Origin of the sequence: Rhizobium acidisoli, from assembly GCF_002531755.2 — a bacterium.
GTDB lineage: Bacteria > Pseudomonadota > Alphaproteobacteria > Rhizobiales > Rhizobiaceae > Rhizobium > Rhizobium acidisoli.
This window is the reverse complement of the sequence record NZ_CP034998.1, coordinates 57,672-281,669: the sequence shown is the minus strand read 5'-3', so window position 1 is coordinate 281,669 and position 223,998 is coordinate 57,672. Positions and strand designations below refer to the sequence as shown.

The following is a 223,998-nucleotide window of genomic DNA, read 5'->3' as shown; positions in this document are numbered from 1 at the left end:
GTTTTCCAGCAAAACATTCGACGTCATCGTAAGGTAAATGCCGTCGCCATTCACATTTTCTGTTTCGCAGCGCCTTACGACAAGATTCTTGCCATTGTGAAATTTGAAGCCGCGCGGAGAATTCTTGACCACCACGTCTTCGACCACGGTGTCGGAAAAGACCTGATAAGCGACGCCGATATCCTCAGCACCGTCGATGACCTGCCCCCGTGTGGATGCTCCATGAATTTTCTTTCGCAAGATGGCGGGCATCAGATCGTCCTTCGATACGGTTGTCGCTCTCAATAGTGAGCGGCGGTGTGGCGGATGTTTGAATATCTGAAAATTATCTTAACCTGAACGGCCGCTGATAAATCTATGCGAATAGCCCAATAGAGACAGTCCGCCCCGATTGTCGCCTTCGACCAACCGATGCCCTTGCAGTGCGTTGAAGCCGCATCGCATCTCGGGTCCAGGATCGGTCGGCACCGGGCTCGTCACATGTTCGCCCGATTTTTCCTGCATGGCATTCTGGCAACGCCGCCGCTGCGTTTCAGCAGCCCATTTTAATCGCCCGTCAGTCTTCTTCTGTGGCCTGAGTTGGGGACCGTTGAAAAGCAGCTGTTTAGTCAATCACTGTTGAGCTGATGGACGTCACTCTTCTCCTCGTCGGCGCCATCGGACCAGTGGTAAAATAAAAACTATCTCGAAAACCTAGATGACCTTGCGCTCGCTCGCTGGGCCTCTATCTCTGAGCCGAAAGCGCCTATAGGGCGAGTTGTTTCATTTTACCATGACTCTGGTTGCATATTGAACGGTCTCACGTTACGAAATCCCGGGAGGCCAAACACCGAGGCCGACAATGATTACGCATCGTCAAGATATCGACGGCCTGCGAGCCGTAGCCGTCATTTTTGTGATTCTTTATCACTGCGGATTTGATCGCATTCTCCCCGGCGGATTTATCGGGGTGGACATTTTTTTCGTGATATCGGGCTTCCTGATTACAAAAATAATCCTCGCCGAAGCGAGCGATGGCCGATTTTCGATCGGCAATTTCTATAGCCGTCGAGCGAAACGAATTCTTCCCGCAGTCATAGCCATGTACGCTGTCGTGATGGCGGTTTCGTATTTTACGATGCTGCCTGACGAAAGCCTGAGGGTCTTCAAGTCTGTGACGTCGTCCGCGCTCTTTGCGTCCAATGCCTACTTCTATTTGACGACCGGATATTTCGATGATTCCGCGGAATTCAATCCGGTCCTGCACACATGGTCGTTGTCGGTCGAAGAGCAGTTCTACGTCATTTTTCCGCTGATCGTCATGGCAGCGAGCCGGTATGGGCGCAGGGCGACCGGGATAGCCATAGCGGGACTTTTCGCAGCCAGCATCATTGCTTCCATTATCGCTGTTCCAATCAACCGCTCTGCAGCTTTCTATCTCGTGCAATATCGCGCGTGGGAGCTGCTGGTAGGCTCCCTCATCGCAGCACCGGCATTGACGAAATTTGCCGATATGCGGATCAACAATGCGCTTTCGGCAATCGGCGCCTTGGCGATCGGCTTCAGCGCACTGCTATTGTCGAAAACCTCTGAGTTTCCCGGGTTGATGGCCTTGCCCGCGACGGCAGGGACGGCTCTGATCATCTGGGCGGGTCCAGGCACGCTGGTCAGCAGGCTTCTATCATTGCGGGTCGCCACCTCGATAGGTTTGATCTCGTATTCCCTTTATCTGTGGCATTGGCCGATCTGGGTGTTTTCGAACCAGTACGGGGCGTGGGAGCATGGCTGGCAATTGGTGCCCGTCGCTTTGAGTTTTGTCGTCGCATATTTCTCGTGGCGATTTATCGAAACGCCCTTCCGAACGATGCGATACCGGCCTCTGGTGTCCGTAGCCGCCGGGGCTGCCTCAATTGCCTCAGTAGCAATGCTGGCATTCGTCGGGCAGCTCGCCGCCGATCAAATGAAGGACGACAACAAGCTCGTTGAGCGGGTGGCGGAATTTGCCGATTACGACCCCTCGAAAGCCTTCCGCAGTGGAAAATGCTTCCTCACGTCAAACGACGGCATCGAAAAATACGATCGCGACACCTGCCTGGTTCTCTCAAATAATCAGCAAAACATAGCGCTCATCGGTGATAGTCACGCTGCGCACCTATATCCCGGCTTGAAGACGCTGCCGGGGACAAACGTCCTTCAAGCCAACGCATCAGGATGCCGCCCTACTCTTGAAGCCGAAGGCGAAGAGCGCTGCCTGGAGCTCATGAACTACGTCTTCAAAGAGTTTTTGCCGAGCCACAAGGTCGATGTTCTCGTGTTGGCCGGACGCTGGACGGAAGATGACGTCAAACTCATCAGAAAGACGGTGGACTACCTGTCCCCCTTTGCCAAAAAGATCGTCGTCTTCGGACCAGTGGCAGAATATAAATCTTCGTTGCCGCGGCTGCTGGCTCACAGTCTCTATGAGAAGCAGCCATTTCATGCCGCCGACCATTTGGCGCCTCGGCAGCGCATCGGTGTGGAGATTCACGACGCATTGGCCGGAAGCGGAGCAATGTACATCTCCACCTATAAGACCATGTGCAACCCCGACTGTATCGTGTGGACAAAAAGCGGGGACCCGGTGCAATTCGACTACGGGCACTTCACCGCTGACGGCTCCCGCCTGTTGATTTCAAAGGTCAAACAGGACCTCACCGTTCAACGGTGAGGTCCTCCCACGCTGCGCGTTTTGAAACTGTCGATGAGGCAGCTGTCAGTGTTCAGCTTGCGAACCGCCCATCCTGCAGAAACGACAGGGCTTGCCTCCACATGGTCTTGTTGACCGGCAAGAAAGTGTGGTTGGCGGGAATGACGATATGCGCCGCAGCGCCGTCGAGACGGGTACTCTCCACCGACACCTTTCCATCATTCGGAATTCTGAGGCCGATGATCAGGGAAGAGACCGGGTCGATGGTCCGGTTCCCAGCGATGATGCCAAGTTCGTAATCGACAGTGCCGAACAGCTTGGTCATTGCGGTTTGATCGGTAATCAATTGCTGCCCTGCCGGTCCATAGAATTTCCTGTAGAGCGGCCAGGTCTTGAGGAAATCGGCAATCTCACTGCCATTGTTCGGCGTTCCGACCATGACCACTCTTCCCAGATTCGACGGGCGATGGTTCCTGAGAAAAGCACGGATAAGCAGCCCACCCATCGAATAACCGATGAAATGCACATGGCCGTCGCCTGCCTCCTTCGCAGCCGCGTCGATCTGCGGCCGAACGATGTCGACGAGGTCGCCGATCGAAAACCTGGTGGAGGGGTAACCGACATTCACAACCCGATATCCCTTGCCGGACAGGAAGGCCGCGAGCTTCCCCATGCTTTTCTTCGTCCGGGCAATGCCGTGAAAAAGGATGACCGTGTCGCTCATCAGGTGTCCATGAAATGGCTTGGTTGTGGCGTAGGAATTGCTTAGAGCGGAATCGATTTAGGGATAAGTTGTGCAGCATTCAAACTGCTGTGGCGTCCTTTATGCATGGACGCTCGGTGCTGCAAAAGAGAGAAATGCCGGCCTGTGACGACCAGCATCAGACATATCGCCAAGCTCGCAGGAACGTCGGTCTCTTCGGTCTCGCGTGTGCTCAACAACAGCGGCTACGCCTCGCCTGAGCTCCGGCACCGCGTCGAGGCGGCGATCCGGACACTGAACTACACACCCAGCAAGGGTGCCCGTATGCTGCGCGGTGCACCAAGCCGGATGATCGGGCTGATGCTGCCGTCGATTGACGTGCCGTTCTTCGGTATCCTTGCCCATGCCATCGAGCAGGAACTGTTTCAGCACGGCTATCAGACGCTGATCTGCAGCACGGCGGAAAATATGGATCACGAGGCGCGCTATATTTCCATGCTGCTTGCCCAGCGCGTCGACGGCGTCATCGTCGCAAGCGCCTTCGGCAGCATCGAGCATTTCGGGGTGCTGCGGGATGCCGGTATTCCGATCATCGCCATCGACCGCGAGCTGAGCGGCATCGCCGACGACGCTGTGATGGCCGATCACGAAGAAGGCGGACGGCTGATGGCGCGCCATCTGATCGGCCTCGGCCACCGGGCGATCGCCATCGTCGGGGCGCCGGCACACAGCCAGCCGATCCAGCTCCGGCTCCAGGGCATCACGGCGGAAATGGCGAAAGACGGCATCACGCCTGCCGTCGTGGCGATGGCGGAAGAGCACAGCTTTGCCGAGACCTACCGGCTGGCGCGCGAATTGCTGGCGTCTCGGCCTGAAATCACCGCGATCATCGGCACCACCGACGTTTCGGCGATTGCGGCAATCCATGCCGTCCAGGATCGCGGATTTTCGGTTCCGAACGATTATTCGGTCGTGGGCTTCGACGACCTGCCGGAGGCGGCCTACGTCTTCCCACGACTGACAACGGTCGCACAGCCGATCCGCAATGTCGGGCAGCAGGCAGCGCGGCTGCTGGAAACGCTGATCGAGGACCAGCAAACAGGAGACGGATCTCGAGCGGCTGCGATCGTCAAAGTGCCGGTCACGCTGATTACGCGCGATTCCACCGGCCCCGTCCGCAGCACCATGCTCTAGAACAGGATGATTTTAGGCCCGGTTGGCCTAAAATCATCCTGTTCTAAATTATAGAGTTAGAGCATGATGTCTTGAGAAAACCGCTCACACTTTTCGGCATCATGCTCTAAGGCCGGACGATGACCTTGATCTCGCCTGGCAATGGCGCGTTGCCCACCACGTCGGCGACCTCTTCGAGACCTATGGTTCTGGTGACCAATGCGTCCAGTTCCAATGCTCCGCTTGCGACCATTGCCGCAGCGCGCGAATGGGTGAAGGGGTTGAGGTAGGCCGGCCTGATGTCGACTTCGTTGACCAGCAGATCGAAGGGCAAAACGGGGACCTCGACACCCGCCGGCGTGACCCCGAAAAGCACGAAGGTGCCGCCGCGCCGCGCCATCCTCAACCCGCTTTGAAGCGTCTCGCTGACGCCGGCGCACTCGATGACCACGTCGGCGCCGCCTTTGGTAACCTCCCGAACCGAAGCGACCGTGTCCGACGAGGTCGGGTCGAAGGCGTGCGTGGCCCCCAGATGCAGTGCGGTTTGGCGTCTCGATTGCTGGCGCGTGATCAAGATGACCTTGCCTGCCCCGGCCAGGCGGGCCAGCTGCACCATCAGCAGGCCGATCACGCCGCCGCCGAGGATCGCGACGCCGTCGCCCGGACGGATTCCTGCCTTGTCGATGGCGTGGATACAGCAGGCCAGCGGTTCGGAGAAGGCGCCGTGAACGGGATTGAGGCCGGCCGGCAGCAGGAATGCCTGCGCCTGCGGCACCGCCACATATTCGGCAAAGCCGCCGTCGCGCGTCACGCCGATGGCGGTCAGGCGCTCGCATAGATTCGGCCGCGCCCGTGTGCAAGCCGGACAGGTGCCGCAGGCGATATTCGGGTCGACCGTCACCAGCTCACCGCCGGCAAAGCGGGCGACACCGTCGCCGATCTCTTCGACGATGCCGGAAAATTCGTGGCCCATGGTGACGGGGATGGACGTCGGATATTCGCCCTTGTACATGTGGCGATCGGAGCCGCAGATGCCGGCGGCGGCGACCCGGACAAGCAGCTCGCCAGGACCTGCAACCGGTTTCCCAACGCGGCGCATGGTCAAAGACCCGATCGACTCCAAGCGTACAGCTCTCATTCCACTCCTCCAGACCTCAAGCTCGATTGCCTATTCCTGCCGATGAAGCGAAGCGCTCAGCTCATGACATTGCCGCCATCGACATTGTAGCACTGCGCCACGATGTATGCTGCATCGGGGCCGGCCAGGAAGGCCGCCATGGCGGCTTGTTCCTCAGCGGCGCCGAATCGCCCGGCCGGGACGGCGGCGGCCACACGCGCCTTCACCTCGCCGGGTTGCAACCCTTCCCGGCTGCCGAGTTTTGCATCGACGACATCCCACATCGGCGTATCGACGACGCCGGGAGCGATGGCGTTGACGTTGATCCCGTAGCGGATCAGCTCGAGGGCGCAGCTTTGCGTGATGCTGATGACCGCCGCCTTGGAGGCGCAGTAAGCCACGGCCGGTCCTTCGCCCCGGCGCCCGGCCTGGGAGGAGAAGTTGATGATGCGTCCAGCGGCCCCTCTCTCCACCATGTGCCGGGCAACGGCCTGCGTCATGAAGATCAGGCCTTCGATATTGACCTGAAACACCTTCGCCGTCCGTTCCCCGGATATTTCCAGAATCGACTCGACCTCGTAAATGCCGGCGGCGTTGACCAGAATGTCGATCTTGCCGGCGGCGGCGATGGAAAAGCGCACGGCTTCTTCGATGCTGTCCTGGCGGGTCACATCGAGCGCGACACCCCAGGCGTCAGCGCCGATCGCTTCCGCCACTGCCACGCATTTGCCAGCGTCGAGGTCGGCGACGACAACCTTGGCGCCTTCGGCGGCGAAGCGTTGGCATACCGCCTTGCCGATGCCGCTTGCTCCTCCCGTGACCAATGCCACCTTGCCGGAGAGCCGCCGCCCCGTTTCCGTATCTGTCATCGCGCTGCCTCCCCGGCTGCCATCGTGAATAGCTTCATGTGCTCCTCCCTATTGACTGCCTGGCATCGGCTAGGCGGGGTTCGTCTCCTTCGCCTCCCGAAGGAGGATCGACATGTCGGGGATACCGTCGGTAGCCGTCGCGCCCGTCAGGCAATACGCAGCCGCGGCATGGGCCACAGTGCAGATCTGCTCGACAGGCCAGTTCTCATGCAGGCCGTAGAGCACGGCGGCACAGAAGGCGTCGCCGGCGCCGACAGTGCTGACGATGTCATCGGGATCGACGGGGCGCGAACGCGTCATGATCGGGGCTGCGCCTGATGCAAACCAGAAGCAGATCTCCGGCGCGTGGATGATCGCCCCCTTGGCGACGCCTGCGGCCAGCAGCCGCTCGCCGGCCTTCAAAAGCTCCGCCTCGATCAGATCTCCCTTCGCATCGCGAACGACAACGCCGGTTGCCCGGCCCGCCTCCATCTCGTTGATGATCAGGAAATCGCAGAAGGGCAGAGCGACGCCGACCTTGGCCGCAAATTCCGGGTCTTCGCTGGAGACGAAATCCACGCAGGTCGTCAGCCCGGCGCGGCGCGCGGCTTCTAGCAGGCGCGAGGCTCCCGACGAACCGTCGGCCCCTATTCGGTCGAGGCCCGGCAACAGCATGAGATAGCCGAGATAGAACAGCCGATATCCGGCCTCGGCGAAGGTCGCGGGTGAGATGAGCTTGTCCGTGACGGCATCGCTGGCGCCGCCATGGTAGAAGAAGGTGCGGTTCTGGCCGGGCACGTTCATGACATGCGTGTGCGCCGTCATCCGGTCGGCGAGCGCGGTGAGACCACCGATATTGACGCCCGCCGCCGCAAGCCGGGCCTTGACGATCTCTCCGTCCTGATCGGCGCCGATGCATCCCGCCGCCGCCAGCCTTCCGGGAAATCCGAGCGAGGCGAGATCCGTGACGACATTGGCGGCTCCGCCCCCGACGCCCAGATCCTGGTGCAGGATATGGGCGAGATTGCCCTGTTCGGGCCAATAGGACAGGGTGTGGACGCGATCGACAATGAAATTGCCGGCGCAAACGATGCCGCCCTGTTTCGGAGCGCCGTGATGGTGAGCCTCCTCCCCGGTTCGCATCAACGGCCTCCTTCGTTCCGCAAGGGCCGGAACGGCGGCTCGTCTTCCTTGATTGCGGCAAAGCGGCCGATCGGCTCCATCAGACGGACGCCCCGTCATAGTCGACCGGGACCACGACATCCTCGCGACCGGATTTCAGGGCCGCTGTCAGCACAGCATGATGCGCCTCTGCCTCCGCCGGCGTCGCGCAGCCGAACCCGTTCGCATCGCCTCCGGCAAGCTCATCGACGAAGGCCGCCCACATCTGCTGGATGGCGTCGGCAAAACCGAATTCGAAGATCTTGCCGGTGATGGCGGGAAACAGCGAGGTGTAGCCGAGATCCTCGGTGCTCCAAGCCTGCGCGCCGCCATTATAATCCATCCACTGCCACTGACGCGGCGACTTCGTGCTGAAGAATGCGCTTTTCTTCATGCCCAGGACCCTGATGTACCAGGTGTTGGATTCGCCGGGCGCGATGCGCCAGGTTTTCAGCATCATCGGGAAATCCTGATCCCCGGTGCGCACGCGGCTGCTGATCGTCGCATTGTCCCAGGTGGTGCAGGGCAGCATGCCGCCCTTGCCGTCAGGACGTTCGGTGACCTTTTTGACCAATTGCGCATGCAGGGTCGACGGGCGCCAGCCGAGACGCAGCGGCACGTGCAGCACATGCATGCCGAGATCACCCATGCAGCCGTAGTCGCCGTTAATCTCGGCCATGCGCTTCCAGTTGATCGGCTTTTGCCGGTCGATATCCGACGAGTGCAGGAAGCCTGCCTCGACTTCGAGGATCTCGCCCATTTCGCCGCTTTTTGCCAGCGCGATAACCTTCTGGGCACCGGGGAAGAACGGCATTTCCGACGAGCAGCGGACCATGAGTTTGGGGTGCTCGGCGAGAACGGCCATGATCGCCCGGTTCTGGGCCGCGTCCATACCGAATGGCTTTTCGCCGAGAAGATGCTTTCCGGCCTTCAGCACGTCGATATAGAATTGCTGGTGCAGCACATGCGGCACAGCGCAATAGACCGCATCGACGTCGGGATTGGCGAGAAGCTCCTTATAGTCGGCGGTGAACTGGCGAACCGTCGGCACATGATCCCTGAACCAGTCGAGCAGCGTCGCATTGGTATCGCAGACGGCGACGATTTCCGGCCGCGCCTTCACATCGGCCAGATGCAGCCAGCGCGCTGCGGCGCTGGCGAATTCGCGCCCCATCAGACCGCAGCCGATGACGCCGAAGCGGAATATTTTCGTCATGACATGTCCTCCCAGACGCGTCAGCCAATATGCAGCGAAGCTTGCTCAACGGAAGCCTTGTCATGGACGATCGCCATCAAGGCCTTGGTCATGCCGCCGGGATTGTGATGCTGAATGACGTTGCGGCCATAGACGATGCCACGGGCGCCCTGCTCCATCAACTGCTTGGTGCGGATCAGGATTTCCTGATCCGAAACGCGGCCGCCGCCGCGCACCAGCACCGGCAGGCCCTGGGCGATCTCGACCACGCGGTGATATTCCTCGACATTGTCGCACGGGTCGGCCTTGATGATATCGGCGCCGAGTTCGGCGGCCTGGCGCACGAGCGGCAGGATCTTGTCGATCGCGCCATCGACCATATAGGCGCCCTTGGAATTGTCCTGCATAACCAGCGGCTCGACCATCAGCGGCATGCCGTAAATCTCGCATTCGCGCTTCAGGCTGTTTACGTTGCGCACGCAGGCGCGGTAGACTTCCGGCTGGTCCGGCAGCATCAGAAGATTGACGACGACGCAGGCGGCATCCAACGCGACGCCCTGTTCCACCGCCCTGTCGATCATTTCGGAAAACAATTGAGACGGCAGCGGATTGCCATAGATATTGGCGATGTCGGTGCGCAGCACCAGTGCCGGGCGATGTTTGCCGGGAATGGCCTGCAGAAGGGGCGCGGTACCCGGCGGCAGCTGAATGGCATCCGGGCCGGCCTCAGCGATCACCTCGATGGCGGTCGTCATGTTCTCGATGCCGGCGAGGAAGGTCCGTTCATTGAACATGCCGTGATCGATAGCGACGTCAAAACAATTTCCGGACACGCCGAAAAGTCGGTTCAACCGTGCGGATTTCATCAAGCTTCTCCCCGATATGGTAACGTTTCCACATTCGAATAAATGCGCTGGGAATGCGAGTCAAGACGATGTGGTAACGTTTCCATATCCCCTGACTTTGCGCGGCAGACACTCTTATAATGCGGACGAGGCGCCGCTCGCGCCTCGTCCCGACAGGGCTACCAGCAGGTGAATCCCGCATCGACGTTGACGATTGCTCCGGTCATCAGGCTGGCTGCGCCCGTTGCCAGAAAGAGGACCGCGCTTGCGACCTCCTCCGGCGTTCCCATCCTGCCCATCGGCGTGTCGGCCAACCAGAGCGGAATGCGCTCACGATTGGCTTCGACGGCCACCACCATCGGCGTCTCGATATAGGTGGGCGCGACGGCGTTTACCCGGATACCATGCTGCGCCCATTCGGCGGCCAGCGACCGCGTGAGGTGATGGACTGCCGCCTTGGAGACATTGTAGGCCGTCTGAGGCTGCGGCCGGTTGCAGATGTGCCCCGACATCGAGCCGAGGTTCACGATGGCGCCCCGCTTCATCGAGACCATGTGGCGGCCGAAGGCGCGCGAGCACCAGAAGACGCCGTTGAGATTGACGTCCATCATCCGCAGCCAGTCCGCGTCGGTGAGATCTTCTGCCGGGATGCCGCTCTGGCCAATCCCGGCATTGTTCACCAGGATCGTCGCCGGCCGCCCTCCATCGGCAAGCTCATTGGCAATTGCGTCCATCCGTCCGGCGTCGGTGACGTCGCCCACCCGGACTTCGATGTCGTAGCCCTTGTCGCGCAGGGCAAGCGCTTGCCGGGCGTCGGCCTCGCTGCGTTCGATGACGACGACAGCCGCACCCGCCTCCGCCAGCGCCTCGGTGCAGCAGAGCCCGATCGCGCGCCCTCCGCCGGTGACCACAGCACGTTCGCCGTCGAGGCGAAATTTCTCCTGGTAGCTCATATCAGGCTCCTTCAGATGTCGAATGCGCTTGGAAGGACGACGATATCGCGGATAGTGACGTTGCGCGGCCGGGTCAGCATGAAGATGATCGCGTCGGCAACTTCCTTGGGCTCGATCAAAGCGCCGGCCTCCTTGGCCTTGCGAAGGTTTTCCTCCGGCCAATCCGCGAGCAGCGCGCTGATCACCGGTCCTGGCGACACCGACCCCACGCGAATGCCGTTTTTCAGAAGCTGGCGCCGCATCGTCTGGACGAAGCAGGTCATCGCCCATTTCGACGAGGAATACACCGGCTCCCACGGGATAGCCGAATGTCCAGCAACCGAGCTCGTGACGACAATGTCGCCGGTACCGCGTTCGATCATGTGCGGAATGACATTGTGAACGTTCTTGATGACGACATTCACATTGAGATTGAGCATCCGATCGATCGTATCGAGGTCCGTTTCCACAAAGTCGCCGCCGATATAGGTGCCTGCATTTGCATGCAGGATGTCGAGTTTGCCCGTCTTCGCCAGAACGCCCTCAAGCAGTCCCGCGCATTCGTTCGGATTGAGGAGGTTGATCACGAGCGGAATAGCGCGCTCGCCAAGCCGGCTGCAAACCGCCTCAAGGGCCTTCTCATCCCGGTCCACCAGCACGACCGTCGCGCCTGCGGCAAGCATTGCTTCCGTCGAGGCCAATCCTATGCCGGACGCCGCACCCGTGACCGCCGCGATCTTCCCATTCAATTCCTGCATTGATGTCTCCTCCTATCCTGATTTTGATTGCTCTTTCTTCCCGATGCCGCAGGCGGCGTGATAGTCCGCCAGACTCTTCGTCACTCTCCAGATCAGAACCTCATCCGGATCGAGCGGCACGTCTGCGAAATGCTGGGCGGCCGGCATATGCTGCCCAAACAATGGCAGCGGCACCGACTGCCCGCGAAGGGCCTCGCACAGGCGCCGGACGGCCTCTTGCGCTTCGGCCGAGGCCCAATAATAGCGGATGCGGTCAGACAGCGAATAATGCCGCAGCCAACGCATCTCGGCCTCCGTCCCGTGATAGTGACGGCGCCAATTGTCGGGCTGAGCGAGCATCACCGCTTCCATCGCCGCATAGAGCGGACGCTGGCCGTAATCGGCCAGGAGGTCGGACGCGATCGCATCCAGCGCGTAGAGCGCCTCGCGCAGGACGAAGGTCAGCTCGGGGCCGACTTTCAGTATCGGAAAACCGTCCTTTACCAGCGCGCTCAACGGCCCGGTGCCCTGATAATCCGTCGAGTGAGCCTCGAACACGAATTGCGGCTCCTCAGTCAGCACCGATTGCAGCGCCGCTATCTTGCTGTTGTCGTAGAAGATGACGTTGTGATTGCCGAACTCGACACCCGGCTGAACCACCAGCCCGATCGCCCGCCCAAACGCCTGCCCGAGGCCGGCCGCTGCAAAGATCCGGCGGTGGACGTCGATCGTCTTCAACGCCGCCGCGGCCGCCGTCGGTTCGATCGTCGTCAGGGCATGGTCGGCCCCGCCCGGCGGCGGCACTTCGGTGCCGATGACGTAAACCGGCATTGCGCCGCCGGTCTTCCTGGCCGAAGCCTCGGCGACCGCGGCAAGCCGGGCGGCGCGATGGGCGGTGGTTTCGTCGTCGAGCGCCGTCGGTTCGCCCTTGCAGCCCATCGAAGCATCGAGGTGAATCTTGCGGAACCCGGCCTCGACATAGGCGGCAACCATCGTCTCCGCCTCAGCCATGGCCTCTTCCGCCGGCCGGTCGCGCCAGGGATTGGGGCCGAGGTGGTCGCCGCCGAGAACGATCAGTTTTTCCGAGCACCCCTCCTCCGCCGCGATCTTCATGACGAGGGAGGCGAAATCGCTCGGCGTCATGCCGGTATAGCCGCCTCGGTGATTGACCTGGTTGCAGGTCGCTTCGATCAGCACAGTGCTTTTCTGTTGCCGCCCATGCCGCAGCGCGGCGCGCAGCACGATCGGATGGGCGGAGCATACGGAGGTGACGCCTGTCGGGTCGCCTTCGATCCTGAGCCTCGCCAGTTCGTCGAGATGCACCTGCATCACGGCCGCCTTTCCGTTGACGCGATAAATGCATCGAGTTCCCCGCGGGTGCCCGCACCTTCCATCGGACCCAGCACCGTGACGTTGCGGGCGCCGGCGGCCGAGGCATAGGTCAGAGCCTGCTGCGGAGACATTCCGAGCCGCCGGCAGGTGAGATAGGCACCGCCGAAGCAGTCGCCGGCGCCCGTAGGATCGACCTCCTGGACGACGAATGCGGGAGCGTCGATGCGGTCTCCGCCGCTTTCGAAGTAGGTCGCGCCGCCGGCGCCGCGCTTCAGCACGATCTCCTTGACGCCCATCTCGAACAAACGCTGGATCGCTTCCGCCTCGCCTTCGACACCTGCGGCGCGCTCAAGCTCCTCTCCGGAGGGCAGAAGCAGATCGGCGGCGGCGACAAGCTTGGCAAACCGGCGCTCGGTGTCCTCGTCCAGCTTCAACTCCTTGCGAAGGTTCGGATCGACCGACAGCGTTCCGCCGCGCGCCTTGACGATGTCGACCGCCTTGTCGATCACCGCACGAGCACTCGGAACCGACAGCGCCGAGCCCATCACGTGCAGATGCCCGGTCCGATCAATAAGATCGGCGACCCCTCGGGACCAGCCGAAGCGCGCCGCCGCGGACGTAGCGATGTTGTAGACGAAATCTCTGGAGCCGTCCTTCCGGTAGCGAACGAAAGCGCTTCCCGTCGGGTAATCCGGCTCGATCGAAATCGCCGAGATATCGACGCCGTCGCGTGCGAGGCGATCGGTATTGACCCGGCCGAAATCGTCATCGCCGACGGCGCCGACCATTGCCGCCTGACCGCCGAGGCGGCCGCATTGCGAAATGAAAATCGCCGGCGCGCCACTCGCAAACGGACCGACGAGCGGCTGGGCTTCGAGGAAGCCGTTTCCAACCGTCGTTGCGACGATCTCCACGAGGATCTCCCCGACGCAAACCGTGGGACCAAGTGCGTCCGGAGCCAGTGTTGAAGCCATATGCAGTCCTGCTTTCGATCCCTGTTGTCTCTTAACTCAGCGCCGATTGGACCGGCGCACTGTCCTCGCTGCCGAACTCCTCGTTCTCCAGCGACAGAAAGCGCCGGTGCAGCATGCATGCCGCCCCGAAGGCGGAATCGAACTCCGCATCATCGTCCACGACAATCTCCGGCGTGGGAAAAGCGATGTTCTGGCCTTCAGACATGTGGACCGCCACGCGGGCAGCCACCATCGGATAGAGCGGTGCCACAGAGCCCCCCAGCACGATCCTGTCCGGGTCGAGCAGACGACAGGCCTGCAGCAAGGCATATGCAAGATGGCGCGACCAGGTTTCGGCGATGTTGACCGCGGCGGGGACGCGATCGCGAACGCCACCAAGGAAATCCTGCAGATCGGCGTCCTCGCGTCCGACAGCCTCGCGATACTGGCCGATCAGCACCTCGCGACCGATCAGTTGTTCGAGCTTCTGGCCGCCGCTTCCCGGCACCAGGGTGTGGCCGATTTCTCCCGCCAGACCGTGGCCGCCGCGAAACAGCTTGCCATCGATCATGATGCCGCCGCCGACGCCCGTTTCCATCAGCAGAAACAGGGTCACCCCTGCGACGCCGTGACGATAGCTGTCGCCGATCGCAAACGCATTGGCATCGTTTTCGACCGCGATCGGCACGGCGGCCGGGAAGGCTGACCGGGCAATGTCCCTCAACGGCACGTCCCGCCAGCCGATGATCGGCGCCAGCGTGACAAATCCATCCGGGCGCACGTGGGACGGCGTCGATAGGCCCAAGCCTTTGCACCTGTCGATCATTCGCTTCGCCATTGCGCCGACAATCAGTTCGATACCCTGCGCCACGGCCTCCTCCACTGTCGAAGACGGTGTGTCGAAGGCGACTTTCCGACATGCCCGCACTTCGGCGGAGAGATCGACAACGACAGCCGATATATGTTCGACACCGATCTCGATCCCGACGAAGAAGGCAGCATCCGGAACCAGTTCGAGCATGATGCCGGGACGGCCGGCACGGGAATGCTCCAGACGCTGCTTGCCGCTCTCCTCCGACTCCTGAACGAATCCGCCCTCGGTCAGTTCGGCGACGATCTCTCCCGAGGAGGAGCGGTTCATGCCGAGCTTGCGGGCGAGATCGGCCCGGCTGAGGCTTCGGTGGACATAGATCGTCTGCAAGGCGGCGACGATATTGTTCTGCCGGATCCTGCGCGGCGAACTTCCGATGGAGACGGTGTCGTTCATGTGTCTATTCCCTTCAAGCCGCCCACCCTTACACGACTGGAACAGGCTGTCAGAAGGATAATCAGGGCCGCGCGTTTGTGGCGCGGCGACGCTTGGCCTCGTCATATTTCAGCTCGATGTAGCGCTTGGCGTGCGCCGCAAGCAAATCATTATCCTCCCAGGTATCGCGCCAGATCGCACAGGCGAGCGACAGGCCTTCGTCCACGACCGTCGTCGAGAAGCTCTCGAACACGATGTCTCTTTCGTAGCCGATGTCGAGCAGGGCGTCGAAGATCCGATCGAAGTCGATGACGCCGTCACCGAGATAGCCGCGATTGCTTTCGCCGATGTGGAAATAACCGATCTTGTCGCCGGCAAGACGGATCGCAGCGGCCGGATTGGCTTCCTCGATATTCATGTGGAACGTGTCGAGATGGAGACGAACATGCTGCGATCCGGTCTCGGAGATGAACTTGAGGCCCTGCGCCGTGGTATTCAGCAGGTTCGTCTCGAACCGGTTGACCACCTCCAGCACCAGGTCGACGTTCGCCTGCCTGGCGACCTCGCCGGTTGCAGTGATCGCGGCGACGCTGTTGTCCCAGCCCTTCTTCGTCGGCTGACGATTGTACTTGGTGTGGGCGGAATAGAGAATCCCGCCGAGCTTGTTGCCGCCGATATCGCGAACCGCACGAACGGCGTCGGCCAGCGTCTGCCTGCCGGCGGACACCGCAGCAGCGTCCTCGCTCGACACGTCCTTGTCGAGCGGCAGGCCCATGGTCACGCCGATCTCCACATCCAGGGACTGGGCGAGCTTTGCCAGCCGGTCGAGATTGAATTTCTCGGGTCGCAGATAGGCAAATTCGATGGTGCGATATCCGTGTTCGGCGGTCTTGTTGAGGGCCATCTCAAGGCCTTCCTGCGTTTGGCCGCCTGTCCATACAAATGAATGGATACCCAATCGACGCATAGGTTTTTCCTCCACGAAATGCCGGTGATTGCGCTCAGTGCTATGCCATTTAGTTTGGCAAGACAACAAATAATTTTCGACACTGCCATTTTGTTGCTGCGCAAAAATACCTTGCATTGCAGCATTTTATGCCTAACGCCATTACTTCATGGCGCTGCAGAAAATTTGTTCCTGCGAAAATCAATAACATAGGTGATCTATTTGCATGTTTAGACAACAAATATTGCACTGTCCGTTTTTTTGGCCTACACAAGCACCGGCGAATATTCTCGCTGCACTCTGGGAGGATTGGAAATGCACTATGCTTTGAAGGCTAGCGCGCTTGCGCTGACGCTCGGCTTCGCAACGACCGCTTCGCCGGCCTGGGCTGACTTCTGGTCCGACGCCGGCGCTAAATACAAGGGTGTGACACTGCACGGCGTCACCGAAAGTACCCCGCCATCGAACTACATCAAGAACGTGCTCGCTCCGGAATTCGAGAAGAAGACCGGCATCAAGGTCGAAATCGAGACGACCTCCTGGGATCAGATGTACGACAAGGCGATCAAGGACATGGAAGCCAAGACCGGCATCTATGACATGGTCTACATCGAGCAGGACATCATCTATTCCTATCTGGCCCGGAATTTCCTGGTCGACATCACCAAGACGCTGAAGGATCAGCCGGATCTGAAGGCGCCGACCTACGACGATGCGAATTTCACCAGCTTCGCCGACTACTTCAAGGATGCCAACGGCGACCTCTTCGGCACGCCGATGGAAGCGTTCCTGAAGACATATCTCTATCGCAAGGACCTCTTCGACGATCCGAAGATCAAGGAGGCCTTCAAGAAGGAAACCGGCAAGGACCTGAAGCCGGCGACCACCCACGAGGAATACACTGAGATCGCCGAATTCTTCACGAAGTACGGCAAGGACAACGGCATGGAGCTCTGGGGCACGACCGCTCAGGCCCATACGGGCCATCCGGCGTCGTGGTATGAATTCTTCGAGTCCATCGTGCCAACGTTCGGGGTCTATAATTGGGGCATCGACGCCAAGAACAATTATGCGGCCACCGTCGAACACGGCGGCACGATGAATGGCGACAAGGCGAAGGCCGCGTTGAAATATTGGCTGCACCTGCGCGACATCGCTCCACCGGAATCGACCCAGTCGACCTGGACGGAAACGGCAACGACATTTGCCGCCGGCCGTGTCGCCCAGGGGCTGATCTACGGTGAAAATGCCGCGTGGATTGCAAGCGATGAAGCGCAATCGAAGGTCGTCGGAAAGGTCGGGTTCGCGCTGCCGCCGCTCGAGCCGGGCGTGCTGGACGATGCGAAAGCCGGAAAGGGCTATATCGGTTACTACGACGGCGGCGCCTTCGGCGTGCCGATTACGTCGAAGAACAAGGAAGCGTCGCTGCTGTTCCTCGAATTCATCGGTCAGAACGAAGTGCAGCCCGACTGGGCCATCGCCGCGCCGCGCATCACCAACAAGGCGACCTTCGACGACCCGAAGGTGAAGGAGATGGATACCAAGCTCGGCGGCTTCTACACGATGCTGAAGGATGAGGGCAAACTCTTCGCCGGCGCTCCTCCCTACCCCTTCCATGCGCAGGTGCGGGAAGCGACCGCTCCGATCTTCTACGACATCCTGACCGGCAAAATCGCTCCCGATGAAGGCCTCGACCAGATGGCGGCCAAGGCCGAAGAGGAACTGACATCGCTCGGCTATCGCAAATAAACATCCTCCCCAATTGACGGGTCGTGTCCTACGACCCGTCATCTTTCGCTCCAGGATGGGCGGACGTCACATAACGTTCAATGGGGGATAGGCGATGCATTCGCAGAAGCTCGGGTGGCTGTTACTGTCACCGACCATCGTGATCCTTGGACTGTTCGGAATCTTTCCGTTCATCTACGTCCTCTGGGTCTCGTTCCATGCATGGAACCCGTTCGCGGCCAATCCGGGCATGGTCTTCAACTGGGCCGACAACTATCGGCGGCTCGTCTTCGACGCCCAATTCCTGGCATCGCTCGGCATAACCCTCACATTCGTCTTCTTCGCAGTCGTCTCGGAGCTGGTCCTCGGCTATGTCCTCGCCCAGGCGCTGCTGAAGGATTTTCCTGGAAAAGCGGTGTTTCGCACGATCCACACCCTGCCGCTGATCATGGCGCCGATCATCGTCGGCTCCGTCTGGAAGCTGATGACCACACCGTCGATCGGCATCATCCCCTATCTTCTCAGGAGTTGGTTCGGCTACGATCTGAACATCGGCCAGAGTGCCGTCGCGGCCTTCACCGTCACGGTGATCATGGACATCTGGCACTGGACGCCGCTCGTCACCCTTTCGCTGATCGCCGCACTGGTCTCGCTGCCGCCCGATCCGTTCGAGCAGGCGCAGATCGACGGCGCGGGCAAGAGCCAGATCTTCTGGCACATCACGCTCCCGCTGATCCGCCCGGCCCTCATCGCCACGGTGTTCATCAGGCTGATGGATGCGCTGCGCACCGTCGACGAGGTGCTGATGCTGACCGGCGGCGGCCCGGGTTCGTCGACACGCTATATCGGCGTCCACATCTTCAAGGAGGTCTTCCCGAAGACCAATTACGGCTATGGTTCGGCCATCTCCGTCATCGTCCTTTACCTCACCATCGTCGTCTGCTGGCTGCTCTATGTCGGCCTGATTGCGCCCCGCGTGAAGAGAGGTTGACGCGATGAAGACCCAGACCCCCTGGCTGCCCGTCGTGCTGTGGATCTTGATCAGCCTCGCGACGCTTTTCCCGATCTACTGGCTGTTCGTCATATCGGTGAAACAGCCCTTCGATCTGTTCTCGACGCCCGATGTCGTGCTCCGCAGCTTCTTCTGGAAGAACTACCAGGATGTGCTGACCAATCCGACCCTGCGCGGATACATGCTCAACTCGATGATCATATCGTCGGGCAACGCGCTGCTGGTCACGACGCTCGGCTTCTTTGCCTGCTACGCGCTGACCCGCTTCGACCTCGCGGGGAAGGAAAGCATCTTCTTCTGGACGATCACCAACCGCATGGCGCCTCCGGCGGTCTTCCTGCTGCCGCTTTTCCTGCTGCTGACGCAGGTTTACAAGATCGGCGACTTCTCGCTCGCCGATTCCCGGCTGGGCATGATCCTGGTTTACTGCTCCTTCAACCTTCCCTTCGCCATCTGGACGCTGCGCCCGACCGTCGAAGGAATTCCGAAGGAGTTGGACGAGGCAGCCTATATGGACGGCGCCAGCCCATGGACCGTCCTCTACGACATCGTCTTTCCCTTGGCGCGGCCCGGGCTCGCGGTAACGCTGATCCTGACCTGGGTGTTTGCGTGGAACGAGTACCTGCTCGCAGCGACCCTCACCAACTTCAATGCGCGAACTCTGACCACCGGCCTGTCCGAATATGTGACGACCACGGGCACGGCCTGGGGCATCATGGCCGCAATCTCGATGCTGACACTGGTTCCGGCGCTCATCGTCTTTTCGGTGGTGCAACGCCACATCGTGGCCGGCCTGACCTTCGGTGCGGTGAAAGGGTGAAGCCATGAGCTCTCAATCAGAAAACAACCAACGCAAGCCGGGATTTCTGCCGATCGAGACGAACTGGTTCGACCGGCTCTTCATCTCGGTGGTGATCTGGGTCGCGCTCTCGCTGTTCTGGATGCGGTTCATCGAGCCGTTCGGGCCCTCGGTATGGGTCGCCGCGGCAATCTCGGCGGTGCTCGGCGCCTATATCGTCTGGAAGGGATGAGCCGATGACTTCCGTCAACACACCAGCCGTGCTGCTTTAGGGAGGAACGACATTGGCAAACGTACAGGTTAGCGACGTCACCAAGAGGTATGGCGCGCTTCAGGTCATGCACGGCGTCAGCGTCAACATCGAAGACGGCGAATTCGTCGTGCTGGTCGGCCCCTCCGGATGCGGCAAGTCCACCCTGCTGCGGATGATCGCCGGTCTCGAGACCGTCAGCGGCGGCGACATCCGGATCGGCGGCCGTGTCGTCACCAACGCTCCACCGAAGGAGCGCGACATCGCGATGGTGTTCCAAAGCTACGCGCTCTATCCCCACAAGACGGTGGCGGAGAACATGGGCTTTCCGCTGAAGATGGCCAAGCGCCCCAAGGCGGAGATCGACGAGAAGGTCGGCAGGGCCGCCGAGATCCTCGACCTGACGCGTTATCTCGACCGCTACCCGAAGCAACTGTCGGGCGGTCAGCGTCAACGCGTGGCGATGGGCCGCGCCATCGTCCGCAATCCGCAGGTCTTCCTGTTCGACGAACCGCTGTCCAATCTCGACGCCAAACTTCGCGTCACCATGCGCGTCGAAATCAAGGAGCTTCACCAGCGGCTGAAAACCACCACCGTCTACGTCACGCACGATCAGATCGAGGCCATGACGATGGCCAACAAGATCGTGGTGATGCGCGACGGCAGGGTCGAGCAGATCGGCAAGCCTCTCGATCTTTACGACTTCCCGGTCAACCTCTTCGTCGCCGGCTTCATCGGCAGCCCGTCGATGAACTTCCTTCAGGGCCGTGTCGCGACCCGCGACGGCCGGAAGGTCGTCGTCACCGAACAGGGTGTCGCCCTGCCCCTGGACAAGACCAATGCGGATGACGGACGGGCGGTGACCTATGGCATAAGACCGGAGCATATCACGATCGGCGACGATGGCGTTCCCGTCGAGGTATCGGTGTTCGAGCCGACGGGTTCGGAGACATTGATCTTCGGCCGTACGCAAGGTGTGCCGATCGACGCCTTGATCCGCGAGCGTATCGAGGTCGATCCCGGACGGACGGTGTATTTCCACATCGATCCCCGGCGTGCACATATCTTCGATCGGGAAACCGGCCAGAGACTGTAAGGAGACGACCATGGACTTCAATGGAAAGACGGTCATCGTTACCGGAGCGGGAAAAGGCATCGGCCGCGAAATTGCCCGGATGCTCGTCGAGCGGGGTGCTGATGTCGTTGCCCTCACCCGCAGTGCCGCCGACGTCGACGCGCTGCGAGAGGAACCCGGCTGCCGCGCCATCCAAGTCGATCTCGCCGACGCTGATGCGACCAGGGCGGCGGCGATTGCGGCCCTGCCGGCGGATTTCCTGATCAACTGCGCCGGCACGACCGAACTCCAGCCGTTCCTGGAGACGACGGTCGAAGCATTCGACCGGCTTGTCGCGGTCAACACACGGGCTCCGATGATCGTGGCGCAGGAATACGCCTGTTTGCTGATCAAGGAGGGCCGCAAAGGCGCCATCGTCAACGTCTCGTCGGTCGCATCGTTTGTCGGCATCCCCGACCACGCCGCCTATTGTGCGTCGAAGGGTGGGCTGGATGGCTTGACGCGTGTCATGGCGAAGGAACTCGCGCCGCACGGCATCCGCGCGAACGGCGTACACCCAACGGTGACGCTGACGCCGATGGCGGTAAAGGCATGGAGCGATCCCGGGAAGGCGGCCGGAATGATGCAGCGCATCCCCGTCGGCCGCTTCGCCGAACCGAGCGACGTCGCCGAAGTCGTGCTCTTCCTGCTGTCGGATGAGGCGGCGATGGTGAACGGGATATCGATGCCGGTGGACGGCGGCTACATGATTGCCTGAGATCGACAGCTGCGCGAAGATCTACTGCACCAATCGCCGCAACTGTTCCTGATCGACAAAGTGATCCGTCACCCCGGCCTCTTTATCCGGGTGACTGAAAACGAGACCCTCGGCATCCTCAAGCTCGAGCGCTTGCTCCGTATTCATGATCCCGAGCGGCTGGCGCTCATATTCGGACTCGAGCGCCGCCTCGACGATTGCCTTTTTCTTGCGCATGTCCATGTCCTCCGTTCGCTAAAGTAACGGCCGGCTGGACTCGCTGTTCCCATGAGGGATTCACGATATAAAACCAGCTGAAACGAACATCCGAGCTGCGCGGCCGACAGAGCAACCGTTTGATCCGGATTGTCCCCGTTCTGTCCAAATTGCGCAGGCAAAATCGGCGGCGCTTCAGCAAAGCATTCTTTGTTAACTTGTAGACTGCACTGAATGGCTCCAGTCCAGCGAGCAAAGTCTCGATGCGCTGAATGAGTTTCGCCGCCGCTGCCGAACTCTTAAAGTCATGAATGACTCATGGCGCTTTCCCACGATGCCCTTAAATGCACGACGTCTTGATGCTGCTCTCGAGGGGCAGCCGAACAGGCTTGCTTCCAACGACTGAGGTAAATGCATGATCTCGAACAGCCTGCCGGTTATTGGCATGCGATCGGTCGACGCAATCGGGTTGTCGATCATGCAGGCCGGATCGTCGAAATGAGCGGCACCGGCATGAGCGCGTTGCTGAGGATCGCCTTCAGACAAACGGTGAAGCGGAAAACACGCCATACTCTGGCGGCGCGGGCGTTGAGGCTTGCGGCACTGCGCATCGCGCTGGTCTGCGCCTGTGCGGGCGGTGTGTCCTATTTCATCAACCATTCCGCGCTTGAGCAGTCGGTGCGCTCGCAGCTCTCGTTGTCGACGGAACAGGCTTTGCAGCGCGAATCTCTGCCATTTCGCGAAGTGAAGGACCTCGAAAAGAATTTCCTTGCCGAATTCGACAGGATCTACGCGATACCGGAAGCCCGGCAGTCATTGGCGCGGAATTTCGACGATATTTTCTATCGCCATGAGGATGGATCCTACACCCAGCGCCCGGGATTATTTGAAGGCGAGCCTTTGCCCGATGGACGCAGATTTCCCGGCATGTCGGCGACCTATGCGCCTGACGTGACGCCGGATGCGGACGTGAAGACACGGTTTGCGCTGTCGTACCTGCTCTCTTACCAATTCGGTTCCGCCGCCAAGGGCCGCCTCTTCAATTTCTACGGCGTGGTTCCGGAAAAAGGCTTCCCGATCTATCAGGCTGCCGACATCGCCAAGGTTTTCAAATATGAAGGCCCGGATGCGCTGAAGCTCGAGACTTTCGAATTTTTTTCCCGCGGCTTCGGCGGGCCTCAAAACGAGACCTTCTTCACCCGCATCTATTGGGATCCCTCCAACAATGCCTGGATGACGACGATTGCGACGGCCGATGCGCCTGATGCTTCGGGCAAACATCGCATCATGGCTTGCGTCGACGTGCTGCTCGACGATCTGATGAAACGAACCGCAAATCCGACGCTGCCGGGCGCACGCGCGACGATCTTTGCAGCCGATAATCAGGGAACTCTGATCTTCGACGGTAAATACACCGATGCGATCACGGCCAGCGCCGGCGAAGCCTCGATTTCCTCCCTTGAAATCGCCGACTACCAGCCATTGCTGAAGGCGAGCCAGGCGATCGGAGCGGGTTCAGTATCGCTCATCGAGAGCACCAGCGAAATTACCGCCGTCGGCCGGATCCCGGATACGCCCTGGGTGCTTGCCGTCCACTATCCGAAATCCCTGATGCGACCCGCCATCCTCACCAATCTCGGGATCGTCGTCGCGGTCGGGCTGCTCACTTTGTTCGTCGAACTCTTCATCCTCCGCTCGATCCTGCAAAAGCAGGTCGCCGAACCGCTGGTGAGATTGATCCACGCCACGCAGCTGGTCGGTCGTTCCGGCGTTACTGTTGCCAATGACGCCCTGCCCACGCATTCCGACGACGAGATCGGCGAGCTTGCCCGCGATTTTGCGTCGATGGCCGCGCGCGTTCACACAGCCCATGAAGCGCTTGAGGGAAAGATACGGGATCGAACGTCCGAGCTGGAGCGGCTCAATCAGAAGCTCCTGACGATCAGCCAGACGGACGAGATGACGGGCGTCGCCAACCGGCGCCGCTTCGACGAGGTTCTCGCAAGCGAGCTCGCCGGGCTTGGACAAGGGCAGGACCTGTTGATGCTTGCCATGGTGGATGCCGATTGGTTCAAAGGCTATAACGACCGATACGGCCATCCGGCGGGAGACGCCTGTCTCAAGGAAATCGCCAGGGTGCTGGAACGCAATACACGCAGCAAACAGGACGTTGTTGCCCGCTATGGCGGAGAGGAATTCGCCATCATTGCGCGGATCGCCTCAGCCAGCAATGCGCCCGTCATCGGACAGGCCCTATGTTCGGCAATGGCGACCGTCAAGCTGGCGCATGAGGGATCGCCTTTCGGGCACGTGACGCTCAGCGTCGGCATCGCTCTGGCGGCCCCGGATCAGAATATCTCTCCGGAAGCGCTCTTGCTCGAAGCCGATCGCGCGCTCTATCGCGCCAAGCAGGCAGGGCGAAATCAAGCCGTCGTTGCCGAGCCTTCTGCTGACATGCAGATCCAGCAGATAGGCGCTTAAAAATTCTAAAGCCCGGGCTCGGCAATGCCCGTTTTGCAGAGGCACGGCTGTATCCGACGCCCCGAACAGTTCGAGTAAGGGAGCATTCTTCGGCGCCCATGGCGGGGTCAAGCCGCACTCGGAAATCCAGCTAAAACGTTGAGACAGTTCCCGGCACCGGCGACACCGCCTAACTCGGCGAGGCGTCAGGCCCGCTGGCGGCTCTTTGGATCAAGCGGGCAACCACTTCAGTCCGGTTCTGCGCCTGCAGCTTTCGCATGATGTGTTGCAGATGCATCTTCACCGTATGCCCCGACAAATTGAGTTTTCCTGCAATGACCTTATTTGAGCAGCCGGATTGCAACTCTGCGAGGACATCCGCTTCGCGGGGCGTGAACTCGGCGAGCGCCAAGTATTGCGTCCGCTCATCCAAGCTTTTTTCGGCCTCGTTTCTGGCCGGACTATGCTCGTTTGAGCCGTTTGAGCCGTTTGTAGCTGCCCCCAAAAGCTGTGGGAAAAATGTTCCTCCTGCCAGGACAAGGCGAAGGCCGGCAAGAGCAATGTCGATGGGAAGGGACGTCGAGAAAAAGCCGCGTATGCCGATCTTGAGCGCCTGACGGGCAATGATGGCGTCATCCGTACTTGAGAGCAACGTGATAGGAACTTCGGGAAAACGTGCGGTAATCGCGGCGAGATCATCCCGCAGGCTGGCGCTCTCGACACCTCGGCCGGCCAGATCCAATGCGATCAAACGCACCTCGGCTCCAAGCGCCCGATCGAGACTCTCGGTCGAACTCAAATCGATCAAGTTCCACCCGGCGAGTTCCCGCTCAAGTAGCTTCACCACGGTCGTGCGCGCCAGTGTAGAATGCTCAATAATGATCACAGTTGGTGCATTGCGCCGGCGCTTTGTTCCAGCACTGTCGGACACCTGCGTGCTCCCCAGATTGTGTGCAACCCAACAGTCATTCATACTATTCCTGTTCTTGCGACATGTCATGAGAAAAAGCGAGTGTATTGCCGATATTAATAGTCTGATCTCTCAGGATAATTATTATAGCCTATAAGATTTCTACGAGAGATAACTAGCTTATGCGAGCAAATTTACGCGCTTGTTCATCATGAGCTGACGACTCGACTTTCCACCAAAGACTTTCCGAAATTCGCCGAATTTACGTACGGCAAGCGGGTCAACAAAGCTTCCAAAGGAATTGAAAAGGCAATCGATCTGCTTCAGACCTTTTCTGTAAAACTCTATCTTACATAACAAGCCACCGATCGGATCGGCTTTATTTCCCTGTCTCAATTCAAAACAGTTGCAGATCCCAGTAGCAAAAGGACAAACGCCAAAAGCAACAAAAGCCTGAGATCGGCGACTACCCTTTTTGATTACTGGAAACCGCGCTCAAATGACGCATTAATACCAGCCGCAGCGTTTTTCACTCAGGCAGCATCACGCAGGCGCCGACTGATGCGGATAAGCTCATTGGGGAATGGTCGGTATCTCCGTCGAAACCGGGCGGGGAACGATTCAACATATGGCTTGAAAACAGCACCGAGAACAATCTCGTGCAGTTGTGCAGGCGCAATACGAGCGGGCTATCTCTTTGTTTTCACGCAATTCCCGGCAAAAGCGCTTCGCGCCTTTACTGGGAAAACCGCTGAGCACTTTTGCTGGAATTGCTCTAGCTATGCATGAAAGTCAGAATATCGTCGACGAGCGCCGAATGGGCGTCCGTGAGGTTACCCTCTCCGCCGTGGCCCGCGATGCCGGCCAGCTGAAGCGCATGCTGATCATAGAGAACATGGTCGATCTGTTGGGCGTCCGCCGTCCCACCGGCGGGAACGGCAATGTTGATGGGATGGAAATAGCCGAAATTGACGTCGACCATGGCGCCGGTCGACGATCCGTCGCCGCCACCGCCACCGGCATGGTTGCCGGTAAAGATCGTGTCCGACGACAGGTTGAAGCCACCGCCGTTGCCGCCCATGCCTGCGATCTGCACAGTGCCCTGATCGAAAATCACATTGTTTGTCTGATGAGCCTCCGCCGAGCCGCCTGCGGCGCCGATGGCGATGTTGATCGGCGAGAAGATGGCGATACTCACGTCGACCATGCTGCCGACGAAATATCCATCACCGCCGTGGCCGGCATAATAGTCGCCGGTCAATGTCAGCGCAGTGCCCGGGCTCATGGACGAGCCATGGGTCGCGACATTATGGTCTCCGCCCGAGCCGCCTATGCCACCCATCTGGGTTGCGCCCTGCAGGAACATTGCGTTGTTCGATTGCTCGGCGTGAGCCTCCGCGCCTGGGCCGGCAGCCACAGCAGTATTGACGGGAGCAAAGACTGCGACTTCGGTGCTGACCAGCCCGCCATAGAAGAGCCCGTTGCCGCCGCTGCCGGCATGAGTGGCGCCATCGCCGCTGCCGATGGCAACATTGCCGCTTCCGCCATTGCCGCCGATCCCAGCCATTTCGGTGGGATGCTGATTAATGAGTGCATCGTTGCCCTGGAAAGCGTCGGCACTCGAATGAGGTCCTGCAATCGCGGCATTGGACGGCATGAAGACCGCCAACGCATTGCTGCTGATCACGCCTTCGCTGATCCCGTCACCACCGCTGCCGGCTGACGTATGACTTGGAGCGGAAGCGACATCCAATGGAAGCCAGGTCGGCACCAGTGCCAGATGCCCCGCAGCCACATTGGCGGCGAGGTGTTGATCGGTGCCCGCCTTGGGCAGGTCTTCCAATAAGGGACGAGGTTCCGCCATTACCGTCTCCATTCGCGGTCGACCGCACGGCCACCGAGCATGCGGCGTCATGCCGCCTTAATTGTTCAGGCATTGTGCATCTGAACCTCGGAAAAGCAGAGCCTGCAATTCGTCTACATCCACTCGGCTAGTTCTCTAGCCATTTGGGTGTCATGGCCGCAGCACCCGTTGTGCGCGTTGCAAGCACTCAATCGGCTTAGGATGAGAGGCCCTGGCGTCGCTTCGGCAAGGTCGAAGACTTGATCATGAGCATGCCACCCTGCACCAAATCACCAAACACCAATCCAAATAACACTCCGCCACAGCAAGTATACATCCGAAGGAATGTCTCCGAATATCTAGGTAGTTCGAAGTTTAAATCGCGGGCAATATTCCTCCGCGGTCGTATTGGCTGTGGCGATATGCCGGAAAGCACGCCGCAGGGGGACGCCGTAAAAAACCAACACGCACGAAACCAAGTAGAGGAGTGACATCAATGCCTATTCCACAAATATCCGACACGATTCATCTCAGCCATCCGGATGCGGGTGACGCGAATGCCGGCAACGGTGGTGATGGCCACAACGATGGCAACATCAACTACAACCCGGTTGCATATGTCGACCCCGTGCAAAAGGTCTACGGGGCCACTACCGATGTGCACAACGGCGATCACGTTTGGCAGACGGCCGATTGGGACGCCGGCCATGGCGGATCCGGTGGCTTTACCGAAGCCCAGAACGGCTTCCTGGCGAAAATCTCGAACCACGGCGACGGCGGCGCGGGCGGAGATTCCAACTCGAACGGCAGTCAAGGAAACTCAAGCGGCGGCGACACGGCTGCAGTGGCTGCGGCGACGACCGCGACACAATATACGCAGCTTATGGCCGATCAGCATGCCACCATCCTCGCCGGTGTCGGCGGCAACGGCGGCAACGGAAACATGGCGCATGGCGGCGATATCTCGTCGGCATTGGTCCACACGGATCCCGAAACGACGACGGTGACCAATTCTCTGGATCACTTCATCAACGCCTTCGGCCATATCGACGTCGACCATCTCGGCTCCTGAACTCAGACGACATCAAGGGCCGCTGGTTTCGGCCGGCGGCCCTCAAGGCAAGCAGTCTCTTCTTGTCAGTATCAAGGGCAGCGAGATCTGATAATGACAACAATTTCCATAAAACCACCGCGACCACCGACACAGCTCGTTGTTGCGCTCCGGGCCTGTGCCGGGGCCTTCGGGTTGGTCTTCCTTTACAGCTGCGGCTATAATCTCTTTCTTCTCACGCCTTCCATCTATCTCCTGCAGATCTACGACAGGGTCCTGTCGAGCCGAAGCGTCGACACGCTGCTGATGCTGACGATGATCATCGCCATCGCCGTGTTGGTCGGGTCGACGCTCGATATCGTGCGCAGGGCAGCTCTTTCGCGCATCGGCAGCTGGCTGGACCACAGGCTACGGCCCATGGTGCTCACCGCATCGTTCGAATATGCCGCTCGCGCCGATACGGGAGCCGCCTCGGAGTGCTACAGGGATCTCGCCGCATTGCGCCAGTTCCTCGATTCACCGGCCAGCTCGCTTCTATTCGACGTTCCCTGGGCGCCGGTATTCCTGCTTCTGCTTTTTCTTGTTCACCCGCTGCTTGGGACCATCGGTCTTCTGTGCGCAGTTGCGCTGCTGCTGTTTGCGCTGGCAACGGAACTGGCGACGCGGGCGCCGCTTGCTCACGCCAATCTTGCCCTTTCGAGGAGCTATCTGCGATTTGCGACCGCGCTGAAAAACATCGAGGTGATCCGGGCCATGGGCATGCAGGACGGTGCAGCCCTGATCGTCTATCGCGATGCGGAAATGGCAAGAAGGGCCCAGGACATCGCGATGCATCGCACGGAGATCATCCTTGGTTTCTCCAAATCGATCCGCACCTTGGCGCAGATCCTGATGATGGGATCGGCGACCTGGCTGGTGCTCGTCAACAGCGGCAGTCCCGGAATCATCTTCGTTGCGAGCCTGCTGCTCGGGCGTGGGCTCGCACCGATCGAGGGCGCAATTGGGGCATGGCGCTCCTTCATGTTTGCGCGCAATGCCTTCAATCGCTTGAACAGAATGCTGATAACAATTGCATCGGAATGCGACGCCCGAATGGTGCCGCTGCCGGAACCCAATGGCCTGGTTCTCGATAATGTCAGCTATTTCAAGCCATTCGCCGATCGGCCGATATTGACCGATATCACATTGCGCCTGGCACCTGGCGATTGCATTGCGCTCATCGGTCCGTCGGGATCGGGAAAATCGACACTGGGCCGCATCATGGCAGGCGTTGTGCCGGCAACGAGCGGATATGCTCTTCTCGGCGGGGTCGATATCTCGGCTCTGCGTCTTTGCGGGGGGACCTGCCACGTCGGATACCTGCCGCAGGATATCGAACTCTTCGGCGGGGCAATCAAGGATGTGATCGGCCGGCTGGACGGAGGAGATCCCGGCAAGGCGATCGACGCCGCAAAGCTGGTTGGATTGCACGACGCGATCATGCGGCTGCCGCAGGGCTACGAGACCGATATCGGTGAAGGTGGAAACCTGCTCCTTCGGGCTCAGCGCCAGCAGCTGGGGCTGGCACGGGCGGCTTACGGAAATCCGTCCCTTATCGTTCTCGATGATCCGAATTCGAGCCTGGATTATGACGGCGAACGCATGCTGTTTACGGCAATCGAGCGGATGAGATCCAGGGGGATGACCGTCGTTATCATAACCCACCGGATGGGCATCCTGCCGGTCACCAACAAGATTGCCATCATGCGCAACGGGACGGTGGCTGCCTTCGGCGACAGCGAGCGGATTTATGAAACCTATCTTCAACCACCGGCGCGAACGGGAAGCTAGGGAGGGACGCTGCCATGACCCTTGTTCCACTGGACGCGCCCCCGGCGAAATTTTCGAATTCGTCAAGGATGGGCCAGCGCTTCGCTCATCGATGGACAGCGACAGCCAGGCAGACGGCCTATCCGCCGGTGATCGAACAGAAACAGCGCGGACCCGCCGCCCCTTCGCCCATGCCGGTGCTCAGAGGCGTCGTTTGGACGGGCAACCTGCTGATCCTGGTCTTTGTCGTCGGATTGGGAATCTGGTCGGCTCTGGCACCGCTGCACAGCGCTGCGGTCGCATCGGGCGTCATCGAGCCGGAGACCAGCCGCAAGACCATCCAGCATCTGGAAGGCGGAATTGTGCGGCGGATACTCGTCAGGAACGGCGATACGGTGATGGCCGGGCAAATCGTGATCGAACTCGACGACACGAAGTCCCGCTCGGAGCGCGACAGCATCCAAGGGCAGCTTTGGGACGCCGAAGGAAGCCGCGCCCGCCTGCTTGCGGAGCAGACCGGCGGCGACCATGTCGCCTATCCCGACGATCTCAGGGCAGCCATGGACAAATATCCTTCGGTCAGTACGATTCTGACCGGGCAACAGAAAATCTTCGAGGCCCGCCGCCGGGTCATGCAGGCGGAAATTCAGATCGGCAATGAAAAAATCGCGCAGGTGCGGCAGGAAATCGTCGGGCTTGGCGCCCAGAAGGCGGCACTCGCCGACAGAGCCGCAATCTCGCAGGAAGAACTGGATCAGGTGACGATCCTCACTGCCAAGGGACTGGAGCGAAGGAGCAGGCTTCTCAACCTCGAGCGCGAAAAAGCAGACCTCGACGGCCAGCAGGGCCAAGTCGGGGCACAGATCGCTCGCGCCTACCAGGTGATCAGCGAGTCGCAGGTCGATCTCGCAAAGCTCGAGAGCGACCGGTTGAGCGAAGTCGCCCAAGGCATGCGCGATACGGAAAGCCGGATCATGCAATTGCGCGAGCGCTTGCGGGCGATCGACGACCAACTTTCAAGGACCGATATCCGGGCTCCCGAAGATGGAACGATCATGAACCTGCGCATCCACACATCAGGCGGGGTGATCGGCGCGGGTGAACCGCTCGTCGATCTTCTGCCACGCTCCGATCGCCTGATCGTGTCTGCCCATGTCAGACCGGAGGACATCAATCTTGTCCATGCGGGGCTGGAGGCACAGGTGCACCTTCTTCCATACAATCAGCGGCGCGTTCCACTGCTGAAAGGTCGGGTCGAGTATGTGTCAGCCGACCGCCTCACCGATACGCAGAGCGGCCAGCCCTATTATGCCGCGACAATCCGCGTAACGGACGAGCGGCTGGCGAAAATGCGTGATGTCGAACTGGTCGCGGGCATGCCCGCACAGACACTGATCGAAACCGGCAAAAGCAGCGTGGCGCTCTACGCTGTCAGACCGCTTCTCGACAGTTTCAACAGAGCATTTCGTGAGGACTGAAGCGGTGATGGGCAAGCGAAAATTTGACGACGACCAGATTACGGGCATTCTCAAGGAGCACCAGGCCGGCGTGACGGTGGCCGATGTTTGCCACCGATACGGCATCAGCGAGCCGACCTTCTATCGGTGGCAATCCCTGCAGTCCGGAAATGTCGGTCTCCATGCCAGAAGGCTAAGAGCCCTTGAAGAAGAGAACCAGAAGCTCAAAAAGCTTTTGGCCGAATCCATGCTTTCGGCGGCAACTCTGAGCGAGATGCTGGCGAAGACCACGAAGGGGCGGCACTAGCTTCTCGACAGAGGGGTTTGTTGGCCAGATTCTGGCCCGCTATCCAATACTGTGCATGGAGATTAGTTCTAGGGAATTGAGTGGTGCCCAGGACCGGAATCGAACCAGTGACACGCGGATTTTCAATCCGCTGCTCTACCAACTGAGCTACCTGGGCTAACCTGCTTCCGATGGTGCTTTTCGAAAAAAGAACCGCGGGACCTTGGTGCGCCCCGGAAGCGAGCGGGGTTATAGCATCTTGTTCGGCCATGGCAAGCGTCAAATGACTCTTTTTTGACGGTCTTGCCGGTTTTGCCGATTCATGAGGAAAAATAAGAGCTTCGCGAAGTGAGCCCCCTAGTTTTCCTCATCGGGATATTCGGCCTTGGTCTCGTCGTCGGCAACCGGAATGGCATAGGCGCCGGTCAGCCAGCGGGAGAGATCGACCTCGCGGCAGCGGTTGGAGCAGAAGGGGTAATGTTCGCGGTGAGAGGGTTTGCCGCATTCGGGGCAAGGGCGCGCCTTGCGCAGCGGTTCGACCTTGGCGGCGGCTTTGTTGTCTTCGGGCATGATCGGTCCGTCCTAGTTCAGGAGTCGGCCTTCGGGCTTCAGCCCTCGGGCCACCGGCTATACACGTCGAAGCCTTCGCCGGTCAAAAGCACAATGGTTTCATAAAGCGGCAGGCCGACGACATTGGAGTAGGAGCCGACCATCTTCTGCACGAAGGTGCCCGCAAGTCCCTGAATGCCATAGGCGCCCGCCTTGCCGCGCCACTGGCCGGAGGCCAGGTAGTTTTCGATCTCGAAGCCGGAGAGGCGCTTGAAGCGCACCTTGGTCTCGACGATCTTCTGGCGGATCTTGCGATCCGGCGTCACCAGGCAAACGCCGGTATAGACGAGATGGTTGCGTCCCGACAACAGATGCAGCGAGCTCAATGCCTCATCGGCGAATTCCGCCTTGCCGAGAATGCGCCGGCCGACGGCGACCACCGTATCGGCCGAGAGGATATAGCTGCCCTTCCAGGTGATATCGCTCTTGATGGCGGCAAGTGCGGCTTCCGCCTTCTCGGCCGAAAGCCTGCGGGCCAGCGAACGCGGGTGCTCCGACTTCTTCGGCGTCTCGTCGATATCCATCGGCATCAGGCGCGAAGGCTCGATGCCTGCCTGGTTGAGCAGGTCGACGCGACGGGGCGAGCCCGAGGCGAGAATGAGCTTGTATTTCAGCGCCATGGAACCTCGACCATCGACAGACGGGAGAACAACCCCTGCAGAACCTTGGGCAAGCTTACTTGAAACGGTAGGTGATGCGGCCCTTGGTCAGATCGTAGGGCGTCATTTCCACGAGCACCTTGTCGCCGGCGAGAACGCGGATACGGTTCTTGCGCATGCGGCCCGCGGTGTGGGCGATGATCTCGTGTTCGTTTTCGAGCTTCACGCGGAACGTCGCATTCGGCAGAAGTTCGGTGACGATACCCGGGAATTCGAGGACTTCTTCTTTCGGCATATAAGTGTTTTCTTCCTGTGGGTTGAATAGGCAGCGCAGCGCGCGCCTTTAAAATTTGGGCGGAAACTACACAATCAACGCAGGTTTGTGAACCTTGTTGAACGGCCTTTCCGTCATTTGTTTTCAAGCCGATTGCGCGGCAATGCCATTTCGTTTGACTAGCCGGCTTTCGATGAGGCCCGTGAGGTAATCGCGGACCTCGCGGTAGCTCTCCAGAATCTGCTCGCGCGTGCCGCTGACAACCGTCGGATCCATGGTCGGCCAGTAGACCACATCGATCGCATTCGACCGCGTCAGCTCGAGGGCGGCATGGTGGGCCTGCGGCGACAGGGTGATGATCAGATCGAAATAATCGTCCTCGAGCTCTTCCAGCGTCTGCGGCAGGTGGCGCCCGAGCGACAGCCCGATCTCGTCGAGCACGACATCGACGAAAGGATCGCGCTCGCCGGCGCGCACGCCGGCCGACCTGATATAGGTATTGGACGGCAGCATGCTGCGGGCGATCGCTTCGGCCATCGGCGAGCGGATGGCATTCATTCCGCACATGAAGAGGATGGCGCCCGGCCGCTTTCCCTCCTCGATGTCGGCGCCGAGATCCATGGCCGTCACCCGCGCCAGTAGAGCACGCAGACCAGAGTGAACAGCCGCCGGGCGGTGTCGAAATCGACCTCTATCTTGCCGGTCAGCCTGTCCTTCAGCGTCTGCGAACCTTCATTGTGGATGCCGCGCCGGCCCATGTCGATCGCCTCGATGCGGCTCGGTGTGGCCGAACGGATCGCTTCGTAATAGCTCTCGCAGATCATGAAGTAATCCTTGACGATCCGCCGGAAGGGGGTGAGCGACAGGATATGGGTGGCGACGTCGATGCCTTCCTCCGTCCTGATGGCAAAGACCAGCTTGGAATCGACCAGCGAGATGTTCAGCCGGTAAGGCCCGCCGGCATGGCCGATCGGCGCAAAACTGTTCTCCTCGATCAGGTCGAAAATGGCGACGGCGCGTTCATGCTCGACATCGGGCGTCGAACGGCCGATCGTATCGTCGAGGACGACGTCGCAAAGCCGGAAATCGCCCGCCGCCATCCCCTCACCTTTCGAGGTTGAGGCGGATCGCAACCGATCGCGCATGAGCATCGAGGCCTTCGGAGACGGCCAGCGCAATCGCCGCCGGGCCGAGGGTGCGCAATTGCTGCGGGCCGAGCCGCAGGATCGAGGTGCGCTTGACGAAATCGAGCACCGAAAGGCCGGACGAGAAACGCGCCGAGCGCGCCGTCGGCAGCACATGGTTGGAACCGCCGACATAATCGCCGATCACCTCGGGCGTATGGGCGCCGATGAAGATCGCGCCGGCATTGCGGATGCCGTCGAGCAGCCGATCCGGATCGGCGACGGCAAGCTCCAGATGCTCGGCGGCGATGCGGTTGGCAAGCGGAATGGCCTGCTTCAGATCGGCAACGAGAATGACCGCGCCGAAATCGCGCCAGCTTGCCGCGGCGGTCTCGGCGCGGTTCAGCGTCTTTAGCTGGCGCTCGACCGCCTGCTCCACGGCCTTGCCGAATTCGGCATTATCGGTGATCAGGATTGCCTGGGCGCTGGCATCGTGCTCGGCCTGCGCCAGCAGATCGGCGGCGATCCAATCGGGATTGTTGTCCTTGTCGGCAATGACGAGCACTTCGGAAGGGCCGGCGATCATATCGATGCCGACAGTGCCGAAGACATGGCGCTTGGCAGCAGCAACATAGGCATTGCCGGGACCGGTGATCTTGGCAACCGGGGCGATCGTCTCGGTGCCATAGGCAAGAGCCGCGATCGCCTGGGCGCCGCCGACACGATAAACCTCGGTCACACCGACAAGCTTGGCGGCGGCAAGCACCGCCGGGTTGACGGCACCACCGGTGGCGGGAACGGCGATGACGATGCGATCGACGCCGGCGACCTTGGCCGGCACGGCATTCATCAGCACCGAGCTCGGATAACTCGCAGTGCCGCCCGGAACATAGAGGCCGACCGCCTCGAGCGCCGTCCAGCGCGAGCCGAGACCGACGCCGAGATCGTCTTCGTAAATATCGTCCTTCGGCAGCTGCCGGCGATGATGAGATTCGATGCGCAGTGCCGCGAGCTTCAGCGCACCCAGCACTTCCGGAGGCACGGCCTCGATCGCCGCGTCGAACTCTTCCGGCGTGACCCGCATTGGCACGGTGGCGAAATCGATGCCGTCGAACTTCAGCGAATATTCGGCAAGCGCCACATCGCCGCGGGCCCTGATGTCATCGATGATGGCGCGAACGACGACGTTCACATCCTCGGAGACTTCACGCTTCGTCGTCAGAAAGGCGGCAAAACGCTGCTCGAAACCTTCCGATGCCTGATCCAGCCAGATTGCCAAGGCCGATATTCCTTCTCAACTCGAAACTGCGATGTTCAAACCTCAAGCGTCAGAGACGTCAGAGGTGGCGAGGCTTGGAGGAGGCCTCCCAGGCGCCGCCGATATCGGCGAGCTGCACTTCGATACATTCGACATCGAGCGCAATCGAGGCGGTGCCGGACAGCGACAGCTCAATCGTACCCTCCGGTCCCTCGCCCTTCTGCTCGAAACGCAGCGCCAGCAGCGACAGCACCTCGTCCCGTTTGCCGCGGTCGATGCCGAGCGACCGCACGGCGAGCACCCGCTTGAACACCAGGGCGGCCCGGCGGCGCTCGAAGCCTCTACGCTTGCGCTCGGCACCTTCCCAGACGAAACGATTGACGGCAAGGGCGAACTGCGCGTCGCGCGGCGACCAGTCGATATCGCCGACCTTGAAGACGCTGTCCTGCATATGCGCGGAGATGATCGCAAGATCCTCGTCATCGAGCGCTACAAGCTTCAGTTCGGTCATTCGGCTTCATCCCAGCAGGCACCGCCGAAATGGCGATGCGTCAGACAAGGGAAATAAGATGCTGCGGCCAAATACGCAACCGGGATGAACGGCTTACTCGCTGATGCGCTCGACGACGGCGCCGCAGCGGGTCAGCTTCTCCTCGAGCCGCTCGAAACCGCGGTCGAGGTGATAGACGCGGGAGACCGTGGTTTCGCCCTCGGCGGCCAGGCCGGCGATGACGAGCGAGACGGAAGCGCGCAGATCGGTCGCCATGACGGGGGCGCCGCGCAGCCGCTGGACACCCTCGATCTTCGCCGTCTGGCCGGATAGCGTGATCCTGGCGCCGAGGCGGGCCAGTTCCTGCACATGCATGAAGCGGTTTTCGAAGATGGTCTCGGTCACGTGCGAGATGCCGGAAGAGCGGGTCATCAGCGCCATGAACTGCGCCTGCAGATCCGTGGGGAAACCCGGGAAGGGATCGGTGACGATATCGACCGGCTTGATGCCGGCGCCATTGCGCTTGACGCGCATGCCGTTGTTGGTCGCGGAGATGTCCGCACCGGCGCGGCGCAGCGTTTCCAATGCGGTGTCGAGCAGCGCCACATCGGTATTTTCGAGCACGACGTCGCCGCCGGCCATGGCAACCGCCATGGCATAGGTGCCGGTCTCGATACGATCCGGCAGGACGCGGTGGCGGGCGCCGGAAAGCGAGGTGACGCCTTCGATGGTGATCGTCGCGGTGCCGGCGCCGGAGATCTTGGCGCCCATGGCGTTCAGGCAGTTGGCGAGGTCGACGACTTCAGGCTCGCGGGCGGCATTGCCGATGACGGTCGTGCCGCGGGCAAGCGTTGCCGCCATCATCACCACATGGGTGGCGCCGACGGAGACCTTCGGGAAGGTGTAGCGCGCGCCGATCAGGCCGCCATTCGGCGCCTTGGCGTTGATATAACCGGCATCGATCTCCATGGTGGCGCCGAGCGCCGTCAGGCCCTCGATGAAGAGATCGACGGGGCGCGTGCCGATGGCGCAGCCGCCCGGCAGCGACACCCGGCAATGGCCTTCGCGCGCCAGGAGCGGCCCGATGACCCAGAAAGAGGCGCGCATCTTCGAGACCAGCTCATAGGAAGCGGTGGTATCGACGATGGTGCGGCAGGTGAAATGGATCGTGCGCGAATAGGAATCTTCCTGGCGCTCACGGCGGCCGTTGACCGCAACGTCGACGCCATGATTGCCGAGGATGCGCATCAAGAGTTCGACATCGGCCAGATGCGGCACGTTTTCCAGCGTCAGCGTATCGCTGGTCAGAAGCGAGGCAATCATCAGCGGCAATGCGGCATTCTTGGCGCCGGAAATCGGAATGATGCCATTCAGCTCATTACCGCCGACGATTCTGATACGATCCATGTGCGCTTACGGGCCGCGCCCGCCTTTCCTGAAATACTGCCTTGGAATAGGGAGTGGGGTGTTTAAGGGATTTTTCGCGACGCTTCAATTGACCGCGGACGGAACATTACGATTCGTCCATTTTTGCGGCAGGCAGTCCATTTGTTTCGTCGGCTTGGCCCGAGCGGCGGGCGCGCACCTGCTGTTTGCGTTTCGAAAGATTTTCTCTGAGTTTTTCGGCGGCGCGCTCGCGGCGCAGTTTCGCCTGGGCCTCGATCGCCTGTTTGCGGCTCTGCTGGCCGGTTTCGGTCTTGTCGTTCATGTGACAGGATTAGCCGAATTCGCGCCGATCCAAAAGGCCCTTGCGTCCCAATCCACGCGAAGTTGGAATTTGCTGCTTGCGCTTGCCGCCAAGCTGTGGCAATAGCCGCCCCGTTCCCGCGATTTGAGCCACCCGGCTCGCACGGGTCCTGGTCCTGCTGCCGTAGCTCAGTGGTAGAGCACACCCTTGGTAAGGGTGAGGTCGGTGGTTCAATCCCACTCGGCAGCACCAGTTTTCTTTCTCAGATATCGGATATCTCCTCGCACGTGCTCGACGAGGGCTAACGACAATTGGGAAGCAGCACGCTGCCATGAGCGCAATCGGGAATGTCGATTGCTTCGAGATAATAGGGCATGGATGGCGACAACGCCCACCGTTCAAGCAGGTCGGCGGTTACCCTCGTAGGAACTCCATCATATATACCTTCGACGTACCATTGCTGTAATGCCTCGTCTAATATCAGTCGTGCGCGAAAGGCGGCGATATCCATCGCGGCCGTAAACTGGCCGATGGCGGTCTGCACGTATTCCAGTTGGATCCTAGGGATAATCTCAGTAGAAATACGCGCGAGCAAAGCGTCTTCATCTGATATCTCTGCGCCGCCGGCAAAGGCCGGCATTGCCAGCCCCCCGCAGAGAAAAGCAGCCTGGATCAATTTTCGATCTAAACCCATGTCGGAGCCCCTTAGCTGGGTAGCGGTAGCAGCGCGCAAGCGCCATACAACTTATCTGCGACTATCTAAAAAAACATCCCGGCCTGCATGCCGGCGAACCCCTCTCACACACGCTGACATTTCGCCTCACCGGCAACAAACGATTCACCATTGTTGGCCGTGAAAATCACGCTAGAATGCTATCATAGCGGCGTCTCCACGGAGGAATAGGGAGGCGCTGCACCCTTTGTTTCTGTCGACAATCGTGGAGGAGCATTGATGGCAACTGAAAAATGGGACAGCCCGGTCAAGGTCGGTTTCGAAGATGCCGACGCGCGAACGGTCAGCGGGCCGTTCGATGCGCTGAAATGCCTGGCGGATTTCTGGCCGAACTCGCGCGGGCTGCGTTATATCAAGGCGCGCAGCACCTGCCGGGCAGCGCTTGACGGGCGCAAGAGCGTGGAAGAGGCGCGAGCCGAGTTCCTGGCTGCGGCCGAAGAGGCGAAGCTGAAGTTGCATTAAGAGCGCCCAAGCGTTCGACAGGACGCGGAAGCACGCTCAGCCACGTTGAACTGGTATTTCGGCCGGCATTTCCGTAAACGGAGCGTGCCGGAACGGTGCAATGCTTTAATTTACTTAACCCTGCATCGAACTTGTGGCGGGTTTTGGTGCAATGGGCGTTGTGAATGGGGCAGGTCTATTCATAAAAGACGCCCAGCCATCATGATGATGGTCAGAGGCTCGTCACCTCTGCGGGAACGCAGGCGAGCCTCGTTCGAGCAGGACTATTTCAGCAGTCCGCGCCGCCCTCACTCTCCACCTCGATATAACCGACACCGATGATCGTGCCATCGCCCGCGCGGATGAAGGAGGGGAGATACTGCGGTTCTGCCGGCGTGCAGGCGACGGCGCCGGTATATTCGTTGAGGGCGACCTGGTCCTTCGGCAGTGCGGAATAATTCGTGCCGGTTTCCAGCGAGGCATAGGCGGAACCGGCAAAGACGCCGGCCGATATCAGGGTGAGTGCCCAGAGGCGAGGAAGCGACTGCATGAGGGGTCTCCAGCGTTTCGATCCGGCATTTCAACCCGCGGAAGGGCACTTGGTTCCCTCAGCGCCGCAACAGGCGACAGTGCACATAACCTTGACCGACGATGCTTTCGGCGATTGCGATCGCCCGCTCGACATCGCCGCGCCGGTGCACGAAACCGTCGAGGATGACATAGGAGCCCAGCATGTCGACGGTGATTTCCTCAGCGTCGAGATCGACGGCGGCATGAAGGGCGCTCTCGACCGAAGCGCGCGTCGCCGCCTCGCCGTGTCCCTGCCGGCCGGATTCGTCATGGTCGGTGAAGCCGGGAAACCCGATCACGTCAGCGTCTCCTAAGGTTGGTTGATCTCGGTTAACGCCGCAGCAGGGCTTTCGTTGCGACCGGCTCGGCGCGATATTCGAGCGTGATTTCTGCAAGCCCCGGTGTGGCCTGCCCTTGGCGGAAGCCGCTGCGGTTTCCATATCTGGCTTGGAGCCGACAGAGGGATGACGACGATGAAAGTGCTGCTGCCCGCCTTATTCCCCGGGGCATTGTTTGCCGTGGCCTTGCTTGCCGGCTGCTCCTCCGCCGATAGCCCGGCGCTGGACCCTATTCCCGGCAGCATCACCTATGGCGGCCAGCCGCGGACGAAGCTGACCAAGTCGCCGGTCGGCAGCGCGGTCCACCACCAGTTCTACGACGGGACCGGTCAGCGCGTGGAAGAGACTTATATTCTTCAGCCGGATCGCAGTCTGAAGCTGGTGCGGCGTGTGGTGGGACCGGATTTCCCCGATTGAAGCCCCCCGGGCACCTCAATGCTTGACAGCGGCTGAAATCGCGAACATTCAAGGAACATCTAATCTTCCCCAGTGATTCTGCGGGAGCCCGACCGGACGGCTGGATGTATCTCGAAAAGCTCAATCCCCAGCAGCGCATGGCCGTCGAGCATGGCACGCTCACCGACGGCAGCCATATTGCCGGGCCGCTGCTGGTCATTGCCGGCGCCGGTTCGGGCAAGACCAATACGCTGGCGCATCGGGTTGCCCATCTGATCGTCAAGGGCGCCGATCCGCGCCGCATCCTGCTGATGACCTTCTCGCGCCGGGCCGCCGCCGAGATGGCGCGGCGCGTCGAGCGCATCTGCCGCGATGTGCTGGGTGCGAATGCCGGTGTGATGGCCGATGCGCTGAACTGGTCCGGCACCTTCCACGGCATCGGCGCGCGGCTGTTGCGCGATTATGCGCAGCAGATCGGCCTCGATGCCGATTTCACCATTCACGACCGCGAAGACAGCGCCGACCTGATCAACCTCATCCGGCACGATCTCGGCTTCTCCAAAACGGAAAGCCGGTTCCCGGCCAAGGGCACCTGCCTTGCGATCTATTCCCGAGCGGTGAATTCCGAGACGGCGCTCGACCAGGTGCTGCGCGACGCTTTTCCCTGGTGTGCGACCTGGGAAAAACAGCTGCGCGAGCTGTTCGCCTGTTATGTCGAGGCGAAGCAGAGCCAGAACGTGCTCGATTACGACGACCTGCTGCTCTACTGGGCGCAGATGGTCGGCGAAAGCGTGATTGCCGAGGATATCGGCAGCCGCTTCGACCATGTGCTGGTCGACGAATATCAGGACACCAACCGGCTGCAGGCCTCGATCCTGATGGCGCTGAAGCCCGGCGGCCAGGGGCTGACGGTCGTCGGCGACGATGCGCAGTCGATCTATTCCTTCCGTGCGGCGACGGTGCGCAATATTCTCGATTTTCCCGCCGCCTTCAGCCCGGCCGCCAATATCGTCACGCTCGACCGCAACTACCGCTCGACGCAGCCGATCCTGGCGGCGGCCAATGCCGTCATCGATCTCGCCTCGGAGCGCTTCACCAAGAACCTGTGGACCGAGCGGCAATCTGCCGAGCGGCCGCGCCTGGTCACCGTGCGCGACGAGGCCGACCAGGCGCGTTATGTCGCCGACATGGTGCTCGACAATCGCGAGGAAGGCCTGACGCTCAAGCAGCAGGCGGTGCTGTTCCGCGCCTCGCATCACAGTGGACCGCTGGAGGTCGAGCTGACCCGGCGCAACATTCCTTTCGTCAAGTTCGGCGGGCTGAAATTTCTCGACAGCGCCCATGTCAAGGACATGCTGGCGGCGCTGCGCTTCGCACAGAACCCGCGCGACCGGGTGGCAGGCTTCCGGCTGATGCAGATCCTGCCGGGCGTCGGGCCGTCGACGGCGCAGAAGGCGCTCGACCTGATGGCCGAGGATGCGAGCCCGATCACGGCGCTGGCCGCCATGCCGGCGCCGCCGCGCTCCGGCGAGGACTGGACTGGTTTCGTTGCCATGCTGCAGGAGATGAAATCCGGCAAGGCCGGCTGGCCGGCGGAAATCGAGCTGGCGCGGCAATGGTATGCGCCGCATCTGGAGCGGCTGCATGAGGACGCGGCGACGCGGCAGGCCGATCTGCTGCAGCTCGAGCAGATTGCCAGTGGTTATGCCTCGCGCGAGCGTTTCCTCACCGAACTCACCCTCGATCCGCCGGATGCGACCAGCGACCAGGCCGGCGTGCCGCTGCTTGACGAGGATTACCTCATTCTTTCCACAATCCATTCCGCCAAGGGCCAGGAATGGACAAGGGTCTTCATGCTGAACGTCGTCGACGGCTGCATTCCGAGCGATCTTGCCGTCGGCGCCAGCGCCGAAATCGAGGAGGAACGCCGGCTGCTCTATGTGGCGATGACCCGCGCCCGCGACGGTCTCGACCTTGTGGTGCCGCAGCGCTTCTTCACCTATGGGCAGAATGCGCAGGGCGACCGGCACGTCTATGCCTCGCGCAGCCGCTTCATTCCGGCGACGCTGCTGCAGTTCTTCGAAGCCTGTAGCTGGCCGCAGGTGAAGTCCGAGGCGGCGGCGCAAGCGCAGGCGCGGCAGGTGCGCATCGATGTCGGCGCCCGCATGCGCGGCATGTGGCGATAAACAGACGAAGTCAGAGTGATAGCGGCGGCTCGGCCGGTTTCAGGAATCGCTCGACCATTGCCGTCTCCACGGCCTCGACACTTGCCGGCGACCATTTCGGATTGCGGTCCTTGTCGATGACGGCGGCGCGGATGCCCTCGAAGAAATCCGGATTATCGAGCATCTGCAGGCAGGCGCCAAGTTCGCGGCCGAGGCATTCGGCAAGCGAGGCGCTGCGGCGGCCGGCTCTGAGCAGCGCCAAAGCGAGCTTCAGGCTGGTCGGCGAACGGGTCGACAGCACCCGGCGGGTCTCGGCGGCGAAGTCGCCCTCTTCCCCGGCAAGCGCTGCCAGGATTTCCTCGACACTGTCGAAACGAAAGGTGCGATCGATCATCGCGGCATTCTGCCTGAGCCGGCTTTCTCCCGCAGGCTCAGCAAGCCCCTGCAAGAGGGCATCGGCATCGCTGGACGCGCTGCCGCGCGGCAAGGCCGACAGCGCCTCGATCACCGAGCCGAGCCGCGCCGAAGCGATCTGACGGTCGGCAAGCCCGGCATGGATCGCGTCGGCCGCACCAATATCGAGCCCGGTTAGCCCGAGCCATGTTCCGGCTTCGCCCGGGGCCTTCGGCAGCAGCCAGGTGGCGCCGACATCGGGGACGTAGCCGATGCCGGTTTCGGGCATGGCAAGCCGGGTGCGCTCGGTGACGATGCGGTGGCGGCCGTGCGACGACAGGCCGACGCCGCCGCCCATGGTGATGCCGTCCATCAGCGCGACATAGGGTTTGGGGTAGATGGCGATCTGATGGTTGAGGCGGAATTCCTCGCGCCAGAAGGCGCCTGCGAGCCCATCGCCGGCGCGCGCACTTTCATGCAGGGCGCGGATGTCGCCGCCGGCGCAGAAGCCGCGTTCGCCCTCCCCCGCCACCACGACGCTCGCCACCGCGGCATCTGCGGCAAAGCCATCAAGGGCCTCGGTGATCGCCCGGATCATCGGCAGCGTCAGGCTGTTCAGCGCCCGTGGCCGGTTGAGCCGGATGATGCCGGCAGTGCCCCGCTGTTCGATGATGACTTCGCCGTCCTGCATGGTTTACCTCCGCTGCTGAGCCTTCCTGATCCGATTGAAGCATTCTGCTCGGGAAAGGCTCGTAACCATGAATAGACGACGATGCAGCGTCGCTCCAGTCGATTTACAGCAGGCGAGATCGATCGCTCAGGCCGATAGCGAATTGCGGGCGATGGCTTCGGCTTCGCAGCGGGCGGCGTAGTCGATGGCAAGCTCCAGCGGCAGCGGCCGCGAGAAATGATAGCCCTGCGCCAGGCGAACGCCCATCGCCTTCAATCCCTCGGCGACCCCTTCGCTTTCGACGCCTTCGGCAACGGAGGCGATGCCGAGATTCTGGCAAAGATTGGCGACCGAGCGGGTGATGTTCATGCAACGGGCGTCGCGATCGAAATTCATCACGAAGGCCTTGTCGATCTTCAGCTTGTCGAAGCCGAGACGGTGAATATGGCTGAGGCTCGAATAGCCGGTGCCGAAATCGTCGAGCGCGATGGAGATGCCGGCCGAGCGCAGCATGGTGATGACCTTGTCGGCGGTGTCGAAATCGGAGAGCAGTGCGGTCTCGGTGATCTCGAATTCGATGCGCCGGGGATCGATGCCGGAGCGAGTGATCATGCCTAGCAGCGCCATCGATGTCTCATGGTCGCAAATATCACGCGCCGAGAGATTGAAGGAGAGCTTGAGGTGGCGGGGAATGATTGCCAGCGCTTCGAGCGCCTTGGCAAAAAGGATGCGCGTCATCCGGCCGATGACGGCGGTGCGCTCGGCCGCGGGAATGAAAGCTTCGGGGCTAATGCGGCCGAAGCGGGCGCTGTCCCAGCGGGCAAGCGCCTCGTAGCCGACGACGCGGCCGCTCTTCAATTCGACGATCGGCTGATATTCGAGTTTCAATTCGCTGGCAAAATCATTCGCCTGCAGCTCGAGTTCGATCAGGTGGCGCTGGGTCAGGATCTTCTCGTGCTCGGCCGAGAAGAATTCGACGCCGCTGCTGCGCTTGCTCTTGACCTGGTAGAGGGCAAAATCGGCTTTCTCGTAGAGATCCTCGGCGGTGTATCTGCCGATCTCGGGATAGACGATGCCGCAGGAGCCGAAAACGCGGACCGAACCGTCGGGGATTTCGTAAGGGTCGCGGACCGCGGCGCAGAGCGCCTGGCCGAGATCGGCAATCGCCTGGCGTGTCATCGAACAGGGGAAAATGATGCCGAACTCGTCGCCGCCGAGGCGGGAGACGATGCCCGCTTCGCCGACCAGTGCGGCGAAGCGGCGGGCCGTCTCCTTGAGCACCAGATCGCCGGCGGCATGGCCGAAGACATCGTTGACGGGCTTGAAGCCGTCGAGATCGAGAATGCCGAGAACAGGCGGCGCGGACGGATCCTTCTGCAACCGTTTTTCGAGCGAGAGAAAGAAGCTGCGGCGGTTGGCAAGGCCCGTCAGCTGGTCCTGCAGCGCGTTGCGGCTGTTGACAAGGTTGAGCTCCTCGGCTTCCGCCCGCTTCTGCTTCAGTTCCTCGGTCAATTGCACCAGGCCGACGAAATTCTGGAAATAGCTGTCGATCACCCTGAGGAAGGGCAGGATCAGGAAGAGGCCGCTGACGGCCGTCGCGACGAAAACGGGATTGCCCGAGAACATGAAGGTCGCGATCATGGCCGAGAAGGTGATGACCGTGGTCAGCGCCGCCGCCATCGGCAGATGCATCAGGCAAAAGATGCAGGAAATGCCGGTGACGACGAGGAAATAGGCGATCTGGCCCTGTTGGGACGCATCGCCATACTGGTAAAGCGCGATCGCCCAGCCGCCGAAAGCGATCGTGAGGATGGCGGCACCCGATATGGTGATCTTCATCAGCCGGTAGGCGCGCTCGGCCGTGACGTTCTCCTTGCCCCTGATCTCCCACCAGCAGAGTCGGAAGACACAGACGATGCTCAGGGCGACGGGGATATAGAGCGAGAGCCAGAGCGGGGCGGATTCAAGGTGGGTGATTGCCACCGCAAGGGCGTTGATGACCAGGAGAACATAGAGAATGGGGATCTGCGACGACAGAGCCCGAAACTGCGCCGTCAGAAGCGTCGGATTGTCTTTTTGCAGCTGCAATGAGGCCAGAAACTTCTTCATCTTCCCTTTTCCGTCGGCCAGAGCCGGCCAGAGAAAGCTTGATCATTCCTTATTCACGTGACGGCATGCGAGGCATGGGGCGGTAACGGTCCGACGCCGGTCTAGAACGACGCGGCTGCCAGCGCCCGGTGGATGCTGTGCAGGTCGTCGACGTTTCTGTTCGCTAGGAAGAGTTCCCAATCGAGCGAGCTCTGGACGATGGTTTCCAGCGAATCGTGCCTGGGCTTCCACTCGAGCACCTGCCGGGCGAGCGAAGCGTCGGCGACGACGCTGGCGGAATCGCCTGCGCGGCGCGGCGCCATGTGGATCTTGAAGGAATGTCCGTGCAGGCGGGTGACCATGTTCAGCACGTCGAGCACGGAATAGCCGCTGCCATAACCGCAATTGGCAACGAGCGAGCCCTTGCCCCGGCGCAGGTGCTGCAGCGCCTTCAGATGCGCATCGACAACATCGGTGACATGGATGTAGTCGCGCACGCCGGTGCCGTCATGGGTGGGATAATCGACACCATAGACGCTGACGCTGTCGCGCCTGCCGAGTGCTGCCTCGCAGGCAACCTTGATGAGGTGGGTGGCGCCTGAGGTCGACTGGCCGGCGCGGTGGTCGGGATCGGCGCCGGCGACGTTGAAGTAGCGAAGCGCGACATAGTTGAAATCATAGGCGCTAGCGGCATCGCGCAGCATGAATTCGGTCATCAGCTTCGACTGGCCGTAGGGATTTTCCGGATTGAGGGAGGCGGTCTCCTTCACCGGCAGGTCGGTCTTTTGCTGACCGTAGACGGCCGCGGTCGACGAGAAGACGAAGTTGCGGATGCCGGCTTCGACCGACGCGGAGAGCAGCGCCCGGGTCTTGCCTGAATTGTTGTCGTAATAGGAGAGCGGATCGGCGACCGAGACCGGCACGACGGCGGAGCCGGCGAAATGAATGATCGCTTCGATGTCGTTTTCGATGAAGATCTTCTTCAAGACGTCGGGATCGGCGACGTCGCCGAGATAGAAACGCGCCGCCGGCGCCACGGCCCAGCGAAAGCCCGTGGAGAGACGGTCGAGCACGACCACATCCTCACCCGCATCGAGCAGCGCCCAAACCATGTGACTGCCAATATATCCGGCGCCGCCCGTCACCAAAACCGCCATGTCCCGCATCCCTGCTTTGTTTTATAGCAGGGGCATCAGGCCCGGTTTTTCTTTCCAATTTTCTTATCGAATGGCCGTTCCAGGCCCTTTGAACCGGTATGTTTGGACTTGTGGTTAGAGGCCGATTTCGGGCTTTGCTCAAGTTTTATCGATCGGGCGATTCCGGCACGAAATCACCCGACCGAGCCGCTTCTCAGCGCCTGAGGATATAGTCGCAGAGACGTTCGGCCGCGACCGCCACCTGGGCGGGATCGCGCAGGAAACAGGCGCGCAGGAAGAGTTCGCCGCCGGCGCCGAAGGCGGTTCCGGGGGCAAGGCCGACGCCTGTCTTGTCGACGATGTCGATGGCGGCGCTGCGGCTGTCGGTGACGCCGTCGATCTTCAGGAAGGCATAAAGCGCGCCGTCCGGCTTCAGCGTCTCGACGCGGTTGGTGGCGACAAGCGCATCGCAGAGAATATCGCGGGACCGGGCCGCCTTGGCGATATTGGCGGCAACGAAATCGTCGCCCTGATCAAGGGCTGCAACGGCGCCCTTCTGCATGAACTGCGCGACGCCCGAGGTCGAATACTGGATGAGGTTTTCGAGCACCTGACCCATCTCGGGCGGCGCGACGATCCAGCCGACGCGCCAGCCGGTCATCGACCAGTTCTTCGAGAAGGAGTTGACGAAAATGATCTTGTCGTCCGGCTCCATCACATCGAGGAAAGACGGCGCCCGGCCGCCGGCAAAATAATAGAGCGCGTAGATTTCATCGGCCATGATCCAGAGATCGTGCCGGCGGGCCAGCGCCAGGATGTCGGCAAGATCCTTCTTCGTCGCCGTCCAGCCCGTCGGGTTCGACGGCGTGTTGATAAAGATGCCCCTGGTTTTCGGCGTGATGGCGGCTTCGACGCGGTCGAGATCGACCGCCCATTTCCCGCCTTCGAACTGCAGCTCGACGCCGACGGAGCGCGCGCCCGCGATTTCGAGGGCGGCGGCGATATTCGGCCAGGCGGGGGTGAGGTAAACCAGTTCATCATCCGGCGAGGTCAGCGTCTGCACGGCGATCTGGATCGCCTGCATGCCGGAACCGGTGACATAGAAATGCTCGACCGGAAGCCGGATTCCGAAATGTCTGCTGTAATAATCCGAAAGCGCCTGGCGAAGCTCCGGAATGCCGCGCTGCCAGGTGTAGAAGGTCTCGCCTGAAGCAAGCGCGTCCATCGCCGCCCTGCTAATGAAATCGGGCGTCGGCAGGTCGCCTTCACCCACCCAGAGCGGCAACAGGCCTTCGCGGCCGCGGGCATAATTGACGACTTCGACGATCCCGCTTTCTGGCGCCGCCATGGCGCGCGGGCTGAGGCTCTTCACGATCGACATGCATATCTCCGGTTTCCGCATTCATAGTGGATTTGCGCCGGCAAATCCCATGATATCCAGTGATGCCATATCGATTTTCGTGATGAATGGGCGGGCGGGTGAGGCAGCCCCGGAGATCGACGCTTGCCCATCATCCGCCTGCCGGCACCTTCTCCCCGCTTGCGGGGCGAAGGGCAAGTCGCAACCTCTCCGTTCCTCGCCAACGTTTCGCAGGGCACGTCCCCTCGCCCCGTTTACGGGGAGAGGGTTAGGGTGAGGGGCAGCCTGCAGCCTCGCTCAGGCCGTCGGACGTGTGGCCAGCAGATCGCGAATCTCCGTCAGCAGCTGAACATCGGCCGGCGGCGGGGGCAGTTCTTCCGGTGCGGCCTTTTCCTGGCGCTCGACCTGCAGGCGCAGATAGTTCACGCCCTTGACCATCAGGAAGATGATCCAGGCAAGGATCAGGAAGTTGATGAGCACGGTGAGGAAGCTGCCATAGGCAAACACCGCCCCTTGCGCGCGGGCAGCGGCCAGTGTCGGCGCGTTGACGGCCGAGGAGAGCGGCAGGAAGTAATTCGAGAAATCGAAGCCGCCGAAAATGGCGCCGACGATCGGCATGATCAGGTCGTCGACCAGAGATTTGACGATGCCGCCGAAGGCGCCGCCGATGATGACGCCGACGGCAAGATCCATGACATTGCCACGGGCGATAAAGGCCTTGAATTCGTTGAGCATCGGATCCGTCTCCCTTCGATCCATTTCAGAGAGTATGCGATGGATTTCATTAGCTACATCTTCATTGCGATTAATCAATCGGCAATCGCAATTATTTGGCGATACCCCCGGCGGTCTTTGACTTAAGGCCTAGACGGGCGGGAATTTTCAACGCCTCTGAAATGACTTAAGCTGAACGGGTTGCGGGAGGTCCCGGCGGGTTTCCGCCGGCGGAGGGTCAATGCTTCCAGGCTGGGTCATATTCGCGTCTGCCTTCGGCTATCTGCTCCTGCTTTTCGCCGTGGCAAGCTATGGCGACCGCAAGAAGCGCGGCCCGGGTGGGCTCGAAGGCGGATGGCCGGTGGTCTATGCGCTGAGCCTGGCGATCTACTGCACCTCCTGGACCTATTTCGGCAGCGTCGGGCTTGCCGCCCAGCGCGGCCTGGAATTTGCCGGCATCTATATCGGCCCCATTCTGGTCTTCACGCTCGGCATGCCGCTGCTTCGCCGGATCATCGAGCTCGCCAAGGCGGAGAAACTCACCTCGGTTGCTGATTTCGTCGCCGCGCGCTACGGCAAAAACCCGACGGTCGCAACGATCGTCGCGCTGATCTCGCTGATCGGCACCATTCCCTATATCGCGCTGCAGCTGAAGGCGATCTCCAGCACCGTCAGCGCCATGGTCAACCCGTCCGACTACGGCATCGGCAGCGGCAATCTCTACTTCCTCGACCTGCCGCTGGTTGCGACGCTGGTGCTTGCCTGCTTCGCCATCATGTTCGGCACGCGGCATACCGATGCGACGGAGCACCAGGACGGCCTCATCCTTGCCGTCTCGATGGAATCCGTGGTCAAGCTCGTCGCCTTCCTGACGGCCGGCATCTGCGTCATCTGGTTTCTCTTCGACGGCCCGACCGATCTCTGGCAGAAGACGGTCGACAACGGCCTTGTCATGTCGGCGCTGAGCTACCACACGCCGATCAGCCGCTGGATGACGCTGATCCTGTTGTCGGCCTTCGCGATCATCCTGCTGCCGCGGCAATTCCATGTGACGGTCGTCGAAAACCGGACGCCGAAACAGCTGAAACTCGCAGGCTTCCTGTTTCCCACCTATCTCATCGCGATCAATCTCTTCGTGCTGCCGGTGGCGATCGGCGGGCTGCTGACCTTCGGCGGTGCCGGCAATGCCGATTTCTACATGCTGTCGCTGCCGCTCGCCGGTGAGATGCCTGTGGTGTCGCTGATCACCTTCATCGGCGGCTTCTCCGCCGCAACGGCGATGGTGATCGTCGATTCCGTGGCGCTGTCGATCATGGTGTCGAACGACATCATCATGCCCATCTTCCTGAGGCGCAAACTTGCCGGCCGCGCCAGCCAGCGCGACAATTTCGCCAAGACGCTGCTCAACATCCGCCGCAGCGCCATTTTTGCCGTGCTGTTGTTCGGCTACGCCTATTACCGCTCGACCGACAGCACCGCCGGCCTTGCCTCGATCGGCCTTCTCTCCTTTGCCGCCATCGCCCAGATCGCCCCGGCGCTGTTCGGTGGGCTGATCTGGCGGAGGGCGAATGCACGCGGCGCCATCCTCGGGCTTTCCTCCGGCTTCATCATCTGGGTCTACCTGCTGTTCCTGCCCTCGCTCGGCGGGCCCGATTATTCCTATGTGGCAAGCGCCGTGCTCGGCTTCATCTTTCCGGGCACGACGCTGTTTGCCGCGCCCGACGCCGATCCGCTGGTCAATGCGACCGTCATGAGCCTGCTCGTCAACACCGCCTTCTTCATCGTCGGCTCGCTCACCCGCAATGCCAGGCCGCTCGAACGCATCCAGGCCGGCATCTTCGTCAAACGCCATTCTCGCTCGCAATTCGCCACCCGCGGCTGGAAGACCCGCATCAGCGTCGGCGATCTCAAGGCGGCGATCTCGCGTTATCTCGGCGAAGAGCGGATGCAGCGCTCGCTGACGACTTACGAGCAAAGCTCCGGCCGTAAGCTGGAGGACGATCAGCCGGCCGACATGGCGCTGATCCATTTCAGCGAACAGCTGCTCGGCAGCGCCATCGGCTCGTCCTCGGCCCGGCTGGTGCTGTCGCTGATCCTGCAGAAAATCGAGGATGCCTCGTCCGACACCGCCTGGCTGCTCGACCAAGCGAGCGAGGCGCTGCAATATAACCAGGACATGCTGCAGACCGCGCTTTCGCAGATGGACCAGGGCATTGCGGTGTTCGACAGTTCCAATCGGCTGACCATCTGGAACCGGCGCTTCCGGCAATTGCTCGACCTGCCGGAAAGTGCCGGTCAGGTCGGCTTTCCCCTCGCCGACATCGTCACCACGCTGAGTGAGCGCGGCGACATCGCGCCCGGCGATCTCAATCAGACGGTGCGGCATTTCCTGACGCTCGACAAACCTTTCGCGCTGGTGCTCAGCGGCGGCGAGCGGATCATCGAGGTGCGCTCCAACGCCATGCCCGACAAGGGCATCGTCGCCACCTTCACCGATATCACCCAGCGCGTCAGCGCCGACCAGGCGCTGAAACAGGCAAATGAGACATTGGAGCAGCGCGTTGCCGAACGCACGGCCGAGCTGACCCGCGTCAATCACGAACTCGCCGAGGCGCGGGCCGCTGCCGACGAGGCGAATATCGGCAAGACCCGCTTTTTCGCCGCCGCCGGCCACGATATCCTGCAGCCGCTGAACGCCGCCAGGCTCTATTCCTCGGCACTGGTCGAGCGCATGGCGCAATCCGACAACAGCCCGATCGTGCGCAATATCGATTCGGCGCTGGAATCGGTCGAAACCATTCTCGGCGCGGTGCTCGATATCTCCAGGCTCGATACCGGTGCGATGCGGCCGCGGCTCGCGGCCGTTGCACTTTCCGACCTGTTGGAGCGGATCGAGACCGATTTCGCGCCGATCGCCCGGGAAAAACAGCTGAAGCTGGTGGTCATGCCGACGTCGCTCAGGGTGCGTTCCGACCCCAATCTTCTGCGCCGGCTGGTGCAGAACCTCGTTTCCAACGCGATCAAATATACGATCACCGGCAAGGTGCTGGTCGGCGCGCGGCGGCGCGGCAACCAGGTGATCATCCAGGTGATCGATTCCGGCATCGGCATTCCGCCGTCGAAATTCCGCACGGTGTTCAAGGAGTTCGCCCGGCTGGACGAAGGGGCGAAAACCGCCTCCGGCCTCGGACTCGGCCTGTCGATCGTCGACCGCATCGCCCGGGTGCTCAACCATCCGGTGGAGCTCAACTCGACGCATGGCAGGGGCACGGAATTCCGCATCGCCATGCCGCTCGACATCTCGCGCCCGGCCGAGGCGGCGGCGGCCGTCACACCCACTGAGCGGCCGGGGCAGCCGCTCAAGGGGCTGAAGATCCTCTGCATCGACAACGAGCCGAAGATCCTCGAAGGCATGCGGCTGCTGCTCAGCGGCTGGGGCTGCGAGGTCAAGGCGCTCGATAGCCTCGCCGAGGTGATATCAGGCGACGGCCGTGACGGGCCGCCGGATCTCGCCATCGCCGACTACCATCTCGACGACGGCACCGGCATCGCCGCGATCCTGCATCTGCGCCGGCAGTTCGGCGCCGATATCCCCGCTTTGCTGGTTACCGCCGACCGCACGCCCGAAGTGCGCAGCGAGGCCGAGCGATACGGCATCGCCGTCCAGCACAAGCCGGTGCGGCCGGCGGCACTCCGCGCCTATATCACCCAGATTTCCGGCCTCAAGCGCGCGGCTGCGGAGTAAACGCAGGCTCAATCCGTCGTGGTCATGACGCGCGAAACCAGATCGCGCACGCGCGCCGCATCCGGCACCTCGCCGAACAGGATGCGGTACATAATCGGCGCCACGACCTCGTCCATAACGCGGTCGACATCCGGAAAGACCTCGCCGCGGGCCTTTGCCCTCTCGGCGATGACGACGATTTGCTGGCGGGTGTATTCGCAGCATTTGCAGGCATTGGCGCCGGCTTGGGCCGCCAGCACGTCGCGGATCATCTCGCGGCCCGGCCCGGAAGACATTTCCTCGGCATATTGCTCGGCCCAGGCTTGAAGATCAGCCTTGCCGCTGCCGGCATCGACCGGCTGCATATCCGGCCGCAGCCGCTCGACGGCGACATCGGCAAGAAGCTCCTGCAGGTCGCCCCAGCGGCGATAGATGGTCGACGGCGTCACACCCGCGCTGGCGGCGATCAGCGGGATCGTCACCTCGGCGCGGTTCATCTGGGCCAACAGATCGCGGGCTGCCTTGTGCACCGATGCCTGAACCCGGGCGCTTCTGCCGCCCGGCCGGAGATTCTCTTTCACTGCCATGCCTGCATCCGACCTTCTATCCCCGGAACCTTCCGGGCGACATGCATTACACATTGATGGTTCAAAATCTTTGACAGAACCATAAACGCAAAGAATTTGCCTTTACGATGCATTCACCCTACATGGAGCTAACGCAACGGTTTAGCTTTAAGAGGGTTTATACATGGTCGCCGCAGCCAAATCCACCGAGAATGCGCCGCACCCCTCGATCGGTTTCCATGCGCTGACGCTCGCCACTTTTTTCGGCGCCTCCGCTGCGCCGACGCCGCTCTACCGGATCTATCAGGAAAACTTCTCGCTCTCGCCAGTGCTGATCACGGTGGTCTTCGCCGTCTACGCCTTTGCGCTGCTGGCAGCACTGCTGACCGCCGGTTCGATCTCCGACCATCTCGGCCGCAAGCCGGTGATCTTTTTCGCCCTGGTCCTCGAAATCATCGCCATGGGTCTCTTCGTTGTCGCCAGCGGCCCCGGCTGGCTGATTGCGGCACGGATCGTCCAGGGTATTGCGACCGGGATCGCCGGCGCCTCGCTCGGCGCCGCGCTCGTCGATGTCGACCGGGCAAAGGGGCAGATCGTCAATTCGATCGCACCGCTTTGCGGCATGGCGGTGGGGGCAGTCGGCACCAGCGCCCTGATCCAATACGGCCCCTTCCCGATGCATCTGACCTACGCGCTGCTGCTTCTCGCCTTCACGCTGCTGGCGGCCGCGATCTGGCTGACGCACGAGACCGGCGGCACTCGGCCGGGCGCGCTCGGCTCGCTGATCCCGAGAGTCGCCATCCCCGCGCAGGCGAAGCGGCCGCTGTCGCTGGTGACGCCGATCAACATCGCCAACTGGACGCTCGCCGGCTTCTATCTTTCGCTGGTCCCGTCGCTGGTCGCCAGCACCACCGGCAGCAGCGCGCCGCTGACCGGCGGGGCCGTCGTGACTGCGCTGATGGCGAGCGGAGCGATCACCGTCTATCTCAGGCGCGGCAAGTCGGCCTCGGCCAATCTCGGTTTCGGCGTGTCGGCCAAGACGCTCGGTATTCTGACGGTCGTTGCCGGCGTGCATCTCGCCAATGTGCCGCTGCTGCTCATCGGCACGGTCTTCACCGGCGCCGGTTTCGGCACCAATTTCCTTGGCTCGATCGGCACCATCATGCCGCTCGCCAAGGCGGATGAACGGGCCGGGCTGCTGTCGGCCTTCTACGTTCAGAGCTATCTCGCCTTCAGCCTGCCGGCGATCCTTGCCGGGTTCCTGGCGAAATCGGCCGGTTATGCGCTGACGACAGATATCTATGCGACTGTAATTCTGCTGTTGATGGGTGCCGGACTGCTGGGGCTTCGCGCCGGGCGGCGGAAAGCGGCGGCCTGAGGACGGCCGCCGTAATCACCCATGGAGGGCATTCGTCACCGTTCCGTTGAACGGATCGGGTCAGAAATCCTCCCAGCCGTGATCGGCCGGAGCGGTCGCCTTTGAACCGCCGCCAAGCGCGGCCGCCAGCGTCTTCTTCAAGGCACGGGCCGGCGAGGGAACCGGGATCGTCGCATGCGACGAGACGATTTTCGGCGCGGTGAGCGGACGCGGTGCGTTCGAGCGCGATAGCGCCGACGTCATGCCCGTGCCCGTATCGAGGCGGAACTGGCCCAACCGTCCGGACAGGGCGGAGACCTCGGTCGCAAGCGTGTGGGCTGCCGCATTCGACTCCTCGACCATCGCCGCATTTTTCTGCGTCGCCTGATCCATCTGATTGACGGCGGTATTGATTTCCTGAAGGCCGGTCGACTGCTCGCGCGCGGATTGAACGATCGCGTGGACATTGCGGTCGATCTGCTGCACCTCCTCAACAATCCCGTCCAAGGCATCGCCGGTCTCACGCACCAGGGCAACGCCATGCCGCACCTGGCCGCCTGAGGCGCTGATCAGCGCCTTGATCTCCTTGGCCGCGCCGGCCGAGCGCTGCGCCAGCTCCCGGACCTCCTGAGCGACGACCGCGAAGCCCTTGCCCGCTTCACCGGCGCGCGCGGCCTCGACGCCGGCGTTCAGCGCAAGCAGATTTGTCTGGAAGGCGATCTCATCGATGACGCCGATGATATTGGAGATCGACTTGGAGGACTGTTCGATGTCGTTCATCGCTTCGACAGCCCGCTGCACGATCTGGCCGGACCGTTCGGCATTTTCCTTCGTGCGAACAACCATCGACCCGGCTTCTTCGGCACGCGCCGTCGAATCCTTGACGGATGTCGTAATCTGCTCAAGCGCTGCGGCCGTTTGCTCGACGGAGGCAGCCTGCTGTTCCGTCCGGCGCGCCAGATCGTCGGCCGCAGAACGGATCTCCTCGGTGCCGCTTTGGATGACCTCGGCATTTTGCGAGAACGATACCAGCGCCGAACGCAGCTTGACGACCGACTCGTTGAAATTGATGCGGGTCTCGTCAAGCGTCGCCGCGAAAGGATGCTCGAGCGCGCTCGTCATGTCGCCTTCGGCAAGCTTGGCAAGCCCCAGCGCCAATTCACCGACGGCGAATTTGACGTCCGCTTCCTGGGCCTGATCGATCCGGGCGCGCTCGGCGCGCTCTCGTTCCTGCAGCGCGCGGTTTTCTTCCGCCTCGGCTTCCAGACGCGCCCTGTCGCGGTTGCTCTCCAACAGCGCCTTCAGCGAGCGGGAGAGATCGCCGATTTCGTCCTTCGCCTCGCCGTCCTTGAGGGTCACATCGAGTTTGCCCGCGGCGATCGCGGCAGTCTCGGCGATGACGCCGGAAATCCGGCCGACGAACCGGCGTGCGATCAACCATCCGGCAAGGCCCAGCAGCACCGCCGCCAGGCTCGTCGCGACGATGGCATCCCGCACCACCGCATAGAGCGGTGCGAAGAGTGTCGCCTTCGGGACCGAAACGACCGCATACCAATTGGAGCCCTCGGCAAGCTTGACGGCGGTGGCAATCGCCAGGGAGACGCTGCCGTCCTCATTGGTCACTTCACGCTCAGCACCGGGATTGGCGATGAGATGGTCCCAATCCGCAGTTTTCGTGCCGGTCTCGGACAGGCTTTTGCCGATGAGGCTTGCATCCGGGTGACTGACGATCTTGCCGGCACTGGTGACCAGGCCAAGAAAACCCGCTCCCATCGGTCGGCTGGCTGACAGCGCCTTGGCGGTGTCCTGAAGCGAAAGGTCAAGGCCGGCAACGCCGACGGCTTTGCCGTCGATCACAACCGGCTCGGTGACGGAGGTCATCAAAACGTCTTTTCCATCGATCGCATAAGAATAAGGCTCGATGATCACGGTTTTGCGCTGCGTGAACGGCAATTGATAATAGTCGCCCGCTCCGGCGATGGTGTAATCCGTCAAAGCCGTATGGGTGATCTGGCCGCCGCTGCGCACCCAATAGGGCACATAGCGCCCCGTCGTGTCGTGTCCTTCCTTGCCGACGTAATCCTTGTCCTTGCCGTCGAAAGCATTGGGCTCCCATCCGGTCCAAATCCCAAGGACCGGGGGATTGGCTTGCAGCATGTTGTGCAAGACCTTGTCCGCCTTGGCACGATCGGTGTCGCCCATTTCCTTCATCGTCGTCAGCACGGCGTTCAGCCCGTCCACGATATGCACGGTGCCGCCGATATTCTTTTCGACTTTCAGCGCCTCAGCCGTCGCGATCTGGCGCATCTGTTCGATGCTGCCGCTGCGAATTTCAGTATAGGACCGATAGAAAATGGCCCCCGAAGCGACAATAACGGCAATGACGCCGCAGGCCGCCACAGAGAAAAGATTGCGACCTGTCGTAGACTTGAAAAGCATGTTCCCGCTCGCCTTCGCTGCTGTACTGGCGCATGCCTCAAGTCCAATTCGCCGGCGCGTTTAAACAACCGTCATCCAGCAGAAACTGAAGGCCCCCCAATATTCATGCTTGCAAAATTTGATTAAAAGAAAGTTCTTATGCTCCAAAGCGGCGCCACTATCCTTGAGATCCGTGCACGCGCTTTAAGTCTTTGTTTTTGACGCATGTCTTTGCCGCAGAACCGCTGCACGGTCTGCGCGGCATGCTTGGAAGACGACGGAATTATTCCGCAGGGCCTGCACTTTCCGGCTTCAGATCGAGCAGCGCACGGCCGCTGCCATCCATGGCGAAGGGGACGGAAGCGTGCTGATGGACGACCAGCCAGCGGCCATCCCGCTTGACGAGGCCGAGGGTCTGGCGGAACCAGAGATCGACCTCCGTGCCATCGGTCTTGGTGCCGGTCATGCGCGTCAGACCGCTCCAGAAGGCGACATCGCCGCCGACCGTCAACCTGGCATCGCGCACTTCGCCACCGATCGGGCCTTCCCAGGTATCGAACCAGGCCTGCACGCCGGCCTCGTCCTTGCCATTGATGACGAGCGGCGGCGCCAGCGAAAACTCGACGGAATCCTCGGCCTCATAGGAAAGCGCCTCTTCGGCGTTCTTTTCACCGAGCGCCTTGGCCCGCATCATCAGCATGGCGATGATCGCCTCTTCTTCATGCCTGGCATTGGCTTCGTCTTTCACGATCGTTCTCCTTTTCCACGACGGCCAGAGGACGAACGAGAGGAAGACGATCCGACAACCGCCACGCAATTTGCTGAATTGCTTCAGAGATAACTCGTCACTTCAGGCTCGTTCCACCAGGCATCGTGCCTGCCGTCGTAATAACGGACTGATAAGGCTGCCAGTTCCTCAGGGGTGATGTCGTCGAGGCAGGCGATGTTGATCGAGACATAGGCGCCGCCGATCGCCTCGACATAACCGTTGCCGTAGGCCGGCACGCCGCAGGTGCGGCAGAAGCGGTGATGGCCGCTCATCGTGTTGAACTGGTAGTCCGATGTCTCAGCCTCGTCGCACATCAGCCGGAAATCTTCCGGCTTGACGTTGGCGCCCCAATAACGCCGCTTGGCGCAGATCGAGCAATTGCAGCGGCCGGTGCCTTCTTCGAGATCCATATCGACCTCGTAGTGCACTTTGCCGCAATGGCAGCTTCCCTTGTAGGTCTTCTTCATGGCGCTCGCCTCCCTCGCTGTTGACTTCAACGCTTCGATATGACAATATGTTGTCACTATGGATGAGATACATAATCGACAACATGTTGTCAAACAAAATCGGCCGGAGCGAACGATGGAGGGGAATGCCTTTTCCGCTTTCGCGATCACCGCCCTTCGTCTCGCCGGCCATCTGACGGCGGCGGGAGACCAGCTGGCAAAGCCCGCGGGACAGACAAGCGCGCGCTGGCAGGTGCTGGCCGCGGCGAGGCGCGGCGACATGTCGGTGGCGCAGATTGCCCGCGCCCTCGGCCTCGCCCGCCAGGGTGTGCAGCGGCTTGCCGACGTGCTGGAGGGTGAAGGGCTGATCGCCTATGCCGACAACCCGCAGCACCAGCGGGCCAAGCTAGTGCGGCTGACGGCGGACGGGGCGGGGCGGCTCGGCGTCATCGAGGTGGCGCAGGCCGGATGGGCCGATGGGCTCGGCGCCGCGTTTACAGCAACTGAACTCGATACCGCACGGGCGGTGATGGCGCGGGTGATGGAGATGCTGGAGGCCGAAGAGGCGTCGCGCGGCTGAACGATCGGCCTAGCGACGATACGGCCGAGGCTGACCGCAAATAAAAAAGGCCGGGCTAACCCGACCTTCCCTGCCATCTCAACGAACCGTGCCAGTACATCCGTGGTCACGATCCGGAGATGATATTCAAAGCTTCACGCGTCCCAGCGGACGCGTCAAGATTAAGCCGCCTGGAGGCGGTCTGCCGACATCTTGCCGGACTTGTTGTCGCGGACGAGCTCGTAAGACAGCTTCTGGCCATCCTTGAGATCGCGCATGCCGGCGCGTTCAACGGCCGAGATGTGGACGAAAACGTCGGCAGCGCCGTCATCCGGCTGAATGAAGCCGAAGCCCTTGGTTGCGTTGAACCACTTTACGGTACCAGTGCTCATGACGATATCCTTTTCGAATCGTTCATAGAAGATTGCCGCGCGAGCCGAAGCACGAGCGGCGATGAAAACCGATTTTGGAGGAAGTTCGCCAGGAACGACGCAAGCGCCGTTTCAAAGTTCATCTAGCAAGATCGATGCGAGAACGTTTAATCGGAAATTGTGTCCGTGACAAGGCGTCCGCACGGGAAAGTCGAATTCGTGCATCTGCGGCGAAAAGGACCTTTGCCGTCGTGCCGTGGCAGCCCCCCTCTGCCCTGCCGGGTCCGGGGCGAGCCACGGGTCTCGCCCGTCCTTCGGACCCCCCACAGGTGGGGAGATTGGCTGGGCTCCCTGGCTTCCCCAAACAACTAGCGTCACGGCTGGGCGAAACGATAGAGAGGCGGGAAGGTTTGGCTACTTGCCGATCTCCCCACCTGTGGGGGAGATGCCCGGCAGGGCAGAGGGGGGGCGGCTACGGTATGACGGTAAAAGTCGCCCGCCCTAAAACGGCTTACGCCGCCACCTTCGCCCCCGCATAAGGATCAAACCGCCCATAAAACGTCTCACCCTTGGCAGCCATTTCCCGCAGCAACGGCGTCGGCTTGAAATGATCTCCGTAAGCCTCCGCTAACTTCTCCGCCAGATCCACGAAGGCCTTCGCGCCCATTCCGTCGATATAGCTGAGCGCCCCGCCGGTATAGGGCGCGAAGCCGAAGCCGAGGATCGAGCCGACGTCGGCCTCGCGCGGATCGGTGACGATGCCTTCCTCGACGGTGCGGGCGGCTTCGAGCGCGATGGTGACGAGGAATCGCTGCTTGAGGACGGCGATGTCGACGTCATCCGCCTTCTTCTGCGGATAGAGGCTCTTCAGTTCGGGCCAGAGCGACTTCTTCGCCGGTTTCGGCGGATAATCGTAGAAGCCCTTGGAATTCTTGCGGCCGAAGCGGCCCTCCTTTTCGACCATGCGGGAGATAAGCTCCATATGCCTGGGGTCGATCGCCTCCTCGCCGAGGTCGGCGACGGTGGCCTTGAGGATCTTCAGCGAGAGGTCGATGGCGACCTCGTCGTTCAGCGCCAGCGGACCGACCGGCATGCCGGCCATCTTGGCGGCATTCTCGATCATCGCGGGCGGCACGCCCTCGATCAGCATGTCGTAGCTTTCCGACATGTAGCGCAGCACGCAGCGATTGACGAAGAAGCCGCGAGTGTCGTTGACCACGATCGGCGTCTTCTTGATCGCCGCGACATAATCAAGCGCGACGGCGAGCGCCTTGTCGCCGGTCTCCTTGCCGAGGATGACCTCGGTCAGCATCATCTTCTCCACGGGAGAGAAGAAGTGGATGCCGATGAAATCGGCCGGACGCTTGGAGTTCTTCGCCAGCCCTGATATCGGCAGGGTCGAAGTATTAGAGGCGAAGATCGCGCCTTCGGGCAGCACGGCTTCCACGGCCTCGATGACCGCCTTCTTCACCTCGCGATCCTCGAACACCGCCTCGATGACCAGGCCGGCAGCGGCGAGGTCGGCATAGTCGGCCGAGGGCGTGATGCGGGAGAGAAGGGCTGCGGCCTCGTCCTGCGTAAACCTTCCCTTACCGACAGAATCCTTCACAAGGCCTTCGCAGACCGCTTTGCCCTTGGCAGCCGCCTCCATGTCGCGGTCGATCAGCGTCACCGCCAGACCGGCGGCGGCCGTGACGTAAGCGATCGAGGCGCCCATGAAACCGGCGCCGACGACGCCGACATGTTTCAGCTCGGCCTTCGGGAGACCGGCCGGGCGGCGGGCGCCCTTGCCGAGCTCCTGCATGGAGATGAACAGCGAGCGGATCATCGAGAAGGCTTCGCGGGTCTGCAGCACTTCGGTGAAATAACGCTGCTCGATCTTCAGGCCGGTGTCGAACGGCACCTGCAGGCCTTCATAGACGCATTTCAGAATGGCGAGCGCTGCCGGATAATTGCCGGATGTTTCGCGGCGCAGGATTGCGGGTGCGGCCGGCCAGAGCTGGGCCGAGGCCGGCGTCCAGATGCCGCCGCCCGGCACCTTGAAGCCCTTCTCGTCCCAGGGGGCGACCGGCTTCAGGCCGTCCTTGATCATCTGCTTGGCGGCGGGGATCAGCTGATCCGGCTCGACCACCTGATGCACGAGGTTCATCGCCTTGGCGCGGGAGCCGCTCAGCGACTGACCGGTCGTCATCATCTGCAGCGCATCCTGCGCGTTGGCCAGCCGCGGTACGCGCTGGGTGCCGCCGGCGCCGGGGAAGATGCCGACCTTCACCTCGGGCAGCGCGATCTTGACACTCTTGGCATTGGAGGCGACGCGGCCATGGCAGGCGAGCGACAGTTCGAAAGCCCCGCCCATGCAGGTGCCGTTGATGGCGGAAACCCAGGGCTTGCCCGATGTTTCGAGCTTGCGGAACAGGCCGGACATGCGCCCGACCAGGCCGAAGAGCGTCTGCACCGCCGTCTCCGGGCTCTTTTCCTTTTCGTCCTGATAGGAACCGAACATCGACTTGATCATCGACAGATCGGCACCGCCGGAGAAGGAGGATTTGCCCGAGGTGAAGACGACGCCCTTGACGGCGGCATCAGCGGTGGTGGCGTCGATGATGGCGTCGAGTTCGGCCATCACCTCTGATGTGAAGACGTTCATCGATTTGCCGGGCATGTCCCAGGTGACGAGAGCGATGCCGTCGGCGTCGGTTTCGAGCGTGAAATTTATGTAGGTCATTAGGTTTCCTCCCCGATCAGGCCGGCAAATGGCTGCGCTGCGCGTCGACTGTCTTCGTCTTTTCGGTGACGACGTCGCCGGTATGCTTGGTCTGCGACGGCTCGAAAAGCACGATCCAGCATTCCTCCTCGGCCACCGGATTATGCTCGACACCCTTCGGCACGACGTGAAAATCACCAGCCTTGAGATGTACACGCGGGCGGTCGCGATATTCGATTGTCAGCGCTCCCTTCCAGATGAGAAAAAGCTCATCCTCGTCGCGGTGGGAATGCCAGGTGAGTTGGCCCTGGACCTTGGCGAGCTTGACGCTCTGGCCGTTGAGATCAGCGATTACGCGAGGCGACCAGTGCTCGGTGACCTCGGCATATTCGGTTTCGATCGTGCCGGTGTTGAAGCTCATCGTCAGACCCTTTCGATAACCGTTGCCGTGCCCATGCCGGCGCCGATGCAGAGCGTCACGAGCGCGGTGTTCAAATCGCGGCGTTCGAGCTCGTCGAGCACCGTGCCGAGGATCATCGCGCCGGTGGCGCCGAGCGGATGGCCCATGGCGATGGCGCCGCCATTGACGTTGATCGTGTCGTGATCGATGTCGAAGGCCTGCATGTAGCGCAGCACGACTGCGGCGAAGGCCTCGTTCAGTTCGAAGAGGTCGATATCGGCAAGGCGCATGCCGGTCCGCTTCAACAGCTTCTCGGTGACATCGACGGGTCCGGTCAGCATCAGGGCCGGATCGGAGCCGATATTGGCGAAGGCCTTGATGCGGGCGCGCGGCTTCAGCCCCATGCTTTCGCCGCCGGCCTTGGAGCCCAGCAGAACGACGCCGGCACCATCGACGATGCCGGAGGAATTGCCGGCATGGTGGACATAGTTGATACGCTCGATTTCCGGATGGGCCTGGATGCCGACGGCTTCGAAGCCGCCCATCTCGCCGGGCATCTGGAAGGAGGGATTGAGGGAGGCGAGCGCCTGCATGTCGGTGCCGGGGCGCATATGCTCATCCTTATCCAGGATCGTCAGGCCGTTCTGGTCCTTGACCGGAACGACCGATCTGTCGAACCAGCCCTGGGCCCAGGCATGTCCGGCGCGCTTCTGGCTCTCGACGGCGTAGGCGTCGACATCGGTTCTGGAGAAACCGTATTTGGTGGCGATGAGATCGGCCGAGACGCCCTGCGGCATGAAATAGGCCGGGAAATTCACCGAGGGGTCCATGAACCAGGCGCCGCCGGACATGCCGAGGCCGACGCGGGACATGCTTTCGACGCCGCCCGCGATGACGATATCGTCGGCCCCTTGGGCAATCTTGCCGGCGGCGAAATTGACGGCATCGAGGCCGGAGGCGCAAAAGCGGGAGATCTGCATGCCGGGCGCCCGGGTGGAATAACCGGCCTCGAAGGCAGCGGCCTTGGGGATGACGGCGCCGGCATCCATGACCGGATCGACGCAGCCCATGATGATGTCGTCGACGGTTGCAGTGTCCAGCCCGTTGCGGTCGCGGATTGCTTCCAGCGTCTTGGCCGCCAGGCGGACGGACGGCACCTCATGCAGGGCGCCATCCTTCTTGCCGCGGCCGCGCGGCGTGCGGACGTGGTCGTAAATGAAAACCTCGGTCATATTCTCGTCTCCCTGGCGGCGCGGCGGCGCCTGTAAATCTCAACTCCCCTTCTCCCCTCGGGAGAAGGTGGCCGAAGGTCGGATGAGGGCGCGCTCGCGGCAAACTCGGCCTTGCCTACGCGCGGCCGTTCGCTCCTTCGTCGCTCACCCCCGCTCTGTCCTTCGGACATCTTCTCCCCGCTGGGGAGAAGGGGGAATTCATCTCAAAACGCTTCTGCGGCCAGCTCCATCATCGTGTCGGCGCCGGCTTCGATGCGGGCCTTGCGAAGGGCGGTTTCCGGCATGATGCGCTCCATGAAGAATTTCGCTGTGATCAGCTTATTCCTCAGGAAATCCTCGCGGGCTCCGTCGCCTGAAGCAAGGCCGTCCTCGGCGGCTTTCGCCATCTTGGCCCACATATAGCCGAGAACGACGAGGCCGAAGAGGTGCATATAGTCGGTCGAGCCGGCGCCGGCATTGTCGGGCTTGGCCATGGCGTTCTGCATGAACCACATGGTCGCGGCCTGGACGTCGTTCAAGCCCTTCTTCAGATGCTTGGTGAAGAAGGAGAGCTTTTCGTCGCTGCGATTCTCCTCGCAGAAATCGCCGATCTCCTTGAACAGCGCCATGGCGGCGCGGCCGCCGTTCAGGGCGAGCTTGCGGCCGACGAGATCAAGCGCCTGAATGCCGTTGGCGCCCTCATAGATCATGGCGATGCGGGCATCGCGCACATACTGGCTCATGCCGTGCTCTTCGATATAGCCGTGGCCGCCGAAGACCTGCTGGGCCATGACGGCATGGTCGAAGCCCTTGTCGGTCATCACGCCCTTGAGGATCGGGGTGACGAGGCCGAGAATATCGTCGGCCGTCTGGCGCTCCTTGTCGTCGGTGGCGCGGTGGGCGATATCGGATTTCAGCGCCGTCCACAGCAGGAAGGCGCGGCCGGCCTCGTTGAAGGCGCGAATGGTCATCAGCGTGCGGCGAATATCGGGGTGGACGATGATCGGATCGGCCTTCTTATCAGGCGCCTTGGGGCCGGAGAGCGAACGGCCCTGGATGCGGTCGCGGGCGTAGTTGGCGGCATTCTGATAGGCGATCTCGGAAATGGCGATGCCCTGCAGGCCGACCATCAGACGGGCCTCGTTCATCATTACGAACATGGCGTTGAGGCCGCGATTTTCGGCGCCGATCAGGAAGCCGGTCGCCTCGTCGTAATTCATGACGCAGGTGGCGTTGGCATGGATGCCCATCTTGTGTTCGATCGCGCCGCAGGTGACGGCGTTGCGGGCGCCGAGTGCACCGTCCTTGCCGACCAGGAATTTCGGCACGATGAAGAGCGAGATGCCCTTGGTACCCTCCGGCGCGCCCTCGATGCGGGCAAGCACCAGGTGGACGATATTGTCGGCCAGGTCATGCTCACCGGCGGAGATGAAGATCTTCTGGCCGGAGATCTTATAGCTGCCGTCGGCTTGCGGCACTGCCTTGGTGCGCAGCATGCCGAGATCGGTGCCGCAATGCGGTTCGGTCAAGTTCATGGTGCCGGTCCAGGCGCCGTCCACCATCTTCGGCAGATAGGTGGTTTTCTGCTCGGTCGAACCGTGGACGAGGATCGCGGCGATCGCGCCCTGCGTCAGGCCCGGATACATCATCAACGACATGTTGGCAGCGGAGGTATATTCGCCGACGGCGGTATGCAGCGTATAGGGAAGCCCCTGCCCGCCGAATTCCTCCGGCACCGCAAGGCCGATCCAGCCGCCATCGCGATAGGCTTTGTAAGCATCCTTGAAGCCCTTCGGCGTCGAGACGCTGGCATCGTCATGGCGCGTGCAGCCCTCCTGATCGCCGGAATAATTCACGGGAAAGAGAACTTCTTCGGCCACCTTGGCCGCCTCGCCGAGGATCGCTTCGATCATATCGGGCGTGGCGTCGGCAAAACCCGGCAGATTGTTGTAGCGTTCGAGGCCCAGCACGTCGTTCAGGACGAAGAGCGTATCGTTTACCGGGGCCTTGTAGACTGGCATCTGTCAAATTCCTCCCATTCGACTGCCGGTCGCGCCGGCCTCGGGGACTGTCTTACAAAATATTGACGTTTGCGTAAACGTCAAAATCGGCACCTTGGCCGCCTTTCGCGAAAAAAATTGCTGGCGCGAATCCGCAACTGCTGCGGGCTGACGAGACGCCATCTCCCCTTCCTTGTCCACCGCGGAACGGCGTATAAGCGGGAAGGCTCTTTAAACCGCAGATCGGGAATGCATCAGGATGATCAGTTTCGAGGCGATAAGGCAGCGTGCGGAGCAGCGGAAAGGCGGCGCGGCCGCGCTGCAGGCGATGCTCGAGAAGCATCGGCCGGATCACGAGCGGCTCCGCGCCATGTCCGACGACCGGATCCTCGCCGATATGACCCGGCGTATCTTCTACAGCGGCTTCGTCCAGAAGGTGATCGATGCGAAGTGGCCGGGTTTCGAAGCGGCGTTTTCCGGTTTCGATCCGGCAATGCTGAATATCGCGCCCGACGATTATTGGCATGAGCTGACCTCGGACGAACGGATCATCCGCAACGGCGCCAAGATCATGTCGGTGCGCGCCAATGCCGCCTTCATCCGGGAACTGGCGAAGGAACATGGCAGCGCCGGCGCCTTTTTCGCCGACTGGCCGCGGGAGGATCAGATCGGCCTTCTCGACCTGTTGAGCAAACGCGGCAGTCGGCTCGGCGGCATGACAGGGCAATATTTCCTGCGGGGCATCGGCCGCGACAGCTTCGTCGCCACGATGGATGTGCTCGCCTGCCTGCGATCGGCGGGCGTGCCGCTGTCTGCCTCCGGCGCAGCGAAGAAGGATCAGCCGCTGATCCAGCAGGCATTCAACCAATGGGCCGAGGAGACCGGCCTTTCCTTCATTCACCTCTCGCGCATCAGCGCCTATTCGATCGATGCGGGAGGGCCGCACTGAAATTCCGGCCAGGGCGCTGGCACGAGCCATTGGCACTTCCTACCTCTTGCAGACGATCCACGCAGGAAGATACTCATGTCCGACTTTCCCTATGCCAGCGCCCTCATCGTCGGCGCGGGTTCCGGCATCAGTGCATCGCTCGCCCGGCAATTGTCGGCGCTCGGAGTCAAGGTCGGGCTTGCCGCCCGCAACATCGAAAAGCTCCAGGCGCTATTGGAGGAAACAGGCGCCAGCGCATTCAGCGCCGATGTTTCGCAGCCTGCCAGCGTCGCGGCGCTGTTCGAAGAGGCCGCCGCCACCATCGGCGGGCCAGATGTCGTGATCTTCAATGCCGGCGCCCGGGTGCGCGGCCCGCTTGCCGAACTCGACCCCGCCGAGGTGGAAAAGGCGATTGCGACCACCGCCTTCGGCGGCTTTCTGGTGGCGCAACAGGCGGCGCAGCACATGATACCGCGCGGCCGCGGCGCAATCTTCTTCACCGGCGCTTCGGCAAGCGTGAAAGGCTTTGCGCAATCGGCCCCCTTCGCTATGGGCAAGTTCGCGCTGCGCGGTCTTGCCCAGAGTGCCGCCCGCGAGCTCGGGCCGATGGGCATCCATGTCGCCCATTTCGTCATCGACGGCGGCGTGCGTTCCGAAATCCGGCCGGACCGGGCGGAGAAACCCGACGGCACGCTGCTGCCGGATGCGATCGCCCAGACCTATATCGACGTGCTTCGCCAGCACCGCAGTGCATGGTCGCTGGAGGTGGAAGTCCGGCCCTGGACGGAGAACTTCTGAGCCGCCGGCGGCGCCGAAGAGGCCGCTTTCGCGGCGGTTACGAACAGACTATGTTTCGTTAAAAGAGCTGGTTGGGAGGAACCCGATGCCGCGCCTGGACCACGTCACGATCGAAACACGCGATGCGCCTCGCATGATCGGCTTCTTCAAGACCGTGCTCGGCGTCGAGGAAGGCTACCGGCCGCCCTTCCCCTCGCCCGGCCACTGGCTCTATCTGGACGACCGCCCGGTCATTCATCTCAGCCTGACATCGCGCGGCAGTGATTTTCCGCTGGGGATTTTCAACCATGTCGCCTTCAGCCTTTATGAATTCGCCCCGGCGCTGGAGCGCATCAAGGCGAGCGGCTATCGCTACGAATATTACGATATCCCCGACACCGATCTCGGCCAGGTCTTCGTTTACGGCCCCGAGGGCGTGAAGATCGAGCTGCAATATAAGCGGCCGGACTGAACGCGCCACTGCCGTTCGATCCGACCAATTGGCCGGCAATTGCCGCCAAAAACGGCGTTTTGAGCCCAAACGTTAAAAAATTCTCAGCGACATTAACGGCTTGTTTACCACGTTTCGTGAAAGGTGCGGATTGAGCAATAGCAATCCGCATTCCTTTTCCCAGTCTCGCGTTTCTCAAGGGTGCCGCTACATCGTTCAGCTTGAGGAAAGTCTAATTGACTAACTTCTGATGAAAGATGCTCCGGTCCGCGTGAAGACGCTGGCCACAGACGGAAAAGCCACGGATCGAGCTCTGACGAGGGGTCGAGCAGTCGAAGCGAGCAAGAAGATGAACGGATCGCGATCAAATCCTTCCCGACAGTCCGACAGGACTTCGCTCGATGCGCTGAACCGCACGATCGAGGGGCTGGAGGCACGCATTGAAGGGCTGATGGGCAGCGGGCGCGAACAGCGGCCGCGCACGGCAACGGCCGAGCGCGATCCCTATGCCGGCTCCAACACGCCGCGCCCGGCAAGGGCGCCGCTCGAGCCGCGGCCGGATCCGCTCGCCGAAATACGCCAGCGCCAGCGCGCGCTCGAAGCCGGCCGTGAGCGGCCCTACGGACGCGAGCCGGCCCCGCAATTGCGCGACCCTGCGCCGCGCCCCGCACCGCAGGCGGCACCCGCCTTCCGCGCCGGCGACGACACGATGACGGAGATCGCCCAGGCGCTCGTCAACCTGCGCCAGGACCTGAAGCGCGACATCTCCGAAGGCGTCACCCGCGAGATGAACGCGTTGCGCGCCGAACTTCGCGAGATCAAGACGAATGCCGGAGACGGCCGCTTCGCCGACGACATGCGCGCGGATATGGGCCGCCTTGCCCAGAGCATCACCCAGCTGACCGGCCGTTCGAGCGCCCCGGAGGCCACCGGCCTTCGCGAGGATTTCGAGGAGCTGCGCTCGCTGATGGACGGGCTGGCGCGCGAGGATTCGCTGCGCCATATGGAAAATCGCTGGGACGGCTTCGAAAGTCGGCTTGCCGCCCTCGATACCGAGGGGCTGCAGGAAGAGCTGGTGTCGCTCGCCTATCGGCTCGACGACATCAAGCGCCATATCGGCGGCATGGGCGAAAGCCCGGCAGTCAGGGCGCTCGAGGACAAGCTCATCGCCATCGCCACGGCGATGGAGCAGTTCGGCAGCATGATCCAGCCGCACGACCGGGTGATGTCCGAACAGTTCGCCGCCATGGACATGCGGCTCGACGAAATCAGCCGGGCGATCGCGGCCAGCGGACGCGCGGCCGCCGCCAACGATCCGGGGCTGATGCAGCGGCTGGAAGGCCGGCTTTCGGCGCTCGCCGACCAGATCGACCTGATGAGCCATGATGCGGCCAATCGCGCAACGCCTGATGACGAGCTGGCGCTGCGGCTGGAGGCGCTGACATCCCGCGTCGAGGAGCTGACCAAGGCGGAAGCAACGTCGCGGCTCGACGAACGGCTGGAACATCTGTCCTATCTGCTGGAGCACACCCAGAAGGCCGCGCCGCAGCCCGACCTCACCGGACCGCTTTCCGACATTTCCCGCAAGATCGACGCGCTCGAAAACGGCGCGGTCAACGACGTGCTGGCGCAGCGGCTCGATTATCTCGCCCGGCGCATCGACGAGATGGCCCATCAGCCGCCGGCGCCTGTCGCGGCGGTCGACGACGGGGCCTTCCGGCGCCTCGAAGGACGGCTGAGCGACATCGCCGCCCGGCTGGAAGAAAGCACGGCGGCAGCGCCGACCGATCCGCATGCGCTGAAGAACCTCGAAGACCAGATCGCCAATCTTTCGGCCCTGATGAGCGAGCCGCGCGAAAGCGCCGCGATCCCCGCCGATCTCGACCGGCGCATGGGCGCGATCGAAGATTATATGGCGACGAGCGACGAATATATCATCGAGGCGGCGCGCCAGGCGGCGGAAGCCGTCGTCGAGGCCTATTCGCGCAATGGCGCCGCACAGGGCGGCGTGCCCGCCGCCGACATGTCGGCGCTGACGGCGCTCGCCGAAGATTTGCGCCACCTCGAGGATATCAGCCGCGACAGCGAGGAACGCACGCACAAGACCTTCAAGGCGCTGCACGAGACGCTGGTGCATATCGCCGACCGCCTCGACGGCATGGAAGAGCGCGGGCGGCCCGCCGCCCAGATGCCGTTGGCCGAGGTCGATTTCGATGTCGATCCCTATGCGCTGATGGTGGCCGAGGCCGAGATGAACAAAGCGCCGGCCGCTGTCGCGACGGCGAAGGCCTCTCCGGTCATCCGCACCGCCGAGGTCGCCGCCGAACCTGCCGCCCCGGCGCAGGCAACCGCCATGAGCGGAACGAGCGCGATCGCCATCGAAGCCGCGACCAGAACACCGGAGGCTGCTACCCCCGCGCTGGCACCGGCACCGGCAAAGGCCAGCCTGCTCGCCAGCCTCGGCAAGCGGCTGCGGCCCGGCAAGAAAGCCGAGAGCCGGGCAACCGAACGCCCGATGATCGACCCCGCGCCGTCGATCGATCCCGCCGACGTGGTGCCGAGCGACGCGTCCAACGAACTGCTCGAGCCGGGTTCTGGCGCACCGGACGTCAAGAAGATCCTCGAGCGGGTTCGCGCCAGCCAGAGTGCGGCACGCGGCAAACCTGCCGCCGAAACCGATCGCGCCGATTATATCGCCGCTGCCCGCCGCGCCGCCCAGGCGGCCGCGATGGAAGTGGACGCCAATCCGAAACAGGCAGCCGTCAAGGGCGAGAAGAAGGCTGCCGACAAGGCCGGAAAGATTTCCGACAAGACGGATAAGACAGGCAAGACCAGCGCCTTTTCGCGCTACCGCCGGCCGATCCTGCTGGCAGTCGGCGCCGTGCTGCTCGCGATCATGGCATTTCCGCTTGCCAGAACGCTGACGAGCGGCGAGAGCGCGCCGCAGGCGCCGGCCGAAGTCTCGGCGCTGACCGGCGCCACGGAAAGCCCGCAGCCGGCCTCGCCTGAGGTGACACCCCAGCCGGAGAACAATGCGGCGGACATGGCCGCTCCCGCAACGGAGGCGACGCCACCGGCCGGCGAGCAGGCACAGCCGCAAACAGCCCCACCGGTTGCCGGCGATCATCTGACCGACGCAACGCCGCTCGATGGCGAGGGGGCAGCGACGCTTGCCCCGGCCGCCCCATCGGGCGTTGCGCAGGAGACATCGGGCTTCGTCCCGAACACGCCGGCCGCATCCGCCCCGCAGGCCGCCATCACCATTCCCGATACTATCCAGCCGAAATCGCTCGCCGATGCGGCGCAGGGCGGCGATGCGCTGGCACTGTTTGAGATCGGTGCGCGTTATTCGGACGGCCGCAACGGCATCACGGTCGATCAGAAGCAGGCCGCAGGCTGGTATCAGATGTCGGCCGACAAGGGTTTTGCGCCGGCACAATACCGGCTCGGCAGCATGTACGAGAAGGGCAACGGCGTCGAACGCGACATCGCCAAGGCCAAGGGCTTCTACGAACAGGCGGCGAACCAGGGCAATGCCAGCGCCATGCATAATCTCGCCGTGCTCTACGCCTCCGGCGCGCTCGGCCAGCAGGATTATGCGACGGCGGCCTCGTGGTTCACCAAGGCCGCCAACCTCGGCATCACCGACAGCCAGTTCAACCTGGCGATCCTCTGTGCGAGGGGCAACGGCGTTCCGGCGGATCTCGAAGAATCCTACAAATGGTTTGCGATCGCCGCCAAGGCCGGCGACAAGGATGCGGCGCAGAAGCGCGACGAAGTGGCCAACGCCATGAAGCCCGACCAGCTCGAACGCGCCCGCGCCAAGGCCGATCTCTGGAAGCCGGAGCCGCTCGACCACCGCAGCAATACCATCGACATTCCGGACGAATGGGCGGGAACCGGCCTGAAGACGGCAAGCGTCGACATGAAGAAGGCGGTCCGCAACATCCAGGCGATCCTCAACAATAACGGCTTCGACGCCGGGACGCCGGATGGCGAAATGGGCGCCAAGACGGTGACCGCGATCAAGAACTTCCAGAAGTCGATCGGCCAGGAGCCGGACGGCAAGGTGACCGACGCGACCGTCAAGGCGCTGCTCGAACGCAACAAGCAGGGAGCCAAGGCGATCTGAGAGACGCCGCGGCGGACGGTCTTTATCCGCGTTGGCAATTGGTGGATGGCATTCCAGAACCGGGCTCTGAGCCGTGAATAGTCCCTTGTGCCCGCCCACCCTCCGTCATGCTCGGCCTTGAGCCGAGCATCCACACGGCATCCACCAGCAGCCGCGGCATGGATCCTCGGCTCAAGGCCGAGGATGACGGAGAGTGGGGTTGGCTTTCTGCCGAACTCTCCCAAGGCATGTCCCCGGCGGGGTTAGGGTGGGCAGCCATTGTGTCGCAAATCCAAAGGCTCGGCCGGACTTTGTCAGCAATCCCAGCCTGGCGGCACTATGCCGCAAGGCTTTCTCCACTTTTTGCTCCCGCCCGTCATGCAATCTGAAAAAAGCCGGATTATGCGGGACATATCCATCCGCGCATCCGGCGAATCTTCTGCCACCGATCTCCATCGCTCGATCCAAGGGCCGATCGAAAGCCTCTGGCAACGATTTCACAGTATGGTGCGCATTCGAACGGGGACATGACAGAAACCGCCCGGCAGGCGCGGTCATCATTCGGGGTCGGTTGTGACAATCTATCTGCCCATCGCAGAATTGTCGGTGAACATTTTCATCATTCTCGGCATGGGGGCGGCCGTCGGGTTCCTGTCTGGAATGTTCGGCGTCGGCGGCGGCTTTCTGATCACGCCGCTGCTGATCTTCTACAATATTCCCCCGGTCGTTGCCGTCGCCACCGGCGCCAACCAGGTCGTGGCCTCGTCGATCTCCGGCGCGATCACCCATTTCCGGCGCGGCACGCTCGACGTCAAGCTCGGCACTGTGCTTTTGATCGGCGGCCTCACCGGCGCCACGGTCGGCATCTGGATCTTCTCGCTACTGCGCGCCATCGGTCAGCTCGATCTGATCATCTCGCTGATGTATGTCATCTTCCTTGGCACGGTCGGCGGGCTGATGCTGCTCGAAAGCATCAATGCCATGCGGCGGGCGGCGCGCAACGAGCCGCCGGCGCCGCGCAAACCCGGCCACCAGCACTGGGTGCACAGACTGCCGCTGAAGGTGCGCTTCAAGAAGTCGAAGATCTTTCTCAGCGTTATTCCGATCGTCGCGCTCGGTTTTGCGATCGGCATCCTCACCTCGATCATGGGCGTCGGCGGCGGCTTCATCATGGTGCCGGCGATGATCTATCTGTTGCGCATCCCGACCAATGTCGTCGTCGGCACGTCGCTGTTCCAGATCATCTTCGTGACCGCCTATACGACGATCGTCCAGGCGGCGACGAATTTTTCCGTCGATATCGTGCTCGCCTTCATCCTGATGGTGGCGGGCGTCATCGGCGCGCAATACGGCGTGCGCGTCGGCCAGAAGCTGCGCGGCGAACAGCTGCGCGCCCTGCTCGGCCTGCTGGTGCTTGCCGTCGGCCTGCGTCTGGCGATCGCCCTGGTGGTGACGCCGGCCGACATCTATTCGGTGGTGATCGGAGCCCACAACTGATGCGCCTGCTTGCCGCCGTCCTCACATTGTTTTGCCTGCTGCCGGTGGCCGCCTGGGCGCAATGGCTGCCCGGGCAGTCAACCGAAGCGGTGCGTGAAGGGCTTGAGATCGGCACGTCGACCAGCGAAATTGCCATCACCTCGGATTTCCACGGCGCCGATCTGACCATCTTCGGGGCGCTGTCGAATACCGACCAGCTGCTGCTTGCCATCGGCCAATATGACGTGGTCGTGGTGCTGGAGGGCCCGCGACAGGATGCGACGGTGCGCAAGAAGGAGCGCGTCTTCGGCATCTGGGTGAATACGCGCTCGATGACCTTCGAATCCGTGCCGCATTCCTATTCGATGTCGAGTTCGCGGATGATCGACGACCTGACGACGCCGCTCGAACTGACCGACCAGGGGATCGGCATCGACCATATTCCGCTGACGCCGGTCGGCTTCGTCGGCGACGGCAGCAATCTCGGCGAATTCCGCGATGCCTTCCGGCGGCTGCAGCAGGGCGGCGGGTTCTACGACCGCAACCCGAGCGGCGTGCGCTTCGTTTCCTCCAACCTCTTCAAGGCGAGCCTGCGCCTGCCGGCAAACATCCCGAACGGCGTCCACACCGTGCGCGCCTATCTGTTCAAGAGCGGCATTCTGGTGACCGAGGAATCGCTGCCGCTACGCGTCATCAAGACCGGCATCGAGCAGATGATCACCGACGCCGCCCATGGTCAGCCGATCCTCTACGGCTGCGCGTCCGTGCTGCTCGCCCTCATCACCGGCTGGGGCGCCAGCCTGATCTTCCGCAAGGACTGATCCGCCGCCGGCGCGGCATTCATGAAAATCTCCTCCCGGAATGGCACGCGGCACGGATGCAGCTGATCCTGTTTTCTCGCGAAAAACCGCTTGCATTTTGCCATCAGTCATCCTAGCTTAAACCAGTTGCTAATCGCAATCTGTTTGTTGGAGCGAACGCAATCCACAAGGAGGATGGACATGAGAAAGCTTATCGTCTGGAACCTGATGACCCTCGACGGCTATTTCGAAGGCACCAAGCCCTGGGATATCGACTTCCACAATCTCGCCTGGGGGCCGGAGCTGCAGCACTATGCCGAGCAATTCGGCGAGGAAGGCGATCTCCTGGTCTTCGGCCGCAAGACCTATGAGGGCATGGCCTCCTACTGGCCGACCGCCGAAAGCGAAGACACAATCAAGGCCTATATGAACGGCATCGCCAAGATCGCCGTGTCGAGGACGATGACCGAGCCCGGCTGGAACAATGCCCGCATCGTCAGCGATCCGATCCCGGAACTGACGCGGCTGAAGCAGGAAGACGGCAAGACGATCTTCATCTTCGGCAGTGCCGAGCTTGCCGACAGCCTGCTGAAAGCGGGGCTTATCGATGAAATCGGGGTCTGCGTCGTGCCCGTCATCCTCGGCGGCGGCAACCCACTCTTCAAGCCTGCGGAGGGCCAGGTGCCGCTGAAACTCATCGAATCCTCAACGACACAAGGCGGCGCGGCGATCCTGCGCTACGAGCCCGTGAAAGCGTAGCGTGTTAGACTATCTGATGACGCCGGCGGCCCAATCTGGGGCCGCATTCGGCTTTTCCTGCGGAAATGGCGCCTCTATCATCGTCCCCGAACATGGGGAGACGGAGCATGGCAGAAGGCGCTGACCTGCCGCCTGCGGAAGAACAAGATGAACGGCCGGCGGTGAATACACCGGTGGAGATCCGATGCAGCGACGGCGTGATGCTCGGCGGCCACCTTTGGACCTCGGGCGGGGCGAAGGCTCACGCCAGCGTCATCATCAATCCCGCGACCGGCGTGCTTGCACGTTATTATCACCGTTACGCCCAGTTTCTCGCCGCTCACGGTTTCGACGTCCTGACCTATGACTACCGCGGCATTGGGCTTTCGCGGCCGTCGCGGCTCCGCGGCTGCGGTTATCGGTGGCGGGAGTGGGGCGAAAAGGACTTCGACGCGGCGCTGCGGTTCGTCGACGGACGGGCGGACCAGCCGCTTTACATCGTCGGCCACAGTATCGGCGGTTTTCTGCCGGGCCTCTCGAAACATGCCGGCCGGATCGACCGCATGCTGACGATGGGCGCCCAATACGCCTATTGGCGCGACTATGCGCCGGCGCGCCGCATGCGGCTGCTGATGAAATGGCACGTCGCCATGCCGGCGCTGACGGCACTCTTCGGCTATTTCCCCGGCAAAGGGCTCGGCTGGCTCGAGGATCTGCCGGCCGGCGTCGCCCATGAATGGAGCTTTCGCCGGGCGCGCATGGAAATGAGCCACCCGGCCGCGGAGCGGGACGAGGTGCTCAAGCGTTTTGCTGCGGTGACCGCACCCATCCTGGCCGTCGCCATGTCGGACGACGAACTCGGAACCGTGCCGGCGATCCGTCGCACGCTTGCCTATTACCGCAACGCCGAGATCGACGAAGTGCTGCTGCAGCCCGCCGATCTCGGCTTCGAGGCGATCGGCCATTTCGGCCTGTTCCATTCACGTCATTGCGAGGGTTTCTGGCGCGATAGCGTCGTCTGGCTGCGTGACGGCATCCATCCCTGGCCGGCGCAGGCAGCCCTTCAGAAAACTTCGTATTCGACTAAAAACCGGTTTTTAACATTTACGAGTTAGTAATCTCTCGGAAACGAGAGATTTTGTCATGCGTACTCGTATCGTTCTGACCGCCGTGGGTCTCGCGCTGCTTGCCGGCTGCGCGACGGCGCCGAAGCAGACGCGGAACATCTGTGCCGTCTTCGACGAGCGCGACGGGCTTTTCTCCAGCTGGCAGAGTGCGGCCGAGCGGACGGAGAAGAAATACGGCGTACCGGTGCCGATCCTGATGGCGACGATGTACACCGAATCCGGCTTCCAGCCCTATGCGCGGCCGCCGCGCATCAAACTGTTCGGCTTCATTCCCTGGACCCGGCCTTCGACCGCCTATGGCTATTCGCAGGCGCTCGACGGGACGTGGGACCATTATCAGTCGCAGACCGGGAACTGGACCGCACGGCGGGCGAACTTCGCCGACGCGATCGATTTCATCGGCTGGTACCACGCCCAGAACAGCGCCGAGACCGGCATTCCGCTGAACGATGCCTATAATCTCTACCTCGCCTATTATTCCGGCCCGACGGGATACAAGCGCGGCGACTGGCGCTCGAACGGGCAGTTGCAGCAGACGGCGCAGAAATTCGCGCGGATGGCAGGGACCTATCAGCAGCAGTTGCGGGAGTGTGATTGATTTAAGGGTGTGCCGTGAAAGCCCCCTCTGCCCTGCCGGGCATCTCCCCCTCAGGTGGGGAGATCGGCAGGGCGCGATGGTTTCCCCAAGCAATGACGAACTGGTGTTCCGCACGACATCGGAGAGGGACTGGCGAGCCGACCTTTTGCCGATCTCCCTCCTTGTGGGGGAGATGCCCGGCAGGGCAGAGGGGGGTGCCACACGGCATGCCCTCTCCGTGACAACAGGCGCTACCCCCGCAAATTCCCATACCTGACCGAATAAATCCGATTCCGCCCCAACAGATGCGCCACCAGCGACCCCCAGTCGAACAGGCCTTTCATCGCCTGATGGCCGAGATCGAGGCCGCCGCTCATGACGCCGAAGGCGGGCATCAGCAGGCGGGCGCCGTCGGTGGCAAAACAGGGGCGGCGGATGGATCTTTCGCGGCGGCGCACCGTCGCCGACGGGTGCAGATGGCCGGCGATTTCGCCGCTCTGCAAGCCGTTCCGCGGCTCGTGGCGGAAGGTCAGGCCGGCATAATGCATCTCGTCGACCGAGGCGCCGGGCAGATCGACGACGCCGTCGGGATCGTGATTGCCGTTGACCCAGATCCATTCGCGGCCGCGGGCCATGGCGACGATCAACGCCCGAAAATTCTCCGGCAGATGTTTGGAGCCGATGCGGTCATGGAAATTGTCGCCGAGCGAAACGATGAGCTTCGGATCATAGCGGGATATAACGGCGGCGAGCACGGTGAGCGTCGCCAGCGTATCATAGGGCGGCAGCATCATGCCGCGGCGGGCGAAGGCGGCACCTTTTTCCAGATGCAGGTCGGAGACGACGAGCAGGCCGGCATCCGGCAGATAGAGAGCGCCAAGCGGATCGCAGACGGCGGCAATGCCATGGACCGATGTCTCGATCCCGGGGATAGCAGCCAATCCGGATATGTCGCGCGCCAGCGCCAGGCGGTTCATCACTATCGTCGTTTCCAATTCTCGTCAGGCCCAATCTCCAGGCCCAGTCTCTTCAGGCGAGCGCCTCGGCGATCAGATCGTCGGCCGCTTCGGCCAAGAGCGCGTCATGGGCCTCGCCCGGCACCGCCTCGCGTCCGATCTCCAGCATCACCGGCACGGCGAGCGGAGAAATATGGTCGAGCGGGCGGTGGGTGATGTGCCCCCTGATTCGCCTCAGCATATCGCCAAGGCGGCCAATATCCAAAAGTCCCGTCGCCGCATCCTGCCGCGTCGCCTGCAACAGGATGTGATCCGGCTCGTGGCTGCGTAGCACGTCATAGATCAGATCGGCCGAGACGGTGATCTGCCGGCCGCTCTTTTCCTTGCCCGGATGGCGGCGCTCGATCAAGCCTGCAATCACGGCGCAATTGCGGAAGGTGCGCTTCAGCAGGAAGGATTCGTCGAGCCAGGCTTCGAGATCGTCGCCGAGCATGTCCTCGTCGAAGAGGTCGGAGAGGCTGAGCCGGCCATTGGCGATCATCATCCCCATATCCTCGAGGCCCCAGACGGCCAGCGAATAATCGGTGGCGACGAAGCCGAGCGGTTTGGCGCCCGCCCGCTCCAGCCGGCGGGTCAGCAGCATGCCGAGCGTCTGATGGGCGAGACGGCCTTCGAAGGGATAGGCGACCATATAACCGCGGCTGCCGCGCGGGAAGGTTTCGATCAGGAACTCGTCGCGCTTCGGCAGCATCGACTTGTCCTCCTGCAGCGACAGCCAGTCGCGCACCTGATCCGGCAGATGGCGCCAACGGTCGGGATCGGCGATCATCGCCCGCACCTGCTCGGCGAGATAGGTCGACAGCGGAAACTTGCCGCCATTGTAGGAGGGGATTTTCGGATCGAGCGAAAAGGCCTGCGAGGCCAGGCATTCGTTTTCGCGAATGCCCTCGAAGCGCAGCACCTTGCCGGAGAAGACAAACGTGTCGCCCGGCGACAATTGCTCGAGGAAATATTCCTCGACCTTCCCCAGCGTGGCGCCGCCGCGGCCGATCCGGCCGCCCTCGCCGCGTTTGACCATACGGATGTTCAGCATCGGGCTTTCGACGATGGTGCCGAGATTGAGGCGGTATTGCTGGGCGACGGCCGGATTGGAGACGCGCCAGCGGCCTTCCTTGGTCTTGCGGATGCGGGCGTAACGCTCATAGGTGCGGAGCGCATAACCGCCGGTCGCGACGAAATCGACGATGCGCTCGAAGGTCTCCCAGCTGAGATCGGCATAGGGCGAGGCGCTGATGATTTCATCGTAGAGTTCCAGCATGTCGAAAGGTTCGGCGCAGGCCATGCCGAGGACGTGCTGGGCGAGCACGTCGAGTGCGCCGCGGCCGACCGGCGGGGTGTCCTGTGCGCCGATATAATTGGCGTCGAGCGCCGCCTGGCACTCCATCACCTCGAAGCGATTGGCCGGCACGAGGATCGCCTTCGAGGGCTCGTCCATCCGGTGATTGGCGCGGCCGATGCGCTGGGCAAGACGCGAGGCGCCCTTCGGCGCACCGACATGGATGACGAGATCGACATCGCCCCAGTCGATGCCGAGATCGAGCGTCGAGGTGGCGACGACGGCGCGCAGCCGGTTTTCGGCCATCGCCGCCTCGACCTTGCGGCGCTGGGCGACATCGAGCGAGCCGTGATGGAGGGCGATCGGCAGGTTGTCGTCATTGATCGTCCAGAGTTCCTGGAAGAGCATTTCGGCCTGGCTGCGGGTATTGACGAAGAGCAGCGTCGTCTGGTGGTCGACGAGCTGGTTGTAGACGTCGGGAATGGCATATTTGGCGGAATGGCCGGCCCAGGGAATACGCTCTTCGGTCGACAGGATCGAGATATCGGGCTTGGCGCCGCCTTCGACGACGACGAGACCGGCATGGTGTTCCCTGCCCTCCTGCCCGCTGCCCTCCTGTTGGGCGACCAGCCATTTCTGCAGATCCATCGGTTCGGCGACGGTCGCCGACAGGCCGATGGTCTGGAGGCCGGGAGCAAGCCTGCGCAGGCGGGCAAGGCCGAGCGACAGCATATGGCCGCGCTTGGAGGTGACGAGCGAATGCAGCTCGTCGAGGACGACATATTTCAGATCCTTGAAGAAGCGCTCGGCCTCGCGGTTGGCCAGAAGCAGGGCGACCTGTTCGGGCGTCGTCAGCAGAATATCCGGCGGGTTGAGCTTCTGGCGCTGGCGCTTGGCGTTCGGCGTATCGCCGGTGCGGTTTTCGACGGTGACCGGCAGGCCCATCTCCTCGACCGGTTTCATCAGATTGCGCTCGATGTCGATCGCCAGCGCTTTCAGCGGCGAGACGTAGAGCGTGTGAATGCCGGTGAAGGCGGAGCCAGGCGGAATCCTGCCGCGGCGGGTGAGGTCGGTCAGCGACGGCAGAAAACCGGCAAGCGTCTTGCCGGCGCCTGTGGGAGCAATCAGCAGCGTGCTTTCGCCGGCCTCGGCACGGGCAAGCAGTTCCAGCTGATGGGCGCGCGGCCGCCAGCCCTTTTCCGCAAACCAGCGGGTAAAGGCGGCAGGCAGCAAAGCGCGGGCTTCGGAATCGATCTGGTCCACATCCTGAAGGTAGTCAAAGCTTGGGGAAAAAGAAGAGCGGCCGGCGCCTTACGCGCATGATGCCGAAAAGTGTGAGCGGTTTTCGGGCGACATCATGCGCTGCTTGCCTGATTTAAACGGCGATATAGCGGTCCTTGCGGTGGTTGATGGCAAGCGTGAGGTTGAAGACGACGGCGCCGAGAACGGAGCAGGCGATGATCGAGGGGCTGGCGACCAGGAAGGAAAGTGCCAGGATCAGGCAGTCGAAGCCGAGCTGGACCAGGCCGGCGCGCCAGCCGAGACGATCCTGGATATAGAGGGCGAGAATGCCGATGCCGCCGAGGCTGGCGCGGTGGCGGAACAGCGCCAGCATGCCGGCGCCGATGACGAGGCCGCCGAAGAGCGCGCCTGCGATCGGATTGACATGCGTAATGCCGATAAAGCCCGGGACGAATTCGGAGAGGATCGAAGTCAGCGCGATGGCGGCAAAGGTCTTGATGGTGAAGGCCGGGCCCATGCGGCGGAAGGCGAGATAATAAAAGGGCAGGTTCACGGCGAAGAAGCAGAGGCCGAAGCTGAAGCCGGTCGCATAATGGGCGAGGAAGGCGAGACCCGCCGTGCCGCCGGCAAGCAGCCCTGCGCCGGAGAGCAGCGAGACGCCGAGCACGGCAAGCATGCTGCCGGCGACGATGCCCTGGGCGTCGTCGAACAGCGAATGGCGGTCGGCGCTGGAATTCAAAAGGCCTGTAAAGGCGTTGGCTGCCATGATGTTCCCCTGTCGGCTTTTGCCGTTTCTATCCGCCGTCACGATAAAGGCAAGCGGCAAGCAGCAGGGAAGGTCTTGACAACCGGCACAATCATGGATATTTTTTATCCACGATAGGAGATTGTTTCGATGAAGATGAGCGATGGCGTCGAGCAGGCCATACACAGCGTTGCGATGCTTGCCGGGCTCTCCGAAGGCGGCGTGCTTTCGGCCGCGGCACTGGCAGAATTCCACGGCGTGTCGACGAGCTATCTGCTGAAACATCTGCAGGCGCTCTCGGGCGCCGGCATCCTCGACACCGTGCCGGGGCCGCGTGGCGGATATAGACTGGCGAAGGCGTCGGAAGAGATTTCGCTGCTCGACATCCTGCTCGCCGTCGAAGGGCCGGCGCCGGCTTTCCGCTGCGCCGAAATCCGCCAGCGCGGGCCGAACCCGGTCTCCGACCGGCTCTTCGCCAAGCCCTGCAACATCAGCGCGGCGATGCTCCGAGCCGAACGGGTCTATCGGGCCGAATTGGCCAAGACCAGCATTGCCGATCTCGGCATCGAATTGACCGCTATCGACGACGGATCGATCGCAGCCCGCGGCTGCGCCTTCCTGGAAATCCATGAACGCAAGACGGCTCGCTGAGCCACAACAAAGGAGAAGACCATGCAACCGCGTTTCAACTTCGCCAAAGCCGCTCCCGATGCCTACAAGGCAGTCGCCGCACTCGAGCAGTACGTCCAGTCTTCCGGGCTGGAGCGCCGCTTCATCCACCTGATCAAGCTGCGCGCCTCGCAGATCAACGGCTGCGCTTATTGCGTCGACATGCATGTGAAGGAAGCTCGCCATGATGGGCTGAGCGAGCAGTGGATCAACCTGATGTGCGTCTGGCGGGAATCGCCGATCTATGACGCCCGCGAACGGGCCCTGCTCGGCTGGGTCGATGCGGTGACGAACCTTGCCAAGTCAGGTGCACCGGATGCCGATTACGAGGCGCTGAAGGCACATTTCTCCGAGGAGGAGATGACCAAGATCACCGTGGCGATCGGCGCGATCAATATCTGGAACCGGCTTGCCGTCGGCTTCCGCTCGCAGCATCCGATCGATGCTGCCGTCAAGGCGGCTTGAGGCCAATGCCACGGCAAACGTCGGGGCCACACGGCACCGCGTTGAACCAGGAAGTGCGATGTGTCATCCGCTGCATCAACGGCGAGTTTGGCAAAACAGCCCCCAACCTCCGTCATCCCAGGCCTCGAGCCTGGGATCCATGGCCCCGCTGGTGGGGGCGGCGTGGATCCTCGGGTCAAGCCCGAGGAGGACGGAGGGTGGGGTGAGCCCAGTGGCAAACTCAGCAACGGACGGCGGGAGGGAAAGTGTCATTGCTCCTTCGGCCCTCTCTGCTCAGCCCCCTAGCCGCCGGACCGTCAAGCGCGTCGGCAGCGGATTTGGCGAAACCCCGCCCCAACCTCCGTCATTCCAGGCCTTGAGCCTGGAATCCATGGCCCCCTGGTGGGCGGCGTGGATTCTCGGGTCAAGCCCGAGGAGGACGGAGTGTGGGGTGATTTGTGGAGCAAGAACAGCGAGGAATCGGGGCGCGGCTGCGATTTTTACGTGGGCTTCTCAACCCACTCATCTGCGCTCCGGGCGCCTTCATGATGGCATCCCGGCGACCGACCCGAAAAATTCGGGTCGGTTGAATATAAGGTCACTCGTAATTCGGAGTGGCTCGTACGGCAACGGCGTCAGGCGATGAGCCCGAAAGGTCGATGCTGTTGAAGAGATCGCGGACGACTTTCGCGATTTCCTCTGCGGAAGCACCTTTGGCGTATTCTTCCTGCATGCGGCGTCTCACAAGCTTTTCCAAATCTGACATAACTCACCTCATCAAATCCGGCGCGGGAAGAAGTGTCGCGCCGGGATGGAGCAGAGGCAAGTTACGGTTTGTTTAGAATGGGTTACAGATTTGTAAGGTTAGGCACCCGCTGCCTTACAGCGCGATATACCTGTCGGCGCGGTGGTTGATGGCGACGAAGAGGTTGAGGACGACGGCGCCGAGGACGGAATAGAAGACCACCGGCGGCGTGGTGACGAAGAAGGCGGCGGCGAGCACGCAGAGGTCGATGGCGAGCTGGACGAGGCCGGCGCGGATGCCGAAACGCTCCTGCAGGTAGACGCCGAGAATGCCGACGCCGCCGAGGCTGGCGCGGTGGCGATAGAGCGCCAGCACGCCGAAGCCGAGCAGCAGGCCGCCGAGAAGGGCGGCCCAGGCTGGATGGATGCTCGAAATGGAAAAGAAGCGCGACTGCACGTCTGATAGCACCGAGGTCAGGCCGATGGCGACAAAGGTCTTGATGGTGAAAGCCATGCCGAGACGCTTCCAGGAGAGCCAGAAGAACGGCAGGTTGAGCAGGAAGAAGGCAAGGCCGAAATTGACGCCGAAGGCATAATGCAGAAGGAAGGCCACACCGGCGGTGCTGCCGGTCAAAAGCCCGGCGCTGGCGAGCACGTAGAGGCCGAGTGCGGCGACGAGGCTGCCGGAGAATATGCCCTGCACGTCTTCGATCGGGGCATGGCGCGTCGCGCTGGTATTCCAGAAGCCAAGGGCATTGATGCGCTGTGTCATGTCGCCAGTCTCCACGGCAGACGAGTTCAGGGACACGCCGGGAAGCCCCGGCGCGGCGGAAGTTTTGGTCATGAAATGAGCTCGAGCGCCTTGGTGTTTTGCTGGGCTCGCTGCCGATGCGGTGCAGTATCGGGCCTTTCCGCGCGCGGATCAAGCAAAATAGGTAAGCAATGCTGACCTATAAAAACATCGCAAGAAATGTTCGCTCACGCGGCTTTGCGCGTAAGGAACAGAATGCCGGCAACCGGTTTGCCGCCATCTTTGCGAATGACCGTCTTGACGATCTTCAGGATGTCGAGGCCGTGGCGGGCAAGCAGCAGTCTCACATAGGCTTCCGAATGGGCATAACGCAGCGACGGCGCGAGGTGGAAGACCCCGCTATCCCCCGCATCTTCGACGGAAAAGGCGATATCGGCGCCTGATGCGGCGAGGTCTTCGATGATGGCAAAGACGCTTTCGAGATTGCCGAGATACATCAGCACATCAGCGGCCGTCACCAGATCGGCGCGATGGCGCGCGGCAACGGCAAACAAGCTGGAGAGATCCGGCGACAGCGACAGATCGGCCTGGGCGAGGTGATCATAGACCCCCTTCTCGGCGGCCTTGGCCAGCATGTTCTGCGAGAGGTCGAAGCCTTCGAGGCGGCTTACACGGCCATGGATTTCCGGGCCGAGCAGGCCGGTGCCGCAGCCGAGATCGACGGCGCATTCGTAATGCCTGCCGGTGGATGCGACGAGGGCTGCGAGCTTCTGCGGGACAGTGTAATCGAGTTTTTCGACGAGCGCTGATTCGAAACGGTCGGCATAGTCATCGAACAGGCGCTCGACATATCGGCTCGGCGGCCGGTCGGGTGTCTCGCCGTCGCCGAGAACGGCGAGCTTGAGGGCGGCGCCGAAAATGTCGTCGGGATCAAGGGCAAGCGTGTTGCGATAGGCCTCGATCGCGGCCTCGCCCTTGCCCGCCTTTTCGCGATAGGTGGCGAGCCGATACCAGCCGGCGGCCCAGCCGGGCACCAGTTCCAGGGCCTGCTCCATCAGCTCGGCGGCCGCTTCCGGCTCGCCGCCCTCTTCGAGCATTCGGGCATAATCGGCGCGGCGGTCGGCGATGACGTCGCCTGAGGAAAGCTGGTGGGGCTGCATCATCGGCTCTTTATTTGACGCATGTCGTTGCGCTGCACAGTTTTGCGTGGCCCGCATCTGGCGGCGGCCACAAAAAAACTCAAGTCCTATTTCAGAGGCGAAGCGGCCAATCCCCGAAAGGGCTTGCGGGCAACACGCCGCAACCTTATTCCAAGGGCAAACAGGAGATGGCGCATGTCCGATCAGGTGAACAAGTTCCTCGGCGATTCGCTCGCCCGCACATTGATAAAGCTTGTCGTCGTGTCGCTGATCGTCGGTTTCGTCATGACCGTGTTCGGCCTGACGCCGTGGAACATCATCTATGGGTTCCGCGACTTCATCCTGGAGATCTGGCATCGCGGTTTTTCAGCGCTCGGGCGCGTCGGCGACTATCTCCTCCTCGGGGCGACGATCGTCATCCCGCTCTTCGTCATCCTTCGCCTTTTCAGCTATCGCCGGTAACATGACATCGATCGATCTTTCCAGGCGCAGCCTGCTCATCCTTTCCGGGCTTTCGCTTGCCGCCGGCATCGCCGGCTGCACCACCACCCCGCGCCTTGCCGGCACGCCTTCGAACGGCGAGGACGAAACGGCGAGCGTGCTGCCGCTGGTCAACCAGCTGAGAGCCAAGAACGGCTTGCCGCCGCTCGCTGTCGATCCGGCGGCGAGCACGGCCGCGCTGTTCCAGGCCAAACGCATGGCGAGTGCGGGCAAGATGGCGCATCTGATGGGGCTGACCGACAGTTTCGGCGCCCGCGTCAAGGCGAGCGGCGTCCGGCTGCCGGCAGCGGAGAATATCGCCTCCGGCCAGCAGAGCGTCGATGCGGTGGTGACCGCCTGGATCAACTCGCCGCATCATCTGGAAAACATGCTCGGGCGTTATGACGGCCTCGGCGTCGCCGTCGCCCACAATTCATCTTCCCGGAACCTGCCCTATTGGGCCATGGTGCTGTCTAGCTGAGGCGATTCGGCCTCGATATCAGGCCATGGATGGATACGCACAATAACAGGTTCGCCTTCGAGGTGACGCACCGGCTGGTGCTGTCGATCGCCATTCCGATGACGCTCGGCTTCATGACGACGCCGATGCTCGGGCTGACCAACACCGCCGTCGTCGGCCGTATGGGCGACCCGGAAGCGCTGGCGGGGCTGGCGATCGGCGCGATGCTGTTCGATCTGATCATGGGCAGCTTCAATTTCCTGCGCGCCTCGACCACGGGGCTGACGGCGCAGGCCTATGGCCGGCGCGACCAGCACGAGCAGCAGGCGGTCTTCTCCAGGGCGCTGATTTCGGCGCTCGGCTGCGGGCTGGCGCTGCTCTGTCTTTCGCCGCTGCTGAATGCGGCGGGCTTGCGGCTGATGGGCGCGGAAGGCGCAATCGCTGAGGCGACCAGCACCTATTTCTCGATCCGGATTCTCGCTGCACCGGCAGCACTTGCGAATTACGCCATTCTCGGCTTCGTGCTCGGGCGCGGACAGGGCAAGATCGGGCTGCTGCTGCAGGCGGTCATCAACGGCATCAATATCCTGTTGTCGATCTATCTCGGCCTGACGCTCGGCTGGGGCGTGGCGGGGGTTGCCTGGGGAACGATGGCCGGCGAGACGGCCGGCGCGCTTGCCGGGCTTTTCATCGTGCTTAGCGGCTTTGCCGAGGCCGATCGGCCGGCATGGGCGGAGATCTTTTCGCGGCATCGGCTGGCCGAGCTTTTCGCGCTCAACCGCGACATCCTGATCCGCACCTTCGTGCTGATCGGCGCCTTCACCATCATGACGCGGATCGGCACCAGCTTCGGCGCGGTGACCCTTGCCGCCAATGCCGTGCTGATGAATTTCGTCCTGCTCTCCAGCTATTATCTCGACGGGCTTGCCAATGCCGCCGAGCAGATCACCGGCCGGGCGATCGGCGCACGTTACCGGCCGGCTTTCGACCGCGGGCTAAAGCTGACGATACTGTGGTCCTTCGGCCTGGCGGCGATCGTTTCTGCTTTCTTCTTCCTCGCCGGTCCCTGGCTGATCTCGGTGCTGACGACCTCACCCGAGGTGCGGCAGGCGGCAGCGGCCTACCTGCCCTGGGCGGCGGTGACCGGGTTGACCGGCGCGCTCGCCTTCCTGATGGACGGGGTCTTCATCGGCGCCACATGGTCGGCCGAGATGCGCAACCGGATGCTGATGTCCTTTGCCGGCTATCTCCTGATGCTCGCCGTCTTCGTGCCGCTCTTCGGCAATCACGGCCTGTGGCTTGCTATGAACGCCTTTCTGCTCTTCCGCGGCTTTTTCCTTGCGGTGCTGGTCAAGCCGCGGGCAGATCAGACTTTTCGCGCCGCCCAGTAATCCAGCCTGGTGTCACGCAACTCGCCGATCGTGGCCGCCTTTTCGCGGTCCATGAGTTTGGAGAGGCCGCGGACGATATCGCCGGGCAGACCGGGGCCTTCATAGACCATGCAGGAATAAAGCTGGACGAGGTCGGCGCCCGCCCTGATCTTCTCCAGCGCTGTTTCGGCCGAGGAGACGCCGCCGACGCCGATGATCGGCAGTGCGGCGCCGACACGCTTGCGCATTCTCGCAAGCACCGAAGTCGACTTTTCGAACAGCGGCACGCCGGAGAGGCCGCCCGTCTCCTTGGCCTGCCGCTGATCCTTGAGACCGTCGCGCGACAGCGTGGTGTTGGAGACGATCAAGCCATCCAGCGCATGCGAAAGCGCTTCCGCCGCGATATCGTCCATGCCTTCCTCAGTCAGATCGGGGGCGATCTTCAGGAAGACCGGGACCTTGCGGCCCGAGGCCGCCGCCACTTCGTCGCGCGCCGCCAGCACGGATGATAGCAGCGCCGCCAGGCTTTCACGCGCCTGCAGGTCACGCAGGCCGGGCGTGTTCGGCGAGGAAATATTGGCGGTGAAATAGCGCGCGACGGAATGGAAGCGGCGGATGCCGGCGACGTAATCGGCGATGCGATCCTCGCTGTCCTTGTTGGCGCCGATATTGACGCCGACGATGCCCTTGCCGCTCAGCGCCGCGAGGCGTGCGAAAGCGGCCTCATGGCCTTCATTGTTGAAGCCGAGGCGGTTGATGACCGCTTCATCCTCGACCAGGCGGAAGATGCGCGGGCGCGGATTGCCGGCTTGCGGCTTCGGCGTCACCGTGCCGATCTCGGTAAAGCCGAAACCGAGTTTCAGCAGCGCCTCCGGCACCTCGGCATTCTTGTCATAACCTGCCGCCATGCCGAGCGGGTTTTCGAAGGTGAGGCCGGCGACGGTCTGGCGCAGGCGCGGATCGGGCGTGATCTGGCAGGCGGGCACCAGGCCGGATTTCAGCGCGGCAATCGACATGCTATGCGCCGTTTCCGGATCGAAGAGGAACAGACCCTTGCGGGCGAGACGCTTGAAAGGATCGATCATGGCTGCAGCTCCGGGAAAATATGGGCGCCGGCCTGGTCGAGCGGCAGCGGCGCTTCCCAGAGCACCGCTTCAAGCGGCAGATCGGCATAGAGATGCGGGAAGAGATCGCCGCCGCGCGAGGGCTCGAACACCAGCTTGTCACCGAAGCGGCCGCCATTAACGGCAATCAGCAGCAGGCCGGCCTGGCCGGTAAAATGCAGCGCGGCGGTCTGCTTCACCTGCTCTGCCGTCGAGAAATGGATGAAACCATCCTTGAGATCGATGCCGGCGCCATGAAAAATGCCGGTTTGTCTGGCTTGCTGCCAGAGCGTTTCCGTCACGATCTTGTAAAGGGTCGGTGTCACGCTCATCATGGCCTCGCGATTGCTGATCCTCGGTCACCAGCGCTTTGCCGGAAAGAGGCGGCGATGTCCACGCCCCGGCCGTAAAAACGGGGACTAAATAGCGAGAGCAAATTCCGGAGGATGAGACGATGAAGATTTTGGTTCTGACACTTGGCGTTCTTCTCCTGCCGTTTGGGGCCGCCGCGGCCGAGGCCGATGCAAGCCGGTTCCAGCTGGAGAAGAGCGGCGACCATTTCGTCCGGCTCGACCGGCAGACCGGGGCGATGTCGATCTGCCAAGACAAGGACGGCGCCCTCGTCTGCCGGATGGCGGCCGACGAGCGGGCGGCCTATGAGGACGAACTCGACCGGCTGTCCGAGCGGGTGACGAAGCTGGAACAGGGCGGCCCCATCCAGCGGGCGCTGCCGAGCGATGCCGAGGTCGACCGCTCGATCAGCATCATGGAGAAGATGATGAAGAGTTTCATGGGGATGGTGAAGGAGTTTCAGGCTGAGGAAAACGCCAATCCCCTTCCGCAGAAAACCTGATCTGATATAGTCATATCACTAGGCATGCATGCAGAGCTCGGAGGGGACGGCGGCGCATGCGGGCACGATCGGGCTCTTGGGAGGGAGTTTTCGATGCAGGAACAGACCATCATCATTGCCGACGATCATCCGCTGTTTCGCGATGCGCTGCGCCAGGCCGTCATCGGCATGGAAGGCCGCCAAGCGATCGTCGAGGCCGGCGATTTCGCGGCGGCGCGCAAAGCGGCAGGCGCCCATGCGGAGGCCGACCTGATGCTGCTCGACCTCGCCATGCCCGGGGTCAGCGGCTTTTCCGGCCTGATGGCGCTGCGCTCCGAATTCGCCAGCTTGCCGATCATCATCGTCTCGGCAACCGACGATGCGACGACGATCCGCCGGGCGCTGGAACTCGGCGCCTCCGGCTTCATTTCCAAATCCGCCGGCATCGAGGATATTCGCCGCAGCATCCAGACGGTGCTTGCCGGCGATATCGCCACGCCGGAAAACTACCGCGGCGGCCAGGAGCAGGATCCCGATGTCGCCGACCTGATCCACCGCCTGCATACGCTGACGCCGCAGCAGAGCCGGGTGCTGACCATGCTCGGCGAAGGGCTGTTGAACAAGCAGATCGCCTATGAACTCGGCGTCTCCGAGGCGACGATCAAGGCGCATGTCTCGGCGATCCTCTTGAAGCTCGACGTCGACAGCCGGACGCAGGCGGTCATCCAGCTCGGCAAGATCAACATGGCGATGGTCGCCTGAAACCCTTGCAATAACAGGATTTTATTCCTCCTTTGCCTTTACTCGGGCGGCACGGTCGGTTAATATTCCGCCCGGCTGACGCGCGGATGAGCCGCGCACGGAATCGGGCGCCTATGCTGTCACACGATCAGATCTGGGGAGCGATCGACAGGCTTGCCGAGCGGCACGAGCTGACGCCATCCGGTCTTGCGCGGCGCGCCGGGCTCGACCCCACATCCTTCAACAAGTCGAAACGGCTATCCGCTGACGGGCGGCTGCGCTGGCCCTCGACGGAATCGATCGCCAAGGTGCTCGATGCCACCGGGGCGAGCGTCGAGCAGTTCCTTGCCTTCCTGCAGCCGGATGCCGGTTTTTCCAAGCGGCCGGCCGGCCAGCCTGACGGCACCTTTCCGCCGCAGGGCAGCTCGATCCCGCTGCTCGGCTTTGCGCAGGCCGGCGCCGGCGGCTTCTTCGACGATGGCGGTTTTCCGGCCGGCCAGGGCTGGGACGTGGTGGAATTTCCGGCGGCTCCGGCGCAGAAGTCAGCCGTCTACGCGCTGGAGGTGCAGGGCGAGAGCATGATGCCGCTCTACCGCGACGGCGACGTGCTGATCGTCGAGCCCGGCGCGCAGGTGCGCCGCAACGACCGCGTCGTCGTGCGCACCTGCGAGGGCGAGGTGATGGCCAAGGTGCTGCTGCGCCAAAGCCCGCGCTCGATCGAGCTGATGTCGCTCAATCCCGAACATCCCCACCGCACCCTCGAGCTTTCCGATGTCGATTGGATCGCCCGCATCATCTGGGCCAGCCAATAGGAAGATATTCCATGCGCCCTGCCGCCGTCTTCACAGGTCTCATAGGCATGGTGGTGGTGGCCGGCCTGCTGATGGCGGGTGAAGCAAGGCTGCGGGGCGGCACGGCCGGGGACGAGCCCGTGTCTGCCGAGGAGACGGCGGCCGCGGCGGATCCGCCCGCGCAAGCCGGCGAACCGGCTGCGATTTCGGACGACCGGGCTGAAGTGATCGTCCGCTCGACGGAACCGGCAGCGCCCTCCCCCGGGCCTGCCGACGGCACGGTGCCCAAACCCGCCGAGAGCGAGAAGCGAGCCGAGACGGCCGCCGGGCAGACGGCAAGTCCAGCCGCGAAAAAGCCGATGGAACTGGCGCGGCCGGCAGTCGAAAATGCCGGCCTTCTCGCCTTCGGCGAGCGCAAGCTGCAGCTTGCCGGCATCGTGCCGACGCCGGCCGACAAGATATGCGGGCCGACGGGCCGGCAATGGCCCTGCGGCATGATGGCCAAGACCGCGCTGCGCCAGCTGCTCCGCAACCGCAGCATCGCCTGCGATCTCGACAGCGCCGAATGGAAGGATACGGCGACCACCGCCTGCCGGCTCGGCACGCAGGATCTCGGCACATGGCTTGCCGAAAACGGCTGGGCTGAGGCAGCGGCGGGTTCGCCGCTGGCATCGGCCGCCGAAAAGGCCAGGCAGGCCGGAAAAGGCCTTTACGGCAACGATCCGCGCCGGAGGTGACCGGCGGTCTTGACAGGGCGCCGATCCCTTGTAATGCCGGCTGCCAATTCCCACTCTGGGCTGATCGAAAAAGGAATCAGAGATGAACAAGCCGCTTTCCGCCCATGATGCGCTGATCTACGTGATGGTGATGGCCTCCGCCGTCGACAGCACGATGAACGACCGGGAGATGGAAAGGATCGGACAACTGATCGGATTCCTGCCGGTTTTCCGGGATTTCGACGACGACAAGCTGATTTCGGTGGCGCGCGACTGCGCCTCGCTGCTGGCCGGGCCCGAGGGCCTCGACGTCGTTCTCGAAACCGTGCGCGACACCCTGCCGGCAAAACTCTACGACACCGCCTATGCGCTGGCCGTCGAAGTCGCTTCCGCCGATCTCTCTGTCAAAGCCGAGGAACTGCGGCTGCTCAGCCTGCTGCGCGACCGGCTCGGTCTCGACAAGCTCACCTGCGCGGCCATCGAGCGCAGCGCCATTGCCCGCTTCCGCAAGGGATAAGCTCGAAGGTTCAATAGAGCCCGTAGGGAAAATAGCGCAGATAGATTTCCTGGAGGCGGCCGTTGCGCGACAGCGTGGCGAGCGCGTGGTCGATGGCCGCCGTCAGCACGCTGTCCTTCTGCCGCAGCATGATCGTCATGCCCTCGCCGAGGAAATGCTCGGAGAGATAGGGCCCGTCGAACAGGGCGCAGCATTTGGCCGAGGCGGGCGAGGAGACCCAGAAGGAAAGCTGCAGCGCATCGGCGAAGGCGGCATCGACCTTGCGATCCTTCAGTGCCGCAAGCAGAGCGTCCTTGGTGTCGAAGGCCTGAGCCTTGATCGCCGGAAAGAAGGCGGCCAGCATCGCCTCGTGCACGGTGCCTTTGACCACACCGACCGGGTGCGCCGAAAGCGCGGCAGCCGTCTTGCCGTCGAGCGGCACGGCGAGATTGCGCACGAAGCGGGCCGGCAGCATCAGATACGGCCGGGAGAAGACGAATTGCCGGCGCAGCTCCGGCGTCACGGCAAGACCGGCGATCACGGCATCGCCCTGCGAGGCGGCGAGCGCATCCTTGAGATCGGCGAAGGGGATCGCCTGGATCTGGCACTTGTCGGAAATCTCCAGCTCACTGCAGATTTCGCGGGCGAGATCGACGTTGAAACCGGAAAGCTTGCCGTTCTGATCGGTAAAATTGAAGGGCGGAAAATCGACCGAGGTCAGGAAGCGCAAGCGGACCAGCGAGGAGAGATCAGGCCTCGCCAGACGTTCACGCGCATCGAAAAGCAGCGGCAGCGACGGTGTTGCCTGCTGGGCGGATGCGGCAAAGCTCGACAACAGCGCCGCCAGCAGCAGCCCGAACGCGAAAAACCCTTTGAGAGTCAGGGATGCCAGCTTGGATTGCGTCATCGTGATCTTGGTCTCGGGGTTGAGGGCGAAGCATCGCGGGGTCGGAAAGATGTAACAGAGTCATGGCCGGCGGGGAATATGGTGGGGTGAGCATGACCGTTGCAAACGCATCGGCCTCAGAGCAGGGGGCGGCATCCTCCAAGACTTTTTGGGCGCGGCATCCTTCCTCATCCTTGTACGTTGCCGTTGCTGTATAATGCGGCTGTGCGGCGGGGATGCGTGTCATCCTAGGGTTTTGAACTCGCGCCTCAGCGAGCATCTCCGTCGCCATGTCTTCGCTCGAACGGTTGGTTGGGCCTTGAGCCCGCGTTGCAAGGAGGAGCACCCCATGCATGCCCCCAGAACTTTCATGGTCGGTATCGATGTCTCGAAGGCCCATCTCGACGTGGCCGTCGAAGGCAAACGCACCGTTGTCCGCTTCGACAATGATGCAGCAGGCCGAGCCGCACTCGCGGCGGCGGTGGCCGGCGCAGAGCTTGTTGTCGTCGAGGCCACCGGCGGTTACGAGATGGCGACCGTCAGGGCGCTGATGGCCGCCGATAGTCCGGTCGCCGTCGTCAATCCCCGCCAGATCCGCGATTTCGCCAGGGCCAGCGGCCGGCTGGCCAAGACCGATCAGGTCGATGCCCGCGTCATTCTCCACTTCGCCAGAGCGATGCGGCCGGCACAGATCCCCCATATCGACGACGGCCGCATCGCGCTTGCTGCCCTCGTCACCCGTCGCCGCCAGCTCATCGACATGGCAGTCGCCGAGAAGAACCGCCTCGAACATGCCCCGCAAGCCGTCGCCGTGCTGATCGGCGAGACACTCGCCGCCCTCAAGGCCCAGCTCGCCCGCGTCGATGCCGCCATCGCGCTCGCCATCGAGGCCGAGCCCGACATGGCCGCACGCCGCGACCTGCTGCTGACCGTGCCCGGCATCGGCGAGGTCGGCGCCGCCGTGCTCATCGCCGAACTGCCCGAACTCGGCGGCATCGACGACAAGAAACTCGCCGCCCTCGTCGGCGTCGCACCGATGGCCCACGACAGCGGCGCCTGGCGTGGCCAGCGCCACATCGCCGGCGGCCGCGCCACCGTCCGATGCGCCCTCTACATGGCAACGCTCTCGGCCATCCGCTGCAGCCCGGCCATCAAGGCCTTCTACAAAAGGCTGCGCGACGCCGGTAAACCGCCCAAGGTCGCCCTCGTCGCCGCCATGCGAAAACTCATCATCATGATCAACACTATCCTCAAAAGACACACACCCTGGAGCGAGCCGCAACAACACGGTTGCTGAGGCGCGCAGGCCAAAGGCCGAAGCCTCGAAGGACGCGCTCCAACATCGCGCCTTGCATCACGCAGGAACGCCCGCCCCGTCCTTCGAGGCCCCTGCGGGGCACCTCAGGATGAGGCTCTCATGAGCGTTGGCGCCAACCTCTTGCCTCCCTAAAATTATGGGTGTGTCTGCGCCGCCGTTAGCGCGGAATTAAAGAATATCGCCTCTATTTATGACGACGACACGGACCCGCCGGCCGATTGCATGATGCATGCGTCAACCCCGCAATAATCCCTGAGCCGCGACACCGACGCAGCGCTCTGTTTGCAACAATTGATTTCAAAGAACCGGGCGTGCGACGCCCGGTCAACCGGGTAACATTTCCATGTTGAAGCATCTGAAAATCCGCACGAAAATCATATCGGTCGTGGCGCTGCTGGGGCTGATCACGATGGCCGGGCTGGTCTATGTCATCGCCGAGTTCCGCCGTGCGGATGCCGCCTACAGCGCCTTCATCGATCATGAAGCGCTGGCCTCGATGCAGAGCGCGCGCGCCAGCGCCTCGGTGGTGGCCTCGGTGCTGCAGGTAAGCCTGCTTGCCGACATGAAGCCGGATACGCCGGCATTCCAGACGACGCTCGCCACGCCGAGCAAACTGCCGCAGGCCCGCGAGCGGATGAAGGATGCGTTGGCGCTGGTGCCGAGCCGCAAACAGGCGATCGACGAAATTCAGGCCGGCATCGATGAGATCGAAACGCTGGCGAACAAGATCATCGAGCAGAGCAAAGCCAAGGACAGCGCCGGGGCGCAGGCGAATGTTGCCCTGATCAATGCCAAGCTCAATGCGCTGACGCCGAAGATGATCGCCAACAATGATGCGATGATGGCGATGCTCAACGACGGTGGCGACGCGCTTTCGGCTTCGGTCAACGGGCGGATCGTCTTCTGCCTCGTTCTGATCGGCATTGCCGTGCTCGCCGCCGTCGGCTTCAGCGTGGTCGTCGCCCAGATGGGCATTGCCGGCCCGATGACGCGGCTCAACCTGCGCATGACACGGCTTGCCGAGGGCGACACCGCAAGCGAGGTCGGCGGGCTCGACCGCGGCGACGAAGTCGGCCAGATGGCCAAGGCCGTGTCGATCTTCCGCGACAACGCGATCGAGCGTGGCCGGATCGAGGCGCGTGCCGAAGCCGACCGCAACCTCAGCGACGGCGAGCGCCGCGAACGCGAGGCGCAGCGGACCCGCGAAGCAGCGGAGCTTGAAGGCGCCGTGACCGCGCTCGGCGACGGCCTGCGCCGCCTTGCCGCCGGCGATCTCGCCTCGCATATCGACCAGCCCTTCGTCGCCCATCTCGATGCGCTGCGCGAGGATTTCAACAATTCGGTCGAGAAGCTCAACGAGGCCCTGCATACAGTCGGCGCCAATGCCCGGGCGATCGGTGCCGGCGCCAACGAGATCCGCTCTTCCGCAGACGAGCTTTCCCGGCGGACGGAACAGCAGTCGGCCTCCGTCGAAGAGACGGCGGCCGCACTGGAAGAGATCACCACGACGGTGCGCGACGCCGCCAAGCGCGCCGAAGAGGCAAGCCAGCTCGTCGCCCGCACCCGCCTCGGCGCCGAAAAATCCGGCGAGATCGTCCGCAAGGCCGTCTCCGCCATGCAGCAGATCGAAAAATCCTCGGGCGAAATCTCCAACATCATCGGCGTCATCGACGATATCGCCTTCCAGACCAACCTTCTGGCGCTGAATGCCGGCGTCGAAGCCGCCCGTGCCGGCGAAGCCGGCAAGGGCTTTGCCGTCGTTGCCCAGGAAGTGCGCGAACTCGCCCAGCGTTCCGCCAAGGCGGCCAAGGAAATCAAGGACCTGATCACCAATTCCGGCACGCATGTGCAGACCGGCGTTTCGCTGGTCGGCGAAACCGGCAAGGCACTCGATTCGATCGTCCAGGAGGTGCAGGAAATCAACCAGCACGTCCACGCCATCGCCGAAGCCTCGCGCGAACAGTCGATCGGGCTGCAGGAGATCAACACCGCCGTCAACACCATGGATCAGGGCACGCAGCAGAACGCCGCCATGGTCGAGCAGTCCACAGCCGCCAGCCACAGCCTGGCGACGGAAGCGACAGCGCTGAACAACCTGCTCGGCCAGTTCAGGCTGACCGGCACCGGCGGCTTCGCCGCTGCCGCACCGATCTCCTCTACCCGACCGCCGGCAGCCGCCCCACGCGCCGCCGCGCGCCCAGTGGCCAAGGCCCCCGCGGTCCGCGTCGCCCGGGCAGGCACCGCCCGCCCAACCGCCTCACCGGCCCGCGCCCTCGGCCAGACGCTCGCCAACGCCTTCGGCGCAACCAACAGCGCGCCGAAAGGCCAGGATGGTGACTGGACGGAGTTCTGAGGCACGGCCGTTCAGTTCGCGCCCGAAGCCTGCCCCTCACCCTAACCCTCTCCCCGTAAACGGGGCGAGGGGACGTGCCATGCGCGAGGTTAGCGAGGAACGGAGAGGTTGCCGCTTTTCCCCTTCGCCCCGCTAGCGGGGAGAAGGTGGCGGCAGCCGGATGAGGGGCAAGCGGCGGTCGCCGCCCTTCCTTTTCGGATCTCGTCTAACCCGGCCGCCACCCCACCTCGACCAGGATATTCCCCGGCGCCGTGCAATAGAACAGCCAGCCGCCGCGCATAGCGGCCGGCGGGCCGGAGAGCGCCGCACGGTCAGCAACAAGCCCGGCATGAACCCTATCGACATCCGCCCTATCAGGCAGGATGAAGCCGATATGATAGGTTTGGCGCTGCAGTTCGACCTGGTCAGCAGTGCCGAACTTGGCGATGGCGTGGCTGAGGACGATTTCGAGGCCGGCATCGTCTTCCAGGATCGCAAGGCCATGATTGCCGCGCATATCCTTCAGCCGCAGGCCGAAATGGCGGATGAAGAAATCCGCCGTCGCAGCGATATCGGGTACGTGAAAATCGAGGTGGTTCAGGCGCATGACAGTCTCCGTTCAAAAAAATCCCGGGACTGCAATTTGCCGTCTCCGCACGCCGCCGGGATCCCGCATTTGCATGCGGATCACGTCGCGGGTTCTCGTGCCATAGGCTACGGAGCAGAGCTTCTTGAGAGCGCTGATGACGCCTTGACGGAAGGGATCGGGCTTACCTCAACCGATCCTGCCTTTTTCGACGCTGCCGATCTAGCAGACGGCGCCCACTTCGGCAATGGAATAGCCCGGAACCGATCACGGCGTCCCAAGCAGGGTTTCTCGAAGGATTGAAGGCGGATATGCCGTTTCATCTGGCGAGCGTCATCCGATCGGGAGTAAGATCGCATCGTTCGGCGCACCGGAAGGGATTGATATGAAACCTGCACTCATCGGCCTGATCGGCACCCTCATTCTCACCGGGTGCAGCACCGTAACCTATAGCGGCCCCGGCCTGGAGCCGATCCCGGGAAGCATCACCTACAACGGCCAGCCACGCAGCAAGCTGACCAAATCACCTGTTGGCTCCGCCTTCCCGCATGATTTCATCGACCAGTACGGCCAGCAGGTTGAAGAAACCTACATCATTCAGCCCGATCGCAGCCTGATCATCGCGCATCGGCGGTACAAGCCGATCCGGTTTTTTGGGGATTAGGTCCTAGCCGGTAACCGGCGGCGAAGCCGGTCAATATCGATTCCGAAGGCGGTTGCGCCTGCGCCACAGTCGGAAGATTGAGCCGCAATGCCCGACGGCCGAGCGCCGTGTGATGCGTCGCAACCCGATGCGATCGGTGCGGATCGTTTCGCTTTAGCATTGGTTTTTTGGCAACACTGAAATCGGGTGGGCGAATACTATCGCCGCCGGCATAGCCTAGTGGAGACTTACATTGCGCAAGCCTATTACATTACTCACGACCTATTACATTTTACGGTGACCACTTGAGATCCCGATATCATTTCCCGATCGGTGAAGCTCACTCGCAGTATGATTTTAGAGGAAGGGTAGCCCCGGAGGAACGCAACATACACTGGGGGCATTTCGGTATTTGTACCTCTTTGTCGAGACTACGTCTCCCATTCGTGCACATTTATCGGCCGCAACGTCCACAGATATCCTCGAAATGCCGACAGTTCGATTTCCTATTGCGCGGACAACAAGCCTAAGCAATTAACGGCTTAGAAAATGCAACCTATAATTAATCGTCTCGCGCTACAAATATATCGCCCAAGTAGAGGATTCTAAGTGAAAATATATGCTCCCGAAAGCGGTGACCCTCAACAGATCGCCAAATTTTCCTATGATTTGAAGCGATACGAGACGAGCGACGAACTGGTTGTCGATTTTGGAGGAGTACGTTTCGTGACGCCGGCTTGGTGTGTCCTCGTGGGCGGTCTCCTTATCCAGTTTCGGAAGTCCTTTCCGGGGGTTCGTGGTAAGGCAATCAACTTCAAGCACCTTGGCTATGCCGCTCACGTTGGCTTCTTTGAGTACTTTGGCGTCACTTTTGGACAGAAACCCGACGCAGCGCCGGGCAGTGAAACCTACGCCCCTATCTCGGTTCGGAAGACCGAAGATGTACGCCGCCTCGCAATGGCGCGGTCGGTCCAGGTGGGTGATGTCTTGCATGACGAGGCCGAACAACTGGCGACGCTTTTGACTCGGGCAGATACTGGAGACCTGCAAGATACACTGGCCTATTCAATCCGCGAAATCTTGAGAAACGTCGTCGAGCACAGTCAGGCGCACGAATACGTTTTCGCAGCGCAATATTGGCCGGGCACGGGGGTGGTCGAGCTGGTTGTGGCCGACCACGGAATAGGTCTCGCTAGGTCCCTGCAGGAGAATCCGAACCTATTTATCTCAGACGACGAAGTCGCACTACGGAACAGCATCTTGCCTGGAGTTTCCTCTAAGGCCTGGAAAAAATCGAAGCGGCACGATGAATGGGCCAACAGTGGATATGGGCTGTTCATGACTGCCAACCTGAGCGCAGTCGGGGGTGCCTTCTTCCTGATCAGCGGCGCGAAAATGCTCACGAAAACGAACGACGATGAAATGATTTCACCGTTCGCTTGGAATGGCACCGCCGTGATCATGAGAATCGATGCCAATCAAATCGAAGCTCTTTCCGCACAGCTATCTCGACTTCGAGATCAAGGCTCCGCGTTTGAGCGGCAGCTCAAGAAAACCACGATTGGACCGTCCAAAGCCTCGACCAACGCTAAACCATCCTCTTGGGGAAAAACAAAGTGACAAACGTTCATGCCGCCTTCCTCGATCTGATCTCCGATGGAGATCTTTCGATCGTTGAAACGATCACGATCCCTGCCCGAAACGAACGGCGAGCAGCAGTGCCCGACGTCTACTTAAGCGGTCCAATGCGGCAGTGGCTGGAGAAGAGGTCCGGCTCTTCCAAAACCTTGTGGTCTCACCAGAGCCTTGCGTTAGAACAAATTGCAGAAGGCGAAAACATCGCTATCGCGACAGGCACGGCTTCAGGAAAATCCTTGATATTCCAGGTGGCCGCTTTTCACGAACTGATGACCAAGGGTGGCAAGACGATCGTCCTATACCCTCTCAAGGCCCTTCTGTCGGATCAGGCAAACCGCTGGAGGCAAATGGCGGATGAGCTTTCATTGCCACCCAACACAATCGCCGAAATACATGGACACGTGCAGACGGACGATCGCTCGGAAGCGGTCAAGTCCGCGAAGATTATCCTAGCAACGCCGGATGCCATCCATGCTTGGCTTATGAGGCAGGTCTCCTCGCCGTCAGTCCGCGATCTCCTGTGCGCGATCCGCTATCTAGTTTTGGATGAGGCGCACGCCTACGAGTCCGTTTTCGGAAGCAACGTCGCATATCTCGTTCGAAGGCTGCTTACAGCGCGTCGGAGGGCTTGCAAGGACAAGAACATCAATAAACGTTTGCAGATCATCGCCGCCACCGCGACCATCCTTGATCCTTCCAGTCACCTGGAGGCTCTAACGGGTTGGCCGTTCGTGACGGTTGGAGAGGCGGACGATGGGTCTCCGTCTCATGGCCGTACTCTTCTACATATCGAAGGTCCAGCACCGGGAGGGGCGAGCGAAAGCGTGCTCGCTGACATCTGCCAGCGAATATCCAAGCAAACAGATAGCGGTTCATTCATAGCGTTCCACGACTCTCGCCAGGGCGTTGAACGTGTGGCTAACGCGATTGATGACGACCAGGTACTCCCCTACCGCAGTGGCTACGAAGCGCGAGACCGAGAGCATATTGAGAAAAGTCTCAGGGTCGGGAAACTAAAGGGAGTTGTGTCCACCTCCGCGCTTGAGCTCGGCATCGACATCGCGGGCTTTTCCGTCGGTCTCAACATGGGCGTGCCGCAGTCCCGTAAGGCTTTCAGGCAACGATTAGGTCGGGTTGGTCGCGCGGGCCCCGGCATCTTTGGTTTGATCGCTCCCAGGCATGCCTTCACAAGCCTTGGGTCAACGTTTGAGGACTATTATGCCGGTTCGGTTGAGCCATCCCACCTCTATCTGGACAACCGATTTATCCAGTTTGCACAAGCGCGATGTCTGCTTGAGGAGAGCGAAAATCTCGGCGCCGAGACCAGCCAGCCGCCGCCAGGGGTCATCTGGCCCGCAAGTTTCCAGGAGATATTCAAGCTCGCCAAGCCAGGCGTGCGCCGCTCGAAGGAATATGATTTTGTGGCCCAGCTGGGTGCCGACTCTCCGCATCTCAATTACCCTCTTCGGCAGGTAGGCGAAGCGAACTACTCCATCCGCCGAAAATCAGGACCCACCGAGGAAATTGGAAGCATCGCGCTCAACCAAGCTATCCGGGAAGCCTATCCGGGAGCTACGTACTATCATTTCAGGAACTCGCTCCATATCCTGGAATGGAGAAGCACCTCGTTTGATCGGTCAATACGGGTGGACGACGCGAAGAAGTCGCCGCCAACCAAGCCTATGCTCAGGAAGACCGTGAATATCGGGATCGGCATAGACGACGTCGTTTCCGGACGTATTATGAGCAACGGATCGAGCCTCGTGGCCGAGGTATTTCTCCAGGTTAATGAGTCGGTCGAAGGGTATCGGATAGGGAAGAACACCTATCTTTACAAAGATCTGCGTCAGAAAAATCCCGCCATGTCGCGTAAACAGCGAGATTTCCGTACCACTGGTATCGTAATCAAGATCGATGAGCCATGGTTTTCCGGAAGCGGCGAACAGGCTCGCAATCGCGCGCTTGTAGCCGAAACCCTTACCGATTTGCTGAAACGCGAAAAGAGCGTGTCTCCTAACGACGTAGATTCCGCATCGACCCACATCGCGATCTACAAGAATGGCACGCCATCCCGCGCCGCGGATACAATCGTGATTTACGACAGCATTTATGGCGGCCTTCGCCTGACAGAACCACTCTACAACGAGCTTGCCGGGTACATCGATAGGCTGGTCAAGGCAGCGGAGCTTGCCGGTGATCACGCTGCGGTATCACCCGAGATCGCCACGAAACTGGGAACGTGGGTGAGTGGCCTTGAAATCGGTTCGCCGGGGCCGGCCGAACAGTTGGTCCCGGCGGAAGGCGAATTTCTCATCTACTCCCCCGGAAGCGTGGTATCGGTCCTACAGAATAATGTCCTTTTCGAACGAACCTTGATCGCGCCAATGATGGTGAATTTTGCCGGCACCGAGATACTTGTCTATAGCTACGATTCTGGCAACGGCACTTCGGGAATGATACCCCATGAGCAAGTGCAAGCTACCGGACAGGACTGGAGCTATTCTTTCTGGAATCCTCTCACTAAGCTGATGCGTGACATCAATCCTGATGAGGCTTCCTTCTGAAAATCGACGTCTTCAAGAATTGACTGGCGGGGAGAAGCTTGTTCAGGCACATCGTCAAGAAGGCCGAACGAAAAGCTCTAGGTAGCTTCCTTTTTCTGACACAATCCGAGCCGCAGTGTTCAATGGAGGCAGGCTGCAGGTGTCGTGACGAGCAATCTCGCTACTTATACGACAGTGGGGACGACAAAAAAAGTACAGCCGCGGCGATGGACTTGAAACAACTAGTAAAATCGCCGAGGTTGAACATCTAGCATCGAATCGCACGAATGAAAGCCAGACATACTTAAGTTATTGAAGCAGTTGGAGCGGGTGAAGGGAATCGAACCCTCGTATTCAGCTTGGGAAGCTGCTGCTCTACCATTGAGCTACACCCGCGATGATGCGAGATTTCCAACAGATGGGGCCGCTGTCAAGTCGCCCCTAGATTAAAGAGTTAGAGCATGATGTCGCCCGAAAACCGCTCACACTTTTCGGCATCATGCTCTTGCGCAGCCCTCAGATGCGAAAATGCTTCGAGAGTTTGAGGCCCTGGGCCTGGTAGTTGGAGCCGAGGCCGGAGCCGTAGAGGCTGGTCGGTTTTTCCTGCATGTGTTCGTAGACGAGGCGGCCGACGATCTGGCCGTCTTCGAGGATGAAGGGCACTTCGTGGCTGCGCACTTCGAGCACGGCGCGGCTGCCGCGGCCGCCGGCCGGTGCGTGGCCGAAGCCCGGATCGAAGAAGCCGGCGTAATGGACGCGGAATTCGCCGACCAATGGGTCGAAGGGGGTCATTTCGGCGGCATAATCGGGCGGCACATGCACGGCCTCGCGCGAGACGAGGATATAGAACTCATCGGGATCGAGGATCAGTTCGTTGCGGCCGCGGCTATAGAGCGGTTCCCAGAAGTCGAAGATATCGTGCTGAGCTTTCTTATCGACATCGACGACGGCGGTGTGGTGCTTGCCGCGATAGCCGATCAGCCCGTCTTCATCTCCGGCGAGGTCGATCGACAGCGCGATGCCGCCGCCCGATACGTTCGGCTGCTTGCTGGCGACCAGCGTTTCGCTTTCATGCAGCTTCAACAGTTCCGGCTCGCCGAGCAGGGCCTGGCCGACGCGGAAGCGGATCTGCGACAGGCGCGAGCCGCGGCGCACGACGATCGGGAACGTGCGCGGGCTGATTTCGAGATAGAGCGGGCCGGCATAGCCTGCTGGGATCTTGTCGAATTCCTGGGCGTAATCGGTGATGACGCGGGTGAAAATGTCCAGTCGGCCGGTCGAGCTCTTCGGATTGGCCGAGGCCGACATGTCGGCCGGCAGCGCCAAGCTCTCCATCAGCGGCACGATATAGACGCAGCCGGTTTCGAGCACCGCGCCTTCGGAAAGGTCGATCACATGCAGGCTTAGCCGGTCGAGCTTGTCCGACACCAGATGCGAGGGGCCGGGCATGAAGCTGGCGCGCACGCGAAAAGCCTTGGCGCCCAAGCGCAGATCAAGGCTTGCCGGCTGGATCTGGTCGCGGTCCAGCTCGCGCTCGGAGATCAGCCGCCCCGTTTCGAACAGCGCCGAGATCGCGCGGTCCGCCAGAATTCCCGTTTCACGAGCCATCATGCCCCATCCATCATTTGCCGCCGACAAAACCAAATACGGGGAATTGACGCAAGCAGCTAACAGCAGTATTGCAGAATTATCCCGTGGTGATTTGGCCGGTCGGCTTGCAGCCACGTTAAACAAGTGGCTAAAAAGACCGGGTTGAAACCGGTCTGCTTTTGCGGCCGGTTTTTTTGTTATGTGAAGGTGATGGCATGAGCAAGACCTGGCGCCCGGCAACCCAACTCGTCCACGGCGGAACCTTGCGTTCGCAATATGGCGAAACATCCGAGGCAATCTATCTCACGCAGGGCTTCGTCTACGAGACGTCGGAAGCGGCCGAAGCCCGCTTCAAGGGCGAGACTGACGGTTACATCTACGCCCGCTACGGCAGCCCGACCAACGACATGTTCGAAAAGCGCATGTGCATGCTCGAAGGCGCCGAAGACGCCCGCGCCACCGCGTCCGGCATGGCGGCGGTCGGCGCGGCCATCCTCTGCCAGGTCAAAGCCGGAGATCACATCGTCGCCGCACGCGCCCTTTTCGGCTCCTGCCGCTGGGTGGTGGAAACATTGGCGCCGAAATATGGCGTCGAGTGCACGCTGGTCGACGGCCGGGATCTTGCCAACTGGGAAAAGGCAATCCGGCCGAACACCAAGGTGTTCTTCCTGGAAAGCCCGACCAACCCGACGCTCGAGGTGGTCGATATCGCAGGCGTCGCCAAGCTCGCCAACCAGATCGGCGCCAAGGTCGTCGTCGACAACGTCTTTGCGACGCCACTCTTCCAGAAGCCGCTGGAACTCGGCGCCCATATCGTCGTCTATTCCGCCACCAAGCATATCGACGGCCAGGGCCGCTGCCTCGGCGGCGTCGTACTATCAGACAAGGACTGGATCGACGAGAACCTGCACGACTATTTCCGCCACACCGGCCCGGCCATGTCGCCGTTCAATGCCTGGACGCTGCTGAAGGGCATCGAGACGCTGCCGCTGCGCGTCAAGCAGCAGACCGGGAATGCGGCGAAGATCGCCGATTTCCTCGCCGAGCAGAGCAAGGTCGCCAAGGTAATCTACCCCGGCCGCAAGGACCATCCGCAGGCCGACATCATCGCCAAGCAGATGACCGGCGGCTCGACCCTCGTCGCCTTCGAATTGAAGGGCGGCAAGGAGGCGGCCTTCGCGCTGCAGAACGCGCTCGATATCGTCAAGATTTCCAACAATCTCGGCGACAGCAAGAGCCTGATCACCCATCCGGCAACGACGACGCACAAGAACCTGACGGAAGAGGCGCGCGCCGAACTCGGCATCTCCCCGGGCACGGTCCGCCTTTCGGCCGGCATCGAGGATACCGACGACCTGATCGAGGATTTCGCCAAGGCGCTTGCCAAGGTCTCGGCCTGATCGCACCCATGGCAGCCGGACCCCTCCGGGGTTCGGCACGCCACGTTGGTATAGGCCGGACCTCACTGCGGTCCGGCCGGGGAACAAGTTCGGCGGCGCCGGCGTTCGGAAGTGAAATTAACACTGTCAATTAGGCTTAACGATCGAAACAGCTTGGATCAGGACCGTTTTAGTCACGATCAACGTTCCGTTTCTTGACGGACAGCGCCTCTTATAAGATACGGGTAACATATCTTGACTAAGGTGCAAGGCATGTATCGCGCCCTCACAAAAGATATCGAAGTCGTCGTCGAACCATTCTATCTGGAGGAGCAATCCGATCCGGAAGACGATCGCTATGTCTGGGGTTACCGGATTGTCATCAGCAACAATTCCGCCATCGCCGTTCGCCTGGTCAACCGCTACTGGAATATCACCGACCAGAACGGACAGGTGGACGAGGTGACCGGCCCCGGCGTCGTCGGCGAACAGCCGCGGCTCAGCCCCGGCGACACCTACGAATATTCCTCCGGCTGCCCGCTCGACACGCCCTCCGGCCTGATGTTCGGCCATTACCAGATGGAAACGGATGAAGGCGAGATGTTCGATGTCGACATCCCCGCCTTCTCGCTGGATTCACCGGGGCTGCTGCGCGTGCTTAATTAGCGCTTCGTCAGTGCGAACACGAACGCCGTGCTTGCCGCATGGATCCTCGGGTCAAGCCCTGGGATGACGGAGGGTGGGGAGAACGACCGGCAAGAGGCGAGAGGCCGAAAGCAAATTCATCAAAAGTGTGCAGCGGTTTTGTTGGAAGGGGGAGTGCTCTACATGCTTTTCGCGCAAAATCGTTTGCGCATTTTGCTGGAATTCCGAGACGTCCCGCCTCTTGCCGCTCGTTTCTCCCTACCCTCCGTCGTCCTCGGGCTTGACCCGAGGACCCATGCGGCAAGTACTGCGCGTGGATGCAATACCCCCGGCCGTGGATCCTCGGGCTTGACCAGTCAACAATCGACTAAAGGTCAAACGGATCCGAGGCCTGGGTACCCGGATTGGCTTCGAACGGGTCTTTTGATTGTGGTGGCGCTGGCTTTTGCGCAACGGCAGCGTTGACCGCCTTTTGGCAGGCGAGCAGCTCATCCGTTGCCTTCACGGAATTTTTCAAACTGAGGGCGACGATCTCTTTTCCGTTAAAGCTGGCGCGAAAACTCAGTTTACGCGCGAACTCCTCAACCAAACCGGCATCCTTGAAATCGATCCATAATGATTTGAGGCCATCAATATCCAGACCGGTCGCCTGGGCCGTCCATTTCGAGCGGTCCAAAGAGAGTTCGACGGGATATTGCTTGCCGCTTTCCAAGGATTTCCAGTTTGAATTTCCGAGCAGAATGTAAAAAGGGCTTTCCTTCTTTGTGTAATTGAAGCCAAGACGGAAAATGGTGCCGTCATCAAAGGACGTCAACACGAAGCAGCCATTGCCTAAGGTCGGGTCGAGAGCCACGCTCCAGCCGCCGACCTCTTTCCATTTGATGGTCTCGTCAGCCAAGGCAATTCCCGGTGCCGCAGCGATGCATGCGAGTACAAAATACAAAAGACGCATTGAGGCCCCATCCCCAAAGAACCAGCTGAGATAATAGGTGCACAGTGACTACCAAAAGTCGAGTCACCGTGCTGCATCATCGCTAATCTTTTGTATTTGTTCTGTGCCTGCTCAACCCAGCCTATTCGGCCGGCTGAAGTTCGGCCGGCTCGAAGCGGTAGGTGGTCGAGCAGAATTCGCAGGTGACTGCGATTTCGCCATCTTCCTGGCTGGCCTCGATCTCCTCGGCGGTGAAGCCTTTCAGCACGCCCTTGATCTTGTCGCGCGAACAGCTGCAGCGGTCGAAGACCGCCCGCGGTTCGTAGACGCGGACGCCGCGCTCGTGGAACAGGCGAAACAGCAGCCGCTCGGTGCCAACCAGCGGGTCGGTCAATTCATCGGCGTCGATGGTCTCCACAAGCGACCGGGCTTCGGTCCAGGCGTCGTCCTCGCCATGCGGGCGGCCGCCGGTGTCGCCGTCGCCGCCGTGGAGATCGGGCTGGCGCATGCGCTCCGGCGCCTCAGGCAGGAACTGGGCGACAAGGCCGCCTGCCCGCCAGCGATGGCGCGGTTTGCCGGCATCGTCGCGGTCGAAGAGTTCGGCGGCGGCCAGCCGCACGCGCGTCGGGATCTGCTCAGATTGGCGGAAATAGACGCCGGCGATGTCCTCAAGCGAGGTGCCGTCGAGTTCGACGATGCCCTGGTAGGGCTGGCCGAACTTGCCCTGATCGATGGTGAAGGCAAGCACGCCCCGGCCGAGCAGCTGCTCGGGCTCGGTTTCGCCTGCGGCGATCGCCTTATTGAGCAGCGCCTGATCGAAACGGGCATAGGCACGCACATTTTCCGGCGTCGAAAAATCGGCGACGAGAAGATCGACCGGGCCATCGCCCTTGGTCTGCACGGTGAACTTGCCGTCGAATTTCAGCGAGGTGCCGAGCAGCACCGTCAGCACCACGACTTCGGCAAGCAGCCGGGCAACGGGTGCGGGGTAATGATGGCGCTCGAGGATCGCGTCGAGCATCGGGCCGAGCTGGACGGCGCGGCCGCGCACATCCAGACCCTCCACCTGGAAAGGGACGACATGGTCATCGCCGGCGAAATCGAACTGGCCGAGGGCGGCTGCAGCTTCTGCCATGGATTCACTCCTAGTTTTCAAGCGAAAGGACAGTGTGCCCTTCGCTCGCGCGGCCGCGCGTTTTCACACGCGGCGTCCGATTATGGTTCAGATCGCGCCCAGGCACCAAGCAAGAATCGACTTCTGCGCATGAAGACGGTTTTCCGCCTCATCGAAGACCACGGATTGCGGGCCGTCGATCACCTCGTCCGTCACTTCCTCGCCGCGATGCGCAGGTAGGCAATGCATGAACAATGCATCGCTGCCGGCCTTGGCCATCAAGGCCGCGTTGACCTGATAAGGCTGGAAGACGTTGTGACCCCGGGCCCGATGTTCCTGATTCATGGAGACCCAGGTATCGGTCACCACGCAATCGACGCCGTCGACCGCACGGTCGGCATCATGGCAGAGCATGATTTCGGCGCCCTCATTGCGGGCCCAGTTCAGATAGTGATCCTTGGGCTCCGAGCCAAGGGGCACGGCCATGTTCATGCGATAGCCGAAGCGCGCCGCCCCTTCGACCAGCGAATGCAGCACATTGTTGCCGTCGCCGGTCCAGGCGATGGTCTTGCCCTTGATCGGGCCGCGATGCTCTTCGAAGGTCATGATATCGGCCATGATCTGGCAGGGATGGGTGTCATCCGTCAGCGCATTGATCACCGGCACGGTCGCATGTTCGGCAAGCTCCTTCAGCCTGGAATGCTCGGTGGTGCGGATCATGATCGCATCGACATAACGCGACAGCACCTTGGCGGTGTCGCCGATCGTCTCGGCGCGGCCGAGCTGCATCTCGGTGCCGGACAGGAACAGCGTTTCGCCGCCGAGCTGGCGCATGCCGACATCGAAGGAGACGCGGGTGCGGGTCGACGGCTTTTCGAAGATCATCGCCAGCATCTTGCCGGCGAGCGGCTTGTCGCCCTTGCCGGCCTTGAAGGCCTGTTTGCGGGCGAGCGCATCGTTCATGATGGTTCTGAGGTCGGCTGAGGTGACCGCCGAAAGGTCGAGGAAATGTTTAGGAGCCATGTTCTTACCTGTCGTGCGCCCGCGGGCGCAATCCTTTCAAGCCGTCTTCTTGACCTTGGAGGCGCGGATGCTCTCGGCGGCGCGCTCGATGCGGGCAAGGCCCTCGCGGGCTTCCTCGGCGGTGACGACGAGGGGCGGAAGAAGGCGGATGACGTTGTCGCCGGCGGGCACGCCAAGCAGATGCGCGGCGCGGATCGCCTGCAGCAGTTCGGCTGAAGGAACGGCCGCCTTGACGCCGAGCAGCAGCCCCTCGCCTCTGATATCCTCGATCACATCGGGATAGCGGTCCTTCAGCGAAGCCAGTCCCTGACGGAAGACGAGCGCTACGTCGCGGACCTGCTGGAGGAAGCCATCGGCGAGGATGATGTCGAGCACGGCACTGCCGACGGCCATGGCGAGCGGATTGCCGCCATAGGTCGAGCCGTGCGTGCCGGCCTTCATGCCGGAGGCGGCCTCAGACGTGGCAAGGCAGGCGCCGAGCGGGAAACCGCCGCCGATGCCCTTGGCGACAGCCATGATATCCGGCGTGATGCCCGACCATTCATGGGCAAAAAGCTTGCCGGTGCGGCCGACGCCGGTCTGAACCTCGTCGAGGATCAGCAGCAGGCCGTTTTCGTCGCAGATCTGGCGCAGCGCCTTCATGAACTCAGGCGTGGCCGGGCGCACGCCGCCCTCGCCCTGCACCGGCTCGATGAGGATTGCCGCCGTCGCGTCGGTGATGGCGGCACGCACCGCGTCGATGTCGCCAAAGGCCACCTGATCGAAGCCCGGCGCCTTGGGGCCGAAACCTTCGAGATATTTCTCCTGGCCGCCGGCGGCGATGGTCGCCAGCGTCCGGCCATGGAAGGCGCCTTCGAAGGTGATGATATGGAAGCGTTCGGGATGACCCTTGGAAAACTGGTAGCGGCGCGCCGTCTTGATCGCGCATTCGAGCGCCTCGGCGCCCGAATTGGTGAAGAACACCTTGTCGGCGAAAGTCGCCTCCGTCAGCCGCTTGGCCAGGCGCTCCTGGCCGGGGATCTCATAGATATTGGAGAGGTGCCAGACCTTGTCGGCCTGTTCCTTCAGCGCGCCAACTACATGCGGGTTGCTATGGCCGACCGAGGTGACGGCGACGCCGGCGCCGAAATCGAGATATCGCTCGCCGCCTTCGGTGATCAGCCATACGCCCTCGCCTCGCTCGAACCGCAGCGGGGCACGAGAATAGGTGTCATAAAGCGGCGCGGCTTCAGCCATGGCGCGGGTCTCCCGATCAGCGTTGTCAAACACAGGACTCCGGCTAAGAAAACCAGGCCTGAAAAATCAAAAATGCCGCCTTGCGGCGGCCAGCGGTACTATTTCCTTTTCGCGCTGCAATGTCAACAAAACTGCGCCCTTAGCGCATGCAGCAAGCTTGTACAGCGGTGTTTTCGACCTTCAACAGGCAATATTGCAGAAATGCCACGCAGCGGCAGCAAGTTGGGGAAAACTCCGAATTCGATTCATCCGGATTCATGCGACTCTTGTCACGGAGTCAGGCTCACACTAGGTTAAAGTTCAATTACTAGACTGCATGCGGCGGAACTAGTCACCAAAATTGATCAAGCGTTTCTTGTTTCGGAGGCTTCCGGGACAACGGTGAGGGATTCTGCCATCACCAACGCAAAAGGTGGAGACAGGGCATGAACTGGACAGACGAGCGGGTCGAGAAACTCAAGAAGCTCTGGGCCGAAGGACTGAGCGCCAGCCAGATCGCGGCGCAACTTGGCGGTGTCAGCAGAAACGCTGTGATCGGCAAGGTTCACCGGCTGAGCCTTCCCGGCCGCGCCAAGGCCGGCGGCACGGCCGCCACGGCGCGCACGCCGAAACGCACGACATCGGCGCCGCGCGCGCCGAACTTCGCCTCTCGGATCACCACCCGCACCGTTACCCGCCAGCAGGGCGCGACGATGCTGAAGGAAGAGATCGAGATCGAAACGGTCGAGGAAATGGAATACGTGCCGAAGGGCAACGTGGTCGTGCCGATCTCGCGCCGCCTCGGCCTGACGGAACTGACCGAACGCACCTGCAAGTGGCCGGTCGGCGATCCGCTGAAGGACGACTTCCATTTCTGCGGCTGCGAATCCCCCGACAATTCGCCCTATTGCGGCTATCACCAGAAACTCGCCTACCAGCCGGTCAACGAACGCCGCCGGGCGGCAGCCCGGGCAAGCTGAGCGGGTAAGACATTGTCGACATGCGAAAACGGGCTGCAAGGCCCGTTTTTTTGTGTGAGTGTGTTGGGTGTGGCTGCCCCTCATCCGCCTGCCGGCACCTTCTCCCCGCGCGCGGGGCGAAGGGGATATGCCGCAACCTCTCCGTCCCTCGCTGGTCGCTAGCAGGGCACGTACCCTCGCCTCGTTTACGGGGGTCCGAAGGACGGGTCGAGACGTGTGGCTCGACCCCGGTCGGTTAGGGTGAGGGGCGGAGCTTGCTCGACTTTGTCAGAAACCCCTCAGGCTTCCATCGAATAGCCCGCGCCGCGGACGGTGCGGATGACGTCCTGCATGTTGGAGAAGTTCAGCGCCTTGCGCAGGCGGCCGACATGGACGTCGACGGTGCGTTCGTCGACATAGATGTCGTGGCCCCAGACGCCGTCGAGCAGCTGCGAGCGGGAGAAGACCCGTCCGGGCGACGACATCAGGAATTCCAGCAGGCGGAATTCGGTCGGGCCGAGGCGGACTTCGCGGCTCTTGCGGTGGACGCGGTGGGTTTCGCGGTCGAGTTCGATATCGCCGCATTTCAGCACGGTCGACAGCACCTCGGGGCGGGCACGGCGCAGCATCGCCTTGACGCGGGCGACGAGTTCCGGGGTCGAGAAGGGCTTGACGACGTAATCGTCGGCCCCCGTCGAAAGCCCACGGACGCGCTCGCTCTCTTCGCCGCGCGCCGTCAGCATGATGATCGGCAGGCGCTCAGTTTCCGGCCGCATGCGCAGGCGCCGGCAGAGTTCGATGCCGGAGACGCCGGGCAGCATCCAGTCGAGGATGAGAAGGTCGGGCGTGCGCTCCTGAAGCCTGATTTCGGCCTCGTCGCCACGAAGGATGGTATCGACCTCGAAGCCCTCAGCTTCGAGATTGTAGCGAAGAAGCACGCTCAGGGCTTCTTCGTCTTCAACAACTGCAACTCTCGGGATCATGCGTGTCGGTCTCCTCGCGCATGATCCTTAAACCGGGGGTGATTTAAGCAATGCATCCTGCGCAAAATCAGAAAAATGGCTGCGACCTCTTTGCGCGCCCCACATGGGCGCGCACGCAATAGGCTGGTGCGCGGTTATTCCGTGACCGCGCCGACGGTGTTGGCGCTGTCGTCCTTCGGACGGTCGCCTTCCGGCTGCGCGCCGGTTGCCATGTAATAGATCGTCTCGGCGATGTTGGTGGCGTGGTCGCCGATGCGCTCGATGTTCTTGGCGCAGAAGAGCAGATGCGTGCAGCTGGTGATGTTGCGCGGATCTTCCATCATGTAGGTCAGGAGCTCGCGGAACAGCGAGGTGTACATCGCGTCGATCTCGTTGTCGCGCTCGCGGATCGCACTCGCCTTGTCGGCGGCGCGTGTCGTGTAGACGTCGAGCACTTCCTTGAGCTGGACGAGCGCCAGCTCGGACAGATGCTCGAGGCCGCGGGCGAGCTTGCGGGGCACTCCGGTGCTCTGCACGGCGATGACGCGCTTGGCGGTGTTCTTGCCAAGGTCGCCGACGCGTTCGAGATCGGCGGCGATGCGGATCGAACCCATGATCTCACGCAGGTCCGCGGCCATCGGCTGGCGGCGGGCGATGGTGACGATCGCCTTGTCGCCGATCTCGCGCTCGGCGTGATCGAGGATCACGTCGTCGGAAATGACCTTCTGGGCGAGCGCAGTATCGCCGTTGACCAGCGCCCGGACGGATTCGGCGACCATCTGCTCGGCCAGGCCGCCCATTTCGGAAATCCGCCTGGACAGAAACTTCAGATCATCATCATAGGCAGAATAAATATGTGTCGATGCCATGGGGCTTTATCCTCGAATAACGGGAAGGCTCGGTGTCGCCAAAATCAGCCGAAGCGACCCATGATGTAGTCCTGGGTGCGCGGATCGTCGGGATTGGTGAACATCTTGTCGGTGTCGTTCTCCTCGACGAGATTGCCGAGGTGGAACATGGCGGTGCGCTGCGAGACGCGCGCGGCCTGCTGCATGGAGTGGGTGACGATGACGATCGTGTAGTTCTCGCGCAGCTCGTGGATCAGTTCCTCGACCTTGGCGGTGGCGATCGGGTCGAGCGCCGAGCAGGGCTCGTCCATCAGAATGACTTCGGGGCTGACGGCGACGGCACGGGCAATGCAGAGGCGCTGCTGCTGGCCGCCCGACAGGCCGGTGCCGGATTCATGCACGCGGTCCTTGACCTCGTTCCAGAGGCCGGCGCGCTGCAGGCTGGTCTCGACGATCTGGTCGAGATCGGCCTTCGACTTGGCCAGACCATGGATGCGCGGGCCGTAGGAGACGTTTTCGTAGATCGTCTTCGGGAACGGGTTCGGCTTCTGGAAGACCATGCCGACGCGAGCGCGAAGTTCGACGACGTCGATATCCGGATCATAGATATCGTCGGTATCAAGGGTGATCTTGCCTGTGACCCGGCAGCCGTCGATCGTGTCGTTCATGCGGTTGAGGCTCCGCAGAAAGGTCGACTTGCCGCAGCCCGACGGGCCGATCAGCGCGGTTACGGTGTTTTCGCGAATGTTCAGGTTCACGTCGAAAAGCGCGCGCTTCTCGCCGTAGTAAACCGAGACATCCTGGCCGATCATCTTATACGGGACGTTGCTCATCTTCTGATCCAGCGCCTTTTCAACTGCAGCTTCCGTCAACATGTTCATGATCTGTAACTCCGTTTACCAGCGGCGCTCGAAGCGACGACGCAAGAGGATGGCGCCCATGTTCATGACGATCAGGAACAGGAGCAGGACGATGATGGCACCCGAAGTACGCTCGACGAAGGCACGTTCGGCCTCGTTCGCCCACATATAGACCTGCACCGGCAGGGCCGTCGAGGGATCGAGCGGTGTCGTCGGCGCGTTGGCGACGAAGGCGACCATGCCGATCAGCAGCAGCGGCGCGGTTTCGCCGAGCGCGTGCGCCAGGCCGATGATCGTGCCGGTAAGGATGCCGGGCATGGCGAGCGGCAGGACATGGTGGAACACCATCTGCATCTTCGAAGCGCCAAGGCCAAGCGCTGCGGCGCGGATCGACGGCGGCACGGCGCGCAGTGCGGCGCGTGTCGCGATGATGATCGTCGGCAGGGTCATCAGCGTCAGCACCAGGCCGCCGACCAGCGAAGCCGAGCGCGGCAGGCCGACGAAGTTGATGAAGACGGAAAGGCCGAGCAGACCATAGACGATGGAGGGAACGGCGGCGAGGTTGTTGATGTTGACCTCGATCAGATCCGTCAGCCGGTTCTTCGGCGCAAACTCCTCGAGATAGATCGAGGCGGCAACGCCGATCGGCAGCGCCAGCACCAGCACGATCAGCATCAGGTAGAGCGAGCCGATGAGGGCGACCCCAAGGCCTGCAGCCTCCGGACGGCTGGAATTGCCGTTGACGAAGAGGCCGGTGTTGAACTGCTTATGCAGAGCGCCGCTCGCCTTCAGCTCGTTCATCCAGCCAACCTGCTTGTCGTTGACCTTGCGGTTCTTCTCATCGACCGAAAGGTCGATCTGGCCCTTGCTGGCGCTGTCGACATTGGCGTCGGCGAGCACGGTGACATTGACCGTCTTGCCGATGAGCGACGGATCGGCGACGACCATGTCGCGCAGCTGGATCGGCGCCCCCTTCGAAAGCATGGCGGCTGCATCGCGCACGTCAGGCTTGCTCGAGGCGTTGATATTCAGCTGCTTGACGATCGCATCGCGCAGCAGAACCGGGTAGTTGGCGGCGATCAGCGCCGAAGGGTCGGTCGCACGCTTGTTGCTGGGGTCGATCGTCTTCTCGGTGAATTCGATCGGCAGGGTGATCGCCGTCTGCTGGAAGGCGGTGTAGCCCTTGCCGATCACCGTCCACAGCAGGATGAACAGGAAGATCAGGCCGAAGGCGATGGCGGCGATGCCGTAAGCCTGAAACCGGCGCTCGGCGGCGTAGCGGCGCTTGATGCCGATATCGCGGCGGGCTGGCGCCTTGGAGACGGTGACGCCTGATTGCGAGGAAACAATATCCGTCATTCGTACTGCTCCCGGTATTTGCGCACGATGTAGAGCGCATAAATGTTGAGGCAAAGCGTGATGCAGAACAGCGTGATGCCAAGGGCAAAGGCAACCAGCGTCTGTGGCGAGGTAAACTCGAGGTCACCCGTCAGCTGATTGACGATCTTGACGGTCACCGTCGTCATCGGCTCGAAGGGGTTGATCTGGATGCGGGCGGCGACACCGGCGGCCAGCACGACGATCATGGTTTCGCCGATGGCGCGCGAGGCGGTCATCAGAAGCGCGCCGACGATGCCGGGAAGAGCCGCGGGCAAGACCACTTTCTTGATGGTTTCGGAACGTGTGGCGCCAAGACCGAGCGAACCATCACGCAGCGTCCGCGGCACGGCGGTGATGATGTCGTCCGACAGCGAGGAGACGTAGGGGATCAGCATGATGCCCATGACGATGCCGGCGGTCAGAACGCTCTGCGCCTGAATGAAGTTGGTGTAGTTGCCGGAGAGCAGGCCGCTGATCTGAGCGGAGAAATCGCGCAGGAACGGTCCGACGGTGACGAGCGCAAAGAAGCCGTAGACGATCGTCGGAATGCCGGCGAGCACTTCAAGCAGTGGCTTGGCAACCCCGCGCAGTTTCGGCGAGGCGTATTCGGCCATGTAGATGGCGGCAAACAGGCCGACCGGAACGGCGACCAGCATGGCGACCAAGCCAATATAAAGCGTGCCGAGCAGCAGCGGGATCAGGCCGAACTGGCCGAAGGACGAGCTGCCGGCGCCGGCAAAACGCGGATCCCAGACAGTGCCGAAGAAGAAGTCGGCGGCGGGAACGGCGGCAAAGAAGCGGGCGGCTTCCGACAGCATGGAGAATACGATGCCGATCGTCGTCAGGATGGCGATCGACGAGGCGAGCAGCAGGCCCCAGAGCATGACGCGCTCGACCCGGTTGCGGGCGCGGAAGCGCGGCGCGATGGCGCGCAGTGCATAGAAGGCGCCGGCAATGGCGAGAATGAAGACCACCGCCGTCATGGAAAGGCGGCTCGTCATGCTCTTGGCATTGAGCGTCTTGGCGGCGTCGAGCATGTAAGGCAGCGGCTGGCCGGCAAGCGGCACGCCCTTTTCGCTGAGCTTGGCCTGCAGGGCGGCCGGATCGCCGGCGACAGCGGCGATTTCATCCGCGCTCAGCATCGTCAGGCCGCGGGCGACCGTCGCCACCATCGAATAGCCGAGATCCTGCTCGACACCGGCTTGCGCCTTGACGTCGTCAGGGAAGTGGCTTCGAACCGAGGACTGGATGATGCCCGGGCTGACCGAGAGCCAGACGCAAAGCACGATGAGGGCGGGAAGAACCGCCCAGATCGCCGCATAGGCGCCGTAATAGGCCGGCCGTGAATGCAATGCGGAGGACCGGCCCCCGGCAAGTGCTGAGGCCCGGCTGCGCGCGACCAGATAGGCGGCGGCGCCGATCACCACAAGGCACAAAAGTATGATGGATGTGCTCATTCGTTACGTCCCTAGGCCCGTAGCCCCCAAAGCCCGGCAGCCTCATCAGCCTGCCTTCAGCTTCCAATCATGCGGAATGAATTCAACCCTGCGGCACCGGAAACGCCGGCGCGCCAAGGGATAAGGCAATGCCGGCGCGGGCTTTGCAGCGCCGCGCCGGCAAAGTCATTACATGGATTTACCGGCTTCGACGTCCTTGCGGATCGCGTCACGCTCGGCATCCGGAGCGGCAACCAGGCCGTATTCGACGAGCGGGCTGTCGGGGCCGATCATCTGGTCGGATACGAAGAAGTTGACGTATTCCTTCAGACCCGGAACGGCGCCGAGATGTGCCTTCTTGACGTAGAAGAACAGCGGGCGGGAAACCGGGTAGGTGCCGTTGGCGATCGTTTCCGTGGAGGGAACGATACCGCTCATGCTGGCAACCTTGAGCTTGTCAGCATTGTTTTCGTAGAAGGACAGGCCGAATACGCCGACGCCGGTCTTGTTGGCGGCGATGCGGGCGAGCGTTTCCGGATAGTCGCCGTCGATGTCGACAGCAGCGCCGTCCTTGCGGACTGCGACGCAGGCCTTCGTCTGAGCGGCCTTGTCGGCGATTTCCTTGGCGATCACGTCGAGTGCGCCAGAAGCTTTGCAGCCGGCAGCGAGGACGTTCTGTTCGAAGACTTCGCGGGTGCCGTGCTTTTCGCCCGGGATATAGGCAGCGATATCAACAGCCGGAAGCTTCGGGTTGACTTCCGACCACTTCTTGTAGGGGTTGGCGACGAGCTTGCCGTCGACGACGACCTGGGCTGCGAGGGCCTTGTAGATGTCTGCGGGAACGTAGGCGACATCCGGGTTGGAAGCGTCGGTTGCGAAGACGATGCCGTCATAACCGATCTTGACTTCCTGAATGTCCGTCACGCCGGCAGCCTTGCAGGCTTCGGCTTCGTTCTTGTTGATCGGACGCGAAGCGTTGGCAATGTCGATGGTGTCTTCGCCAACGCCCTTGCAGAATTCCTTCAGACCAGCGCCCGTGCCGCCGGATTCAACGACCGGCGTCTTGAAGTTGGTGAAGGTTTCGCCGAAGGACTCGGCAACGATCTTTGCATAAGGCAGGACGGTGGACGAACCAGCAACCTGAATCTGGTCGCGGGCGACGGCAGCGCCAGCGAAAGCGGCGGTTGCAGCGAGCGCGGCAACGGTGAGCTTGAAGGTGTTCATTAGAAATCTCCCGGCATTTGGGCTTGTGTGAGTGCGGCCTTTCGAGAGGCCCTCGCAGTGCCTTTTTTCATCGGCGGGACTCTCTTAGCGCTGTAAGCCTCGTCCTTTTATGTCAAATCGGTGAAACATTTGTGACAGATTAAGTAGTTGATATTAAATCATAAATTATACAGCATTCAGCCAATCACGTCGGTGGCCGGCAAAGTTGGACCGCATACTCGACCTGGCATTGCAAAATTTTTCATAAGCGGCCTGTCGGTTGCCGGACGCCCGCAAACGGGCGAAGGGCACGTGCCGCTACCTCTCGACTCCCTCTTCTCCCCTCGGGGAGACGGGACCCGCAACCTCTCCGCCCCTCGCAGACCTCGCATAGGACACGTCAGAAGCGCACCGTAAAATCGGTGCCCTTGCCGACCTCGGACTTGACGATCAGCCGTGCCCTGTGGCGAGTGAGGATGTGCTTGACGATGGCAAGGCCGAGGCCGGTGCCTTTTTTCGACCGGCTGTCCTCGATGCTGACGCGATAGAAGCGCTCGGTCAGGCGCGGCACATGCTCGGCCGGAATGCCCGGGCCCTTGTCGACGATGCTGACCTCGACCGGCTGGCCGGCGCCGTTCTTCAGCCAGACATCGACGGTCTTGCCCTCCTGGCCGTATTTGCAGGCGTTTTCCATCAGGTTTTCGAAGACCTGGACGAGCTCGTCGCGGTCTCCGAGCACCTCGACCTTGCCGTCGGGCAGATGCAGGTTGATGTCGACGCCGACATCGCTTGCCAGCGGCACCAGCGCATCTCTGACATGGCCGAGCAGCGGCACCAGATCGATCTTCTCATCCGGCGCGATGTGCGATTTCAGCTCCAGCCGCGACAGCGACAGCAGGTCGTCGACCAGCCTGCTCATGCGCGTCGTCTGATCGAACATGATGGCGAGGAACCGCGCCTGCGCCTTGAGATCGTTTTTCGCCGGTCCTTGGATGGTCTCGATGAAGCCGCGCAGCGAGGCAAGCGGCGTGCGCAACTCATGGCTGGCATTGGCGACGAAATCCGACCGCATGCGGTCGATGCGGCGGACCTCTGATATATCGCGGAAGGAAAGGATGAAGTAGCGCTCTCGCGCGCCCTCTTCGGCCGAAAATTCGATGGGCGCGCTGCGGACGATATAGACGCGCTCGGAGGGCAGCCGCTCGGCATGCTCGATCTGGTTCGGCGCATTGGTGGCGATGGTTTCCCGCACCATGTCGAGCACGCCGGGCGAGCGCAGGCGGGCCGATATATGGGCGCCGAGCGCCACCTCGCCGAAGGCCTTTTCGGCCGCCCGGTTCTGGAAGAGCACTGAGGCGTCGTCCGACAGCACCATGACCGGGATATCGAGGCCGGAGAGTGTGGCGGACACTTCAGGCAGGCGGCTTGGCGGCACCTCCGGCGCAATCTCCACCGGCTCGGCGGGTTCGTCCTTGATGACGGGCGCCTCATTGAAAAGCGCGGTGACGATCATGACCAGCAGGAGGCCAAGCACAACCCACTTGTTCATGCCGGCGGCAAGCGCGGCAAGCGCGCTGAGGATCGCCGCCAGCAGCACAGGCCGCTCGCGCCGGATGCGCGCCAACAGGCTCTTTCTCCACGGAGTTTCGTCTTGCAAGTGCCCTCGCGGCGTCGATTCGTTTTTCTTAATATTGAACTCTGCCTGATAGCGGCAATTCATGACAGAAGTTTTCGGGCTGCCGCTCTGATGCGAAAGGCCGCAGCCGAAACCCACGAAAAAATATCGGCGAATGCGAAAGATTTGATTTCCAACGGTAAATATGTTCGCCTGCGAGAAAGAACCGATCGGGCTTAAGGAGGAGCATATGGCCGAGACCGTCGAAAACAGGGCCGTGGAGCTGGAGATCCGCGGAAAGAAACGCACCTTCGATGTCGACGATCCCACCCTGCCGGACTGGGTGGACGAACACGCACTGGAATCCGGCGATTTTCCTCACAAGAAGAAGCTGAAGGAAGAAGACTATGTGGAGCAGCTGGAAAAGCTGCAGGTAGAACTCGTCAAGGTACAGTTCTGGCTGCAGGCATCAGGCAAGCGGGTGATGGCGCTGTTCGAAGGCCGCGATGCGGCCGGCAAGGGCGGGGCGATCTCGGCCTCCTCGGAGAATATGAACCCCCGCCTTGCGCGCGTCGTGGCGCTGACCAAGCCGACCGAGCGCGAACAGGGGCAATGGTATTTCCAGCGTTATGTCGCGCAGTTCCCGACCGCAGGCGAATTCGTGCTGTTCGACCGCTCCTGGTACAACCGCGCCGGCGTCGAGCCGGTCATGGGCTTCTGCACGCCGCAGCAATACGAGGATTTTCTCAAACAGGCACCGCAGCTCGAAAAGATCATCGCCCATGAGGGCATCTTCTTCTTCAAATTCTATCTCGATATCGGCCGCGAAATGCAGCTGAAGCGCTTCCACGACCGCAGGCACGATCCGCTGAAAGTCTGGAAACTGTCGTCGATGGACATCGCCGCGCTGACGAAATGGGACGACTACAGCGAAAAGCGCGACCGGATGCTGAAGGAAACCCATACGGATTTCGCGCCCTGGACGGTGATCCGCGCCAACGACAAGCGGCGGACGCGCCTCGAACTCATCCGCCACATGCTGAACAGGATGGATTATGACGGCAAGGACGAGAAGGCGCTCGGCGAGGTCGACAAGGAGATCATCGGTTCAGGGCCCGGATTCCTGAAGTAGGCGGCGAGCCGGAGCCTGACCACCAGCTTTACCGGGGCTGGCGCCATCGGCTTCGCCGAGGCTGGGGCTACCGGCTTCGGCGGAGCCGGATCATTGCCCCGGCAGGATGCGGATGGCGAAGAGGTTGATGCCGCGCGCCTTGCCGTCGAGATCGCTGTTGATCGTCAGCGTGCCCGGCGCATTCGGCGCCAGCGAACGGTCGAACTTCACCTGCAGCAGCGCATCCGACTTTTCGCGGGTGACGTTGAAGCGATGGCGGGCGCAATTGCCGAGCGACTGGAAATTGCATTCGACGGTGACCTGCGTCGGCTCGTCCGTGGTCGATTGCAGCGTCAGCGCGATCGTCGAGGATTTGCCGGCAAGCTGTTGCAGCACCGAGGCGGGAACGCTGATCGAGATATTGCCGTCGGCCGCACCACTTTCTGAAATCAGGCGGACGGCGGGGCCGTCATTCTCGGCGATCTTTTCGGTTCGCGCCCGCGGGCCGCTCTGGACCTTGTCGGCGTCATCGGGCTTGAAGACGGGGATCCAATCGGCCGAAAAGCTGTTCTGCGGATCGATGGTCACCGGCTCGTCGGTGTGAGGGGCGGCATTGCCGGCGCTGTCGTCATTGCCGGTGAAATCCTCCGGCTGGGTGCTCGCCGGCGGATTGGCGACGCTGGTGTCGCGCTCGGCGGCCGTCAGCAACAGGCCCGACGTATGCGCCCACCAGGCGCCGATGCCGATGAAGGCGAGCAGCACGCACCAGACGAGAAGCCTGGAAAAGAACTTGCGCGGCTTGCGGCGGCCTGCCGCCCGCTCCGGGCGGAAATCCATGCCGGCGGCGCGCTCGCCGCGGGCAAGCCGCTCCTCGCCGACGGGGGCGGCGGCGAGATGGTCGGCACTGCCGGCACGCACGTTGTGGAGGCTGAAATCATCGCCGCGGCTATGGGCCACCTCGGGAGCGCGGGTTTCGCCTGCGGCCACGGGGCTGTCGATATGGTTGTCGATATCGGCGACATCCGCTTGATGAACCGGCGGCGCCGGCATTTCGACGACGGGTGGCACCGGCACCTCAGGCGGCCTCTGGCGCGGGTGAAGGCGGTCGCGCTCCTCGCTTTCGATGGCGTGGATGGTGCTTTCCAGGCGATGACGATGATGGGCAACGACCTCGGTATCGGTGATATCCTGCTTGCGCAGGCCGGCCTCAAGCGCCTGGCGGGCCGACTGATAGATCCTCGCTCGAACCTCCGGATTGTCGCGATCGGAATTATCGAGCGCTGTTCTGATGGCCGTTTCTAATCCGCTCACGTCAAGTCCTTCACCTTGAACCCGGCATCGGACTGCAATCCCCGCCGTTCTCCATCAAAATTCGGTAGCGGCAAGTGCGGCAAACCGCAAGCCTTGCAGGCCCGGCTGCAGCGGATCGGCGGGGATAATCGCCAGGTTTCACCGCTTGCGCACCTTATTCCATTGGCTCTGTCGGCCGCATATATTCCGGCAGAAATCGACGAAGGCGTGGCAGCCGCTCTTTTATCGCCTTTTCTTCTCTGTTAAGAGATTGACGTTTTCGTAAACGTCAATGGATGCATGAATCATGGCCTTGCCCCCGATCCTGAGCGACAAATTGAGACTGCCGGTCATCGGCTCGCCGCTGTTCATCATCTCGCATCCCAGGCTGACGCTGGCGCAATGCAAGGCGGGTGTCATCGGCGCGTTTCCGGCGCTGAACGCCCGGCCGGAGAGCCAGCTCGACGAATGGCTGGCCGAGATCACCGAAGAGCTCGCCGGCCACGACGCCGCCCATCCCGACAGGCCGGCCGCCCCCTTTGCCGTCAATCAGATCGTCCATATGTCGAACAAGCGGCTGGAGCACGATCTGTCGCTCTGCGTCAAATACAAGGTGCCGATCGTCATCTCCTCGCTCGGCGCCGTGCCCGAGGTCAACGCCGCCGTGCATTCCTATGGCGGCATCGTGCTGCACGACATTATCAACAACCGCCACGCCCATTCGGCAATCCGCAAGGGGGCCGACGGGCTGATCGCGGTGGCGGCCGGCGCCGGCGGCCATGCCGGCACATTGTCGCCCTTTGCGCTGATCCAGGAAATCCGCGAATGGTTCGACGGGCCGCTGCTGCTCGCCGGCGCCATCTCCACCGGCGGCGCCATTCTCGCCGCAGAGGCGATGGGCGCCGACATGGCCTATATCGGCTCGCCCTTCATCGCCACAGAAGAGGCCCGCGCCACCGAGGCCTACAAGCAGGCGATCGTCGAAGGGGCTGCCGGCGATATCGTCTATTCCAACTATTTCACCGGCGTGCATGGCAATTATCTCAAGCCGTCGATCGTGGCCGCCGGCATGGACCCGGACAACCTGCCCGCAGCCGATGTCTCGAAGATGGATTTCGAACAGGCGGTCGGCGGCGCCAAGGCCTGGAAGGACATCTGGGGCAGCGGCCAGGGCATCAGCGCCATCAAGGCCGTCGAGCCGGTGGCCAAACTCGTCGACCGGCTGGAGGCCGAATACCGCGCCGCCCGCACCCGGCTCAGCCTCTGAACCTGAACTCGCCGCCCCTGCCCTCTTTTTTACCAAAGCCATGACAGGGCGCTTGAAATCTTCGGACAATGGCTGTATCAGCGCCATGCAAATCGCGGGCCGCATGCTTCGGCCGTGAAATGCCGCTTTAGCTCAGGTGGTAGAGCACATCATTCGTAATGATGGGGTCGCAGGTTCGAGTCCTGCAAGCGGCACCATTTTTCTTCAATCGCATGCTAACATCCTCCATTATAAACCTCTTTTAATATCCTGCGTCCACCCTTAGCTACGTTTGGCCGCTCGGCGGGCAAACTTCAGCAGATCGTGGGCTTCTTCACTCAACGCGGTCGGGCTGCCCTTCAGTTCGCATGAGCGGCTGGATGTCGATCGAGCGCGAGCAGGCCAGCAATTAGGAGGATTTATGCGGATATCGCTTTTGAGTATGGTAGTTTTCACCTTTGCTATGTCTTCGGCACAGGCCGAGGATTTCCCTCTCGCCTCATGTGCTGGGTGGGATGGAACGCTGGTCAGCAGGACCGGCACCGATTCACGCGCTGCGGTTATGGAAGGGAACGTCAATCAGGCCAACTTCCAGGAGTACTGCGAGCGAGATCCGGGATACGAGACGGTCGCGCATGGCGGAAAACTGACAGTTGAGCAGTGCGTGGCGATGTATCTGAAAGAAAGTGGTAAAGACAGCTATCGTTCCACCGCCGATTGCCGCAAGGGCACCCTGTCTTTCTTTCCTGCTAGCGGAGAACCGCTGCGGGCCACTTTCCCATTACCGGAGGATGCAGACGTGTCATGCTCCTCAGGCATGCCGCCGCTGATCAAGCAGTTCACGATGCTTTGCCCCAAGGCGGCGCGAAAGTTTAAAATGCTGGAGGGCGAATGACTGTCCTTCGTAGGCTATAAATTCATTGAGCTGCCGGGTAGGCATAGACGGTCGGGATGGTCACGATCAGCGCCCTTAGCCGGCGCCTCGGATTGCTGAGGGCGTGGTTGATCAGCCGGGGATGACGGGCGGCATGATGAGCAGGTGAAGCGGCCGCGCGACCAATTCCGCTCGGAACAATGCCGCCGCCGAGCCGGTTCTCCCTTTGCGGCAACAAAGACGGAGAACATCATGTCCTGCAAACTCATCGCAATATCCCTCCTTTCCATCGGCCTTGCCGGCTCGGCCGTGGCTCAGACGGCAGGCGGTGCGAATTCCAGCGGGCGGCTTTCGGTGGCGCCTGTTATCGGCGGCTCGGGAAGTTCCGGCTCAGGCTCGGCTGGCACCGGATCCGCCGGCACTGGTTCGGCGGGCAGCGGGTCCGTCGGCACCGATCCCGGCACGACCGGCAGCACGAGCGGCAATGGCGGCGTCGAGCTCAACAGCGGCCGTAGCACGATCAATCCGGGCGGCGTCAATCCCGATCTCAAGCCGACGCCGGGTTGCACCGCCGGTTCCGGGGATAGCGGCTCGGGCGGCGAGGCCTGCCCGCAGTGAGGATAGGACGGATGTCCGCCTGACAGAATGAAGGCCCGGGGCTGAATGTGCCGGGCCTTCGTCTCGGCTGTCGTGAAACCGCATAAAACAACGGTTGCCGTGAGAACTGCTTTACCGGCCGGTTTCCAGGACGTAATAGTACCGCATCCCTCCGCAAGCGGCGATCGCCCTACCCAGCCTGCCATTTTCCGGCGTCCGCGGAGCACCCGAAGAGGTTGTCATGTCGAATGCAGCGCATCGCTCGAACCGCGTGCTTGTCGTCGCGACCATCATGTTCGCAACCTTCATGGTGGCGATCGAGGCGACGATCGTGGCGACCGCGATGCCGCGCATTGTCGGGCAGCTCGGCGGTTTCTCCTATTACAGCTGGGTGTTTTCGGCCTTCCTGCTGGCGCAGTCGACGACAACCGTGATCTACGGCAAGCTTTCCGATATTTTCGGGCGCAAGCCGGTGCTGATCGGCGGCATCCTGATCTTCCTTCTCGGCTCTTTGCTCTGCGGGCTTGCCTGGTCGATGATGTCGCTGGTGCTGTTCCGGCTGCTGCAGGGGCTTGGCGCCGGCGCCATCCAGCCGGTGACGATGACGATCATCGGCGATCTGTTCAAGCTCGAGGAGCGCGGCCGCGTGCAGGGCGCGATGGCGACGGTGTGGGCGACGTCGGCCGTCGTCGGGCCGCTTGCCGGCGGCATCATCGTCGACAATATTTCCTGGGCCTGGATCTTCTGGATCAACCTGCCGATCGGCATTCTCTCGATCATCGCCTTCATGATCTTCCTGAAGGAGGAGGTGGCGCACAAGCAGGCAAAGATCGATTACCTCGGATCGGTGCTGTTTTCGATCTCGATCGTCGCGCTGCTCGTCATGCTGACGGAAACCGATGCCAGCGCCTGGATCCTGCTGACCCTCTTTGCCGTCTTCATCATTGCGGGCCTGCTCTTCCTCGCCCAGGAGAAGCGGGCGCCGGAGCCGATCATTTCGATCCCGCTCTGGAGCCGCCGGCTGATCGCCACCAGCAATGCGGCAACGCTCTTGGCCGGCATGGCGCTGATCGGGCTTTCCACCATCCTGCCGATCTATGTGCAGGGCGTGCTCGGCCGCTCGCCGATCGTTGCCGGCTTCACGCTGACCATGCTCGTCGTCGGCTGGCCGCTGGCGGTGATGCTTTCCAGCCGCTTCTATAAGGCCTTCGGTATCCGCCGAACGCTGCGCGTCGGCAGCCTGCTGTTTCCGTTCGGCGCCTGTTTCCTGCTGTTCCTGACACCGGAAAGTTCGCCGGCGCTTGCCGGGGCCGGCTCCTTCTTCATGGGCTTCGGCATGGGGCTGATCAGCCTCACCAGCATCGTGCTGGTGCAGGACAGCGTCGAGTGGTCGATGCGCGGCAGCGCCACCGCCTCGATCATTTTTGCCCGCAGCCTCGGCAATACGCTCGGCGCCACCGTGCTCGGCGCCATCCTCAATGCCGGGATCAATCATTATGCCGGCGGCGAGGCCGCGGCCGGCCTGCACGAGGCGCTGAACCAGCCGACCGGGCTTTCGGCACTCGCCGCCGATCCGGCGATCCGCGCCGTCTTCAATGCGGCCCTGCACTGGAGCTTCTGGGGCGTGGTGGTCGTCGCGGTGCTGACCTTCTTCACCACCTGGCTGATCCCGGTCGGGCATGGCCGGAAAAGCGAAGGCGCGGCCGTCGCAAGCGAGGCGACCTCGCATTAGGCGGTTCGGCTCTCGACGCTTAAGCCTCAGCTTACACGCCATCCCGGATATCGAAGCGAATAATCTTGTCGCCTTCGATGCGGAAGATATGCGTGACGGTCTCGTCCTGCAGGCCGTGGGTTTGCCCCTGCAGCGGCCGGCCGTCCAAGTCGAAGACTGACTGGACCACCTCGACAGCAAGGGCGCCGTCTTCGGTCTTTTCGAATGCGACCGGCTCGACATGCGGGCTGATGACGGCCCACTGACGAGTCCAATAATCGCGCACGGCCTCACGACCATGGATATGGCCGCCCTCCATGCCGTTGGCCCAGGCGACATCATCGGAGAGGACGGCAAGGACCGCGTCGATGTCTCTCGCATTGAAGCTGGCATAGATACGCTTGATCATCTCAACGTCATTTTGCGGCATATCGCTTCCCCGATGGTGATTGAAACATTCGCTGTCGAAACGGCCTTGTCGAAATCCGCTCAAGGAGATATATACGTACATATATATATTGTGGTCAAGCGAGTGACGAAGCGGATGAGCGAAGACGTGCTGTCAACACCGGGGCATCTCATCAGCCTTGCGGCGCGGGGCTTTGCTCGGCTGAGCGAGACGCGCCTCAAACCGCTCGGCTTCGGTGTCGGCCAGTTGCCGGTGCTGGTGGCGCTTGGAGATGGCAGGGCAAGCACGCAGCGCGACCTCGCCCGCTTTGCCAGGGTAGAGCAACCGCCGATGGCGCAGATGCTCGCCCGCATGGAGCGGGACGGCTTGATCGAGCGGACGCGCGACCCGGCCGACGGGCGCAGCAGCCACATTATGCTGACGAAGACGGCGCGGGAAGGCATGCCGGCAGCCATTGCGGCCTTGTTCCAGGGAAACAGCGAGGCATTGGCAGGGTTTACGGAGGCGGAAGCGGCGCAGCTCGTCGACCTGCTCGAGCGGCTGATCGACAATCTGGATCGGATTGCCGGCGCGGAGACCTCAGTGGGCGATTGACGAATTGCGACCAGGCGAAGGTCAGTTTCTATCCAGGGCTCCGCGCCTTGTTCGAGGCCGTGCCGGCCTTTCGCGGGGAGCGGCGGTTCTCCAGAACGCGTGACAGCAAGTTTCGTTTTCTCTTGCGCTTGATCAGGTCGATATCGCTGACGAGCTTTGCGCCGCCCTCGCGCCGCTCCAGGGTGATCTTGCGGCTATGGAAGACTTCGAGCTCGGCGCGATGCGCGACGCTGATGATGGTCACCTCGGGCAATTCCTGGATCACCATCTGCATCATCCGGTCCTGGCTCTTTTCATCGAGTGCCGAGGTTGCTTCGTCGAGCACGATGATATCCGGGGTGTGCAGCAGCAGGCGGGCAAAGGCGAGCCGCTGCTTTTCGCCGCCCGACAAGGTCTGGTCCCATGGCGCGTCTTCCTCGATCTTGTCGTTCAGATAAGCCAGTCCGACCTTGTCGAGGGCCGCCTTGATCTCATCCGAGGTCCAGCTATCGGCAGCGCCGGGATAGGCGACGGCGCGGCGCAGTGTCCCGGAAGGAATGTAGGGTCGTTGCGGCAGCATGAACAAACGTCGGTCGGCGTGGAAATTGACGCTGCCGTCACCCCACGGCCAAAGACCGGCGATCGCCCGCACCAGCGTGCTCTTGCCCGAACCGGACTCTCCGGAGACGAGCACCCGCTCGCCAGGTTCGATCGCCACCTGGGTTTCCGTCACCACGGCGGTGCCGTCGTCGAGCGATACGGAGAGGTCGTTCAGGCTGAGCATCGCCTCGCCTTCGGTTTCACCGCGCTTGATGCGGCCGAGCGCGTCGCTCTGTTCGGCCCGCTCCAGCCCGTCGAGCGACATCATCAGCGACGCGATACGCCGTGCGCAAGCGTTCCAATCGGCAAGACGGGGATAGTTGTCGACCAGCCATCCGAACGCACCCTGGACGATGGCGAAGGCTGAGGCTGCCTGCATGACCTGGCCGAGCGTCATGCTGCCTTCGAGAAATTTTGGAGCGCACAGCAGGACCGGCACGACCGGGGCAATCAGCATCGATCCATGCGACACCAGCGTCGTGCGCATGTGCTGGCGGGCCAGCAGCGCCCATTGCCCGAGCACATTGGTGAAGGTCTTGTGGAGGTCGTTGCGCTCCTCCTCTTCACCGCCGAGCAAGGCGATGCTCTCGCCGTTTTCCCGCACATGCGTCAGCGTGTAGCGAAATTCGGCTTCGGTTTGATTTTTGGCCTCGGAGACCTGGACGAAACGGCGACCGATGAACGCCATCGAACTGGAGGTGATCGCGGCATAGAGAACCGCGGTGACGACGAGAAAGCCGGGAATGGTGACGGTGAAACCGGCGATCGGCAGCGTCAACGCCCCGCCGATCGTCCAGAGCACGACGATGAAGGTCGAAGCGGCCAGGAATGCGGAAATGACCCCGGCGATGAAATCGACAGGGGCTTCGGTGGCAATCCGCAAATCCTCCGAAATACGCGCTTCGGGGTTCTTGTGGTCGCCGCCGATCAGGTTCAGTTGATAATAACGGCCGTTTGCCAGCCAGCGCCCGATGACCGCGGTCGTCAGCCAGGAACGCCAGCGGCGCTGGATCATCATGCGAAGCGCCACCTGGGTGGTGACAACAGCGACGGTGCCGAGCACCAGCGGCACGAAGACGGCGCTCAGGAAATAGACGGTGCCGGCATCGTGTCGCTCGATGGCGTCGAAAATCCCCCGGTTCCACAGATTGATTCCATATTGGAAGCCGACATTGATGCCGATCAGGGCCAACAGACCGATTGTGCAAGGCCAGGCGAACTTGTCGCCACTGCTGCCCCAGTAATGGCGCGCGCTGATCCAGAACCGCTTGAGCAGATACTTCTTGCGCGCCTGCTCGGCCTCCTCGGGCGTGAGTTCCGGACCGGGTTCAATTACATCCGGCGGGGGGACTTCTGGCGGTGGGACATCTGGCGGCGGCACGGCCTCGGCAGTCGATGGCTTCTCCTCAGCCGCCGTCTCGGAACCCTGCGGTTCGGTATCGTCGACCGATTTCGGTTTAGGTTTTGCGCCGCTCATAAGCACGATAACGGCTTATGGATCAGAAGGTTTCATGATGGCTTGGCGTTGTGCCGTGGACCCCCTCATCCGACCCTTCGGGCCACCTTCTCCCCGCTGGGGAGAAGAGCGGGAGCAAGATGCGTCGACACTGCCCAAACGAACCCGCTTCTTCCGAGCACTCCATTCAATGGAGTCAGAGGCGAAGCGGCAATCTCCCTCTTCTCCCCAGCGGGGAGAAGGTGGCCCGCAGGGCCGGATGAGGGGGCCGCACGGCACACGCTTTCCTCACCCTTCACTTACGCACCCTCAGTCGCCATCTGCGGCAGGGATTGCAGCAGGGTCTGGCGGGCGGAGCGCAGGTGGATGCGGCAGGCTTTCTCGATTGCGGCCTGGTCGCCGGATTCAAGCGCTGCGATGTAATCCAGATGCTCGTGGATGGCGCGTTCGTTGCGTTCGCGGGCGGCGGTCTTGTTCCACTGGTAATGATAGTGGAAGACGATGGCGATGGCGTCGTAGAAATCGGCGATGAAGCGGTTCTTCGAGGCGCGGTGGATCAGCAGGTGGAAGCGTTCGTCGAGGACGGAGAAATCCTTGAAGCGCTGGTTGATGTCGGCAAGCATGGCGTGATGTTCGTCGCGGATGGCGGCAAGATCGATCCAGGCCTGGCTGTCCCTGGCAAGCCGGCCGAATTCGGCGGCGGAATGCAGCTCGAACATCTCGCGCACATCGGCCAGTTCGAGGGCGAATTCACGGGTAAAGCCTTTCAGCGTCCAGTGGCTGTTCGGCCGTTTCTCGATCAGACCGAAGCGGGAGAAGCGGATCAGGAACTCGCGCACGCTTGTCGTGCCGGTGCCGATCTCCCGGGCAAGCTCCAGCTCGTTGATCTGCATGCCGGGAGCGGCATCATCGGCAAGGATGCGCTGCATGAAGCTGCGCTCGATGATGTCGTGCAAGGAGTCGGTTTCCTCGGAGGGAAAGAGGTCGCGGTCTGTGGGTTGGCGCAGCACGATCTTCTGGCGCTTGTTCCAGCGGATAATGCCTTCCTCGCTGAGGCGGGTCAGGATGGCGCGCGCGGTGGAGCGGCTGACGCCGAGCTGGGCGGCAATCTCCGGTTCAGAGGGCAGTGCGGTATCCGTGCGCAGGGCCACGGCATACCTGTTGTAGGCTTCCTTGAAGACCGTATTCTGCCTTGCCACCAGACCCCGCTTTCCGCCCTCGTGCCCAATCGCCTCTGCAAAGCAGGGCAGACGGACCGGGGCTTGTTCAAACGACCTTTAGCTTATTTCCAGTCGCCTGCGGCTCATTGCCTCCCTCGTCCACAGGATCAATATTCCCGTTGACTTGAAAATGTTTATTGTAGATAAAAAACAAAATCAATGCGCATTCGCCGATGCTGCGAGTGTTTCCTGAATTCAAGAGTTGGAGCATGATGTCGTCCGAAAACCGCTCAGATTTTTCGGTGTCATGCTCTGGGGAGAAGAGACTTGGACAAACTGCCTTGGATCATCCTGTCGGCCGGTGACAATGTCGCGGTCGCAACGGCGGCCATCGCGCCGGGTTCGACGGTTGCCGGCATCGAAACCCGTGAAAAAATCGACCCCGGCCACAAGGTGGCGATTTCAGATATTCCGCTCGGCGCCGCCGTGGTGAAATACGGACAGGCGATCGGCCGCACGACTGAAGACGTCAAGGCCGGCCAGCACGTGCACAGCCACAACCTGCATTTCGAAAACGACCGGCTGGCGGCGACCGCCAATTCGGCGCCGGAGATGGCGACTGGTGAAGACAAAGCGCGCACCTTCATGGGCTATCGCCGCGCCGATGGGCGGGCGGCGACCCGCAACTATATCGGCATCATCGCCAGCGTGAACTGTTCCACCACGGTCTGTCGGGCGATCGCCGACGAGGCCAACCGGACGATCCTGCCGCATTATGACGGCATCGACGGCTTCGTGCCGATCGTGCACGACCAGGGCTGCGGCATGAGCTCGACCGGCGACGGCATGAACGTGCTGCACCGCACACTTGCCGGCTATACAAGGCATGTGAATTTCGGCGGCGTGCTGATGATCGGCCTCGGCTGCGAGGTCAACCAGCTGACGCTTTACGGCCAGAGCGGCGCGGGCGCCTCCAAGCGGCATTTCAACATCCAGGATGCCGGCGGCTCGCGCCGCGCCGTCGAGCGCGCCATGGGCATGCTGCGCGAAATCGCCGCCGATGTCGGCAAGGAAAAACGCGTGCCGATGTCGATCGGCGAGATCATCATCGGCCTGCAATGCGGCGGCTCGGACGGCTTTTCCGGCATCACCGCCAATCCGGCGCTGGGGGTCGCGGCGGATCTCTTGGCGGCTGCCGGCGGCACGGCGATCCTGTCGGAAACCTCGGAAATCTATGGCGCCGAACATCTGCTGCGCAGCCGCGCCGTCAGCGACGAGGTGGCCAAGAAACTCGACGAGAAAATCGCCTGGTGGGAGGATTATGTCGCCCTGCACGGCGCCTCGCTCGACAACAACCCCTCGCCCGGCAACAAACGCGGCGGTCTCACCACCATCCTGGAAAAATCGCTCGGCGCCGTCGCCAAGGGCGGCCGCTCGCCGCTGACGGCGGTCTATGGTTATGCCGAGCGGGTCACCGCCCCCGGCCTCGTCTTCATGGACACTCCGGGCTACGACCCGGTCTCGGCGACCGGCCAGGTGGCGGGTGGGGCGAACATGATCGCCTTTACCACAGGCCGCGGCAGCTGCTTCGGCTGCCGACCGGCGCCGTCGCTGAAGCTTTCCAGCAATTCGGCGCTCTATGCCTCGATGGAAGAGGACATGGACATCGATTGCGGCACCATCGCTACCGGCGATGCGACGATCAGCGGCAAGGGCCGCGAGATCTTCGAGCTCATCGTCGACACGGCCTCCGGCAAGAAGACCAAGAGCGAACTCTTCGGCTACGGCGACAATGAATTCGTGCCCTGGCATCTCGGGGCGACGCTCTGATCTGAAATAGAAAATCCCAAGGCTTGACGAGGAAGCATGATGAAGACGAGACGCATCGGCAAGACCAAGCTTGAGGTGACCGAAATCAGCTTCGGCGCCGCAGCGCTCGGCGGCCTCTACCGCGCCTGCCCGCGCGAGGTAGCGATGGACACGCTGCAGGCAGCCTGGGACAGCGGCATCCGCTATTTCGACGTGGCGCCCTGGTACGGGCTCGGCCTCGCCGAACGCCGCGTCGGCGATTTCCTGCGCGACCAGCCGGATGGTTCCTACGTGCTGTCGACCAAGGTCGGCCGGCTGCTCAGGCCGGTGCCGACCGGAACCGTGCCCGACTACAGCTATGTCGATCCGCTCTCTTTCGATGCAGATTACGACTATTCCTATGACGGCATCATGCGCTCGGTCGAGTTCAGCTATGCGCGCCTCGGCCTCAACCGCATCGACATTCTCTATGTGCACGATATCGGCGTCTATACGCATGGCGCGGCGAAGAATGCCGTCTACCAGAAGCAGCTGCTCGATTCCGGTATCAAGGCGCTGGAAGAACTGCGCTCCTCGGGGGCGATCTCCGCCTTCGGCCTCGGCGTCAACGAAGTGCCCGTATGCCTCGACGTCATGCGCAACGCCGATCTCGACTGCATCCTGATGGCCGGCCGCTACACGCTGCTCGACCGCTCGGCAGTCGCCGAACTTCTGCCGCTCTGCCGGCAGAAAGGCACGTCGCTCGTCGTCGGCGGCGTCTTCAACTCCGGCATTCTCGCCACCGGCCCCGTGCCCGGTTCACATTTCGATTATATGCCGGCCGATGACGAGGTGCTTGCCAAGGTCGGCGCCATGGAGGCGATCGCCAAGCGCCACGGCGTGCCGCTCGCCGCGCCGGCCCTGCAGTTTCCGCTGCGCGAACCGGTCGTCGCATCGGTGCTGATCGGCACGGCCAAACCGTCGAGCCTGACGCGCAATATGGAAATCGTCGAGCCACGGCTTGCCGACGAGATCTATGCCGAATTCGAACCCTATACGCTGGTCGCGCCGCCGCTCGGCGCCGAAGCTGTCCGAGTCTGAGGAGACACTATGCTGAAGGGTATTCATCCGCTGCTCGGCCCCGACCTGCTCCACGCATTGAAGACGATGGGGCATGGCGACGACATCGTCATATCGGACGCCAATTTCCCCTCGGGCTCGATGGGCCCGCCGGTCATTCGCGCCGACGGCGTCAGCGCCATCGCGATGGCCGAAGCGATCCTCGCCCATATGCCGCTCGACACCTTCGTGCCGGAAGCGGCCTGGCGGATGGAGGTGGTCGGCGACCCGCAAGCCATGCCGGAGGTCTGCGCCGAGTTCCAACAGATCGTTGCCAGGCGCGCCGGTAATTTTGCCATCGTGCCGGTCGAACGCTTCGCCTTCTACGCGATGGCCCGCAAGGCTGCCTATATCGTCGCGACGACGGAATTCCGGCTCTACGGCAACCTGATTTTGAAAAAGGGCGTCGTGCATCCGCACGAGGTCGATCTCGGCTGATACCTATTTTAGGTTATCGTTGTATTGAAATGAAATCAGTTGCTTGGGAGGAATTTGCCAAAGCAAAAAAGCCGGATCGGCGCTCTTGCAATTTGACTGCGCCTCAGCTAGCTTCTGCCTGCAAATGTTTTTTATCGATAAAAATCGTCCGCCTGCGTTCAGCGGCCGATTTATTCGGAGGAGAACGCATCTTGAGAGGAGAACCCTTATGACCATCGTGAAATCCCTTCTGTCGCGCCGCGCCTTTACCGCGCTTGCCGGCGCTGCCGTTATCGCCACCGCGATGCCGGTCACGTCCTTTGCCGCCGACGTGACGATCCCGATCATCGTCAAGGACACAACGTCCTTCTACTGGCAGATCGTTCTGGCCGGCGCCCGCAAGGCAGGCCAGGATCTCGGCGTCAAGGTACCGGAACTCGGCGCCCAGGCAGAGTCCGACGTCAACGGCCAGATCAGCATTCTGGAAAATGCCGTTGCCGGCAAGCCGGCCGCCGTCGTCATCTCGCCGACCGAATTCAAAGCGCTCGGCAAGCCGATCGATGAAGCTGCCAAGTCGGTTCCGATCATCGGCATCGACTCAGGCGCCGACTCCAAAGCCTTCAAGTCGTTCCTCACGACCGACAACGTCCAGGGCGGCCGTATCGCCGCCGACGGTCTTGCCGCCGCCATCAAGGAGATGACCGGCACGGAAGAGGGTGAAATCGTCATCCTCACCAACCTTCCCGGCGTCGGCTCGCTGGAACAGCGCCGCGAAGGCTTCCTCGATCAGATCAAGACCAAGCATCCGGGCCTGAAGGTCATTGCCGACAAGTACGGTGACGGCCAGGCGACGACCGGCCTCAACATGATGACCGACCTGATCACCGCCAACCCGAAGCTCGTCGGCGTCTTCGCCTCGAACCTGATCCTGGCGCAGGGTGTTGGTCAGGCGATCGCCGAAAACAAGCTCGGCGACAAGATCAAGGTCATCGGCTTCGACAGCGACGACAAGACGGTCGGCTTCCTCAAGGAAGGCTCGATTGCCGGCCTGGTCGTTCAGGACCCCTACCGCATGGGTTATGACGGCATCAAGACCGCGCTTGCCGTCTCCAAGGGCGAGAAGGTCGAAGCCAATGTCGACACCGGCGCCAACCTCGTCACCAAGGCGAATATGGCCGATCCGAAGATCGACGCGCTGCTGAACCCGAAGATCAAGTAAGCAAGACTGACGGGCCGCGCCGGCTTCAAAGACCGGCGCGGCTTTTTCCATCCGTGTTATGGTTACCAGGGGATGGAAAGCAGACGAGACAAAGGAGGAGAGGTCCATGATCGGACTGGAAGAGGTCAGTCATCGCCACGATGACAGCGCCACGCTGAAAGAAGCCAATCGCATTCCCGCCGGATCGCCTATCCTCGAACTCAAGGGCCTGCAAAAGAATTACGGTCATGTGCAGGCGCTGAAACCGGCGACGCTGACCTTTCTCGCTGGTGAAATCCATGCCATCGTCGGCGAAAACGGCGCCGGCAAATCCACCCTGATCAAATTGCTGACCGGCGTCATTACCCGCACCGCCGGCGAAGTGCTGTGGTGCGGCCAGCCGGTGGGGCTGTCGACGCCAAACGAGGCAATCGCCCGCGGCATCAACGCCGTTCACCAGGAAGTCGTGCTCTGCCGGCATCTGACGGTCGCCGCCAATCTCTTCCTCGGGGACGAGGTCAACCGCTACGGCCTGATGCGCAAGAAGCAGATGGAGAAGCTGGCGCAGGCCGTGCTCGACGATCTCGGCTTCGGCCTGCCGGCCGGCGCGCTGCTCAGCTCGCTGACGATCGGCCAGCAGCAGCTGGTGGCAACGGCGCGCGCGGCCATGCGCGGCACCCAGTTCCTGATCTTTGACGAACCGACAGCCTATCTGACGCGCCAGGAATCCGCGCAGTTGTTCAAGCTGATCCGCCGCCTGCAGGGCGAAGGCGTCACCATCGTCTACATCAGCCATCGCATGGAGGAAGTCTTCGAACTGGCCGACCGTGTCTCGGTGCTGCGCGACGGAACCCATGTCGGCACGCGGCTGATCGGCGAAACCAATGATGCCGAGCTGATCGCGCTGATGATCAACCGCTCGATCGAGCAGATCTATCACAAGGAAGAGATCGCCATCGGCGAGACGATCGTCGAGGTCCGCGGGCTTTCCGGCCCGGGCTTCGAAGACGTGTCGCTCAGCGTCAAGGCCGGGCAGATCGTCGGGCTCTATGGTCTGATCGGCGCCGGGCGCAGCGAATTCGCGCTCGGGCTCTATGGCCGCCAGCCGACGACAGCAGGTGATATCGAGTGGATGGGCAAACGTGTCGACATCCGCAACGAACGCACGGCGATGGAGCTCGGCATTGCGCTGGCGCCGGAAAGCCGGCGCGACCAGGGGCTTTGCCTCAACCTGCCGATCGGCCTCAACATCAATCTGCCGGTGTTCGGGCGCCTCAGCCACGGGCCGGTCATCAACCATACGCGGGAATCGGCCAATGCCGACAAGCAGATTCGCGATCTCAGCATCAAGACGCCAAGCCGGCGTGTTCCGGCCTCCAGCATGTCGGGCGGCAACCAGCAGAAGATCGTCATCGGCAAGTGGCTGAGCCACGGCGCCCGGCTGTTCATCTTCGACGAACCCACAGTTGGCGTCGACGTCGGCACCAAGGCGGAAATCTACCGGCTGTTCGCCAAGCTTCTGAAGGAGGGCGCGGGCATCATCCTGATCTCCTCCTACCTGCCCGAGGTTTATGAACTGGCCGACCGGCTGCATGTCTTCCGCGGCGGCAGAATCGTCGCGAGCCATGATTACCACGCGGCAACGCATGAAGAAGTGCTCAGCGAAGCGATCGGCGTCTGAGCATAAGCAATTCCAGCAGACCGCGTATCGCTTTGCTAGAAAATTGCTTGGAAACAAAGAGATAGAGCATTTCCGTGGTTTGAAGAAAGCGGAAATGCTCTAAGAGGGAGAAAATTCATGACTGCCACCCCTACCGAAATCGTCGCCCCGCCGCCACGCCGGAAAATGAACATCCTGTTTGGCCTGACGCTGATCGGGCTTCTGATCTTCCTCTGGATCGTGCTCGGCCTGGTTACCCCGAGCTTCTGGACGCCGCTCAACATCTCGAACCTGCTGCGCCAGGGGGCGATGACGGCGATCCTGGCTCTCGGCCAGACCTTCGTCATCATCACCGCCGGCATCGACCTTTCGGTCGGCGCCATCGTCGGCTTCTGTACCGTCATCATCGCCTGGCTGCTGCAGGCGGGCGTGCCGGTCTGGGGTGCGATCGTGCTGACACTCGCCATCGGCGTGGCGATCGGCGCCTTCCATGGCTTCGGCATCGTCCATATGGGCCTGCCGCCGTTCATCATCACGCTGGCGACGCTGACGTCGCTGCGCGGCATCGGCCTGTTGATCACCAATGGCTCGACGATCAACATCACCAATGAGAATTTCAGCAATTTCGCCCGCGCCGATCTGCTCAGCATTCCGAGCCTGTTCTGGATGGTCATCCTGGTGGCCGTGCCCTCCTTCATCTTCCTGCATCTGAGCCGCTGGGGCCGCTATCTCTTCGCGGTCGGCTCGAATGCGGAAGCGGCCCGCCTTTCCGGCGTCAACGTCAAGGGCATGATCTACCTCGCCTATATCCTCTCGGCTTCGTTCGCCGCCTTCGTCGGCGTGCTGCTTGCCTCGCGCATCGCGATCGGCAATGCGACGCAGGCCGACGGCTGGGAATTGCAGGCGATCGCCTCCTCCGTCATCGGCGGCACCAGCCTGTTCGGCGCGGTCGGCTCGGTGCACGGCCCGCTGATCGGCGCCTTTATCCTCGCCACCATCAACAACGGCGCCAACCTTCTGAACGTCAACTCCTTCTGGCAGCGCATCATCACCGGACTGCTGATCATCGTGATCGTCTTCTTCGACCAGCTGCGCCGCCGCAAGAGCAATTGAGCGACACCAGAGAGCCGGCCCGAAAGGCCGGCCTCTTCATTTTTCCAGGAATGCGAGACCCGTCATGAAAGCAGTTGTTTGCCGGGAGCCCGGCGTGCTCGAGATCGTCGAGCGGCCATCGCCTGAGGCACCGGCGCCCGGCTGGGTGCGGCTTGCCGTCAGCCATGTCGGCATCTGCGGCACGGATTATCATATCTTCGAGGGCAAGCACCCTTTCCTCGAATATCCCCGGGTGATGGGGCATGAGATATCGGCGACGGTGCTGGAAGCCGGCGACGGCGTGGCCATGGCTGTGGGAACACCGGTCATCGTCAATCCCTATCTCTCCTGCGGCCAATGCGTCGCCTGCATCAAGGGCAAGCCGAACTGCTGCACCAATATCAAGGTGCTCGGTGTGCATACGGACGGCGCCTTCTGCGAGGAGATCTCGGTTCCCGCAAGCAACCTCTATGCCGCCGAGGGGCTGAGCCTCGAGGCTGCGGCCACCGCCGAGTTTCTGGCGATCGGCGCCCATGCGGTGCGCCGTTCGATGACGGGTTCCGGCGCACGCTCGCTCGTCATCGGCGCCGGACCGATCGGGCTCGGGGCGGCGATCTTTTCGCGCATTGCAGGGCATGAGGTGACCCTGCTCGATACCAGCGCTGAGCGGCTGCAAATGGCGGCCGAGCGCTTCGGCTTTGCCTCCGGCATCGTCGCCGATGAAGGCACTGCGGATGCCGTGCGGGAAAAAACCAATGGCGACGGTTTCGACGTGGTGTTCGACGCGACGGGCTACGGCCCGTCGATGGAAAAGGCCTTCTCCTTCGTCGCCCATGGCGGCGCACTGGTTCTGGTCAGCGTCGTCAAGGACGATATCCGCTTCTCCGACCCGGAATTCCACAAACGCGAGATGATGGTGATCGGCAGCCGCAACGCCACCCGCGTCGATTTCGAGCATGTGGTCGCTTCGATCGCCAAGGGGCTGGTGCCGGTGGACAAGCTGATTACCCACCGCACGGTGCTGGCCGATACGCCGCAAGATCTCGCGCGCTGGGCGCATGAGAAGAGCGGGCTGATCAAGGCAGTGATCAGGGTTGGTGGGTAGACTGCGACGCAGAACATGCGCGTGGAGTGCTCGGCGTGGATATTCGGGTCAAGCCCGAGTATGACGGAGAGTGGGGAAACCTGTGCGGCAAGAAGCGGAACGTCCGGAGGAATTCCAGCAAGATGCGGGGCGGGTTTTGCGCCGGAATCGCGTAAATAAAGACGGCAATTCCCACAAAATCACCACACCCTTGCCGTCCTTGCCGCCTACGCTCCCCCACCCTCCGTCGTCCTCGGGCTTGACCCGAGGACCCATGCGGCAAGCACTGCATTCGCGTTTCAAAAGCGCGAAACGCTTTCCGTCCGGAATTACGAGACCGCTAACGCTCCATTGACGCAATCGCCCTGCACATCTCCCTGACCACCGCACTATCCGTCCGGTTCGCGCTCTTCGCCTCGAAACCAAAGGCGACCGCGCGTGGATCGGCGCTTTGAACCGGTGAGCTGCAGGAGCCATGGACCTCGCGAGCGCCGGTTGCCTGCAAGATGGCGGTGACGTTGGCGGGGCGGATGCCGCTGCCGGGCATGATGGATATGCGGCCGGCGGCCTTTGCGGAGAGGCGTTTCAGGGTTTCGGTTCCGTCGGCCGCCTTCGGCGCGCAGCCGGAGGTCAGGATGCGCTCAACGCCGAGTTCGACGGCCTGCTCCAGCGCCTGATCGGCATCCGGCACCAGATCGAAAGCCCGATGCAGGGTCGAGCCGAGGCCTGAAGCGTGCGTCTTCAGACGGTGGATCAGCGGCATGTCGAGCGTGCCATCAGGCCGGTTGGCGCCGATGACGACGCCGGCTAGGCCTGCGGCGCGCACGGCATCGATATCGAGCAGCATCGCTTCCTCGTCCGCCCTGTCGAAGATGAAGGGACCGGCATGCGGGCGGATCATCGCGTAGACGCGAATGCGCGCCCGGGCGGCGATCCGCATCAGGCTCGGCAGCGGCGTCAGACCGCCGAGCTCCAGCGCCGAACAAAGCTCGATGCGGTCGGCGCCGCCTTCGATTGCAGCGGCAAGGCCCTGGGCGCTGTCGACGCAAACTTCCAGCAAGATCGTCATGCCGCGCTCTCCCTAACTCTGTCGGTCTGCGCGACAGGTTCCGACGTCAGTCTCGCCGCCGCGGCGATGATCATTGCGCAAGCATCGGCGGCGGCTTTGCGATGGTTGAAGGCGACGTGATAGGACATCGGCAGATGTTCGTCGAGATCGACGATGCGTACCTTGTCGGCGATCGGCATGGCGCTGACGCGACCCAAGAAAGAAACGTAGCCGTGATTGGCGACGAGGTCGACGATCACGGGCAGCGAATCCGCCGCGGTGATATCCTGGCTGCGGAACCGCCGGTTGGGCGCGCGCTCATAGCTGAAGGCCATGGCCGCGTGGCCGAGGCCGGTGCGCGGGCTCGGCATGCAGATCGCATGGCCGGCGACGAGATCGGCGACATTCGTCTCGGTACTCTCAGGCGGCGCGATCACCACCATGTCGGTCTGCAGCAGCTCGCGATGGCGGAAGCTTTCCAGCCCGAAGACCGAATCCAGAATGGCGACATCGATACGGCCGCTCTTCAGCGCCTCGCGCAGATCGTCGGCGGTCATCGAGACCAGCGAGATCGCATTGTTGCTGCGGCGCGCATTCCATTCGGAGACCAGCGAGCCCAGGCAGCGCGCCACCCAGCTTTCCGAGCCCGTGGGGATGATCGAGCCGATGCGCAGCGATCGGGCGGTGCGCCGATATCGCTCGTCGGCCGACGATTTCAGATCGTTCCAGGCCTGGCTGATCGCCGTGAAGATCTGGTAGGCGCGCCTGCCCTCCTCCGTCAGCACCGAGCCCTGCGCCTGCCGCTCGAACAGGCGGCCACCCAGAAATTTCTCCAGATTGGCAAGCTGAAGCGAAAGCTGCGGCTGACCCAAGCGAAGACGGCGGGCGGCGCGATTGATGCTGCCCTGATCGGCAACTTCGAGAAAACGCTCCATGGTGACGATCTTGAGGGGAATGCGGGATGCCCAGGCCTCGTAGGCATCGGCGGCCGCAGCGTCATGACCGGTGAAGTGACCGAGCTCGCCGATTGCGGCCGTGATCGGCTCCAGTCCCTCCAGCACCCTGCCGCTGGCAAGCAGCGTCACCAGCTCGCCTGAGGCGCGTTCCGTCAGCTTCATCGCGAGCTCGGTTTCGAGATGGCGGATGGCCGTCGAGACTGTGGAGGGCGACAGCTGGAAGCGCCGCGCGGTCTCGCGCACCGAACCGGAGGTCAGGACATGATGACTTATGAACAGGGCGCCGAGATGCAAAGGGCTGGCTCCGGAAAGCGCTGGAAAAACCGGACGATATGATGTGTTCACGAAAAAAGATATCCCTGCATCTGAGGAGGCGGGCTATCGTTCTCGTCATAGAAAAATCCGGGCGGCGGGAATCCGCAACAGAGCACCGGAACACCGTGGAAACACGTAAGGGGACAAAAACAAATCGCGCCGGCCTTGGAAAAGGGAATGCGTTTCCGCGCGTGGAGATGCATTCGCCGCCATAATCGTGCCGCGACTGCAAATACTGGAGGGGGCTTGCATCGATTTTTCGGGCGTGCACGCTATTTCCATGACGCACGCAATTCCGGCATGGCGGCGACGTCGTCGCGCTGGCCGGCGGACTTCTATGCGCAGAGCTCCCGCTCGGGACTTGCGCACCTGCATAATGCAGCAATTCAAAGTGCTAACGGTGTCAACCAAGGGGATATTCCATGCTGAAGAAACTCGCACTCGCCGTCTCGCTCTCCGCCTTCGCGGCGGGTGCGGCTCACGCCGCGGATGTCGTCGTCTCGTCGAAGATCGACACTGAGGGTACGCTGCTCGGCAACGTCATTGCGCTTGCGCTCGAAGCGAACGGCATCAAGACGCAGGACCGTATCGCACTCGGCGCCACGCCGGTCGTGCGCAAGGCGATCACCGCAGGCGAAATCGACATCTATCCGGAATATACCGGCAATGCCGGCTTCTTCTTCAACAAGGCCGATGATGCCGCCTGGAAGAACATCGACCAGGGTTACGAACTGGCGAAGAAGCTCGATTACGACGCCAACAAGATCGTCTGGCTGACGCCGTCGCCCGCCAACAACACCTGGGCGCTTGCCGTGCGCAGCGACGTCGCCGAACCGAACAAGCTGAAGAGCCTGACGGACTTCGGCAAATGGGTTGCCGGCGGCGGTGCCGCCAAGCTTGCCGCCTCCGCCGAATTCGTCAATTCGGCCGGCGCGCTTCCCGCCTTCCAGACGACCTACGGCTTCCAGCTGAAGCCCGACCAGATGGTGGTTCTGTCCGGCGGCGACACGGCGGCGACGATCAAGGCGGCCGCCGATCAGACCAACGGCGTCAACACCGCCATGGTCTACGGCACGGACGGCGCGATCGAAGCGGCCGAACTGACTGTTCTCGAAGACGACAAGAACGTGCAGCAGGTCTATGCACCGACCCCGATCATCCGCGAGGAGGTGCTGAAGGCCAATCCGAAGATCGAGGAAGTGCTCTCGCCGATCTTCAAAAGCCTGACCGCCGACGAACTGCGCAAGCTCAATGCCAAGATCCAGGTCGACGGCGAGCCGGCGAAATCCGTCGCCGAAGCCTATCTGAAGGAAAAAGGCTTCCTGAAATAATCATCGCTCGCTCCGCCCGATTGCGGGCGGAGCCTCCCTTTGCTGATAGGGTTGGCCGGACGGGATTGCTCAGACAGGGTTGATTTGATGGAAGAAACCTCAGCGGTCAGCAGGCTGGACCGGCTCGGCTTGGTTCTGGTGGCGGGCGGCATTGCGGCGACGGCGCTGATGCCCTTCATCTATGTCAAGGCGAACCGCATCGCCGCCGGCAAGCCGATGCTGCTGACGCAGCTTCTTCCCCAGCCTTCCGTCGTCATCCTGACCGTGCTGCTCATTCTCACGGTCTTGGCCACGCTGTTTCTCCGCAATGCTCTCGCCCGGCTCGTGATCGCCACACTCTGCCTTGCGGCGCTGGTCGTTGCGATCGGCCTCGTCTCGACGGCGGCAACGCCGCCCGGCAGCACGGTGGCGCGGATGACGCCCGGCGGCGGTTTCTGGGTGCTCTTCGCGGTGATCGGGCTCGTCATCTCGGATGCGCTGGTGAAGATCCACCTGGCGCCCTGGATGCGGGTCGCAGCCCTTGCCGGCTACACGGCGCTGCTCTTCATCTCGCTCGCCTCCGGCCTGCTCGACAGCCTGTCGATCATGAAGGAGTTCTCGACGCGGGCGCCGCAATTCGAGACGGAAGCGATCTCGCATCTGTTGCTGGCCTTCGGCTCGCTCGCCATCGCCATTATCCTCGGCCTGCCGCTCGGCATCCTCTGCTTCTGGGTGCCGAAGCTGCGGGCGATCGTGCTGCAGGGCCTCAGCCTGATCCAGACGATTCCGAGTCTCGCGCTCTTCGGCCTGCTGATGCTGCCGCTCGGTTATCTCGCCACCCATGTGCCGCTGGCATCGGCCATCGGCATTCGCGGCATCGGCACGGCGCCTGCCTTGATCGCGCTGGTGCTCTATTCGCTGCTGCCGATCGTTGCCAACACCGTCGTCGGCCTTCAGGGCGTCGACCCCTCGGTGCGCGATGCGGCGGCCGGCATGGGGCTGACGCGCCGGCAGATCCTCACCGGCATCGACATGCCGCTTGCCTTTCCGGTCATCCTCACCGGCATCCGCATCGTGCTGGTGCAGGCGATCGGCATGGTGACGATCGCCGCGCTGATCGGCGGCGGCGGCTTCGGCATCTTCATCTTCCAGGGGCTCGGCCAGACGGCCATGGACCTCGTCCTGCTCGGCGCCGTGCCGACCGTGTTCTTCGCCTTCTCATCGGCCGTCATCCTCGATGCGGTCATCGACAGCATCCGGGGATCCGCCGCATGAGCATGATCGAGATCAGGAACGTCACCAAGCGCTATGGCGCCGCCACCGTCGTCGACAATGTCTCAATGCGCGTCGAGAAGGGCGAGATCACCGTCATCGTCGGCACCTCGGGCTCCGGCAAATCAACGCTGATGCGGATGATCAACCGGCTGGTGCCGATCACCGAAGGCGAGATTTTCGTCGGCGGGCAGAATGTGATCGACGTCGAGGTGACGGAGCTTCGCCGCAAGATCGGTTATGCCATCCAGGGGCACGGCCTCTTCCCGCATCGCACCGTGGCGCAGAATATCGCCACCGTGCCGCAGCTGCTCGACTGGGATTCGGCCCGCATCGCAGCCCGCGTCGAGGAACTGCTCGGGCTTTTCAACCTCGATCCGGCTGATTTCGCCGACAAATATCCGCACCAGCTTTCCGGCGGCCAGCAGCAGCGCGTCGGCGTCGCGCGGGCGCTTGCCGCCGAACCGGAACTGCTGTTGATGGATGAACCCTTCGGCGCGCTCGATCCGGTCATCCGTGGCAAGGCGCAGGACGATCTGCTGGCGATCCAGAAGCAGTTCGGCACCACCGTCATCCTCGTCACCCACGATATGGACGAGGCCTTCCATCTCGGCAACCAGATCGCGGTGATGAGCCAGGGCAGATTGCTGCAATGCTCGCCGCCGGAAAAGATCCTTACCGAACCCGCCGATCCCTTCGTCCAGCAATTGACCGGCACCTCAGACCGGGCGCTGAAACTGATGTCGCTGCTTCCGCTGAAGGAGAGCATGGAACCGGCCAAGAGTGGGCTCGCCTACGCCCTGCCGCAATCGCTCAGCCTGCGCGACGCGCTCGCCGAAATGATCTGGCAGGGGGTCGACGAGGCGGCGGTGCAGGATGGCGAAAAGGCGCCGGTGGGATCGATCTCGATGAGCCGGCTGCTCGAACTGGGCCGCAAGGCATGAAACTCCTCGTCGCCAATCTCTTCCGCCTGGCGGCGCTCGCCCTGCTGCTCATCCTGCTGTTCAGGACCGAGTGGCTGTCCTTCCTGCTCGTGCCGCTGACCAGCAACAATGCCCCCGCCGTTTATACGCAGAACAGCCTTGCCTCGCTCGCGGTCGGCCATCTGCAGCTGGTGATCGGATCGATTGCCTGCAGCGCCGTGCTCGCCGTTGCCGGCGGCATCTTCGTCACCCGCGAGAGTGGCGCCGACTTTCTGCCGCTGTCACGCGCCATCGCCAATGCCGGGCAGACCTTTCCACCGGTGGCGGTGCTGGCGCTGGCTGTTCCCGCCACCGGCTTCGGCGCCATGCCGACGCTGATCGCGCTCTTTCTCTACGGGCTGCTGCCGATCTTCGAAAACACCGTCGCCGGGCTGAAGCAGGTGTCGCCGCAGGTGCTCGACGCCGCCGACGGCATGGGCATGAACGGCAGGCAGCGGCTGTTGCGCGTCGAGCTGCCGCTTGCCCTGCCGCTGATTCTCGAAGGGCTGAAGGTTGCCACCGTGATCAATATCGGCACGGCGACGATCGGCTCGACGGTGGCGGCAAAGGGCCTCGGCGAGGTGATCATTGCCGGGCTGATTTCCGACAACACAGCCTTCATTCTGCAGGGCGGGCTGATCGTCGGCCTGATGGCGGTGCTGATCTATGACGCCATGGGCCTTGTCGAAGCGGCGATCACCCGAAGAATCGGCTTGCGCCCGGCGTAAGAGGACCGCTACCAAGGCTGCTGTGACCGAAAGAATGGGAGGCAGAATTGGCGAAGATGATCCACTCGATGATCCGCGTTCTCGACGAGGCGCGTTCGGTCGAATTCTACAGCAAGGCCTTCGGCCTTTCGGTCGCCGACCGCGTCGATTTCGAAACCTTCACGCTGATCTATCTGAGCAGCGCCGAGACCGGCTTCGAGCTGGAGCTGACGGTCAACAAGGGCCGGATCGAACCTTACGATCTCGGCAACGCCTATGGCCATCTCGCCGTCTCGGTCGAGGAGGTGACCGTCGAGCGCGAGCGGCTGTCGAAACTGGGGCTGAAGCCGGGCCAGTTGGTGGAGCTCAACCGCGACGGCAAGCTTTTCGGCCTGTTCTTCTTCGTCAGCGATCCCGACGGTTACAAGATCGAGGTGCTGCAGCGCCACGGCCGGTTTCTCTGACGCACAATGCGCCGCTGCCGATCGCGGCGGCGCCCTTCCAACGACACCCCATCCCACAGTTTCGAGCGGCATAAATCAGGAGCCCGCATGATCGAGAAGACCACGCTCAATTCCGGCTGGACACTCCACTGCAACGATACAGGAAGGCCCGGCCTGCCAGAATCGATCCCCGCGACCGTGCCGGGATGCGTGCATCTCGACCTTCTCGCCAACCGGCTGATCCCCGATCCCTATATCGACGTCAACGAGATCACCAATGACTGGATCGGCAAAACCGACTGGACCTATCGCTGCACCTTCGAGGCCGCGCCTGACGCCGGCAGGGTGCAGGAACTGGTCTTCGACGGGCTCGATACGATCGCGGCAATCGCGCTGAACGGCGAGGAGATCGGCCGCTCCTTCAATATGCACCGCACCTATCGCTTCGATGTTTCCGGGCTGCTGAAAACGGGCGCCAACGAACTCAGCGTCACCTTCCGCTCGGCCTATGCCTATGGCGCGGAGATGGAGAAACATTACGGCTATCGGCCGAACAACTATCCGGGACCGGGCAATCTGATGCGCAAGATGGCCTGCAATTTCGGTTGGGACTGGGGCCCGACGCTGGTGACGGCGGGCCTCTGGAAGCCGGTCAGGCTGGAAGGCTGGGATCGGGCGCGGCTTGCCGAGACACGGGTTTCGGCAAGTCTTGCCGGCGGCGACGGGCTGGTGAAGGTGTATGCCAGACTGGCGCGGCATGGCGACGGAGCGGCGTGCAGGCTCGCCGCGACAATCGGCGGCGTGATCAAAACGGTGGCGATCGGGGCCGACGAAGAGGAGGTTTCTTTCGAGCTTACCCTCCCCTCGCCGCAGCTTTGGTGGCCGCATCATCTCGGCGCGCAGCCGCTTTATCCCCTGACGGTTGAGCTGATCGACGAGGCCAGCGGTGATCTGCTCGACACCTACGAACGCGAGCTCGGTTTCCGTTCGCTGAGGCTCGACACCGCAGCCGATGCACACGGCTCCGCCTTCACCTTCGTCATCAACGACGTGCCGCTGTTCATCGCCGGCGCGAACTGGATTCCGGACGATTGTTTCCCGTCGCGGGTGACGGCCGGGCGTTATGCGGCGCGGATCGAGGAGGCCAAGGCCGCCAATATCCACATGCTGCGCGTCTGGGGCGGCGGCATCTTCGAGCGTGACGAATTCTACGAGGCTTGCGACCGCATGGGCATGCTGGTCTGGCAGGACTTCCTCTTTGCCTGCGCCGCCTATCCGGAAGAGGAGCCGCTGAAGAGCGAGGTCGAGGCCGAGGTGCGCGACAATGTCGTGCGGCTGATGCCGCATGCCAGCCTGATCCTCTGGAACGGCAACAATGAAAACATCTGGGGTTTTGACGAATGGGGCTGGCGGCCGATCATCAAGGCAGGCGAAAGCTGGGGGCTCGGCTATTATCTCGACCTGCTGCCGCGGCTTTGCGCCGAACTCGATCCCGACCGGCCCTATTATCCCGGCAGCCCCTATTCCGGTTCGATGGAGATCGAACCCAATGCCGACGGCCATGGCTGCAAACATATCTGGGACGTGTGGAACGATGTCGGCTACGAGGTCTACCACAATTATATCCCGCGCTTCTGCTCCGAATTCGGCTGGCAGGCGCCGGCCGCCTGGGCGACGATCGAAGAAAGCGTGCATGATCAGCCGCTGACGCCGCAATCGAACGGCGTCTTCCATCACCAGAAGGCCACCCAAGGCAATGACAAGCTGATCCGCGGCCTCTCAGGCCATTTGCCGGAACCGCAAACGATGGACGACTGGCACTTCGCCACCCAGCTCAACCAGGCCCGCGCCATCCGCTTCGGCATCGAGCACATGCGGTCGCACCGGGATATCTGCAAGGGTGCGGTGGTCTGGCAGTTCAATGACTGCTGGCCGGTGACCTCATGGGCCGCACTCGATTCAGCCGGCCGCCGCAAGCCGCTCTGGTATGCGCTGAAGGGCGCCTATGATCCGCGTCTGCTGACAATCCAGCCACGCGGCGACGGACTTTCGGCTGTGGCGGTCAATGAGAGAACGTTGTTCTGGCGGGCGAAGATCAGCGGCAAACGCCTCAGGCTCGACGGCACCGTGCTGGCCGAATTCGAATTCTGGCGGCTGCTCTGCGACCGGTTCGAGGCCAAGGAATTTCCGCTGCCCGACGATATCGTCAGGCCCGGCTTACCGAAGGAGGAAGTCATCGTCGTCGAGATGCTCGACAGGCGGGCGTTCCATTATTTCGTCGAGGATATCGAGCTTGCCCTGCCGGCGCCGCGGCTGAGCGTCGATGTTGCAGTGATCGATGGCGGGTTTGCGGTTACGGTGACGGCTGAGAGTTTCCTCAAGGATCTCTGCCTGATGGCGGATCGGCTGGATCCGGATGCTGTGGTCGACACGATGCTGGTGACGCTGCTGCCGGGGGAGAGCCATGTGTTTGCGGTGAAGACGGGCAAGACGATCGTCGCGGAGGATATCACGATCGGCACCGTGCTGCGGTCGGCCAATGATTTGGTGGCGGGGCGTTAAAAGCCCCTCATCCGCCTGCCGGCACCTTTGCCTGGGGCAAGCCGCGACCTCTCGGTTCACTCTTCTCCCCTCGGGGAGAAGAGGACATGCCGCGATCTCCCGGTCCTCGCACCCTTTGTAAGGCATGTCTTCTGCCACAGTCGCCAAACAGCAAAAAGGCCCCGCTTCCCACGGGGCCCTTCCAGCTCAGCCTATCGGACAACGTTACATCCAGTAAGGCGGCACGCCGTAGTAATCATAAACTCGGCGGCCATTGTCGTTGTACCAGCTGTCGTCATCGTCCGCATAGCTCGGGGCGCCTTCGATCTGTTCCTTGGTCAGGTCGATACGATAGCCATCCAGCTGCGTGTCGTAGTTCAGCTTTTCCCAGGGCAGCGGATAGTGATCGTGGCCGATGCCGAGGAAGCCGCCGAAGCTCAGCACGGCATAGGCGACGCGGCCGTCGAGCTTGCCGATGATCAGACGTTCGATCGAGCCGATATGCCTGCCATCGGCGCCATAGACACGGGTGCCTTCGACGCGGTCGCTGGCGATCAGCGAATGCGTGCTCTTGGCGTCCGGGTCACGGCGGTTGGCGTCAGTTTCCTGATTGAGCATGATGCTTCTCCTTTGGGTTTTCCTCGGATTGGGTATGCAAGATCAACGCCATGGCAGGTTCAAAGTTCCCCCTCTCCGGCAGGATTGCACGATCGGCGAATGTTGACGTTTACGTCAAGGTTAGTATAGCTTCATTCGGCTTGAACCATTCGAGCAATGGCATAAGCTGCCGGACTTGAAGATGGAGGATCTTTCGGTCGATCTGCCGACCGATCGTCGGCGCGGCGGCCGCAAGGGAGAGAGACACGATGAACAGCATTTCCGTCCATCCGAACGGAGCCAAGCCTGAAAAACCCTGGCTTGCCGCCTATCCGGATGTGGTTCCGGCCGAGCTTCCGCCGCTGGAATATGCCTCGCTGGCGGAACTGCTGGAAAAATCCTGCGCCCGTTTCGCCGACCGCACCGCCTTTGCCAGCATGGGCAAGGCGATGAGCTACCGCGAGCTGGAAAGCCAGACGCGCAAGGTCGCCGCCTGGCTGCAGAGCGCCGGCCTGGAGAAGGGCGACCGCGTCGCGGTGATGATGCCGAACGTCTTGCAGAACCCGGTCGCCACCTACGCCATCCTCAGGGCCGGCTTCGTCGTCGTCAACGTCAACCCGCTCTATACGCCGCGCGAGCTCGAACATCAGCTGCGCGATTCCGGCGCCAAGGCGATCTTCGTGCTGGAAAATTTCGCCCGCACGGTGGAGCAGGTCCTGAACAAGACCGACCTCAAGCATGTCGTCGTCACCTCGCTCGGCGAAATGCTGGGGCTGAAGGGGCTGATCGTCAATTTCGCCGTGCGCAAGGTGAAGAAGCTCGTTCCCTCCTGGTCGATCCCTCAGCACAAAAGCTTCGGCCAGGTGCTGCGCGAAGGGGCGAAAAAAACGCTGCAGCCGGTCACGCTTGCCGGCAGCGATATCGCCTTCCTGCAATATACCGGCGGCACGACGGGCGTTGCCAAGGGCGCGGTGCTGACGCATGCAAACCTGCTTGCCAACAAGCTGCAGCTATCGCTCTGGCTCAGATCGGCCTTCGAGCGCAAGAAACAGCCCGAGGTGCTGAATTTCCTCTGCGCCCTGCCGCTCTACCACATTTTCGCGCTGACGGTGAATTCGCTGATGGGCATGTCGCTCGGCGCCCGCAATATCCTGATCGCCAATCCGCGCGACATTCCCGGTCTCGTCAAGGAATTCGGCAAGTCCGATGTGCATATCTTTCCCGGCCTCAATACGCTGTTCAATGCGCTGATGAACAATGCCGATTTCGCCAAGCTCGATTTCTCCCCGCTGATCATGTCGCTCGGCGGCGGCATGGCCGTGCAGCGCCCGGTCGCCGAACGCTGGTTGAAAATAACCGGCACGGCGGTGACGGAGGGTTACGGCCTTTCCGAAACCTCGCCTGTCGCCACCGCCAACCGCTTCGATTCGCCGGAGTTCACCGGCTCGATCGGCCTGCCGATGCCCTCCACCGATCTCGATATCCGCGACGAGGACGGAAAATCGCTGCCGCTCGGCGAGGTCGGCGAGATCTGCATCCGCGGGCCGCAGGTGATGGCCGGCTATTGGCAGAAGCCGGAGGAGACGGCGCGGGTGATGACCGAGGACGGTTATTTCCGCTCTGGAGATATGGGTTTCATGGATGCGCGCGGCTATACCAAGATCGTTGACCGCAAGAAGGACATGATCCTGGTTTCAGGCTTCAACGTCTATCCGAACGAGATCGAGGAAGTCGCCGCCATGCATGCCGGCATCCTCGAGGCAGCGGCGATCGGCGTGCCGGACGGGCATTCGGGTGAGGCGGTCAAACTCTTCGTGGTCAGGAAGGATCCGAAGCTGACCGAGGCCGAGGTGAAGGCCCATTGCATCGCCAACCTCACCAATTACAAACGCCCGCGCTTCATCGAATTCCGCACCGAGCTGCCGAAGTCGCCTGTTGGCAAGATCCTGCGCAAGGACCTGCGCGGCTGAATTTAACAGTCTGATGAAATTAGAGCCATCCGCTCGCCGCGGGTGGCTTTTTTCATATTGGAGCGGCGGCTGAACTTGATTTAGGCCGGATAAAGCGAATAGTTTCCGCAACCTTTCCGCCTCCAAAGGAGCCTCCCATGAACGCCATCGTCGAACAGCTGAAAAGCACCGCCGCCGCCACCAAGGCGACCGATCTCCGTGCGGCCTTCGCCGCCGATTCCGAGCGTTTTTCGCGCTTCTCCGTCTCGCTTGATGATCTCTTGATGGATTTTTCCAAGACGGCGGTGAATGACGACATCCTCAAGCTGCTGGTGAAACTCGCTGAAGAAGGCGGCGTCGAGAAGAAGCGCGAGGAGATGTTCTCCGGCAAGGCGATCAATTTCACCGAGGATCGCGCCGTTCTGCACACCGCGCTGCGCAACCGCTCCAACACGCCGGTTCTGGTCGACAGCAAGGACGTCATGCCCGATGTCAACGCTGTGCTGGCCGCCATGGGTAAGTTCGCCGACGGCGTCCGCTCCGGCGCGCTGAAGGGCGCGACCGGCAAGGCGATCACCGATGTCATCAATATCGGCATCGGCGGCTCGGATCTCGGCCCGGTGATGGCGACGCTGGCGCTTGCCCCCTTCCATGACGGTCCGCGCGCCCATTTCGTCTCCAACATCGACGGCGCCCATATTGCCGATATCCTGAAGTTGGTGCAGCCGGAGACGACGCTCTTCATCGTCGCCTCGAAGACCTTCACCACGGTGGAGACGATGACCAATGCGCAGACGGCGCGCAATTTCATCGCCAAGGCGCTCGGCGAAGCGGCCGTGCAGCATCATTTCGCCGCGGTCTCGACGGCGCTCGACAAGGTTGCCGCCTTCGGCATCGACAGCGCCCGTGTCTTCGGCTTCTGGGACTGGGTCGGCGGCCGTTACTCGATCTGGTCGGCGATCGGCCTGCCGCTGATGATCGCCATCGGCCCGGAGAATTTCGGCAAGTTCCTCGATGGCGCCCATGCCGTCGACAATCACTTCCGTCAGGCGCCGATTACCGAGAACCTGCCGATGCTGCTCGGCCTGATCGGCTTCTACCACCGCAATGTGCTTGAATACCCGACCCGCGCCATCCTGCCCTACGACCAGCGCCTGTCGCGCTTCCCGGCCTATCTGCAGCAGCTCGACATGGAATCGAACGGCAAGGGTGTGACCATCGACGGCACGCCGGTTCAAGGCAATTCCGGCCCCGTCGTCTGGGGCGAACCCGGCACCAACGGCCAGCACGCTTTCTACCAGCTCATCCATCAGGGCACGAGCATCATCCCGGCCGAATTCATGATCGCCGCCAATGCCTTCGAGCCGGAGCTGCGTCACCAGCACCAGCTGCTGATCTCCAACGTTCTCGCCCAGTCGGAAGCGCTGATGAAGGGCCGCAGCTTCGCGGAAGCCAAGAAGCAGCTGACCGACAAGGGCATGGACGACAAGAAGGCCGATTTCATCGCTCCGCACCGCGTCTTCACCGGCAACCGCCCGTCGATCACCTTCGTCTACGACAAGCTGACCCCTTATGCCCTCGGCCGCCTGATCGCGCTATACGAACACCGCGTCTTCGTCGAAGGCGTGCTCTTCCGCATCAACTCCTTCGACCAGTGGGGCGTCGAACTCGGCAAGGAACTGGCAACGGGCCTGCTGCCTGTCGTCGAGGGCAAGGAGAGTGCTGCGGGACACGACTCGTCGACGCAGGGCCTGGTTGCTGCGCTGTCGAGGCTCGCGAAGTAAGCACTCGAGGCAGCCGCCTCATCTTAACGCAAGCGGCCGGGCAGACGTCTATGCCCGGCCTTCGCGCCCCATCCTGGGAGCGGCGTCCCGCTACGGGCCGCGCCCCGCGCAGGCTATCCATGAACCGTCATCGCGGCAGGCGTCAACATCATCATTGCGGCCGCAGATGGTGAACCGACATCGGCAGGATCGTGTGCGCGCGCCCGCATCGCCGCCCGTCGTGCGGAAGCGGATGAAACGTTCTTCTAATAGAAAATTGTAGAAAGAATTCTTTCAATCTGCGGCAATCGCCCTAGATTCAAGCAAATTCTGTGCAGGGGCTGCTTCCCAAGACATGGCCTATCAAGCCTGGGACGACGCTCCGTTCCATCACTCCCATCGGCCTATGAGCAGGCGCTTCCGTGAAAAGCTGAACCGCTCTCAGGCAAAGGAACCTCATGAGCCGTCTGATCGTCGTTTCCAATCGTGTTCCCGTGCCGAGCAAGGATGGGGGTGCTGCTGCCGGCGGCCTGGCCGTTGCACTGCAGGCAGCCTTGCAGGAGCGCGGCGGCATCTGGATGGGGTGGTCGGGAGAGTCGAGCGGCGATCGGGAACCGGGCCCGCTGTCGCAACAGCAGAAGGGCAATATCACCTATGCGCTGACCGATCTCACCGACACCGATGTCGAGGAATATTACCGCGGCTTTGCCAATCGCGTTCTCTGGCCCATCTGCCACTATCGCCTGGACCTTGCCGAATATGGCCGGAAGGAAATGGCCGGCTATTTCCGCGTCAACCGCTTCTTCGCGCACCGGCTGGCGCCGCTGATCGAGCCGGATGATATTATCTGGGTTCACGATTACCACCTCATCCCGCTGGCGGCCGAGCTGCGGCAAATGGGGCTGAAGAACCGGATCGGCTTCTTTCTGCACATTCCCTGGCCGCCGGCCGACATCCTCGTCACCATGCCGGTCCACGAAGAAATCATGCGTGGGCTTTCGCATTACGATCTGGTTGGCTTCCAGACCGACTACGACCTGCAGAACTTCGCCGGCTATCTCAGAAGGGAAGGCATTGGCGACGACCTCGGCAACGGATTGTTCGATTCGCACGGGCGGGTCTTCAAGGCCGGCGCCTATCCGATCGGCATCGAAACCGCTGGATTCGCCGCATTCGCCGAAAAAGCCGCAAACAACGTCATGGTCCAGAAGACCCGGCGCAGCATTGAAGGCCGCGACATGATCATCGGGGTCGACCGGCTCGATTATTCGAAGGGCATCATTGAGCGGCTGGAGGCGTTCGAGCGCTTCATCACCAGCAATCCGGCCTACCAGAACAAGGTGACTTTTCTGCAGGTCACGCCGAAATCGCGATCGGAGGTTCCCGAATACGAGCAGATGCAGAAGATGGTCGCCGAACAGGCCGGCCGCGTCAACGGCGCCATCGGCACGGTCGACTGGGTGCCGATCCGCTATGTCAACCGATCGATCAGCCGCAACGTGCTCGCCGGCCTGTTCCGGCTGGCGACGATCGGGCTGGTCACGCCATTGCGCGACGGCATGAACCTCGTCGCCAAGGAATATGTCGCCGCCCAGGATCCGGATCGCCCCGGCGTCTTGGTGCTATCCCGCTTCGCCGGCGCGGCCCGCGAGTTGAAGGGTGCGCTGCTGGTCAATCCTTATGACGTCGAAGGCACGGCCAATGCCGTCGCCAGAGGCCTTGCCATGTCGCTCGAGGAACGCCGCGACCGCTGGAGGAGGATGATGGACCATCTGCTCTCGCACGACGTCTCGCTCTGGTGCAAAGATTTCCTGCGGGACCTGGTGGCTGCCCCGAGCTCCGACCGGAGCGGGGCTCAGGGGTAGTCTCAAAAGCGCGCAGCGGCCACAACTCCTCGACATAGGGTCTTCCCGCGCCGCTGGCGAAGCAACTTCAGAAATTGCCCCTCACCCTAACCCTCTCCCCGTTCTGACGGGGAGAGGGGACGTGCCATACGAAACGGCGGTGAGAGACCGAGAGGTCGCTGCTTGTCCCCTTCGCCCCGTTTACGGGGAGAAGGTGGCGGCAGCCGGATGAGGGGCTGGGGCCGGCTCAAGCCTTATCCAAGCCATCCTCCGTGACGCCGCTTGTCCTAGAGCCCAATTTCACGCGCCCAGGGCGGGTTGGCGCCGGCACGCGAGACGGTGACGGCCGCCGCCTTTGCGCCGAGCGTCAGGGCCTTTCGGACAGCCTGTTCGTCGAGCGCGGCGACTTGCGGCTTGGTCAGCAGGCCGTCCATCTTCAGCGAGGCCAGGACGCCGGCATCGAAGGTGTCGCCGGCGCCGACCGTGTCGACCACCGTGACGCGTTCGCTCGGCACCGTCACCTTACGCTCCCTGGTATAACCGGAGGCGCCTTCGGCGCCCTTGGTGATGACGACGAGTTTGGCGCCGTGGGCGAGCCAATGGGCGGCGAGCGCGTCATGGTCGCCTGCGAGACCGAACCAGTCGAGATCCTCGTCGGAGAATTTGACGATGTCGGATTTGGCCGCCATGCGCTTGATGCGGGCCATATGCGCCGGCTTGTCCTTGATGAAGCCAGGACGGATGTTGGGGTCGAGCGAGATGACGCGCTTTTCGGCCTCACGGTCGAGCAGCGCTTCATAGGTTTCGCCGCAGGGGCTCGGGATCAGGCTGATGGCGCCGAAATGCAGCGCTTCGCAATCATCGCCAAGATCAGGCAGGTCGGCCTCGGTGATCATCCGGCCGGCCGTGCCCTCGTCGTAGAAGGCATAGGTCGCCTGGCCGTTGACGAGTTTGACGAAAGCGATCGTCGAGGGCCGCTGCGTGATGGCGCAGGGGCTGTAGTCGACATTGCTCGCCTTCAGTGTCGCAAGCAGGATTTCGCCCATCATGTCGTCGGCAATACCGGTGAAGAAGGCGGTGGGAATGCCGAGGCGGCCAAGCGCGATGGCGGTATTGAAAATCGCGCCGCCGGCATAGGGCGCAAAGCCCTTTTCGCCCAGGGTGGTGTCCCTCGGCAGCATGTCGATCAAGGCTTCGCCGCAGCACAAAATCATCGAATTTCTCCCAACAGCACTGATATGTTCATCAACCGATTAAGCGAGCTTTTGTCAACCGATTAGAGCGAAAGCTCACTGACGCCGCCATTGAGTCCCGACCAGGCGAGCGGCGCATCGAGGAAAGCCTCGACCTCCTCAAGCGTCTTGTCGTCGAACAGCTTCTGCGCCTTGGCGACCGCCAGCATATTGCGCCAGGTGGCGATGTGATGCAGTCTCACCTTGCCGTCGGTAAAGCGCTGCTGGCCGAAGATGTCGTAGAAGAACAGCGCGATGCCGTGATCGACGATGCCGCCGGCAGCGCGCACGGCATCGATGAACTTGAACATGCTGGTTCCGGCCGTCGTCAGGTCCTCGATGACCAGCACGCGCGACCCTTCCGGCATATTGCCTTCGATCTGGGCATTGCGGCCATGGCCCTTCGGCTGCTTGCGGACATAGATCATCGGCAGGCCGAGGCGATCGGCAAGCAGCGCGGCGAAGGGGATGCCGGCGGTCTCACCGCCGGCGATGCAATCGAACTGCTCGAAGCCGGCATCGCGCAACAGGGTGCTGGCGGCGAAATCCATCACTGTCGAGCGGATGCGCGGGAAGGAAAGCAGCTTGCGGCAATCGATATAGACCGGGCTCGCCATGCCGGAGGCAAGTTTATAAGGCTGGGCGGCATTGAAATGCACCGCCTTGATCTCCCAGAGCATCTTGGCCACCAGTTCGGCCATGACGGCGCGGTCGGGAAATGTCGTCTGGATCATGCGGCTCTCCTTCAGCTTTGTGTCTCCGGCAATAGCAGCAAGAGCCCATCGTTTCCAGACGCAGGCGCGGCTATTCCAGCAACAGACGGCCGATATCGAGTCCCTGCATCTTCTTGAACAGGGCAATCGCCGCGTCGCCCTCCTTGGCACCAAGCGAAACGGCATAACGTACGGCGGCGGCAAGCAGCTGCATCGTCAGCCGGGCGATCGCCAGAAGCTCGCCGCTGTCGCGATCCGGCCACAGGCGCACGAGCACGGCGAGCAATGCCCGGGCGTGGAATTCCATGTCCTCGGCATCGACCTGTTGCAGCAGCTTGTCGGTATGGGTCGCATGCCAGATGTCGCGCATCACCGGCTCACGACGGAAAAAGGCGTAATATTCGTCGGCGATATTGGCAAGCGCGCCGGTGAGCGCCGCAGCGTCGGTCACCTCAGCCAGTTCCGCCTCGACGCAGCGCCTGCCCTCCTCGTTGAAGCGCTCGGCCAATGTGCGGATGATCGCGCTCTTGTCGGGAAAATATTGGTAGAGAGCGCCGAAGGACAGACCGGCCTTTTCGACGATCTCGCTCATCTTCAAGCCATCGCTGCCATGGCTTTCGATCAGCTCGGAAGCGACGGCGAGGATCTTATCGAAGCGGTCGCGGCCGCGCTGTTGGCTCGGGATCCGGCGCGGCTGGCCGGGATGCTGCTGATTGCGCCTGCGCGTTGCGACCGGCTGTTCCGACATGCCTGCTCCTCATGGTTGACAATGAAAATAAGAGAGTTTATCTCATTTTGCAAATAAGAGAGTTTCTCTGATTTTGGCCCTTGGAAGGAGCTTCGACATGCAGTTCGTCCTCATCCTCTCGCTCGTCGCCGCAGCCATCGGCAGCGGCCTCGTTGCCGGCATCTTCTTCGCCTTCTCGACCTTCATCATGACCGCCTTCTCGCGCATCCCGGCGGAGCAGGGCATTGCGGCGATGAACTCGATCAACGTGACGATCGTCCGCTCGCCGTTCATGGCGCTCTTCGTGCCGACGGCAATCCTCTGCCTCGTCATCGCGGCGCTGGCGCTGATGAACTGGCGCGGCGGCGCATCCGCGCTGATGCTGGCGGGTGCGGCCCTCTATGTCTTCGCCTCCTTCCTCTCGACCATCATCTTCAACGTGCCGATGAACGATGCGCTGGAAAAGGTAACCGTCGGCGGGCCGGAAGCGGCCGCACTCTGGGCGACCTATCTGAAGGACTGGACATGGTGGAACCATGTGCGGACGGTGGCCTCGCTACTCGCCTCGGTCGCCTTTGTCAGGACGCTGATGATGGTTTGAGAAAGCGGCGCGGTAGCCACGCGGGCTCACCACCCTTACCAAGTCAGTTTAGGCCGTGACTGACATTGGCTGGTTTCACTAGCGGATGGCGCCTCTGACCGGGCGTCTGCGATTGAATGGTTTCCCGTGCCTACCCCACTCTCCGTCATCCCAGGCCTTGAGCCGAGCATCCACGCCGGGTCCACCGGCAGTCGTGGCATGGATCCCAGGCTCAAGGCCTGGGATGACGGAGAGTGGGGTTGGCGTTTTCGCCAAACGTGCCGTCAGCGTACTGAGGTACGCCACAGCGGGTGTTTCATTCGGCCGGCACTTACCACGCCCTCCCTCCTGTCCTCGGGCTTCGACCCGGGGGATGTCACAGGGGGGGCAGCGGACTTTGTCAGCCCCGCCTATCTCTGCTCACAAAATACGATGCGGTTGCTGAACGGGTCGATGACGGTCATCTCCAGGCCCCAGGGGGCTTCCTCCACGCCGGGCTTCATGTAGTGATAGTCCTTGCCGGCGAGTTCGGCGTGGTAGGCGCGCACATTGGCGACGCGGACGAAGGCCTTGGCGCCGGGGCTGGCGTCGCCGGAATGTTCGCTCAGGTGCAGCGCCATGCCGTCGCGCGAGACCTGGCAATAGAGCGGGAAATTCTCGCCGAAGCGATGCTCCCAGTCGAGATGGAAGCCGAGGAAATCGCAATAGAATTCCATGGCCTTTTCCACCGAGAAGATGCGGAAGATCGGCATCGGCGGCTCGATGCCGATCGCGGAGCGGGGCGCACCCGCCGCATCGATCTTGGCCGAGAGGATATTCCATTGCTCGAGCCCGAACTGGCGGGCGACGATTTCGAGCGTTTCGCTGTGGGTGAGGGAAATGTCGCGGTCGGCAAGGGCCTGCCGCAAGGTCTTTGCCATGAGTTTGGCATCGCGAAAATCGCGCATATGTCATCCTTCCGTCGGCGGCAAACAGGACGATCAGTGCCCGCGTCTGCTGACCCGTTCGCCATCGATCGCCAAACGGCAAGGGATGTGAAGGATGGTTTGGATGCATTCACCATAACGCCGAAGCGTCGCGGGGCGGCTGGCCGCATCCGGCCAGGGGCGATATTATGAGGGCTGCCGTCAGGAATCAAGACGCCGTGCGCGACGCCTCGACCGGAACCGCCTCGAGGTGGCCGGCAAGCTCGACCCGGTTGCGGCCGCCCCGCTTGGCGGCGTAGAGCGCCTTGTCGGCGGCACTCAGCATGGCGTCGAAATCCAGGCTCTTGGCGCGGCCGGGCGCAACGCCGACGCTGACGGTGCATGTCAGCACCTCGTCATCGATCTCGATCTCGCGCGCCTCGAAAGCCCTGCGGATGCGCTCGGCCGCCAGTTCCGCCCGACCGGGCATGGTTTCCTTCAGCACCAGCGCGAACTCCTCACCGCCCAACCGTGCGGCGATATCACCGGCGCGGCAATGGGTGGCGAGCTCGGCGGCGAAGGCCTTGATCACCCGGTCGCCGCTCGCATGGCCGAAGCGGTCGTTGACCGATTTGAAGTGGTCGATATCGAAGACGATGACGGCGGTGGTCGAGCCCATCGGCCGCGTGCCGTATTGATCGAACAGGGCGCGGCGGTTGAGCAGCCCGGTCAGCGGATCGGTGATCGCCTCGAGCCGATGGCGGGCGGCAAGCCGCCACTGATGCAGCGCCAGCGACAGGGCGCCGATCCCGGTCATGCCGGCGATGCAGACGGCAAGGCTCAGATCTTCGGCCCAGTTGCTCGGCGCCTTGCCGAGCACCAGTTTGCCGTCGGAGATCAGCACGGCGGCGCAAAGCACGAAAGAAATCCCCGTCAGCGTATAGAGCGCCGTGATGCCGAGGATCGGCGCCGGCGCCTCGGCGCGGGCAAGCCAATATTGCCGGGCGGTGGCAAAGAGCAGCAGGGCGATGGCAAGATTGTCCGATATGAAGGCCAGGCCGTCATAACCCGATAACAGCGGCACGATGGAGAAGGTCATCGCCGCCAGCGCGCGGATCGCAATGCCCGGCAAGGGCAGGCGGCCGGTGAGAAACTGTCGGCCGGCACCCCAGATGGTGGCGAAACCGGCATGGAACAGCACGAAATTGGCAATGCCGAACCCTATCTCCGGCCTGTCCACATAGCCGCTGTAGACAAAAATGCCGCTGACGACGAAGACCAGGCCGACGGTGGCGGTGAGCAGCACGGTTTCGGCCCGGCGGACGAGCCAGCCGCCCATCAAGGTCACGGCAAGACATGCTGTCGACACGCCGAGCGCCAGCAAGAGGGAGTTATAGTCAAGCATCATGCTTTTCAGTCTCCGCAGGTGTTTTCCCGCCGGATGATCGGCAGCCTGTGTCCGCGTGAGAAATGTCTTATGCATCCGTTAACAAATGATGCATTGCACAAAGAAAATGTTATGCGCCTAACGTCGGCGCACAACTTTAATGAATATTCTATTTAAAATTGATAACGGGGCCGCAGCACCTACGCCACAACGTGCCAATGCAGCGGATACATCGGATCGAACACCGTCACCGAACCGGCGCCGGTTTCTATCTTGGCGGGAAAAACGACCGGCTCGGCCTGCCTGGACAGGGTGATGCGCTCCTCGTTCGGCTGAAGCCCGTACCAGGCCGGTCCGTTCAGCGAGGTGAAGGCTTCGAGCCTGTCCAGCGCGTCCTCCTCCTCGAAGACATGCGCAAGGCAGCTCATCGTGTTGATCGAGGTGTAGATGCCGGCGCAGCCGCAGGCGCATTCCTTCAGCGGGTCGACATGCGGGGCGGAATCGGTGCCGAGGAAGAAGCGGGCGTCACCGCTCACGGCGGCGGCGCGCAGCGCCAACCGATGGTTCTCGCGCTTGGCGACCGGCAGGCAATAATAATGCGGGCGGATACCGCCGACGAGGATGGCGTTGCGGTTGATGATGAGATGATGGCTGGTGATCGAGCCGGCAAGATTGGCCTTGGCCGCCTTGATGTAGTCGATACCGTCCGATGTCGTCACATGCTCCATCGTCACCTTCAGCTCCGGCAGGCGCCGGCGCAGCGGATCGAGCACGGTATCGATGAAGACGGCTTCGCGATCGAAGATATCGACCTCAGGCGTCGTCACTTCGCCATGGACGCAGAGCGGCAGGCCAATCGCAGCCATGCGCTCCAGCACCGGCATCGCCTTTTCCATGTCGCGGACGCCGCCATGCGAATTGGTGGTGGCGCCGGCCGGATAAAGCTTGACGGCAGTGATGAGGCCGCTCCTGGCACCGGCTTCGACATCGTCGGGGCTGGTATGCTCGGTGAGATAAAGCGTCATCAGCGGCTGGAAACGATGGCCGGCCGGCAGCGCCTTCAGGATGCGCTCGCGATAGGCCGTCGCATCCGACGTGGTGACGACCGGCGGCACCAGATTGGGCATGATGATGGCGCGGGCGAAAGTGCGGCTCGTATCGGCGATCACGCCCTCCAGCATGGCGCCATCGCGCAGATGCAGGTGCCAGTCGTCAGGGCGGCGGATTGTGATCGATTGCATGGCAGGCCTCCGAAGCGATGCGTCTGCGGCTTCGAATAGCACTATCTTTTACACGAAAACAATCGCTGCCGCATCACGCCAGCGCGATCTCCAGCGTCACATCGGCCGGACGGCGGTTTTCGAGGATCAGCCGGCCGTTCGGCAGGTCGTTGCCGTAGACCTTGGCGCTGGCGGCCTCCTCGCTCAGATTATAGCCGCGCCAGCGCGCCCAGAGCCGCTCCTCGAGCACCTCCATCGGCGGCGCCAGCATGATGGTGTAATCGAAGATCCCGTCGAGTTCAGCCCATTTCCCCTCTGTGAAGAGCAGATAATTGCCCTCGACGATGATGAAACGGTCCTTCGGATCGATCGGCCGGGCCGATGCGATGGCCAGTTCCCGGGAGCGGTCGAAGACCGGCACGAGAACCTCCTGATCGGCCGGCCTGACGGCCCTGATGATATCGAGGAAGCCGCGGACATCGAAGGTCTCGGGGATACCCTTGCGGGCCAAGAGGCCGCGTTCGATCAGGATGGCGTTGTCCATGTGGAAGCCGTCCATCGGCAGGACCGCGGCGCTCTCGCGTCTGGCTTTCAACGCCGCCGCCAGATTGTCGGCCATGGTCGACTTGCCGGAACCCGGCGGGCCGGCAATGCCGATGAGAAAGCGTCTGGAATCACCGGCGCGGTTGATGACCTCGCCGGCGATTTCCTCGGTGCTGACCGTCATGCCGCAACGGGCTCCGTCGGCACTGCCTTGGCGCCGGTCATGAAGGCGACGGCGTCGGACATGGTGTATTCCTTCGGATCGATCACCGTGAGGCGGCGGCCGAGGCGGTGGATATGGATCCGGTCGGCCACCTCGAAAACATGCGGCATGTTGTGCGAGATCAGCACGATCGGCAGGCCGCGGGCCCTGACGTCGAGGATCAGTTCCAGCACGCGGCGGCTTTCCTTGACGCCGAGCGCTGCCGTCGGCTCATCCATGATGATGACCTTGGAGCCGAAGGCGGCGGCGCGGGCGACCGCGACACCCTGGCGCTGACCGCCGGAGAGGGTCTCCACCGCCTGGTTGATGTTCTGAATGGTCATCAGGCCGAGTTCGGAGAGCTTGTTGCGCGCCAGCTTTTCCATGGCCGGCCGGTCGAGCATGCGGAGCATCGAGCCGAGCATGCCCGGTTTGCGGATCTCACGGCCGAGGAACATGTTGTCGGCGATCGACAGCGCCGGCGACAGAGCCAGGTTCTGATAGACGGTTTCGATGCCGGCCTCGCGCGCTTCCATCGGCGAGCGGAACTGCACCTGCTTGCCTTCGAGGGTGATCACCCCCTCGTCCGGCGTGACGGCGCCTGAAATCGCCTTGATCAGCGAGGACTTGCCGGCGCCGTTATCGCCGATGACGGCGAGGATTTCGCCGGGGTAGAGGTCGAAATCGGCATTGTCGAGCGCGGTCACGCGGCCGTAGCGCTTGACGAGACCCCGGGCAGTGAGAAGGGGGGCGGTGAGAAGGGGTTCGCGAGCCATGATTACACCGAAACCTTTCTGATCCACTGGTCGATGGCGACGGCGGCAATGATCAGCACGCCGGTCAAAAGCACTTTCCATTGAGGGTCGGCGCCGAGCATATTGAGGCCCATCGACACGACGCCGACGATCATCGCGCCAAACAGCGTGCCGAGAATGGAGCCGCGGCCGCCGAAGAGCGAGATGCCGCCGATCACAGTCGCGGTGATCGCCTGCAGGTTATAATCGGTGACCGCCGAGGATGGCGAGATCGAGCCGTTGCGGCCGATCGAAACCCAGGCGGCGAAGGCGGCGATGACGCCCGAGATGGTGTAGACGGTGAGCAGCACCTTCTTGGTCTGGATGCCGGAGAGCTTGGCCGCCTCAGGATCGTCGCCGACCGCATAGACATGCCGGCCCCAGGCGGTGTGATTGAGCACATACCAGAGCACCAGGACGAGCAGCACCATGGCGATGACGCCGAGGGTGAGCACGGCGGTGCCTGCCTTGAAACTCATGGCGAACAGATGCAGCAGCGGCGCCTGTTCGTCGACATCGGTGTCGCGGATCGTCTCATTGGCGGAATAGATGAAATTCGTCGCCATGACGATATTCCAGGTGCCGAGCGTGACGATGAACGGCGGCAGTTTCATGTAGGCGACGAGAAAGCCGTTCAGCAAGCCGCAGAGGCCGCCGACGAGGAGGCCGCCGATAACGGCGATCGGCGTCGGTATGCCGTAGGTGATGGCGACATTGCCCATGATGACAGCCGAGATCACCATGATGACGCCGATCGAAAGATCGATGCCGGCGGTCAGGATGACCAGCGTCTGGGCGGCGCCGAGAATGCCGACGATGGCGATCTGCTGCAGGATTAGCGTCAGCGTATAGGACGAGAAGAACCGTCCGCCGATCGTTGCCCCGAAGATGATGATCGCCAGCACCAGCACGATCAGCGGCACGGCGGCCGGCGTCGAGTGCAGAAAATGCTGGGCGCGCTTGATCAGCGAGACATCCTGGTGCTCGAAGGAGGCGACGCTCTTGTCGCTGCCGTCGAGGACACGTTCGAATTCCTGAGTTCCGGTCATGGTTCCTCCTCCGCATCCGTGCGCCGAACTCGCACGGGGGCCGTCACCGATATCCTTCCGGTCTATTCTGAGCCGGTTCGTGGGGCGACGGTACATCGTCCGTCGAAAACGGCCGGGGATCAAGCCCCGGCCGCTCTGGTTTCAAGAGATTGGGCTCAGCCCCAGCACTTGTCCGTGCCTTCCTTGGTGTCGATCGACTTGACGCCGGAAACCGGCTTGTCGGTGACGAGCGAGACGCCGGTGTCGAAGAAGGACTTGCCTTCGGTCGGCTTCGGCTTTTCGCCGCTATCGGCGAACTTCTTGATCGCCTCGATACCGAGCGACGCCATCAGCAGCGGATACTGCTGCGAGGTGGCGCCGATGACGCCTTCCTTGACAGACTTCACACCGGGGCAACCGCCGTCGACCGAAACGATCAGCACGTTCTTTTCCATGCCGACGGCCTTCAGCGCCTGATAGGCGCCGACAGCAGCCGGCTCGTTGATCGTGTGGATGACGTTGATGCCCGGATCCTTCTGCAGAAGGTTTTCCATGGCCTTGCGGCCGCCTTCTTCATTGCCGTTGGTCACGTCGTGACCGACGATGCGCTTGTCGTCTTCGTCGCCGATCTTGTCCGGGTTCTTCGGGTCGATGCCGAAGCCCATCATGAAGCCCTGGTCACGGAGAACGTCGACCGTCGGCTGCGACGGGGTCAGGTCGAGGAAGCCAACCTTGGCGTCCTTGGCCTTGTCGCCCATAGTTTCCTTGGCCCACTGGCCGATCAGCTTGCCGGCGAGCAGGTTGTCGGTGGCGAAGGTGGCGTCGGCAGCATCGGCCGGCTCGAGCGGCGTGTCGAGAGCGATGACCAGCAGGCCGGCGTCGCGTGCCTTCTTGACCGCAGGCACGATGCCCTTGGTGTCCGAAGCCGTGAGCAGAATGCCCTTGGCGCCGTCGGCGATGCAGCTTTCGATCGCGGCCACCTGGCTTTCGCTGTCACCGTCGATCTTGCCGGCATAGGACTTCAGCGAGACGCCGAGTTCCTTGGCCTTGGCCGTCGCACCTTCCTTCATCTTGACGAAGAAGGGGTTGGTGTCGGTCTTGGTGATCAGGCAGGCGGAAACATCCGCCGCCATCGCCGGAGCGGAAAAGGCGACACCAAGCGCGAGCGCGCCGAAAGCGAGAACTGATTTCTTCATGGAACTCCTCCCAGAGTTTGCCGGCGCCGCCCGTGCGGGCCGGAATTTAAAGATATGACACTTTGCCGTGGATTGTTAAGCTTCCAAAGCCGTCCCGTGCCCTTGACGAGGGCAATTAAGAGCGAAAAGAAATCGGCTTGTCAATAAATAAATCCAATTGAATTATTAATTCGATGTGGCATGCTCGATTGAATTAGGGCATAGGCCAACAATCGGGAGGAGCGGCCATGTCGTCTTTGGATGGACCGGAACACACGCCGGTCCCGCCGCCAATTCTAAATCCGGCCGGCGGTGCGAACCAGGTCAGGGTCCGGGCCTATAACGAACGGCTCGTGCTGTCGCTGGTGCGTCTCTACGGTGCGCTGTCGAAGGCCGATATCGCGCGCCGCAGCGGCCTATCGGCGCAGACCGTCTCGGTGATCATGCGGGTGCTTGAGAAGGAAGGGCTGCTGTCGCGCGGGGCGCCGGTGCGCGGCCGTGTGGGACAGCCGTCGATCCCGATGCATCTCAATGCCGATGCTGTCTATTCCTTCGGCCTGAAGATGGGCCGGCGCAGCGCCGATTTGGTGCTGATGGATTTCGTCGGCCGCATCCGCATGCAGCTGCACCGCACCTATGCCTACCCGCTGCCGGAAGAAATCCTCGCCTTCGTCACTTCGGGCATCCAGGAGCTCGAAGACCGGCTCGACGACAAGCAGCGCGGCCGCATTGCCGGGCTCGGCATCGCCGCCCCCTTCGAGCTCTGGAACTGGGCCGAAGAGGTGGGCGCGCCGCCTGGAGCCATGGAGGTCTGGCGCGATGTCGACCTGCAGGCCGACATCGCCGCCCGCGTCTCCCATCCGGTCTTCATGCAGAACGATGCGACCAGCGCCTGTGGCGCCGAACTGGTGTTCGGCGTCGGGCCGTCCTACCCGGATTTCGTCTATTTCTTCATCGGCTCCTTCATCGGCGGCGGCATCGTGCTCAATTCGGCGATCTTTTCCGGCCGCACCGGCACGGCCGGCGCAATCGGGCCACTACCGGTGCGCGGAAAGAACGGCGAGACGATGCAGCTGCTTGAAATCGCCTCGATCTTCGTGCTCGAAAACATGCTGCGCGAGCGCGGCATCGATCCCGAGCCGCTGTGGTATTCGGCCGACGACTGGGTGGATTTCGGCGAGCCGATGGAGACCTGGATCCAGGACAGCGCCAAGGCGCTGGCGCAGGCGATCGTCGCCGCCGCCTCGATCGTCGATTTCAGCGCCGCCGTCATCGACGGCGGTTTTCCCCAGTGGGTGCGCAGCCGCGTGGTGCAGGCCACCATCGACGAAGCCGCCAAACTCGACCTGCAGGGCGTCGTCATGCCCGAAATCATCGAGGGCGCAGTCGGCGCCCAGGCGCGCGCCATCGGCGGCGCCAGCCTGCCGATCTTTGCGCGTTACCTCACCGACCAGAACGTACTCTTCAAGGAGGTAGACCATGCTGAAAGGACTTGATCCGCTGTTGAGCCCGGAGCTGCTTTTTACGCTTCGGGCCATGGGCCACGGCGACGAGATCGCCATCGTCGACGGCAATTATCCGGGCGTCGAACATGCGCGCCGGCTGATCCGGCTCGACGGCCACCACCTCGTGCCGGTGCTCAACGCCGTGCTCAGCGTGATGCCGATCGACGATTTCGTTCCCGAGGCGATCTTCCGCTCGACCGTCAAGGCCGAGCGCGACAAACTCGACCCGGTGCATGAGGAGATGATCGACTGCTGCGCCCGCCACGAGCCGCACCGGCAGGTGGTGCCGCTGCTCGGCCCGGATTTCTACGGTCGGGTAAAGGCCGCCCATGCGGTGATCCAGACCGCGGAGCCGAGGCTCTATGCCAACATCATCCTGCGCAAGGGCGTGATCTATCCGAAAGAACCAGGCGCGCAGTCGGCGGCCGGGGTAGATCCGTTCGTTTACTAGCGATCGTCTGGTCGTCATCTCGTCTGTGTGGCGATCAGGTCAACCATTTTTCGGGCCGAGCCCAATGCCAGGGTCCAGCCGAGCATTCCGTGGCCGGTGTTGATGTAAACACCTTTCAGATGCTCGGAGGGCCCGATGATCGGGCGGGATGACGGGGTCATCGGCCGCTCGCCCGACCAGCGCATCAGAACGACGCTGTTATCGAAGAGATGCGGCAGGACGCCGGCGCCTGCGCTGCGCAGCGCTTCGAATCGTGCTGGGTCGAAGCCCGCGCCGGGGCGTTCGATATCGGCAAGACCGGCGACGCGGAAACGATCCCCGATCGATGCAAAAGCCAGCTTGCGTTTGACGTCGGTGAGACTGATGGCGGGTGCGGCAGCGGTCCGCGGCACGGTCAGCGAATAGCCTCTCACCGGACGCACCGGGCGAACCTCCGGCAGCTCCGCAGCAAGCAGACGGACCTGTGCGCCCGCAGCGACGACGGCAGCATCGACCGCGAGTTCCTCCCGGTCGTCGAACCTCACGGCCGCAAGCCTGTCCGCCTCTCGCGAGAAGCCCGCCACTTTCCGGCCGAAGAGCAGCGACACCCGGTGGTGCTGTGCAATATGGTGTGTCAGCTGACGGCAAAAGCCGGCTGCATCGCCGAGCGCATCACCCGGCGTGTAGACCGCACCAGCGATTTCGCCTTGGTAACCGGCAAGAGCAGGCTCGATTTCCTGGGCTTCTGCGCGCGACAGCATCTGCTGCTCGAATCCGAGTGCATTTTTCCGCGAGACGGCCGATTGGGCCGCGGCAAAGCTGTGCTGATCTGGATAGAGATGCAGCTTTCCCGCAAGCCGGTAGTCGAAGGAAAGACCGGTTTCCGCCAGCAGCGATGCGAGCTCGCGGCGCGACTCTCCGGCAAGTTCCAGAATGGCCCGGGTATTGCTCCACCATCGCGAAAATGGTGCGTTGGCGAGGAAGCGCAGCCCCCAGAGAAAAAAATCTGGATCGAGCTGCCAGCGAATCCGGAACGCCGGATCGCGGCCCAGCGCAATGGCCGGCAAATGCCGGAGCAGTCCGGGAGATGCCATCGCATCGCCATAGGCCCAGGAGAGCTGCGCGGCGTTGCCAGCGCTGGCGCCGCTGCCGGGTTCGGCTGCTGCATCGATTAGCGTCACATCATGCCCTGCCTTGGCCAAAAGGTAGGCCGAGGAAACGCCGATCACGCCTGCTCCGATGACCGCGATGCGCGCCATGTCACACCTCGTTTCCCACAAGCGCGGTCAGCTCGATTTCGACCGGAACGCCCCGCGGAAGGGATGACACGCCGATCGCAATGCGGGCATGCTCCCACCGATCCGGAAAGAGATCGCGCAGCAGCTCGGACGCGCCGTCGACGACCGCGCCGTGGCGGGTAAAACCGTCCGCCGCGGCAACATAGCCGGCAAGCCGCACGAATCCGCGCACCTTGTCGAACCCACCGCTGGCGCGCTCAAGCTGAGCAAGCACGTTGAGAAGGCAGATCCGCGCGCATTCGCGGCCCTCCTCGATCGAGATAGCCGCCCCGAGCCGACCGGTGCGCCAAACGGCTCCACCGGCCACCGGCACCTGACCGGACACGGTGACGATATTGCCGGTTCGCACAGCGCCGGCGAAAGCCCCGGGCGGCATTGCGGCTTCCGGCAAAGTGAGGCCGAGGGCGGCAAGGCGCCGGTGCACGGCATCGCTGCCGCTCATGCCGTGCTTCGCCCTTCTGCTTTCCCCGGCTTCGGCGCTGCGCGCGACAAAAGCCTTGAGGATTTCGAGATCAAGGGCCGTCAGACGGTATTCCGGATGCCACTGGACGCCCAGGCAAAATGCCTCGGTCTCGCCCTCGAATGCCTCGATGATCCCATCGGGTGCCCGCGCGATAACGCGAAAGCGCCCGTGACCGGACAGCGCGTGGCGATGCAGGCTGTTGACCCGGATCGGCCCTGTCCCGACCCAGCCGGCAAGCAGATTGTCCGGTTCGACGATGATCTCGTGCGCCAGTTCATCGGGCAGGTCCTGCGGGATGTGCGAAATGCCGGCGGCCGGAAGCTCGCTGAGGAATTCGCCGCCAAGGCACTCGCCGATCAGCTGCATGCCATGGCAGATACCGAGGAGCGGTTTGCCTGTCGTCAGCGCCTTGGCCACCAGCTGACGCTCGAAGTCGCGGCGCCGATCGGCCACTTCGGCACCCGGCCGGGAGCCGGTCAGAACGATACCATCGGCAAGCGCCAGCGCCGCCTCAATGTTTTCGGCCTCATAAGGCAGGATCAGCGGGACCCCGCCGGCGCTGGTGATTGCTTCGGCATAGTTCGAGCGCACCACATATTCGCACTCGGTCGGCTGTTGCGGCGTCTCGCCGAGATCGGGCGTTATGAGAATGAGGGGGCGGGCCTTGCGTGCGGGTGCGGCGGGAAACGCGGTGACCGCGGCAACGGCCATATCGGTGGTCATGATCTGAACCTTGTGATGAATTAGCGGGCGGGCACAGCAAGCCGGCGGGAGACGACCGAAAACGGCCAGGCGATCGCGAAGTAGCAGAGGCCGACCGCCACATAGATCTGCAGCGGCAGGAAATATTCGGTCGCCATCGCCCGGCCGGTCAGAACCAGTTCGTTGACGGTGATCAGCGATGCGAGCGAAGAATCCTTGAGAAGCGCGACAAAGGTGACGATCATCGGGGCCAGGATGACGCGGACGACCTGCGGGAAGATGATCAGCCGGAAGCTCTGAACCGGCGTGAGACCGACGGCCAGTGCCGCCTCGCCCTGCCCCGCCGGGATCGCCTTCAGTCCGGCCCGGAAGAGTTCGGCGATCTGAGCCGCAAAACACAGCGCCAAACCTGCGATCGCCGCGCCGAAAGCATCGAAGACGATCCCAATGCCCGGCAGGCCGAAGTAAAGCAGAAACAGCACCGCGAGCAGCGGCACGCCGCGCACGACCGTTACATAAAGGGCCGCGAAATGCCGTAGTGCCGCTAAGCCTGATCTCTGGCAGAGCGAAAGCAGCAGACCGAGCACGAGCGCCAGAGCAAAGGCGCACACGGAAAGTACTGCCGTATTCACCATTGCTCGCAACAACAAGGGCAGCCATTCGCCACCATAGTCGCGGTAGGGTGCGAAAAACCCGCTCATCCTTTCAGTCTCCCGTAACGCCTTTCGAGGAATTTCGTCGCCTGCATCAATGGCAGGCTCAGCAGCAGATAGAGTGCCGCCGCCGTCGCGTAGATCATCGTTGTCTGGAAGGACGAGGTGACCATGGAGCGGGCGAAGAACATGATTTCAGGCGCCGCGATGGCCGAGACGACGGAGGTGTCCTTTAGGAGCTGCACCGCGTAATTCCCGAGCGCCGGCAGGGCGATCCGCATGGCCTGCGGCGTCAAGATTTCGAAAATCGTCTGGAGCGGCGTCAGACCTGCAGCAAGCGACGCCTCCGCCTGGCCTTTTGGCAAAGAGGCGAAACCGGCGCGGAAGATCGATGAGGTAATGGCTGCGCCGATCAGCCCGAGGCCCAGAATGGCGGCGGCAATCGAGGTCAGCCTCACGCCAATGCTGGCAAGCCCGAAATAGAGGATGAACAGATGCGTGAGGGCCGGCACGTTGCAGAGGATTTCGCAATAGGCGTCGATCGCCAGATTGACGACCCTGATCGCTGTGAATTGCCTGACGAGAGCGAGAAGGAAGCCGATGCCGATTGCAAAAGCCAGCGAGGCCAGCGTCACCAGGACGGTTACCCCAAGCCCGGCGGCAAGCCCCTGGACGACGGAGAAGAATAGCGAAAATCCGCTCATGGCGCCTAGTGCCGAATCTTGTTGAGAAAGGCTTGCGTGCGTGCCTCGCGCGGCGCGGTAATGACCTGGCGCGCCGGTCCGGCCTCGACGATCTTTCCGCCGTCGAGGAACAGCACACGGTCAGCGATGTCGCGGGCAAAGGCAATCTCGTGCGTGACGATCAGCATCGTGCGTCCTTCGGCGGCGAGTTCTTCCATCACTTTCAGAACTTCGTGGACCAGTTCGGGATCAAGAGCGGAGGTCGGTTCGTCGAAAAGCATGAGTTTCGGCTTCTGGGCGAGCGCCCGGGCGATCGCCACACGCTGCTGCTGGCCGCCGGAGAGCTCCAGCGGTGAGGCATCGGCGCGATGCGTCATGTGGACTTTCGCCAACATCTCCAAGGCCAATTCGCGGGCCTCGGCGGCAGACAGGCCGCGGACCTTGCGTGCGGCGATCGCAACGTTTTCCGTCACCGAGAGATGCGGCCAGAGATTGAAGAGCTGGAAGACCATGCCCATCTCGGCGCGCTGTGGCGCAAGCTGCCGGTCTCTCATCACCTGGCCGTTGCGAATGCCGATCCGCTCGCCATCGAGGCTAATCTCACCGGCACTCGGTTTCTCCAAGAAATTCATGCAACGCAGACAGGTCGATTTCCCGGAGCCCGAGGGGCCGATCAGGGCAATCTTCTCACCGGCTGCGACGGTAAAATCGATCCCCTTCAGGACCTCGACTGGGCCATAACTCTTGCGCAGGCCTGCCACGCTCAAAAGCGCATTCATCGCCGTTTCCTTATGCTGTTGTGTCTTGGCGAAGAGGTCGGATGAAAGCCGCTTGCCGCAGCCTTCATCCGTCAGCCGGGTCAGCCGCCGGCTGCGCAGGAGGGCAGCTTGTAATCGCCGGGGCGGTCGACGCCGGCACGGAAGTTTGCGCCTACCGGCTTGAACCAGACATCGGCGGACAATCCGTAGCGGGCGCCGATCTCTTTCATCTCACAGCTCTTCCACATATCGGCGATGATCGCGTCCATCTTCTGGCGCAGATCGTCGTTCTTCTGGTTGAGACCGTAGACGACTTGACCGAGCCCGGTGAGCAGCGGGAAATCCGGGCTGTTATCCGTGAAGGCGAGGAAGTGCATGTTCCAACTCGGATTCTGCTTGATTGCGTAGGAAACCACCGGCGGGTCGCCGATGACGGCATCGATACGCCCGGCGATGAGATCGCGCACGGCAGCGTCGGAGGTGTCGTAGAGCGAGAGCTCAATGCCCTTGATCGTCTTCAGTTCCGGGACAAAGGAGAAGCCGGTGATCGTGCCGACCTTCTTGCCTTCCAGGTCGGAAAGCTTGTCCCAGTTGGTCTTGTTCGACTGCATGATGCCGTTCTTGAAATAATGGATCGGCTCGGACAACGTCATGATCTTCGTACGTTTCTCGGTCCAGCCCATCGTGCCGAGCATCACGTCGACGCGACCGGATTGCACGGAGGCGATTGTGCCCGACCATTCCATCAGGGCCGGCTGTATCTTGAGGCCGAGCTTGTCGGCGATGCGCTGCATGATCTCGCCATCGTAACCGATCAGCTTGCCGTCCTGCCAGCCGGAGCCCGGCATGTCTCCCGTAAAGGCGACCGTCAGCTTGCCCTGCTCGGCAAGTTCGAATGCGTTTGCGAGCGGTGCCGATGCCATGAAGCTGCCTGCCAGCAGCGCGCACATCACCACCCTTCTCGAAAGAGAAAGTGCCATTGTTCTGATCCTTGATTTGTTTTTGGTTCCCCGGTCCGGTGGGTCTTGTCGCCGGATGTCGAGTTCGACGAGGGAGAGCTTGCCACCGAAAGGCGGCGCTGAATTTTAGAAATCGGACATTTTCTTTGAAATAGCGACATGGCTGACGTAAGGTCGACCGCCATGAACGCAGACGCCAACCTTTCAGATGCACCTGCCATCGAGCCGGACTATGTCCGCTGGCTCGATGGTTTGTGGGCCGAACGGCTTTTGGCCGCCCGAGACCGCAAAGCCGATCTCTCCATCGGCATTCTGCTCTGGCCGAGCTTCCCTATGATGTCGCTGACCGGCATCGTCGAGCCCTTGCGGCATGCGGCCGATTTCGCCGACAACTCCCGGCCTCTGCATTGCCGCTGGTCAATCATGGGAGCGCCGGGCCACGCCGCGGTGGCGAGCTGCGGCATCCGCGTGCAGGCAGATGCGCCCTATATCAACCCGACGGACTTCGACTATATCGCCGTCATCGGCGGCCTCCTGCCGCATCTGCGCGCGGCACCCAGCAAGCATCGCGACTACCTGCGGGTGGCCGCATCCGCCGGAGTCCCGGTGATCGGTGTCTGCACCGGCGTCTTCGTACTCGCCCAAGAAGGTCTGCTGACCGGGCGCAAAGCCTCCGTTCATCCCTTCCATGCCGAGGATTTCAAGATCGCCTTTCCGCGCCAGGCATTCTCGACGCGCGACGACTTCCTGATCGAGAACGGCCGCATCACCGTTCCCGGCGGCGTCTCGATCCTGTCGCTGATGACGGAACTCATCGGCACCCATTGCGGCCCCGACCGGGCGGCCAAGGCAGTTCACCAGCTGTCGCTGACCGAGCACAAGGGCTTGAGCGCTTTCGACCAAGGCCGGGTTTCCAGCTTTCGACATGTCGAGGATTCCCGCATTCAGCGCGCGGTCGTTTTGATCGAGAGCCGCAAGGGCCGTGACGTATCACCCGAGCAGGCAGCCAGCATGATCGGGCTGTCGCCGCGTCAGTTCGGGCGCCTGTTCCAGCAAGGCATCGGCATGACTCCGAAGCGGTTCATCATCGAGACCCGCCTGCGTTACGCCCGCTTTCTGGTAGAAAACAGCACGCTCTCGATGACGCAGATCGCCTTCGAGACCGGCTTTTCGGATGCGGCACATTTCGCAACCGCTTTCCGCCAAAAATTCAACCAGTCGCCGCGGCAATTGAGATAAGGGATTTCGGTTTCGCCCTAGAGGTCACCGCCCGCCCCGACACGGTCGGCATGCAGCGGTAAGCAAGCTGGGCCTACCCGTTTGCCGACAGTGGCATGAAACCATGGTTATCGCGGCTGAACCGCGTGACTGCGCGCCGGTGTCATCGTCCCCCATAGCGCCAGCCTCTCCATGCACACTGTCTTCCAGCAAGCAAGTTCGAGCACCACGGCGATCGGAGCGGAGATAGTCCCCTGTGCCGATCGCTGTTATTAATGATATACATCATCAATAAGTCGAGCTATAATGATACTTGACATCATAGTTCGGGCATGACGGTCGAAAGGGCTGTAAAGTGCGGATCACCAAGGAAAAGAAGCAGGAAAACTACGAACGGATTATCGCCACCGCCTCGGCGCTGTTTCGCGAGCGCGGGTTCGATGGCGTCGGGGTGGCGGAGTTGATGGAGCGCGCGGGGCTCACCCATGGCGGCTTCTACAATCACTTCCGCTCCAAGGAGGATTTGATCGCGGAGTCGACCGAGAATGGTTTGAGCGAGACCTTGAAGCGCTATGCCGGTTATGACGTCCTCGCCGTCATGGAACTTTATCTCGCGCGCGAACACCGGGATGGGCGCGGCCAGGGATGCACCGCCGCGGCGCTGAGTTGCGATGCAGCGCGACAGCCTGAAGAAACGAAGGCCGTTTTTGCTGAGGGAATAGACAGACTGGTGCGCGCGATCGAGGACGGCATTGCTCGACATCACGCTTCCGGCGCCGGTGACCGCGCACAAGCCATCACCGTCCTTGCTCAGGCCGTCGGGGCGATCGTGCTGTCGAGGGCCTGCCCGGATGATTCCCCGCTGGCCGACGAACTGCTCGACGCCTGCCGGGCGGATTGCCGCGACGCCATCGAAAATCGGAGCCGGGATAATAGGGCCGCCGTATAGGCGGCCCTATGCCGTCAAGCGCCGACTGGCTCGGTCATTTCGGGATAGTCCGTATAGCCCGCCGCGCCGCCGCCATAGAGCGTCGCCATATCGAGATTGGCCAGCGATGCACCGATTTTCAGACGCTCGACAAAATCGGGGTTGGCGATGAACGGGCTGCCGAAGGCAAACAGGTCCGCCAGCCCCTGCTCCAGCCTGGCCGTCGCGAGTTCCCGATCGTAGCCGTTATTGGCGATGTAAGTGTTCCTGAACCTGCGGCGAAGCGCCTCGTAATCGAAGGGCGCAATATCGCGCGGCCCGCCCGTCGCACCTTCGACGACATGGAGGTAGGCAATGCCCATCTCGTCGAGCTTCTCGACGATGTAGTTGAACTGCGCCTGCGGATCGGTTGCTGATATTCCGTTGGCCGGCGACACCGGTGAAATCCGAACTCCGGTACGCTTCGCCCCCACTTCCTTAATGACCGCCGCCGTCACCTCGAGCATCAGCCGGGCCCGGTTTTCGATCGAGCCGCCATAGGCGTCGGTGCGGGTGTTGGCTCCGTCCCTGGCGAACTGGTCGAGCAGGTAGCCGTTGGCGCCGTGAATTTCGACACCATCGAACCCGGCGGCAATGGCATTGGCGGCGGCCCGGCGGAAATCCTCGACGATGCCGGAGATCTCATGCAATTCGAGCGCCCGAGGTGCCGACACGTCGACGAAGCTGTTGTTCACAAAGGTCTTGGTTTCGGCCTTGATCGCGGAAGGCGCCACCGGGGGCTGCCCATTCGGCTGTAGGTCGACATGCGATACCCGACCGACATGCCAGAGCTGCAGAAAGATGTGGCCGCCCTTGGCATGCACCGCATCGGTCACCTTGCGCCAGCCGTCGATCTGCGCCTGCGTGTATATGCCGGGCGTGTCCTGGTAGCCTTGACCCTGCTGCGAAATCTGGGTCGCCTCCGAGATGATCAGGCCTGCCGAGGCCCGTTGAGCATAATATTCGGCAATCAGATCGCCCGGCACAAACCCGGCACCCGCTCTGTTGCGCGTCAATGGCGCCATGACGATGCGGTTGGATAGTGTGAGAGAGCCGAGTACGAAGGGTTCAAAGAGTGTCTTGCTGGTCATTTTTCGCTTTCAGAGTTGGAATTATTTCTCGCGTTCGTCTCGCAACGCACGCCGCGTCGGTCAGGTCGACCTCAGTCTGCGACCGTGATGACCACCTTGCCCTTTGCACGCCCGGTCTCGACATAAGCCAGCGCATCGCCGGTTTTTTCAAACGGGAAGACCTTGTCGACGACCGGCCGGATCACGCCTTGTTCGATCAGGCGCGTGATCTCATTCAACTGCCGCCCCTCGGCGCGCATGAACAGGAATGAATAGCCTATGCCTAGACGCTTGGCCTTTTTCCGAACCCCTCGGCTCAGCAAGCGCAGCACCAGTTTCAGAAACAGGTTCAGGCCGAGTTCCCTGGCGAAAGCAGGATCGGGCGGACCGGAAATGGAGATGAGCCGGCCACCCGGCTTCAGCACAGCCAGTGATTTTTCAAGCGTCTTCGGATCCTGACTGTTCAGCACCAGATCATAGCCCGACAAGACCTTCTCAAAATCCTGGCTCTTGTAGTCGACAATCACATCCGCCCCGAGACTTTTGGCGAGCTCGGCATTTCCAGCGCTGGTCGTCGTCGCCACCATCGCGCCAAGATGTTTGGCGAGCTGAATGGCGAAAGTCCCGACACCGCCGGAACCGGCCTGAATGAAGACCTTCTGGCCGGGCTTCACCTTGCCCACCTCGACCAGCGCCTGCCACGCGGTTAGCCCCACCAGGGGGATGGACGCCGCTTCGGCCATGCTGAGGTTGTTTGGTTTCAGCGCCACATCGGCTTCATCGATGGCGATGAATTCGGCGAATGTGCCGACCCGATGATCGCGCGGCCGTGCATAGACCTCGTCACCCACCTTGAGCCGCCTGACCCTCGGTCCCGCCCTAACAACTGTTCCGGCAACGTCGTGGCCGAGGACGAAGGGCGGACGATAGGGAAGAATGAGCTTGAACTCTCCGTCCCGCAGCTTGGAGTCCAGAAGGTTTACGGCCGTAGCCTGAACCCGGACAAGGACATCATTGTCCTGCAATTCCGGTTCCGGCAGGCTGGCCAGGCGCAAAGCGCCCTTCTTTTTGTACTTATCAACGACGAATGCCTTCATGAGGCTTTCTCCAATTCGAAGTCTTGTGGGATGTCAGGCTGCAAGGAAGGACAAAGCCTTCGGCACGAAATCGGCGTGGTTCTGGAAGATCCCGCCATGTCCGGCGTCGTTATAGGTAACCAGTTGCGCGCCCGGAATGCGCCTGGCCATATCGGCGCTGTTGACCGTGGGGACCATGATATCACTGTCGCCATTGGCGATCAGGACCGGGATAGTGATACGGCCGAAATTCTGAGGCGCCTGCCGCCCCCAGGCCTTGATCGCCTTGAGTTGCCGCAGGAAGGCCCTTGGCGTCGGGCTCTTGTCCCTTCCCGCCTTGCGCTCTTTCAGGCGATCGAGAAAGGCTTTCGCGGCTCGGCGACCATTGGCGGTGGAGGTGAAAAACAAATAGGTTTTCGGGTCGCGCAGCGTCAGCAGACCCTTGATCATCAGCGGCCAGGACACGGCTCCGACCTTCTCTATCCCTTTTCCGCCGGCCGGGCCCGTTCCAGTCAAAATGAGTTTCCGCACAAGGTCCGGCGCCTTCAGCACGATGTCCTGCGCGACAAATCCCCCAAGGGAAAAACCGAGCAGATCGACTTGTTTGAACCCAAGCGCTCGGATCAACGCGATCGCGTCGCGCGCCATCTCGTCGATGGTCACAGGGGCCGTGCCGCCTGAGGCGCCGATCCCCCGGTAATCGATCGCGATGACGTGATGCTTGCTGGCCAGACCGTCGACAATCCGAGGATCGAAATTGTCCAACACCGCGCCCCAATGGTTGAGAAGAATGACCGGCACGCCGCCTTGGGGACCGAGGTCGCGATAGACGAAAGGCGTCTCCCCAACATTGACCCAGAGATTTGGCGCCTCGGCGTAGCAGGTGGCAGACCGAAGGTATCTTATCGTCGCGTTCATGGTTTACTCCACACCCCGGCTCGTACCGGCACGCTCATCATCGCCATTATCCTTGCCCTTCCGCATCGACCGCCGACTTTCGCGCAAAAGGAAACCAACTGCGGTCACCCAAATTTTTAATGACAACCGTCATCATAGATCTTTAATGATACTCATCATCAAAATTGTCAAGTGGAATTTTTCCGCAGATTGTCAGGGAAGAGTCTTGCATCTGCATTCTTGATCAGTCATTCTAGAACAAGCGATAAAGAATCGGAGCGAGTGTGGGCAGAACGCGGGAATTTGATGAGGAGGCGGTGCTGAAGGGGGCGATGCAGGCCTTTCGCAAGCACGGCTATCAAGGTGCGTCGATCCGAGACCTGGAAGAGGCGACGGGCCTCAAGGGCGGGAGCATCTATCACGCCTTCGGCGACAAGGCCGGCCTCTTCGACGCGGCGTTCCGGCATTATAATCGGACGGTTCTGGAGGGGCGGATCGAGCGATTTGCGCCGCCGGGGAGCGGAGTTAAAGGCTTGCGCGAACTGTTCCTTTCACTGCTGCATGAGCCCGACAATGGCTCCCTGGGCTGCCTGATCACCAACACGGCCGTGGAGTTCGGAGGTGACGTCAACACGCATCCCCGTGTCGAGGCAGCCCTCGGTCTTCTTCGCAGCACGTTCCGCTCGAGGCTCTGCGAGTCGTCGACCTTGGCTCGAGATACCGACGAAGCCAAGGCGGACAGGACAGCTGTCCGTCTCCTTGCCCTCTATCAAGGCTTGCTCGTGCTCATTCGCGGCGGCGAAGACAAAGCCAGCCTGCGGCAGGCGATCGAAGATGAATTCAATCAACTGGAGACACTGTTATGACGCCTGAGGCGCTATGGAATCGATATGCGGCCATCTGGTCGCTGGACGCTGACGCGCGCGAGCCGGAAATGTCGGCTTGCCTCGCCGACGATGTGACCTATTGCGATCCGAATGGAGCGATCGCTGGGCGAGCCGGTCTCGCGGCTTACATGGCCGGCTTCAAGGAGAGCGTACCGGCAGGCCGGTTCATAATTTTGGGCGTCCTCCATCACAATGAACGGTCGCTGGCACGCTGGGAACTGCGCCACGAGGACGAGACCGTCCTGCAAACGGGGACGAGTTTCGCTGCCATGTCCGATGGCCGGCTCAGCGCTATCAACGGCTTCTTCGATCCTCTGGCGGGGCGGCACCATGGGTAACGAGGCGACACGCAGCCTGGCGCTCGAATTTGCGAGCCAGATCGCCCCACCGGGCGCCATCGATATAAGGCGGTTCTTCGGTGGATCCGCCCTCGTTCGAAACGGCGCGCAGTTCGGGTTCGTCATGAAGGGCACGTTATATCTGCGCGTCGACGCCACAATGCGCGCGGAGTTCGAGGCAGATGGCTCCGAACCGTTCAGCTACCGCGCTGCCGGCAGGGAGGTGACGGTTCGCCGCTATTACGCGGTGCCGGCGCATGTGATCGACGATCCCTCGCTGCTGCGCAGGTGCTCGGAGCGCGCATTTGACGCGACCACGCGGCCCGCCCGCAAACGCTCAAAAGCCACCCTCGCCGTCAGCCTGCCTGGCTGATGCCGATGTCCACCCGGCCCACCACAGCCTAACGCTCAGATCTCCCCAGCCGACGGTCCCCAGACATCCGTGAGCGCAAAGCCGCCGGGATGCGGGTCGAAGGGGTCGAGGGCCACCTGGGTCAGGCCGAAGGTGAAGCCGCGGCCGGTGATGGTGGGAATGACGGCCGGGCGGCCGGCGACCTCGGTCAGCGCCTGCAACCCGACCTCGAACTCGGAGCCGATGATCGATTTCGAGGTGAAGACATCGCCGACTTTCGCCTTGCCGCGGGCATGGAGCGCGGCGAGGTTGGCGGAATTGCCGGTGCCGCAGGGCGAGCGGTCGGCCCGGCCCGGCCACATGGTGGTGCAGGTGCGCACCGTGCCATCGGCTTCGCTATCGCGGAACATCACATAGGCGACGCCTGATATTGCCGGGATCTCGGGGTGGACGACCTTGATATCGCGGTTGATCAGTTCTTTCAGGATCATGCCGGCCTGGACGAGGCCGGCGGCATTGGCCTTCTCGATCGTCAGACCGATCTGGCCGACATCGACCAGCGCATAGAAGATGCCGCCATAGCAGAGATCGGCCTTGATCTTGCCCCAATGCGGCGTGTCGATTTCGACGTCGAGCTGATGCACGAAGGACGGCACCATGGTGAGCTTGACCTTCTCGCAGCGCCCGTCGCGGCAGGTTGCCGTCGCCTTGACGAGGCCGGCCGCGGTTTCGAGCGTCACGATCGTCTCCGGCTCCTGCATCTCAACAATGCCGGATTCGAGCAAAGCCGTCGTTACGCAGATCGAGTTCGAGCCGGAGCTCGCATGCGCCTGGTCGGGCTGCAGGATGATGAAGGCGGCGTCTGCTTCCGGATGCCTTGCCGGCAGCAGCAGGTTGACCGAGCCGATCGGGGCGCCGCGCGGTTCCAGGCAAAGGAAGCGGCGCAGCTCGTCACCCTTCGGATCGGTGTTCAGCCAATGCAGCTGGGCGGCGATGGTCTCGCCGGGGATCTTCGGCACGCCGCCGATCGCGACGCGGCCGATCTCGCCTTCGGCATGAACGTCCAGCAGCTGGATCGTGCGCTTCCATCTCATGTCGTAAACTCCAGTTCGGATGTGACGGCCGACGCCGCCATCGACAGTAAATCCTAATATCGATCTATGCGGAACGGGGTGATGTCGAGGGATGGTTTGAGCCCGGTCACCAGATCGCCGATCAGCCGCGCTGTCGTTGCCGCATAGGTCAGGCCGAGATGGCCATGACCGGTCGCATAGAAAACCCCCGGCATTTTCGAGGACGGCGAAATGATCGGGATCGTATCGGGCAGCGCCGGGCGATGGCCCATCCAGTCCGTCGCCTCCTCGAGTTTGAGACCCGGCAGCGCGCGCTGGGCATGGCGCACCAGCACCCGCGGGCGGCGGAAATCCGGAGCCGCATCGAGGCCGGCGAGTTCGACATTGCCGCCGACGCGGATGCCGCCCGCCGTCGGCGTCACCATGAAGGCGCGCGCCGGCCAGATCATCGAATAGCGCATGGAGATGCCGGGTTTCATGATCTGCGTGTGATAGCCGCGCTCGGTTTCAAGCGGGATCGGCTCACCGAGCTTTTCGGCGAGGAAGCGGGTGTGGACGCCAGCGGCAAGCACGACGGAATCCGCCCCGATGCGGCTGCCGTCTTCAAGCAGGACGACGGCGCTGCCATCGCCCCTGCGCTCGATATTCCGCACCGCACCGGAGACGAAGGCCGCGCCCGCAGCTTTGGCCGCCTCGGCGAGTTTGACCACCAGCTGATAGGGATCGTGGATCGACTTGTTGTCGGGGAGCAGCACGGCCTTGGCGATCGAAGGCGAAAGCGCCGGTTCGTAATATTGGATGGCGCCGTTGCTCAACACTTCGAATTCAAGGCCGTAGCGCTGCATCATGGCGAGATGGCCGCGATCGGCGGCAAATTCCGCCTCGGTCTCGTAGATCGCCAGACACCCCTCCTCGGTCATCAGCTCGGGCGCGCCGATCGCCTCGAGCATCTGCCTGAAGTCGCTCAGAGCGCGCTGTGACAGGCTCATGCCGGCATCTTCGATCGCTCGCAGGCGCGACGGGCGGCCGGCGGCGAGGAACCGCAGGAACCAGGGCAGCATCTTTGCCGCATAGGAGGGCCGAAGCCAGACCGGGCCTTCGGGATCGAGCAGCCAGCCGGGCATTTTCCTCCAGGTCGAGGGGCCGGAACCGGCGACGAAATCGAGCGCGATGCTCGCCATATTGCCGTAAGAGGTGCCGCGTCCGGGCTCAGCCTTGTCGATCAGCGTCACCGCAAGGCCACGCCGCTGCAGCTCGAAGGCGATCGAGGCGCCGATCACGCCTGCGCCGACGACAACAACCCTCTTCTTCATCTCTTCAGCCATGCCGTCAACCCACCCATACGGCAGACAGAAGTGCCGTTCGTCACTCTGATATATCAGATCGGCTGTGATGCCTAGAGAATTTCCGTTTTCTCCGAAGCACGGAAATTCTCTATCTCTTTGTTTTCGCAATTCGCTGGGAAAGTCGCTTTTCGCTTTTCCCGGCAAGACCGCCATGCGCTTTTGCTGGAATTGCTTTGTGGAATTTTTACTGGCTTTCCGGCAGGCCGGCGCCGACGCTGTCGCCGACCGAGCCGACGGTATTGTCGACCGACCGGCCGAGGCGCTTCAGCTGGGCGTCGTAATTGCGGCGGGTGCGCGGATCGAAGATCGCGATCGGCGTGCTGACGGCGACGCTGACGGCACTTCCGGCCGTCTGGGCAGCGCCCATCGCCACCGCGCCGACGGCCTCGCCGAGGCCGACATTGGAATCGGTGATCGTCTGGCCGGCAATCAGCCGGTCGCCGATCAGCTTCACCACCTCGGGGCTTTCGGCGAATTTGCCGTGGTTCAGCCGGTCGCCGCCCTTGAGCTTGGTCAGATCGAGCACGGTGATGCCGGCCGCCTCCAGCTTGCTGCGATAGGGCTCGACCGAAGGATCGATCTGGCCGAGGCGGTCGACATTGCCGGAAATGCGCCGCGACAGCGCCAGAGCCCGGTCATCCCTGGAGACGAAGATGGTGAAATGCGGCTTGTCCTTGCCGAGGCTTGCGAATTGGCGGCCGAAGACGTCGACATCGAGATCCGGCGAGGCGAGGATGACATTGTTGATCTTGGGCGCGACGTGACCATTGCGGATCGCCATCTGCCTGAGCGCTTCGACGGTCAGCCATGTGCCCATCGAATGGGCCATGATGGTGACGTCGCTGACGGCGGGATTGGCGGCGGTGCGGGTCAGCAGCTCTTCCAGCGCATCGCGGGAATAGTTGGTGCTTTCCTTGTCGTAATTATAATCGAAGATGCTGGCGCGCGAGGGCCAGGTGAAGACGACGGGAGCGACGTCGGCATGCGAATCATGAACGATCTGGGCGAAGCGGTAGACGGCGTCCTCATAGCGATTGTTGAAGCCGTGCACGAAGACCAGCACCCGGCGGCTTTTCGGCATATGGCCCTTCAGCCAGGTCTCCCCCGCCCGCTCGCCTTCGAGTGGATCGACGGAGACGGTGACGAAATCGCGTAAGGGATCGGCCGGCAGCCGCTTTGGCCATTGCACCTGGCCGACCTTGCGATTGGCCTCCGGCGGGATCGAGACATCGACGGCGTTGACGGTGAGCCCAGTGCCGCGTTCGCCTGAGAAAAGCACAGCGGGATTGTCGTCGGCAGCGCGCGTCGTCGCGACGAGAAGATCGACCTTCGACGTGCCGGGCGGCACGCTGCCGGCCGCCTGCATGACGCCGACCGGCCTGCCGCCGCAGCCGGCAAGCGCGAACGCCGCCAGCAGAAGACCTGTCAAAGCCGCCCGCGGGCCGCGCCATCTGCCGATCATGATCAAACTCCAACCGGTTCGCGCACCGGACGGGCGGCGCCCGTTCAAATAGGCTGACGGTGCTTGCCGAGTCAAATTTGCGCGTGGTGGAATGCCCCGGGGGGGGACAAAAGAAAAGAGCCTGGCGCGGGAGGAGGTGCGCCAGGCTCTTGATCCTGACTGACAACTGGGAGGAGGAGTGTTGTCAGTCCGATGTAAGAGCGCTGGGAGGAGGAGTGCGCTGCTTACGGAGATATATGTACCGCGTTCATGCGAGCGGGAACAGCGAAAATACCGCAATGCAGCAATGCAGCAAGCGCATGGCTTGCCCTGAAATTAACAGGCCACCGCCTCATTTTGCAGCATGTTTAACCGGATGGTCAAAATTGTGCGGAAAATTTAGGCCTGACCGGAGGTGCCGCTGCCCCTCATCCGCCTGCCGGGACCACCGGGGTCGAGCCACGGGTCTCGACCCGTCCTTCGGACCCCCGATTTACGGGGAGAAGGGGATATGCCGCGACCTCTCGGTTCCCCACAAACCTCTCGTAAGGCACGTCCCCTCTCCCCGTAAAATGGGGAGAGGGTTAGGGTGAGAGGCAGCCACCTGCGCCGCCCGTCAGCTCCCTCAAGCTGCCTTAAACACCTTCCGGCCCTCAGCGTCGAGCGCCGAGAATTCCTCGTCCGACAGCGTGATATCGACAGCCGCGACGTTTTCTTCGAGATGCTTGACCTTGGAGGTGCCGGGGATCGGCAACATCACCGGGCTGCGCTTCAGCACCCAGGCGAGCGCGATCTGGCTTGGCGCGGCATTGTGTTTCCTAGCGATCGTATCGAGCAGCGAGCCGGATTTGGCGAGATCGCCGGCTGCCAGCGGGAACCAGGGGATGAAGCCGATATTGTGCTTGGCGCAGTAATCGAGCACGTCTTCGCTGGTGCGGTCGACGAGATTGTAGCGGTTCTGGACGGTGGCGACCTTGAAGTGTTTCGACGCCGCCTCGATGTCGGCGACAGAGACTTCGCTCAAGCCGGCATGGCGGATGAGACCGGCATCGAGCAGCGATTTGATCGCATCGAATTGCTCCTTGGCCGGCACTTTCGGATCGATGCGGTGCAGTTGCCAGAGGTCGATCTGCTCGAGCCCCAGATTGCGCAGGCTTTTATGCGCCTGCTGGATCAGATATTCCGGGCGGCCGACCGGCAGCCAGATGTCGGGGCCGTGGCGGGTGAGGCCGCCCTTGGTGGCGACGACGGATTTGCCGCCATAGGGATGCAGCGCTTCCTTGATCAGCCATTCGGAAATATCGGGACCGTAAGAATCGGCGGTATCGATGAAGTTGACGCCGAGTTCCGGCAGGCGCCGCAGCGTGCGGATGGATTCGGCATGATCGTCGGGCTCGCCCCAGATGCCCTTGCCGGTGACGCGCATGGCGCCGAAACCGAGGCGGTTGACCGCGATCTCGCCGCCGATCTTGAAGGTGCCTGACTTGGCTGCGTTATGACTGGACATGATCTTTCCTCTCCTGGTCAGTGAAATCGTTAAAGTCGGTGGAGCGGCGCGGTGCCGCCGGGTTCACCGGTCATCGGCGCGTGGTGATGATCCGCCGATCACGGTGATATCGAGACTATGGCCGTTACGACGCTTGCACATATAGGAGGGCGCCGCGGGCGCGGACAGGGACGGAACCGAAAATGCCGCAGGCGCGCGGTATCAGCGACCGACATCAAAGCCTGGCCTTCGCCTCGTCACCGAAATCCGCCAGGATCCTCCAGAGCTCGGCGAAGATTTCCTTGGCAAAATCCTGCGGCGCGGCACCCGGCGGGCGCTGCTGCCAGAGTTCGGCCCCGACGCGCAGCGCGCCGATGACGATCGCCGCCAGAATGCGCATGCGCAACCGCTCTTGCGGATCATTTCCCTTACGCAGAAGCAGCGCCTCGGCGAGCTTCTGTTCGACCCTCGCATATTTCAGCTGGTCACGGGCCCTCAGCGCCGGTGTGCGATGGATGAGTTCAGCAAGCGCCAGGCCGCGCTCGTCGATAGAGGCGATGACGGTGGCGGTGATCGCCGCCTCGACCACAGTCACCAAGGGCTCTTCCGCCGGCCTTGCGGCGATCGCCGCCATCAGCCGATCGGCAAAACTATCCTGCCAGGCGAAAACCACCTCTTCCTTCGAGGGGAAATAATCGAAGAAGCTGCGTTTGGAGACGTCGGCCGCTTCGGTGATGTCCTCGACGGTCGTGGCCTCGAAACCGCGCTGGAGAAAGAGGCTCATCGCCGCCTGCTCGATGCGCTCGCGCGTCTGCCGCCGCTTACGTTCCCGCCGGCCTTCCGTCGCCGCCCGCTTGCTGTCAGCCATGTCAGCCCGGCATCATCGCTCAGCCGCCGGTTTCGTTTGAGAAAGCGGCGATATCGTCGAGTTCGGCTTCGCTCTCACGATAGCTGAAGCGCTCGCGCGACAGCTCCAGCGGTTTGCGGCGGGAAATCCGGTAGACGGAGGCCGGCGGCAGGTTACGCACCGTGCCGCCGATGCGCACCGCCTTCAGGCCGAGGCGGTCGAGGATCGGCCGCGGCACCGGGCAGCGCGGACCATAGGTAAACTGATAGACGGCCCCACCCGGCCGCATATAGGCAAAGGCGCCGGCCAGGATCGAGGCAATCTTGCGCGGCGACATCGACAAAAGCGGCAGGCCGCTGACAACGGCGCCGACCGGTTCGCCCTCAAAAATATCGGCATGGGCGAGATGGGCCGCATCCATCTGCAACACGCGCGCCGTCGGGAAACGCGCCTGCAGCGCGGTGATGAACTCCGGACCGTACTCGATCAGGGTCAGATCCGCTTCGCTGACACCGCGCGCCAGCAGCGCCCGGGTGAAGACGCCGGTTCCGGGGCCAAGCTCGATGATCGGACCGTCGAGTGCGGCAATTTCACTGGTCATGATCCTGGCAAGTGAATCGCCCGACGGCGCGATGGCGGCGACGCGAAGCGGGTTGCTGATCCAGGAGCGGAAAAAATGCAGGAAATCGGAGCATGCAGCCTTTGCGGTCATGACTATCCCACCTGTCTGAAATTCGATTGATTATGAAATGCGACCATCGCGGCGAGCATGGCAATTCCAAGGCAGACGCATCAAACACCTGTGCGAACAAGCGATTTGCGCGACTTTTCCTGTCGAACTCTCCATTGATTTTTTACTTATTGCATTTTTGCAGTTGATGCAAGATTTGATAAAGGACGGTTACACCGGTCCCCTACCGCGGAAAGGCGGCCCAAAAAGGCCGCCTCCAGATTGCCGACAAAGTCTGCCAACTCAGCCGCGAACGGCCGAGCGCCTCATCAATAGTTGCAGCTGGAGCTGCTTGTCGGGTTGAAGCCGAGTTTGCAATCCATGTTGAGGGGCTTCTTCGGGTTCATCATATAATGTGTCGAACCCATGCTTTCCGCGCGCTCGCCGATCGAACCGGTCGTGCGCCTGTCATGTTCAACCTTGGTTTCCTGAGCAACCGGGCGCACTGTCGCACCTTGCTCCGTCGCGCTCGACTGGAGGGGAGCTGCCGTGGCCGAAAAGGCAGAGAGGCCCAGGATTGCACTGAGGGTGGCGGCGGCCAGGCCGATCTTGAAGGTGGTGGTCATAATCGTCTCCTTGGGAGGATTCAGGGAATTTACGCCCCGGAGTTAGGAAGGCGATCTGTCACATACTACGGCGCCAAAATGGAGGTCACGGATATGTGAGCGGCCCGATGATTGAGAAAGAGGCGGCTCGTCGCCGCCTCTTTCATTTGCCGGCTCAATAGCCGTTATCGCAGGGCATGCTGCCGGGGCCGATCGATCCGGAAAACGTAGGGTTGCACATTTCCGGGGCCGCCGGTCTGTTCACCGGCTGGCGGACGATAGAGCCGGTGGTGCCCGGCTCGACGCCGAAGGCGGCAAGCGGATACCAGTAGCCATCGGAATGGCGGCGGGTGCCGGGGCGCTCGGTGCGAAACCCTTGATAGCCATGCCAGGATCCGGCATGTGGTTTATATTGCACCATTTTTACGGTTTGGATATCGGGCGGCCGAACCACCTGAACGGGTGCTGCCTGTGCCGGCGCGATCGACGCGAGGGCGAGAAAGGCACTGAGCGCTGTGGTGGAAGGGGTCAGTCTGAACATCTTCATGATAAACCCTCCTTCGTGGATTTACCTGATGAAAATGCCTTCTCCAGCCGCCCGGTTCCCCGCTCACATGCAACTTCCAAAACTCGTGATTGCAGGCGATCCGGCGTGACCAAATCGGCGAAAAACGTGAAAAGTCGCGATCGGCCAAAGGCTCAAACGGCGCTGGAGCGGAATTCTGAATTCTCTGTTCTCAATTCGCGTATAATGTCCGGTAGCCCTGGCCGGAGAGGCAGGCGACATATTGCCGGTGGGCCGCGGCGCGCGCGATCGTTTCCGCCTCCAGCTCGTCGGCCTGAGCATAGCCGGTCAGCTGGGCCCGTATCTGATACTGCTTCCTCGCCTCGTCATACATGGCGTTGCCGTCGGTCATGCAAATGCCATGGGCCACGGCAGGCGGATTGACCGGCACGCCGACCGCGAGCAGCACCGGATCATTGGCATGGTCGATGCAACCGGCAAGCGCCGTCATCATCGCAAGGACTGCCAGAGCCCGAAAAATTCCCACCATCATGCATTCCTCCGGCCGAAGCGCCTCTGAGACTCATCAGACCTGCGGGTACATCAGCAAGGTTGCGCGAAACTAGGCGAGCCGGCTTCCGGTGTTTAAATATTGCTTAAATAATATATTAATGCTTACTTATAGTCGCAGACGCTAATCTCTCCGGGGGAGGAAGATTATGGCTTCGCCGTGGGTAAACGACGCGCTGTCGCATGCGCGATCAGCCTTTTCCAACAAGATCAACACTGACATTCTTGAGGTTGGCGGCGGCTCTCGCACCCATATTCCGTTGGAGGGCGCCAGATATACGGTGCTGGACATCTCGAAGGAGCAGCTCGAAAGGAACCGCGACGCTTCCGAGCGCATCCTCGGCGACGCGCAAACCATCGACTACGGAGACCGCCGCTTCGACGCCTGCGTCTTCTGGGACGTTCTCGAGCATTTGGAAAGCCCGCGCTCGGCCTTGCTCAGAGCCCATGACACCCTGTCTCCCGGTGGCCTGGTGTTCGTGAAGGGTCCGATCCTGAACTCGGCCAAAGGGATATTCACCGACCTCACGCCCTGGTGGACCCACGTCCTGTTCTATCGCTACGTCCTCAGGCAGAAAAACGCGGGAAAGCCGGGTTATGCCCCGTTTCGCGTCGAGCACGCCGCAGAGGCCTCGCATTCGGAGATCGCCGGGACATTGAAGGAACTCGGCATGGATATCGTCTTCGTCGGCGAATATGTGTCGACGCAGGTGCATGCGCTCAAGGACCGAATTCCCCCGCTTTATTGGCTCTATGAGGCTTTCGGGCTGCTGCTTCGCACAGCTTCGGCCGGAAAGATCGGCGGGCGGGAGACGGAGTTTCTGATCGTGGCAAAGTGCCTGCGTTAGATCACTCCCACCAAACTCTATATAGCACTTCGGAATCCCGAAATTGGTTGCGGCATTGAAATCCCTCGATATTTCCTGAGGGTCAGAACTCACGAAGCGCGGCGAATTTCGGAATCCCGAAGCGGTGGGATTTCGGGATTCCGAAGTGGCGTTTTTTTCTTGCGGCCGACGCGCCCGCGTTTGTCGGCAGCAAGCTTGCGGTCGGTCTCGGACCATTTCCGGCAGTTTTCGACTGTACAGCGCTTCCAATCGTCGGTGGCCGGCGCGCCTTCATGATCACCGACAAATGTCAGGGTGAAGCGGTTGGGATGCGCGACCCCGCTGCCTGCCCGGCCGCGGCGAATTTTGATCAGCCCCTTATATGCCAACTCGTCGAGCGCATCGGCGACATATTCGCCGGTGACGCCGTAGGACACGAACTGCGGATGGGTCACGACAAGCCTGCCGTTTTCCAAAGCGGCATGGGCGGTGTGCTCGATGACGATGCGGAAGAAGGCGCGGCAGGCATTGGCGCTCAATGTCGTGAATGAGGGGGATTCCAGCAGCTGGATCGTCAGCCACTGCCAGCGGAGGCTGCCGTCATCACTCCCACTGGGCGGAGCGGTATGTTTGCGCACCATCGCCCGCGTCTTTCCGGCACTGGTGCGGCTCTTGTCGCGCGGGTTGAACTCCACCATCAGCCCCTCACCCTCGTTTCCGGCCGATCCTTCGGCATGACGCCAACCTTGCAAGGCCGAGAATTCTGCAGGCGACGGCCGAAGCTCGTCCAGGCGATCGCCTCGCCAACAGGGAAAAATTTGCTCGACATCCGGCACTCCGTGGTTGCAATTGCGGGCAACCTAGCGCACGAACGATCCATGGACTAGGAAAATATTCTTAGTCTTGATCTTATGTCACCGAGGTCTTCCTGCTAAGGTGTGAGAAGGGATGTCAGAGGCCAACCAGCATGAAATCATCGCACTGGAAAAGAGTTGTCTGGTTTTGCGTCTGCGCCGCGCTCTCCAGTCCGGCATGGTCCGACGACGGCGTCACCATTCCCGGCTATGCGCCGGCGACCGGCGTCGAGCGCGGTTACAGCGTTCAAAAAGCCACCAAAACCGATATGTCGTTTTGGTTCGACAATTCAGGCGCCTCGGTGACGGCGCGGGGCGTATTTCACCCACGCATGACGGTTCTGTCGCGGGATGAAACCGGTATGCGGGTACGTTGGTCACTCAACGCCGAGCTGCCGGAAGGCACCGCAGGCCCTGCCGACAGCTACCAGATGAACCTGCTCTATCGGAACTCCCTGGCAGCCTATGGCACCAGCACACTCGAGCTCGAAACGGACTTGAACGGCTTTCCCAGCAATCCGGTCGGCGTCGACCGGATCCTGGCGCATATGCGGGAGATGGCCGCCAATGCGCCGGGTGGGGCGGCCGCGCCTCCAGACAACGGCGTCAACGGCATCATCGGCAAGATAGAGCAAAACCCGCTGCTGATTGTCACCGCCTTGGTGCCGGAGGCGCAGCTGCTGGCGACAGGACAATTCTATCAGGACCAGCTCATGCAGATCGGGCAGGCCGAGGTGGCGTCGCGGACCGAGGATTATAATGGCGTCAATGTCCCGGTGACGTCGACCTGGACCCTTGAGTCCACCGACGCGGCCTCCCGCACGGCAACTCTTTCCGTCTCGGAGGAATTCGATCCAGCAGCGTTGAGCCGGTCGCAGGAGCCGGCGACGGCAAAGATGATGGCGGCCTTTCCGGAACGGGTAAAGAACCTTACCGCCGATCAGCTGGCGTCGATCAAACGCGCCGGCAAGACCCGAAGCGTCAAATTCGTGGTGTCGCTGGACGACGGCTCGGCGGTCGAAGCAACCGAGATCGTCAGCGTGACCACAGGCGGGTTTACGTTGCGCACCTACACCCACATCCTGCGAGAGGACATGCCGGCCCGCTTGCCGCTCCCCGCCGTGCTGACGGCCAAGGTGTTGCAGACGCCCGATCTGCATGTCGAGCCGCTGCCGTCTGCAAAGGCCGAGCCGGGCATCCTGGACGAGCTTTCCACGCCGCCTTCGCCACCAGCATCGCAGGAGACCGCGGTGGCGACGGAAAAAGACGGGGCTGAAGCGATCGCGCCCGTCTCGCTCGAGGCGAAGAGCGCGGAGGTCGCCCGGTCCGCCATCTCCTACGACCGGGTGCTGAATATTGAGCTGACGCCGGAAAGCGCCGCCAAATTCCGCGATTTCACGCAAGCGGCATTGGGGCGGCAAACGCAGTTGCTGATCAACGACCAGGTCGTCATGGAACCCTGGATGAGGGAGCCGATCATGGATGGCCGCATTGTTCTGGCGGGCACGGATGGAAAAGAGCTGGAGGCGATGGCGGAACAGTTGAAGGTTCCGGGCGCTTCGATCGTCGTCCGGCTGCGCCCATGAGGGTGCGCTGATCCCATATTATGGCCGCATATCATGGATTGACCCATCGGCAGGCCGCAAGAGCGCCCGTCTCGTCATAGGTCGACAGCGCCCTTCGATTGCCCTGCCTGCGCAACTGGAACCAATCCAGTGTCCGGGCACGAAAAATCAACAGGCCGAAGTGCAGCTTTCCCTCCGCCTCATCCGCAGGCTTTGGAAGAGCCGCCTCGTCGGTGACGTTAAAACCACACTCGTCCCCGGGCGGACCGCCGGTATAGGTCGTCCGCGTCCAGAAGGAGAGCTTCTCCCAGGCGGCGTTTGCCCGATCGCTGCCGGGGGCATGCAGCTCGACCGTTCCCGGAAGGCGAAACTGCAGCCGTGTCTGCGGGCAGAATCCGAGGACGGTGGCATGGGGATTTGCCGAAAGCTCCCGCCATTTCGGGCTGCGGGTATCGGTGTGAAATTCCAGAACCCGCAATGACCCGTCGGCGCGCCGCAGGACCACCATGCGCGCCTGCGGCCTCTGCTCCGCATCCACGGAGCAGAGGTTCAAGAACCGGAAACCCGACTGCCGGCTCGATGCCGCCGTTTCCAGCGCACGCCATGCCGACGCGTCTATATCTGCGGGGTTCAACGGCACCGCTTCATCATCGGTCTCCATGGCGTCAAACGGAGCGGGTAATGCCGCCGTCGACGCGGATGTTCTGGCCGGTGATGTAGCCGGCGCCCTCCGACAGCAGGAAGGCGACCGTTGCGGCGATTTCCTCGGCCGTGCCATAGCGGCCCATCGGCACGCTGTCGCGCCGCTCGTCGGCCGCGGGCAGGCTGTCGATCCAGCCGGGCAGGACATTGTTCATGCGGATGTTCTTCGCCGCATAGGTGTCGGCGAAAATCTTGGTGAAGCTCGCCAGTCCGGCTCTGGCGAAGGCCGAGGTGGGGAACATCGCCGATGGCTCGAAAGCCCATGCCGTCGAGATATTGACGATGGCGCCGCCCCCTTGAGCCTCCATGATCGGCGCGACCAGCCGGATCGGCCGTACGGCGCTGAGGAAATAGACCTCCATGCCCTTGTGCCAGTCCTCGTCGGTGATCTCGAGGATCGGGGCGCGCGGCCCGTGGCCGGCGGAATTGACCAGCGCGTCGATCCGCCCCCATCTCTCCATCGCCAGGTCGACGAGCCGCTTCACATCGTCATTCACCAGGTTCGAGCCGGTGACGCCGACCCCGCCCAATTCTTTGGCGAGCGCTTCGCCCTTGCCCGATGAGGAGAGCACAGCAATGCGATAGCCATCCGCAGCCAGTTTCCTTGCAGCGGCAGCACCCATGCCGGAACCGCCTGCGGTAATGAGAGCGACTTTTTCTGTAGACATCGGAGCCTCCAACGATTGATTTGCGAAGCATTATGACAGAGACAGCGCCGGCTTTCGCGTCAGAAAGAAACGTGTCAGACTGTAGAAATTCTACTGGAATATCCGGAAATCTCAATGGTCCAACCCCGCCGCAAGCTGCCGCCGCTGAATGCGCTTCGCGCCTTCGAAGTCTCGGGCCGCCGGTTGAATTTCCGCGCCGCCGCCGAGGAGCTGGGGGTGTCGCAGGGTGCGGTCGCCCAGCAGGTGCGCGCGCTGGAAGATCAACTCGGCCTGATGTTGTTTCAGCGCCTGCCGCGCGGCCTGGCTCTGACCCCGCAGGGTGCTGCCTATCTGGCGGATGTGACCCGCGCCTTCGATACGCTCGGTGAAGCGACCGGGCGGCTTCTCGCGCGGCCGGACGCCGTGACGATCAGCGTCACCCCGACGGTCGCCGCCAAGCTGCTGATCCCGCGCCTCGCAGAGTTCAAAACCGCCCTCCCTGATGTGGAACTGCGGACGGTCGCCACCGAGGCGCTGTCCGACTTCGACCGCGATCAGGTGGACATTGCGGTGCGGCTCACCCGCGGGCCTTTTCCGGCCTCGCTGGAGGCAAGGCTGCTGTTCCGCCAGGAACTCGTCGCCGTCGCCAGCCCATACCTGGTCAAGGGCCTGCCCCTTCCGTTGACGGCCGACGCGCTTCGCAAGCTGCCGCTTCTGCATGACGCCGTCAGTCCCTGGCCGCTCGTGCTGCGATCGCGCGAGAAGCTGCCGGGTGCGGTGTTCAACCACACCACGCTGGCGCTGGATGCCGCCCTCGCCGGCCAGGGCGTCGCCTTGGCGTGCCGGGCGTTCGTGGCGGCCGATCTCGAGGCGGGGCGGCTGGTGCAGGTGATCGATGCGACGACGCTCATCGAACCCGACTACTTCCTTATCCGCAAACGCACATCATCGCCGCGAAAGGCGGTCGATGCGGTATGGCATTGGTGCGCGGCGCGGCTGTCGGTCGACTAGAGCCTTCTGCCTCCGGCAGGAAAACGAATTTCACCATGGGTCCGCTTTACGGGCGGCTTCGGCGGCAAAACCGCGCAGTTTGGCCCGGACTGTCTCGAATGGCACCGAAACTCCGGCTTCCAGATACCGCTGCCAGCGCCCTTCATCCTCAGCCTGTTCGCTAGTCGCGCGCTCCGCTTCATCGGCATAGGAACGCAGCACGCTTTCGGCAAAATCTGCAAGCGAAGCGCCTTGCTTTTTGGCAAGGAGGCCAAGACGCGCTTGCAAATGCGCGTCAATATCGAGCGGTTGGGTCTTTGGTGTCGGCATAGGCGAATGTTATCACCTGCCCCGAGTGAGTGAAGAGCTTTTTGCTGGACAATTCGCACGACATGCAGGCCAGCATATATTGCTTGGCGAGCCGCCAAGGACGCAACCTCAAGGGCTCTTCCCAGGCCTCCAAGATGGCGAGCCTATGAGGCGGCCGCCAATACGATGGCGATGACGAGCAGCATGGGGCCCATCCACTTGAAGTGACGAACCAGAGGCGGGTTGGCCGAGTAGCCGGGCAGCGGCAGATAGCCAAAGCCCACCGAGGTCATCCACAGGCCGGCGCAAAACATGATGATTTCGTCGATATAGGCTGCGATCATGGCTCTCCCGCCGTCGTAAGGGACTGTGATGCTCTGTCTCGGACAGCGAGCTGCAATTAAACATCTCGCAGCACTTTCGAAAAGACCGAAACCTAAACTTAAGGTGGCAATGCCGTTCCGAATCCCCTAAGCATCCGGACTTAATCGAACGCGGCCCCGCTGCTGCCACTCTTGGGAATATTTCATGCATAACGCCAAATTCATTCGCACCGCTGCCTTCTCGCTATGCGTTGCTTTTCAGACATTTCAGGCCGAACAGGTCATGGCCGCTTCGGCCAATGACAAGTTCTTCGACGCGGCCCTGTGCAAACCACCCTATTCGATGACATCGGCAACGGAGATTTATGATGCCGCGGAAGCTCTGGCCAAGCCGGACACCTCGTCGCTCGGTGCGGCGATCTACAAGATCCCGAGCCAGATCGGCCGCGACGGCTTCAAGTCGACAGAGGTTTTCTTTGCCAGTAATGCGGTCGGAATTCTGGTCGAGGGCCAACGCGCTGACGATCTGGCGAAAAAATACCGGTTGAAGCCGGAGAGTTCGGACCTGCTTGGAACATCCACCAAGGGCTATTCGCGCGAGCTTGCCGCCGATCAGCAGCCCGAACCGGGACTTGCCGGCCCCGGAAAAGTCCGGATTGTCGCCCGCCAAGGGGACGCCTTGCCAGGCAAAACATTGCTGGCGTGCGAATTCACCCAGGATTTCTGAGAGGAGCCGCATAGGCCTGCAATCGGCTTTGCTGGAAAAAGCATCTCGTGCAAGCCGTCGCCTCGCCATGCGGGATAAACCGCCTTATGTGAGGAGGCGGCAGAGAAGATGCAGCGGAGGTCCTCAGACAATGCAAACCATTTGGAAGAAGCCGGTGACGTTAGCCCTTGAAGGCCCGGATCAATGGGTGGTGATCCAGACGACCCAGGCCGCAACATGGGCGCTGGTCGAAGACTGGCCGACCGAGGAGGGTCCGGCTCTCGATCGGGCGTGCGCGGTTTGCGCCGATGTCATGTCGGGCAAACGAAACCGGGAAGAAGCGCGGCAGGCCTTTATCGAAGCTGCAATCGAAGCCGGAATCCCAATCAAGGAGTAGCGCCAGGGCATTTGGACTCTGTTGGGCGTGACGCCTCCACCGAGAGGCACGAGCCGGCGGCTTTTTGGCATTGGTGCGGCTTTTGTCGTTCTCTCACGCGTGCGGTCGGAAAAACCGGCCCGAGCGTCCGCATCACCTATCGCCACAATATTCTTCGACATTCAACATTCCATGGTTGCAACGGCGAGCAATCCAGCGTAAGAACGTTTCATGAACTAGGAAAAAAATCTTAGGGCGTCTTTTGAGATCGCCTGATCCCATCAGGGACAGGCAATTGCACACGGTTGGAGGCCAGAATGCGAAAGTTCGGCGTGAGGGAGAAGGGCGCGATGATCTATGGCCAGCGGTTGCTGGCACTGGTTTCGATCCTGCTGGGAAGCACCGTCCAGACTTTTGCCTGCGATCAGCCGATCGTGATTTCCAACTGGTCGCTCTGTGCGACCGGCAATGTCAGCGCTGAGGGCGGCGCCGCTGATTGGAAAGTCGTTCCTGCATGGACTCGCCAGAAAGCCATAAGCGCGTATTTCGGAAACGAGCCGCGGCTCTTGGCAAACCACGGCCTTTGCAATGAAAAATTCCGGCGCGTGGTAACCTGCCTGCCGGGATGGGAAATGGGCGACCCGGATGAGTGCTCTTATCTGATCTGCAGTGGCTATTACTCATCCGCCTCTGGGAAGGAAGAAAGGGAAGCCTATGAAAGGGACTTCCCGGCCGAGCAATAGTTTTTCGCTTCGCTGCCTTGGGGGCACAGACTGTAGCGGCTATCGCGGCGAACTTTTCATCCGCTTGCATTCTTGAACACGAGGCACTGTGTGAATCGGTTGCCGTTGTCCACCGCTTCAGACCAATTCACCACAATTTCCCCTTCAAGCATCATGACCTCCGACAAAGCTCTTCCCAGATCCCAGACAAGGGGAGAGAATTGTTCGTTGGTCAGATTGTCGGCCTGAACGACAAGGTAAGCGTTCGTCTTCATGCGTTTGCAGATCCGGCCGTATATTTCCTGCATTCTTTTCAGATAGATGTCATAGCCGTCATAATCCGCATCGCCGTTGTAAAGCGGGTTCCATTTATGCCAATGAGGCATGTATGGCGGGGATGTGATGCAGAAATCCATCTCGGGAAAATCGAAGGCTGCCAGCTCTGCGCTATCACCGCAGACCAGATGATGCTTTGTCGTGATGCGTTGCTTGACCCATTCATATCTCTGCCGGTCGGCTTCTATCCCATAGGGGATTCTGCCCCTCTGCTCGCAGACAAAGAAAGTCGTCCCCAAGCCGACAAAGGGATCGAAGACGGCGTCTCCTGATTTTGTAAACCGATCAAGCAATGCCGACACCAAAGCGCCGGGAAACCTGATTTCATCCCCGTTCTGAAAATCCGGCAAGGGAAATTGATGTCGGTTGGAGACCGTCCATAATTCTGAAATTGCCACGGCAAACTTCCTCGCTTCGCATCAGCTTTTTCTTCCCGGACATAGCTCCTTCGAGGCACCAGGGAAGTACGATATCATTTGATGGCGGGGGTGAAGCGTCGAACGCTGATTTCGTCGGCGCATTGCCAGGACGATTAGACCTCGTCCGGCCACTCACGCGCGCCGTGCTGGACAAACAGAACTTCGATATGGTCGTCTCGAACGCGGTAAGCAACGATGTAAGGCGTTGCCGGAATGACAAGCTCGCGTGTTCCTCTGATTTCGCCGGCACGCCCTAAGAAGGGATTGGCGGATAAAAGCTTCTCCGTCTTTGAATGAATGCCATTGACGACGCGCGCTGCAGCGCGCGGGTTTCTCTCGCCGATGTAATCGTTGATGTCTGCAAGCTCTTTGAGACAGCGTTTCGTCCAGACAAGGCGCACGGGGCTGTTATGCCTGACTGTATTTGTTCAGTACGGCAGCAATTTCTTCATCCGTGGCGAAGTTGCCTCTGTCGGCGTCTTCGATCCCCGCCTGAACGCCCGCGATCCATTTTTCCTGCCACGCAAGAGAGCGACCATGGGAAAGCGCGTCTTCGATAATCTGGCTGCGTGTCAAGTTTGAACGCTCTGCCAGCATGTCGATGCGACGGCTAAGATCGTCGGAAATATCTACATTGTTCTTCATGTGTTCATTCTGCCATATCGCGGCGGTACCGCCAAGATTGGAAAATCGCCGCGCGATGCTGAAACTAACCTTCGCCGATAGGCTAAGGTATAAGCGGAATGAAGGATTTAGAACGGCGGATTTGAGCTTCCCGTTCAAGGCCTTAACATAGTCTTGCAATGAAAAAGAGGAAGTGGCGCACCCGAAGAGATTCGAACTCCTGACCCCCAGATTCGTAGTCTGGTGCTCTATCCAGCTGAGCTACGGGTGCGTGGCAGAAGCGGCGGTGCCGCTTGCGTGGGCGATCCTCTAAAGCGTCCTTCGGGACAATGCAAGAGCATTTCGGAAAAAATCGCGCGTTTCATAATTTGCGGCCGCGGCTTTCGGAAGCCCGTCACTTTTCGCTGTGCGTCCGGCTACGGTAATCCTCCAGCGAAACCGGGCGATCGGGGATCTCGATGCGGAACTGGGTTCCCACCGTCGGCTTTTCCACAAGCGCGATCGTGCCGCCATGGGCGAGCACCAGCTCGCGGGCGATCGTCAGGCCAAGGCCGGTGCCGCCGGAGCGGGCGGAGCCGCGAAAGGCAGCAAACAGGTTCTGGCGCGCCTTCAGCGGCATACCGGGGCCGGTATCATCCACGGTGATGCTGACGACACTGCCGACGCGCTGGGCGGCGACGGTGATGCGCCTGACCGTACCCGGGGCACCCTCGCCCGGCGCCGTCAGCGCCTGCAGCGCGTTGCGGCAGAGATTGTGGATGACCCGGAACAGTTGCTCACCATCGGCATCGACCTTGAGATCGGCGCCAATCTGCTCGGTGAATTCGATGCCGCTTTGCGGATCGATCGCCAGCATGTCCTTGACGTCCTGGGTGAGTTCCAAAAGCAGGACATGGCGGCGGCGCGGGGCCGATTCGCTCGCCTTGCCGTAGGACAGCACCTCGGTGGTATAACCGACGGCGCGGTCGATGGTGCGCAGCAGCTTCGGGGCGAAGCTCTTGACCATCGGATCATCGACATCGACCAGCCGGTCCGACATCAGCTGCGCCGAGGCCAGGATATTGCGCATGTCGTGATTGATCTTGGAGACGGCGAGGCCGAGAGCGGCGAGGTTCTTCTGCTGCTTCAGCGTCTTCTGCAGCTCCATCTGCATCGAGGTGAGATTGCGGCCGGCGACCGCCAGTTCGTCGCGGCCGCCGTCGCCGATATAAATGTGGGCGGGGTTCTCCGGATCGGAGGAGAATTGCTGCATGCTGCCGGTCAGCCGGCGGATCGGGCCGATCAGGATGCGGTTGATCGCAAAGAAGATCAGCGTCGCGGTGAACAGCGCGATCAGCACCGACAGCAGGAGAACGTTGCGGGAATAGGCAAACATCGCCGTGCGCAGCTGCTTGTCCTTCATCACCACCTCAACGCCGGTATTGGTGTCGCCGACGGGGCCGTAGACACGGATCATCCGGCTGCCGCCGAAGATCAAGGTGTCGAGCGCATCGCGCATCGCCGTTGCCGGCGGCACGTCGGTCAGATCATAGGCTTCATCGACCGAGGTCGGCATATCCGTCGTCGCCAAGAGCCGCGACGTGCCGTCCTTGCGCAGCACGATCGCCTTGGTGCCGGTCGCCTCCAGCGTCTCCTTCTGCAGCGCACGCGGCAGCTCGACCGGCTGCAGCCCATCGATGACGATGGCGGCGGCGGCGGCCGTGTTCAGCCTTTCCTCCAGCCAGCGGATGCGCATGCTGGCGACCGAGGGGATGAAGATCAGAATTTCGGCGAGCATGATAAAGAAAACAGTGAGCCAGAGCAGCTTGCCCGACAATCCGCCGAACATGCCGCCGAACATGCCAGCAGACGGGCACGGCGCCCTTGCGGTCTCGCCGGCTGCGGGAAGCTCCGCCGATGGATTGTCGCCCTGATCTTGTACCGGCATTTTCGTCTCGCCCGATCGGCAGCACTTCAGCCGCCCTCGAGTTCTATATTAGACCAAAAGCCTCCGCTTTCAAATCTTTGCGAGCAGCGTCATGTCGCCACAAGAAAACGCCGCCCGGAGGCGGCGTCGGGCTCATTGAATCACTCGGCCGTCCAGCTCGCGATGAGGGCTGCCCCTCACCCTAACCCTCTCCCCGTAAACGGGGCGAGGGGACGTGCCTAGCGCGACGTTGGCGAGGGACGGAGAGGTTGCGGCATATTCCCTTCTCCCCGCGCGCGGGGAGAAGGTGGCGGCAGCCGGATGAGGGGCTGCCGCGTAGATTATCCGATCGGTCGGGATCAGAACTCTTCCCAGCTCTGTTCGGCAGCGGCCGCGTTGCCGCCGAAGGCGCGGGCGACCTTGGCGATCGCCCGGCGGGCGGGCGAGGCGACCGGCCGTTGCGGCTCGTTGCGCACAAGCGCCACCGGTGCCGGCGCATCATCCGACAGCTTGAAGCGGGAGATGAGGCGGACCAGCCCGCCGGCTTCGGCCGAAAGCCTGTGCGTGGCGGCGGAGGTCTCTTCGACCATCGCGGCGTTCTGCTGGGTGACCTGGTCCATCTGGTTGACGGCGGTATTGACTTCCTTGAGGCCGGTCGACTGTTCGGTCGCAGCCGTGGCGATCGAATGGATATGATCGTTGATGGCAATGACGCGGGTGCCGATTTCAGCCAGAGCCTCGCCGGTCGCCTGGACGAGCTTGACGCCGACCTGCACCTCGTTGCCCGATTTGGTGATCAGCGCCTTGATGTCCTTGGCAGCCTTTGCCGAACGCTGGGCGAGCTCGCGCACTTCCTGTGCCACAACCGCAAAGCCCTTGCCGGCCTCGCCGGCGCGTGCCGCCTCGACGCCGGCGTTCAGCGCCAGCAGGTTGGTCTGGAAGGCGATCTCATCGATGACGTTGATGATCTGGCTGATTTCGCGCGATGCCTGCTCGATGCGGCCCATGGCCTCGACGGCATTGCCGACGACGACGCCTGATGCGCCTGACTTGTCCTTGGCTTCCGACACCATGATGGTGGCTTCATGCGCCCGCTCGGTGGAATTCTGAACGACGGCGGTGATCTGATCGAGTGCCGCCGAAGTCTGTTCGAGGGCGGCGGCCTGCTGCTCGGTGCGCTTCGACAGGTCGTCGCTGGCATTGCGCAGTTCGGCGGTGTTGCCGTTCATTGCTTCCGTCGTCTGGCGCACTTCGCGCATGGTCGCCTGCAGGGTGACGAAGGTGTTGTTGACGTTCTGCTGCAGCTCGGCGAAGGCGCCCTGGAAACTGCCGTTCATCGTCTGGGTGAGGTCGCCATCGGCAAGGCTTGCAATGACGCGGCGGGTCTCGCCGATGCCGGCATCGACGCTCGACAACAGCGTGTTGATGTTGCCGGCGAAGCGGTTGAGGTTCTCGTCCTCGTAGTCCTTGCTGATGCGATGGCCAAAGTCGCCGGCCGCAGCCGCAGCCACGACGACGGACATGCTCGACTGCAGGTCGTCGCTCTTGGCGCGCATCGCCGTCTCCTGGGCATTCAGGCGCTGGACGGCAAGGCCGTTGGCCTTGAAGACCGCAACGGCTGCGGCCATCTCGCCGATTTCATCCTGGCGCCCGGCAAAGGGGACCTCGGCTTCGAAATTGCCGCTGGCGACCTCGTTGATCGCCCGGGTGACGCGCTTGATCGGGCGGCTCAGATGGCTGGTGCCGATATAGAAGCCCATGCCGATGCCGACCGCGATGCCGATGCCGGTGATGCTGAGGACGAGCATCAGTACCCAGGTCCGGAAGCTTTCGATCTCGGTGTTGACGGTTTCGAGCGCTGCCTTGTCGGTGGCGACGACCGCGTCGATTTCGGCCTGGAACGCCTTGCGGTTGGCGCGGTTGGCGTCATTGTTGCCCTGGGCGCTGGCGGCCTCGGGGCCGACTTCGGTGCCGAGACGGGCAGTCTCCATACGGAAGGTGCGGAATTCCGCAGCGCGGGCGACGAGCTTGGCGAAATCGCCCTTCTCGTCTTCCGGAACCAGCGGCGCCCAGCCCGCGATGACCTTGTCGATCTCGTCGAGGCCGGCCAGCAGGCCCTTGGCGAAGTTCGGGGTGTCTTTAATCGTCTTGGCCGCATAGATGCCGCGCGCTTCCATGACCACCGCCGTGACGAAGCGGTTGAGGCGTTCGCCGGCATAGGCGCGGGCGGCAGCCTGCTCGTAAGCCGTCAGGTTGCGATTGTATTCGTGCATGGCCGAGAGCGCCGTTGCGCCGATCAAAAGCGCCACCGCGCCCATCACGCATACCAGCAGATTAATTTTGCCGCGGATCTTCAATGCACTGTCTCCTGAGCTACGCCACTGCCTGGAAAGCAAATTCCAGCCGATGATCGGAATATCGGCGAAATTTATTAAAGTTAGATTTCCAATATTTACGATTATGGCTGGAGAAATTATCCATGTGGACCAGAGGCCTGGACGCACAAAGCCCTGGAAACCGGGGCCATCGATCTGCCGCGCCGACAAATCACAACCACGCGGCGCAGATCGAGTTTATTAATACCGGAGTGCGAAAATACTTACCAAGCCGGCGCTTGCTGTGAAATTATCCGGTATAATTGACTTTCACCGGCTTCATCCCTATAAGCCGCCGCACGTCCGGTCACTCAGCCTTTTATGGCCCGCCCGTTCGAAAAATAACGCTCCTTGCATTATGCAAATTCAAGAAGGGCCGCACTCCGCGGTGTTTAAATAAATGAAGCGTACCTACCAACCATCCAAGCTTGTTCGCAAGCGTCGCCACGGCTTCCGTGCGCGCATGTCTACCAAGGGTGGCCGCAAGGTCATCGCCGGCCGCCGCGCGCAGGGCCGCAAGCGTCTTTCGGCTTAAGGCCGGGTTGCCCGAAAAGAGATGGCGGGCGAATTGACGACCAAAAAAGAAAAACACGCTGTCGGGCGGCTGAAAAGCCGCCCGCAGTTTCTTGCCGTGCGCGAGGGCGAAAAACGCCGCGGCGGCCTCTTCCTTCTCGAAGTCCTCGACCGGAAGGAACCCGACAGCCAAGCCCGCGTCGGATTTACAGTCACCAAAAAACATGGCAACGCAGTCGAACGCAACCGCATGCGCCGCCGCCTGAAAGAGGCGGTGCGGCTTCATGCGGGGTTTGCAATGCAGCCCGGACACGACTATGTGGTTGTCGCGCGCAGGGACGTGCTTGAGGCGTCCTTCAAAGAATTGGCCGCGGAACTGAAATTTCGCGTGGAAACCAGGCCGAAACCCCGGCGCTCCGGAGACGGACGCCCCAGGAACGTATGATGGAAAAAAACCGCAATTACTTCATTGCGATCGCTCTCTCGGTGCTGATCGTCCTCGGCTGGCAGTTTCTCTATATGAATCCGCGCATCGAGGCCCAGCGCAAGGCGCAGGAAGCCCAGAAGGCGCAGCAGAAGACCGAACAGGTGCAGCAGCCCGCAGCAAACGGCGCGGCGCCGGCCCCGACGAGTGGGACCGCCCCCTCCGGTCAGGCCGTCGCCACGGCGACGCTCGAACAGGCGCTGGCAAAGAACCCGCGCGTCGTCATCGATACGCCTGCGCTTTCCGGCTCGATCAACCTCGCCGGCGCCCGGCTCGACGACCTGAAACTCAAGGGCTATCACGAGACCGTCGACGACTCGAGCCCAACCATCACCCTGTTCAGCCCGGCGGAAACCAAGGACGGTTACTTCACCGAGCTCGGCTATATCGGCAGCGACGCCACGGGCAACGTTCCCGGCGCCTCGACGCTCTGGACGGCGCCCGAGGGCGCCAAGCTCACCGACAAGACGCCGGTGACGCTCTCCTATACCAATGACAAGGGCCTGACCTTTACGCGGACGATTTCCGTCGACGAACGCTACATGTTCACCGTCGCCGACAAGGTCGAAAATACCGGCCAGGCTCCGGTATCACTGTCTTCCTACGGCCGCGTGACGCGTTACAACAAGCCGACGACGCCCTCCGTCTACGTGCTGCATGAAGGCTTCATCGGCGTCATCGGCGATGACGGGCTCGTCGAAACCAAATATACCGCCGCCGAGAAAGAAGCCGTCATGCCGCCGAAATCCACCGGCGGCTGGCTTGGCATTACCGACAAATACTGGGCCGCGACGATCATTCCGCCGCAGACATCGGCCTATGAAGCACGCTTCTCGCATTTTGCCGATGGTCAGCCGCGCTATCAGGCCGACTACAAGGACGATGCCTTCACCGTTGCACCGGGCCAATCGATCGAGCTCAAGAACCTCGTCTTCGCCGGCGCCAAGGAAGTGCCCGTCATCGACGGCTACGAGACCAGCTATTCGATCCCGAAGTTCGACCGGCTGATCGACTGGGGCTGGTTCTATTTCATCACCAAGCCGATGTTCAAGCTGATGGACTTCTTCTATCGCTTCTTCGGCAATTTCGGCGTGGCGATCCTGTGCACCACCATCGTCGTCAAGGCGCTGTTCTTCCCGCTCGCCAGCAAGCAATATGCTTCGATGGCGAACATGAAGCGCATGCAGCCGAAGATGGAGGAGTTGAAGGCGAAATTCGCCGACGACCGCATGGGGCTGCAGCAGGCGACGATGCAGCTCTACAAGGAAGAGAAGATCAACCCGATCGCCGGCTGCTGGCCGGTGGCGCTGCAGATCCCGATCTTCTTCTCGCTCTACAAGGTGATCTACATCACCATCGAGATGCGGCACGCGCCGTTCTTCGGCTGGATCAAGGACCTTTCGGCCCCCGATCCGACGACGATCGTCAATCTGTTCGGCCTGCTGCCCTTCGAAGCGCCGACCATCCTGCATCTCGGCGTCTGGCCGCTGATCATGGGCGTCACCATGTTCCTGCAGATGCGCATGAACCCGACGCCGCCCGATCCGACGCAGGCGATGATCTTCACCTGGATGCCGCTGGTGTTCATGTTCATGCTGGCAAGCTTCCCGGCCGGCCTGGTCATCTACTGGGCCTGGAACAACACGCTCTCGGTGATCCAGCAGTCGGTGATCATGAAGCGCCAGGGCGTCAAGGTCGAACTCTTCGACAATCTGAAGGGCCTGTTCCGGCGAAAAACGGCGCCGTCGAAATGATGCAGCTGCCTATTGCAGCAGGTTAAAGTGCTACAGAAAAGCCCCGCTCCGGCGGGGCTTTTCTGTTCGTATCCGTGGACAACCGCCCTGCGCCGACGCGGCTTCAGGCGGCGCGCATGGAAAGTTCGATGTCTTCGGAAAACGGCGTCGACATGTAGCCGCGGCCAGGCGTACGCACGTGGCCGAGGTATTCCGGGCAGGCGTCCACATCGTCGGCGATGACAATCGCGCCCTGCCGGAGGCGGCCTTCCAGGATCTGCAAAATCTCCAAATAGAGCGACTTTGCGCCGTCCATCAGGACCAGATCGATGCTGCCGGGAAGATCGGCGCCAAGGGTTTCAAGCGCATCGCCCTGCCGAAACTCGACGAGATCGGCCAGTCCTGCCGCCGCAAGGTTCTGCCTCGCTCTGGCGACCTTGTCAGGCTCGAACTCGGTGGTGATCAGCCAGCCGCCGCCGTTATCGCGCAATGCGGCGGCGAGATAGAGCGTGGAAATGCCGAACGACGTGCCGAACTCGACGATCACTCGTGCTCCGCTGGCGCGTGCCAGCATATAGAGCAGCTCGCCGGTTTGGCGCGACACGGGCAGCCACAGGTCCTTTATCAGCCCGTAGAAACTGCGGTATTCCGTCTTGCTGTGGAAGAGGCGATCCCGCTCCTCCCGCGGCAATGCCGCCAGGCCGGGGCTCGTCGCCTTGTCGGCCTCTTCGAACAAATGCTCGAGCAGCGGCGCGAGCGGTGCGGTCGTTAACGTGGTCATGGCAAATCCTTTGTCGAGAGAGTTGTTGTGCCGATCGGGAAAATACGATTAATTCGTCGCATTCGCTAATCGCATCCGGGAACCTGGAAATGGCCGATCGCCCAAGCTCCGGAATATCCTCACGAAAGCACCCCAAGCAGGCGCGGTCGAACGAACTCGTTTCGGCTATTCTGCAGGCCGCTGTTCAGGTTTTGGGACAGCAAGGCGCGCACCGCTTCACCACTGCCCGCGTGGCTGAGAAAGCAGGCGTCAGCGTTGGGTCGCTCTACCAATATTTTCCGAACAAGGCGGCGATCCTGTTTCGGCTGCAGAGCGACGAGTGGCGCGAGACCACCGGTCTTCTCAGCGAGATCCTCAACGACCGGTCGGAGCCGCCGCTTCGCCGGGTGCGCCGATTGGTCCAGGCTTTTATTCGATCGGAGTGCGAAGAAGCCGCCGTCCGTGTGGCGCTCGGCGATGCCGCTCCCCTTTACAGGGATGCGCCGGAAGCCCGGGAGGCGCGACAGGCGGGCGATCCCGTGATCGAGGCGTTCCTGAAGGAGGTGCTTCCCGCCCTCCCCGAGACAGCCCGTGCGCTCGCCGGCGACGTGATGATGACCACCCTGACGACCGTCGGAAAGGATTTCTCCGAAAGGCCGCGGAAGAGTAAAGACGTGGAAGCCTATTCGGAGGCAATGGCCGATATGCTTTGCGCCTACCTTGTCAGCCTGGGTGCGTGATGAGATGTAAGACCGTCGGCTGGCAATAGGCTGCAAACCGCCTCAAAGCTTGACATCTCCCTTCAAAACCACGAAGCCCGGTGAAGAGACAGAACCCGGAGATTGCAGAGCCCGCATGCCCGAAACCGAAAAGCCGCTCTTCGGCCACCCATGGATCTTCATCCGCGGCGTACCCTCGCTCAACTTCCTGCCGCCGGAAGGGCCGCTTGAGGTGGCCTTTGCCGGCCGTTCCAATGTCGGCAAGTCGTCGCTGATCAATGCGCTTGTCGGCCAGAAGGGGCTGGCGCGCACCTCGAACACGCCGGGGCGCACCCAGGAGCTCAATTATTTCGTTCCGGACGGTTATTCCGGCGAAAGCGGCGACATGCCGCCGATGGCGATCGTCGACATGCCCGGCTATGGTTATGCGCAGGCGCCGAAGGAGCAGGTCGACAAGTGGACCAAGCTGGTTTTCGACTATCTGCGCGGCCGCGCGACGCTGAAGCGCGTCTATGTGCTGATCGACAGCCGCCACGGCATCAAGAAGAACGACGACGACGTGCTCGACCTGCTCGACAAGGCGGCCGTCTCCTATCAGATCGTGCTGACCAAGACCGACAAGATCAAGGCGCCGGCCGTGCCGAAGCTGCTTGCCGAGACCGCGGAAAAGATCCGCAAGCGCCCGGCCGCCTATCCCGGCGTGCTGTCCACCTCGTCGGAAAAGGGTGACGGGCTGGACGATCTGCGCCAGGCGATCGGCGAAACCGTGGGCGTCGCCCGCTGGAAATAAAGGGGCGCCGGCTGGCCCAGCGCTTGCCGACGGCTGCGGGATGTCCGGCGACGCGGGAGTCCCGCCCGTTCGGAAGCGCCCTCTTGCAGTTTCGGATCCGCGGTTTTTCGCTCGGCAGAGTCCGATTTGGTGCAAAGGTCGCCTGAGCATCCAAAGGTTGAATCTAGTGGCGATGAAAAACTAACGGTTGACGACGCGCGTTCGTTACATTACATGACGACTATCGAATTTTGCTTGCTGGCTTGGTTATCGCGCGATTGGCACCGCGGCCTGAACGAACTTCCTTTCAAAAATCGCTATCACCATCCGTATCGCCCTTGGCGCTGCGGTTCTTCAATATTGCTATGAAAGGGTTCATCATGACCACTGGCACCGTTAAATGGTTCAACTCCACCAAGGGCTTCGGCTTCATTCAGCCTGACAACGGCGGCGCTGACGCCTTCGTTCACATCTCCGCCGTCGAGCGCGCCGGAATGCGCGAACTCGTCGAAGGCCAGAAGATCGGTTTCGATCTCGAGCGTGACAACAAGTCGGGCAAGATGTCCGCTTGCAATCTCCAAAACGCTTAAATCGATATCTGCTTTCCTTTGACCACGGATGTACTGGCACTGCCGGAAGCACGTTATCCATTCAAGGCCAGGCGATCTGCCTGGCCTTTTTGTTTTCGCTCGCCCTCACGAGCCCTCAGTATCGGATCAACCATGACAGAGACATTCAGCAAATCCCGCCAGCGGGCGGAGATTGCCTTCGGCAATGTCCAGAGCCAGTTCTTCGCAAAAAACAAGGCGGTCGAGGAGCTCGAATCCGACGTCCAATCGCAACAGGCAAAGACCTTGCGGCTTCGCGAGGCGCGGCTTTCCAGGGAACGCAGCGACCGGGCCTCAGCAACGGCCGTCCTTGTTGCAAGGCGCGCCCGGGCCGGCTGACCCCACACCGTGCCGACCGTGAACTCATCCTAAAGGAAGCTTGAATGGCAGACGAAATCAAGGAAATCCAGTCGATCAATACGGCCTGGCAGATCGCCATTCAGGAGATTCTCCGCATGGTTATCAGGGACATGTATCACGGTGGCGGCGAGGCTTCGTTCAAGACGCACATCAAGCGTATCGAAGAGGCAGCCGTGGACAGCATTTACACGGACTTGCGGCTGCGCGGCACGGATGAATGGACAGAGGTCTTGGTCAAGGAACGGGCGAGCAATTTCGTGACGACGCTGCTGACCTCGTTTACCTATGACCGGGCATAACCCTGCCGGGTTTGGCCCGAAGGGTTCGGATCTTGATTATCGTCGCATAAAGCGCGTCGCATCGAACTTGATCCACGCGACGCGCTTTAGCTCTTTGTCTTGATGCATGTCGTTCGCGGAACCGCTGCACACTTCCGGGCGACATGCATTGGTGAAATTGCTTGGGTAAGCGGACCGGCGGTGATTGCACTTGCGTCCCCGGAGTTTTTAAAGCAACCCTCCATCCCAGGCGGTGCAAGAGCAGTCCGCGTGCGCGAGTAATGAGATGACCGATAGCAAAGACCAGCCGCTGTCGCCGGAAGGCGTCGGCAACCTGCCCCACCTGGCCGAAGCCCTTGATGACCATCGGTTTCGACACTTTCTCGATCACGTCCCCTTTGCCGTGGCTGTCTCCGAGCTCGGCGACAACGAAGCGCTGATCTACGTCAATCTCGAATTCGAACGGCTGACGGCGCTGAGCGCAAAGCAGGTCGAGGGAAAGACCTGGTCCGAGCTCGAATTGAATTCCACCGCTATTTCGGGAGGCGCGACGCTCACCGCCGCCGTGACCTCTGCCGAGGAGTATATTGGCGCATTCTCGCTGGTGGCCGAACCCGAAAGCACTGCCATAATCGATGTCTGGTCGAATACCATCGTCAACGATGATGACACCCCGCTGTTCCGATTGGTGGCCTTTGCGGCGCGCAATGAGGCGGCGGCTGACCAAAGCTTCGGCGAACTGCTGACGGAGAAGGATGTCCTTCTGCGCGAACTTCAGCATCGCGTGAAAAACAATCTCCAGATGATCACGGCGCTGATCCGGATGGAGGCGCGCAATGCGCAACAGAGCGAGGAAAGCGAAAGGTTTGCACGGCTTGCCGGGCGAATTGAGGCCCTGGCGCTGTTGTATCGCTCGCTATCGGACGAAGAGAAGGGCGCCACAGTCGATCTTGGAACCTATGTGAGCCAGATTGCCGCCTCGGTCATGGCGGCTCATGCCGTGGAAGGGATCCGGCTGGACATGAAGGTCGACACCTGGCCGGTTTCGGTCGATGTGGCCATGCCCGCCGGGTTGGTCATCAACGAACTGCTGACCAATACGCTCAAACATGCCTTCGTGGGGCGTGATGGCGGAGAAATCACGCTGCGCTGTGTCGTCAGCGATGCCGGGTGCAGGATCACCGTCGCCGATAACGGGGTCGGCCTTCCACAAGATGTGACTTGGCCGCACCCGGGCAAACTCAGCGCGATGATCGTACAGTCGCTGAAACAGAACGCTCGCGCCAAGGTCGAAGTCACCTCGTCCCCCGACGCCGGCGTGAGCGTCTCGCTCGTTTTCCCAATAGCCGAAGCGGCCCGATAGCTCATCGCGGGAAAACTGGTCGGAAGTCGCAATAAGTCATCCGTCTGTATCCGGGGCGCCCCGAAGAGCGCCCCGGGCCCTGCCAAGATGGGCGGGCTTACATCTTCGGCAGCAGCACCTTGTCGACGACGTGAATGACGCCGTTCGACTGTTTGACGTCGGCGATCGTCACATGCGAGACGCCGCCGTTTTCGTCGGTCAGGGTGATCTTGCCCATGCTTTCCTTGGCTTTCAGCACGCATCCGCCGACGGTCTTGATGTCGTGCTCGCCGCCATCATCCTTGATCATCTTGGCAACGGTCTTGGCCATCGCATCGGCGGCAACGACATGACAGGTCAGAACCTTGGTGAGCGTCGACTTGTTTTCCGGCTTCAGCAGCGTCTCGACGGTGCCCTTCGGCAGGGCGGCGAAGGCTTCGTTGGTCGGCGCAAAGACGGTGAAGGGCCCCTTGCCCTCGAGGGTGCTGACCAGGCCGGCCGCCTTGACGGCTGCGACCAGCGTCGTGTGATCCTTGGAATTTACGGCGTTTTCGATGATGTTCTTGGTGGCGAACATCGGCGCACCGCCGACCTCCGGGTTCTTGGCGGCGGCAAAGGCGACAGCGGACAGGGCGGTGGCGAGCGCAAAACCGCGCAATACGGACTTGATCATGATTTTCTCCTCACCGGACACCATCCGCGGGCTTTATGCCTGAGCGTCGTCCGGACATTTCGAACTACGGCGGCTTACGCCAAAGAGTTTCAGCGAGGTGAAAATGATTTTATGGCCGGCGCGATTACGGCCGGCGCCCGATCATGGCCGGCGCAAGGCGCCGCTTGCGATCACCGGACCGGTCGCCTGGCCGGTCGGCGAGCCGCCGAAAGGTTCGAGGCTGACGGCAAGCGTCGCACCATCGGCGAGATTGCTGCGCAGATCGGCGGGAATGACGAGTTCGCCGCTCTCACCCGGCTGGAAGACGCCGAGCGATTTCGGCAGGCCGCTGCCGGGCACCAGCCAGAGTTCCAGCGACTTCTCCTCCGGCTTGCCGGCGGCGACCGGCACGATCTTCAGCCGGCCGCTCTGCAGCTCGTAGGAGGCAAGAAGATTGATGGCGCTGTTCTGGCCGGCAAGCGAGGCCACCAGCGGTGTCGGTCCCTGCGGCTCAGGCACCACGCCCGAGGCGAAGATCACGGCGCTGACAGCGACGACGACGCAGGCAAAGCTCAGCGAGCGCCAGAAGACCGCCGAATTCCAGAGGCCTTGCGAAAAGGATGCAGGTTTTTCAGCATCGCCGAATAGCCGCGCCTCGATCTGCTTGAAGGTTTCCCGGTTCGGCGAGGCGGTTTCATACTCGTCATTGAAGGCGGAAAGGTTGGTTTCCCAGCGGCTGACGATCGCGGCAAAGGGCCGATCGTGGCGCATGCGCTCTTCCACCACCCGCCGGTCCTGCAGCGACAGGACGCCAAGCACATATTCGCCGGCGAGAACCTCGTCGCGGGAGCGGTCTCCCTTGCTTTTGTCGGGCGATGTCATCGTTCCATGCACTCTCTCAGTTTCAACAGGCTGCGCCTGAGCCAGGTCCGCATCGTGTTCAGCGGGACACCAAACTGATCGGCCAGTTCCTGATAGCTCAGCCCTTCGACATAAGCCCGTTTCACCGCGACCGCACGATCAGCTTCCAACTCTTCCATGCAGGTGTCAATCCGCCTTCCTTCATCCTTCGTCACCGTCTGCATTTCCGGGTCGGGCGCGGCGTCGGCAAGATCATAGGCACTGTCGATTTCGTCGGCGACCGGCTTGCGCGACCGCAACGCGTCGATCGACCGGTTACGGGCGATCGCCGACAACCAGGCCGAGGACGAACCCGTGGCTGACTGGTAGCTTCCGGCCCTCTGCCAGATGCTGATATAGACTTCCTGCAGGGCTTCTTCGGCTTCCGTGCGATCCTTCAAGATACGCAGGCAGATGGCAAAAAGTTTCGGCCCGGTCTGATTGTAAAGGGCCACAAAGGCCCTGCGGTCGCGGAGCGCGACGCGGCCGATCAGGTCTGCAATCTCATCGCCTTGCATGCCGTTCCTCATCTCATGCTTGGGTGCGCCGGACGCTAAAGGCCACCGGCTCCGCGCCAGATACGAAAAACTATTGCCCTCTGGATTATTCCCTCTGTCGGAAACTTGCGATAAAAGGCCGCGAACAATTCCGCGGGGTCCCCATGAACGAGTCCGAAAGCGAACTGCAGGCACGGCTTCTGGCCAAGGCGCTGCCCTTCATGCAGCGTTATGAAAACAAGACGATCGTCGTGAAATATGGCGGCCACGCCATGGGCAATCCCGAGCTCGGCAAGGCCTTTGCCAGCGACATCGCCCTCCTGAAGCAATCGGGCGTCAACCCGATCGTCGTCCACGGCGGCGGCCCGCAGATCGGCGCCATGCTGAACAAGATGGGCATCGAATCGAAATTCGAGGGTGGGCTGCGCGTCACCGACCAGAAGACGGTCGAGATCGTCGAGATGGTGCTGGCCGGCTCGATCAACAAAGAAATCGTCGCGCTGATCAACCAGACCGGCGAATGGGCGATCGGCCTTTGCGGCAAGGACGGCAACATGGTCTTCGCCGAGAAGGCGCGCAAGACCGTCAAGGATCCGGATTCCAACATCGAGCGCGTGCTCGATCTCGGCTTCGTCGGCGAAGTGGTCGAGGTCGACCGCACGCTGCTCGATCTGCTCGCCCGCTCGGAGATGATCCCGGTGATCGCCCCGGTCGCACCCGGCCGCGACGGCGCCACCTACAATATCAACGCCGACACGTTCGCCGGCGCCATTGCCGGCGCGCTGAACGCCACTCGGCTGCTGTTCCTGACCGATGTGGCCGGCGTGCTCGACAAGAACGGCCAGCTGATCAAGGAGCTCTCCGTTGCCGAAGCCCATGCGCTGATCGCCGACGGCACGATCTCGGGCGGTATGATCCCGAAGGTCGAGACCTGCATCGATGCGATCAAGGCCGGCGTCCAGGGCGTCGTTATCCTGAACGGCAAGACCGCCCACTCCGTCCTGCTCGAAATCTTCACCGAGCACGGCATCGGAACGCTGATCGTTCCCTGATCGAGGCTGCGCCCTTCATCAAAATGAAGGGCGCGTCTCCCTCCTCCTGCTCTTGACGTCCTGTTTCAGCTTTTCCATCGGGAAGAGCAGCCAGTAGCGCCCGTGCGTCAGAGGCGCCTGCCCGACCTCTTCCATGTTCCTCGCGATCACGCCAGCACGGGATCGGCCCCGATGCTCAAGGCAATTCTTTGGCGCGGATGCGCGCCTGGCTTTCCTTCTTGATCGGCCGGCCGACCGGGCAGACCTCCTGGACGAAGCCGTTGAGCGTATTGACGAGATTGTTCTCGATGAGGGAATAGTGGACGAACTGGCCCTGTTTCTCCCGTTTAATCAGTCCGGCCGTTTCGAGGATGGAAAGATGCTGGGAAACCGCCGGTTTGGACATGCTGAAGCGGTCAGCAATCTCGCCGGCGGTCAGGCCGGATGCCGAGAGATAGGCAAGGATCTTCCGCCGCGGCGCACTGGAAAGCGCGTGGAACACCCGCTGGGCGGCGCCGACAGAGCTGCCTTCTGAAATATCGTCGAAAGTCTCATCTTCCAAAGCCGGTCTCCGTGCCTGCGGCAATCATCGCGTCGATTCCGCCGATCAATTAAGCAATTAATGTATTGCTTAATCGTTTTCATTGGCGCAAAGTAATTAGATAATTGCTTAATTAATGAATTGGCGGGCGATGTTCAAGTGGGAATGCGCCCGATGGAGAAGGAGTTTGCCATGAGCAGTATTTCCACCGGACGCATGATCGACGATAGCAGCGATCCCGTGAAGGGCAGAGTGGTCTGGATGCCGGCAAAGTCGGTCTGGATCTCTGCAATGACCATGACCGCCATAATCGGCGGGCCACTAACCTTCACCTGGAGCGCCTTTGCCGTCTTCATCCTCCTGACCGCCATGACCATCTGCCTTGGTCATTCGGTCGGCATGCACCGGCTGTTGATCCACCGTTCCTTCAGCACCCCTCTCTGGATCGAGCACTTTCTCGTCTATCTCGGCACGCTGGTCGGCATGGCCGGCCCCTTCGGCATGATCTACGCGCACGATATTCGCGACTGGGCGCAACGGCAGAGAGACTGCCATGACCTCTATGCCCATCGGCGGTCTTTCTTCACCGACGCCTTCTGGCAGATGCATTGCGCAGTGGCGCTTAATCATCCGCCACGCTTCGTCCTCGATGAGCGCGAGCGGCGCGACCGCTTTTATCGCTTCCTGGAGGCGACATGGATGGCGCAGCAGATCCCCTTGGCACTCGCGCTCCTGGCGCTTGGCGGACTGCCGTGGGTGGTCTGGGGTATTGCCGTGCGGGTATCGGTATCGCTGACCGGACACTGGCTGGTCGGTCATTTCGCGCACCGGGCCGGCCATCAGGGCTGGAGCGTCGATGATGTCGCGGTGCAGGGTTATAACCTGCCGCATTTCGGGCTGGTCACCTTCGGGGAGAGCTTCCACGGCAACCATCACGCCTTTCCGGAATCGGCGCGGCTCGGCATCGAGCCGGGGCAGTTGGACCTCGGCTGGCATTTCATCCGAGTGCTGTCGCGGCTCGGCCTGGCTTCGGCGATCAAGCTCCCGCATATGATCGTGCCGCGGCAAGGGCTGAAGCGCGTCAACGCCGCTGAAGCTTCTGGTGGCAGTCATCCGCCATATCAGGCGGCCGGCCAGGCGAAATCGCGCCCGTGAATGCGATATCTCCTCACAAGGGGCCGGAAATCGCCCGATCTAGACTTGGCAAGATTTCGAATCGTGCTTTAGGTTGCGGCCCGAAACCAAACGGGTCGAGCAAAAAGATGCGCCTTACAGATTGCTATAATTTTCATGATTTCCGGCGCATGGCCAAACAGCGGCTTCCCGGGCCGATCTTCGATTATATCGACGGCGCTGCCGATGACGAGGTGACCTATCGGCGCAATACGGCCGCCTTCGAGGCCTGCGATCTGGTCCCCGACGTTCTGAGGGGTGTGGCTGAGGTCGACATGTCGGTGACGGTGATGGGGCAGAAGCTGGCGATGCCGGTCTATTGCTCGCCGACGGCGCTGCAGCGGCTTTTCCACCACCAGGGCGAGCGGGCGGTCGCGGCGGCGGCGGGAAAATACGGCACGATGTTCGGCGTCTCCTCGCTCGGCACGATCAGCCTGGAGGAAGCCCGCCAGATCAGCGCCGGGCCGCAGGTCTATCAGTTCTATTTCCACAAGGACCGCGGCCTCAACCACGAGATGATGGCGCGGGCGAAGAATGCCGGCGTGCAGGCGATGATGCTGACGGTCGACAGCATTACCGGCGGCAACCGCGAGCGCGACAAGCGCACCGGTTTTGCCATTCCCTTCAAGCTCAACCTCGCCGGCATGATGCAGTTTGCGATCAAGCCGTCCTGGGCGATCGACTGGATGACGCATGAGGCGTTCCGGCTGCCGCAGCTCGAAAACCACGTGAAGATGGACGGCGGCGCCCTGTCGATCAGCCGCTACTTCACCGAAATGCTCGACCCTTCGATGTCGTGGAACGACGTGGCTGACATGGTGCAGGCCTGGGGCGGGCAATTCTGCCTGAAGGGCATCATGTCGGTCGAAGACGCCAAGCGCGCTGTCGAGATCGGCTGCACCGGCATCGTGCTTTCCAACCATGGCGGCCGCCAGCTCGACGGTTCGCGCAGCGCCTTCGACCAGCTTGCCGAAATCGTCGATGCGGTCGGCGACCGGATCGACGTGATGATGGATGGCGGCGTGCAGCGAGGCACCCATGTTCTGAAAGCGCTGTCGCTGGGGGCGAAGGCCGTCGGGCTCGGCCGCTACTATCTCTTCCCGCTTGCCGCCGCCGGACGGCCGGGCGTCGAACGGGCGCTGGAGACGATCCGCACCGAGATCGAACGGGACATGAAGCTGATGGGCTGCACCTCGGTCGATCAGCTGACACGGCGCAATCTGCGCTTCCGTTCCTGAGCGGAACAGGATATCATTTAAGGGCCGCAGCCTTGCATCCGGCTGCGGCCCTCTGACATAGCGGCGTCAGAGCAGGCTATAAATCGCCGCCGCCTCCTGCTTCAGCTTTTCCATCATCGACCGGTAAGGTCCCGGGCCATAGCTGATGCGGCCGACGCCGAGCTTCGCCAGGGTTTTCACATCAGGGGCGCCCGCCCGCATCATGATATTGACCGGCAGCGACGATGCCGCGCAGATCTTTTCGATCAGGGCGGGATCGATCAGGCCGGGCACGAAGAAGCCGTTGCCGCCGGCCGCCGCATAGGCCCTGCCCCGCTCGATCGCCTCGTCGACCAGGCCGGCATGTTTGGCAAGATCGCCTTCGGCGAGGAAGAGATCGGTGCGGGCGTTGATGAAGAAGGGGATGTCTTTGCTGTCGGCCATGGCGCGAATGGCGCGGATGCGGGCCGCCTGGCTCTCGACCGGATAGAGCCCCTCGCCGGCGACCACCCGATCTTCGAAATTGATGCCGATGGCGCCGACCTCCACCAGCCTGGCGACATTGGCGGCCGCCCCCTCGGGCTCCGCCGAATAGGCGCCTTCGAAATCGACCGACAGCGGCAGGTCAATGACGGCGGTGATGGATTTTGCCGTCTCCACAAGCACCGGCATCGGGAGTTTTTCGCCATCGGCAAACCCGTGGGCCGCGGCGACCGACCAGCTTCCGGTCGCAAGCGCCTTGGCGCCGGCATCGGCAACCGCCTTCGCCGTGCCGGCATCCCAGATATTGTAGAGGACAATCGGATCGCCCTTCTTATGCAGCGCGTGGAATGCCTTGGCCTTTTCAGTCTGGTTCATGCTGTCTCCTCCATCTTTGCTTGCGTCCCGATCTTCTCTTCATGCCGCAGCAGCCACTGTTTGCGCCAGAGCCCGCCGCCGTAACCTGTGAGAGAACCATCCGCGCCGAGAATGCGATGGCAGGGCACGATGATGGCCAGCTGATTGGCGCCGTTGGCGCGGCCGACGGCCCGCACCACCTCCGGCCTTTCCATCTCCCGTGCCAGATCGCCATAGGCGCGCGTCTTGCCGACAGGGATTTCCATCAGCTTTGCCCAGACATGTTTCTCGAAGGGCGTGCCGCCAAGCGCCAGGGGCGTCGTGAAAACGGTGAGCCGGCCCTCGAAATAATTCCGGATCTCCGCCTCGATCTGATCGATGACGGGGGTGCGGCCGATTGCGACCGAGGAGCGGACGCGCTTCTGCAGCGCGTCGAGCTCGGTCGGCAGCGCCTTACGATCATGAAATTCGAGAAGATGCAGATGCGTCTTGTCGGCAACCGCGATCATCGGCCCGAGCGGGGTGTCGAACCAATCGGCAAAGAGCAGTTCGCGGTTTTGCGAAAGCGCCGGCGCCTGGCCGACGAGCCGCTGAAATGCCGTGCGGAAGCCGCTCGGAGACTCGTATCCGGCGTCGATCTGCGCATCGATGACGCGCGCCCCGTCGGCGAGTTGCCGGGCCGCTTCGCCGAGCCTGATATAGCGGACGATGTCATGGAAAGTCATGCCGAGCGCCCGCTTGAAGGCGCGGCGCACCGTCGAGGGATCATGGCCGCGGCGGACAATCTCCTCCTCGGTCCAGCGAACCTCCGGCTGAGCGTCGAGTGCCGCAAGCAGCTCGTCGACGATCGGCTCCCTGCCCGGCTGTTCCAGCGGCCTGCAGCGCCGGCAGGGGCGAAAGCCGGAATGCATGCAGGCGGCAATAGTCTCGAAGAACAGAGTATTTTCCCGCTTCGGTTTCCGCGCCGGACAGGTCAGCCGGCAGAAGATGCCCGTCGTCTTGACGCAGACATAGGCCTGGCCCTCGTAATCGGCGCTGCGCGCGATCAGGGCGTCATAGAGCGTATCATCGTCGGGGCGTTCGAAAAGCATATCGGCTTTCTAGCATCCCGCGCATGGGCCGTCCGCCGAAAATCGGGCGTCTATTTTATTCTTGTCGATTTCCTTGCGCCCGCACCCATGCCATAAGACCGCCATGACAAAGATCGACCGCACGCCTGATAAAGCCGATTTCGCGCACGTCACAGACTGGGTCTTCGACCTCGACAACACGCTCTATCCGCATCACGTCAATCTCTTCGCGCAGATCGACAAGAATATGACCGCCTATGTCGCGGCCCTGTTGCAGATGGAGCGGGAAGAGGCGCGCAAGCTGCAGAAGCAATATTACCTCGAGCACGGCACGACGCTGCAGGGGCTGATGATCCATCACGGCATCGACCCGAACGACTTCCTCGAAAAGGCGCATGCGATCGACTACACGGCGCTGACGCCGCAGCCGGAACTCGGCGCGGCGATCAAGGCGCTGCCCGGGCGTAAGTTCATCTTTACCAATGGCAGTGTCAAACATGCGGAAATGACGGCCGGTGCGCTCGGCATTCTCGAGCATTTCGACGACATCTTCGATATCGTCGCCGCCGACTATGTGCCGAAGCCGGCGCAGGCGACCTACGACAAGTTCACGGCGTTAAAACGCGTCGAAACCAGCAAGGCGGCGATGTTCGAGGATCTGCCGCGCAATCTGACGGTGCCGAAGGCGCTCGGCATGCAGACCGTTCTGCTGGTGCCGCGCAATCTGGAAGAGACGCTCGTCGAATGGTGGGAGAAGACCAGCGGCGAAGAGGATCATATCGACTTCGTCACCGACGACCTCGCCGCCTTTCTCGGCAAGATTACCGCTCCGGGCTAAGTTTTAGCCGGCTGGCGGCATTACCAAAGTTTCATTCAGCTTACCGATGTTTAACTGGGTCTTTCCGGCCCGCTGCCGTAGCTTTCTTCGTGAGGGGACACCTCACGAAAGGCAAATACGATGTACCGCAACAAGCTGATACTGGCAGCGCTTTCCTCCACCCTCATCTTCGGCGCAGCCGCCGGGGCAGGCTATGCCGCACCCGGTGACGGGCCGCGCCAGCACGCCGGCATGCACGGTCCACACGGTCCAGGATCTGCCGCCTTCCGCGAAATCACCTATGTCAGAATGCTCAAGCAGTTCGACGCCAACAAGGACGGCAAGGTCTCCAAAGAAGAAGCGACCGCCGGCCTCGACAAGGTATTCGCAGCAATCGACACCAATAATGACGGCTCGCTGACACCCGGCGAAATCAGCGCATACCAGAAGACGCAGATGCAGGCGATGAGAGATCAGCGCAAGCAGGAGGCCGGCGACAACAAGGGGGATACCGCAGCTGCGACGCCGGACAATGACGACCAGGAACGGCCGCCACGCGACGGTCACGGCGGCCATGATGGTCGTGACGGGCATCGCTGGATGCGCCACGGCGGCACCTTCATGCGCGCCTCGATGATGATGCACCGGGTCGATACCGACCAGAACGGCCAGATTTCCAAGCAGGAAGCCGTTGCCGCCTTCGACAAGCTGTTTGCGCGGATGGACAGCAACAAGGACGGCGTCATCTCGATCGACGACATGCCGGACCGGCCGCTGCTCTAGAGCAATTCCAGGAAAAGTGTGAAGCGGTTTTCCGTCCGGAATTGCGTTAAAACAAAAGCTTAGAGCGGTTCTGCGCTTCCGTGAAAAGCTGAACCGCTCTAAGGCTGCTGCTGTAAGGCCGGGCGAACCGTTGCCTCCGCTCTTTCCCCGCCCGGCGGGGAAAGAGCCACGTCTCACGAACGGGACGGCGAGCCGCTATTCGCGATGCTCATAGAAATTCTGGATGATCTTCCACGCGGCTTCGGCCGTATCGACGAAGCTGATCAGCTTGACGTCGTCGGGCGCGATCGTGCCGAATTCCGCCAAAGCGTCGAAATTGATGATGTTGCGCCAGAAGGCTTCGCCGAAGAGGATCAGCGGCAGCCGCTCCATGCGGCCGGTCTGGATCAGCGTCAGGCATTCGAAGAATTCGTCGAGCGTTCCAAAGCCGCCGGGAAAGACGGCGATCGCCTTGGCGCGCACCATGAAATGCATCTTGCGAATGGCAAAATAGTGGAAGTTGAAGCTGAGCTCCGGCGTCACATAGGCGTTCGGCGCCTGTTCGTGCGGCAGCACGATGTTGAGGCCGATCGACGGCGCGCCTTCGTCGGTCGCGCCGCGATTGCCCGCCTCCATGACGCCGGGGCCGCCGCCGGTGACGATGACATATTCGTGGAAATCGAAGCTTGCCGAATATTTCGAGCAGAGCCGGGCGAATTTGCGCGCCTCGTCATAATAGACGGAGGCCGCCTCCAGATTGACGCGCTGGATATCGTTGCGGGCAGCCCAGGCACTCTGGCCGGGGGCGGGAATACGGGCGCCACCGAACATGACGACGGTCGACTTGATGCCGCGCTCGGTCAGCATCATTTCCGGCTTCATCAGTTCCAGCTGCAGGCGGATCGGCCGCAGCTCCTCGCGGCAGAGGAAATCCTCGTCGACATAGGCAAGGCGGTAGGCGGGCGACATCGTCTGCGGCGTCTTCGGCACAGCCTCGGCGCGCTGCCTGTCGGTCGAGCTGCTCTTCAGCGGGTCCCATACGCCGTCCTTGCGCCGCGACCCGCCGTTTCGTCCCTTCGCCATGTCGAAATGCCTTTCAGTCTTGCCGGCTTCAAAGCCGGATATGTCGCTATAACGCCTTGAATCCAAGTATGATCTTGTTGGAAAAATCATTCCGTTCTACGGCTGCATGCTGTAGAGCAGGATAAATCCCTGCCAACCGCATTCCGGAGACTCCGCCGTCTCCACGATAAAGATCGAAGTTTAAGGAATTCTCATGAGCGCCACCGACCTCGCATCCCTCGAAAAGACCATCGAAGCCGCCTTCGACAATCGCGACAATGTGAACACGTCGACCAAGGGCGAAGTTCGCGATGCGGTCGAAGCAGCGCTCGACCTGCTCGATGCCGGCAAGGTTCGTGTCGCAACACGCGGCGCCGACGGCGCCTGGACGGTCAATCAGTGGCTGAAGAAGGCCGTGCTCCTGTCCTTCCGCCTCAACGACATGGACGTGGTCAAGGGCGGCTCGGGCAATTCCACCTGGTGGGACAAGGTGCCTTCGAAATTCGAGGGCTGGGGCGAGAACCATTTCCGCGCCGCCGGCTTTCGCGCCGTGCCGAACTGCGTCGTGCGCCGCTCGGCCTATATCGCCCCGAACGCCATCCTGATGCCCTCCTTCGTCAACCTCGGCGCCTATGTCGGCGAAGGCACGATGGTCGACACCTGGGCGACGGTCGGCTCCTGCGCGCAGATCGGCAAACATGTGCATCTCTCCGGCGGCGTCGGCATCGGCGGCGTGCTGGAGCCGATGCAGGCCGGCCCGACGATCATCGAAGACAATTGCTTCATCGGCGCCCGCTCCGAGGTGGTCGAAGGCTGCATCGTCCGCGAAGGCTCGGTGCTCGGCATGGGCGTCTTTATCGGCAAGTCGACCAAGATCGTCGACCGCGCCACCGGCGAAGTGAGCTACGGCGAAGTGCCGCCCTATTCGGTCGTCGTCGCCGGCTCGATGCCGTCGGGCAATGCGACCATGGGCAACGGCAAGCCGGCGCCGCATCTCTACTGCGCCGTCATCGTCAAACGCGTCGATGAACAGACCCGATCCAAGACCGGCATCAACGAGCTGCTCAGAGATTGATGACACCAGGACATTGATCCGGTAAACAGGCGGCGTCTTTTACGCGAGGCGCCGCCGCCTTGCCATGTCTTTGCCATTCCCGCCGGATAGTTCGACGCCATGACCGCTACCGATCCCGTCGCCAATCTTCAGACGCTGATTCGCTGCCCCTCGGTAACTCCAGCCGAAGGTGGCGCCCTGTCGGCGCTCGACGCTATGCTTGCGCCGCTCGGCTTCACCGTCGACAAGGTGAAAGCGAGCGAAGCGGGAACCGCCGATATTGAAAACCTCTATGCCCGTCTCGGCAAGGACGGCCCGCATCTGATGTTTGCCGGCCATACCGATGTCGTGCCGGTCGGCGACGAGGCCGCCTGGACCCATCCGCCCTTTGCGGCCGAGATATCGAAGGGCGAGCTCTTCGGCCGCGGCGCCGTCGACATGAAGGGCGGCATTGCCTGCTTCGTCGCCGCCGTCGCCCGCCATATCGAAAAGAACGGGCCGCCCAAGGGCTCGATTTCCTTCCTGATCACCGGCGATGAGGAAGGCCCGGCAATCAACGGCACAATCAAGCTCCTGCAGTGGGCGGCCGAACGCGGCGAACGCTGGGATGCCTGCCTGGTCGGCGAGCCCACCAATCCGGACAGGCTCGGCGACATGATCAAGATCGGCCGGCGCGGCTCGCTGTCGGGCAAGATCACCGTGCACGGCGTCCAGGGTCATGCCGCCTATCCGCATCTTGCCGACAATCCGGTGCGCGGCATGCTGCAGCTGACGCAGGCGCTGATGGATCCGCCCTTCGACGGCGGCACCAACGATTTCCAGCCCTCGAACCTCGAGGTGACCACGGTCGATGTCGGCAATCCGGCGACCAACGTCATTCCGGCCAAGGCATCGGCCAGCTTCAACATCCGCTTCAACGACAGCTGGACGGCCGAGACGCTGCGCGCCGAAATCCTGCGGCGCCTCGACACCGCCGCCGGCGACGGCCGGCTGCGGCCGGGCCGCGAACCGGTGAAATACGATATCGTCTGGGCCGACCGGCCGAGCCATGTCTTTCTGACCCGCAACAATGCCCTGATCGCCTCGCTGTCCTCAGCCGTCGAAGGTGTGACCGGCCGCTCGCCGGCGCTTTCGACCACCGGCGGCACGTCGGATGCACGCTTCATCAAGGATTATTGCCCGGTCGTCGAGTTCGGCCTCGTCGGCCAGACGATGCACATGGTCGACGAGCGCGTCGCCGTTTCCGATCTGGAGACGCTGACGGCGATCTACGAGACCTTCATTGCCCACTGGTTCGCCAATGCCGGGGCTTAGGGAAGTCCAATACTATCTGGCAGGCCTCTGGCTGCTGATCCGGCTGGATCCGCGCGGCTTCCGCTACCTCGATTTGTCCGAGCGCGGCGTCAACCGCTCTTTCTGGGCGATCGCCTGGTGCCTGCCGCCGATGGGCATTTCCTGGCTCTGGTGGCGGCAGGTCTTTCTGCGGTCGATGCCGCCGGAAGCCGATGTCGGCTTTGCCTTCTATCTCAGGCTCGGCTTCGTCGAGCTCGCCAACTGGTTCGTGCCGCTGGTTTTTGCCGGACTGCTGCTGCTTGCCTTCCGTATGGGTGAGCGTTTCGCCCCTGTCGTCGTCAGCGTCAACTGGCTCGGCGTGCCGCTCTCCTATATCAACGGACTGCTGCTGGCGATGGTGGTCTTCCTTCCCGGCTCCGTCGGCCTTGTCTCGCTGCTGCTGCTCGCCTTCATGCTGGCGCAGGTCTTCGTGCTGGCGCGCATCCTGCGGATGATCTGCCATGGTCACCCGCTGATGGTCGGGGCGATGACGCTGGTGCTGCTGGTGCCATCGATGATCCTTTCGGAATATCTGCAGCACTTCCTCGGCATCTATCCGGTGTGATCGCGCTTACGATTGATCGTCATCGGTCTCGCTGACCGGCCTGCGCCGGTCGACGATCACCTCAGGATAATCCACCTGCAGGAAATAGAGCCCGTCGGGCGGCGCCACCGGGCCGCAGGCCTTGCGGTCTCGCGCCGCAAGGGCGGCCTCGACATCGTCAGGCGTCCATTTGCCTTCGCCGGCGAGTTTCAGCGTTCCGGCGAAGGAGCGGATCTGGTTGTGTAGAAAACTCTGCGCCGTGGCGCGGATCTCGATCAGCTCGCCGTTGCGCGTCACATCCAGCCGGTCGAGCGTGCGCACGGGGCTGTTTGCCTGGCAGTGGGCGGCGCGGAAGGTGGAGAAATCGTGCCGGCCGACCAGCCTCTGGGCGGCGGCGTGCATGACCTCGTGGTCGAGCACCTTCGGCACCCACCAGGCCTTGCCGGCTTCAAGCGCCAGCGGCGCCTTGCGGCTGACGATGCGATAGAGATAATGGCGGCGCAGCGCCGAGAAACGGGCATCGAAGAATTCCGCAACCGCCTCGACATCGAGAATGGAAACACGCTCGCCGGCAAGCCTCAGATGCGCGTTCAAGGCATTCTGCAGCTGGTACGGCGACCATGCCTTCGACAGGTCGGCATGGATCACCTGGCCCATGGCGTGGACGCCGGAATCGGTGCGGCCGGCGCCGCGGATCGAAACGGTCTCGCCGGTCAGCGACAGCACTGCGGCTTCGATCGCGCCCTGTACCGAGGGGCCGTTCTCCTGCCGCTGCCAGCCGACATAGGGGCCGCCGTCATATTCGACGGTCATGCGGAAACGCGGCATCAGGAAAGCCTCGTGCCGGCGGCAAGCGGCGTGCCCCTGAGGAAATCGGCCGCCGCCAGCGGCTTGCCGCCTGCCTTCTGCAGCCTGGTAAGCCTCACAGCACCGGAGGCGCAGGCGACCACGAGATCGTCGCTCAGCAATTGCCCGGCAGGCCCCTCGCCTTCACCAAGCTCCGAGCCGAGCACCTTCACGCGCTCCGATTTGCCGCCGATTTCGAGCTCGAACCAGGCGCCGGGAAATGGCGCAAGACCACGGATATGATTGTGCACATCCAGGGCAGGCCTGGCGAAATCGATGCGGGTTTCGGCCTTGTCGATCTTGGCAGCATAGAGCACACCATCTTGCCGCTGCGGCGTCAGCGGCAGGTCTTTCATTTCAAGCTTCACCATGGCTTCCGCCATCGCCTTGGCACCGACGTGCATCAGCCGGTCGTGCAGCTCGCCTGCCGTCATGTTCGGGCCGATCTCGACTGTTCGGGTCAGCGCCACGGCGCCGGTATCGAGGCCCTTGTCCATCTTCATCACCATCATGCCGGTTTCCGCATCACCCGCCATGATCGCCCGCTGGATGGGTGCTGCACCCCGCCAGCGGGGCAGCAGCGAGGCGTGGCCGTTATAGCAGCCGTCGCGGGTGCCGTTCAAAACCGCCTCCGGCAGCAGCAATCCATACGCAACGACGACGGCGACATCGGCCTTGAGGGCGGCAAACCTCTCGCGCTCCTCGGGATCTTTGAAATTGACCGGTGTGAAGACCGGCAGGCCGAGCAGCTCGGCCGCCTGATGCACCGGCGATTTCTGCAGATCGAGCCCGCGCCGCCCGCCCGGCCGCGGCGGCTGCGTGTAGACGGCGACGATCCTGTGCCCGGCATCGACGAGCAGGCGCAGGGTCGGAACCGAGAACTCGGGGGTTCCCATGAAAATGATGCTAAGCGACATTCTATCTCGCCAATTGAGGATCAGCCGTCTTCAAACGGGTTTACGAGCTTGAGATCAAGCCCCTCGAAATCTCTGGTGTTGCGGGTCGCGAGTGTGGCGCCGTTTGCAAGGCAGATGGCGGCAATCATCGCATCCTGGACCGAAATCGGCCGCCCCAAGCTTTCGCGTTTCGCCCGCAAGCGACCGGTTGCCATTGCGGCTTCCAGATCCCAGCCGGCGATACGGTCGCGAAACTGGCCTTTTACCAAATTCTCGATGGCGCGAAAGAAGCGGTCCGATCCCGTTTTCAAGAGAACTCTTTCGGCTCCGTAGATCTGCTCCATCAAGCCGACGGTGCAAAGCCAGATTCTCGAGCCGTCCTGCCGCAACATCCAGGCCTTTAAATTTTCATTCGGCAATGGCCGGGCGAACTCGGAAACCACATTGGTATCGAGAACGATCATTCGAAATCCTCGAACGGCCGGCCGAAATCCTTTTTCCGCGCGACTTCGATTTCGTCCATCATGGCCGCAAATTCATCGTCTACGGCGTTCTCGCTTACGAAAGCGGCGCGTATTGCGTTATAGACCGTTGCGGTCTCGGGCTTCGCTCCGGTCTTTCGGTGAAGCGCTTCCCGCAAAAGCTCCTTGGCCTCGCCCGAAAGACTGTTTCCGCTGCGCTGGGCCGCTTCCGCAATGTCTCGCTTCATTGCTTCGGAAATATTTCTGATCAGCAGGTCACCCATCGGCACCTCCATTATGATATCAGTGATATCATAATGCCTCGCCAACGAAATTTCAATGCGATGCTCAGAGCGCCTTGGACTTTGCCGCCTTGGTGAACTTCTTGATCACCATCTCCCGCTTCAGCCGCGAGATATAATCGATGAACAGTACGCCGTTCAGATGGTCGATCTCGTGCTGCAGGCAGGTGGCGAGCAGGCCATCGGCTTCCACCGTCTG

222 protein-coding genes, 5 tRNA genes and 1 riboswitch (2 of these 228 running past the window's edge) are annotated in these 223,998 nt (G+C 62.0%); of the genes, 101 read left to right on the top strand and 126 right to left on the bottom strand.

The genetic code is table 11. The annotated features are described in order from the left end of the window. Nucleotides 1–252 carry the 5' portion of a right-handed parallel beta-helix repeat-containing protein gene (locus CO657_RS01435; RefSeq protein ID WP_054183745.1) on the bottom strand. Its footprint begins 894 nt before the window's first position, so the window shows 252 of its 1,146 coding nt (coding positions 1–252); the start codon lies at nt 250–252; its stop codon lies off the left edge, out of view. A gap of 589 nt (nt 253–841) precedes the next feature. On the opposite strand from CO657_RS01435, the gene CO657_RS01430 reads away from it, so the two are divergent. After that, the gene (locus tag CO657_RS01430) at nt 842–2,686 is read left to right on the top strand and encodes an acyltransferase family protein (RefSeq protein ID WP_054183746.1); all 1,845 of its coding nucleotides are present in this window, start codon (nt 842–844) and stop codon (nt 2,684–2,686) included. Nucleotides 2,687–2,738: 52 nt separating this feature from the next. On the opposite strand, the gene CO657_RS01425 is transcribed toward CO657_RS01430, so the two are convergent. Continuing rightward, nucleotides 2,739–3,389 carry an esterase/lipase family protein gene (locus CO657_RS01425; protein ID WP_054183747.1) on the bottom strand — a complete coding sequence of 217 codons (651 nt, stop codon included), beginning with the start codon at nt 3,387–3,389 and terminating at the stop codon, nt 2,739–2,741. A 144-nt stretch (nt 3,390–3,533) separates the two neighbouring features. On the opposite strand from CO657_RS01425, the gene CO657_RS01420 reads away from it, so the two are divergent. Then, entirely contained in the window at nt 3,534–4,562 is a 1,029-nt protein-coding gene (locus CO657_RS01420; protein ID WP_054183748.1) for a LacI family DNA-binding transcriptional regulator, read from the top strand. Nucleotides 4,563–4,668: 106 nt separating this feature from the next. On the opposite strand, the gene CO657_RS01415 is transcribed toward CO657_RS01420, so the two are convergent. From CO657_RS01415 to CO657_RS01360, 11 genes are all read right to left on the bottom strand, one after another. After that, nucleotides 4,669–5,679 (bottom strand): zinc-dependent alcohol dehydrogenase family protein, encoded by a 1,011-nt coding sequence (locus CO657_RS01415; protein ID WP_054183749.1) that lies wholly within the window; start codon nt 5,677–5,679, stop codon nt 4,669–4,671. A 56-nt stretch (nt 5,680–5,735) separates the two neighbouring features. Further along, complete coding sequence (locus tag CO657_RS01410; protein ID WP_054183750.1) at nt 5,736–6,527, bottom strand: L-iditol 2-dehydrogenase; 792 nt, start codon at nt 6,525–6,527, stop codon at nt 5,736–5,738. Between the two features lie 69 nt (nt 6,528–6,596). Beyond that, nucleotides 6,597–7,649, bottom strand: a complete 1,053-nt coding sequence (locus CO657_RS01405) for a carbohydrate kinase family protein (protein WP_054183751.1) — start codon at nt 7,647–7,649, stop codon at nt 6,597–6,599. Between the two features lie 79 nt (nt 7,650–7,728). Continuing rightward, nucleotides 7,729–8,883 carry a Gfo/Idh/MocA family protein gene (locus CO657_RS01395; RefSeq protein ID WP_054183752.1) on the bottom strand — a complete coding sequence of 385 codons (1,155 nt, stop codon included), beginning with the start codon at nt 8,881–8,883 and terminating at the stop codon, nt 7,729–7,731. A 20-nt stretch (nt 8,884–8,903) separates the two neighbouring features. Further along, a complete protein-coding gene (locus CO657_RS01390) occupies nt 8,904–9,728 on the bottom strand; it encodes a class I fructose-bisphosphate aldolase (RefSeq protein ID WP_054183753.1) in 825 nt (274 codons plus the stop codon). Nucleotides 9,729–9,886: 158 nt separating this feature from the next. Beyond that, a complete protein-coding gene (locus tag CO657_RS01385; protein WP_054183754.1) occupies nt 9,887–10,660 on the bottom strand; it encodes an SDR family NAD(P)-dependent oxidoreductase in 774 nt (257 codons plus the stop codon). A gap of 11 nt (nt 10,661–10,671) precedes the next feature. Beyond that, on the bottom strand, nt 10,672–11,397 hold the full coding sequence (locus CO657_RS01380) for an SDR family oxidoreductase (RefSeq protein WP_054183755.1): 726 nt from the start codon (nt 11,395–11,397) through the stop codon (nt 10,672–10,674). 12 nt (nt 11,398–11,409) lie between these two features. After that, nucleotides 11,410–12,705, bottom strand: coding sequence for a D-tagatose-bisphosphate aldolase, class II, non-catalytic subunit (locus CO657_RS01375; RefSeq protein ID WP_054183756.1), 1,296 nt, complete (start codon nt 12,703–12,705; stop codon nt 11,410–11,412). Further along, nucleotides 12,705–13,682, bottom strand: a complete 978-nt coding sequence (locus CO657_RS01370; protein WP_054183757.1) for a tagatose kinase — start codon at nt 13,680–13,682, stop codon at nt 12,705–12,707. The genes CO657_RS01375 and CO657_RS01370 overlap by 1 nt, the downstream gene beginning before the upstream one ends. A 31-nt stretch (nt 13,683–13,713) precedes the next feature. After that, complete coding sequence (locus CO657_RS01365) at nt 13,714–14,928, bottom strand: ROK family transcriptional regulator (RefSeq protein WP_054183758.1); 1,215 nt, start codon at nt 14,926–14,928, stop codon at nt 13,714–13,716. A 61-nt stretch (nt 14,929–14,989) separates the two neighbouring features. Continuing rightward, complete coding sequence (locus CO657_RS01360; protein ID WP_054183759.1) at nt 14,990–15,874, bottom strand: sugar phosphate isomerase/epimerase family protein; 885 nt, start codon at nt 15,872–15,874, stop codon at nt 14,990–14,992. A gap of 294 nt (nt 15,875–16,168) precedes the next feature. Here CO657_RS01360 and CO657_RS01355 point away from each other — a divergent pair, with 294 nt between their 5' ends. The 6 genes from CO657_RS01355 (at nt 16,169) to CO657_RS01330 (ending at nt 21,474) form a co-directional block, all read left to right on the top strand. After that, nucleotides 16,169–17,602: an extracellular solute-binding protein gene (locus CO657_RS01355; RefSeq protein ID WP_054183760.1), complete on the top strand. Its 1,434-nt coding sequence runs from the start codon at nt 16,169–16,171 to the stop codon at nt 17,600–17,602. A gap of 94 nt (nt 17,603–17,696) precedes the next feature. Further along, nucleotides 17,697–18,572 carry a carbohydrate ABC transporter permease gene (locus CO657_RS01350; protein WP_054183761.1) on the top strand — a complete coding sequence of 292 codons (876 nt, stop codon included), beginning with the start codon at nt 17,697–17,699 and terminating at the stop codon, nt 18,570–18,572. Nucleotides 18,573–18,576: 4 nt separating this feature from the next. Then, nucleotides 18,577–19,413 (top strand): carbohydrate ABC transporter permease, encoded by an 837-nt coding sequence (locus CO657_RS01345; protein ID WP_003588653.1) that lies wholly within the window; start codon nt 18,577–18,579, stop codon nt 19,411–19,413. Between the two features lie 4 nt (nt 19,414–19,417). Next, complete coding sequence (locus CO657_RS01340) at nt 19,418–19,624, top strand: DUF2160 family membrane protein (RefSeq protein WP_003588655.1); 207 nt, start codon at nt 19,418–19,420, stop codon at nt 19,622–19,624. 52 nt (nt 19,625–19,676) lie between these two features. After that, on the top strand, nt 19,677–20,738 hold the full coding sequence (locus CO657_RS01335; protein ID WP_054183762.1) for an ABC transporter ATP-binding protein: 1,062 nt from the start codon (nt 19,677–19,679) through the stop codon (nt 20,736–20,738). Between the two features lie 10 nt (nt 20,739–20,748). Next, complete coding sequence (locus CO657_RS01330) at nt 20,749–21,474, top strand: SDR family oxidoreductase (RefSeq protein ID WP_054183763.1); 726 nt, start codon at nt 20,749–20,751, stop codon at nt 21,472–21,474. A 21-nt stretch (nt 21,475–21,495) separates the two neighbouring features. Here the strand turns inward: CO657_RS01330 and CO657_RS01325 are convergent, their stop codons facing one another. Then, a complete protein-coding gene (locus CO657_RS01325; protein ID WP_172643254.1) occupies nt 21,496–21,696 on the bottom strand; it encodes a hypothetical protein in 201 nt (66 codons plus the stop codon). A gap of 384 nt (nt 21,697–22,080) precedes the next feature. Between CO657_RS01325 and CO657_RS01320 the strand changes: the two genes are divergently transcribed. Beyond that, nucleotides 22,081–24,150, top strand: a complete 2,070-nt coding sequence (locus CO657_RS01320) for a diguanylate cyclase (protein WP_245292983.1) — start codon at nt 22,081–22,083, stop codon at nt 24,148–24,150. A 169-nt stretch (nt 24,151–24,319) separates the two neighbouring features. On the opposite strand, the gene CO657_RS01315 is transcribed toward CO657_RS01320, so the two are convergent. Continuing rightward, on the bottom strand, nt 24,320–25,102 hold the full coding sequence (locus CO657_RS01315) for a helix-turn-helix transcriptional regulator (protein WP_003588663.1): 783 nt from the start codon (nt 25,100–25,102) through the stop codon (nt 24,320–24,322). A gap of 712 nt (nt 25,103–25,814) precedes the next feature. After that, nucleotides 25,815–26,903, bottom strand: a complete 1,089-nt coding sequence (locus CO657_RS01305; protein WP_012556559.1) for a hypothetical protein — start codon at nt 26,901–26,903, stop codon at nt 25,815–25,817. 475 nt (nt 26,904–27,378) lie between these two features. On the opposite strand from CO657_RS01305, the gene CO657_RS01300 reads away from it, so the two are divergent. The 4 genes from CO657_RS01300 to CO657_RS01285 all read left to right on the top strand — a co-directional run bounded on the left by CO657_RS01300 (nt 27,379) and on the right by CO657_RS01285 (nt 31,506). Continuing rightward, a complete protein-coding gene (locus CO657_RS01300) occupies nt 27,379–27,954 on the top strand; it encodes a hypothetical protein (RefSeq protein ID WP_012556558.1) in 576 nt (191 codons plus the stop codon). A gap of 93 nt (nt 27,955–28,047) precedes the next feature. Next, a complete protein-coding gene (locus CO657_RS01295) occupies nt 28,048–29,763 on the top strand; it encodes a type I secretion system permease/ATPase (protein WP_054183764.1) in 1,716 nt (571 codons plus the stop codon). A gap of 14 nt (nt 29,764–29,777) precedes the next feature. Further along, nucleotides 29,778–31,220: an HlyD family type I secretion periplasmic adaptor subunit gene (locus CO657_RS01290; RefSeq protein WP_054183765.1), complete on the top strand. Its 1,443-nt coding sequence runs from the start codon at nt 29,778–29,780 to the stop codon at nt 31,218–31,220. 7 nt (nt 31,221–31,227) lie between these two features. Beyond that, nucleotides 31,228–31,506, top strand: a complete 279-nt coding sequence (locus CO657_RS01285) for a transposase (protein ID WP_003588670.1) — start codon at nt 31,228–31,230, stop codon at nt 31,504–31,506. An 81-nt stretch (nt 31,507–31,587) separates the two neighbouring features. On the opposite strand, the gene CO657_RS01280 is transcribed toward CO657_RS01285, so the two are convergent. From CO657_RS01280 to CO657_RS01235, 10 genes are all read right to left on the bottom strand, one after another. Further along, nucleotides 31,588–31,663, bottom strand: a tRNA-Phe gene (locus CO657_RS01280). A gap of 179 nt (nt 31,664–31,842) precedes the next feature. Beyond that, the gene (yacG, locus tag CO657_RS01275) at nt 31,843–32,055 is read right to left on the bottom strand and encodes a DNA gyrase inhibitor YacG (protein ID WP_003588672.1); all 213 of its coding nucleotides are present in this window, start codon (nt 32,053–32,055) and stop codon (nt 31,843–31,845) included. 38 nt (nt 32,056–32,093) lie between these two features. Then, entirely contained in the window at nt 32,094–32,714 is a 621-nt protein-coding gene (locus CO657_RS01270) for a Maf-like protein (RefSeq protein ID WP_054183766.1), read from the bottom strand. A 55-nt stretch (nt 32,715–32,769) separates the two neighbouring features. Next, nucleotides 32,770–32,988: a translation initiation factor IF-1 gene (infA, locus tag CO657_RS01265; RefSeq protein WP_003545338.1), complete on the bottom strand. Its 219-nt coding sequence runs from the start codon at nt 32,986–32,988 to the stop codon at nt 32,770–32,772. Nucleotides 32,989–33,111: 123 nt separating this feature from the next. After that, the gene (locus tag CO657_RS01260; protein ID WP_054183767.1) at nt 33,112–33,588 is read right to left on the bottom strand and encodes an arsenate-mycothiol transferase ArsC; all 477 of its coding nucleotides are present in this window, start codon (nt 33,586–33,588) and stop codon (nt 33,112–33,114) included. 5 nt (nt 33,589–33,593) lie between these two features. After that, the gene (locus CO657_RS01255) at nt 33,594–34,067 is read right to left on the bottom strand and encodes a UPF0262 family protein (RefSeq protein ID WP_003588677.1); all 474 of its coding nucleotides are present in this window, start codon (nt 34,065–34,067) and stop codon (nt 33,594–33,596) included. Between the two features lie 4 nt (nt 34,068–34,071). Then, nucleotides 34,072–35,370, bottom strand: a complete 1,299-nt coding sequence (hisD, locus tag CO657_RS01250; RefSeq protein ID WP_054183768.1) for a histidinol dehydrogenase — start codon at nt 35,368–35,370, stop codon at nt 34,072–34,074. 58 nt (nt 35,371–35,428) lie between these two features. Then, entirely contained in the window at nt 35,429–35,860 is a 432-nt protein-coding gene (locus CO657_RS01245) for a DUF2948 family protein (RefSeq protein WP_054183769.1), read from the bottom strand. Nucleotides 35,861–35,953: 93 nt separating this feature from the next. After that, on the bottom strand, nt 35,954–37,246 hold the full coding sequence (murA, locus tag CO657_RS01240) for a UDP-N-acetylglucosamine 1-carboxyvinyltransferase (RefSeq protein ID WP_003588682.1): 1,293 nt from the start codon (nt 37,244–37,246) through the stop codon (nt 35,954–35,956). 106 nt (nt 37,247–37,352) lie between these two features. Further along, nucleotides 37,353–37,547, bottom strand: a complete 195-nt coding sequence (locus CO657_RS01235) for a hypothetical protein (RefSeq protein ID WP_003588684.1) — start codon at nt 37,545–37,547, stop codon at nt 37,353–37,355. A gap of 156 nt (nt 37,548–37,703) precedes the next feature. On the opposite strand from CO657_RS01235, the gene CO657_RS01230 reads away from it, so the two are divergent. Next, a tRNA-Thr gene (locus tag CO657_RS01230) sits at nt 37,704–37,778 on the top strand. Nucleotides 37,779–37,827: 49 nt separating this feature from the next. Here the strand turns inward: CO657_RS01230 and CO657_RS01225 are convergent. Next, nucleotides 37,828–38,220: a hypothetical protein gene (locus tag CO657_RS01225; RefSeq protein WP_054183807.1), complete on the bottom strand. Its 393-nt coding sequence runs from the start codon at nt 38,218–38,220 to the stop codon at nt 37,828–37,830. Between the two features lie 258 nt (nt 38,221–38,478). Here CO657_RS01225 and CO657_RS01220 point away from each other — a divergent pair, with 258 nt between their 5' ends. Further along, nucleotides 38,479–38,721: a DUF982 domain-containing protein gene (locus tag CO657_RS01220; protein ID WP_003588688.1), complete on the top strand. Its 243-nt coding sequence runs from the start codon at nt 38,479–38,481 to the stop codon at nt 38,719–38,721. Between the two features lie 268 nt (nt 38,722–38,989). On the opposite strand, the gene CO657_RS01215 is transcribed toward CO657_RS01220, so the two are convergent. Together CO657_RS01215 and CO657_RS01210 are read right to left on the bottom strand one after the other, a co-directional pair. Further along, entirely contained in the window at nt 38,990–39,250 is a 261-nt protein-coding gene (locus CO657_RS01215; RefSeq protein WP_054183770.1) for a hypothetical protein, read from the bottom strand. Nucleotides 39,251–39,308: 58 nt separating this feature from the next. Further along, the gene (locus CO657_RS01210) at nt 39,309–39,569 is read right to left on the bottom strand and encodes a BON domain-containing protein (RefSeq protein ID WP_054183771.1); all 261 of its coding nucleotides are present in this window, start codon (nt 39,567–39,569) and stop codon (nt 39,309–39,311) included. A 174-nt stretch (nt 39,570–39,743) separates the two neighbouring features. On the opposite strand from CO657_RS01210, the gene CO657_RS01205 reads away from it, so the two are divergent. Beyond that, nucleotides 39,744–40,025 (top strand): hypothetical protein, encoded by a 282-nt coding sequence (locus CO657_RS01205; protein WP_012556549.1) that lies wholly within the window; start codon nt 39,744–39,746, stop codon nt 40,023–40,025. Between the two features lie 104 nt (nt 40,026–40,129). Further along, nucleotides 40,130–42,190: an ATP-dependent helicase gene (locus CO657_RS01200; RefSeq protein WP_054183772.1), complete on the top strand. Its 2,061-nt coding sequence runs from the start codon at nt 40,130–40,132 to the stop codon at nt 42,188–42,190. A gap of 10 nt (nt 42,191–42,200) precedes the next feature. Here the strand turns inward: CO657_RS01200 and CO657_RS01195 are convergent, their stop codons facing one another. The 5 genes from CO657_RS01195 to mscL all read right to left on the bottom strand — a co-directional run bounded on the left by CO657_RS01195 (nt 42,201) and on the right by mscL (nt 48,551). Continuing rightward, nucleotides 42,201–43,253: an enoyl-CoA hydratase/isomerase family protein gene (locus CO657_RS01195; RefSeq protein WP_054183773.1), complete on the bottom strand. Its 1,053-nt coding sequence runs from the start codon at nt 43,251–43,253 to the stop codon at nt 42,201–42,203. Between the two features lie 126 nt (nt 43,254–43,379). Continuing rightward, nucleotides 43,380–45,341, bottom strand: a complete 1,962-nt coding sequence (locus tag CO657_RS01190; RefSeq protein WP_054183774.1) for a putative bifunctional diguanylate cyclase/phosphodiesterase — start codon at nt 45,339–45,341, stop codon at nt 43,380–43,382. Between the two features lie 101 nt (nt 45,342–45,442). Further along, nucleotides 45,443–46,477: a UDP-glucose 4-epimerase GalE gene (gene galE / locus CO657_RS01185; protein ID WP_054183775.1), complete on the bottom strand. Its 1,035-nt coding sequence runs from the start codon at nt 46,475–46,477 to the stop codon at nt 45,443–45,445. Between the two features lie 193 nt (nt 46,478–46,670). After that, entirely contained in the window at nt 46,671–47,837 is a 1,167-nt protein-coding gene (locus CO657_RS01180; RefSeq protein ID WP_054183776.1) for a pyridoxal phosphate-dependent aminotransferase, read from the bottom strand. Nucleotides 47,838–48,113: 276 nt separating this feature from the next. Then, nucleotides 48,114–48,551 (bottom strand): large conductance mechanosensitive channel protein MscL, encoded by a 438-nt coding sequence (gene mscL / locus CO657_RS01175; RefSeq protein WP_012556543.1) that lies wholly within the window; start codon nt 48,549–48,551, stop codon nt 48,114–48,116. A 220-nt stretch (nt 48,552–48,771) separates the two neighbouring features. On the opposite strand from mscL, the gene CO657_RS01170 reads away from it, so the two are divergent. Beyond that, on the top strand, nt 48,772–52,275 hold the full coding sequence (locus CO657_RS01170; protein ID WP_054183777.1) for a PAS domain-containing hybrid sensor histidine kinase/response regulator: 3,504 nt from the start codon (nt 48,772–48,774) through the stop codon (nt 52,273–52,275). Nucleotides 52,276–52,283: 8 nt separating this feature from the next. Here the strand turns inward: CO657_RS01170 and CO657_RS01165 are convergent, their stop codons facing one another. Then, complete coding sequence (locus CO657_RS01165; protein ID WP_054183778.1) at nt 52,284–52,841, bottom strand: TetR/AcrR family transcriptional regulator; 558 nt, start codon at nt 52,839–52,841, stop codon at nt 52,284–52,286. A 163-nt stretch (nt 52,842–53,004) separates the two neighbouring features. Between CO657_RS01165 and CO657_RS01160 the strand changes: the two genes are divergently transcribed. After that, the gene (locus CO657_RS01160; protein WP_054183779.1) at nt 53,005–54,198 is read left to right on the top strand and encodes an MFS transporter; all 1,194 of its coding nucleotides are present in this window, start codon (nt 53,005–53,007) and stop codon (nt 54,196–54,198) included. A gap of 60 nt (nt 54,199–54,258) precedes the next feature. Here CO657_RS01160 and CO657_RS01155 read toward each other — a convergent pair whose 3' ends face one another. The 3 genes from CO657_RS01155 to CO657_RS01145 all read right to left on the bottom strand — a co-directional run bounded on the left by CO657_RS01155 (nt 54,259) and on the right by CO657_RS01145 (nt 57,831). After that, entirely contained in the window at nt 54,259–56,616 is a 2,358-nt protein-coding gene (locus CO657_RS01155; protein ID WP_054183780.1) for a methyl-accepting chemotaxis protein, read from the bottom strand. Nucleotides 56,617–56,878: 262 nt separating this feature from the next. Beyond that, entirely contained in the window at nt 56,879–57,343 is a 465-nt protein-coding gene (locus CO657_RS01150; protein ID WP_003588704.1) for a YybH family protein, read from the bottom strand. Nucleotides 57,344–57,426: 83 nt separating this feature from the next. Beyond that, nucleotides 57,427–57,831 carry a GFA family protein gene (locus CO657_RS01145; RefSeq protein WP_003588705.1) on the bottom strand — a complete coding sequence of 135 codons (405 nt, stop codon included), beginning with the start codon at nt 57,829–57,831 and terminating at the stop codon, nt 57,427–57,429. 58 nt (nt 57,832–57,889) lie between these two features. Here CO657_RS01145 and CO657_RS01140 point away from each other — a divergent pair, with 58 nt between their 5' ends. Then, a complete protein-coding gene (locus CO657_RS01140; RefSeq protein ID WP_052636253.1) occupies nt 57,890–58,390 on the top strand; it encodes a MarR family winged helix-turn-helix transcriptional regulator in 501 nt (166 codons plus the stop codon). Nucleotides 58,391–58,551: 161 nt separating this feature from the next. Here CO657_RS01140 and CO657_RS01135 read toward each other — a convergent pair whose 3' ends face one another. The 5 genes from CO657_RS01135 to CO657_RS01115 all read right to left on the bottom strand — a co-directional run bounded on the left by CO657_RS01135 (nt 58,552) and on the right by CO657_RS01115 (nt 65,076). Then, on the bottom strand, nt 58,552–58,761 hold the full coding sequence (locus CO657_RS01135) for a cold-shock protein (RefSeq protein WP_003545273.1): 210 nt from the start codon (nt 58,759–58,761) through the stop codon (nt 58,552–58,554). 490 nt (nt 58,762–59,251) lie between these two features. Next, nucleotides 59,252–61,465, bottom strand: a complete 2,214-nt coding sequence (locus CO657_RS01130; RefSeq protein ID WP_054183781.1) for a 3-hydroxyacyl-CoA dehydrogenase NAD-binding domain-containing protein — start codon at nt 61,463–61,465, stop codon at nt 59,252–59,254. A 16-nt stretch (nt 61,466–61,481) separates the two neighbouring features. Further along, nucleotides 61,482–61,865: a cupin domain-containing protein gene (locus CO657_RS01125; RefSeq protein ID WP_012556535.1), complete on the bottom strand. Its 384-nt coding sequence runs from the start codon at nt 61,863–61,865 to the stop codon at nt 61,482–61,484. Nucleotides 61,866–61,867: 2 nt separating this feature from the next. Next, nucleotides 61,868–63,076, bottom strand: coding sequence for an acetyl-CoA C-acetyltransferase (locus tag CO657_RS01120; RefSeq protein WP_012556534.1), 1,209 nt, complete (start codon nt 63,074–63,076; stop codon nt 61,868–61,870). A gap of 203 nt (nt 63,077–63,279) precedes the next feature. After that, nucleotides 63,280–65,076, bottom strand: a complete 1,797-nt coding sequence (locus CO657_RS01115; protein ID WP_054183782.1) for an acyl-CoA dehydrogenase C-terminal domain-containing protein — start codon at nt 65,074–65,076, stop codon at nt 63,280–63,282. Between the two features lie 238 nt (nt 65,077–65,314). On the opposite strand from CO657_RS01115, the gene CO657_RS01110 reads away from it, so the two are divergent. The 9 genes from CO657_RS01110 to CO657_RS01065 all read left to right on the top strand — a co-directional run bounded on the left by CO657_RS01110 (nt 65,315) and on the right by CO657_RS01065 (nt 76,061). Further along, nucleotides 65,315–66,004 carry a DNA-3-methyladenine glycosylase I gene (locus tag CO657_RS01110; RefSeq protein ID WP_054183783.1) on the top strand — a complete coding sequence of 230 codons (690 nt, stop codon included), beginning with the start codon at nt 65,315–65,317 and terminating at the stop codon, nt 66,002–66,004. A gap of 75 nt (nt 66,005–66,079) precedes the next feature. After that, nucleotides 66,080–66,781 (top strand): SDR family NAD(P)-dependent oxidoreductase, encoded by a 702-nt coding sequence (locus CO657_RS01105; protein WP_054183784.1) that lies wholly within the window; start codon nt 66,080–66,082, stop codon nt 66,779–66,781. 85 nt (nt 66,782–66,866) lie between these two features. After that, on the top strand, nt 66,867–67,232 hold the full coding sequence (locus CO657_RS01100) for a VOC family protein (RefSeq protein ID WP_054183785.1): 366 nt from the start codon (nt 66,867–66,869) through the stop codon (nt 67,230–67,232). 328 nt (nt 67,233–67,560) lie between these two features. Beyond that, entirely contained in the window at nt 67,561–71,343 is a 3,783-nt protein-coding gene (locus tag CO657_RS01095; RefSeq protein WP_054183808.1) for a peptidoglycan-binding protein, read from the top strand. 552 nt (nt 71,344–71,895) lie between these two features. Beyond that, nucleotides 71,896–72,819, top strand: coding sequence for a sulfite exporter TauE/SafE family protein (locus CO657_RS01085; protein ID WP_054183786.1), 924 nt, complete (start codon nt 71,896–71,898; stop codon nt 72,817–72,819). Further along, the gene (locus CO657_RS01080; RefSeq protein ID WP_054183787.1) at nt 72,819–73,619 is read left to right on the top strand and encodes a TIGR02186 family protein; all 801 of its coding nucleotides are present in this window, start codon (nt 72,819–72,821) and stop codon (nt 73,617–73,619) included. Before CO657_RS01085 ends, CO657_RS01080 begins: the two co-directional genes overlap by 1 nt. A 180-nt stretch (nt 73,620–73,799) precedes the next feature. Beyond that, nucleotides 73,800–74,357, top strand: coding sequence for a dihydrofolate reductase family protein (locus CO657_RS01075; protein WP_054183788.1), 558 nt, complete (start codon nt 73,800–73,802; stop codon nt 74,355–74,357). Between the two features lie 107 nt (nt 74,358–74,464). Beyond that, nucleotides 74,465–75,451 carry an alpha/beta hydrolase family protein gene (locus tag CO657_RS01070; protein WP_054183789.1) on the top strand — a complete coding sequence of 329 codons (987 nt, stop codon included), beginning with the start codon at nt 74,465–74,467 and terminating at the stop codon, nt 75,449–75,451. Between the two features lie 28 nt (nt 75,452–75,479). Continuing rightward, nucleotides 75,480–76,061, top strand: a complete 582-nt coding sequence (locus tag CO657_RS01065) for a transglycosylase SLT domain-containing protein (protein ID WP_054183790.1) — start codon at nt 75,480–75,482, stop codon at nt 76,059–76,061. A gap of 230 nt (nt 76,062–76,291) precedes the next feature. On the opposite strand, the gene pdeM is transcribed toward CO657_RS01065, so the two are convergent. The 3 genes from pdeM to CO657_RS01045 all read right to left on the bottom strand — a co-directional run bounded on the left by pdeM (nt 76,292) and on the right by CO657_RS01045 (nt 80,340). Further along, nucleotides 76,292–77,017 (bottom strand): ligase-associated DNA damage response endonuclease PdeM, encoded by a 726-nt coding sequence (gene pdeM / locus CO657_RS01055; RefSeq protein WP_054183791.1) that lies wholly within the window; start codon nt 77,015–77,017, stop codon nt 76,292–76,294. Between the two features lie 52 nt (nt 77,018–77,069). Further along, on the bottom strand, nt 77,070–79,595 hold the full coding sequence (locus CO657_RS01050; protein ID WP_054183792.1) for a ligase-associated DNA damage response DEXH box helicase: 2,526 nt from the start codon (nt 79,593–79,595) through the stop codon (nt 77,070–77,072). Between the two features lie 112 nt (nt 79,596–79,707). Next, complete coding sequence (locus CO657_RS01045; RefSeq protein ID WP_054183793.1) at nt 79,708–80,340, bottom strand: YitT family protein; 633 nt, start codon at nt 80,338–80,340, stop codon at nt 79,708–79,710. A 129-nt stretch (nt 80,341–80,469) separates the two neighbouring features. Here CO657_RS01045 and CO657_RS01040 point away from each other — a divergent pair, with 129 nt between their 5' ends. Together CO657_RS01040 and CO657_RS01035 are read left to right on the top strand one after the other, a co-directional pair. Further along, on the top strand, nt 80,470–80,970 hold the full coding sequence (locus CO657_RS01040) for an RrF2 family transcriptional regulator (protein ID WP_003588737.1): 501 nt from the start codon (nt 80,470–80,472) through the stop codon (nt 80,968–80,970). Nucleotides 80,971–80,991: 21 nt separating this feature from the next. Further along, complete coding sequence (locus tag CO657_RS01035; RefSeq protein WP_003588739.1) at nt 80,992–81,453, top strand: carboxymuconolactone decarboxylase family protein; 462 nt, start codon at nt 80,992–80,994, stop codon at nt 81,451–81,453. Between the two features lie 577 nt (nt 81,454–82,030). On the opposite strand, the gene CO657_RS37890 is transcribed toward CO657_RS01035, so the two are convergent. The 3 genes from CO657_RS37890 to CO657_RS01025 form a co-directional block, all read right to left on the bottom strand. After that, nucleotides 82,031–82,165, bottom strand: coding sequence for a hypothetical protein (locus CO657_RS37890; RefSeq protein ID WP_281025588.1), 135 nt, complete (start codon nt 82,163–82,165; stop codon nt 82,031–82,033). Between the two features lie 147 nt (nt 82,166–82,312). Next, entirely contained in the window at nt 82,313–82,948 is a 636-nt protein-coding gene (locus CO657_RS01030) for a YitT family protein (RefSeq protein ID WP_054183794.1), read from the bottom strand. A 206-nt stretch (nt 82,949–83,154) separates the two neighbouring features. Beyond that, complete coding sequence (locus CO657_RS01025; RefSeq protein ID WP_054183809.1) at nt 83,155–84,087, bottom strand: class I SAM-dependent DNA methyltransferase; 933 nt, start codon at nt 84,085–84,087, stop codon at nt 83,155–83,157. 174 nt (nt 84,088–84,261) lie between these two features. Between CO657_RS01025 and CO657_RS01020 the strand changes: the two genes are divergently transcribed. Genes CO657_RS01020 through CO657_RS01010 form a run of 3 tightly spaced genes read left to right on the top strand, consistent with a single transcriptional unit; the run spans nt 84,262 to nt 86,397 of the window. Then, the gene (locus tag CO657_RS01020; protein WP_054183795.1) at nt 84,262–84,528 is read left to right on the top strand and encodes a DUF6460 domain-containing protein; all 267 of its coding nucleotides are present in this window, start codon (nt 84,262–84,264) and stop codon (nt 84,526–84,528) included. A 1-nt stretch (nt 84,529) separates the two neighbouring features. After that, nucleotides 84,530–85,027 carry a CAP domain-containing protein gene (locus CO657_RS01015; protein WP_003588749.1) on the top strand — a complete coding sequence of 166 codons (498 nt, stop codon included), beginning with the start codon at nt 84,530–84,532 and terminating at the stop codon, nt 85,025–85,027. A 29-nt stretch (nt 85,028–85,056) separates the two neighbouring features. Further along, entirely contained in the window at nt 85,057–86,397 is a 1,341-nt protein-coding gene (locus tag CO657_RS01010; protein WP_054183796.1) for an MATE family efflux transporter, read from the top strand. On the opposite strand, the gene CO657_RS01005 is transcribed toward CO657_RS01010, so the two are convergent. Continuing rightward, the gene (locus tag CO657_RS01005) at nt 86,373–87,461 is read right to left on the bottom strand and encodes a quinone-dependent dihydroorotate dehydrogenase (protein ID WP_054183797.1); all 1,089 of its coding nucleotides are present in this window, start codon (nt 87,459–87,461) and stop codon (nt 86,373–86,375) included. The two genes, CO657_RS01010 and CO657_RS01005, sit on opposite strands and share 25 nt — an antisense overlap. Then, on the bottom strand, nt 87,458–87,811 hold the full coding sequence (locus CO657_RS01000; protein ID WP_003588754.1) for a DUF952 domain-containing protein: 354 nt from the start codon (nt 87,809–87,811) through the stop codon (nt 87,458–87,460). The genes CO657_RS01005 and CO657_RS01000 overlap by 4 nt, the downstream gene beginning before the upstream one ends. A 122-nt stretch (nt 87,812–87,933) precedes the next feature. Here CO657_RS01000 and CO657_RS00995 point away from each other — a divergent pair, with 122 nt between their 5' ends. The 5 genes from CO657_RS00995 to CO657_RS00975 all read left to right on the top strand — a co-directional run bounded on the left by CO657_RS00995 (nt 87,934) and on the right by CO657_RS00975 (nt 91,076). Then, complete coding sequence (locus CO657_RS00995) at nt 87,934–88,332, top strand: hypothetical protein (RefSeq protein ID WP_003588756.1); 399 nt, start codon at nt 87,934–87,936, stop codon at nt 88,330–88,332. A 93-nt stretch (nt 88,333–88,425) separates the two neighbouring features. Continuing rightward, complete coding sequence (locus tag CO657_RS00990; protein ID WP_054183798.1) at nt 88,426–89,073, top strand: response regulator; 648 nt, start codon at nt 88,426–88,428, stop codon at nt 89,071–89,073. 113 nt (nt 89,074–89,186) lie between these two features. Further along, nucleotides 89,187–89,864, top strand: a complete 678-nt coding sequence (locus CO657_RS00985) for a S24 family peptidase (RefSeq protein WP_054183799.1) — start codon at nt 89,187–89,189, stop codon at nt 89,862–89,864. Between the two features lie 11 nt (nt 89,865–89,875). After that, on the top strand, nt 89,876–90,580 hold the full coding sequence (locus CO657_RS00980; RefSeq protein WP_054183800.1) for a thermonuclease family protein: 705 nt from the start codon (nt 89,876–89,878) through the stop codon (nt 90,578–90,580). Nucleotides 90,581–90,662: 82 nt separating this feature from the next. Further along, complete coding sequence (locus tag CO657_RS00975) at nt 90,663–91,076, top strand: tellurite resistance TerB family protein (protein WP_003570543.1); 414 nt, start codon at nt 90,663–90,665, stop codon at nt 91,074–91,076. Between the two features lie 10 nt (nt 91,077–91,086). Here the strand turns inward: CO657_RS00975 and CO657_RS00970 are convergent, their stop codons facing one another. Beyond that, nucleotides 91,087–91,962 (bottom strand): transporter substrate-binding domain-containing protein, encoded by an 876-nt coding sequence (locus tag CO657_RS00970; RefSeq protein ID WP_054183801.1) that lies wholly within the window; start codon nt 91,960–91,962, stop codon nt 91,087–91,089. Between the two features lie 328 nt (nt 91,963–92,290). Here CO657_RS00970 and CO657_RS00960 point away from each other — a divergent pair, with 328 nt between their 5' ends. Then, nucleotides 92,291–93,238 carry an IS110 family RNA-guided transposase gene (locus CO657_RS00960; RefSeq protein WP_012556863.1) on the top strand — a complete coding sequence of 316 codons (948 nt, stop codon included), beginning with the start codon at nt 92,291–92,293 and terminating at the stop codon, nt 93,236–93,238. A gap of 364 nt (nt 93,239–93,602) precedes the next feature. Then, a complete protein-coding gene (locus tag CO657_RS00955; RefSeq protein WP_054181950.1) occupies nt 93,603–95,612 on the top strand; it encodes a methyl-accepting chemotaxis protein in 2,010 nt (669 codons plus the stop codon). A 205-nt stretch (nt 95,613–95,817) separates the two neighbouring features. Here the strand turns inward: CO657_RS00955 and CO657_RS00945 are convergent, their stop codons facing one another. After that, complete coding sequence (locus CO657_RS00945) at nt 95,818–96,198, bottom strand: VOC family protein (RefSeq protein WP_054181951.1); 381 nt, start codon at nt 96,196–96,198, stop codon at nt 95,818–95,820. Nucleotides 96,199–96,562: 364 nt separating this feature from the next. Here CO657_RS00945 and CO657_RS00935 point away from each other — a divergent pair, with 364 nt between their 5' ends. The 3 genes from CO657_RS00935 (at nt 96,563) to CO657_RS00925 (ending at nt 101,022) form a co-directional block, all read left to right on the top strand. Then, nucleotides 96,563–96,841, top strand: coding sequence for a hypothetical protein (locus tag CO657_RS00935; protein WP_054181952.1), 279 nt, complete (start codon nt 96,563–96,565; stop codon nt 96,839–96,841). 588 nt (nt 96,842–97,429) lie between these two features. After that, complete coding sequence (locus CO657_RS00930) at nt 97,430–98,440, top strand: ATP-binding protein (RefSeq protein WP_054181953.1); 1,011 nt, start codon at nt 97,430–97,432, stop codon at nt 98,438–98,440. Then, nucleotides 98,437–101,022 carry a DEAD/DEAH box helicase gene (locus CO657_RS00925; RefSeq protein ID WP_054181954.1) on the top strand — a complete coding sequence of 862 codons (2,586 nt, stop codon included), beginning with the start codon at nt 98,437–98,439 and terminating at the stop codon, nt 101,020–101,022. The genes CO657_RS00930 and CO657_RS00925 overlap by 4 nt, the downstream gene beginning before the upstream one ends. Before the next feature lie 301 nt (nt 101,023–101,323). Here the strand turns inward: CO657_RS00925 and CO657_RS00920 are convergent. Both CO657_RS00920 and CO657_RS00915 read right to left on the bottom strand, forming a co-directional pair. Next, a tRNA-Gly gene (locus CO657_RS00920) sits at nt 101,324–101,397 on the bottom strand. A gap of 120 nt (nt 101,398–101,517) precedes the next feature. Then, nucleotides 101,518–102,612 carry a 2'-deoxycytidine 5'-triphosphate deaminase gene (locus CO657_RS00915; RefSeq protein WP_054181956.1) on the bottom strand — a complete coding sequence of 365 codons (1,095 nt, stop codon included), beginning with the start codon at nt 102,610–102,612 and terminating at the stop codon, nt 101,518–101,520. Between the two features lie 73 nt (nt 102,613–102,685). Then, nucleotides 102,686–102,764: riboswitch (SAM riboswitch) on the top strand. A 42-nt stretch (nt 102,765–102,806) separates the two neighbouring features. Here CO657_RS00915 and CO657_RS00910 point away from each other — a divergent pair. Then, a complete protein-coding gene (locus CO657_RS00910) occupies nt 102,807–103,991 on the top strand; it encodes an O-succinylhomoserine sulfhydrylase (RefSeq protein WP_054181957.1) in 1,185 nt (394 codons plus the stop codon). A gap of 252 nt (nt 103,992–104,243) precedes the next feature. Beyond that, nucleotides 104,244–104,636: a Co2+/Mg2+ efflux protein ApaG gene (gene apaG, locus CO657_RS00905; protein ID WP_003588769.1), complete on the top strand. Its 393-nt coding sequence runs from the start codon at nt 104,244–104,246 to the stop codon at nt 104,634–104,636. A 346-nt stretch (nt 104,637–104,982) separates the two neighbouring features. Here the strand turns inward: apaG and CO657_RS00900 are convergent, their stop codons facing one another. The 4 genes from CO657_RS00900 to CO657_RS00885 form a co-directional block, all read right to left on the bottom strand. Beyond that, a complete protein-coding gene (locus tag CO657_RS00900) occupies nt 104,983–105,567 on the bottom strand; it encodes a hypothetical protein (protein ID WP_003588770.1) in 585 nt (194 codons plus the stop codon). 121 nt (nt 105,568–105,688) lie between these two features. Continuing rightward, nucleotides 105,689–106,681 carry an Hsp33 family molecular chaperone gene (locus tag CO657_RS00895; RefSeq protein WP_054181958.1) on the bottom strand — a complete coding sequence of 331 codons (993 nt, stop codon included), beginning with the start codon at nt 106,679–106,681 and terminating at the stop codon, nt 105,689–105,691. A gap of 87 nt (nt 106,682–106,768) precedes the next feature. Beyond that, nucleotides 106,769–107,683 carry an ornithine carbamoyltransferase gene (gene argF, locus CO657_RS00890; RefSeq protein WP_003588772.1) on the bottom strand — a complete coding sequence of 305 codons (915 nt, stop codon included), beginning with the start codon at nt 107,681–107,683 and terminating at the stop codon, nt 106,769–106,771. Nucleotides 107,684–107,719: 36 nt separating this feature from the next. Continuing rightward, nucleotides 107,720–108,919: an aspartate aminotransferase family protein gene (locus CO657_RS00885; protein ID WP_054181959.1), complete on the bottom strand. Its 1,200-nt coding sequence runs from the start codon at nt 108,917–108,919 to the stop codon at nt 107,720–107,722. A gap of 425 nt (nt 108,920–109,344) precedes the next feature. On the opposite strand from CO657_RS00885, the gene CO657_RS00880 reads away from it, so the two are divergent. Then, nucleotides 109,345–109,878 carry a GcrA family cell cycle regulator gene (locus tag CO657_RS00880; protein ID WP_003588775.1) on the top strand — a complete coding sequence of 178 codons (534 nt, stop codon included), beginning with the start codon at nt 109,345–109,347 and terminating at the stop codon, nt 109,876–109,878. Nucleotides 109,879–110,156: 278 nt separating this feature from the next. On the opposite strand, the gene phoB is transcribed toward CO657_RS00880, so the two are convergent. The 7 genes from phoB to phoR form a co-directional block, all read right to left on the bottom strand. After that, on the bottom strand, nt 110,157–110,840 hold the full coding sequence (gene phoB / locus CO657_RS00875) for a phosphate regulon transcriptional regulator PhoB (protein ID WP_003570612.1): 684 nt from the start codon (nt 110,838–110,840) through the stop codon (nt 110,157–110,159). 134 nt (nt 110,841–110,974) lie between these two features. Next, nucleotides 110,975–111,688: a phosphate signaling complex protein PhoU gene (phoU, locus tag CO657_RS00870; protein WP_003570614.1), complete on the bottom strand. Its 714-nt coding sequence runs from the start codon at nt 111,686–111,688 to the stop codon at nt 110,975–110,977. Nucleotides 111,689–111,732: 44 nt separating this feature from the next. Then, entirely contained in the window at nt 111,733–112,548 is an 816-nt protein-coding gene (pstB, locus tag CO657_RS00865) for a phosphate ABC transporter ATP-binding protein PstB (RefSeq protein WP_003588779.1), read from the bottom strand. A 15-nt stretch (nt 112,549–112,563) separates the two neighbouring features. Then, nucleotides 112,564–113,886: a phosphate ABC transporter permease PstA gene (gene pstA, locus CO657_RS00860; RefSeq protein WP_054181960.1), complete on the bottom strand. Its 1,323-nt coding sequence runs from the start codon at nt 113,884–113,886 to the stop codon at nt 112,564–112,566. Beyond that, entirely contained in the window at nt 113,883–115,364 is a 1,482-nt protein-coding gene (gene pstC / locus CO657_RS00855; RefSeq protein ID WP_054181961.1) for a phosphate ABC transporter permease subunit PstC, read from the bottom strand. The genes pstA and pstC overlap by 4 nt, the downstream gene beginning before the upstream one ends. A gap of 168 nt (nt 115,365–115,532) precedes the next feature. Continuing rightward, nucleotides 115,533–116,567 (bottom strand): substrate-binding domain-containing protein, encoded by a 1,035-nt coding sequence (locus tag CO657_RS00850; protein WP_012556499.1) that lies wholly within the window; start codon nt 116,565–116,567, stop codon nt 115,533–115,535. Between the two features lie 379 nt (nt 116,568–116,946). Further along, on the bottom strand, nt 116,947–118,170 hold the full coding sequence (gene phoR / locus CO657_RS00845; RefSeq protein WP_012556498.1) for a phosphate regulon sensor histidine kinase PhoR: 1,224 nt from the start codon (nt 118,168–118,170) through the stop codon (nt 116,947–116,949). 241 nt (nt 118,171–118,411) lie between these two features. Between phoR and ppk2 the strand changes: the two genes are divergently transcribed. Continuing rightward, on the top strand, nt 118,412–119,293 hold the full coding sequence (ppk2, locus tag CO657_RS00840) for a polyphosphate kinase 2 (protein WP_012556497.1): 882 nt from the start codon (nt 118,412–118,414) through the stop codon (nt 119,291–119,293). 90 nt (nt 119,294–119,383) lie between these two features. Here the strand turns inward: ppk2 and CO657_RS00835 are convergent, their stop codons facing one another. Next, the gene (locus CO657_RS00835) at nt 119,384–120,583 is read right to left on the bottom strand and encodes a hypothetical protein (RefSeq protein ID WP_012556496.1); all 1,200 of its coding nucleotides are present in this window, start codon (nt 120,581–120,583) and stop codon (nt 119,384–119,386) included. A gap of 286 nt (nt 120,584–120,869) precedes the next feature. On the opposite strand from CO657_RS00835, the gene CO657_RS00830 reads away from it, so the two are divergent. The 5 genes from CO657_RS00830 (at nt 120,870) to CO657_RS00810 (ending at nt 125,011) form a co-directional block, all read left to right on the top strand. Beyond that, a complete protein-coding gene (locus CO657_RS00830; RefSeq protein WP_012556495.1) occupies nt 120,870–121,829 on the top strand; it encodes an NAD(P)H-dependent flavin oxidoreductase in 960 nt (319 codons plus the stop codon). A 121-nt stretch (nt 121,830–121,950) separates the two neighbouring features. Next, nucleotides 121,951–122,026: transfer RNA gene (locus tag CO657_RS00825), tRNA-Thr, on the top strand. Between the two features lie 203 nt (nt 122,027–122,229). Next, on the top strand, nt 122,230–122,703 hold the full coding sequence (locus tag CO657_RS00820; protein ID WP_054181962.1) for a hypothetical protein: 474 nt from the start codon (nt 122,230–122,232) through the stop codon (nt 122,701–122,703). A gap of 231 nt (nt 122,704–122,934) precedes the next feature. Further along, nucleotides 122,935–123,300, top strand: coding sequence for a hypothetical protein (locus CO657_RS00815; protein WP_054181963.1), 366 nt, complete (start codon nt 122,935–122,937; stop codon nt 123,298–123,300). A 220-nt stretch (nt 123,301–123,520) separates the two neighbouring features. After that, a complete protein-coding gene (locus CO657_RS00810; RefSeq protein WP_054181964.1) occupies nt 123,521–125,011 on the top strand; it encodes an MDR family MFS transporter in 1,491 nt (496 codons plus the stop codon). Between the two features lie 31 nt (nt 125,012–125,042). On the opposite strand, the gene CO657_RS00805 is transcribed toward CO657_RS00810, so the two are convergent. Then, nucleotides 125,043–125,420 carry a nuclear transport factor 2 family protein gene (locus tag CO657_RS00805; RefSeq protein ID WP_054181965.1) on the bottom strand — a complete coding sequence of 126 codons (378 nt, stop codon included), beginning with the start codon at nt 125,418–125,420 and terminating at the stop codon, nt 125,043–125,045. 114 nt (nt 125,421–125,534) lie between these two features. On the opposite strand from CO657_RS00805, the gene CO657_RS00800 reads away from it, so the two are divergent. Then, entirely contained in the window at nt 125,535–125,993 is a 459-nt protein-coding gene (locus CO657_RS00800; protein ID WP_054182249.1) for a MarR family winged helix-turn-helix transcriptional regulator, read from the top strand. 28 nt (nt 125,994–126,021) lie between these two features. Here the strand turns inward: CO657_RS00800 and CO657_RS00795 are convergent, their stop codons facing one another. The 3 genes from CO657_RS00795 to CO657_RS37070 form a co-directional block, all read right to left on the bottom strand. Next, the gene (locus CO657_RS00795; protein ID WP_054181966.1) at nt 126,022–128,049 is read right to left on the bottom strand and encodes an ABC transporter ATP-binding protein/permease; all 2,028 of its coding nucleotides are present in this window, start codon (nt 128,047–128,049) and stop codon (nt 126,022–126,024) included. A gap of 278 nt (nt 128,050–128,327) precedes the next feature. Beyond that, nucleotides 128,328–129,227 carry a GntR family transcriptional regulator gene (locus CO657_RS00790; protein ID WP_054181967.1) on the bottom strand — a complete coding sequence of 300 codons (900 nt, stop codon included), beginning with the start codon at nt 129,225–129,227 and terminating at the stop codon, nt 128,328–128,330. Nucleotides 129,228–129,294: 67 nt separating this feature from the next. After that, nucleotides 129,295–129,459 carry a hypothetical protein gene (locus CO657_RS37070; RefSeq protein ID WP_208766485.1) on the bottom strand — a complete coding sequence of 55 codons (165 nt, stop codon included), beginning with the start codon at nt 129,457–129,459 and terminating at the stop codon, nt 129,295–129,297. A gap of 56 nt (nt 129,460–129,515) precedes the next feature. Here CO657_RS37070 and CO657_RS00785 point away from each other — a divergent pair, with 56 nt between their 5' ends. The 7 genes from CO657_RS00785 (at nt 129,516) to CO657_RS00755 (ending at nt 137,567) form a co-directional block, all read left to right on the top strand. Next, nucleotides 129,516–131,018, top strand: coding sequence for a UxaA family hydrolase (locus CO657_RS00785; RefSeq protein ID WP_054181968.1), 1,503 nt, complete (start codon nt 129,516–129,518; stop codon nt 131,016–131,018). Nucleotides 131,019–131,057: 39 nt separating this feature from the next. Next, the gene (locus tag CO657_RS00780; RefSeq protein WP_003588803.1) at nt 131,058–132,077 is read left to right on the top strand and encodes an aldo/keto reductase; all 1,020 of its coding nucleotides are present in this window, start codon (nt 131,058–131,060) and stop codon (nt 132,075–132,077) included. Nucleotides 132,078–132,086: 9 nt separating this feature from the next. Further along, entirely contained in the window at nt 132,087–132,533 is a 447-nt protein-coding gene (locus tag CO657_RS00775; protein ID WP_054181969.1) for an RbsD/FucU family protein, read from the top strand. A gap of 208 nt (nt 132,534–132,741) precedes the next feature. Next, nucleotides 132,742–133,731 carry an ABC transporter substrate-binding protein gene (locus CO657_RS00770; RefSeq protein ID WP_054181970.1) on the top strand — a complete coding sequence of 330 codons (990 nt, stop codon included), beginning with the start codon at nt 132,742–132,744 and terminating at the stop codon, nt 133,729–133,731. 106 nt (nt 133,732–133,837) lie between these two features. After that, on the top strand, nt 133,838–135,391 hold the full coding sequence (locus tag CO657_RS00765; RefSeq protein ID WP_054181971.1) for a sugar ABC transporter ATP-binding protein: 1,554 nt from the start codon (nt 133,838–133,840) through the stop codon (nt 135,389–135,391). Between the two features lie 117 nt (nt 135,392–135,508). After that, complete coding sequence (locus CO657_RS00760; protein ID WP_003588807.1) at nt 135,509–136,483, top strand: ABC transporter permease; 975 nt, start codon at nt 135,509–135,511, stop codon at nt 136,481–136,483. A gap of 64 nt (nt 136,484–136,547) precedes the next feature. Further along, complete coding sequence (locus CO657_RS00755; protein WP_054181972.1) at nt 136,548–137,567, top strand: zinc-binding alcohol dehydrogenase family protein; 1,020 nt, start codon at nt 136,548–136,550, stop codon at nt 137,565–137,567. A gap of 319 nt (nt 137,568–137,886) precedes the next feature. Here the strand turns inward: CO657_RS00755 and CO657_RS00750 are convergent, their stop codons facing one another. Beyond that, on the bottom strand, nt 137,887–138,615 hold the full coding sequence (locus CO657_RS00750) for a copper homeostasis protein CutC (protein ID WP_054181973.1): 729 nt from the start codon (nt 138,613–138,615) through the stop codon (nt 137,887–137,889). Next, nucleotides 138,612–139,844: a LysR family transcriptional regulator gene (locus CO657_RS00745; protein WP_054181974.1), complete on the bottom strand. Its 1,233-nt coding sequence runs from the start codon at nt 139,842–139,844 to the stop codon at nt 138,612–138,614. The genes CO657_RS00750 and CO657_RS00745 overlap by 4 nt, the downstream gene beginning before the upstream one ends. Before the next feature lie 443 nt (nt 139,845–140,287). On the opposite strand from CO657_RS00745, the gene osmF reads away from it, so the two are divergent. From osmF to CO657_RS00715, 6 genes are all read left to right on the top strand, one after another. Next, a complete protein-coding gene (gene osmF / locus CO657_RS00740) occupies nt 140,288–141,196 on the top strand; it encodes a glycine betaine ABC transporter substrate-binding protein OsmF (protein WP_003588811.1) in 909 nt (302 codons plus the stop codon). Nucleotides 141,197–141,283: 87 nt separating this feature from the next. Continuing rightward, nucleotides 141,284–142,450: an ABC transporter permease gene (locus CO657_RS00735; protein ID WP_054181975.1), complete on the top strand. Its 1,167-nt coding sequence runs from the start codon at nt 141,284–141,286 to the stop codon at nt 142,448–142,450. Next, nucleotides 142,447–143,391: an ABC transporter ATP-binding protein gene (locus CO657_RS00730; RefSeq protein ID WP_054181976.1), complete on the top strand. Its 945-nt coding sequence runs from the start codon at nt 142,447–142,449 to the stop codon at nt 143,389–143,391. Before CO657_RS00735 ends, CO657_RS00730 begins: the two co-directional genes overlap by 4 nt. Next, nucleotides 143,388–144,137, top strand: coding sequence for an ABC transporter permease (locus tag CO657_RS00725; RefSeq protein WP_054181977.1), 750 nt, complete (start codon nt 143,388–143,390; stop codon nt 144,135–144,137). Before CO657_RS00730 ends, CO657_RS00725 begins: the two co-directional genes overlap by 4 nt. A gap of 47 nt (nt 144,138–144,184) precedes the next feature. After that, complete coding sequence (locus CO657_RS00720; RefSeq protein ID WP_054181978.1) at nt 144,185–144,580, top strand: VOC family protein; 396 nt, start codon at nt 144,185–144,187, stop codon at nt 144,578–144,580. Between the two features lie 87 nt (nt 144,581–144,667). Next, complete coding sequence (locus CO657_RS00715; protein ID WP_054181979.1) at nt 144,668–147,121, top strand: glycoside hydrolase family 2 protein; 2,454 nt, start codon at nt 144,668–144,670, stop codon at nt 147,119–147,121. A 204-nt stretch (nt 147,122–147,325) separates the two neighbouring features. Here the strand turns inward: CO657_RS00715 and CO657_RS00710 are convergent, their stop codons facing one another. Beyond that, complete coding sequence (locus CO657_RS00710) at nt 147,326–147,718, bottom strand: PRC-barrel domain-containing protein (protein WP_003588818.1); 393 nt, start codon at nt 147,716–147,718, stop codon at nt 147,326–147,328. Nucleotides 147,719–147,966: 248 nt separating this feature from the next. Between CO657_RS00710 and CO657_RS00705 the strand changes: the two genes are divergently transcribed. The 3 genes from CO657_RS00705 (at nt 147,967) to otsA (ending at nt 153,274) form a co-directional block, all read left to right on the top strand. Next, entirely contained in the window at nt 147,967–149,667 is a 1,701-nt protein-coding gene (locus CO657_RS00705; RefSeq protein ID WP_054181980.1) for a long-chain fatty acid--CoA ligase, read from the top strand. A 137-nt stretch (nt 149,668–149,804) separates the two neighbouring features. Beyond that, a complete protein-coding gene (gene pgi, locus CO657_RS00700) occupies nt 149,805–151,430 on the top strand; it encodes a glucose-6-phosphate isomerase (protein ID WP_054181981.1) in 1,626 nt (541 codons plus the stop codon). Nucleotides 151,431–151,867: 437 nt separating this feature from the next. Beyond that, the gene (gene otsA, locus CO657_RS00695; protein WP_054181982.1) at nt 151,868–153,274 is read left to right on the top strand and encodes an alpha,alpha-trehalose-phosphate synthase (UDP-forming); all 1,407 of its coding nucleotides are present in this window, start codon (nt 151,868–151,870) and stop codon (nt 153,272–153,274) included. A gap of 266 nt (nt 153,275–153,540) precedes the next feature. Here the strand turns inward: otsA and CO657_RS00690 are convergent, their stop codons facing one another. The 3 genes from CO657_RS00690 to CO657_RS00680 form a co-directional block, all read right to left on the bottom strand. After that, complete coding sequence (locus tag CO657_RS00690) at nt 153,541–154,467, bottom strand: carbohydrate kinase family protein (RefSeq protein WP_054181983.1); 927 nt, start codon at nt 154,465–154,467, stop codon at nt 153,541–153,543. Between the two features lie 62 nt (nt 154,468–154,529). Next, nucleotides 154,530–155,219 (bottom strand): orotate phosphoribosyltransferase, encoded by a 690-nt coding sequence (locus tag CO657_RS00685; protein WP_012556469.1) that lies wholly within the window; start codon nt 155,217–155,219, stop codon nt 154,530–154,532. A gap of 70 nt (nt 155,220–155,289) precedes the next feature. Further along, nucleotides 155,290–155,946, bottom strand: a complete 657-nt coding sequence (locus tag CO657_RS00680) for a TetR/AcrR family transcriptional regulator (RefSeq protein WP_012556468.1) — start codon at nt 155,944–155,946, stop codon at nt 155,290–155,292. 97 nt (nt 155,947–156,043) lie between these two features. On the opposite strand from CO657_RS00680, the gene CO657_RS00675 reads away from it, so the two are divergent. Continuing rightward, complete coding sequence (locus CO657_RS00675) at nt 156,044–156,526, top strand: anthrone oxygenase family protein (RefSeq protein ID WP_012556467.1); 483 nt, start codon at nt 156,044–156,046, stop codon at nt 156,524–156,526. A gap of 389 nt (nt 156,527–156,915) precedes the next feature. Here CO657_RS00675 and CO657_RS00670 read toward each other — a convergent pair whose 3' ends face one another. The 7 genes from CO657_RS00670 to CO657_RS00640 all read right to left on the bottom strand — a co-directional run bounded on the left by CO657_RS00670 (nt 156,916) and on the right by CO657_RS00640 (nt 163,780). Continuing rightward, nucleotides 156,916–157,452, bottom strand: coding sequence for a glyoxalase superfamily protein (locus tag CO657_RS00670; protein ID WP_012556466.1), 537 nt, complete (start codon nt 157,450–157,452; stop codon nt 156,916–156,918). A 187-nt stretch (nt 157,453–157,639) separates the two neighbouring features. After that, complete coding sequence (locus CO657_RS00665; protein WP_012556465.1) at nt 157,640–158,818, bottom strand: GGDEF domain-containing protein; 1,179 nt, start codon at nt 158,816–158,818, stop codon at nt 157,640–157,642. Between the two features lie 179 nt (nt 158,819–158,997). Then, the gene (gene pyrC, locus CO657_RS00660) at nt 158,998–160,038 is read right to left on the bottom strand and encodes a dihydroorotase (protein ID WP_012556464.1); all 1,041 of its coding nucleotides are present in this window, start codon (nt 160,036–160,038) and stop codon (nt 158,998–159,000) included. Nucleotides 160,039–160,111: 73 nt separating this feature from the next. Continuing rightward, complete coding sequence (locus tag CO657_RS00655; RefSeq protein ID WP_054181984.1) at nt 160,112–160,744, bottom strand: nucleoside triphosphate hydrolase; 633 nt, start codon at nt 160,742–160,744, stop codon at nt 160,112–160,114. Beyond that, complete coding sequence (locus CO657_RS00650; protein WP_054181985.1) at nt 160,741–161,538, bottom strand: ATP-binding cassette domain-containing protein; 798 nt, start codon at nt 161,536–161,538, stop codon at nt 160,741–160,743. The genes CO657_RS00655 and CO657_RS00650 overlap by 4 nt, the downstream gene beginning before the upstream one ends. A 2-nt stretch (nt 161,539–161,540) precedes the next feature. After that, complete coding sequence (locus CO657_RS00645) at nt 161,541–162,605, bottom strand: ABC transporter permease (RefSeq protein WP_003588836.1); 1,065 nt, start codon at nt 162,603–162,605, stop codon at nt 161,541–161,543. Between the two features lie 155 nt (nt 162,606–162,760). Then, the gene (locus tag CO657_RS00640) at nt 162,761–163,780 is read right to left on the bottom strand and encodes a sugar ABC transporter substrate-binding protein (RefSeq protein WP_003570686.1); all 1,020 of its coding nucleotides are present in this window, start codon (nt 163,778–163,780) and stop codon (nt 162,761–162,763) included. Between the two features lie 227 nt (nt 163,781–164,007). Between CO657_RS00640 and CO657_RS00635 the strand changes: the two genes are divergently transcribed. Both CO657_RS00635 and CO657_RS00630 read left to right on the top strand, forming a co-directional pair. Then, on the top strand, nt 164,008–165,255 hold the full coding sequence (locus CO657_RS00635; protein WP_003588838.1) for an ROK family transcriptional regulator: 1,248 nt from the start codon (nt 164,008–164,010) through the stop codon (nt 165,253–165,255). Next, a complete protein-coding gene (locus CO657_RS00630; protein WP_054182250.1) occupies nt 165,239–165,715 on the top strand; it encodes an RbsD/FucU family protein in 477 nt (158 codons plus the stop codon). The genes CO657_RS00635 and CO657_RS00630 overlap by 17 nt, the downstream gene beginning before the upstream one ends. A 14-nt stretch (nt 165,716–165,729) precedes the next feature. Here CO657_RS00630 and CO657_RS00625 read toward each other — a convergent pair whose 3' ends face one another. The 6 genes from CO657_RS00625 to CO657_RS00600 form a co-directional block, all read right to left on the bottom strand. Next, nucleotides 165,730–166,953, bottom strand: coding sequence for an FAD-dependent oxidoreductase (locus tag CO657_RS00625; protein ID WP_012556458.1), 1,224 nt, complete (start codon nt 166,951–166,953; stop codon nt 165,730–165,732). Between the two features lies 1 nt (nt 166,954). Continuing rightward, complete coding sequence (locus tag CO657_RS00620; RefSeq protein ID WP_054181986.1) at nt 166,955–168,178, bottom strand: Atu1372/SO_1960 family protein; 1,224 nt, start codon at nt 168,176–168,178, stop codon at nt 166,955–166,957. Between the two features lie 20 nt (nt 168,179–168,198). Next, a complete protein-coding gene (locus tag CO657_RS00615; protein ID WP_054181987.1) occupies nt 168,199–168,858 on the bottom strand; it encodes an amino acid ABC transporter permease in 660 nt (219 codons plus the stop codon). Beyond that, nucleotides 168,855–169,514 carry an amino acid ABC transporter permease gene (locus tag CO657_RS00610; protein WP_003588848.1) on the bottom strand — a complete coding sequence of 220 codons (660 nt, stop codon included), beginning with the start codon at nt 169,512–169,514 and terminating at the stop codon, nt 168,855–168,857. The genes CO657_RS00615 and CO657_RS00610 overlap by 4 nt, the downstream gene beginning before the upstream one ends. A 5-nt stretch (nt 169,515–169,519) precedes the next feature. Continuing rightward, nucleotides 169,520–170,272, bottom strand: coding sequence for an amino acid ABC transporter ATP-binding protein (locus CO657_RS00605; RefSeq protein WP_054181988.1), 753 nt, complete (start codon nt 170,270–170,272; stop codon nt 169,520–169,522). A gap of 80 nt (nt 170,273–170,352) precedes the next feature. After that, nucleotides 170,353–171,231, bottom strand: a complete 879-nt coding sequence (locus CO657_RS00600; RefSeq protein ID WP_054181989.1) for an ABC transporter substrate-binding protein — start codon at nt 171,229–171,231, stop codon at nt 170,353–170,355. 162 nt (nt 171,232–171,393) lie between these two features. Here CO657_RS00600 and CO657_RS00595 point away from each other — a divergent pair, with 162 nt between their 5' ends. Both CO657_RS00595 and CO657_RS00590 read left to right on the top strand, forming a co-directional pair. Then, the gene (locus CO657_RS00595; RefSeq protein ID WP_054182251.1) at nt 171,394–172,449 is read left to right on the top strand and encodes a GlxA family transcriptional regulator; all 1,056 of its coding nucleotides are present in this window, start codon (nt 171,394–171,396) and stop codon (nt 172,447–172,449) included. A 334-nt stretch (nt 172,450–172,783) separates the two neighbouring features. Beyond that, on the top strand, nt 172,784–173,377 hold the full coding sequence (locus CO657_RS00590; RefSeq protein ID WP_054181990.1) for a TetR/AcrR family transcriptional regulator: 594 nt from the start codon (nt 172,784–172,786) through the stop codon (nt 173,375–173,377). A 14-nt stretch (nt 173,378–173,391) separates the two neighbouring features. Here the strand turns inward: CO657_RS00590 and CO657_RS00585 are convergent, their stop codons facing one another. The 3 genes from CO657_RS00585 to CO657_RS00575 all read right to left on the bottom strand — a co-directional run bounded on the left by CO657_RS00585 (nt 173,392) and on the right by CO657_RS00575 (nt 176,459). After that, nucleotides 173,392–174,486: an alkene reductase gene (locus tag CO657_RS00585; protein ID WP_054181991.1), complete on the bottom strand. Its 1,095-nt coding sequence runs from the start codon at nt 174,484–174,486 to the stop codon at nt 173,392–173,394. A gap of 71 nt (nt 174,487–174,557) precedes the next feature. After that, nucleotides 174,558–175,562: an NADP-dependent oxidoreductase gene (locus tag CO657_RS00580; RefSeq protein WP_003588859.1), complete on the bottom strand. Its 1,005-nt coding sequence runs from the start codon at nt 175,560–175,562 to the stop codon at nt 174,558–174,560. A 33-nt stretch (nt 175,563–175,595) separates the two neighbouring features. Beyond that, on the bottom strand, nt 175,596–176,459 hold the full coding sequence (locus CO657_RS00575) for an alpha/beta fold hydrolase (protein ID WP_054181992.1): 864 nt from the start codon (nt 176,457–176,459) through the stop codon (nt 175,596–175,598). Between the two features lie 263 nt (nt 176,460–176,722). On the opposite strand from CO657_RS00575, the gene CO657_RS00570 reads away from it, so the two are divergent. Genes CO657_RS00570 through CO657_RS00560 form a run of 3 tightly spaced genes read left to right on the top strand, consistent with a single transcriptional unit; the run spans nt 176,723 to nt 178,036 of the window. Then, nucleotides 176,723–177,304, top strand: coding sequence for a TetR/AcrR family transcriptional regulator (locus tag CO657_RS00570; RefSeq protein WP_003588863.1), 582 nt, complete (start codon nt 176,723–176,725; stop codon nt 177,302–177,304). Next, a complete protein-coding gene (locus CO657_RS00565; protein ID WP_054181993.1) occupies nt 177,301–177,663 on the top strand; it encodes a nuclear transport factor 2 family protein in 363 nt (120 codons plus the stop codon). The genes CO657_RS00570 and CO657_RS00565 overlap by 4 nt, the downstream gene beginning before the upstream one ends. Continuing rightward, complete coding sequence (locus CO657_RS00560; RefSeq protein WP_012556445.1) at nt 177,656–178,036, top strand: TfoX/Sxy family protein; 381 nt, start codon at nt 177,656–177,658, stop codon at nt 178,034–178,036. Before CO657_RS00565 ends, CO657_RS00560 begins: the two co-directional genes overlap by 8 nt. A gap of 35 nt (nt 178,037–178,071) precedes the next feature. Here CO657_RS00560 and CO657_RS00555 read toward each other — a convergent pair whose 3' ends face one another. The 9 genes from CO657_RS00555 to CO657_RS00515 all read right to left on the bottom strand — a co-directional run bounded on the left by CO657_RS00555 (nt 178,072) and on the right by CO657_RS00515 (nt 186,541). Beyond that, nucleotides 178,072–179,109: a 4-hydroxyproline epimerase gene (locus CO657_RS00555; RefSeq protein WP_003588866.1), complete on the bottom strand. Its 1,038-nt coding sequence runs from the start codon at nt 179,107–179,109 to the stop codon at nt 178,072–178,074. Nucleotides 179,110–179,162: 53 nt separating this feature from the next. Next, nucleotides 179,163–180,413, bottom strand: a complete 1,251-nt coding sequence (locus CO657_RS00550) for an NAD(P)/FAD-dependent oxidoreductase (protein ID WP_054181994.1) — start codon at nt 180,411–180,413, stop codon at nt 179,163–179,165. A 205-nt stretch (nt 180,414–180,618) separates the two neighbouring features. Continuing rightward, nucleotides 180,619–181,896 (bottom strand): alpha/beta hydrolase, encoded by a 1,278-nt coding sequence (locus tag CO657_RS00545; protein WP_003588870.1) that lies wholly within the window; start codon nt 181,894–181,896, stop codon nt 180,619–180,621. A 604-nt stretch (nt 181,897–182,500) separates the two neighbouring features. Then, a complete protein-coding gene (locus tag CO657_RS00540) occupies nt 182,501–183,382 on the bottom strand; it encodes an aldo/keto reductase (RefSeq protein ID WP_054181995.1) in 882 nt (293 codons plus the stop codon). A gap of 214 nt (nt 183,383–183,596) precedes the next feature. Continuing rightward, nucleotides 183,597–184,229: a TetR family transcriptional regulator gene (locus CO657_RS00535; protein ID WP_054181996.1), complete on the bottom strand. Its 633-nt coding sequence runs from the start codon at nt 184,227–184,229 to the stop codon at nt 183,597–183,599. A gap of 19 nt (nt 184,230–184,248) precedes the next feature. Continuing rightward, nucleotides 184,249–184,920, bottom strand: coding sequence for a class I SAM-dependent methyltransferase (locus CO657_RS00530; RefSeq protein ID WP_054181997.1), 672 nt, complete (start codon nt 184,918–184,920; stop codon nt 184,249–184,251). A 287-nt stretch (nt 184,921–185,207) separates the two neighbouring features. Continuing rightward, nucleotides 185,208–185,504, bottom strand: coding sequence for a hypothetical protein (locus CO657_RS00525; protein WP_003588874.1), 297 nt, complete (start codon nt 185,502–185,504; stop codon nt 185,208–185,210). A 154-nt stretch (nt 185,505–185,658) separates the two neighbouring features. Continuing rightward, nucleotides 185,659–186,030, bottom strand: a complete 372-nt coding sequence (locus CO657_RS00520; RefSeq protein WP_012556437.1) for a hypothetical protein — start codon at nt 186,028–186,030, stop codon at nt 185,659–185,661. 190 nt (nt 186,031–186,220) lie between these two features. Then, nucleotides 186,221–186,541: a hypothetical protein gene (locus tag CO657_RS00515; RefSeq protein WP_003588876.1), complete on the bottom strand. Its 321-nt coding sequence runs from the start codon at nt 186,539–186,541 to the stop codon at nt 186,221–186,223. Nucleotides 186,542–186,707: 166 nt separating this feature from the next. On the opposite strand from CO657_RS00515, the gene CO657_RS00510 reads away from it, so the two are divergent. After that, nucleotides 186,708–187,406, top strand: coding sequence for a class I SAM-dependent methyltransferase (locus CO657_RS00510; protein WP_003588878.1), 699 nt, complete (start codon nt 186,708–186,710; stop codon nt 187,404–187,406). 89 nt (nt 187,407–187,495) lie between these two features. Here CO657_RS00510 and CO657_RS00505 read toward each other — a convergent pair whose 3' ends face one another. Then, the gene (locus tag CO657_RS00505) at nt 187,496–188,083 is read right to left on the bottom strand and encodes a hypothetical protein (protein ID WP_054181998.1); all 588 of its coding nucleotides are present in this window, start codon (nt 188,081–188,083) and stop codon (nt 187,496–187,498) included. A 269-nt stretch (nt 188,084–188,352) separates the two neighbouring features. On the opposite strand from CO657_RS00505, the gene CO657_RS00500 reads away from it, so the two are divergent. Further along, nucleotides 188,353–189,825 (top strand): hypothetical protein, encoded by a 1,473-nt coding sequence (locus CO657_RS00500; RefSeq protein WP_054181999.1) that lies wholly within the window; start codon nt 188,353–188,355, stop codon nt 189,823–189,825. A 31-nt stretch (nt 189,826–189,856) separates the two neighbouring features. Here the strand turns inward: CO657_RS00500 and CO657_RS00495 are convergent, their stop codons facing one another. Both CO657_RS00495 and CO657_RS00490 read right to left on the bottom strand, forming a co-directional pair. Beyond that, entirely contained in the window at nt 189,857–190,465 is a 609-nt protein-coding gene (locus CO657_RS00495) for a pyridoxamine 5'-phosphate oxidase family protein (RefSeq protein ID WP_082366247.1), read from the bottom strand. A 4-nt stretch (nt 190,466–190,469) separates the two neighbouring features. Further along, a complete protein-coding gene (locus CO657_RS00490) occupies nt 190,470–191,174 on the bottom strand; it encodes an SDR family oxidoreductase (protein WP_054182000.1) in 705 nt (234 codons plus the stop codon). Nucleotides 191,175–191,288: 114 nt separating this feature from the next. Here CO657_RS00490 and CO657_RS00485 point away from each other — a divergent pair, with 114 nt between their 5' ends. After that, entirely contained in the window at nt 191,289–192,164 is an 876-nt protein-coding gene (locus CO657_RS00485) for a LysR substrate-binding domain-containing protein (RefSeq protein ID WP_054182001.1), read from the top strand. Nucleotides 192,165–192,194: 30 nt separating this feature from the next. Here the strand turns inward: CO657_RS00485 and CO657_RS00480 are convergent, their stop codons facing one another. Continuing rightward, on the bottom strand, nt 192,195–192,473 hold the full coding sequence (locus CO657_RS00480; protein WP_054182002.1) for a hypothetical protein: 279 nt from the start codon (nt 192,471–192,473) through the stop codon (nt 192,195–192,197). Between the two features lie 143 nt (nt 192,474–192,616). Next, on the bottom strand, nt 192,617–192,796 hold the full coding sequence (locus CO657_RS00475) for a hypothetical protein (protein WP_049730639.1): 180 nt from the start codon (nt 192,794–192,796) through the stop codon (nt 192,617–192,619). A gap of 184 nt (nt 192,797–192,980) precedes the next feature. Here CO657_RS00475 and CO657_RS00470 point away from each other — a divergent pair, with 184 nt between their 5' ends. The 3 genes from CO657_RS00470 to CO657_RS00460 all read left to right on the top strand — a co-directional run bounded on the left by CO657_RS00470 (nt 192,981) and on the right by CO657_RS00460 (nt 194,600). Further along, complete coding sequence (locus tag CO657_RS00470; RefSeq protein WP_054182003.1) at nt 192,981–193,502, top strand: hypothetical protein; 522 nt, start codon at nt 192,981–192,983, stop codon at nt 193,500–193,502. A gap of 130 nt (nt 193,503–193,632) precedes the next feature. Further along, the gene (locus tag CO657_RS00465; protein WP_003588894.1) at nt 193,633–193,878 is read left to right on the top strand and encodes a DUF982 domain-containing protein; all 246 of its coding nucleotides are present in this window, start codon (nt 193,633–193,635) and stop codon (nt 193,876–193,878) included. Between the two features lie 296 nt (nt 193,879–194,174). Beyond that, a complete protein-coding gene (locus tag CO657_RS00460; protein WP_054182004.1) occupies nt 194,175–194,600 on the top strand; it encodes a hypothetical protein in 426 nt (141 codons plus the stop codon). Nucleotides 194,601–194,656: 56 nt separating this feature from the next. Here the strand turns inward: CO657_RS00460 and CO657_RS00455 are convergent, their stop codons facing one another. From CO657_RS00455 to CO657_RS00430, 6 genes are all read right to left on the bottom strand, one after another. Continuing rightward, nucleotides 194,657–195,313: a DNA methyltransferase gene (locus CO657_RS00455; protein ID WP_054182005.1), complete on the bottom strand. Its 657-nt coding sequence runs from the start codon at nt 195,311–195,313 to the stop codon at nt 194,657–194,659. A gap of 134 nt (nt 195,314–195,447) precedes the next feature. Further along, a complete protein-coding gene (locus CO657_RS00450) occupies nt 195,448–195,735 on the bottom strand; it encodes a type II toxin-antitoxin system RelE/ParE family toxin (protein WP_054182006.1) in 288 nt (95 codons plus the stop codon). A 7-nt stretch (nt 195,736–195,742) separates the two neighbouring features. After that, nucleotides 195,743–195,979: a CopG family ribbon-helix-helix protein gene (locus CO657_RS00445; protein WP_003588902.1), complete on the bottom strand. Its 237-nt coding sequence runs from the start codon at nt 195,977–195,979 to the stop codon at nt 195,743–195,745. A gap of 173 nt (nt 195,980–196,152) precedes the next feature. Continuing rightward, a tRNA-Arg gene (locus tag CO657_RS00440) sits at nt 196,153–196,229 on the bottom strand. 123 nt (nt 196,230–196,352) lie between these two features. After that, a complete protein-coding gene (locus tag CO657_RS00435) occupies nt 196,353–197,885 on the bottom strand; it encodes an ATP-binding protein (RefSeq protein WP_054182007.1) in 1,533 nt (510 codons plus the stop codon). Nucleotides 197,886–198,223: 338 nt separating this feature from the next. Beyond that, nucleotides 198,224–200,221: a methyl-accepting chemotaxis protein gene (locus tag CO657_RS00430; RefSeq protein WP_003588906.1), complete on the bottom strand. Its 1,998-nt coding sequence runs from the start codon at nt 200,219–200,221 to the stop codon at nt 198,224–198,226. A 418-nt stretch (nt 200,222–200,639) separates the two neighbouring features. On the opposite strand from CO657_RS00430, the gene rpmH reads away from it, so the two are divergent. The 3 genes from rpmH to yidC are packed head-to-tail and all read left to right on the top strand — an operon-like array spanning nt 200,640 to nt 202,990. Next, a complete protein-coding gene (gene rpmH, locus CO657_RS00425; RefSeq protein ID WP_003570740.1) occupies nt 200,640–200,774 on the top strand; it encodes a 50S ribosomal protein L34 in 135 nt (44 codons plus the stop codon). 21 nt (nt 200,775–200,795) lie between these two features. Next, nucleotides 200,796–201,197 (top strand): ribonuclease P protein component, encoded by a 402-nt coding sequence (gene rnpA / locus CO657_RS00420; protein ID WP_003588909.1) that lies wholly within the window; start codon nt 200,796–200,798, stop codon nt 201,195–201,197. Beyond that, on the top strand, nt 201,197–202,990 hold the full coding sequence (gene yidC, locus CO657_RS00415; protein ID WP_012556422.1) for a membrane protein insertase YidC: 1,794 nt from the start codon (nt 201,197–201,199) through the stop codon (nt 202,988–202,990). Before rnpA ends, yidC begins: the two co-directional genes overlap by 1 nt. 103 nt (nt 202,991–203,093) lie before the next feature. On the opposite strand, the gene CO657_RS00410 is transcribed toward yidC, so the two are convergent. Beyond that, the gene (locus CO657_RS00410; protein WP_054182008.1) at nt 203,094–203,750 is read right to left on the bottom strand and encodes an O-methyltransferase; all 657 of its coding nucleotides are present in this window, start codon (nt 203,748–203,750) and stop codon (nt 203,094–203,096) included. Between the two features lie 89 nt (nt 203,751–203,839). Here CO657_RS00410 and CO657_RS00405 point away from each other — a divergent pair, with 89 nt between their 5' ends. The 6 genes from CO657_RS00405 to CO657_RS00380 all read left to right on the top strand — a co-directional run bounded on the left by CO657_RS00405 (nt 203,840) and on the right by CO657_RS00380 (nt 207,826). Then, nucleotides 203,840–204,469: a TetR/AcrR family transcriptional regulator gene (locus CO657_RS00405; protein WP_054182009.1), complete on the top strand. Its 630-nt coding sequence runs from the start codon at nt 203,840–203,842 to the stop codon at nt 204,467–204,469. Between the two features lie 115 nt (nt 204,470–204,584). Then, nucleotides 204,585–205,238 (top strand): ribosome biogenesis GTP-binding protein YihA/YsxC, encoded by a 654-nt coding sequence (gene yihA / locus CO657_RS00400; protein ID WP_003588913.1) that lies wholly within the window; start codon nt 204,585–204,587, stop codon nt 205,236–205,238. 359 nt (nt 205,239–205,597) lie between these two features. Next, nucleotides 205,598–205,807, top strand: coding sequence for a cold-shock protein (locus CO657_RS00395; protein WP_003588915.1), 210 nt, complete (start codon nt 205,598–205,600; stop codon nt 205,805–205,807). A gap of 132 nt (nt 205,808–205,939) precedes the next feature. Further along, a complete protein-coding gene (locus tag CO657_RS00390; RefSeq protein WP_054182010.1) occupies nt 205,940–206,164 on the top strand; it encodes a hypothetical protein in 225 nt (74 codons plus the stop codon). 44 nt (nt 206,165–206,208) lie between these two features. Further along, nucleotides 206,209–206,484: a hypothetical protein gene (locus CO657_RS00385; protein ID WP_003588919.1), complete on the top strand. Its 276-nt coding sequence runs from the start codon at nt 206,209–206,211 to the stop codon at nt 206,482–206,484. 265 nt (nt 206,485–206,749) lie between these two features. Further along, nucleotides 206,750–207,826 (top strand): sensor histidine kinase, encoded by a 1,077-nt coding sequence (locus CO657_RS00380; protein ID WP_054182011.1) that lies wholly within the window; start codon nt 206,750–206,752, stop codon nt 207,824–207,826. A 97-nt stretch (nt 207,827–207,923) separates the two neighbouring features. Here the strand turns inward: CO657_RS00380 and CO657_RS00375 are convergent, their stop codons facing one another. The 3 genes from CO657_RS00375 to CO657_RS00365 all read right to left on the bottom strand — a co-directional run bounded on the left by CO657_RS00375 (nt 207,924) and on the right by CO657_RS00365 (nt 209,875). Beyond that, nucleotides 207,924–208,478 carry a fasciclin domain-containing protein gene (locus CO657_RS00375; RefSeq protein ID WP_012556419.1) on the bottom strand — a complete coding sequence of 185 codons (555 nt, stop codon included), beginning with the start codon at nt 208,476–208,478 and terminating at the stop codon, nt 207,924–207,926. Between the two features lie 141 nt (nt 208,479–208,619). Continuing rightward, entirely contained in the window at nt 208,620–209,339 is a 720-nt protein-coding gene (locus CO657_RS00370) for an anti-sigma factor (protein WP_012556418.1), read from the bottom strand. Beyond that, on the bottom strand, nt 209,336–209,875 hold the full coding sequence (locus CO657_RS00365) for a sigma-70 family RNA polymerase sigma factor (RefSeq protein ID WP_012556417.1): 540 nt from the start codon (nt 209,873–209,875) through the stop codon (nt 209,336–209,338). The genes CO657_RS00370 and CO657_RS00365 overlap by 4 nt, the downstream gene beginning before the upstream one ends. Before the next feature lie 143 nt (nt 209,876–210,018). On the opposite strand from CO657_RS00365, the gene argB reads away from it, so the two are divergent. Continuing rightward, entirely contained in the window at nt 210,019–210,906 is an 888-nt protein-coding gene (gene argB / locus CO657_RS00360; protein WP_003570750.1) for an acetylglutamate kinase, read from the top strand. Between the two features lie 175 nt (nt 210,907–211,081). Here argB and CO657_RS00355 read toward each other — a convergent pair whose 3' ends face one another. Then, nucleotides 211,082–211,447: a metalloregulator ArsR/SmtB family transcription factor gene (locus CO657_RS00355; RefSeq protein ID WP_012556416.1), complete on the bottom strand. Its 366-nt coding sequence runs from the start codon at nt 211,445–211,447 to the stop codon at nt 211,082–211,084. Between the two features lie 171 nt (nt 211,448–211,618). On the opposite strand from CO657_RS00355, the gene CO657_RS00350 reads away from it, so the two are divergent. Together CO657_RS00350 and CO657_RS00345 are read left to right on the top strand one after the other, a co-directional pair. Beyond that, complete coding sequence (locus CO657_RS00350; RefSeq protein ID WP_054182253.1) at nt 211,619–212,581, top strand: acyl-CoA desaturase; 963 nt, start codon at nt 211,619–211,621, stop codon at nt 212,579–212,581. A 107-nt stretch (nt 212,582–212,688) separates the two neighbouring features. Beyond that, on the top strand, nt 212,689–213,837 hold the full coding sequence (locus CO657_RS00345) for an alpha-hydroxy acid oxidase (protein WP_054182012.1): 1,149 nt from the start codon (nt 212,689–212,691) through the stop codon (nt 213,835–213,837). A 66-nt stretch (nt 213,838–213,903) separates the two neighbouring features. Here the strand turns inward: CO657_RS00345 and CO657_RS00340 are convergent, their stop codons facing one another. Beyond that, a complete protein-coding gene (locus CO657_RS00340; protein WP_054182013.1) occupies nt 213,904–214,674 on the bottom strand; it encodes an isocitrate lyase/PEP mutase family protein in 771 nt (256 codons plus the stop codon). Continuing rightward, nucleotides 214,671–215,744 (bottom strand): bifunctional transcriptional activator/DNA repair enzyme AdaA, encoded by a 1,074-nt coding sequence (locus CO657_RS00335; protein ID WP_054182014.1) that lies wholly within the window; start codon nt 215,742–215,744, stop codon nt 214,671–214,673. Before CO657_RS00335 ends, CO657_RS00340 begins: the two co-directional genes overlap by 4 nt. Before the next feature lie 103 nt (nt 215,745–215,847). Between CO657_RS00335 and CO657_RS00330 the strand changes: the two genes are divergently transcribed. Both CO657_RS00330 and CO657_RS00325 read left to right on the top strand, forming a co-directional pair. Beyond that, complete coding sequence (locus CO657_RS00330) at nt 215,848–216,561, top strand: pyrimidine 5'-nucleotidase (protein WP_012556411.1); 714 nt, start codon at nt 215,848–215,850, stop codon at nt 216,559–216,561. A 120-nt stretch (nt 216,562–216,681) separates the two neighbouring features. Next, nucleotides 216,682–217,323: an EF-hand domain-containing protein gene (locus tag CO657_RS00325; RefSeq protein WP_012556410.1), complete on the top strand. Its 642-nt coding sequence runs from the start codon at nt 216,682–216,684 to the stop codon at nt 217,321–217,323. 195 nt (nt 217,324–217,518) lie between these two features. Here the strand turns inward: CO657_RS00325 and CO657_RS00320 are convergent, their stop codons facing one another. After that, nucleotides 217,519–218,385, bottom strand: a complete 867-nt coding sequence (locus CO657_RS00320; protein WP_012556409.1) for an LOG family protein — start codon at nt 218,383–218,385, stop codon at nt 217,519–217,521. Between the two features lie 193 nt (nt 218,386–218,578). Here CO657_RS00320 and dapD point away from each other — a divergent pair, with 193 nt between their 5' ends. From dapD to CO657_RS00305, 3 genes are all read left to right on the top strand, one after another. Then, nucleotides 218,579–219,439 carry a 2,3,4,5-tetrahydropyridine-2,6-dicarboxylate N-succinyltransferase gene (gene dapD, locus CO657_RS00315; RefSeq protein ID WP_012556408.1) on the top strand — a complete coding sequence of 287 codons (861 nt, stop codon included), beginning with the start codon at nt 218,579–218,581 and terminating at the stop codon, nt 219,437–219,439. Nucleotides 219,440–219,538: 99 nt separating this feature from the next. Continuing rightward, a complete protein-coding gene (gene dapE / locus CO657_RS00310; protein ID WP_054182015.1) occupies nt 219,539–220,732 on the top strand; it encodes a succinyl-diaminopimelate desuccinylase in 1,194 nt (397 codons plus the stop codon). Then, nucleotides 220,719–221,315 carry a hypothetical protein gene (locus tag CO657_RS00305; protein ID WP_003588938.1) on the top strand — a complete coding sequence of 199 codons (597 nt, stop codon included), beginning with the start codon at nt 220,719–220,721 and terminating at the stop codon, nt 221,313–221,315. The genes dapE and CO657_RS00305 overlap by 14 nt, the downstream gene beginning before the upstream one ends. Nucleotides 221,316–221,321: 6 nt before the next feature. Here CO657_RS00305 and truA read toward each other — a convergent pair whose 3' ends face one another. The 5 genes from truA to def all read right to left on the bottom strand — a co-directional run. Beyond that, on the bottom strand, nt 221,322–222,122 hold the full coding sequence (gene truA / locus CO657_RS00300) for a tRNA pseudouridine(38-40) synthase TruA (protein ID WP_054182016.1): 801 nt from the start codon (nt 222,120–222,122) through the stop codon (nt 221,322–221,324). Beyond that, nucleotides 222,122–223,057, bottom strand: a complete 936-nt coding sequence (gene fmt, locus CO657_RS00295; protein ID WP_054182017.1) for a methionyl-tRNA formyltransferase — start codon at nt 223,055–223,057, stop codon at nt 222,122–222,124. Before fmt ends, truA begins: the two co-directional genes overlap by 1 nt. Before the next feature lie 20 nt (nt 223,058–223,077). Further along, nucleotides 223,078–223,500, bottom strand: a complete 423-nt coding sequence (locus CO657_RS00290; RefSeq protein ID WP_012556404.1) for a type II toxin-antitoxin system VapC family toxin — start codon at nt 223,498–223,500, stop codon at nt 223,078–223,080. After that, a complete protein-coding gene (locus CO657_RS00285) occupies nt 223,497–223,781 on the bottom strand; it encodes a plasmid stabilization protein (RefSeq protein ID WP_054182018.1) in 285 nt (94 codons plus the stop codon). The genes CO657_RS00290 and CO657_RS00285 overlap by 4 nt, the downstream gene beginning before the upstream one ends. A gap of 64 nt (nt 223,782–223,845) precedes the next feature. Then, on the bottom strand, nt 223,846–223,998 hold the final stretch of the coding sequence (gene def, locus CO657_RS00280) for a peptide deformylase (RefSeq protein WP_054182254.1). It continues 363 nt past the right edge of the window; the window shows 153 of its 516 coding nt (coding positions 364–516); its start codon lies beyond the right edge, outside the window; the stop codon is at nt 223,846–223,848.

Excerpts from the sequence above, each read along its gene's own strand:
- CO657_RS01430 (WP_054183746.1), top strand. The coding sequence starts at position 842 with ATGATTACGCATCGTCAAGATATCGACGGCCTGCGAGCCGTAGCCGTC.
- CO657_RS01425 (WP_054183747.1), bottom strand. The coding sequence starts at position 3,389 with ATGAGCGACACGGTCATCCTTTTTCACGGCATTGCCCGGACGAAGAAA.
- CO657_RS01415 (WP_054183749.1), bottom strand. The coding sequence starts at position 5,679 with ATGAGAGCTGTACGCTTGGAGTCGATCGGGTCTTTGACCATGCGCCGC.
- CO657_RS01410 (WP_054183750.1), bottom strand. The coding sequence starts at position 6,527 with ATGACAGATACGGAAACGGGGCGGCGGCTCTCCGGCAAGGTGGCATTG.
- CO657_RS01405 (WP_054183751.1), bottom strand. The coding sequence starts at position 7,649 with ATGCGAACCGGGGAGGAGGCTCACCATCACGGCGCTCCGAAACAGGGC.
- CO657_RS01395 (WP_054183752.1), bottom strand. The coding sequence starts at position 8,883 with ATGACGAAAATATTCCGCTTCGGCGTCATCGGCTGCGGTCTGATGGGG.
- CO657_RS01390 (WP_054183753.1), bottom strand. The coding sequence starts at position 9,728 with ATGAAATCCGCACGGTTGAACCGACTTTTCGGCGTGTCCGGAAATTGT.
- CO657_RS01385 (WP_054183754.1), bottom strand. The coding sequence starts at position 10,660 with ATGAGCTACCAGGAGAAATTTCGCCTCGACGGCGAACGTGCTGTGGTC.
- CO657_RS01380 (WP_054183755.1), bottom strand. The coding sequence starts at position 11,397 with ATGCAGGAATTGAATGGGAAGATCGCGGCGGTCACGGGTGCGGCGTCC.
- CO657_RS01375 (WP_054183756.1), bottom strand. The coding sequence starts at position 12,705 with ATGCAGGTGCATCTCGACGAACTGGCGAGGCTCAGGATCGAAGGCGAC.
- CO657_RS01370 (WP_054183757.1), bottom strand. The coding sequence starts at position 13,682 with ATGGCTTCAACACTGGCTCCGGACGCACTTGGTCCCACGGTTTGCGTC.
- CO657_RS01365 (WP_054183758.1), bottom strand. The coding sequence starts at position 14,928 with ATGAACGACACCGTCTCCATCGGAAGTTCGCCGCGCAGGATCCGGCAG.
- CO657_RS01360 (WP_054183759.1), bottom strand. The coding sequence starts at position 15,874 with ATGCGTCGATTGGGTATCCATTCATTTGTATGGACAGGCGGCCAAACG.
- CO657_RS01355 (WP_054183760.1), top strand. The coding sequence starts at position 16,169 with ATGCACTATGCTTTGAAGGCTAGCGCGCTTGCGCTGACGCTCGGCTTC.
- CO657_RS01350 (WP_054183761.1), top strand. The coding sequence starts at position 17,697 with ATGCATTCGCAGAAGCTCGGGTGGCTGTTACTGTCACCGACCATCGTG.
- CO657_RS01345 (WP_003588653.1), top strand. The coding sequence starts at position 18,577 with ATGAAGACCCAGACCCCCTGGCTGCCCGTCGTGCTGTGGATCTTGATC.
- CO657_RS01340 (WP_003588655.1), top strand. The coding sequence starts at position 19,418 with ATGAGCTCTCAATCAGAAAACAACCAACGCAAGCCGGGATTTCTGCCG.
- CO657_RS01330 (WP_054183763.1), top strand. The coding sequence starts at position 20,749 with ATGGACTTCAATGGAAAGACGGTCATCGTTACCGGAGCGGGAAAAGGC.
- CO657_RS01325 (WP_172643254.1), bottom strand. The coding sequence starts at position 21,696 with ATGGACATGCGCAAGAAAAAGGCAATCGTCGAGGCGGCGCTCGAGTCC.
- CO657_RS01320 (WP_245292983.1), top strand. The coding sequence starts at position 22,081 with ATGCATGATCTCGAACAGCCTGCCGGTTATTGGCATGCGATCGGTCGA.
- CO657_RS01315 (WP_003588663.1), bottom strand. The coding sequence starts at position 25,102 with ATGAATGACTGTTGGGTTGCACACAATCTGGGGAGCACGCAGGTGTCC.
- CO657_RS01305 (WP_012556559.1), bottom strand. The coding sequence starts at position 26,903 with ATGGCGGAACCTCGTCCCTTATTGGAAGACCTGCCCAAGGCGGGCACC.
- CO657_RS01300 (WP_012556558.1), top strand. The coding sequence starts at position 27,379 with ATGCCTATTCCACAAATATCCGACACGATTCATCTCAGCCATCCGGAT.
- CO657_RS01295 (WP_054183764.1), top strand. The coding sequence starts at position 28,048 with ATGACAACAATTTCCATAAAACCACCGCGACCACCGACACAGCTCGTT.
- CO657_RS01290 (WP_054183765.1), top strand. The coding sequence starts at position 29,778 with ATGACCCTTGTTCCACTGGACGCGCCCCCGGCGAAATTTTCGAATTCG.
- CO657_RS01285 (WP_003588670.1), top strand. The coding sequence starts at position 31,228 with ATGGGCAAGCGAAAATTTGACGACGACCAGATTACGGGCATTCTCAAG.
- yacG (WP_003588672.1), bottom strand. The coding sequence starts at position 32,055 with ATGCCCGAAGACAACAAAGCCGCCGCCAAGGTCGAACCGCTGCGCAAG.
- CO657_RS01270 (WP_054183766.1), bottom strand. The coding sequence starts at position 32,714 with ATGGCGCTGAAATACAAGCTCATTCTCGCCTCGGGCTCGCCCCGTCGC.
- infA (WP_003545338.1), bottom strand. The coding sequence starts at position 32,988 with ATGCCGAAAGAAGAAGTCCTCGAATTCCCGGGTATCGTCACCGAACTT.
- CO657_RS01260 (WP_054183767.1), bottom strand. The coding sequence starts at position 33,588 with ATGGATCTCGGCGCCGACATCGAGGAGGGAAAGCGGCCGGGCGCCATC.
- CO657_RS01255 (WP_003588677.1), bottom strand. The coding sequence starts at position 34,067 with ATGGCGGCGGGCGATTTCCGGCTTTGCGACGTCGTCCTCGACGATACG.
- CO657_RS01245 (WP_054183769.1), bottom strand. The coding sequence starts at position 35,860 with ATGACCGAACTGAAGCTTGTAGCGCTCGATGACGAGGATCTTGCGATC.
- murA (WP_003588682.1), bottom strand. The coding sequence starts at position 37,246 with ATGGATCGTATCAGAATCGTCGGCGGTAATGAGCTGAATGGCATCATT.
- CO657_RS01235 (WP_003588684.1), bottom strand. The coding sequence starts at position 37,547 with ATGAACGACAAGACCGAAACCGGCCAGCAGAGCCGCAAACAGGCGATC.
- CO657_RS01225 (WP_054183807.1), bottom strand. The coding sequence starts at position 38,220 with ATGGGTTTAGATCGAAAATTGATCCAGGCTGCTTTTCTCTGCGGGGGG.
- CO657_RS01220 (WP_003588688.1), top strand. The coding sequence starts at position 38,479 with ATGGCAACTGAAAAATGGGACAGCCCGGTCAAGGTCGGTTTCGAAGAT.
- CO657_RS01215 (WP_054183770.1), bottom strand. The coding sequence starts at position 39,250 with ATGCAGTCGCTTCCTCGCCTCTGGGCACTCACCCTGATATCGGCCGGC.
- CO657_RS01205 (WP_012556549.1), top strand. The coding sequence starts at position 39,744 with ATGAAAGTGCTGCTGCCCGCCTTATTCCCCGGGGCATTGTTTGCCGTG.
- CO657_RS01200 (WP_054183772.1), top strand. The coding sequence starts at position 40,130 with ATGTATCTCGAAAAGCTCAATCCCCAGCAGCGCATGGCCGTCGAGCAT.
- CO657_RS01195 (WP_054183773.1), bottom strand. The coding sequence starts at position 43,253 with ATGCAGGACGGCGAAGTCATCATCGAACAGCGGGGCACTGCCGGCATC.
- CO657_RS01190 (WP_054183774.1), bottom strand. The coding sequence starts at position 45,341 with ATGAAGAAGTTTCTGGCCTCATTGCAGCTGCAAAAAGACAATCCGACG.
- galE (WP_054183775.1), bottom strand. The coding sequence starts at position 46,477 with ATGGCGGTTTTGGTGACGGGCGGCGCCGGATATATTGGCAGTCACATG.
- CO657_RS01180 (WP_054183776.1), bottom strand. The coding sequence starts at position 47,837 with ATGTCGATCGTGAAGAGCCTCAGCCCGCGCGCCATGGCGGCGCCAGAA.
- mscL (WP_012556543.1), bottom strand. The coding sequence starts at position 48,551 with ATGCTCAACGAATTCAAGGCCTTTATCGCCCGTGGCAATGTCATGGAT.
- CO657_RS01170 (WP_054183777.1), top strand. The coding sequence starts at position 48,772 with ATGCTTCCAGGCTGGGTCATATTCGCGTCTGCCTTCGGCTATCTGCTC.
- CO657_RS01165 (WP_054183778.1), bottom strand. The coding sequence starts at position 52,841 with ATGGCAGTGAAAGAGAATCTCCGGCCGGGCGGCAGAAGCGCCCGGGTT.
- CO657_RS01160 (WP_054183779.1), top strand. The coding sequence starts at position 53,005 with ATGGTCGCCGCAGCCAAATCCACCGAGAATGCGCCGCACCCCTCGATC.
- CO657_RS01155 (WP_054183780.1), bottom strand. The coding sequence starts at position 56,616 with ATGCTTTTCAAGTCTACGACAGGTCGCAATCTTTTCTCTGTGGCGGCC.
- CO657_RS01145 (WP_003588705.1), bottom strand. The coding sequence starts at position 57,831 with ATGAAGAAGACCTACAAGGGAAGCTGCCATTGCGGCAAAGTGCACTAC.
- CO657_RS01140 (WP_052636253.1), top strand. The coding sequence starts at position 57,890 with ATGGATGAGATACATAATCGACAACATGTTGTCAAACAAAATCGGCCG.
- CO657_RS01135 (WP_003545273.1), bottom strand. The coding sequence starts at position 58,761 with ATGAGCACTGGTACCGTAAAGTGGTTCAACGCAACCAAGGGCTTCGGC.
- CO657_RS01130 (WP_054183781.1), bottom strand. The coding sequence starts at position 61,465 with ATGACCTACATAAATTTCACGCTCGAAACCGACGCCGACGGCATCGCT.
- CO657_RS01125 (WP_012556535.1), bottom strand. The coding sequence starts at position 61,865 with ATGAGCTTCAACACCGGCACGATCGAAACCGAATATGCCGAGGTCACC.
- CO657_RS01120 (WP_012556534.1), bottom strand. The coding sequence starts at position 63,076 with ATGACCGAGGTTTTCATTTACGACCACGTCCGCACGCCGCGCGGCCGC.
- CO657_RS01115 (WP_054183782.1), bottom strand. The coding sequence starts at position 65,076 with ATGCCAGTCTACAAGGCCCCGGTAAACGATACGCTCTTCGTCCTGAAC.
- CO657_RS01110 (WP_054183783.1), top strand. The coding sequence starts at position 65,315 with ATGATCAGTTTCGAGGCGATAAGGCAGCGTGCGGAGCAGCGGAAAGGC.
- CO657_RS01105 (WP_054183784.1), top strand. The coding sequence starts at position 66,080 with ATGTCCGACTTTCCCTATGCCAGCGCCCTCATCGTCGGCGCGGGTTCC.
- CO657_RS01100 (WP_054183785.1), top strand. The coding sequence starts at position 66,867 with ATGCCGCGCCTGGACCACGTCACGATCGAAACACGCGATGCGCCTCGC.
- CO657_RS01095 (WP_054183808.1), top strand. The coding sequence starts at position 67,561 with ATGAACGGATCGCGATCAAATCCTTCCCGACAGTCCGACAGGACTTCG.
- CO657_RS01080 (WP_054183787.1), top strand. The coding sequence starts at position 72,819 with ATGCGCCTGCTTGCCGCCGTCCTCACATTGTTTTGCCTGCTGCCGGTG.
- CO657_RS01075 (WP_054183788.1), top strand. The coding sequence starts at position 73,800 with ATGAGAAAGCTTATCGTCTGGAACCTGATGACCCTCGACGGCTATTTC.
- CO657_RS01070 (WP_054183789.1), top strand. The coding sequence starts at position 74,465 with ATGGCAGAAGGCGCTGACCTGCCGCCTGCGGAAGAACAAGATGAACGG.
- CO657_RS01065 (WP_054183790.1), top strand. The coding sequence starts at position 75,480 with ATGCGTACTCGTATCGTTCTGACCGCCGTGGGTCTCGCGCTGCTTGCC.
- pdeM (WP_054183791.1), bottom strand. The coding sequence starts at position 77,017 with ATGAACCGCCTGGCGCTGGCGCGCGACATATCCGGATTGGCTGCTATC.
- CO657_RS01045 (WP_054183793.1), bottom strand. The coding sequence starts at position 80,340 with ATGGCAGCCAACGCCTTTACAGGCCTTTTGAATTCCAGCGCCGACCGC.
- CO657_RS01040 (WP_003588737.1), top strand. The coding sequence starts at position 80,470 with ATGAAGATGAGCGATGGCGTCGAGCAGGCCATACACAGCGTTGCGATG.
- CO657_RS01035 (WP_003588739.1), top strand. The coding sequence starts at position 80,992 with ATGCAACCGCGTTTCAACTTCGCCAAAGCCGCTCCCGATGCCTACAAG.
- CO657_RS37890 (WP_281025588.1), bottom strand. The coding sequence starts at position 82,165 with ATGCAGGAAGAATACGCCAAAGGTGCTTCCGCAGAGGAAATCGCGAAA.
- CO657_RS01030 (WP_054183794.1), bottom strand. The coding sequence starts at position 82,948 with ATGACACAGCGCATCAATGCCCTTGGCTTCTGGAATACCAGCGCGACG.
- CO657_RS01025 (WP_054183809.1), bottom strand. The coding sequence starts at position 84,087 with ATGCAGCCCCACCAGCTTTCCTCAGGCGACGTCATCGCCGACCGCCGC.
- CO657_RS01020 (WP_054183795.1), top strand. The coding sequence starts at position 84,262 with ATGTCCGATCAGGTGAACAAGTTCCTCGGCGATTCGCTCGCCCGCACA.
- CO657_RS01015 (WP_003588749.1), top strand. The coding sequence starts at position 84,530 with ATGACATCGATCGATCTTTCCAGGCGCAGCCTGCTCATCCTTTCCGGG.
- CO657_RS01010 (WP_054183796.1), top strand. The coding sequence starts at position 85,057 with ATGGATACGCACAATAACAGGTTCGCCTTCGAGGTGACGCACCGGCTG.
- CO657_RS01005 (WP_054183797.1), bottom strand. The coding sequence starts at position 87,461 with ATGATCGATCCTTTCAAGCGTCTCGCCCGCAAGGGTCTGTTCCTCTTC.
- CO657_RS01000 (WP_003588754.1), bottom strand. The coding sequence starts at position 87,811 with ATGAGCGTGACACCGACCCTTTACAAGATCGTGACGGAAACGCTCTGG.
- CO657_RS00995 (WP_003588756.1), top strand. The coding sequence starts at position 87,934 with ATGAAGATTTTGGTTCTGACACTTGGCGTTCTTCTCCTGCCGTTTGGG.
- CO657_RS00990 (WP_054183798.1), top strand. The coding sequence starts at position 88,426 with ATGCAGGAACAGACCATCATCATTGCCGACGATCATCCGCTGTTTCGC.
- CO657_RS00985 (WP_054183799.1), top strand. The coding sequence starts at position 89,187 with ATGCTGTCACACGATCAGATCTGGGGAGCGATCGACAGGCTTGCCGAG.
- CO657_RS00980 (WP_054183800.1), top strand. The coding sequence starts at position 89,876 with ATGCGCCCTGCCGCCGTCTTCACAGGTCTCATAGGCATGGTGGTGGTG.
- CO657_RS00975 (WP_003570543.1), top strand. The coding sequence starts at position 90,663 with ATGAACAAGCCGCTTTCCGCCCATGATGCGCTGATCTACGTGATGGTG.
- CO657_RS00970 (WP_054183801.1), bottom strand. The coding sequence starts at position 91,962 with ATGACGCAATCCAAGCTGGCATCCCTGACTCTCAAAGGGTTTTTCGCG.
- CO657_RS00960 (WP_012556863.1), top strand. The coding sequence starts at position 92,291 with ATGCATGCCCCCAGAACTTTCATGGTCGGTATCGATGTCTCGAAGGCC.
- CO657_RS00955 (WP_054181950.1), top strand. The coding sequence starts at position 93,603 with ATGTTGAAGCATCTGAAAATCCGCACGAAAATCATATCGGTCGTGGCG.
- CO657_RS00945 (WP_054181951.1), bottom strand. The coding sequence starts at position 96,198 with ATGCGCCTGAACCACCTCGATTTTCACGTACCCGATATCGCTGCGACG.
- CO657_RS00935 (WP_054181952.1), top strand. The coding sequence starts at position 96,563 with ATGAAACCTGCACTCATCGGCCTGATCGGCACCCTCATTCTCACCGGG.
- CO657_RS00915 (WP_054181956.1), bottom strand. The coding sequence starts at position 102,612 with ATGATGGCTCGTGAAACGGGAATTCTGGCGGACCGCGCGATCTCGGCG.
- CO657_RS00910 (WP_054181957.1), top strand. The coding sequence starts at position 102,807 with ATGAGCAAGACCTGGCGCCCGGCAACCCAACTCGTCCACGGCGGAACC.
- apaG (WP_003588769.1), top strand. The coding sequence starts at position 104,244 with ATGTATCGCGCCCTCACAAAAGATATCGAAGTCGTCGTCGAACCATTC.
- CO657_RS00900 (WP_003588770.1), bottom strand. The coding sequence starts at position 105,567 with ATGCGTCTTTTGTATTTTGTACTCGCATGCATCGCTGCGGCACCGGGA.
- CO657_RS00895 (WP_054181958.1), bottom strand. The coding sequence starts at position 106,681 with ATGGCAGAAGCTGCAGCCGCCCTCGGCCAGTTCGATTTCGCCGGCGAT.
- argF (WP_003588772.1), bottom strand. The coding sequence starts at position 107,683 with ATGGCTCCTAAACATTTCCTCGACCTTTCGGCGGTCACCTCAGCCGAC.
- CO657_RS00885 (WP_054181959.1), bottom strand. The coding sequence starts at position 108,919 with ATGGCTGAAGCCGCGCCGCTTTATGACACCTATTCTCGTGCCCCGCTG.
- CO657_RS00880 (WP_003588775.1), top strand. The coding sequence starts at position 109,345 with ATGAACTGGACAGACGAGCGGGTCGAGAAACTCAAGAAGCTCTGGGCC.
- phoB (WP_003570612.1), bottom strand. The coding sequence starts at position 110,840 with ATGATCCCGAGAGTTGCAGTTGTTGAAGACGAAGAAGCCCTGAGCGTG.
- phoU (WP_003570614.1), bottom strand. The coding sequence starts at position 111,688 with ATGGCATCGACACATATTTATTCTGCCTATGATGATGATCTGAAGTTT.
- pstB (WP_003588779.1), bottom strand. The coding sequence starts at position 112,548 with ATGAACATGTTGACGGAAGCTGCAGTTGAAAAGGCGCTGGATCAGAAG.
- pstA (WP_054181960.1), bottom strand. The coding sequence starts at position 113,886 with ATGACGGATATTGTTTCCTCGCAATCAGGCGTCACCGTCTCCAAGGCG.
- pstC (WP_054181961.1), bottom strand. The coding sequence starts at position 115,364 with ATGAGCACATCCATCATACTTTTGTGCCTTGTGGTGATCGGCGCCGCC.
- CO657_RS00850 (WP_012556499.1), bottom strand. The coding sequence starts at position 116,567 with ATGAACACCTTCAAGCTCACCGTTGCCGCGCTCGCTGCAACCGCCGCT.
- ppk2 (WP_012556497.1), top strand. The coding sequence starts at position 118,412 with ATGGCCGAGACCGTCGAAAACAGGGCCGTGGAGCTGGAGATCCGCGGA.
- CO657_RS00830 (WP_012556495.1), top strand. The coding sequence starts at position 120,870 with ATGGCCTTGCCCCCGATCCTGAGCGACAAATTGAGACTGCCGGTCATC.
- CO657_RS00820 (WP_054181962.1), top strand. The coding sequence starts at position 122,230 with ATGCGGATATCGCTTTTGAGTATGGTAGTTTTCACCTTTGCTATGTCT.
- CO657_RS00815 (WP_054181963.1), top strand. The coding sequence starts at position 122,935 with ATGTCCTGCAAACTCATCGCAATATCCCTCCTTTCCATCGGCCTTGCC.
- CO657_RS00810 (WP_054181964.1), top strand. The coding sequence starts at position 123,521 with ATGTCGAATGCAGCGCATCGCTCGAACCGCGTGCTTGTCGTCGCGACC.
- CO657_RS00805 (WP_054181965.1), bottom strand. The coding sequence starts at position 125,420 with ATGCCGCAAAATGACGTTGAGATGATCAAGCGTATCTATGCCAGCTTC.
- CO657_RS00800 (WP_054182249.1), top strand. The coding sequence starts at position 125,535 with ATGAGCGAAGACGTGCTGTCAACACCGGGGCATCTCATCAGCCTTGCG.
- CO657_RS00795 (WP_054181966.1), bottom strand. The coding sequence starts at position 128,049 with ATGAGCGGCGCAAAACCTAAACCGAAATCGGTCGACGATACCGAACCG.
- CO657_RS37070 (WP_208766485.1), bottom strand. The coding sequence starts at position 129,459 with ATGCTCCAACTCTTGAATTCAGGAAACACTCGCAGCATCGGCGAATGC.
- CO657_RS00780 (WP_003588803.1), top strand. The coding sequence starts at position 131,058 with ATGAAGACGAGACGCATCGGCAAGACCAAGCTTGAGGTGACCGAAATC.
- CO657_RS00775 (WP_054181969.1), top strand. The coding sequence starts at position 132,087 with ATGCTGAAGGGTATTCATCCGCTGCTCGGCCCCGACCTGCTCCACGCA.
- CO657_RS00770 (WP_054181970.1), top strand. The coding sequence starts at position 132,742 with ATGACCATCGTGAAATCCCTTCTGTCGCGCCGCGCCTTTACCGCGCTT.
- CO657_RS00765 (WP_054181971.1), top strand. The coding sequence starts at position 133,838 with ATGATCGGACTGGAAGAGGTCAGTCATCGCCACGATGACAGCGCCACG.
- CO657_RS00760 (WP_003588807.1), top strand. The coding sequence starts at position 135,509 with ATGACTGCCACCCCTACCGAAATCGTCGCCCCGCCGCCACGCCGGAAA.
- CO657_RS00755 (WP_054181972.1), top strand. The coding sequence starts at position 136,548 with ATGAAAGCAGTTGTTTGCCGGGAGCCCGGCGTGCTCGAGATCGTCGAG.
- CO657_RS00750 (WP_054181973.1), bottom strand. The coding sequence starts at position 138,615 with ATGACGATCTTGCTGGAAGTTTGCGTCGACAGCGCCCAGGGCCTTGCC.
- osmF (WP_003588811.1), top strand. The coding sequence starts at position 140,288 with ATGCTGAAGAAACTCGCACTCGCCGTCTCGCTCTCCGCCTTCGCGGCG.
- CO657_RS00735 (WP_054181975.1), top strand. The coding sequence starts at position 141,284 with ATGGAAGAAACCTCAGCGGTCAGCAGGCTGGACCGGCTCGGCTTGGTT.
- CO657_RS00730 (WP_054181976.1), top strand. The coding sequence starts at position 142,447 with ATGAGCATGATCGAGATCAGGAACGTCACCAAGCGCTATGGCGCCGCC.
- CO657_RS00725 (WP_054181977.1), top strand. The coding sequence starts at position 143,388 with ATGAAACTCCTCGTCGCCAATCTCTTCCGCCTGGCGGCGCTCGCCCTG.
- CO657_RS00715 (WP_054181979.1), top strand. The coding sequence starts at position 144,668 with ATGATCGAGAAGACCACGCTCAATTCCGGCTGGACACTCCACTGCAAC.
- CO657_RS00710 (WP_003588818.1), bottom strand. The coding sequence starts at position 147,718 with ATGCTCAATCAGGAAACTGACGCCAACCGCCGTGACCCGGACGCCAAG.
- CO657_RS00705 (WP_054181980.1), top strand. The coding sequence starts at position 147,967 with ATGAACAGCATTTCCGTCCATCCGAACGGAGCCAAGCCTGAAAAACCC.
- pgi (WP_054181981.1), top strand. The coding sequence starts at position 149,805 with ATGAACGCCATCGTCGAACAGCTGAAAAGCACCGCCGCCGCCACCAAG.
- otsA (WP_054181982.1), top strand. The coding sequence starts at position 151,868 with ATGAGCCGTCTGATCGTCGTTTCCAATCGTGTTCCCGTGCCGAGCAAG.
- CO657_RS00690 (WP_054181983.1), bottom strand. The coding sequence starts at position 154,467 with ATGATTTTGTGCTGCGGCGAAGCCTTGATCGACATGCTGCCGAGGGAC.
- CO657_RS00685 (WP_012556469.1), bottom strand. The coding sequence starts at position 155,219 with ATGATCCAGACGACATTTCCCGACCGCGCCGTCATGGCCGAACTGGTG.
- CO657_RS00680 (WP_012556468.1), bottom strand. The coding sequence starts at position 155,946 with ATGTCGGAACAGCCGGTCGCAACGCGCAGGCGCAATCAGCAGCATCCC.
- CO657_RS00675 (WP_012556467.1), top strand. The coding sequence starts at position 156,044 with ATGCAGTTCGTCCTCATCCTCTCGCTCGTCGCCGCAGCCATCGGCAGC.
- CO657_RS00670 (WP_012556466.1), bottom strand. The coding sequence starts at position 157,452 with ATGCGCGATTTTCGCGATGCCAAACTCATGGCAAAGACCTTGCGGCAG.
- CO657_RS00665 (WP_012556465.1), bottom strand. The coding sequence starts at position 158,818 with ATGATGCTTGACTATAACTCCCTCTTGCTGGCGCTCGGCGTGTCGACA.
- pyrC (WP_012556464.1), bottom strand. The coding sequence starts at position 160,038 with ATGCAATCGATCACAATCCGCCGCCCTGACGACTGGCACCTGCATCTG.
- CO657_RS00655 (WP_054181984.1), bottom strand. The coding sequence starts at position 160,744 with ATGACGGTCAGCACCGAGGAAATCGCCGGCGAGGTCATCAACCGCGCC.
- CO657_RS00650 (WP_054181985.1), bottom strand. The coding sequence starts at position 161,538 with ATGGCTCGCGAACCCCTTCTCACCGCCCCCCTTCTCACTGCCCGGGGT.
- CO657_RS00645 (WP_003588836.1), bottom strand. The coding sequence starts at position 162,605 with ATGACCGGAACTCAGGAATTCGAACGTGTCCTCGACGGCAGCGACAAG.
- CO657_RS00640 (WP_003570686.1), bottom strand. The coding sequence starts at position 163,780 with ATGAAGAAATCAGTTCTCGCTTTCGGCGCGCTCGCGCTTGGTGTCGCC.
- CO657_RS00635 (WP_003588838.1), top strand. The coding sequence starts at position 164,008 with ATGTCGTCTTTGGATGGACCGGAACACACGCCGGTCCCGCCGCCAATT.
- CO657_RS00630 (WP_054182250.1), top strand. The coding sequence starts at position 165,239 with ATGCTGAAAGGACTTGATCCGCTGTTGAGCCCGGAGCTGCTTTTTACG.
- CO657_RS00625 (WP_012556458.1), bottom strand. The coding sequence starts at position 166,953 with ATGGCGCGCATCGCGGTCATCGGAGCAGGCGTGATCGGCGTTTCCTCG.
- CO657_RS00620 (WP_054181986.1), bottom strand. The coding sequence starts at position 168,178 with ATGACCACCGATATGGCCGTTGCCGCGGTCACCGCGTTTCCCGCCGCA.
- CO657_RS00615 (WP_054181987.1), bottom strand. The coding sequence starts at position 168,858 with ATGAGCGGGTTTTTCGCACCCTACCGCGACTATGGTGGCGAATGGCTG.
- CO657_RS00610 (WP_003588848.1), bottom strand. The coding sequence starts at position 169,514 with ATGAGCGGATTTTCGCTATTCTTCTCCGTCGTCCAGGGGCTTGCCGCC.
- CO657_RS00605 (WP_054181988.1), bottom strand. The coding sequence starts at position 170,272 with ATGAATGCGCTTTTGAGCGTGGCAGGCCTGCGCAAGAGTTATGGCCCA.
- CO657_RS00600 (WP_054181989.1), bottom strand. The coding sequence starts at position 171,231 with ATGGCACTTTCTCTTTCGAGAAGGGTGGTGATGTGCGCGCTGCTGGCA.
- CO657_RS00595 (WP_054182251.1), top strand. The coding sequence starts at position 171,394 with ATGAACGCAGACGCCAACCTTTCAGATGCACCTGCCATCGAGCCGGAC.
- CO657_RS00585 (WP_054181991.1), bottom strand. The coding sequence starts at position 174,486 with ATGACCAGCAAGACACTCTTTGAACCCTTCGTACTCGGCTCTCTCACA.
- CO657_RS00580 (WP_003588859.1), bottom strand. The coding sequence starts at position 175,562 with ATGAAGGCATTCGTCGTTGATAAGTACAAAAAGAAGGGCGCTTTGCGC.
- CO657_RS00575 (WP_054181992.1), bottom strand. The coding sequence starts at position 176,459 with ATGAACGCGACGATAAGATACCTTCGGTCTGCCACCTGCTACGCCGAG.
- CO657_RS00565 (WP_054181993.1), top strand. The coding sequence starts at position 177,301 with ATGACGCCTGAGGCGCTATGGAATCGATATGCGGCCATCTGGTCGCTG.
- CO657_RS00560 (WP_012556445.1), top strand. The coding sequence starts at position 177,656 with ATGGGTAACGAGGCGACACGCAGCCTGGCGCTCGAATTTGCGAGCCAG.
- CO657_RS00555 (WP_003588866.1), bottom strand. The coding sequence starts at position 179,109 with ATGAGATGGAAGCGCACGATCCAGCTGCTGGACGTTCATGCCGAAGGC.
- CO657_RS00550 (WP_054181994.1), bottom strand. The coding sequence starts at position 180,413 with ATGGCTGAAGAGATGAAGAAGAGGGTTGTTGTCGTCGGCGCAGGCGTG.
- CO657_RS00545 (WP_003588870.1), bottom strand. The coding sequence starts at position 181,896 with ATGATCGGCAGATGGCGCGGCCCGCGGGCGGCTTTGACAGGTCTTCTG.
- CO657_RS00540 (WP_054181995.1), bottom strand. The coding sequence starts at position 183,382 with ATGTCCAGTCATAACGCAGCCAAGTCAGGCACCTTCAAGATCGGCGGC.
- CO657_RS00535 (WP_054181996.1), bottom strand. The coding sequence starts at position 184,229 with ATGGCTGACAGCAAGCGGGCGGCGACGGAAGGCCGGCGGGAACGTAAG.
- CO657_RS00530 (WP_054181997.1), bottom strand. The coding sequence starts at position 184,920 with ATGACCGCAAAGGCTGCATGCTCCGATTTCCTGCATTTTTTCCGCTCC.
- CO657_RS00525 (WP_003588874.1), bottom strand. The coding sequence starts at position 185,504 with ATGACCACCACCTTCAAGATCGGCCTGGCCGCCGCCACCCTCAGTGCA.
- CO657_RS00520 (WP_012556437.1), bottom strand. The coding sequence starts at position 186,030 with ATGAAGATGTTCAGACTGACCCCTTCCACCACAGCGCTCAGTGCCTTT.
- CO657_RS00515 (WP_003588876.1), bottom strand. The coding sequence starts at position 186,541 with ATGATGGTGGGAATTTTTCGGGCTCTGGCAGTCCTTGCGATGATGACG.
- CO657_RS00510 (WP_003588878.1), top strand. The coding sequence starts at position 186,708 with ATGGCTTCGCCGTGGGTAAACGACGCGCTGTCGCATGCGCGATCAGCC.
- CO657_RS00505 (WP_054181998.1), bottom strand. The coding sequence starts at position 188,083 with ATGGTGGAGTTCAACCCGCGCGACAAGAGCCGCACCAGTGCCGGAAAG.
- CO657_RS00500 (WP_054181999.1), top strand. The coding sequence starts at position 188,353 with ATGAAATCATCGCACTGGAAAAGAGTTGTCTGGTTTTGCGTCTGCGCC.
- CO657_RS00495 (WP_082366247.1), bottom strand. The coding sequence starts at position 190,465 with ATGGAGACCGATGATGAAGCGGTGCCGTTGAACCCCGCAGATATAGAC.
- CO657_RS00490 (WP_054182000.1), bottom strand. The coding sequence starts at position 191,174 with ATGTCTACAGAAAAAGTCGCTCTCATTACCGCAGGCGGTTCCGGCATG.
- CO657_RS00485 (WP_054182001.1), top strand. The coding sequence starts at position 191,289 with ATGGTCCAACCCCGCCGCAAGCTGCCGCCGCTGAATGCGCTTCGCGCC.
- CO657_RS00480 (WP_054182002.1), bottom strand. The coding sequence starts at position 192,473 with ATGCCGACACCAAAGACCCAACCGCTCGATATTGACGCGCATTTGCAA.
- CO657_RS00475 (WP_049730639.1), bottom strand. The coding sequence starts at position 192,796 with ATGATCGCAGCCTATATCGACGAAATCATCATGTTTTGCGCCGGCCTG.
- CO657_RS00470 (WP_054182003.1), top strand. The coding sequence starts at position 192,981 with ATGCATAACGCCAAATTCATTCGCACCGCTGCCTTCTCGCTATGCGTT.
- CO657_RS00465 (WP_003588894.1), top strand. The coding sequence starts at position 193,633 with ATGCAAACCATTTGGAAGAAGCCGGTGACGTTAGCCCTTGAAGGCCCG.
- CO657_RS00460 (WP_054182004.1), top strand. The coding sequence starts at position 194,175 with ATGCGAAAGTTCGGCGTGAGGGAGAAGGGCGCGATGATCTATGGCCAG.
- CO657_RS00445 (WP_003588902.1), bottom strand. The coding sequence starts at position 195,979 with ATGAAGAACAATGTAGATATTTCCGACGATCTTAGCCGTCGCATCGAC.
- CO657_RS00435 (WP_054182007.1), bottom strand. The coding sequence starts at position 197,885 with ATGCCGGTACAAGATCAGGGCGACAATCCATCGGCGGAGCTTCCCGCA.
- rpmH (WP_003570740.1), top strand. The coding sequence starts at position 200,640 with ATGAAGCGTACCTACCAACCATCCAAGCTTGTTCGCAAGCGTCGCCAC.
- rnpA (WP_003588909.1), top strand. The coding sequence starts at position 200,796 with ATGGCGGGCGAATTGACGACCAAAAAAGAAAAACACGCTGTCGGGCGG.
- yidC (WP_012556422.1), top strand. The coding sequence starts at position 201,197 with ATGGAAAAAAACCGCAATTACTTCATTGCGATCGCTCTCTCGGTGCTG.
- CO657_RS00410 (WP_054182008.1), bottom strand. The coding sequence starts at position 203,750 with ATGACCACGTTAACGACCGCACCGCTCGCGCCGCTGCTCGAGCATTTG.
- CO657_RS00405 (WP_054182009.1), top strand. The coding sequence starts at position 203,840 with ATGGCCGATCGCCCAAGCTCCGGAATATCCTCACGAAAGCACCCCAAG.
- yihA (WP_003588913.1), top strand. The coding sequence starts at position 204,585 with ATGCCCGAAACCGAAAAGCCGCTCTTCGGCCACCCATGGATCTTCATC.
- CO657_RS00395 (WP_003588915.1), top strand. The coding sequence starts at position 205,598 with ATGACCACTGGCACCGTTAAATGGTTCAACTCCACCAAGGGCTTCGGC.
- CO657_RS00390 (WP_054182010.1), top strand. The coding sequence starts at position 205,940 with ATGACAGAGACATTCAGCAAATCCCGCCAGCGGGCGGAGATTGCCTTC.
- CO657_RS00385 (WP_003588919.1), top strand. The coding sequence starts at position 206,209 with ATGGCAGACGAAATCAAGGAAATCCAGTCGATCAATACGGCCTGGCAG.
- CO657_RS00380 (WP_054182011.1), top strand. The coding sequence starts at position 206,750 with ATGACCGATAGCAAAGACCAGCCGCTGTCGCCGGAAGGCGTCGGCAAC.
- CO657_RS00375 (WP_012556419.1), bottom strand. The coding sequence starts at position 208,478 with ATGATCAAGTCCGTATTGCGCGGTTTTGCGCTCGCCACCGCCCTGTCC.
- CO657_RS00370 (WP_012556418.1), bottom strand. The coding sequence starts at position 209,339 with ATGACATCGCCCGACAAAAGCAAGGGAGACCGCTCCCGCGACGAGGTT.
- CO657_RS00365 (WP_012556417.1), bottom strand. The coding sequence starts at position 209,875 with ATGCAAGGCGATGAGATTGCAGACCTGATCGGCCGCGTCGCGCTCCGC.
- argB (WP_003570750.1), top strand. The coding sequence starts at position 210,019 with ATGAACGAGTCCGAAAGCGAACTGCAGGCACGGCTTCTGGCCAAGGCG.
- CO657_RS00350 (WP_054182253.1), top strand. The coding sequence starts at position 211,619 with ATGAGCAGTATTTCCACCGGACGCATGATCGACGATAGCAGCGATCCC.
- CO657_RS00345 (WP_054182012.1), top strand. The coding sequence starts at position 212,689 with ATGCGCCTTACAGATTGCTATAATTTTCATGATTTCCGGCGCATGGCC.
- CO657_RS00340 (WP_054182013.1), bottom strand. The coding sequence starts at position 214,674 with ATGAACCAGACTGAAAAGGCCAAGGCATTCCACGCGCTGCATAAGAAG.
- CO657_RS00335 (WP_054182014.1), bottom strand. The coding sequence starts at position 215,744 with ATGCTTTTCGAACGCCCCGACGATGATACGCTCTATGACGCCCTGATC.
- CO657_RS00330 (WP_012556411.1), top strand. The coding sequence starts at position 215,848 with ATGACAAAGATCGACCGCACGCCTGATAAAGCCGATTTCGCGCACGTC.
- CO657_RS00325 (WP_012556410.1), top strand. The coding sequence starts at position 216,682 with ATGTACCGCAACAAGCTGATACTGGCAGCGCTTTCCTCCACCCTCATC.
- CO657_RS00320 (WP_012556409.1), bottom strand. The coding sequence starts at position 218,385 with ATGGCGAAGGGACGAAACGGCGGGTCGCGGCGCAAGGACGGCGTATGG.
- dapD (WP_012556408.1), top strand. The coding sequence starts at position 218,579 with ATGAGCGCCACCGACCTCGCATCCCTCGAAAAGACCATCGAAGCCGCC.
- dapE (WP_054182015.1), top strand. The coding sequence starts at position 219,539 with ATGACCGCTACCGATCCCGTCGCCAATCTTCAGACGCTGATTCGCTGC.
- CO657_RS00305 (WP_003588938.1), top strand. The coding sequence starts at position 220,719 with ATGCCGGGGCTTAGGGAAGTCCAATACTATCTGGCAGGCCTCTGGCTG.
- truA (WP_054182016.1), bottom strand. The coding sequence starts at position 222,122 with ATGCCGCGTTTCCGCATGACCGTCGAATATGACGGCGGCCCCTATGTC.
- fmt (WP_054182017.1), bottom strand. The coding sequence starts at position 223,057 with ATGTCGCTTAGCATCATTTTCATGGGAACCCCCGAGTTCTCGGTTCCG.
- CO657_RS00290 (WP_012556404.1), bottom strand. The coding sequence starts at position 223,500 with ATGATCGTTCTCGATACCAATGTGGTTTCCGAGTTCGCCCGGCCATTG.
- CO657_RS00285 (WP_054182018.1), bottom strand. The coding sequence starts at position 223,781 with ATGGGTGACCTGCTGATCAGAAATATTTCCGAAGCAATGAAGCGAGAC.